This is a genomic window from Paenibacillus sp. EB106-06-01-XG199, assembly GCF_058791575.1.
Genome location: NZ_JBYTDQ010000010.1, coordinates 1 through 188,719, shown reverse-complemented (window position 1 = coordinate 188,719; position 188,719 = coordinate 1). Strand labels below are relative to the sequence as shown.

Sequence of the window (188,719 nt, the reverse complement as noted above, 5' to 3'; positions counted from 1 at the left end):
AGGATCAAACTCTCCAAATTGGTATTTAGAAAGAGCGATTGCTCAATTTGAAACATCTGACGAGAATTTACATTCTCACGATGAAATTTCTAAAGCGTATAAATACGCTGTGAAAACTCATCAGTTTTGGATCTCACTTGCGTGATTTCCATACTCACTCGTTGTTCAGTTTTCAAAGATCAAGCTCGTTGTCAGTGTCGATTATCTCGTCACCAGCAACTCTTATAATATATCACATCCAGCCGATCAATGCAAGCTCTTTTTTTAACTTCTTTTACGAGCCCGGCGTTGATGTTTCGCGGCCAGAAATAGAATATATCATGTATTTCAGAACATTGCAACACTTTATTTATATTCCCCCTTTTCAGCTTTATTATTCTGAAGACTCGCTGATTAGCAATTCGTGTACATCTCTTCTCAAGCTTAAAGGCGCTATTTTTACTGGAATACCGATACGCATGAGCATTTGAATAGTCTCTCCATCTGCTGCATAACTGCGGTGAATATCGCTATATAGCCTGCTCATTTCAGGATATTCCTCCAACACCTGGCTTAAAGGCTGTATGGCAAGCCCCAAACGGTGAGCGGACAGCACCAGCCTGCTGTATAACATTCCGCTGCGGACCTGGCTCAAGCGGCTGTTGTCGGCAGAACGAATCATGGCAAAGGCAGGCGTGTTGTTTACGGAAGTTTCAGTCGATGTGATGAATTGCTTGGAAGCAGCCTCTCCCTTGTTCAGCGAAGGAAACAGTGTAACCAGACCTTGCAGCATATGACGCATAAGTCCATCCGTTCCCTGCCCCTCTACGGAGAAGCCATAACGATATTTATTCTTCTCTTTTTCATTAGATCGGAATATCCTTGCTGACTCTTCCATTACCGTATCGACGCCCGCCTCAACAATAGACGCTTCTGTTATGTATGTTGCAAGCCGCTTCTTATTATCCGGATCTTGAACAATTTTTAAGGAAATATCCTTATTCTCTTGAAGACCCTGCAGCTCATCCACCTGCTCGGCACGCAGTGCATCCGATCGGTAAGCCCCTCTGTTGGTGTCCGAAAGGAATAAATACTTGTAGAGCGGATGGCTCACAGAGTTCATTCGGGTGAGAGTGATGACCGCTACAGGTTTGGTACGCATACTCTGCACAAGTCTCTTCTCATCATAGTCACCTTCCGGAAACAGCTCAATCGCTGTCTCATAACCCAGTTCTTTTCCAGCAACCCTGACATATTCTAAAAAAGTCCCCTGCGAAACCATGAACTGCCGCGCATATGGATCAACTGCAGGCGATAAACGTTCACTATCCGCATACAGAGCAAACTTCAGCGGATTGCTGCTGTCCAATTTGATCTTCCAAGGCTGCATGTTGTGGCTGCTGGCAGCCAAAAGCCCATGCGCAGCCAATTGCACCCTCGGGTCCGTGATTGCAGCAGAATAGCTCGGCTTCCAAGGCTGCAGATACTTCTGCTCCCGGAAGACTCCACTAATAAACATTAATGAAGCAAAAGTTATGACAAGCAAAACGCCAATCGCTGAAAGAATGAGAATCACCCGACTTCTCCACCTTATCCCTGTCATGTTCTCTCCCCCTTTAGTTACGGATAGACTCAAGCATGAGAGTAAATGCTGCCGTAACCAGTTCATCCGATGTTGTAGAATGCATGTGGCGGATGTATTTTTCCTTCTTATGCGCAGTATTCAGCACACCAATTACACAAGACCAAAGTACGAGAGCTGTTTTTACCACATCCAGGTCCTTGCGGATCTCCCCCTCATCCATCCCCTGACGCAAAAGTCCAACCAAATATTCCGTCATTTCTTCACCCAGGGCATAACATTCATCCCTTGCCTCGTCCGTCACCCCACTCTCAAAATCGAGCTCTGCGGTCTCATATTCAATAATGGCCTTGAAGTATTCCGGATGCTGCCTGCTGAAGCTGTAAAAAACATCTCCCATTTGCCTCAGACTCTCTATAGCTGTAACTGCGCCTGCATTCTGGATTTTCTGCTTCAGCAAACCGATCATCAGCCTATAGCCCCGAATCATAATTTCAAAATAGATTTGCTCCTTGCTGTTGAAATACACGTATACGGTTCTTTTACTGAACTCAGCCGCTTTAGCCACATCGTCCATAGTCGCCTGATTGTATCCTTTGGTAAAAAAGACATGCTCCGCCGCTTCCAGGATGTCATTTCGGCGGATCTGTTTTTCCTTCTCCCTGCGTTGATCGATTCCCAATGGTTTTGCCGCCCCCATATTACACTATAGTGTTTCAAAGTAAACTATTAGTTTACTTTGCTCCATTTTAAATGTTTTGTCAACCATTGGATTGCTCCAGAAAAGACCGGCAGCATGTTGAACAGTCACTTACCGCTCAATGTGAATGATTTGATGCCTATATGGTTACAGTAACAAACAGCAGTTTGGTTAAGGCCTATGCTTCCGAAGCGAGTTATGTACGAAGTGGACCCGAGAATCGGATGCTTACAATACTTTTAGGAGGTTCAGCATGAATACTCATGAATTTGTGGAGAAGTTTCAAGAAAATCAGCGGAAGGCGGAGAAGAACAAACGCCGGGGGAAGGGGTCACCAGAAGCAGCGCTGCCAACTAAACAACATGGTACAAATAAATAGACAAGGGGATGTCTGCAGAGCCGGTGGCTTTGCCAGGCATCCCCTCTTTTTTGCCGAAGGCCTTTATGGACCTTAGATCCGAAGGACTGGTTGCTTATTTGCTCAATTTCGCCACGCTTACGGCTACATTCTCCAACTGTGCTTTACTTAACGATTTATCCGGGGAGCTGATGGTGACATAGCGGTCAGCTACTTTGAAGGTCATCATTGCAAGATCACTAGGCGTGTACCATTTGCCTTCCGTTCCGTTCGACAGCTTCACTGTAGCTCCATCATACGAATCAGAGTAATCGCGGGGAGAAATAACCACTCTCATATGTTTGAACAGGAAGCTTACCCCATCCCCGCTGCCGTCAACTTTCTGGAAAGTATCTCCGCTGGTCATTTTGAATGGAGCATAAGCAGTCTCAAAGCCCTGGAAGTTTGCGAATGCCTTGTTGATCTCCTGTTTTTGCTCAGCGCTGTATGGAACGGCGGCTAACGTAACAGCTGAGCTGTTATTGGTACCCAGGATCACCTGGTTGGATGAGGCGTCGAAGGCCACCGGCACCTTCAGCACATCCGCCATCGCACGTACAGGCAAGTAAGTCGTATTATTATAAGTAATAGGAGCCAGTGTTTTGCCATTACCGTCTACCGGCGTATAATCCGCTCCGTTTACTTGGAAGCCAATGCTATGGTTCAGATAGGCACTAATCTTTTGCAGATTTGTTCCTGCGTACACACCTGCCGAGCCCGTAACCGCCATACCGAATACCATCGTTGCTATGATCATTTTTTTGCTTTTCATTGAATATCGTCTCCCTTGCGAGTTGGTTTGTTATGTCCTTTGCTATAGTTCAATTTAATCATGAACTTGTTTCTAACTTGTATCCGGATTGTAAAGAAGGATTTCCAAGCAGAACAGCCCGCCTATCTTTGCGATAGCGCGGGCTGTTTATGGAATGAATCAGTATGGACGATCTCCTGGTGCTGTAACTTTATACACCTCAGTGTACAGGATTTCCCTGTACTGATGGAATTCCTCCCGGTTTATCGGGCAGGGATACGTCATAATGCGCAGCGGCAGATCAGCCTGTCCTGTACGGAGCGGGGGCTGGTTATACTCATAGGCATTGAGGTGAAAGCCAAGCCGCTCATAAAACCCGATTCTCCGCTGCTCCAGTTCCCCGCTTGGCGGCTCTACCTCCAGCAGAATAGGAATGTCCGAACGGCCGATATAATTGAGCATCAGCTTTTTGCCGAGTCCTCCTCCCCTGATGCCGGGATCTACTGCTATATGCTCGACAAAACGCAGAGCCGGAAACTCCCACGCTGCCAAAAAGGCGAGCGTCCTCCCCTTAGCGTCCTGCTCAGTGAACAGGCGGTAGTTAGGGTTGTGCAGCAAAGATCGCTGCCCGCTGTAGGTTCTAATTTCACTCTCTGGAAAAGAAGATTTCATAATACCAAATATCTCATCAAAGGTTGTAGGGCCCATAATCAACTGCCTGCTTTCTGATAAAGTGTGTATCGTTTAGACTGCTGTTCAAAAGGTCTAGCCCTGCTGCAGCTTAACGGAATATGACCTTCCATTATATTGAAACTTAATCATATTGTTATCTAACATAAACTGTTTCATTTCCGTCTTCCGTTCCTGTTCAAGAGAATATACATATACTTCATATTCATAGCTGCCATCGCCATCAGGAAGCTGGCTCACCGATACATATAGCTTGTCCTGTTCCTCGATTCCCCAACTATAGAAGTAACCGCCTGCGGTACGAAAGGAGAGAATTTCAATATTGTCCGCCGGATCGCCGGTTTTCAGCGCCCAAGCCTGGTTCCTCAACGCCTGTGCGCCTCCCCGGAACATGGTGTACGTATGGTAGACTACATATTCACCTACACCCTGCAGACTATTGAGCTTTGTATATTCATCGGAAGCCTCCGGCAATGCCAGCGTCCAAAGCTTACGGGCCTTCGCAGCATTCAGCTCGATATCCGCCGGATCGCTAAGATAAATGGTGAAAGGCTCCAGCGGGATACCTGCCGGATCAGTACCTTCCCCCTCCATTGGGGGAGCAGGTGACCAGACGATCCCGGTTGAGGTTGCGGCTGCAAAATTATAACGCTTCGTCGCAACATTGTGGCCTGGGAAGAAATAAGTCATTCCTTTTAATTGAATAGAGAGTACATTTGGTTCCGCCGCTGAGTTAGACGGTCCGGGAACAGCCGGTATGACGGAAGCGCCAGGATTAGCTTGTGCCCCCTGTGAAACGAAAGGTGACGGAATGGACGAAGAATCCGCTGAAAGATTACCGGCAGCCACAGGCCGGCTACTGCAGGCTGACAATAAGCAGGACATTGTTAAGAATCCCGTTATAACAGGGATCGGTTTAAAAAGCATGCTGGAGTCTCCTTATCTTTCGTGAAGTTCTTTAATCTATATATTATAAGTCTTCCAAAGCTTGAATGGTCTAAATTTTGATAATTTTTCTCAAAATATGACTATAAATTACATTTTTCCCCTCTCAGATGTCCTTGTACTGCAACTGCGGATGGCGTTACACCTAAATCCAGGCTTCCGCTTCGCTCAGGAGGGGTAACCAGCGCACGGATCTGCGAATAACTCTCACGCCTTTATATAGGCATTATAACAAAATAGTCACAGAACCTTCTCTTACCCATCTTCACATCACCTCAAATTAGCATCTGGTACTAAGTAAAGTGCTATACTATAGAGTATGGATATACCATTACGTTTATATAGGAGAGGTTCATTTGGACAATCAGCATTGGATCGCACCGGAATTCTACAATCTGACTTCGGAAATGGAGCAGCATCCTTCCGATAAGATTGCGCTTAAATGGTTGCATGAGGATGGCGGGTACGAGGAAATTACCTACGGAAAGCTGCTAGGACAAGCTAACCGGCTTGCCGGCGGCCTTAAAGAACTCGGACTTCAACAAGGTGACCGTGTGCTGGTCATGGTTCCGCGCCGCATTATTGCCTACGCAATCTATCTCGCCTGCCTGAAGCTCGGGCTCGCCGTTATCCCTTCCTCCGAGATGCTCCGGGCGAAGGATTTATCCTACCGCCTGCGCCATTCGGAAGCGAGAGCTGTAATCGTCTGGTCTGAAGTTACCGCAGAAGTTAACAAAATCGCCGAAGATCTGCCGGCCTTAGATTACCGTCTCTCCGTATCCGGACATGAAGATGACCTTGGTGAAGGCTGGATCAGTTTGGAGAGCCTTATGGCGGACAAGCCGGATACTTTCCCGGCCGTAGCCAGCCGCCGCGACGATATTGCCATCCTTGCTTATACCTCCGGCACTACCGGCAACCCTAAAGCCGTAGTTCATACACATGGCTGGGGATATGCGCACCTGCGGATCACCTCATCCCTATGGCTGGACATCCGCGAATCAGATACCGTCTGGGCAACTGCAGCACCGGGCTGGCAAAAATGGATCTGGAGTCCGTTCTTAACTGTGCTCGGCAATGGAGCCACCGGCTTTGTCTACAATGGTCCATTCCATCCGGACCGGTATCTGCAGCTGCTTCAGGATCAAGCCATTCAGGTATTATGCTGCACTCCGACGGAATACCGCTTAATGGCCAAGGCTGAAGGACTGCCGCAATATGACCTGTCAAAACTGCGCTGTGCCGTATCCGCCGGCGAACCTCTGAACGAGGAGGTCATCCGGACCTTCCAACAGCATTTTGACATTACCATCCGCGACGGCTACGGCCAGACGGAAAGCACGCTGATCATTGCTGCGCTGAAAGATCAGCCTATCCGTGTCGGGTCTATGGGCCAATCCATCGCGCCGGGCATTGTCGAGGTGATTAATGAGGAAGGGCAGCCGGTTCCTGCGGGTGTTGTCGGCGATATCGCCGTGCATTTAAGCATGCCTGCCCTGTTCCAGAACTATTACAAAGACCCTGAACGCAAGGCGAATTGCTCCCACGGAGAATATTTTGTCACCGGAGACCGGGCGCGCAAAGATGAGGATGGCTATTTCTGGTTTGAAGGCCGGGGAGACGATATCATCATCAGCTCAGGCTACACCATCGGTCCTTTTGAAGTGGAAGAAGCCCTGATGAAGCATGCCATGGTTAAAGAATGCGCAGTTGTGGCCAGCCCTGACGAGATCCGCGGCTCGATCGTAAAAGCCTTTGTCGTGCTGAAGGACAACAGCGCAGGCACACCGGAGCTGATTAAGGAATTGCAGAGTCATGTCAAGGAAATGACAGCCCCTTATAAGTATCCGCGCAAAATTGAATTCATCACGGATCTTCCGAAGACTACCTCCGGCAAAATACGGAGAATTGAGCTGCGGGAGCAGGAGAAGCGGTCTGTGCAGGGGTAATAGATGACAGTAGCTAAGTATCGTATCAGTATACAATCCTAACAAAGAGCAGCCCGGATTCAGGCTGCTCTTTATTGCGGGTACAGTATCAATTTTATCATTCGGACTGCTTAAAGCAGCAGCGACATCAACGAGTAACTGAACCGAAGCCCCCGCCCATCGTATTCCTCATTCCCGCTACGCGTTTGACGGCCAATAGCATAAAAACAAAAACCAACCCAAGCACAAGCGTTGTTACAAGACTTCCCTCTACTCCAAACTCTCCTCCGGTCATCCAATCGGCACCCGTTAATTTCAGCGAATACAACCCATGTGGTATATTTCCGCTGACTGCGATGCCCAGTACATACCCTTGAAACAGATTCCACGAGATGTGCAGAGCTATCGCAAAATATAAGTTTCCTGTCCGGATGACCATCGTTGAGAAGATAAGGGCTATCAACACAATATTAAGAAAGCAGATCCCGTTGTAGCCCGGATTGGCCATATGCGCCAGTGAGAACAGTACAGAGGTGATGGCCACGGCCCAATAAAGGCCCACGCGACTAGCCAGCAGATGCTGAATAAATCCTCTGAACAGAATTTCTTCGCAGATTCCAGCTAGGATTGCGGTGATGACCAGATCAACGATATCTAGCCGCATAAATTGAGGATTGGCCCACTCCCCCTGAAAAGTTGCTGAGCCGAGGCCCCACAGCAGCAGAGCAATACATGTCAAGAGTAGCACACCGCTAATGAATCCTTGAATGAATCTGGCTCCGTCAGGCCGCGAAAATCCGATAGAGGTTAAGGGAAGTTTATGCAGGACACGCATCGTGAACCATACAGTGATAAACGTATAAAGACCATCTGATTTGAATATCCTCACCCAGCCGTCTTGGTCGAACCATTGCCGGGAATCCACCCGCAGCGAGACCCCAAACGAGACAATCATTGTAATAGCAAATATTGCCGCTGTCAGCAGCAGTATCTCCCATCCTGCTCTGATTTGGCGGTTTTTATTTCTGAATAGATTTTGCATCTGATCTGCACCTTCCCATTACCAGTCTGTCCATTAGACGGTAAAAAAAGGAATAAACCCTGCAACAGATTTGGTTTATTCCGCCCAATATTCCGCAGCCGGATTGAGGGCAGCACCTACCTCGCCTTCTTTGACCAAATCGCAGTCGAGATACCCCTCCTCATCCAAAAAATAAACTTCCTGCTCATAGAATTCACATAACGTCTCCAGAAATTTCTGTGGCGAATCATACATCACAACCAGATCGCCGTAGTCATGCAGCAGGTCGCAAATCCGCTCCGTTCCGTCAGTGGACCGGTAGTAGCAAATAAAGTCGCTGCCATAATTGGTCAGAACCGGAAGAATCACTCCGTCGGTCTGGTGGCCCTTCTCCTCCAGAATGCCTGCCAGCACCTGCATTTCCTGCTTATATTCCTTGATATGAATCAGTCTGTATCCCGGTATGAACTCAATCAGGCTCGGTTCTTCCTCATCGCTGCCGGTACCGGAAACCGTGCTGTAGATTACTTCTAGAAGCTCCGGCACTTCGGGCACTATGCTGCTGATTGAAGAGTTACTGTCTTCCGGACGGCTTCCCAGGCTGGCAATATAATTGGGGCGCAATTCCCCGGAGAGCTTAAGAAATTCCTGAAATTGCTCAGAGAGCATTTCGGTTGATGGGTTAGTGTTCATGTTGTCATCCTTTGTGTAATTGATATAGGAAAAGATTACTGCTGCAATGTTCCGTTCTCTTCCTCTTGCCACCTTACTATATATCCGCCGGGCTTAGCAATGGAGTGATCGGCTGGAACTAAAAACGAAGAGCCAAGGACTTGTCCAGTCCTTGGCCCCGCTATATCACTACTAACTATTTGGTCGCTGAAATCCACAACTTCTCCAGCCATTGATCGAAATCCTCGCCCTTCTCACCTTCGTAAGCATCGTAGACGTCGATTCTCATCTTCTTCAGCTTTTCCTTGAACTCTTCATACGAATGGTCTTTAGGGAGACTCTTCTTGATGCGCAGCGCAATCTTGGATACGCCTCTGAACAGCTCTGCCTTATTCTTCGACGGCACCTTCACATCTTCACCGAAGGCTTTCAGCTTCTCATATGCAGCTTCTTGAACGGTATATACAGGATCGCTAATCATCAGGCGATTCAGAATATCGATAATTTGTTTGTGCTTCGTCTGTCCCAGCTCTTCCACTGCAGCAAGACGCGCTCTCCAATCCGCCGAACGGCCGGCGGCTTTCTTCAGCTCCTCGTAATTCTCGGGCAGCTCTTGGTTCACTTCTTCATTATTCAAACGATACAATCCCCTTCTTGGTTAAATCTGCTGATAGTGCAATTCTACCGTACTGCACTCCTTGATTTCAATCTTTTGGCCAAACATTAATACGCCGTAAAAAAAATCCTACAGAATCACCCTCGTCTTCTATAGATTGCAGGCATCTTCGATGTGCCTTATGCCTGATACCAGCGCGGAATGACTCTACAGAAATAATCATAGTCCTCCAGCGCCATTCTGCCGCGTGTCATCATGCATTCAATGTCGGCTGCCCCAAAGGGGATCGACCACTTAATCGAAAAAAGTGAGCTGTAAGCCACGTACAGTGCCTGCCTGTTCCAAAATTCCTCTGGAGGCGTTCCTTCGAAATATCCTTCAAGCTTGCCTACGGCAAACGGAACGCTCCGGTCTCTGTCAAAAAACTGCAACTTATAGAACTCTTCAACATAATCTCCGTTGTCCCAGCGGTTGAAATCAATAACTCCAATCCCGCCTTCAGGAGTGTAGATGAGATTGCCCATGTGAAAGTCTCCGTGCTGGTAGACCTTTTTCACGTTATGGATCAGCCCGATATTCTTTTACATAAGCAATAGCTTGCTCATCACCCTCCAAATAATACGGGCAGTCTTCATATTCTTTGATGCGGGCCAGAATTTTGGCCTGCATCTGTTCTTCCCATTGAGGGAGGTCATTGCTATTCGGGATGGAGTGCATCAGCTTCAATATCTTTCCCGCCTCCACGCCAAGCTCATACTGTTCCTTAGCTGTTAGCATAAGCAGACACTCCTCCAGCGGACGCCCCTCTACCCACGTCAGCAGCATATAGGTATACCTGCCTTGGCCGCATGTTCCGAAATCAATCACCCGCGACATCGGAAAATCAAGCTCATTAAACAGTTTTAGAACCTGATGCTCTGCCTGCTTCCGCTGGAAGGCTTCAATGCCTGAGATCCTCAGCAGCAGCTTGCGCCCGGCCTCATCCTCAACATAATACTTTTTATCCTCCGACCAGCCCTTAAGTACCGGTTCAATGATTGTCCACGATTCTGCCCCGTGAATTCCGCTTAGCTCCTCATGCAATTTCCTCTCCCCCTTAAGATCTAGAAGACAGAGATTCCCCAAACAAGCTTCTGCTTATAATTATTTTTCCCGCCAGTTCAGGCAACAATATCTTAGCATAAATGGACGCTACTGGAAATCCAGTACGGACTGGCAGAAACCAGAATTATCCACCCGGAAAGTGGGGGCTCTCATTCCCCTGTAATGGATGAAAGTGGTAAAATCTTTGTACGGGACGGATTCACTTCAGCCCTAATCTGTTCGAAATAAGAAACAGGAGAAGGTGGTACTCATTCCAGCAGTTATTACAGCAGGCTGCATTGCAGTCCTTGCATTGGTCGGACTAGTCTTGAGATTCCTACAGGTACGGAAGCAGATGAGCGCCTGTGAGATCATATTTTCTGAGCGTTCGGCTAACTTCTATGGTCTTTCTTCACTGGGCCCAGGTCAATTCCGCGGAAACGGCTGGCTGGCCTTGACCAAAGATTCCCTGATGTTCAAGATGTATTTTCCGGCCAAAAGCTTAACCATTCCCCTTGAAACGATAAACAGGGTGGAGGCCGTGCGTACCCATCTGGGCAAAACCGGAAAAGCAGGTTCCTCCCTGCTCCGTATCAGCTATCTCTCGGGAGAGCACGAAGAAGCTGCCGCCTGGAACGTGGATCATACAGCACAATGGATCGAAGGGATTAGGGCAAACGGTAGAAACGGAGCAAATGGTACAACAGACCTCTTTTCCCGGGAAAGAAATCGGCAGTCATAAAGAGGCAACCGTGTGCTCTATAAAGAGATGGAGAATGGCAAAAACGCCGACAGACTGCTTCCAGTGTTTGAATTTTCATTGTGGATTTGGGCAATCATAGAGTTTCTTACATGCTTCTATTGCACATTGTGTGTTTAATTAAAGACATGCCCAATGCAAGGACAATACACATCTTCCACATAAAAATTGACAAATTTCGGATGACGGTGTTACGCTCACAATGCGTTCTTTAAATAGAACAAATCCGCCAACGGATCTGTTCACATTCCACTAAGGAGAGTCTCTATGACTGACCGGTATACCCTTGATAAAAGGAGCTTATCTAAGGAAGTATTACTTCTTCTTGCACTGCTTACAGCTGACAACATCGATGATATGGCGGAACAGAATCCGGAGCAGTTCGCGGATATCGACTGGGAGCTGATGATCCGGCTATCGCTGCATCACCGCGTTTATCCTTTTTTATATCCTAAGCTTAGCCGCATGCAAGGTGAAGCTGTACCGTCTTTGGTTACCCAGCGTTTGAAATGGGAGTACCGCAGAAATACCGTCCAGATGCTTCAGCTCAGCGGTGAAATGGGGAATATCGGCGAATCGCTGGCCCGGCTGAATATCCGTTCTCTGTTTCTGAAGGGTCCGGTGCTTGCACAGGATTTATACGGTGATATCTCGCTGCGAACCTCGCGTGACCTCGATTTTATTGTGCCGATGGAACAGCTGACCGAGACGGAAGCATTGCTGGTGTCTCTCGGTTACGTGAAAGAAGAGGAATTCGAGAGTATATTGGGAGACTGGAAGTGGCGCGAACATCACAACACCTTCAATCACCCCGCCAAATACATCAAGGTTGAGGTTCATTGGCGATTAAGTCCCGGGCCTTCTAAGGAGCCTGATTTTGATGAGCTTTGGAAACATGCACGGACAAGCAGCCAGCTCGGACAAAACGTCCATTACTTGGGCAGGGAGGATTTGTTCCTGTTTCTGGCTGCGCATGGCGCAAGGCATGGCTGGTCGAGGCTGCGATGGCTGCTGGATATCAAACAGCTGCTTCTGCAAGAGCCCGACGCCGGCGTGTTGACCGGGCTGCTCCGGCGTTATAATTACGACAGCGTTGGTGGGCAAGCCTTGATCCTCGCGGCGGATTTGCTGGAGGCGCCGATTGCTCCCGGTCTGTCCGGGTTGACGGACAAGCCGAAGCCCCGCCGGTTGGCACAGCTTGCACTTTTCTATGTGGCACGAATGGTTAATCTGCACAATCCGCCCCTGGAGCCCGAGGTGGAGCGGCATTACAAATATTATCAACCGGCGATTCTTACGCCGTGGCATCAGTTCCTGTATGCAGCGGGCTTCCTTTATCCTTACGCGGTGGATGAGAAAACGCTGCCCCTGCCGAAGCCACTGCATTTTCTTTATTTCCCCCTACGCCCCTTCTTATGGACTTGGCGAAAACTAACCGGCAAAGAGAATTAACATATTTACATAACCGTGATAAGGCAGCTGCTACAGGGCGGGCCAGAACCAATTGTACAACGTGGACTGAAGATACACGCCTGTGGTTTGGGTTTGGGTTTGGGTTTGGGTTTGGGTTTGGGTTTGGGTTTGGGTTTGGGTGCGAGTGCGAGTGCGAGTGCGGGTGCGGGTGCGAGTTCATAGTGCGGGTGCGGGTTCATAGTGCGGGTGCCGGTGCGAGTACTGGTGCGAGTTGGGGTTTCCCCTCTGTTTGGTTAGTTGTATTTCGTGCAGTTATACTCCAGCTTTTCGTGTTCGATATGGATATAATTGCACTCCTTACATCTATTTTAAGGAATTTGGCTAAAAGTGAGCAAATTCCTGTTTTTAGTTGCACAGACTACATCTAACTCTCAGAAACAGCCGCTGTCGCACCAAATAGCTGCAGTAACTACATCTAACTCGACAGACTTCGGCGCCGGGCTGATTCAGACCATCAAGTCGCACCAAATAGCTGCAGTAACTACATCTAACTCGGCTGCTGTCCAAATCAAACCTTCATCTATATAAGCTAACCTTGAGATTCCGGCGGAGTGATGATTTCGTGTGCTTAATGGAGGAAGACACAGGAGAAGGATGTGGGGGGCATTGGGTGAGCTGGGTATCGCGTGTGCAGGGTGGGTAAACTGAGTTTAGGATGTGCCGAGCGTTGCATGTGCGGGATGTTGGGTAAACTAATTTTAGGATAAGCCGAGCATTGCGTGTGCGGAACGTTGGGTAAACTAATTTTAGGATGAGCCGAGCGTTGCAAGTGCGGGGACGACTGGGATATCTTAGAGGGATTGATAGATGACGGGCGAATGGACGAATAGATGAGTAGACGAATGGACGAATGAATGAATGAATGAATGAATGAATAGACAAATAGACAAATAGCATGGCCTCTCGCTACCGAAAATCGGCAGCGAGGGGCTTTTGGTATCCTATCTATCAGCCAATTTGGTATGGTGTTTGAAGATGATTGCACTTTGTACAGCAGAATTCCACCGAAAGCAGGTATATTCGATTCTACTGTACTTTTTTGCAGTCAAATTTCGAAGAACCGCCGATATGCAGCTATATCTGTGAAATCTAGTGTAGGAATACAACAGACTGCTATCCGAGCACATGCCTCGCCAGCTTCAACCGAAACTGTGCGTCGCCTACATCGCCTCTTCCTGACTGCTGAGCAACCGGCTGAACATGCCGCCCTTTTCTGAGGCCAGACCGCCGAACACGCCCTGCTGGATGACCCGCCCCTGGTCGATGACCAGAATCTGATCGGCTCCCCGGATGGTGGACAACCGGTGGGCGATCACGATTACCGTAACGGAATGCTTTAGCCGTTCGAGCGCTTCCTGAATCCGCTTCTCGTTCTCAGTATCGAGCGCGCTTGTTGCCTCATCCAGGACCAGGATGGAAGGCTTGCGGATAATCGCGCGTGCCAGCACCAGACGCTGCCTTTCGCCGCCGGACAGGCGGATGCCCCGGTCACCGATCAGCGTATCCAGTCCTTCCGGCAGCTTGCGGACAAAATCGGCCGAAGAAGCAAACTCCAGCGCTTCCCACAGTTCTTCCTCGCTGGCATCCGGTTTGATCATCGTCAGATTATCGCGGATCGTCGCGTTGTAAAGAAAAGGATCCTGCGCTACATAACCGATGGAGCGCCGGTAAGACAGCAGGTTGTCTCCTGAAACAGACTGACCGTCGGCCAAGATCTCGCCCGCTTCCGGCTGCATCAGGCCCATGAGCAGATCGACTAGCGTGCTTTTCCCTGCGCCCGAACGTCCGACAATCGCCGTCATCTTATTAGCCGGAATCACCACATTCACCCCCTGGAGCGAATATTGCGGCTCCTGCGGATCATAACGGAAGTTCACGTTCCGGGCTTCCAGGCTTTGCTTCAAAGCCATAGGTGCAACTTGCTTCGCACTTTCCCCTTCCGCACCATGTTCAGCAGCCTGCAGGCATTCTTCCTGCAGCGCCTGAAGCTGCTTGAAGGAAGGCAGTACGGAGGCGAGCTGCTCCATCAGCGACTGAAGGGCAGCAAAGGTCGGCCACAGCCGGGCAAACACGAGGATAACCAACAGGAAAGCTGGGCCCTCTGCGTGCAGAAACCGGAAAGACACGAAGATAAACGCAGCGATCAGGAGCGTCGACGACATTTTGTACAGCAGCTGGGAATTCGAGCGCAGTCTTGTATAGTCCAGCTGCTCGTTTTTGACCTCAGCGGTAAACCCATGAAGCCATTCCAACCGGGAATGCTCCAGATTATTGCTTTTGATATCCTTAATTCCGTTCAGTTGGTCCGTGATTCCGGCTAGATACATCTGGCCGAGCTGAGAGCTGCGACTGCCCAGCCTCTTGGCTTTGCGGATGAATCTGCGGGAGAACAAGGACAGCAGGACCGCACATACCAGTACAGAGAGAGTCATCTTAGGGGACAGCCAGAAGGCGAAGCCGATCTGTACCAGTGTGAACAGGAGCGAGGTGAGAAACTGCAGAAAACAGCTGATTCCAGCGAGCACCCTCGCCATTTCCGTGGTCATTACGTTAATAAGGTCCGACGTGCGCTTTTTGAGGAAAAAGGCCCACTCCGACTGCAAAAGTGCGCTGTAAACATCATACCGCAGCTGCCGGCTGTAGCTCTGCTGAATCTCCACATTACGGACTGCGACGAAACGCGAAATCAAATTTTGACAAAGCACGATAAAGACATACCCGCCGAGCACAATCCCAAGCGCCGTCGTCTGCGGCAGCTCTGACAGGAAACCGAGCATAGGAATACTGTACCCCGCTCCTGTTCCGCCTAGTTGAATACCGGCCATTCCCAGCATCGGTACAAGCAGCAGAATGGCTGAGCTCTCCAGCAGTCCGCTGATGACCATGCCAAGCAGGTTAAGGTACAGTTTGACTCCGGACAAGCGCTGAAGCTGCCGGATGTAATAGATTATGGCTTGCATGGTCCCACCTCGATTACTCGGCTTGTAACACTTTGGCAAACTTCTCCACAACTACAAAACCCTGCATGGCATCATCGCCGGAGACATAATAAGCTCCGCTGCGCAGCCAGGCATGGGCGATCATTTGACCTTGCTTATCTCTGGCAACCCCCATATAGAGTGTGCTTTCAATCCCGCGTCTCTCTAACATCTGTAGTCCAGCCACTGCACGGACCATACAGGTGCTCTTCCAGGGCGTATAACGGCTGATGACACGAATCGCTTTCGTAATATGCTTAATCCGGGGAATATCGGCCGCATTGGACACCGCAGAGGTCTCCTGAGACTGTATCCCCAGCCGTGGAGCCGTTCTTGCAAACGGAAAAAGCAGCTGGATTCTCACCAGAAAAAGCCTCCATAATGCCTCTGGAATCAGCGCCACAGCAGCCTTGTCAACGGTCAGCAACAGGCGGATGCGACGGAGGGTTGTCATGATCCGCTGACAATTACGACGAGATCCTCATCCAGCAAACTTTGCACAAAAGCAACCACATCCTGCTCGGCAAGCTCCGCCGAAACTTCAAAAATCTCCTGAATGGTCTCCACAATCCGTGTTACGGTAACCGGTGATGCCAGCGCCGACCAAATCTCTCCGCCAACCTCACCCAGATTGTAGTACTTGCCATTCTTCACGTTCAGCATGACTTTCTCGCCGTCCATGTCACTGGCGATATTGCCCTCACGCTGCACAAGGACCGTTTCGAGGGACAAAATATTTGTAGTATTCATAGGTTCATCTCTCCTCCACTTGATGTTGGATCGTTTCATATATAAGCGAAGCTTGTGCCGGGGCACTGAAGCCTGCTTCAGGACGGGTAAGCCGGTACATCGGCAGCCGGTTAACGAAAGAGGCCAACATGCCAAAATGCCATTCGCGGATCCCAATCCGGTCAATCATTGCCTTTTGATAAGTGTGATTAAATAAAGTATGGAACCGTTCCAGGCCGCTGATGACCTGTAGAGCTACCGGGCTTTCTCCGGCCGCCGACAGTTCAAACACACCTGCGAGCGGCAGCGGTTCAGCCTGGAAGCGGTCATGCACGGGAACGGCAAATTTGGTTTCACGTTCGAATAACGGGCGGTAAGAGGACGAATTCATTCCCAAATAGTCCAAGCTCTGCTGCCATAGCTTTTGCTGCGGATAGCCTGGAACTGCTAATGGATGTCCATTTTGCACCATAACGGGAATAACGTCGTCGCTGATCAGCAGGTGGCCCTGATCCATCAAATAGGAGGCGAGTGTCGATTTACCTGCCCCTGAACGCCCAACCAGCGCGTAAGCCTTGTTGTCCAGTACAAGCGCACTGCCGTGAAGAGGGAGAATTTTTTTTTGCATCAGCAGAACGCCCATGCAGCTTCCCAGAATAAAGAGCCGTACACAGTCGCCGTCCGCACCTGGTGCAGGTGACACTGTAATCGTACTGCCGTCCCGAATGGAGAAAATAGCGGTGTCCTTGGCCTCAAACATAACTTCGTTCCCTGATACACCCAGGCTGGGTGTGACCTTCGGAATGGCCTGCCAACGCTCCGACAAGTCTTCTTGAATGACCGACACACTGCCGATCAACCCCGGCTGGTCCGAAAGTGGAAGCTCCGGCAAGGGAAATTCACTATGAATTTGCAGGCCAAATGCTTTATAAGCCAAGCCTTGAACGATACTCGCCATACGATTCACTCCATCCTGTAAATTCACATATTCTAAAAGGTGATGATGAAAAGATAGCCCTTCTCCCCCTTCAGCAAGCATAGGGGGATGAGGGCCGCACGACCAAAAGCAGTCTTAGGAGTAGTGCACGATCTCATCCGGATCATCTTGGAAGGAGTCGGCGAGTTTAAATCCTGGTCCAGCCATAGTCATTTTAACGTCGAGCACTTCCAAAGCAGGCTTGCTGTATTCCTTTTTCATATTCTTTCACCCCCTTTCAGGCGTCTTGCTATCAGGATAATGATTTCAGAAAGCGGTAAAATACAAGTCCCCGTGTAAGGAGGCGGAACTCTGAATTGTAAATCATCTCCGGTTTAGGCTCACTAATCCGGTCCAAACATCCCGCAAGCCCGTTGTTGTTCAAGTAGGCTGCAGTCAGGGGGTCCTTAATCATTTCCCGAAGCTCTCCGAGGAAGGTATCCCACTGCGGCAGCATCCGGAGAATCCCGTCTGCCCCCTGCACTCCGCGCTGCTTCCGGTTCATTCTGACCTCATCCGGCAGACGTCCCTCCATGGCCCTGCGAATCAGGGAACGGTCCACACCGTTCTGGACAAACTGTCCCTCCGGCACGGACAGGCAGAAGCGGATCACGCGCAGATCATTCGTGGGATCACGGTCCCATACCCGGTACTTCAGCGACATCTTGGTAGCCACTGTTCCGTTGACATTCCAGATATACGGCTGCTCAAAATGCTTCTGACGGATATCATAAACAGTCTGCGAAGAGGGTCTACGGTCCATATTGAATTCCCGAAGACGTTCATGGACCTCCGTTCGTTTGGCAAAATCGGGATGAATCAGCTCAAGCTGCATCTCCCGTTTGCGGGGCAGCAGCCGCTCAAGCGACGGAAAGGCCTTTTTGCCGACAATCTGCAGCACCTTTCTGCGGTTCGCTTCCATCGACTGATTGTATTGCTTATTCTCACGGTAAAAAGAGAGCCACCGGAATTCACGAATCAGCTTGGCCTGATAATCCAGTGCAGGTCCCCAGGAAACACTCCAATTGCCTCTTTGTCCACTCAGCAGAACACCAAGCCCCTGCTGTTGTGCCTGTTCAAATATGCCTTTAAGCCAGTAAGAATTTTCAATGAACTTGTAGGGCATCTCCAGAATATCCAGCCATTCGTCAATCTCGGTATAAGGACTCTGCTCGGGAAAGTTCAGAAAGCTCGGCTGAATATTCCCTACATGATCAATCGTCTCCTGAATAAAGGGACGCTCATCAGCTACCCTTTTGCCCAGATTAAAACCGGTAAAGCTGTCTACAGGATAATAACTGAAGGTATGCAATGGTTTCCCGCGGCGACGGAGCTCTTCAGCAGCGAAGCTGACTACCGAGCCGGAATCAAGCCCCCCGCTCAGGTTGGCACCGGCGGCAAGATGGGTCCGAAGCCTGTCTTTGACCGCTTGTCCGAATACTTCGCGGAAGGCTTCCTCGTATTCCCCGTTGGAGCCAAGACGCAGTTTAGGCGGTGCCTGCAATATAAAGTAACGGGAGAATGTAATTTTCTCCCCGGTTATGGTCATGGAATGCGAAGGCGGCAGCTGTTCAATAGCTTGATAAACCGTTGAAAAGCAGTCCGTAGCATCGACTCTATTCTGAATAGCCAGAAACTCTGAGACCCATTCTTCATTCAGCTTGTGGCTTACACCCGGCATAGACAGCAGCGGATGAATAACTGTGCAAAAAGCGAAACTTTCAGTGGATCTATGAAAATAGAGCGTCCGGTTGCCGGAGAAATCTCTGGCTCCGAAAAGAGATCGCTTGCGCTCGTCCCAAATCATGAAGGCAAAGTCTCCTATCAGGTGAACAGGTGTCTGATCTCCCCACTTCTCGTAGGCGAGCAGGATGAGCAAGCTGTCGGGTATGGTGTCCCGGTCTTCATAGGGCACCTGAAGCTGCCCAAACAGCTCGCTGCGGTTGTCGATAATGGCATCCGCTGTAATTGCCAGCCTCCGCTCGGGATCATAAAACGGCAGCTTTTCGTTCAAGGATTGTGGAGTAATCCACTGCGCACGGCAACCGAGGAAAATCCCCTGACCCTGCCAGCCCCTCGCATCATCCGCAGGATAACGGCTCAGCTGCTGCATAAGACCCGGTCCCTGATCAGGATTAAGATTATGGTGCTGCAATTGGCAGATACCGGCGATTGCGCTCATTTTGTGGCCTCCACCTGTATAAAAAATCTCCACTCGGCTCTTAAAACCCGGCAGGAGTTTTCCAGCGTTTATATTTTAATAGTTCTTAATAAAGAACACTTCTTAATATATAAGATAACGGTATTGCCATTCATTGTGAATAGCACCTGAGACTACTTTTAGGTATCCTTTAGCGTATTGACCTCAGTAGACTTTTGTGGTATGACAAAATAACTCTTTTGACCGTAACGGGTTCTAGATTGCATGTAAGAGGTACAACAGGATATTATTTCCACATAGAAAAAACCGTCCAGGAGAGATCCTGGGACGGTGAGAGTACATGTCTCCGTTGGTAGTAAGTTCGATATTACTGCTTCCGGGAATAGTTAGTGCCGTCGGTTGATTGTTGTTCGGCCATTGCTTACTATAATTAATAGTATCGGCAACCTGATCAGTCAGCCACCAGACAAGCAACATCCTAAATATAAGGATTAAGGAGTGGCTATTGTGTCAATTGAATCTCCACCATTTAGCTGACGCTTGAAGGGGTGGATTCTTGCGAACAGAGGAGCAACCTCCTCTTATGGGCAAGCGATCCCTGCGTTCCCGCAGTTCTACGTTTTATTTTTATAGGTAATTGCTATACCGCTACCTGTTTGATATTATGAGCCGCATTTTCATCCCGATCATGGTGTGTTCCACAAGCTACACATATCCATTCTCGAATCGAGAGGTTCTTCACTTCGGGATGGATCGTTCCGCATACGTGGCACTGCTGACTGGTCGGCTCAAAGGTGCCGGCAACCCGGAGGGTTCGTCCATACCAGGATGCTTTATACGTCAGTTGACGCACCCATTCGCCCCAGGACGCATCAGCGATGGACTTGGAGAGTTTGGGATTTTGAATCATATTCCCCACACGCAGATGTTCGATGCTGATCGTTTGGCACTCACGGATCAGCTTCGTTGTCAGCTTGTGGAGAAAATCGTTCCGGGAATTTGCAATGTGTTCGTGAATACGGGCAATGTGTTGCTTGGCTTTCTTCCAGTTGGAGCCCCCTGGTGTACGTCTTGCCAAACGCCGCTGCCACAGCGCAAGCTTTTTCTCGTATTGACGGTAAAACCTGGGGTTGGCAAAATGCTCGCCGCTTGAGCTCACAGCGTATTCCTTAAGCCCCAAGTCAATGCCGATATGTACATCTGCTTGTGGAAGCGGGGTCTTTTCGACCTCGCAAACCAGGGAGACAAAATACTTATCGCTGGCGTTTTGCCGTACCGTAGCGGACAGTATACGACCCTCCAGCTTCCGAGAGTTGGCGAAACGCATCCAGCCGAGCTTGGGAAGCTTCAATCGGTTGCCTTCAATGGCGATATTTCCGTTCGTGAATTTCGTGGTGTAGCTTTGTACTGGATGCTTCCGGCTTTTGAAGCGAGGCGCTTGATTTTGCTTTTTGAAAAAGCGGTCAAAGCTATCTGCCACATGCCGAACGGCGGACTGTAAAGCAATACTATCGACTTCTTTGAGCCAGTCATATTGGGTTTTTAGGACGGGAAGCTGTGTCGCACAGGTCTGATAGGACAAACCCTTTCCTGTCTCGGCATAAGTTTGGTTCCACTCTTCCAGGAAATGATTGAACACAAAGCGGCAGCAGCCAAACATTCGACGAATGAGTTGCTGTTGCTCGGTATTCGGGTAGATGCGGTATTTATAGGCTTGATGAACGATCATGTGCGACACCCCCTTTTGTAGTATTTTTTTACAGTATAGCACATATGTTCGCTGAATAGTTTAAAAACCGCTGATTCATCTCCGCCTATAGAGGTCAGAGTCTTTTCGGCTTTTGAAGATAAACTGATCGGCGCGGCAGCAGTCATCCTGAATCTGGAAAGGCATGTCCTTCTGGTTAAACACAGCTATGGTAAATACAATTGGGAACTGCCCGGAGGGTTGTCCGAGGCACAAGAGTCGGCAGAGGAAAGCGCGCGGCGCGAAGTGCTGGAGGAGACAGGTCTTACTATCACTCAAGAGTCTTTAACCGGGGTCTACTACGACCCGGGTAATGACATGCACCATTTTGTATTCACTTGCAAAGAAGACTCCGATCAAGCACCTAAGCCCTGCTCGCCGGAGATTGTGGAGTGCAAATATTGTGCTGTAGACGACCTGCCCCGGCCCATTAGCGATTTCACAGTGCAAAGAATCCTGCACGCGCTGAATCCCGCCAGCCAGCAACTTTTCCATGTGATCGGACCCAGACAATGGAACGAGTAAAGCCAAACAGGATTCATATCATTGGTCCCGTCGGCAGCGGCAAATCCACCTTAGCAAGAAATCTGTCCTCCTCATTAGATATTCCTTATTACGAGCTCGACAACATCGTATGGAGGCGGACAGAAGGCGGTGATGTCAGGAACAGCGTGGAAGACAGAGACCAGATACTGAATAATATCCTTGCCTCTGACAAGTGGATCATTGAAGGCGTGCATCATAAATGGGTAATGCAATCCTTCGAGCAGGCAGAGATGATTATGTATCTGGACACGCATATCTGGAAAAGGAATTACCGCATATTCAAACGATTCGCCATACAAAAACTGGGGTTTCAAAAAGGGAATTATAAACAATCCTTTGAAATGCTGAAAAAAATGTACACATGGAATTACGGACATCAACGGAAAGAGCGGCCTGAAATTTTCGCAACCTTGAAGCCGTATCAGGATAAACTGCTTGTGTTACGGGACAACAGCAATCTTCACAAGCACATTAAGCTTTAAATCCGCTGTATTATTGCTGGAATCGTCCCGTAACCCTATAGTTCGGTATATCAAGCGATACATTAATGTTGAACGCAAAGTCGATTTTGTTGTCATGGAAGGCTATTGTATAGGTGACCACGTATGGCGTTTCGATATAGAACAGGATGAGTTGAAGCTTTCTGGCATTTTCCCAGAGCGCATACGTGACCACCTCTTGCCGCTCTTGGGATAAGTCTTTAGGGAACACATCTGCCCCATGAAGCGGCTTGGAAAAATGAAACAGAATGACGTTATCCCGCTCATCCCCATAGAACATATGAAGCTCCAGTTGTTCGTCTTTCCACTCGAAAATGATTTTTTGGAGACCGTGGGGATTTTCATTGATTAAATAACATCTGTTAACCAGATTCGGTATATTTTCCGGTATAGGCTTGAAGGCAGGAACAGGATAAGCCATAGCAGCCAACCGGCGCTGCAGCATGAGCGTATCCTCAGAGTGAATAGAAATCCGTTTGACCCCACCTTGATCTAATCGATCGATAATGTAATCATAAATCAAGTCTAAAAGACGCTGCAGCTTCGTCATATTCTCAAAGGCCGAGGTGGCGGCAATGACTATTTGCTGTTCAGGAGCCACAAAACAGAGCTGGCCAAAAGAGCCGTCCCCCCGATACGCCCTACGCCGGCACAGATGAAATTGGTATCCGTAGCCTTGTGCCGAGTCGACCCGGTCTGCTCTGGCGAGGCGGCGGTTGTCACTTTGTTCCATAGTGGCTAATTCGATATAGCGCTGAGACACAATTCTTTTTCCCGCATACAGTCCTTTATTCAGGAGCAACTGACCAAATTTCGCGATACTTTCAATCGATAAGCTTAATCCCATCCCGCCTGCTGTAATGCCCAGCGGACAAGTCTCCCATGATGGGCGGGGTATACCCAAAGGCTCAAACAATCTTGGCATCAAAAAATCAACCATGCCCTGTCCAGCAACCTGCTCCATAATGGCAGACAACATATAGGTGGAATGCGTGCTGTACACATAATAACTTCCCGGCTCATGCGGAACGTCCTGGGCCAGAAATGCCCGCACAAAGTCCTGCTCCCTGGCCACAGCACCATAGATATTATCATGGTGGCCTGCGTTCATGGATAAAAGATGGTGCACCGTCATTTTCGCCAAGTTGGCAGAGATCCGCTGCGGCAGCTTGTCCGGAAAGAAGGAGATCACCGGGGCCTCCAGTTCCATGAGCCCCTCGTCACAGGCGATGCCTATAGCTGTGGAGGTGACGCTTTTGCTCAGCGAATACAGCAATTGCGGGCAATCCGGGCGATACGGTGTCCGTGAAAACTCAGCCGTTACTACACCGTTCCGCAGCAGCATAAACTGGTTCACCTCAAGCTCCCGTTGTTCGATCTCAGTGAAGAAATCTAAGAGGTTTCTGGAAGATATCCCGTGATGATCGGGGATACCTCTGGATAACTTCATGGTTTATACCTCCTAATCTAAAATTTTATATAGAATGAACTTAAAAACTTGAGATAAGGAAAAGGAGCAAGCAACGGAGGGGGATTTTGGAACTGGAGGAGCGGTAGTGTCCGCCTTTGTCTTCGGATTTCTACCGCTAATAGCGGTTAAAATCAAGAAATTCTTACGACAACAGCGGCCGGAAGTCCAAATATTCACCGTAGTTGCGACTGATCCTGTACTCTAAAACCTTAAGTTCAATCTATATAGTTATTTTATCGTTACTATTTGTTTTCCGAGTGCATTAATTCATAGTATAGAACAATTACGATAGAATATAGTCTAGTGAAATCTAATCAAGGAGTTGGACCTATGGGCACCGCAGATAGCAGCCTTATTATGTTATCCATACCTGAAGGCTTTGAAAGTGAACGCCTGCTGATCCGCGCCCCACATTGGGGAGATGGTCTTGCTGTAAACGAGGCCGTCAAAGAAAGCATTGAGGAATTGCGTCCGTGGATGCCTTGGGCAAACAAGGTGCCTACCGTTGAGGAATCGGAAGCAAGCATCCGCCGCTCGCGGCTGGAATTCCTGGAGCGTGCAGATCTGAGGCTGCTCTTATTTCTGAAGGAAACGGGGGAATTTATCGGCAGCAGCGGCCTGCACCGGATCGATTGGCAATCACGCAAGTTCGAGATTGGATACTGGGTTCATTCCGCTTTCGCTAGACAGGGGTACATCACAGAAGCCGTAGATGCCATTACGAAATACGCGATTCAGGAGCTGCAGGCGAACCGGATTGAAATCCGTTGTGATTCCCGCAATGTGCAGAGTGCAAGAATCGCTGAGCGCTCAGGCTTTACCTTGGAAGGAACGCTGCGCAACAACAAATGTGATGTAACGGGTACTTTAAGACATACTATGATATTTGCCAAGGTTCGGGGTGTAGAGTACGGAGGGGCGTGAATCCCCCATTATTCATAGCTATAATAACGAAAAAAGCAGACGCCGATTACATAACGGCGTCTGCTTTTTGGACTATCCTACTTACGGCGTCGGCATCCCGCCATTGGCATTCAGCGTTTCACCACTGATGTAGCTGGATTCCTGGCTGGCCAGGAAGACATAGGCCGGAGCCATTTCGGCGGGCTGGCCCGGACGGTTCAGCGGCGTCTTCGCCCCGAAGTCCTTCAGCACCTCTTCCGGCTGGCCGCCGCTGACCTGAAGCGGGGTCCACACCGGGCCGGGAGCCACAACGTTCACTCGGATGCCCTTGCCCGCCACCTGCTGGGCGAGCGATTTGCTGAATGTATTAATCGCAGCCTTGGTGGTTGCGTAGTCCAGCAGAATCGGCGCAGGCTGATACGCCTGAATCGAAGAAGTATTGATGATCGTGCTGCCCGGCTTCATGTGCTTGATCGCCGCCTTGCAGAGCCAGAACAGGGAATAAACATTCGTCTTAAAAGTCGCGTCGAACTGCTCCGTGGTGAGATCGGCGATATCGGTGACGAATTGCTGCTTGCCCGCAATATTGGCCAGAATATCGACTCCGCCCAGTTGTTCGACAGCGGCGGCAATGACCTGCTCGCAGTAGCCCTCATCCTTGAGATCGCCTGGCAGGGCGACTGCCTTGCGGCTGGCCTCCTCTACAAGCTTGACCACTTCCTTCGCATCAGCCTCCTCCTCCGGCATGTAGGACAAGACTATATCAGCACCTTCGCGGGCAAAAGCAATCGCTACCGCGCGGCCAATTCCGCTGTCCGCTCCGGTAACAATCGCCTTGCGGCCGGTAAGCCGTCCGGTGCCGCGGTAAGTTTCCGCACCGTCATCCGGCTTCGGATGCATCGCCTTCTCCAGTCCCGGAGCGGGCTGCTGCTGCTGGAACTCCGGCGTAGCTTTCTGATATTGTTTGACAGGGTCTTGAATCGTATATTGATCACTCATCGTAAATTCCTCCTCAGTCCAAAATGATTCGACTCTTTTCTCTTTATGTAACCAGAACTGGGCTCTCTAAACGGAAGATTATTTCCATTCCGCAGCAAAAGGCACAGCAAAAAGGCCGCCCTTACGAATAAGGAAGCGGCCTGATGCTGTTAGGGTCGGGAGACAGTCCCGCTATAATTTGCTGCCTAGTTCACCGGAATTGTATAGAACAGCCGAGAGCCGTTGCTGTTGGTGTACCAGACAATATTGCCCCCGCTGACGACCGGATTGCATTCGGATAATACAAAATGCTTAATCGTCTGGATCGCACCTGCGGCTTGCCCCGAACCATCGATGAATACATATTTCAAATCACCCGGATGATTGTCCTTATCAAATTCCTGCCACAGCACCATGAATTTGTCATCCGCTATCTTCACCAGTTTCGGTATGGAGGCAATACGATCGGTGCCTACATACTTAGCCAGGGTGATATGGTTAACGGAAGCACTGGCAAGGCTGTTCTTGGGCAATACATTCAGCATAATATCCCGCTGATCCTTCTCCAGCCCAACCATCTCATAAGAGGTGTAGTCTTTAACCAAGGAATGGTCGATGCTGTTCATAGCGACAATATAATTGCCTGCGGACATTTCGAATCCGCCAACCGAAACCCCGGTGGCATTCGCCCCGGTTCTCCCCGGAATCTGGAACAGGTCCACCTCGCTGTAACTCTTGCCGTCGCCTTTATTCAGGACAATTGAACGGGGATAGGCATCGCCATGATCCACAAGCACATGGCTGCTTCCATCGAACAGCACATATTGATCGAAGGAGTGGCTGACATGATTTTTCTGAAATCTTCCCATATCATTGGTCACGGTCATGGTGCCGGTGTTCACGATAATTGTGAGCTGGGACTGATGATTTAATCCGTCTTCTGTCGTGTATCTTTCACGGCTGGTGTGGAAGACAAGCGTATCTCCCTGCTCGGCCATCCTTCCGGAGGCTGCATCAAAAGGTACTACCGTGTAGCTCTCCCCGCCTTTAACGGATACACTGTCGATACGGTTGAAGCTTTTATCATAACGGACAATGCGAATGACCTCTTTGCTGTTATCCTCTTCACGGTTCTCTTGTCCGAACGCAATATAGTTGTACTTCACACCACTGTAGAAGCCGCCGAACAGCGGAAGCTCATATGCTACTTTTTGAGTTGCTGTCAATTCATATTTGGCATTGTACGTTTCAATTGCAACCTCCTTGTCCGCCTCAATAACGCTTACTGTCCCGTCGCTATTGTTGACAAGGTAGGACTCTACTGTACTTTTCCATCTGGGGAAATTAGACGATTCGGCATTGCTCTCCACCGCAGCCCCCGTCTTCACTCGGTACGCATGGTCCGGAACCTTAGAGAACATCGCCAGCTGGTTCAGCTTATTGTCGTATTCGAGCTCAAAGGGGATCTTGGCGGCCAAATCTCTCAACTGAAAATAATTCCTGCCGTCAATCGTGTAGGCCTTAATAGACTGCAACTGCCCGTCAAGCACCACCTTGGAATTGGACAGCGTAGCGCTATAGCTGCTGCTCTGGCTGTAATATTTACTGCCTCTGCTCTCCTCAGGCGTATAGGCCTGTCCGGTTATGATCTCAATCGCGTTGTTTTTCTTATTCCAGGTAATATCAAACTGGCTGGAGGTTCCCGAGAAATGTTCGGCGATATCCCTCAGGCTGTAATAATTATTGCCGAGTATCGCGAATCCGTTAGAATGCTTCTCTTCTCCATTAAAAAACGTGCTGCTCTCTGCAACCTTAGCCTTCACCGTATTGTCCGCAAAGGTTGTGCTGCCAAAGGCTGGTGTAACCAATAACAATATAAGCAGCAGACTAAATAACTTTTTCATTCGTTGTTTCCCCCATCGACTATAATTTTGCTAAGAATACTCCTGCCTGCTCCAACATTGAACCTTACCGAACGCCCCCGTTTCTGCTTGGTCTAAGAACCGCTATACTATGTATGTTTTTGTTGCTTTGGTGCCTTATGGAATAGAATATTCACTTACTTACACAGTTTCTTCCTTTTTTCTTGGCCCGGTATAAGGCGGTGTCCGCAGACTTCATGACCGCATCCGGCGATTTGTATTTTTCATTTTTTTGGGCGACGCCGATGCTTATCGTTATGTATATGGGCCTGGCTGATCTTGAGCTTGCTGATTTCGATTTGCGCTTTGTTTTGCCTTTTCCTCTGCTCTTCCCCCGCAGTGTAAAAGCACGCTTAGCCACTTTCTCGCGCAGCTCTTCCAGATGCGGCAAAGCATCCTGAATGCTTTTACCCGGGAACAGGATCGTAAATTCCTCACCGCCATAGCGGAAGGGCCTTCCGCCTCCGGCAACCTCTCTTAAGGTAGAAGCGACCAGCCTTAGCACTTCATCCCCCGTATCATGGCCATAAGTATCATTGAATTTCTTAAAGTGATCGATGTCCAGCATGGCAATCGCATAATTCATTCCCAGCTTCATCATATCCTGCTTCAAGGCCCGCCTGGAAGGAAGTCCGGTCAGCTCATCGGAGAACGCCATCGAATACGAATCCTGAATGATCGAGGTGATCAGAATGATCCCCGACACGCCCCATAATATGGCATACCAGATAGGATCATACTCGCTGTGCAGCACATATAACATTCCCGCCAGTACCGCAATGAAAGAAATATCCTGCGATGACTTCTGGGAAACTTGCCTGATGATAAGTCTTATCCCCGCCAAGACAAAAGCAATCAGCGAGGCTTGCGACAGCGGGGTGAAATCACGCAGCGTTAAAGGCAGCAGATCCTTGCCGATCCGGTGCAGAATGGCGCTTTGGTCCGGGTTCAACAACCACACAGCGGCGGCTGCCTGAGCCAATATAAATCCAATGCGCAGAAGCCCCCACACACTGAATATCCCGCGCTCCTTAAAGAAAGAGAAGATTAGGACATTGACAGGAATCACCAGGCAGAGAACGGAGTGCAGCTCGGACACCGATACCTTGCCACCCGAGCCGGGCAGCTCCCGCAAATATTGCAGTGAGGCCAGGCTGAGCGTAAAAATAAGGAGCAGGAAAAACTCCCGGCTGCGGTTGAACTTCCAGGAGAGGACGCCTCCGATCAGAAAGATGGGATAGGGGGCAAGCCTCACAAGCTCCAGCTGCGGCTGGGACAAGGTATGTGCGTTATTGGCAAAGAAGTATGCCAGCACAAGCAGTGCAAACGGCAGTATGATCGTGGATGCGACTTTGAGTATATTTTTCAACGTTCAATAAATCCTCCGTGTCCTTTCAACTATATTTATTTATCGGTTAAATGCCCGCGCCCGCTTAATTATGAATCGAACCCTTTTGCCCGCCTGCACATAAAAAAAACCTATCCATTACTGCGGATAGGGTTGTCCGATCTATAGCATTGTGAATGCACATGCGTTAAGTACGTTTAGAATTCCTCATAGGTCGCCGGATCTTGATCCGCGATACGCCCGGATGCTGAGCTTAGTCCCGAAACCGTCTCCATTTCCGCTTCAGTCAGAGCGAAATCAAACACGTTCAGGTTATCCCGCTGATGCTCTACAGATCCTGCTTTGGGAATCGGAACCGCTCCAAGCTGGACATGCCAGCGCAGGATGACCTGGGAGATTGACTTGTTATATCTTCCGGCAATTTCAGCAAGCTTGTCATTCTCCAGAATACTGCTGCCGCGTCCGAGCGGACTCCAAGATTCGGTCACGATTCCGTGCTCTTTATGCCATCGGCGCTGCTCTTCCTGGTTAAACAGGGGATGCAGCTCGATTTGGTTCATGCTTGGCGCTACTCCGGTTTCCTTGATCAAACGCTCTATATGCTCCGGCAAAAAGTTGCAGACCCCTATGGAACGGATCAGCCCTTGTTTCTTGGCCTCGATCATCGCCTGCCAGGCCTCAACGTATAAATTCACATTGGGGTTCGGCCAATGGATGAGATAGAAATCATAATAGTCCAACCCGGCCCGATATAAGGATTCCTGGATCGTTTCCACCGCTTTGTCATAAGCGTGATGGCGCCCCGGCAGCTTGGACGTAATGAACAGCTGATCCCTCGGCACAGAGCTTTGGCGAACCGCTTCGCCAATCGTTCCTTCATTCTCATAATTAAAGGCGCTATCCAGCAAGCGATAGCCGGCATCAATCGCTGTTGTAAGACTTTTCACACCAGCCTCACCCTTCAAGCGGTAAGTCCCAAATCCAATCGCAGGCACCTTTAGTCCATCGTTCAATTCAATTTCCGGGATTCTTTCAGTCATCGTTACTCTTCTCCTTTGTGTCGTGCAATCCCCAAGCGGGCTGCACTCTATTATGTTGAAGACGCAAACGCGCTTGCACCCAGTTCTATTTTACCTTATTTAGTCTGGAAGTGTCGCCTCTGTAACTCTCTGCGCTTTGAGCGGATCGGGATCTTTCAGCATTTAAATGGACACTCGATTCAGCCTGCTCATACATTCAGGTCTTCCTTAATTTTATAACGGACTGCAATGAACGTGAATACTGCAATAGCTGCAACCGCAACAAAAGTCGTATGCATAACTTCGCCGGTATTATTGAAGTCCTTTATGCGGACCAGCGTATTGATAAGCAGGTATTTCGACAGGTGAATTCCCTCAACAAGCGATTCCAGTGCAGCCAGCGACATTCCCACAACATTTAGGGCCAGGATAAATCCAGCGGTCAAACTTACCAGCAGGTTTTTGGCGATCATTGCAATACAGAGAATCAGGATCGAAAATGCCCAATGCAGCAAAAACTGGCCGACCAGCAGTTTAACGAAAAAACCAAGATCACCAAGGCTGGCATTACCAAAGAATAGGCTTCTTCCAATCCAGTCAGACATCAGCAGCGTGATGAACAGAAGGATTATAAACACGGCCAGGATCAACATTTTCGACAAGACAGAATAGATTCTTGCGTTTCTCATCGAGATATAATTTTTGTGGAATCCGGAGTTATATTCACTCATATAGAAATAAATACTGAAGACCGCAATGTAAATCAGCATCCAGGAGGAGGGCTGTGAAATATTATATTGGATAAACTCGCTCTCATTCATGCTGCTGACCACAACGCCTCCCTCTTCAATCGACTGTGAGTATTGCTGCATCATAAAGATGCCGAAGATTTGAAAAGCACAGAACAGCAGCAGCAGCAAATACATGATTTTATTATTTCTGAAGCGGTGAAAATCCATCTTAAGGATATTAATCATAGTGATCACCCGCACTTTCCGTCCGTTCCAGGAAGTATTGCTCCAGGCTCTGCTTATGCTTATAAATTGAATCTACCGCTACCCCATAATCCACCAGCACCTTCGTTATTTGCCGGATTTCAATGTTCCGGTCATAGACATACAGCGTTTGACCGTAGGCAACCTTGTACTTTGAGATTTGCAGTTCCCGCTCCAAAACCGGAATGGCCGTTTTGGCTTCATCCACCCCGATCTCAATCCGTTCCTCACATTTCTGCAGCAGTTCTTCTCTGGAGATCACCTCAACAATCTCACCCTGATGAATAATTGCATACTTAGTCGCGATTTTGGATAACTCCTCAAGAAAATGACTCGAAATGATAATGGTTAAGCCGGCTTTGTTCAGCTCCAGGATCAACTGTCTAATCTCAACAATACCTTCCGGGTCAAGCCCGTTGATCGGCTCATCGAGTATCAGGACATCCGGACTTCCGAGTAAAGCAATCGCTATGCCGAGCCGTTGTTTCATCCCCATGGAATAGCTTTTGACTTTAGCTGTATTCTTATGATCTAGTCCAACCAGCTGCAGCAATTTCTCTATCTGCTTGTTCCTATCCTTGAGGCCATAAGCCATGGCCAATAGATTCAAGTTCTCATAGGCCGAATAATGGGGATAGAGTCCGGCATTTTCAATCAGCACGCCCATCCGCTCGAAGAAAGACTGATTCTCACCCGAAGCCCGGTTAAAAAAATGAAGTTCTCCCGACGTCGGATAAATTAATCCGCCGATCATTTTCAGCAGCGTCGATTTCCCCGCCCCGTTTTTCCCGATTAATCCTACAATCTCACCTTTGAATATTTTGAGATCGGCATTCAGCACAGCGGTTTTTGATTTGTACCTTTTCGTAAGTCCGCTCATTTCAATAATACAATCTGACATGGTAGCACCCTCCTTCACCATAAGTTAACAGGATGAAGGCTAAGACATCGCCAATAAAAGGTTAAGAAATGTCAAAGCGTTTCACTTACTCAGCCTGAAGCCGATTCCCCAGATCGTATCAATATAAGGTTCACTATCATAGCGCTTAATTTTATTGCGGATATTGCTGATATGCACCGTTATCGTTTTGTCTTCTCCCATATAGATTTCATCCCATGCCAGCTCGTACAAATCCTGCTTCGTGAATACCCGCGTTGGGTTCCTCACCAGCAGTTCAACAATTTTATACTCCTGTCTCGTCAGACTAAGTGTCTTATCCTTTACTTTGACACTGTATGCCGTGCTGTCCAGCAGCAGGTTTTTATGCTTGTACTCCTTGGACGATTCATCTGCCGCGTTTCTTTTGATATGGACATGGATGCGGGCAATCAGCTCTTCTATTTCAAAAGGCTTGGTGACATAATCGTCTGCTCCCAAAGCGAACAGGTTCAACTTATGATCCAACTGGTCCTTAGCCGACAGAATGATCACCGGGACCCCAGACTTTAAATCCTTCCGCAAATAATGCATGAATTCTTCCCCCGATAAACCGGGCAGCATCAGATCCAGCACAATGAGTTGGTACTCGCGGTGAGCCAGATTCATCTTCCCTTCACTGCCGGAATATGCTTGTGTGCAATGAAACTTGTCTGCTGTAAGACCGTCATAAATAATCCCGTTAATATGTTCATCATCCTCAATAATCAGGACCCGCTGATTGTTCCCGTTCCCGCACATCTGCATTCTCCTTCGCTGTTTTCATAAATTCTGTTTTTAGGCAAAAGGTATCGCCGATGCATTCGGCCTCCGTATCTCCGTTCATCTTTTCCATAAGTGATTTCACAATTGATAGACCCAAACCGGAGGAATGAACGGTACGTGAAGGATCTTCTTTATAGAAACGGGTGAAAATCCGCTCCATATTGACCTGGGTCCCTGCCTTCAGCAGATTGGTGAAATGGATACACACGGTATCCTGCTTATCCTCATAACCAATAGATAACGAACCTCCCCCATGTATAAAATAGTTGCCGACGATATTCGCAAATACCCGCTCCACGGCATTTACATTCCCTACGATAGAAACGGGCAACTCCGGAAGATTGAGCATGGGTTCATCACCGGCCCGGGAAAAATCATCAATGAAATGAAATAAGTTCCGCTTCAGCACATCCATAACGTCAACGGATTCAAGTTCAAGGCTATATTCCGGATTCTGCAGCTTGGTGTATAAAAACAACTCGTCAACCAACTTGATGATCTGCTGAATTCTGGATTGGGCTAGTGTTACATATTGTGTCTTGTCTTGAAGTTGTTCTGAGCGCAGAGCTAATTGGAGATAACCATCTAATGAAGTAAGCGGGGTTCTGATATCATGCGACAGGCTGATGATCGTAGAATTCATCTCTTCATTTTTCCGGCTGAATTGCTGATCCAGGGCTCTTTGACGGCTTAACAAAGCATTGCAGCGGTGGATTAAGCTATCGATTTCCTTAGGCTTTAATTGTGTTCCTATAAACTTAAAAGAATTATGTTCCATAATAAAAGACAGCTGATTCCCGATATCCCTAATCTGGCTTTTATAATACAGCAGGTAAATAGTTTGGGCCATTAACAAAATAATAGCTATAACCAGGACAATAATCATGGTGTCACTTCCTTCCATATGAACTTCATTATATACGAATATAGATTTTGCTATGATCTTATTTTGGTTAAATATGACATACTGTCGTCACTGCTCTATGGTATAACTAGAATAAAAACGAGGTGCGCTGCTATGGCAAGCTATGAATATTCGTCCAAAGAGAAATTAATCGAGACCATTCATTCCAAATATGTGCTGCTGGATGCAGAATTTGACGGGATCGACGACAGCCAGAGGGATGCAAGAATACCTGAGGTGGATAAGACACCCGCCGAAATTATCGCCTACCAGCTTGGCTGGCTTCCGCTCATCATGGGCTGGGACAAGGATGAACGGGAAGGCCGTGAAGTCCATATGCCGTCACCCGGCTATAAATGGAACCAGCTTGGCGGACTTTACCAGTCCTTCTACGAGCAATATGCCGCATTATCCCTCGCCGAGCTGCGAGACCTATTCCGTCAGAGGGAGCAGGAGTGGCTGGAATGGATCGGTACTTTAACCGAAGAAGAGCTGTTCACCCAAGGCACTCGCAAATGGACCGGCAGCAAGGACAACTGGCCGATGGCCCGCTGGATTCACATCAATTCAGTCGCCCCGTTCACCAACTTCCGCGCCAAAATCAGAAAGTGGAAGAAATACAGACCATAGAGTCCCGTTTACTCCCCCCAATCGGGTAAGTGGCTAAATGGCATTTGCACCTGACAAGCCGCCCATTATTAGCGGACACTATCAAATAGCGGAGGATCGGATAACGGTGTGCAAATTTTTACAGTTGCACACAATCGACACTTTTCGTGATAAACTTACATACACTGCCGCGATAAAGCAGGATTCAGGGCTTAGTTATATTTCCATATTGAAACCGGGGGGAAGTAATGAAGACAGCATTGCTCAAGTGGAACCAAGTGAGCCTAGTACAACGAATACTTGTGGGGATTGTAATTGGTATAATTTTAGCTGTATTGATTCCTGATGCAACTGGAGTCAGCATTTTCGGCTCCTTGTTTGTACTGGCATTAAAGGCAGTCGCACCTGTATTGGTCTTGCTCTTAGTCATGTCGGCCATATCCAAACATAAAAAAGGCCAACAAACGAATATGAAAGCGATTCTTGTTCTGTATGGTTTAAGTACATTTTTGGCAGGACTGATTGCAGTTATCGTAAGTTTTATGTTTCCGGTACGCCTATCACTTGTAAAGGGTGTGAGCGACCTGACTCCACCTGATGGAATTGTAGAAGTACTCAAGGCTTTGCTGTTTAATGTGGTCGATAACCCGGTAAACGCCCTAATGAATGCCAACTATATCGGTATCCTAACATGGGCTATATTACTTGGCTTTGCTCTTAGAAATGCCAATGATAACACCAAAGACACGCTTACTAATTTTTCAGATGCTGTCTCGCAAATCGTCAAGTGGGTAATCAGCTTGGCACCATTAGGCATCATGGGTCTTGTCTTTGATTCTATTACAGCAAAGGGACTTTCATCCCTGCTTGATTATGGTAAACTCCTTCTTGTTCTCATTGGATGTATGTTATTCATGGCGCTTGTGATTAATCCGTTAATTGTATATCTGAATATTCGTAGAAATCCTTACCCTCTTGTGTTCCATTGCCTGAAGGAAAGCGGGATTACCGCATTCTTTACTCGCAGCTCAGCCGCAAACATTCCCATCAACATGAGATTATGTGAAAAGCTCGATCTGGATGCAGATACGTATTCTGTGTCCATTCCCTTAGGTGCTACGATTAATATGGCGGGTGCAGCTGTTACGATCTCTGTCTTGACCCTCGCTGCTGTTCACACGGTCGGCATTGAAGTGGATTTTGGTATGGCGCTTGTTCTTAGCGTGCTGTCTGCTATATCTGCTGCGGGTGCCTCAGGTGTTGCCGGAGGATCGCTCTTATTGATTCCTCTAGCATGCAGCGTCTTCGGCATTCCGAATGATATTGCGATTCAAGTCGTTGGTGTAGGTTTCATCATCGGTGTTCTGCAGGACTCTTTCGAGACTGCGCTTAACTCATCTTCCGACTTACTATTCACAGCAACCGCTGAATATGCAAAAAATCGCAAAGAAGGCGTGGAATTTGTGATTAATACCCAATAAATAGTGTCAAGTGGAAACGGATACCGTCCTCAAAAGGACGGTATCCGTTTCAGCGAGAAATAGAAGGATAATTTATAGCGTGAAACATATAAATTCTTATCTTTAGATAAAAACAAGCAGGAGACCTTGGGCTCCTGCTTGTTTATTGTTCCCGGTTGGATTGGGTTTCTGCTGCGCTTCGTCAACCCTGATGTCACTCTTTATAAAGTTATTTGCAGCAAGTGAAGGCTGCTATCTTGAGATGGCTATCGGGTGGTGAACAATTGGAGCCTTCCTATCTAATCTCCACTACAATTTGTTTGATTGCAGCTGCGCTTATAGTCAGGCTGGCAAGGGTGTCCAGCCAATGATCGCCTGCACTGACAAATTCAATTTCCAAATCCGCCGCTGGCTGGTTAAGCGCAAGAACAGCTCCGGCGCTGTTGCCACTGTCGAAAATGAGCATACTGCGCTGGATAGCGGATATGCTGTAATGATTTTGCCTCAGCATATAGATGATACGTAGCCTTGCAATTTCTTCATCTCCATAGACGCGGGATTGATCAGGCTGCCGCGGAACACAGATCAGCCCGTTGCGCTCCCAATTGCGCAGCACTTCCGGTGTGACTCCTAACAAAGAGGCGGCTTCCTTATGGCTATACACATTCCCTGTGCCGGGCAGCTGACCTTTCTCGGTCCAATTCTTAAGCAGCGACGCTGTTTCCAGTGCAGAGGCGTATTCCTTCTCCAATAGATGCTGATAGGCTTCAGCATTGGTTAACGCCAGCTCCACATCCCATGATTTAAGGGCAGCTGCAACCGAAAAGGCGGTGTTTCTTAGAGTGCGGTTGGTATAGGGGGTACCAAAGATCAAACGGCAAACCCGAAGCTGTGTAAGATGTCTGTATGTAAACTGCCGATAGCGGTTTTCCGTACGTTCTACCGGTGAGATCAGCCCTATTTTTTCATAAAACCTTATCGTATTGGGATGTACGCCCAGCTCCTGAGCGATTTGTCCTGTCCTATAAAATGCTTCACCGGATGTATTAAGAATCGGCTTGGGTTTCGCGGCTGATTCATCGGGGATAAACTTCATAATCTCTCCAATGTCACAAGCAAGCGCTGTGCAAATCCGGGCCAGAACGCCAAGATCGGGACGCTTGATTTCATTGGTGATATACAGATTCAGCTGGCTTCTCTGAACGTGCGCAAGCTGAGCCAGCTTCCCGCTGTCAATGCCTTTGCTGCTCATGACTGACCCAAGGATAATATCGAAGTGTCCCCACTGTTCCGGCATGCAACAACCCCCCTCTGGAAAAAAGATACATCTGTTATACCACAGAGAACAACAGCTATCAAATAGAACCCTCCAGCTTTGCACCACCCCTCCCCCGGCATGATAAACTCCTGTCATCAAAGGAGGATGAATCTATGGCGTATCATATCGAAGCAAACGGATTATCAAAAATATACCGCATTCCGGTTAGGGAGGCCGGCCTTCGTTCGGCGTTTGGCAGCTTGTTCCGTCCGCATTTTAATGAAGTTAAAGCTGTAGACGAGGTGAGCTTTGCCATAGAACGCGGTGAAATGGTCGGGTTCATCGGGCCGAATGGCGCAGGCAAGACCACGACACTCAAAATGCTCTCCGGGCTGCTCTACCCGACTTCAGGCAGTGCAACGGCTGCGGGGTTTACCCCGTGGCAGCGCAAACCCCAATATCTCAAGAAGATCAGCATGCTCATGGGCAATCGCAGCCAAATGCAGTGGAATAACACCGTGTATGATACGATGCACATTTTCAAAGAGATCTACGGAGTGCCCACAGCGGATTTCAAAAGACATCTTGTAGAGCTTGGGGACATGTTCGATGTAGGTAAGCTTATGCAGAAACGCGCCCGCAACCTCTCGCTCGGTGAACGGTCCAAATGCGAATTTATAGTCACCCTTCTGCATAAGCCGGAAATCCTGTATCTGGATGAGCCGACGCTTGGGATGGACGTGACAATGCAATTAAGGCTGCGGCAATATATGAAGGAATATAACCAGAAATTTGATACAACGGTTATGCTGACAAGCCATTATATGTCCGATATCACTTCGCTTTGCTCCAGGGTGATGCTGATCAACGGCGGACATTTGGTCTATGACGGTAAGCTGTCCAGCCTGACGGACAAGATCACACCGTACCGGATCATCAAGCTGACCCTTGAAGAAGAGAATCCTCCGCTGAGCCCGGAGAGCCTTCAAATAGATGGAATTCCGGCAGAATGGATTGAGAATAGCGGAAATGAGTACACCCTCCGGGTAAAGAAAGAGGATGTCGTGAGGGCCAGCGGAATGCTGATGAGCAGGTATATCCTCATTGATTTCGGAATCGCTGATCCCCCCATTGAATCAGTGATTGACACTATATACGCAGAGGGGATCACTGTATGAATATCCGCGGCGGAATAGCGATGATTCGGGGCCAGCTCTTCAATTTCATGTCGGAAAAAGGATTCTTCTGGACGCTTGCACTCGGCTGGATGATCGGACCTGTGATCTATATGATCGTCTGGTCGACGGCTGCGTCATCCGGCACGATCGGGGGATATGACAGGAATGCCTTTGTTCTATACTATCTGTCCCTCATTCTCATCAATCAAATGACGTATCCGACGACACACTGGTCAACGGCTCAAGCGATACATAATGGCTCGATATCCTCAGCGCTGCTGCGCCCGTTGCCGCTTATTTATGGAGCGGTCGGACAAGAAGCGGCTGTCAAAATGGTGTGCATCCCGTTTGTTGCGGTTGTAGTTATGCTACTCGGGTTATTGCTGGGCGTGCAGGCCAGTTTTACATTAGTGTCCGTAGCTGCCGGCCTTGCGGCCCTTATGCTCGCACTCATGATTCGCTTTCTGCTCGCCTACACTCTGTCCCTTCTCGCTTTTTGGACACAGCATTCCTCGGCACTGCTCAGTGTCAACGATACCTTCATCTTTCTGTTCGGCGGACAGGTGGCTCCGCTTGCCTTGTTCCCCGGCCAGCTTAACCAGCTTACGCATTTTCTGCCCTACCGGTACATGATCTCTTTCCCGGTGGAGGCGCTTATGGGCACATTACACCGTGAGAGCATGATCCGGGGCTTCACCATGCAGCTGCTTTGGACTGCTGTATTGATGCTTATGTGTTATGGTGTGAACCGGTACGGCCAGCGTAAATATTCGGCAGTGGGAGGATAATCATGAGATATTTCAGACTAATCTTTACCTTCATGAAGGCGGCGTTTCAGAATGAGTCAGCATATCGGCTGAACTTTGTTATGAATTTTTTAAGTGCAGTTTTAGGTCTGGCTGGCGGTATTGGGGGGATTTATATTCTGTACGTCAACAATGAGGTCCTTAACGGCTGGACGATGCCGGAGACTCTGGCTGTACTCGGCGTTTACATGCTGGTGCAAGCCGTGAAAAATGTTGTGATCGGCCCCAGCATGAATAAGCTTGGCGGCATGGACGGCGAGATTGAAAGCGGGACGTTTGATTATACCCTATTGAAACCCATATCGACTCAATATTATATCAGTGTGCGGGAATGGTCTCTCTGGTCGGTTTTGCATATCGCCGTTGCCGCAGGTGTAGTCCTTTTCGCGATAGACGGCATGAACAGCGAAATAACCCTCCTAGCTGCTGCTCAGTTTCTGCTTGCACTAGTTATTTCTCTCGGAATTCTGTATTCCGTGATGCTGATTCTGAGCTCTGTCGCTTTTTGGTATAGAGGGACATACATGTTGTGGATCATGGAAGATATCCTGCAAGCGGGGCGGTATCCGATCGGCATCTATCCGCGCCCGCTCCGGTTGGTCTTGACATGGGTGCTGCCTGTCGGGTTCATTGTATCGGTTCCGGCTGAAGCACTTGTCCAGAAAGCTGAGCCCCTTATGCTTGCGGCAGGAGCCGTGCTTATGGTCATCCTTTTTACAGTTGCGACACTCTTCTTCAACCGCAGCCTCCACAAGTATTCCAGCGCATCCAGCTGAACAACCAATTGTGATGATCCCGACGAAAAACTTGGCTCGAAGCACAACGCTGCCTGGTTAATTCCACTTTTACGATGGCAGCATCCTAGTTGTATAATTCGCTTTGAAGCGTATTTTAATCAATTGCATAGCCGATCGTCAGGATGAACCCGTACAGCTCATAGCCAATCTGAGTATATAGGCGAATGGCCTTCTGATTGTTTCCATGTGTGCCCAAGGTGGCGATTGATTTGCCCTGCTGCTTCAGATGCTCCAGAGCTGTGCATATCATGCTCCGGGCGACGCCTTGTTTCTGCCATTCCGGTATGACAAAAACACTTTCCGTTGCGCTCCGCTCATCCGTGATACGCCATGTGGACGTGTTGCCGATCAATTGATTGCCAGCAAACGCACAAAAATTGACCATTTCCGGCGATCCCTGCATCCAGCTTAAATGGTTCATACTCCAGGCGACACCGTCAAAGGAGGCAAGCTCAGCTTGATGATACTGTTCCAAAGCCTGAGTGTTATCTAGTGCAAATGGAAGCACCTGAACTCCCTCCGGTAAAGGATAGCGGGGAATATCCTGACTGAGGTCGAATTTAAATACAACAATCGTGTCCCGGATGGTAAATCCGCGGGCCAGGTAGTAGCTCAAATCCTTGAGATTATCCGCATCTAAATATTCAGCCAGTACAATGCGCTTGTCCGGATGCCCGGCTTTAATTTCTCTGGACCGTCTAATTAACGCATCCGTCAGGGCATCTTTGATCTGTTCATCCTCAACATCGTCCGCAAATAGGATTTGAAACTTTAGATATCGGATGAAATCCTTATCTTCATCATGTCCGGCCGCATGAAAGGTCTCATGCTCCATCAGGTGGGCAACCGCTATAATTTTATCTTCCCCATTCACTGCGCAGAACATATTTCTCTTATCCAGATCGCCATGATACAGATAGGTCATATTAAGAACAAAATCCAGGCTCCCGATCTGCTCTGCGTCTTCTTCTTTCGGATTTCGGATTACAAACTCCTTCATTACTGGCATCGCCCTCCAATTTTCTCGGGTACCGCTTACTTTACTAATTCAATATTGACGGAGTGCACTGCACCCTGCAAGGTAGACTTTAAATATAGTCATCTATAGCTTTTGTTTTTCTTCATTTTTGCATGGTATAGTAAAATATCTATTAGAGATAAAACACAGTTTAGTGAGAGGTGGTTGCTAATGAAGGAGCCGTATACAGCAAGGCTTGTGCTGTTCGCACAAAACGCACAGATAATCAAAAAGGAGTTCCCTTGGCAAAATGCGCTGGTCAGCCGGTTAGCGGCATTACTGTACACAACAGAGGATAAGGTTGCAGATGAAGGGGCGATCCGTGCCAGCTATGAGCTGATCAAGGAAAACACCGGCCTCTTCTCTTCATTCAGGGGGTCTTCTGCAATCAGCATTTCCGCCCTGCTCTCCCTTTCTGCCGACAGGGAAGGACAGCTTAGAAACACGCTGTCCGTATATGACATGTTGAAGGATATCAAATTCTATGGCTCCGATTATCTGGTCGTGGCGGCTTATCAAATCGCCGCACATCAAACGCCGGATCAATATCATCGCACAGTAGAGCGGGCAAAGCGGTTTTATGACAGCATGAAGGCGAAGCACCGTTTCCTTACGGGGCAGGATGATTACATCTTCGCCGCCATGCTCGGCCTGTCCGATATCGATATCGAAAGCGGCGTGGAACGGATGGAGCAGCTCTTTACCACGCTTAAGCCCGAATTCCGGTCCGGCAACAGCGTGCAAGGTTTGACACAAGTGCTGGTTCTTGGCGATCAAGCCAAGGAGGCGGCGGACCGTGTACTGGCCTTGCGCGATGCCTTCCTTGCACAGAATATCCACATGGACAAACAATTCACCCTATCTTCGCTTGGCGTGCTGTCCCTGCTTCCCCTAAGCAGGGAAGACATTGTGAACGATGTCTCCGGAACCTTCGAATTTCTCCGCACGCAAAAGGGGTTCGGCAAATGGTCGATTACCGAGCAGGAGCTGCTGCTGCTGTCTGCTGCGCTGGCAGCGCTCAAAGCGGTGGATGAAGTGCAAAACGGTATCCTGAACACGGTGCTCTCCACCAGCATTACCAACATTATCATTGCCCAGCAGACTGCAATCACCGTAGCTGCGGCTGCTTCGGCTGCCGCGGCCTCGTCAAGCTGATGACATGGGAAGACCGGGAACGCATACGCCGGATCACAACCAGAACGGAAGCTCTGCTATCCGGTCTATTGGGCATTTGGGAAGCATCGGTACGCCTTACCCATCTTTTTCTCTCCGAACAGGCTATCGCTGCTCTTCGGCCTGTGGTTCTTGAAGGACTCCGGGAAATCGGCCATTTGCTTGTGTTCACTGATGAACAGGAGCAGCTGCTGGGCTTCATAGGGGTGCAGGATCATAAGATTGAGATGCTGTTCGTAGCCCCAGAGGCGATAGGGCAAGGCATCGGCAGAAAGCTGGTTGCCCGGGTTATTGAAGCACTGGATGTACACGAGGTGGACGTGAATGAGCAGAATCCCCAAGCTGCAGGGTTCTACGAGCATATGGGATTTCAAGTGGTTGACCGGTCTGCATTGGATGAGCAGGGAAATCCTTTCCCTATCCTGCATATGAAATTATCGTCCCTTACTTGACAAAAAGCCAGCCGATATCGGCTGGCTTTGCTCATATTGTTATCAAGCGCTATTCCACTGACTTGAGCGCCTCAATCATATGAATCCGTTTGAGCTTGATATGCATGAAAACCATAACAATCCCCGAGAACAACAAGGTTAACAGCGCGGCATACACATAGCTGGGCCACTTGATGACTGGAGCGAACATCGTCGCATCCAGCTCAGCCGTCCTTAGAACGAAGCTATGCAGCAATATGCCGAGGCCGGAACCGGCCGCAATGCCGAGTACACTCAGCAGAATATTCTCGCGGTAAATATACAACGTTACTTCCTTATCATAAAAGCCCAGAACCTTGATCGTCGACAGCTCGCGGATCCGCTCGGACACATTGATATTGGTTAAGTTGTAAAGCACGACAAAAGCCAGTGCCGCCGCTGACACAATGAGCACCAAGGTCACAACGTCCATGCTCTTCATGGTATCGTCGAAGGCGGAGCCTACACTGCTGGAGAAGCTTACCGCAGCAACACGCTCACTAGCCGTCAGCTTTTCACTGAGTCCGTCTTCCCAGGCTGCATCCTGCACGCCATAGTTCAGCAGTTCTGTGTTGAATACCGGCTCTTTCCCGAATACAGAAGAATAATACGCCGGTGTCATGTACACATAGTGCATCACATAGTTCTCCGTAATCCCCGCGACCTGAATCTTGAAGGTTTCGTTCTTGTTGTCCACGACGGTCAACTTGCCGCCCGGCTCCAGCCCGTACAGCTTAGCCAGCTTCTCCGAGACAATAGCCCCCTCGTCCGTAAGCTTTCGCCCTTCTCCACTTATCCGGTCCCGCAGCTCTACATATTCGGATAAAGAATCAACAGCTGCTGGTATGAACAGATTCACATCCTGGTCATTTACACCGCTGGCGCGTGCGGTCATCGTTTCCTGCGCCACATTCAGCGTCCCGGTAATGGCGGACTCCCCAGTGATCAACTGCTCATAGGCATCCCGTGAACCGGCAGGCACATCATTATGCAGCGCTACAAGCGCATCATATTTCATAATCGTGCCGAATTGCTCTCCGGCGATGCTGCCGATCGAGTCCTTGAGGCCAAACCCGGTCAGGATCAGCGCCGTACAGCCGGCTACACCGAACACAGTCATGAACATCCGCTGCTTGTAGCGGAACAGATTCCGTGCGGTAACCTTCTGGACAAAATTCAGCCGTTTCCAGACAAAGGATATCCGCTCCAATATAATCCGCTGCCCGCTCTTCGGCGCCTTCGGACGCATCAATACGGAAGCGTTGCTGCGCAGCTCTACCCGGGAAGCGATCCAAGCCGTAAGCGTAGTGCAAATCAGCGCCACAATAACGGAGAGGATGGAATACGAAGGATAGAAGCTCTTGACGATATCCGGCAGGTTATAGAGTGAACTGTACGCATTATAGATAATGGTAGGCAACAGGGTGAAGCCCACGGCAAGCCCAACTACCGAAGCCGCCAGACTGGCAAGCGTGCCATAGACCATGAATTTGGCCATAATGTCACGGTTGCCATAACCAAGTGCTTTAAGTGTTCCGATCTGCAGGCGGTGCTCCTCAACCATCCGTGTCATGGTCGTCAAGCTGACCAGCGCAGCAATCAGGAAAAAGAACACCGGAAACACGCTCGCAATCGCCGACAACCGGTCAGCGTTGTCTTTATATTCGGTATACCCCGGACTTACATTCCGGTCTGTGACATAGATCTTGGGCAGCTCCAGCTCTGCGAGCTGCTGCTTGGCAGCAGCCACCTCCAGGGGGCCGCCGGATAACGCCTTCCCGCCTTCCGCCCGCAGCTCCGCAAGCCGCGCTTCCGGCACGCCGGATAACGCCTGCTCTACCGCTTGGGTATGCTGTTCGATCAGCGCCTCATACTTCGGCGAATAAGCCTTCAGCCCGGCAGTATCTGTAAAGGACAGATAGGCTTCCGTATAAACCGGCAGCTTAAAGTCTGCCTCCGGGATGGCGGCGAACGCATCCGCCGTGCCTTTGCCAATCGTACTGGTCCCCCGGTTGTTCTTCTCAATAAACTGGGGACTCCGCACAAAGCCCACTACGGTATAATCCAGTGTCCCGAAGTCGTCTGACAGCTCCGTATCCTTACCGTTTCCGCTAAACGTTACCTTGTCGCCCAGCGCATATTCTCCGGCCAGCACGTCATCCAGCACGATTTCTCCGGAATGCTCCGGTAGATGTCCTTCGATCATGCGGTATTGGTTAAGCGTTGTATCTGTATTGTAGGAAAAGACCTTAAGGATCAAAGCATTGTCGCCGGCGAACACATCTGCGCTGTACCCCGGCTGAATCTCACCGATCCCCGGCACATCCTTCAGCAGCTTAAGGTTGTCTTCGGTCAAACCGTAGGTGCTCTGCACTTTTAGATCCATCAGCCCCGTCTCCCGGTAAAAGGTTCCGGCGGTATCCAGCATATCCGGCCCGGCTGCCTTGATTCCGGAGAAAAAGCTGACGCCCAGCATAATAATTGCAAATATTGAAATAAAGCGGGCCTTGGTGTGCCCGATTTCACGAAAAATATCTTTCCATAGCGCTCGTTTTTTCATGGATGCCTTCTCCTTACCATTCGATATCATCAACGGATACCGGCGAAGGATTGGTTACCATCTTCCGTACCTTAGCGTTGTTGATCTCAATGACCCGGTCTGCCATCGGGGCAATCGCCAGATTATGCGTGATTACGATGACCGTAGTTCCGGTATTGCGGCAGGTATCCTGCAGCAGCTTCAGCACCTGCTTGCCGGTGTTGTAGTCAAGCGCGCCTGTCGGCTCGTCGCAGAGCAGCAGCTTCGGCTGCTTAGCCAGCGCTCTGGCAATCGCAACGCGTTGCTGCTCGCCGCCGGACAGCTGAGCCGGAAAATTATCCAGCCGAGCCCCCAGTCCTACATCCTCCAGCACCTTACGAGCATCCAAGGCACGCGGGGAAATCTGCGAAGCAAGCTCGACATTCTCCAGCGTTGTCAGATTGGGCACCAGGTTGTAGAACTGAAACACAAAACCCACGTCATTGCGGCGGTAGCCTGTTAACTCCCTGGCACTGAACTTGGCAATGTCCGTACCGTCCACAATGACCTGGCCTTCGTCAGCGGAATCCATTCCGCCAAGAATATTAAGCACGGTCGATTTACCCGCCCCGCTGGGACCGACAATAACGGCAAATTCACCTTTATTAATCTCAAAATCAATCCCGTCGTTGGCGACAATCACATTCTCGCCCATCTTATAACGCTTGTACTCACCCTTTACGGCAACAAAGCTCATGCCCATCCTCCTGTCTCTATCCGGACCAAGCCCAGTCTTCACTCTATGTACATTCCAATACACTGTCCGGTGCGGCTGTATATGGTTTCAGTTTATCACAAATACAAAGTCGAGGCCCGCCGGGGCTCGGCAGGTTCCCCGATCCGGCATCGTGTGATTTGTTATAGGAGAGACCGTATGCTAAGTTAGCAATATCTGTTTATATCATTTTATTTTGCTAGGAGGCCATGAAATGGATTACGCCAAGTCAAAAGCTGCCCTTGCGGACGAAGCAGCTTCATACGTCGAGAACTATAAAAAGTACGCATGGTTTCATCAGCCCCGTTCCATTTATGAGCTGGACACACTGAAACTTCTCCAGGTCAAACAGATCACAACCTACGAGCCTTTAAAAGAATTCGCAAATCTCAAGAAGCTTGAATTCGGCACCACAAATTCCAGGCTGACCCTGCCTGATCTTGCCGGCCTGGACTCCGCCACGAGTCTGGAACATCTAAGCTTCATAAGTAAAACAACGATTAAAAAGAATATAGAGACCCTTTCCCGGCTTGAACATCTGGAATCTCTGCAAATGTTCTATGTCCAGCACACGCTGCCCGATCAATTACTGTCCCCTCTTAAATCCTTAAAGTCGGTCAGTTTCTCCAAGCATAATTATGACAGTCAAACCGTTCTCCCGGACAGCCTGGAGACTATCAGTATGAGCTTTGATGAGATTGAGGCTGTGCCAGGCTTTGCACCCGCCGCGGGTGTGAAGAAGGTTTCTTTGGGAGGGCAAACCTGCCAGCTGGAAAGCCTAGATTCTTTCAGGGTTTTTCCAAATGTAGAGGAAATCAGATTGCTCGCACCTAAAAAGCTTGTGGATCTTTCATATGTTTCACAGCTAAGGAAACTGAAGATTCTGGACGCTAATTTTGCTGCTGCCAGTGATCTAAGTCCCTTCTACCAGCATGACAGCATTGAGGAAATACGGCTTAGAGGCTCATCTGTGGAGAGTCTTCAAGAAATGGGGATTTGTCCAAACCTAAAAACATTGTATCTGGAAAAAACAAAACTGAATTCCATCGAAGGCATAGGGGAGCAATTCCCCCATTTGGAGCTACTCTGGATATGGGAAACCAAAGTAAAGAATCTGGAAGCACTGACCGGGATGTCGTCGTTAATCAATCTGGATCTGACTATGCTTAAGCCAAAATCATGGGAATTCATCTCCACCCTGACCGGGCTTGAAACACTGGATTTATGCAAAACCTCATTTTCGGATCCCGGCCTACTCCTGAACCTCCCTCATTTGAAGAAGCTCAGACTGTCAGGAAGCAATGTGGACCCCCAGTCTAGTGAATATAAGGAATTAGAAGAGGCAATAACCGGGCGAAACGGTAAGTTGAGTTAGCATTGAACCTGACCGCCAGTAGACTATGAAGAGTGCTCCCCCGGCTATTCGTCGGGGCACTCTCCCGCTCTCGCCGCGATAATAACGGACAGATAATCTTCTATCATGCTTCGGCTAATATTCATTTCGTTAAGATATAAATCGGCCAGTGTTTTTTTGAACCGCAACAGCATCTCCCGGTCTTCAGCAGCTTCGGGGACCGGAGTATACTGTACCAAAAACACTGTTCTCGCCACATCATATAGTAAATCTCCATGACACACGTTCATGAAGTCAATAACAACGGGCTGCCCGCTTACGAGCAATATATTACCGGGATGAAGATCGCCATGGCAAAGGGTGTCTCCATCCTTAAGTTTATCCAGAATCCCGCATATTTGTCCGTGATCCATTCTTTTAGACAACGGAACATTTAATAGATGATATTTTAGAAATTCTTTGTAATTCAATACATCACTGACTTTGTTCTGAAGGATTGTCTTATGCAGTCTTGCCATATATTCAGCGCAGCTCTGAAGGTCGCCTGTCCTCAAAACCCAATCCAACAGGGATTCGCCATCCACCTTCTCATATATAATGCCCATGCGCTCTTCGCAGCTAATCATTTCATAGGCCTTTGCTTTGGCAAAGCCCATATCATTGATCATTCTGGTGTTTTGAAACTCTGTTTCCACATCACTTTGGGGGTAACCCGCAGCGAAAAGCTTAAGCACTTTCCCTTCTTCCCATTCATATACGGTCGCCGTATTCCCCTCACCAATGATCTTCCCATATGTCATTTAGACCACACCGCCTTTTCATATTAATTTTTGCGGGGAATGAGCCGGCTGTATTGTCTGGAGAGAAACTTCATATAGATCAGCAAGTATTTGCGGCTGATGAAGGCAATCCCACCAACAAACAGGCTGAACAGAAGGGCAACAGGGATGCTCCACGCGTAGGGAACATCGTATCCGTTGCCCAGGTTCATATTGATCCAGGAAACGCCAAAGCTGCGGATCACCCCTGCCAGTAAGATCAATACTGCGCTAAGGCCAAAGCCATAAGCGACAGTAGCCAGGATCGGAATAATCATGATACTCAGCAATCCGGTAGTGCAATAAAAAGTCACCATCTGCCACAGGGTTTTCAGCGACAGCCCCCCGCCCCGGCCCATCATATATTCACTTTGGTAAGCCTTGGCCAGCTTGCGCGGATTGCCGAGTCGAGCCAATATGACCGCCTCCGGCTGGCCGCTCGCCATGCCGTCGGCTATGCTGCTTTCAATTTCCCGGACAGCATCTACCCGTTCCTCCTCAGGCAAAAAATCCAATGCCTCATAAAACCTGCGAAGATAATCATTCGAGTTTGTCTCCATTTGTGTTTCCCTCCAACTGAACATGTATTTACCGAACCTGATTACCTAATTAATACCGCTGAATTTGCCCGATAGCACCTACAACCTTGCTCCATTCCTCTGTCATGGAAGCAAGCAGCTCTCGTCCAGGCGGGGTGAGCGAATAATATTTGCGGCGCGGACCGGTCTCCGACTCCTTCCAAAAGGCTTCTAAATAATTCTCCTTAAGCAGCCGCCGCAAAAGAGGATAAAGCGTCCCTTCATTAACGGCCAGCACCTCCCATTGACCCAGCGCCATTACCAGCTCATAACCGTAACGGGGCTGGCTGCTGATCAGCTGCAGGATGCAATATTCCAGCAGCCCCCGGCGCACCTGAGAAATCCATTCCGACATATCCAAAGCCATCCCCCCTTACACTACTATAATACCACACAGTACTGTGCGGCGTACACTAGTCAACAAACTTTATTTTCCTGTTTTTTCTATGACTGTCCAAAGAGTTCAATCGATTGTAACAAGAAAATATTCCAGTAGCCGATACTTGGCCGTTTGATAATGTTATAATCACCTTGATTTATTCATTCTTTTTCCAGCAAGAGTGAAAGAACATTCAGAAACAGGTGATTAGATGTTCGAACTAAAATGGCTGTGGCAGAACCTGGAGGGAAACCGTACGCGGTACATTCTGGCGCTCTGCCTCTCGGTGGTAGGCTCAAGTCTTACGATCGTGAATCCGTACATCAGTCAGCGCATTGTCGACACGTTCATAGCCGGCGACAATGCGCAGCAGAATCTCACACAAGAGCGGGGGCTCTTGATCGCGCTCTGCCTGGGCATGATCGGCTTTTCCCTGCTCCGCACCGGTCTTGCTTATTTGACAACCATGCAGTACGAAAAGTCCTCGCAGAACATGATGTACAACATCCGTATTTATTTGTACAACAAGATCCAGGGACAAGACAGGGAATATTACGACCATAACCGCACCGGCGACCTCATGACCAAGATGACCGGCGATCTGGACATGGTCCGGCACTCTATGGCATGGATTTTTAAGACGATCATTGAATCGTTAACGATTTTCCTTGCTGCCGTTATCTATTTTTTCACAATAGATGCGGAGTTAACGCTGTGGATGCTTATCCTGTCGCCACCGATTTTTATCGTGGCCTTCATTTTCGCCAAACGCGTCCGTCCGATGTATATTGACCTGCGCGAGCGGCTGTCCCAGCTTAACACCACTACACAGGAGAATATTTCAGGCAACCGTGTAGTCAAGGCTTTTGCCCGCGAGGAGTTCGAGATCGAAAAATTCACAGAGAAGAATGTCAACTATTCAACAGCTAACAAAAAGGCTGCCCTGGTATGGCTTGATTACTTTCCTTATCTGGAATCCTTCGCACAGGGCTTCAACGTCATCCTGATGCTGGCCGGCGGGCTGTTCCTTATGGAAGGCCGGATCACTTTTGGTGAATTCGCTGCCTTCTCTTCGCTCATCTGGGCCATATCCAACCCGATGCGCAACATTGGGATTATTATCAACGACATTCAGCGCTTTTTTGCCAGCTTGACTAAAATCATCGACATCTATTATGCCCGGCCTAATATTGTAAACGAACATAAGTCCATACAGAAACGCCGTTACGAAGGCCGCATTGAGTTCGATCAGGTGCGTTTCAAATATGATAGCGCTACCGTGCTGGACGATGTCAGCTTTACAGTTGAACCCGGTGAAACGATAGCGATCATGGGCTCGACGGGATCGGGAAAAACGACAATCATCAACCTGATCCCCCGCTTCTACGACGTATCCGCAGGACGTGTGCTGGTAGACGGCGTGGATGTCCGCCAGCTTGAGCTCGATGAGCTCCGCGACAATATCGGCATGGCAACCCAGGATGTACTCTTGTTCTCCGATACCATCGACGGGAACATCGCCTATGGCGACCCCGATCTTCCGGAGGAAGAGGCCATGTCCTATGCCGGGCTCGCAGCTGCCCACGATTTCATCTCCAAAATGCCCGAAGGGTATGACACCGTTGTCGGGGAACGTGGGGTTGGACTGTCCGGAGGGCAAAAGCAGCGTATTGCGCTGGCGCGGGCCTTGGCGGTCCACCGTCCTATTCTGATTCTGGACGATACGACTTCTGCCGTTGACCTTGAGACGGAGGAACACATTCAGAAAAGTCTGCGCGAGCTGGATTATCCCTGCACGAAGATCATTATCGCGCAGCGGGTGTCTACTACCTCGCAGGCTGACCGCATTCTCATTCTGGATGGCGGACGCCTGATTGAAGAGGGTACCCACGCCGAACTGCTGGCGAAACGGGGCTACTACTACGATGTGTTTATGCTGCAGAACGAGGGTATTGGAAGGCTGGTGACCGCTAATGGCAAGGAATAAATTCGACGTCGATGAGAATCTGGAATCGCCGTTTAATATCAAACACTTCCGTCGTGCAATGGTGTATATCAAACGGAAGAAAAAGCCCATGATCTTTGCGTTTGTGCTCAGCGCGATTTCAGCGGCCATTTCACTGTCCGCTCCACTGATCATGCAGCATGTCGTCGACGTGACCATTCCCGCCAAAGCCAAACTTCCGCTGCTGGGCTGGTCCGCGCTGATGCTTGTGACTATCGTGGTCAGTGTTATTCTGGCTACCTATCGCTCACGCATCATGACAAGCGTCGGACAGGACATTATTTTTGACATCCGCACGGATTTGTTTAAGCATCTGCAGGATTTGCCTTTCAAATATTATGATGACCGGCCGCAGGGCAAAATCCTGATCCGGGTCGTGAATTACGTCAATTCGGTTTCGGATGTGCTGTCCAACGGTATTATCAACTTTGTTCTGGAAATCGTGAATCTGGTCTTTATCGCCGCATTCATGTTCGCCGTCGATGTACGGCTCTCGTTCGTTATTCTGGCAGGACTGCCCGTATTCTTCGGCATCATGCTGCTGATCAAAACCCGGCAGCGCCGGGCATGGCAGGCGGTGTCCAACAAAAGCTCCAATCTGAACGCCTACCTGCAGGAAAGCATCAGCGGCATCGGCGTCACACAAATGTTCAACCGGGAACAGCGCAATGAGGGGATTTTTACGCGTCTGGCCGGCAATTTCCGCAAGGAATGGATAACAGCAGTGCGTTTCAACATGCTGATCCCGTTTAGCGTTGACAACCTGAGCACCATCGTTACAACGATGATCTTCCTGGTGGGTCTCCTGACACTGGACCCTGTAAATGTCACCTTTGGTGTGATTCTTGCCATGAGCAGCTATGCAGCCCGCTTCTGGCAGCCGATTCTGAATCTTTCGAACCTGTACAATAACTTTATCAATGCCGTCGCCTACCTGGAGCGTATCTTCGAAACGCTGGATGAGCCGGTTACCGTCAGCGATATTCCGGATGCGAAGGCACTGCCGCCTGTACAGGGCCATGTCACCTTCGACAACGTAACCTTCGCCTATGATCCGGGGCTTAACATTCTGGAGAATATCTCCTTCGATGTACTGGCAGGACAAAGCATCGCCCTGGTGGGACCGACAGGCGCAGGCAAAACAACGGTCGTCAATCTGATCTCCCGCTTCTACAATCTTACTGGCGGCAGGATTCTTATGGACGGACAGGATATCTCGCAGGTTACGCTGAAATCCCTTCGCGGCCAGATGGGGATCATGCTGCAGGACAGCTTCATTTTCTCCGGGACCATCCTGGATAATATCCGTTACGGCAAACTCGATGCTACCGAGGAAGAAGTGATCGCTGCGGCCAAGACCGTTTGTGCCGACGAATTCATCCGTGAGTTTGATCAGGGTTACCTGACAGAGGTTAATGAACGTGGCTCCAAGCTCTCGCAAGGACAGCGGCAGCTCATTTCGTTCGCCAGAACGCTGCTGGCTGATCCGCGCATTCTGATCCTGGATGAAGCGACTTCTTCCATCGACGCGAAAACTGAACGTCTGCTCCAGAAGGGCCTCAATGAGCTGCTCAAGGGACGCACCTCGTTCATTATCGCGCATCGCCTGTCCACCGTAAAAAACTGCGACCGCATTATGTATGTCGCAAACAAAGGTATCGCGGAAAGCGGGTCGCATGACGAGCTTATAGCACGCAAGGGCCACTATTACCGGCTTTATACGGCACAGAAGATGGAAGCATAGCCACTAAATCAAACTTAGACATTATTCTATAGCTGTCAAATCCCTTTCAGGAATCTGGAAGGGATTTTTTTATGGATATAGAATGTTCCTCTCACCTAAACGCGGAGTTTGACACAGCTGAATTCTAAAACTGATTTCGCATCTTAACACTGTAAAGATTATATGCTACAATCTTTACAGCGCTAAGATTAAGGGAAGGATGCATCCAGCACATGAAAGACAAACCCTATCACCACGGCAATCTGCGAAATCAGCTTATAGAAGCCGGCATCACACTTATTAATGAAGATGGTTTGAAGAGCTTTTCCTTGCGCAAGGTCGCAGCGAAATGCAGTGTCAGCCATACCGCACCGTACAGCCATTTTAAGAATATTGACGAATTGATCTACGCTATGGGCGAGCATGTCACTGCGCAATTCACGGACACACTGCGTACATCCATTCACGGAAAGGAGGGCACTCAGGAGGCGATTTCCTTGCTGGGGCAGGCCTACATTGACTTTTTCGTTGACCATCCGCAGTATTTTCAATTTCTTTTCTACCATTCGGACATCACCATTGACCTGGACCATTATAATTCGGATAATTATCCGCCGTTTGCTCTATTCCGCACAACAGCCTATCAGTTGTTTGAGAGCTTTGGCCTGCCGGAAGAAGAATATGCGAAGCAGCTGGTTGCCCTATGGTCAATGGTGCACGGAATGGCCTCACTGCTCACCAATAACGGGGTCCGGTATTCCGGAGATTGGCGGGATATCTTTACGCTCAAACCTGTATTTTAGGAGGATAACCCATGAAAATGATTATTCACGACTTGAATCCGCAACAATTTGCGGCATTGGTTGAAGACAACACCCCCGACGTAACTGTAATCTCCGACAATGGTACTATCCGTCATTGTATCGGCTGCTTCGGGTGCTGGGTCCGGACGCCTGGAGTCTGTGTTCTGAAGGACGGCTATAACAACATGGGGGAGCTTCTCTCGAAATGCGATGAACTGATGATTATCAGTAAATGTGAATATGGAAGCTACAGCCCTTTCATCCTCAATGTGTTGAACCGGAGCATTTCCTACGTGCTTCCTTATTTTGTAACCAAGAATGGTGAAACCCATCACCGCAACCGTTATGACCATGAATTTGCCCTGACCGTACATTTTTACGGTGAAGACATCACGGAAGCCGAGAAAGGAACAGCACAAAAGCTGGTCGCAGCAAATAGCTTAAATTTGTATTCCTCAGGGAATTTAGTCTATTTTCATAACGGCCTGCAAGCCGTCAAGGAGGTACTGGCATGAACATTGCAATGATCAACGGAAGCCCCAAGCTGCGAAAAAGCAATTCAGACCTCCTGCTGAAGACACTGGAACCGCTCATAAGCACCGGGCATGAAATCACCCATTATAACATTAACAAAAAACCGCTGACCCCCGGGCAATACAGCGAACTATGCGGCATGGATATATTGATTATTGCCTTCCCGCTTTATGTGGATGGAGTCCCGTCCCATCTATTCAGAATGCTTGTTACCCTTGAGGAATACATGAAAACGCGGCGTGAGAAGGATATTTACGTTTATACCCTGATGAACAATGGTTTTTTTGAAGGGAAGCAGAATCACATTGCCCTTGAGATCATTCAGAACTGGTGCATCCGTTCCGGTCTAATTTTCGGGCAGGGTCTCGGTCAAGGCGCCGGTGAAATGATGGACTTTATCGAGAAGGTTCCCCTTGGAACGGGCCCGCTTAAGAATCTGGGCAAAGCAATGGAAAGCCTGGCTCATAATGTACAATCGCAAAGTAAAGATGAATCTATGCTCTTCAGTCCAAATTTCCCGCGCTTCGCCTGGAAATTTGCCGCGACCCACTCTTTCTGGAACGCCACCGCCAAGAAGAACGGCCTGAAGAAGAAGGACATCCGAAGAACCCTATAGCTTGCCTTGGGATTACGCATGAGACTTCAGCGGCCTCCCGCAGCGGACAGTACAAGGCAGGGAGTGCTCACCGTCTCCCGCCTTGCCCGCCGTCCGTCCCTTGACTGCCGCTTCTTCCCGGACCCCCACCATTTATCCCCTGGCCGCCCCCACCCCGGTCCGTGCCGCCGTTCACTCCCGGGAACCCGTTCATTCTTGAGCCGGAGTCCGTTTTTGTGATTTTTTGAGCGGTTATGGCCTCGCATGAGGTGAGCACCAGTGAACAACCCAGCACTGCTGCAAGTAAGAAGATTGAGTATCTCTTGGTTCGCAACTTCAATCACCTCTTTCTGTTCAACATATAATCATATACGTCTTTGAATCCCATGTACGACAGCACGATCAATAGCGGATACACCGGATAGATATAACGGGACTTTATTTCCCACAGCAGATAGAATGCGATAAAACCCAGAACCACCAGAATTAAAGAGGTTTCCTCAAACCTTTTAGCCCTTATGCCGCCAAACAATCGAATGAGAATAAAGCCATACATCAGGAAATTCTGGACATACAGCACCCAGAGCAGACCGCTTCTATACTTCGAATCTCCTTTAAACAAATCCGTGGCAAAGGTAGTATAACTATAGCGGTCCATCACAAATCCGGCTCTCCCTCCGCTTCTGGACGATCCGTCATTTCCAATGCCGTATCTCTCCATCTGGTACGTCCCTTCTGTCCAGGTCCACACCAGCTTTCTATAATACATTTCGGCGAGTTCACCCAGACTGGCCTCAGAGAGCTTATCGCCGATGGATGCCTTGAACAGCTCTACGCTGTCAACTTTATTATAGTTTGCCTCTCTCTGGTATATATTGTAGCTCTGCTGATTGTCCCAGAACCCAAGGGTCTCCAGATTGATGCCCATATTCAGCCACATGTAGACGGGAGCGGAATTCTTGTTCACCGGCTCATCTACGACATGCGTTGCCTGCAGTACAGCATTCTGGGTCCAGCCGGGTACATTGAACAGCAATACTGTTATGCCTATAGAAGCTAAGGCCTTCTTAAGCCCAAGGGTCCGGATTCTGAAGAGCAGGCAGATCAGGACTGCAATCAGAAAGATCATCCCGGTGCTTCTGAAATAGTTGCCGATAGCCAGCAGAATGGCAGCCAGCAGGATATCCTTCATGGACATTCTTTGGAGGAACCTGACGGCAAAATATAAAGCGCTGGTCAGTAAAGCTGTAGCAATCACATCGTTATATATAAAATTGCTCATGAACAAGGAAGGAATATAGGTTGCAGCAATTATCAAAACCCCATAATCATTTTCTTTCGACCGGGCATTAAGCTCTTTATACAGCAAATAGACCATTAACGTTGTAACGAGCGAGAACAGGATGTTGAATATTTTGATCACCAGATAATTATCCGGAAATAAGAACAGTAATGTTTTCAGGTACAGGACCATGGAGAAATTAAACGGAAACATATACAGATATCCCCCCGTTTGAAAAGAGGAATAATCCTGCTCATACAGCATATCCATCGCCAGCGACAGCACCGTTTGCGAATCATCCGTCGGCATCCGGGGGAACAGGAAAATGATCACGAGCTGGATCGCAAACGAAAACAGCAGCACAGCCGGAATTACGATTTTCCTGCTGTACCGGTTAAGCTTTAAGCACATTCTGTACAGCACAAAGCTTACAGCCAGAACGGCCGCAGCCGCCAGGATAAACAGAACCCATTGTTGTTTCTCCAGAACCGTGGTATCACCGTACACAGAGTAGGTATACTTTGCCCGGATAAAAAAGGAGGATGCGATAAAAAGTCCTATACAGAAAGCAAGCAGGATATACAGTATTCTTTGAGTTCCCCTTACCATGGAAAACCTCCTATGCGTAATAGTTCAACGCTTTATATTCTCTTGCCCCGATTCATAGACGTATTATAAACACCCAACCTGAATATTCAATGAAAATCGGAAGGGTCGAAGTCCCCCGCCTAACAGAGCCCTATTGTGCCTTGTATCCAAAAAAAAGACGCTGCGGGGAGCAATTCCCCGAGCGCCTTCCAGCGTTCATGTAGTTCAGCTGTTGCACGGCGAACGCTCCAGTTCAATAATCATCCCTAGGCGTTCACCCTCGATCCGCGCGTCCAGCTTGCCCCCATGCAGCCTTATGATCTCGGCAGCAATGGACAGGCCCAACCCCGCACCTTCGCCGGCCCGCGACGAATCCCGCTTGTAGAATCGTTCAAACAACCGCTGCAGCTCCCCGCTGTCCATCGCTTGAGCCGGTGTGCTCCACAATTCCAGCCGTAACGGAATTGGACGGCGGCTCTCTGCCACCGGTTCCCGGAGGCGGATGACAAGCTCCGTATCTGCGCGGCTGTATTTGAAGGCGTTGGACAACAGATTTTCCAGCACCCGGACGAAAAGGTCAGCATCCACCTCCACATAAACCGACTGATCCGGCAGCAGCAGAACCGTCTCAATATGCGTGTCCCTGCTTTGGGGATGGTACCCCTCCACAACCTGGCGCAGCAGCTCCTGCATATTCACCCTGCTCTTATTTATTACCGGCAGTTTCCATTTCAGCTTCGAAATTTCAAAAAACTCATCAATCAGCTTCTTTAAGTACCCGGTCCGCTCCTCCAGAACCTCGACATACCGCTCCCTTTCCTGCTCACTGCCATACGATTTCTCTTTAAGCAAACTGAGAAACCCCATGATGGAAGTTAACGGCGTGCGCAGGTCATGGGAAATATTGAGCAAAAAATCCTTCTCCTTGCTCCGGCTTGCGACGATTTGCTCGGCCATATCATTCAGTGCTGCAGCCATCGTGGTAAGCTCATTGTTGTATTTTAACGGGATACGAGCCTGAAAATCAGTCGCATACAGCGTATGCGTGCCCCGTTCGAGAGTGCGCATATACCGGATTCTCCCCCGGACACCCAGATAAAAAAGCAGCAAAAACACAATAACACCCAGCAAAGATACAGGACTCTCGGTATAAGTAATCGTGCTTGCAGCCACCAGATAGAGCCCGTTTCCGAGCTTCCGCGTTTCCTGTAATTTCGTGCCGGAGCCGTTGTTATAGCTGATGCTGATGCCTTCCTTTGGTGAAAAGAAAACGATATTGTAGACCTGCTCCTCCTCGGGATTGCCGATCACGAAACCTCCAGCCTCCGGCGCAGGGGAATAATCTGCGGTAGACAGCAACGCCTTTCCCCCCGGCAATGTCTCCCCGGAGCGGACAATGACAACATGCGAATTGGCTTGAAGCAGCTCCCCCTGCCCGTTTACCACAGACACGACTACTTCCTCTGCAGCCCTAAAGCTTTTATTGTAGTCCAAGGGAAACTTGACCCGCAGCTCCTGCTCCAGCCGATGGGGAATAGCCGCCTCGCCTGCCCGGGCCTCCAGCCAAGCCGCCAGCGGATTGCCAACCTTCTCCCTGTAGCTCATCATCCGCTCCGCATCGGTCTGAGCCGGATAAAATAATGCCGAGCCTTTCAGAAAATGGGCTGTCAACGAAACTGCGACCAGCGTGGCTGCCAGTGACAGAATAAAAATCAGGACCAGTTCTCCGACTAGCCCTGTTTTAAGCTTCTTTGTCCACTTTATAACCAACACCCCAGACCGTTCTGATGTACTTGGAATTTTTGACGGTATCCCCCAGCTTGTCCCGCAGATTGCGGATATGGGTAAGCACGGTGTTGTCGCTCTCCAGATAGGTATCCTCCCAGACCAGCTCATAAATATCGCGTGAGGTAAACACCCGGCCCTTGTTCCTGGCCAGCAGCAGCAATATCCCATATTCTTTTGGCGTCATGTTGATTTCCACGCCATTTTTGGACACCGCATGCTCCTCCGGCAACAGAGTGAGATCCTTAATCTGCAGTTCCCCCGGGGCTACAGCCGTCTCTTCCGCAGCCGCCGGCCTGCGCTTTAAAATCGCCGAGATTCGCAAGGAAAGCTCCGTCAAATCAAAAGGTTTCGTCACATAATCATCGCAGCCGGCAATGAATCCCCTGATCTTATCCTCCTGCTGATCCTTGGCGGTCAGGAAAATTACCGGAACCTCCGAGATTTCCCTAATCCGGCCAATCAGGTCAAAACCATTCATGACCGGCATCATAATATCTAGTAAAATGAGCTGAAAGACCTCGTTCCGAATGTATTCCAGCGCCTTTTCCCCATCATAACAGGACAAAATGCAGTACCCTTCCCGTTCCAAAAATATTGATAAAAATTCCACAATCGTCCGGTCATCATCCACAATTAAAATCCGGGCGCCCATTTCGGCCAGCCGCCTTTCGTTCCCTGTCTCCTCTAAGCAATAAGCAGCAGCTTCATCAGATACATGTAAAAGATTCCGCTCGTTCCGGCCAGTCCCATTCCCAGTATGACCGTTGCGTCAAGGAGATGCAGTTTTTTGCTTCGCCCATATTTTACCGCAAATCCAGCCGAACACGCTATGCCTGCTGCGATCCCCGCTGCAAGGAGGTTGGCTGCCAGCAGCCAGTGGCCCTGTACCGCACGGCTTTCAGAGAAAACGCCCAGCATCGTAACTACCGCCGCACCAAGAATAAGCGGAGCTATAAGATAGGCAGGAAGCCTGTGCCGCAGGCACATCCGCTGGGGTCCCGATTTTTCGCGTCTGCAAATGGCAATCATTCCCGCTATAAGACCCAGCAATGCGCCAGCCAGCGCTACTTTCCAAGCCAATCCTCCCGCCCCTGCTTCCCAGGGATTCAGCTTAACAAACGCCTGGAAGGGCACTGTCGTATCCAGCACGACATATTTGCTCCCGCCTTCCCCTTCTTTAAGCACAAGATATTTATTGGCCTTTTTATTGTAAAAAATCTGCTTGCCAATCTGCGTGTATTGCCCGTTCAGCTCCTCACCCGCCGATTTCAGGGTAACCTCCCCTTGCTCACTGACGGCCACTTTTGGTGTAACCATCTGGTAACGCAGCTTGGAAACCCCCGGGCCCAGTCCCTCACTAATCACCATGGCGTATGTGCCCGCGTAGGCTTGAATACTTGCAGCGGGCTCTGTCGCCTCCCCGGTCGATTCGGCCAGCGGCTGATCCAGACTTACTCCGAAGAAGGAGTAGAACTGTTCCTCAAAGGCATCCCGGAAGGTCCCGTCGTCTCCTTCGTATTGGGAGTTACAGCCAATGAAAAACCCGAGTCCCTTGGACGGCATGATCGATATCAGACTGGAAAAAGCCTCAGTATCTCCGGGGTGAACCAGAATGGCAGGATTTTTGTAGTTTTGAAAAAAGCCATAGGCATAACCGGGCATTAGGGGATGCGTGGAATATTGCTGCGAGTGCATCTGCTTGGCGGTATCTTGTTGTAAAATCGAGCTTTCCCCTTGGCCCCGACCCTGCAGATGGGCCAATACAAACTTGCTCATGTCGTCAGCGGTTGACCAGATGGAGCCGGCGGGGTAGGTCAAAACCTCCCCCTGCTTCATTTTGACAAACCCCTTATCGTAAGAATATCCCTGGGCCAATTGCTGGTTCAAACGCTCCGGCGTAAGATAGGTCAAGCTGTTGTCCATATGCAGAGGAGCAAAAATATGCTGGCGGATATAATCATCGTAGGACAGGCCGCTTGCTCTTTCCACAATATATCCGGCGAGGGTGAAGCCTTCATTGCTATACTGCACCGCATCTCCCGGTGCCCTCACCAGCGGCGGCAGCAGCTTTTGCAGAGTCTGCTCCAGCGGAACCCGCTGCTCCGGCACCGTGTTCGACCAAGCCCCTTCGCGCTGTTCGGCATTGGCGAATCCCCCGGTATTGGTCAGCAAATGTTTCATGGTTAGCGGAGTTTTGTACGAGTTGGCCACTTGCAGGGAATCCGGCAAATACTGGTTCACATCCGCCGCCAAGTCCAGCTTCCCCTGCTCCGCCAGCTGCATGGCTGCTGTAGCCGTAAAAACCTTGGAGACCGAAGCGATACTGAAGCGGGTCTTGAGCGGATCTACCGGCACCTTGGCCTCCACATCCGCATAGCCGTAGCCCTTCTCCAGCCAGACAGCGCCATCCTTGACCACCACCAAAGTTACGCCCGGCACATGGTACTTGTCCATTGCTGTCTTCATAAATTCATCGGTCTGCTGTTCATACCGCTCCCGTTCTCCGGAAGCGGCTGCTTCCTCATGCTGCTCCGGCGCGGTGGCCGCTGCAGACGATAGCGACTGCGCCTCCTTCGGCTGCACCTTCACCGCTTGTGCCTGCGCAGACTCCGGCTGCATCGCCACTGGTTGCGCCAAAATCGCCGCCACCAGCCCTATTTTCATCCATAACCCTGTTCTCATACTCCCACTCCTGTCTCTATTAACACCCTATAGGACCATGATACAGCGGCAACATGGAGAAAAAAGCGGTATAAATCTAAAGAAAAAATAAAGCCGCGCACAATGCGCAATCCGGCGGATAACTACGATATCCAAATAGGCCATGAACTCTACTGACGTAGAAATTCATGGCCTTATCCGTTTACTATTATCAGAATTAATCAATTGCTGTCCAAATGTCTAACGCAAGGGAGCGAATCGCAAGGTTCGTGTGATTTCTATATAATCTTAAAAGCCGGGCACAGTCCGGACTCCATAATAAAACATTTCCTGCAACCTCAAGCAAAGAAAGTCCAATAAACTGAGATTCATAACTATCTTCCGACCCTATAACATCTACAATTTCTAATAGGGTTTCTGGATTCCAGTAGCCTTTGCTGTCTTTTAAATTTTGCGCAACCTGCTTATAGGCATCGCCTAAACGATGTGGCTGATTTGAAATGCAATGAACTATTTTAGTTAGGTAAGCAACGGATTCCTGAACATTATTCCAGTCTATTGAGGCTACATACAATTTCATTACAACCTGCTTTAAGGTCTCATCCGCTGCCAGACAGTCAATAATACCCATATACAGAGGCACAAGGTTTACGCGAGTGTTCTTTGGCAAAGAGGTCAGTTGGTCAGCAAATTTCAACAGACGTTGCCTGTGAGGCAAATCTCTTTTGGCATTAGCATTCCAATCATCTCTTATTTCTACACTGGCCAAATCCTTAAACACACCAATTACCCTCTCATTGACCTTGCCATCACGGCTTGTTTCTGTCAGCGTGTTCATTGCAATATTCCATCTGGCGTTATCTTCTAAATCCAGAATAACCTTTGCAGCGGCAGCCGCAATGATTTCTTCATGTCCATTTGTCCAACGGACCATACTATTCAAGGCATATCTTCCAACATCCGGATCTGCATGACCGGCTATTCTAATGATTAATTCTAAATACCGGGATCTATAATTTACCGGAAGTTCATTGGGCTGTTGCAATAGTACACTTTTCGCAATATCACTTTGTGATGAAATGGCCATTTTGCTTAAAATCTTCCATCCGCATTCATCATCTAAAAGCTGTCTCGCAGCATGCCCTATGGCAATGATTACGTCCTTATGCGCATTAGGCTTTTCAAACTCGTTCATCAATAGCGGAATGCTGTCACTGCTTCTATAAGCACCCAGTAACCGGATGGCCTCTTTTCTGACAGTGATTTTAAGCTTGTCCCGGTTTAACAGTTCTTTAAGTATTGAAGTCAATACAGCCGGATTCACTCTACGAATGCATCTGGGTATCGAGTACATGGCTACACGGGCTCTGTCTCCATCTAAATTCTCGAGCAGAACGGGAAGTGCCTTTTCAGGTTCTTCCAACAATGAAAGTGCATAAACTGCAGCTTCTACTACAGCTACTTCCTTATCTTTTAAATACCCTACCAGCTTATCCGGACTGACATCAGGCATTCTTGCCATTAGCTTTATAGCTGTTGAACGTTCATAAAAACTGCGTTTGGCATCTGACGCAATGCTTTCTATTGAGGTTCTAAAAGATTGTTGCTGACGCGGCAACCACCTATGGAACCCATCCGCAGCCGGCACAACATAAATGGTTTTCCCCGTTAAGAACCTGCCTTTAATAACCTCACCCGATATAAATGGATCCAGCCATTCTTGACGTTTCCGATGCAGATGCAGGAACACTTCGTTTACGGTAATAAACGATTTATCCAGGGTTAATAATTCTCTGACTCTCTCATCCCGTGTTTTAGGAGGGGCAAGCCAATGTCTTGCCGCCCGTACTGCGATAGAAGCTGTTTTCTCCTGTACCGCATCGCTTAGTAAATTTTGAAGCTTAGAGATACCAAAGCCTCTTTTGCCAAAGGAGTCCGCCAGGCTGATCACCAAATTGTAGTCTTCTCTTCGATTTGCCGCCACAGCTAACGGATAAACCACTTCAAATATTCGCTCTTCTATACCCCGGGGTATATTTTCCTGGAAGGATGGAAGTGTAAGCTGTCCGCTCTGCTTGGCTAACTTTACGATCGTGCTTAAAGCGAACTTAAAGATCTCACTTCCGGGATTTACTGCATTAAACCGCATAATCACAAATGCTAATTCCTGAGTGGCAAACCTTGTAGCATAGGAAGTATCTCTAGCCTCAATAACACTATCAACGAGTAAAGTAAGCTCCTTTACATTCTCATCCGTAAACATAGATGCAGGACTGTTTGCAAGCTCTCTAATCACTGCAGATCGTACAGGATCCTGATCATTTTTGATGCGGCCTAAATACACCAAAGTCTCATTCATACCTTGTCTTGATAGCGCAGTACTTTTAATCAGCTGCACAAGTGCCATTGCGCGTTCATCTGCATTAGAGGCATATGCCGCTTTTTCAAGCAGCTCTCTTGAATGATGAATAGAACGGCAAGCTGAAATCCTAATCGTTTTGTCCCGGCTATCATAGATTTCACGCAGACCAAGCATTCGGGTTGCTTCCTTGTCGCGTAATGTATGCGGTAACTGATACAGTAATGTCTCTGGAAAAATGCGCTCTTTACGTTTGTCCTCTTCATAGACCGACTCAAAAATCGCTTTACGCTTTGAAGGAGCCATACACTCAAGCAATTTCGCTATATGTATGGGGGTATCTGCAAGCAGCTTGGCTAATTCAATCCATTGATCTATGGAAAAATATTTCCCCCTTCTTAAAACGCCATCCGGCACACCATGAGAGAGCAGGTCACTTCGCGACTCCTTCCGGGTTAGCAGCTTATACACTGCTTCAGGATAGATTCGGACTAATGTACCCAGATGTTTTTTAAGTACAGGATGGATGATACCCAGGGGTCCATGATTCATGGCACATTCGAGAATGAAATCCGGCTTTACCTTGCATAAAGCTTCGATAGCTGATGAAAATCTCCACCACACATATCCCTTTTCCCTAAGGGGGGTGCCTTCTAACGTTGTTTTAAAATACTCCGCAACGGCATCAAGATGACGGCTAGAGAATTTCTTCCAGTTGATAATGATATATCCAAGCTCTTCAAGCCATTTACTGACCGTTTCCTTAGAACATGCTGGCAGCAGAATAGAGGCCTCCTCCGCCCCCCATCGGGCATACACAACAGGCAGTAACCTCTCCGCTAATTCTTGACGATGGATAAATGAAATACTGCGCAGTACTTTGCGGCGGCAATCATGGGACAGCTCCGGGAGTTCACGTTCAATATCAATATCTGAAGCCACTTTGGCCAAAAGACCGGCTGCCTGATTTCTAATAGTAGCCATAGGATGCTTTAACGCAGACACAATAATCTTTGCATCCTGTGTGGCAATAGCCCCCATTAAAGCTAGCTGTGTCTCATAGACACCGCCTTTCAGTAATGAAGCGAGCAATTTTGAATATTGGGTGGATCCATGATTTTCACGGCCTAGTGTGACAATTTTATGGATCCTGTCTGAATAACCTAGTGAGTCTAATTCTTTAAGCAAACCTTTTTTATCCATTGGATCTTTTCTGAAAATCATAAGTCCCCTCCTTCACCTGTTCTTGTTCCATCCAAACTTTATTCTATATATATCAATCCATACCCTTTAAAAAAATCTCATACCATGCTTTCTTTTACATCGGCAAAAATCCATTAGATTATTATCTATAACGTATCCTTTTATTGACAATATGTAACTAGGTGGTTACAATGACAATGTAACTGGTTGATTACATATAGGAAGGAGTCCATTACATTGGTTACTAATCGTATTAAAGTTTTGAGAGCTGAACGAGACTGGACACAGGCTGATTTGGCAGAACATGTCGGGATTTCACGACAAGCAGTTATATCCATTGAAAAATATAAATATACACCTTCGTTGGAGTTGGCTTTCAAAATTGCCAAAGCATTTAATGTATCTATCAATGAAGTATTTGTACTTGAGGAGGATGAAAAATTATGATTTATCAATTCGTAATGTTAGTGGTGTTGGTCGTATTAGGTATATGCACTATTGCCCTTCCATGCTTCCAAGCTGTAAAAATGAAAGAATATAGAAATGATGAACGTTGGCAATTGGTTCAGAATAAGGCGAACCACGTGGCAATGCACTACTATAGTGCACTTGGCTTTGCAATTTGCATTGGAGTTTTTATAACAACAATCTTCGATATTCAATTTAGTATTGGTCTTGATAGAGTGTTGCTATATTCGTTAATTGCAATTTTTATGCGAAATGCAATTGAATTATTTTCCTTACGCCACTTTGATAAAGTTTTATAAGCTTTACAAAGACAGTTAATACGAAACCTTATTCGCAGACAAACTCCTTTGTTCCTAATGGAACTCAGGAGTTTGTCTTGTTCAAAAAGCTAGGCCCTGCGCATAAGCGAACGGCGTCCCGCCCAGATGTAAACAGCAGAGGTTACAGCCACAATGAGAATGAAGGGGATCACATCCAGCCGGGGCGACAAAGCCGTCCCCCTTGGATACATCGCGTAGTAGGCCGTTGTAGAAGGAAACCAGGCACCGATCGAGGCATGAAGCCCGGTAAGCACAATGTTGGCTATCACGATCGAAGCGGATAAAATCAAAGAGGAAACAAACGACTTCAAGCGCATGGACACCCATAACTGCAGCGCCGCAAACGGCAGTATGGCCAGCCATCCCCCAACCGTACCGATGATCAATTCGGTAAAATCCAAATCGTCCCCCAATTGAAGCAGTACTCCCGCGAGCAGATATGATCCGGCAAAAAGCAGTTGAATCAACCCCATCAGCAGCATCAGCGTTCCCAATTTGGCATAATAGACACGGTAACGGGGAATGGGCAGACAAAACAGTTGTTTCCAGCCCCCGTTTGTATGCTCATAACGGCAGATAAAAGAAGCTAGTACCCCGGCATAAAGCGGATAAAAAAACAAACCGTGAAAGCTGGCCATATGCAGATAAAAGGTTTTCCATCCGCGCTCAAAAAAACCTACAAAATTCTCCGAATTTAAACTGTTCATTCCGAGCATCACAGTTCCCAGCGCACCGAGGAGGAACAGGATGAAGATGACGGAATACTGCAGCTTCATTCGTTCGGCTTTCATCAAATTTTCCATAATCACACCCCTGTTAATTAAAATTGTTTGTTTTTAAAATGCAAGGTCCCGGCGGCTAGCAGCACCGTTCCCAGGCCTGCACTGATGCCAATCCACCTCTCGGGATGTGCCATGAACGGACTGGACATCGTCGGATAGGCCCATGGCCACAGCCAGGTCCACAATGCTGCTCCGCTGTCCCGCGCTATGAATAGGCCAGAAACAGCGCCCAGGAAGCCGATGGACATCGGAATGGCCGGGTTCGAGAATTGGATAGACAGCCACATCTGCAGCCCCAGCACCGCAGTTGATGCGAGAAAGCTGTACATAATTTGCTTGATTAGAAGCTGGAACGGCAGCGGTTCGGAAGTGTAGCAAATCCAGAGCAGGATCAGGCCGGCAATAATCAGCAAGGCCGTACACAACAGCAGAAAAAGAACCCACAGCGCCTTGGCCCAATAAAGAACAGAGCGGGAAACGGGCAGGGTCAGCAGCTGCTTCCAGCTATTGGATTCGTGTTCCAAACCGGCAATCATACCCGTGAGTAACGCGGTGTTTAGCAGCAATACGAAACCTAGAAACAAATACATCACATTAAATACGCTGTATACCCCTGCCGGGCCTTTGAAATAGAGATACCATTCCAGCGAGATAAATGCGATGAACAGCCCGGCGCTGATAACCGGCAGCCAGCGGGCCGCAGGTTTGAGCCTCATGCCTTCGGCCCGCAGGGCTCGCCACATCATAAGCTTACTCCTTTTCCGGTCAACTCCATGAATAGCTCTTCCAGCGATTTGCTGCTTTCCCGTACATTCATAATCCCGTAAGGGCCCAGCAGTTTGAACAATTCTGCCTGCGACATACTGACATTCTCTGCCGAAACTGACAGCATATTGCCTTCCCGCTCCACGGCGAATCCTTGCAGCATTAGCGTGCGAAGCGCTTCCTCCGGCCGCTCCACTGCAAATCCCATGACTTTGCCCCTGCGCCGCTCCAGCATTTCTAGTGCTCCCTGATAGACGAGTTTGCCGCTGCTGATTATTCCGATCTCATCTGCAATCGTATCCACCTCGCTCAGCAGATGGCTGGACAGCATGATCGTCATTCCCTGATCATGGGCCAGTGACAGCATCAGATGCCGTATTTCTTGGATACCGGCCGGGTCCAGGCCGTTGGTCGGCTCATCCAGGATCAGCAGCTGCGGATCCCGCAGCAAGGCTGCTGCTATGCCGAGCCGCTGCTTCATACCAAGGGAATATCCGCTCACTTTACGGTTTGCACTGGACGTCAGCCGCACAATTTCCAGCACCTCACCGATGCGCCGGTCGGGCAGCTTCAGCAGTGTGCTTAGTATTTTCAAATTTTTGTACCCGGTCAAATGCCCGTAATAGGATGGGTTCTCTACTAATGAGCCTACCTTGCGCAAAATGTCCTGACTGTTGCCCGGCATCTCTTGTCCAAAAATACGGATCGTCCCGCTATCGGCCCAGAGCAAACCCAGCAGCATTTTGATCGTTGTAGTTTTCCCTGCACCGTTTGGCCCTAGAAAACCGTATATTTTCCCCTCGGGAACCTCCAGGTTTACCTCATTCACCGACACCTGCTCGCCGAAGCGGCGGGTCAGCCCTTTTGTCTCCACTATAAGTTGTGGCATCTCCTGTCACCTCATATCTTTGATATAGGGACAATAATAGGCGCTGGAAGTAGCAGCGGGGTAAAGAAAAGTAAAAATTAAGTAAAAAAACAGGCCAACACCACAAAAAGCGGATGTCCGGCCTGCATTCAATAAAGAAAAAAAAGTGTGATTTGCGTTCCTTGCTGCGGTTTGCTATGTACAGCCATTTTGCCGCCATGCCTTATTACAAAACCCTTTGCCAGCGCCATGCCCAGGCCGGAGCCCGCCAATCTGGCCCGCGCCGACAACATATTGTCCTCTGTTGCGTTCAGCCGCTCTAGCACCGCCGCATCGATTCCCGTCCCATTGTCGCGAATCTCAACCGTCAGTCCGTACTGATCCCAGCGTAGCCCGGTTTCAATATGGCACCCTGCGGGATTGTGAACCACGGCATTCCACAGCAAATTGTGCAGCGCCCGCCGAATCATGCGTTGATCGATATCAAGGTATTTCTCCCCGTCCGTATTGAAGGCAAAGGTATGCTGTGCAGCAAGCGGATGATCAGCAACATCGGTAACGATCTGCCTGATAAATTCTGCCATCTCCGTAGATTCCCGCGAGAGCGGAACCTCGCTGCCGTCCAGTTGATAGAAAGCATTCATATCTTCAATAAGCTGCTCTACCTGGATCGTCTTTTGTTCCATTAAGGAGCCGAACTGGATTATTTCCGCAGTAGACCACGCATATTGATCAGCGGCTGCAATCATGGAGCTGTAACCGCGAATATAGGCCAAAGGGGTTTTCAGATCATGCCGCACGCCCGCAATCCAGCTTTTTCGTTTCTCATCCAATTCGTGTCTTTCTTTCTCTGTTTGCTGCAGTGCAAGGGTCAACGTGGACAACTGCCCGATGATTTCTTTAAAGAGAGCATAAGGCAGCTTGAGCTGATTTCCGGGAATGGGGCGGCCGCGCCAATTACTCCGCGAAGGTTCGTCATATTGACCTTGTGCCAGCCGCTTCAGCCAGGTCAGCATATAAAAAATCGATTTCGTCAGGCTCCACAGATAGAAGACAAGCGCAGCCAGGCACACGATCAGGAAACTCCAGATTTGAAACTGTATGTACTCAAGGCCCTTCAGCCATGGAACCATTTGCCGCATAAAAATAAAAAGGATAAACAGAACAAGCCAGGCGGCGATAACACCTATAACCAGGGCAAGCAAAAAAAGCAGCAGCCGGAGGCCAACACGAACGACCCCTTTCATATTTGACCAGCCGGTACAGGGTTCGGTATAAATTTGTAGCCTAATCCACGGAAGTTGACAATGTAACGGGGCTGCTTCGGGTCCTGCTCTATTTTGTTTCTGATTTTGGAAATATAAATAACAACCGTTTTCTCATCGCCCAGCTGCATTTCACCCCAGACCTGTTCATAGAGCTGGGCCGTTGTAAACAGGCGGCTCGGATGCTCGGCAAAAAACAGCAGCAGCGCAAACTCCTTAGCCGTACAGTGAAGCTGCTGGCCGCGCACCGTCAACCCTCCGGTATCCTTGCTGATTTCAAAATCAGCAAAAGTATAACAGGCAGATGGAGCCTCCTGCTGATACAGTCGTCTTCTGGCAAGCTGGGCTTTGATCCGCGCCACCACCTCCAGGGAGTTGAACGGCTTTGTAATATAATCGTCCCCGCCCATCGCAAATCCGGTCAGCTTGTCATAATCGGCTGCCCGCGAAGTCAGGAATAAGATCGGGGCGTTTGTTTTTTTGCGCAGCTCCAGACACAGCTCGAAGCCGTTACAGTCCGGGAGCATCACATCCAGTAAAATTATATCCGGTTCCCGGCTGTCCATCAGGCTCATCGCCTCCGCCCCGGTAGAAGCGGTAAGGACGGAAGAATACCCTTCCCTGGATAGCAGCAGTTCCAGCATGCAGGCAATACCTGCTTCATCTTCTATAATCAATATCGCATCGTTCATCGCCATTCCCTCCATTTTCCATCCTATTATACTGCAAAATGGTAAGGGTATCTTCCGAGTGTGTCAAACCCGCCTGGGATTGGGCTCAGGCCTTCAGAGTGAAGCACCGGCCTTTCAGGCCGGTGCTTCCGGTTGTCTCCACTGGCATGGAACCCGAATGGAGAAGCTTTTTATCATTTTACATAGTCTTCTTTTAAAATACTGTATATCTCTAAATCGACGATTCCTTTACCTGCCCATAGTGTCGCTTGTCTTAATGTTCCTTCTTTGATGAAGCTATTCTTCAACAATACCTTTTTTGAAGTCTCATTTTGAGGCATCACTTCAGCCTGAATTCTGTTGACGTTGACATCCCTAAACAAAAAATCGATTAATATTTTTACCGCTTCGCTAGCAATACCTTTGCCCCAATGTGCTTCCGACAAAAAGTAGCCAATCGTCACAGCATTTACCTTTTGATTAAAGTCGACAGCTTCAATAATTCCAAGCAACCGGTCAGGGTCAGGGCTGGCAAATATCCCCCACTTAACCCTTGATCTTTTATTATAATCTCTCTCGAAATGCCCGATCATGCTTCTCACAGTATCTTTATTGTGTTTGGGTATTATGCCACAGTATTCAAATACTTTGTCATTGTTATAGATTTCAAAGACTTCGTTAAAATGATGATCTTCAATCTTCTTCAATACGAAATTATCTGACTTCAGGCTAGGAAACTGCTCATAAACTGCTTCAATGTTCATTCCATCACCGCTCCATATCTTCTTTATAATTGATAAATCTCTAAACTCCAGCTCTTTTAAGAATGAATTTTGGGCTATTAACCCTTTTACCCTCTCTATCGTATTAATCCCTTTGGGTACGCCACCATTTCTATGAAGTAATATCCACCTAAGACAAGCCAACGCCTCAAAAACTTCAAGCTCATTCTGCTGAATATCATTATCTAACAGATAAGCGGAACGAAACACATGTGCATATCGCTCTGAGATGTATATTTTTTGTAGAGTAAGTGACCACGCAAAATCATATCTGGAATCCCCTAATTGTCCGTTCGTCCAATCAATTACGGTGTATCGGTCATTTTCCTCTAGAATATTTCCTAAATGGAAATCACCATGAATGATCCGATCCAGCTTCATTTGACTAATATGCACAAGAGAAATTAATGCGCTATTCAAGTCATCATGTTCCCTTACTCCAGGAAAAAAATAATCAATGAAATCGTACTTAGGTAGATGTATATTTCCAATCTCTTCTACATGAATTTGATGTATCCTTGATAATATATTCGCAATCTCAATCATTTTCTTTTCATTCAGTTCGTTAACCGGCATCCCGTCAAAGGTAGTCAACAGCACCTTATCTGCATTTGGATTTACCCCCCAGCCCAATGGCTTAGAGACTGATAATCCTCTTTCAAAAAGGGCATTCAATAAATGAAATTGAAAACTAACATCAGGTCTTGAGCTCTTATTCCATACTTTCAATACAAAGCTCTCATGATCTGAACTTATCTTCATGACTTCAGCTTCAAATCCATGATCCATTGCATGTATGGTCAAGGTATTCTCTTGATTTAATAATTCCTCTATTTTTTCATTTTTTTCTACCCAATCCACGATCCCTATAGGAGATCCCAATCATCATCTTCCTTCCATACGGTTATTCATATTCTCTTCTTGACCGGTATATATAAATCAACTTTGCATTTCCCTTCCACATCTTTAGCAGGATCATTCATACAGAATTCTAGGCATGGCCTATCGTCGGCATCATACTCACTATCCGGTAACCATAGACTGAATACATTTTGATAGGCGAGAACAAATTTATCGATTGTGTCGTAGAATGGATATACAGCATACATTCCACCGGGTAATGTTTTGAATTCCACATGTTTTGTATGTCCGGATCTCTCGAATCCATTTGGCAATGTGACACAAGCATCGTAGCGGCAAGCAAATTCTTCTACGAGATTTCCATCATCCAACGATATGCCGATAAAATAATGATTGTTCGGAGTAAGTCCCTGCAAGCTTGCCCAACGTCCCAACTTGTCCCATGCAACATGAGTATCCATGTAACTCCCGACATGCCTAACATATGCCACTTCATATTCAGGAAGTTCTTTGATTGTGATCACGTTTTTCCACGCCCTCTTCAGAATGTGATTTCTCCCAATCCCATTGTAAGCCTCAAACTGGGAGAACTCTTCTTGCTTATTGCTGAAGTGTAATGAAATATTGCGATTCTTCTTTACGCTATTTCTAACGTCACTTGGGGTCTTGCTATAGTGCTTCTTAAAGAGAGCATTGAAGGTGGATACCGATTCGAAACCGCATTGATTCGATATTGCCAAAATAGTCTTGTTAGTTTCAGCTAAAAGAAAAACAGCCTTTTGTAGACGCTCTTGATTTACAAACGCAACTGGAGTCACACCGACTATGGATGTAAATATTCTTGCAAAATGATATTTCGAAAAATTTGAAACGCCGGCCAAGTTATCGAGAGTGAGTTTTTGATTGCTATTTTCCTTAATGTATTTAATTACGTTATCAATTCTATTAAAATAGTCATTATTCATCTATCAATTCCCCAATATCTAAGTATTTATCATTTACTAAAATCAGATTACCAAAATTATACACTATTTGCACCCATTATAAGTGGCTGATACATAAGTGAGAATGAACGGGGCTATTGCAGCAAAAAGCTCAAGCACCAGGCATATAGCCGCAGGCTTGAGCTTTTTAACTGTTTTAATTCCTTCAATCAATTTCCTGTTCCTGTGCGGACTTTATTACCACCAGTTTTCGTAGCTTTTTGTATAAACACATAGGTGCACTCATTTGACAACTCATCTACAAATTCGAAATCAAACCCGGTAAAACCTTTGATATCCTCCACGCACCTGATTTGCCGTTCAGCAATGAAGCGTACCATTTCACCCCGGGCCATCTTGACCAGGGTTGCTTTTTCGATCACCTTACCACCGATGTGCTGCCCGAATACACAAGTAACCATTCGAACATCTCTGCCCAGATAAGGGGAAATGCATTTGCTGTATTCCTTAGAGGCTAAATTCAGAATGCAGCCGCTCTCCGCAAGAAGCTGATCGGCCAGTTTTCTGCCCCAAAATCCATAAATCGAACTGAAGCCCGGTCCGGCCAGCTTGGCCTGCATTTCCAGTCTGTATGGAACAACCCCGTCAAACGGCCGGAGTATCCCGTAGAACCCCGACAAGATCCGTAATTGCTGCTGAAGATACTCCAGCTCTTCCGTTTGTAGCACCCCCGGTGCCATGTATTGGTACTGAATCCCTTCGTAGGCGAAGAGAGCAGGTACCAAATTGCGGGTTAAATCCATATTCTCAATCCGCTGGGCATTCAGCGTGGTGATAGCATCATTGCATTTCCATAGGGATTTTGCTTCTTCATAGTTCAGCTTTTTTAATGTGGCCAGCAGAATTTCCGACTCGTTTATAAACTGCGGCATCTGGCGGCTAGTAAAGACATCCGTGTCCGGCTTCATCTTTTTGGCAGGCGAAATAATAATTCTCATGTTGCTCCCTTTTCTTGCCCCGTGGGGAAAATAATGTACCCTTATCCTATCACAATTCACTCTCATAGGGCCTCCCTACTATTTATAAGCGCTGGTCAACCGCTGCATTGCAGCAAAAAGCTCAAGCATCGGCAGTATAGCCGCAGGCTTGAGCTTTTTGAATGTTAGTTATTCGCCAATAGTTGAGATAATTGTGTCATACGGAGCTAACTCCATCGTTTGTTGCCCATACTCCGTATCAATCGAAGTGCTTTGAAGTTGATCATTATTGTTAATCACAACAAGTATTTTACTTTCCGGATAATAGGCACACTCTGTAAATAAGTTATCCGTAATGTACTTCGTTTCATGCAGCTCATTGCCCGCAAAGCGGATTAGATTCAGCAGCAATCTTGTATTCGCAAAACTAAATTCAAACGAAGGAAGGTAGATCCCCTTGCCTTTACCAAAGGCATGAGTAGACAGTGTGATCTTGCCGCCCGTTTCATCCACTACCGCAGCTGACCCGTCGGTAAGATAAATGCTATTCTTAGGTGTTATGCTGGCCCCTTCAGGCACCAAGCTGTGCTCGTCCCGGGTCTCATAAGTCCATTTGCCATGAGCGACCCTGGAGCCGGTATCCTCATCCAGACCGAGAACATGTGCCATTCTGAAGTAGCTGTCATAGCCATCGACCGCCGAAGGCTGGTTAATCCCGATAAAGGTACCGCCCTCATACACCCATTGGGTCAATATATCCACACACTTGTTGTCTTTCCAGTAGTCCCCGCCGCTCCAGGCAGATCCGGCAGAGCCGGCATTGATCACTACATCACAATCCTGCAATACGCCCTGACGGATATCCTCAAAATCAATGAACTGCACGTCAACCGGCAATCCGGATAAAGCTTCATTAATATGAATCAAATCATGCATATACGTTTCATGGAAATGGCCGGACAATGTCCACGATCTTAATTTGCCCCAGCTGTGCAGAATGGCTACTCTCGTCTTTATTTGATAAGGCTTGCCTTGTTGATGCAGCTCTTTAATTTGTCTAAATTCACCCGCAATCTTTTCGATGTAATCGCAGAAATCCGGGTAAGGCTCTACCAGATGCAAATACCCGCCCAGTCCGATCCGGTCAATAGACTCCCGCAGGAGCGCGCGCCGGATGTTGATCCAGTACTTTTTGGCATCCAGCGTGGGGTCGCCGCCCTCCATAAAGGTAGGAAGTCCGCCTAGCCCGACCGGAAAAAGATACGGATGCAGCCGGATCTCATGTGTATCCACTTTTACACCTGAACACAGCCGTGCCTCATAACCCGAGAACACGCATTTAATCATCCCGTCAAAGCCAAACTCCTGAAAGCGGTCATTGTAAGGCTCTACGCCAACCCAGCTATCATCATAGAAGACATACGCCAGTTTGTCGTGCCGATGCACAATGTCAATCAATTGCTTGCCAAATCCGATTACAAAATCATTGATGAAGGCCATCCAGTCGAGCTTGCGCTGCTTAGCCGGGATGTGACTGACGCGATAGTTGCCGCCATTCACAAAATCCTCGGCCGTCAGCGAATAGCCATATCTCTTAGCGAACAGATCAAGCGCTCTTGAACTTACCGTGAAATCATATGAACCCCAGTCCGAGAACAAATGGCGGTTGCGCTCATTGCTGCCCCAGATCCAGGCGAAATTATAAAAAAGCGAAGTAAACCGGACAACCGTTGTTTCCTTATGCTGTACACACCAGTCTTCCATCCAGTCCAGCAGATATGCCTGCGTTTCCGGATAGATGGGATCAATCTGCATCAAATGCTCTTTATCCCAGTTGTTCGTCGTATGATTGTACATGGAGATCTCTTCCCAGATCCGGTAGGCCATGAAGCTGACCGTGTATTTATGCCAAGGTGCAATTCCGGTAAGGACTACATTTCCCGATTCCCGGTCATAATTCCACTGTTCTCTCGGAACTTCCTCCCCGGTCGTCCGGTCTACAACCTGCCAATACTTAAACGCCTCTTTGGAATCATTCACTCTGAATTGTTCAGCAAAAAAATCCTCCATCAGATAGATGGATACATAATCTAGTACAGCCACCTTTGGATTCGTAATTAAAAAACACTGCTGCAGCTTATCCGGATTTTGCGACGCCCACACATTATGTTCCCTAATGATACAGATTGTAGAGTAGATACCGTACCCTGCATTGATAATCTCATCGGACAATTGTGTGCCGTCACTGTCACGGATGACATCGGCTCCCCACCGTTCAGCGAGTTTCAGGGTCAGCGCCTCATAACCGGATTCTCCCGGCAGGGTAAAGGCCCCCTTAGTTAGATTGGACAACCTGGTTCCCTCCTATTTAAGCATATCTGATAGAAAAGCGAGTGCTAGACCTTGACCCCAGCCTTGAATCCATTCTTTGGGGATATTGCGATACCCTTCCCGGTCCTTCATCACCGCTGTTCCGCCCGATACACCCAGCACCCGTCCATCTTCGCTGATATTGTCCAATATGCCTTTCAGGGCCTTTTGCACATATTTGGTATGCAGCGGATTACCGTTATTGATCATAGCCGCCGCAATCCCGCAAGAGGCGGATACTTCTTCATAGGACTCTTCGTCATCCAGCACCGTCCGCCACAAACCGTTCTCCGTCTGAACAAGCTTGAGTGCCGCCAGCTGATCCCGGAGTGAACACTCCACGTCCATACACTGAGGGTACAAATACCAGTCCTTCAAAAGCGGTTTGACCTGCGACATGGTGTAGGCGCCCCAAGCATTCGCTCTACCCCAATATAATCCCGACATGTGATCCTGCTTGATGTTATTGTAGCCGTGGTACCAGAAACCGCTGCTAGGGTCCTGCAGGTATTTGATATGCCAGTAATATTGATTCAGGGCATCCTGGATCATTTCCTGATCATTTAGCTTGCTTCCTACACGGAGCAGAAAAAATGCCGCCATAAACAACGTATCCGCCCAGGCCTGTTCCGGAAAATCATTCGACACAGATACGGTATGCTGCAGCACATTGTCCCCAAACCTCAGCGCATTGCTGCGGAGATACTCCACCTTGCTCATCACAATATCCCAATATTTCTGGTTGCCAGTCTCTTCATACAAGGTGATCAGCATGTGGCCCATGGCACAGGTGTTCACTGTCCAGTCCGGCAGGCCCAGCTCGATATATTCATCTGCCCACTGGACAAGCATATCCAAATACTCTTTATTCCCTGTGGTCTGATAGGCTCTGGATACCCCATAATATGCCACCCCGCAAGGCCATTCCCACGTTAAATCCATCGCGAGTGTTTTTCTGGTGACTTTGTCGATAACGCTTAATATTTCTTCCCTGTCATAATTGATTTGAAGCATCTCTATTCCCCTCTCCTTCGCACACGCCCCCAAAGGCGCCTTTAGAGCCGTCCGTCTTATTGTAAACGCTTTATATATTCTATTGTAAGCAGTATAATGGTATACATCTAAGCACATTCGCAGCAAAACTGCGCAATTTCAACCATTTGTTGAAGAGAGCTATAAAGATTGAACTTGTGGTTTTTCTACTTTGGGGTTGGCAGTGACTCCAGAGAATGTTTGGACTTTCGGCCGCTGTTAGGTTTGGATTTCCTGAATTTAACCGCGATTCGCGGTAGAAATCCAAACCTAAAGGCGGACGCTATCGCTCCTACAGTTCCAAAATTCCCTTCCGCCACTTTTCCCTAAGTTTATATTCATAAATTCAATCTATATAGTTGAAGTTACCTACCTCCAACCCACACAAATTCACGTTATGGAATGGGAGCAGCGAATATGCCCAGAAAAAAGAAGCCTGTCATTGAGTACCGCCATTATAGCTTGCCTATCCATTTCCCTGTCCTGCTGTTAAGCGGGGACCGCTGGAGGATTTCCGATATCAAAAGCGAACATCTCCATTTCCATAACCATTTGGAGATTGGCATTTGCTATTCAGATAGCGGCATCATGGAGATCAAAGGAGAAGACGTCCCCTTTAAAGCCGGAGATGTGACCTTCCTCCCCAGATACCTCCCCCATACCACGTACAGTTCACCTGATACGGCAAGTCTGTGGTCCTATCTCTTTTTTTCACCGGAGGAGCTGTTTCAGCATTCCTTCAAAAGTGCCTACAACAGCTTCGAGCCGAACCTGTGGAGGGTGCTGGGAAAGAACTGTATTTTGAACAAGGAGCAATATCCCAAAGTCTATTCCCTTGCCACATCGGTCGTGGAGGAGCTCAAGGAGCAGAAGCCTTACTACCAGGAAAGCGCTTACGGATTATTGTTGTCTCTTTATATAGAATTGCTTAGAATTCATTCCACAAATGAAGCGCTGGCCGAACAAGAAACAGAGCATAGTATGAAGGGCTATTTCGCTATTTCTCCAGCTCTGGAGTATATCACGAAAAACTATATGACCCCCATCACCATTGATTTCCTGGCGGATTCATGCCACTTAAGCACAACGCATTTCCGCAGAAAATTCCACGAAATCATGGGAACGGCACCTCTCGATTTCCTGAGCAGCACCCGAATCGAAGAGGCCTGCAAGCAGCTAAAAAGCACGGATGATTCCATTCTTTCGATCTCTGAGCAGGTCGGATTTCGTTCTATTTCCAGCTTCAACCGCTGCTTCTCCAGGCTCATGGGAGAGTCGCCCAAACAATGGCGTAAAGGGGCACAGTCCGAAGCGCAGTCAGCGAAGGCGTCGATATTGGAGTTTACGGGGTGGGTCTGAGGTGGGTGTATATAGTTTTACTAAGGTATCATCGTGGACTTATCCTCCAGCAAGACGATATCTTCTCCTTGCCGTTGTCTCATTTTAATATTCTCTTTTCCCCAGGTACACATAACGTCAACGATCTTATTGGCTGTAACCCCATATTCCGTGAGGCTATATTCGACTTTTGGCGGCATCTGCGGGTATACATATCTTCTGACGAGTCCATCCTCCTCAAGCTCCCGAAGCTGCTGGATCAGAACCTTTTGTGAAATGCCTTGAATATTCCGCTGTAATTCGCTTGTTCTCTTCGCACCGGGCATCAGTAAGCAGATGATCAGAGATTTCCACTTTCCACCGAGGATTTCAAGTGTTGCCTCTATGCCCAAATGATATTGCTTCATTGAATAACACCTCGTTAATGACGATCTTATACCACCGGTCTAAAAACTCATTGTTGCATATCTTTTTTTCCGAGTCCAGTACGTACTTTGAAGTAACCATCTTACTTTATTGTGTGTATTTTCTTTTTTTGGGGCCTGCAAGATAATGATGATATTCAAAAAAATACAGGCCTGTGAAGGGAGATTCCCAATGAAAACACTGGTGATTCTGGCACACCCAAACCTTGAGGCTTCAAGGGTCAACCAGCGCTGGAAAGAAGAATTGCTGCAATATCCAACCGATATTACAGTTCATGAGATTTACAAAGAGTATCCTAACTGGAATATAGATGTTCCTAGAGAGCAAAATTTATTAGAAGCCTATAATCATATTATCTTTCAATTTCCATTGTATTGGTACAGCTATCCTCCACTATTTAAAAAATGGTTTGACGATGTTTTTGCTTACGGGTGGGCTTATGGTTCAAAAGGTGACAAGCTTAAAGGGAAGAGGTTAGGGCTTGCCCTGTCCATCGGTGATAAAAAAGAAAATTATTTGCCGGAGGGCTCTGTTTCTTTTACCGTGGATGAAATGATCGCGCCTTTCAAAGCCAGTATAAGACATGTAGGTGCAGTAGCACTCCCCTACTTTGCTGTCTTCGGAGCTTCATTTCAAGCCAGCGATGAAGAAATTAATAATAGTGCAAAAGAATATATCAACTATATCTTTAAGCACCAAAAGTAACGAAATACAAACACAACAGGGGCTATCCTAAGTCCTTATCTAAGACTTTATAGATAGCCCCTACTTCACAAAAGTGGACAACGCACAGTCAAATGAGTCTACAACGTTTCCGTACTGAGCGTAAATCCTTCGATCACGACATCCTCGTCAACCTCAATCATGATGCAGCGTTTTCCTTGATAGTTCACCTGCTTCACATACCTTAAATCCTGCGGGCTGACGGTAATGGTGGCTACCTTGGTCTCGATCTTAATCGATTTTGAAGTAAATTTCGGTATAACACTGCTTGCCTTCATTTCGTAGTACTTGTCATCGACGACCGTTTCGAACGCCCGCTCCACCTTTTCCGCCGTCACGTTCTCTACGCCGCTTGCCGCCAGAACACGTTCCACATCTTTGTAATCCAGCTTAGGAGGTTCTTCCTCCCCTTCGCCCCCTTCGATAACCAGCTGGATTTCCTCATACACCTGGGCAAGGGTGGTCGTATCAAGCTGTTCGCCTGCCAATTCCTTCACGATATCTTCGAAGAAGCTTCTCTCTTCCAAGGCTGTTACAGATCTCTCGGCATTCAGGACCTGCTCGATGAACTGCGGATCGGGATAATTCGATTTTCCCGTACAATACAGAATGCGGTTCACATCTGAATAGTTGTCCGTTACGCTGGGATAAAAGAATCCTTGCTCCGGCGAACTGAGCTTGATAATCGGATCGACAATGATATTGTACTTGAATTCCCGCTCCACATAATCGAACATGAGGTTTTTGCGCTGCTGTTCCGTGGAATTCACGCTGCACAGAATGAACGGATGCGCGAACATCTCGTCCTTCTCACTCTCTTCGGCTTCTTCATTTCTGGCCTTAGTCGGCCGGTAATATTGCCCGCGAACAAAAGTGATCACCATATCCTTCTCATACTTAACATCCACCAGCATCTTGTCAACAAGCAGCATCATCAGGTCCTGCCATTCTTCAGCATCACCTGTCACCAGGCCTTGGTGAAGCATTACCCGCGTCGGGTCCTCCGCTTCCTCCTGAAACTTCAACTCGAACAGCTTATGGTCCAGCTCACCAGTGAGCAGTTTTTTGAAATTACCCATATACAGCTCCTGCTTCTCTCTATCCACGAGGCCAAACGGCAGGCGCTCCCAATGATAGATCTCGTTGCTTTCCTTCATAATGTACACGTTAAGAATATCGTAGATGTTCATCAAATCATGATCCAGCTTAAACTGCTTGCGTATGTGTGCGACTTCTTTTTTATTCATAATGGGTTCGGCGGCTCCTTAGATGTGTAATAACTTTATTCAGTATAAATGATAAGGAATGAAAATGGTAAGGACGGATTATCATTATTAATTTTGATTTGGGAGGGATTGCTTTGCAAGAGTTATTTAAAGCAATCATCACGAAAGACGTCAAACCCTTTTTCTCCAAACATGATTATCTTAAAAAGGATCTGAATTTCTACAAACCGGATGAAACTCTCATCTATAAATTCAATATTCAAAAATCGAAGGCGAACACCTGGAACCACGTCCTGTTCTATATCAACTGCAGTATTCATTCCACCGAGTTAGCGCTATTGCAATCCACTCCGCCCTCGGCGTCTCCTCTAGAGGCCAAGTCTCACTTTACCGCCCGAATCAGAGAAATCTGTCCCTCCGCTCCGGACCATTATTCGTTAACGCCTGATATCGATCCGGACCAATTATCAGATGAGCTAATGCTGCAATTGGAAGAGGCCCTTACTTTTATGCATTCAATAACCAGCGCCAGAGCAATAGTCGATTATTACATGGCAAGGGTTGCGCTGCATTTAAGCGAAGAGACCTTCCGGTTTTTGCTGCAAGCAGGAGATACAGAAGCCGCCGGGCAATATCTGAAGCAGCTGCAATTGAAATACGGAGCCGAAAAGCGCTGGGCGATATTTGAAAAGAAGTATGCGGGTATTTTTGGTGTCCGCTAAAACCTCACTCCCGACTGCCCCAAACCGAATCAAGCAGCTCGTCTACTGCCTGAATTCTGGTCACCGATGGCGTCTCTATAAGATTTCCTTTGACCATAACCATAGCAACCTCCGACAAAGCTTTTATGTTGTCCAGCGGGTTCTGCTGCATCACGATTAAATCGGCCTGTTTGCCGATATCTATGCTCCCTGTCAGGTGATCAATTCCTAAGATTTCCGCATTAGATTTGGTTACCCGTTCAATGATCTGGCTCGAATTCAGCTTCGTTTGTCTCATGTAATGGTCCAGCTCCCGCCACAGATCATAGTGGGTGACATAGGACATCGCAGCATCCGTTCCAATACCAATTTTGATATCATGTTCTACAGCCTGCCGCACCCCCTTCAGCATGGAGTCATACACAAGCCGGGAATTTTCCTTAACGGTTTCATTCACCTTCGTCAGGCTCAGGTCCAATTTTGCGCTGGGATACGCCGCATGCAAAGTAGGGATCAATGCAGTGTAGCCCTTTAATGCTCTGGGATTATTCTGGTACAGGCTGATAATCTCCTCATCCATCTCCGCGCCGTGTTCAATAGTATCGACCCCGCCCTTTAGCGCGATTCTCACCCCTTCGGTACTTTCCACATGGGCCGCCACACGTATGCCGATTTTATGGGCTTCCTCGCAAATAGCGGCAACCTCTTCCTCCGTCATTTGCAAACGGCCTGCTTCCCCGACCACTTTGGCATCGGTAACCCCGCCGGTCACGCAGATTTTGATGAGGTCTACCCCGTTTTTTACGTTGATTCTTACATTCCTTCTCGCTTCCCAGGGTGAATCGCCAACCAAAGCCAAATAAGGTGCACCATGACCGCCCGTGACGCTCAGGAAATAACCGGACACCAGAAGATTGGGTCCCACAAACTGATTCGCCTTAATTTCATCCCTCAACTGTACATCGGTATAAAAGAATTCCCCTACACTGCGCATCGTTGTTACACCGGAATGCAGTGCGTTCAGGGCATTTCGCTTCATCCGTTTTTTCAGCACGCTTCTGCCTAGTCTCGTATCCAAAAGATGCTGAAACGCAAAATTCAGCAGCTCTTCGCTGGCAGACAGCGTAAACGGCTTACCGTCGGCAAAAAGATGGACGTGCGCATTGATCAGACCTGGCATCACATATTTCCCCGAACAGTCGATCGTCTGATAATGACTCGGGATAACCACATCGCTTGCCTTCCCGATCTCCTGAATCAGTCCGTTTTCATGGATTAGAATCGTCATATGGGTAGCTACGCCTCTTCCCGCGTCTCCATAAATCACATTGCAGTCCTTAAATGCATAACCTGTCTTCATCGTTTCTTCCCCCTTGTTGTGATTATACAATCGAATAGTGAATCAATAATTCATTATTCGATTAAAAAAATAGGAACTATTTTTTAGATGCAAAATGTCCCTATCGTGACCTGAATATTCCCGATTGCAGCGCTACGCCCCAGCTCCAGCTTTATTACGCCCATAGGCATTATTCATTTATGCCTTTTACTCCATGCAGCCAGTATAAGCTCAGCGCCTCAAAAATCCGCTTCCGGCTATCGGTGCTCATCTCCCGCTTCAATAAATCCAGAATCATATTAATGACATTGCTTGCGATGATGTTCAGCAGAATCATATTTTCTTCGGTTCCGATCTCATATCTTCTATAATGATCCTTCAAGTAGGGCTTCTTCGTCTCGATCATCAGATCGATCAGCTCGTTTTTGGCATTGCTATAGACGGTCCCTTTATTCTTTTCAAAAATAATGACGATCTGCATGCTATATTGCGTTAACAGGTTCATTTGTTCCTGTACGATGGCTGATTTCTTATCATTATTGGCTTCCTCAAAAAAAGTCTGGTTATCGATACGAATGCTCTCCACTAACACATTCTTCAAATAGTCTACTAAAGACGGCGGAACCACTGAATAAAACAGCTCTTTTTTATTTTTGAAGTACGTATAAATATTTCCGACGGAAATGTGGATCTCATCAGCTATATCGTTCATTTTGGCATCCGCAAAACCTTTTCGGAAAAACACCTTTAAAGCGGCGGATTCGATTTCCTTTTTCACTTCATCTTTTTTGGCCTGCATGAGGGATGCTCCTTAATAGTGAATATGTTATTCATTATTAGGGTAAACCTTTGCTGTAGGTTTGTCAAACCAAGCTTGGGTTTAATAGAAATTGATCTCCTTAGCAAGTAGCTGAACATATGGCAGGCTATTATAGAATTTCCCCGTTCGTCTATTCGCTAAAAAACAAGTATTTCGAAGAGTTAGTATCGGAACAAAAAGACCCTGCCTTTTCAGACAGAGCCATGTGGATTTTTGACGAAAATCCACCGTTAAACCACATTCATAATATTAGTGTCCTGCTCCATGATTGTTGAGAGATAAGCTGCTGATGGATACTGGCTTTGCTGAGAAATCCTTATCATCTGCGCTTGCGGAAGTCATGACTACGCTAGAACTAATTAACAATACGGCTGCCAATAACAAAAATGTTCTTTTCATCTTTCAAAAACTCCCTCTCTAAGATATTTTTCATTATATTTTGATGTATCTCTTGTTGCGAAACTGAAGCGTAACACCTGAGAAGTTCATAAAATGCAATAGCTTTTCTGAACCCTGCCCCATCATCAAATTTATCACAGAGTATTAGAATGTCTAGTGTCAGGTTTATTGTATCAAAAACCTTTCCTCTTTTATACAAATATATTGTATGGAGGTACATGTAATCTATGTAATACCTTACATCTTCTCTTCTTTCTTTACTGCTTAACTCTTTGACTTGTTCTTTGAATTCGTCAAGAACCCAATCTATAGAGTAATTATATTTAATTGATGATTCCAATACTGTAATCAGACCAGCAAGAAGTTCTTCCTTATCGTTCTTCCTAATGAATTCTATATAATCAGAAAGCACATCTACCTTGCCTTCGAGCAAATCAAGTACGTATGTGTTAGCTACAGCAATGTTCTTGTAATAACCCTCTTCAGTAAGACCTTCAGGAGTGGAATCCTTAATCCAACTCAAGTCTGAGTATTGGGCTATACACTCCCTTGCTTCAGGAAGTCTCCCCAACTTCTGAAGCGCAATCCCTTTCATACATGAACTGTATCCGAAATAATACACGATGCTTCTTTTAAAAGTAATCTTATTGAAACTATGCTTATTTGAATCGTATGCTATAGCTGCGACTTCGAGCAGTTTGTCTGAAATTTCGAGAATTGCTGACCAGTTCTCCCATGAAAAGGACATTTTAATCATGTCTATTAGTGAATCGGCATTTACACCATCTAGTTCTAGCAATTTCTATATCACTCCCTTGTATACCATTTTATGACAATTGTAGCCTTTAACTTTCCAACGGTCAATTACCTAATAAATTCACACACTTAATAATCCAGACAAATTAAACGAATTAACAAAAGCGAAAGCCAGCATTTCTGCTGGCATTATTTATTGAATATTATGTTTTTACTCAATACATTCCTTCATCTTCTTCGTGTACCGTTAAATATAAGTCAGGGTATTTTGCATATAAATATTCAGACCCGCCTTATCTTTGTAGACAACATAAGTTCCAGGGATAGCCTTTAATTTCAATTCAAGGACAGCCGATTGCAAAATAGGCTCAGCAATGCGGCAGCTTCCTGCCTTAATAGGGGGTCGTTTGACTGGTAGTCCAAGGTTCCGGCGGAATTCCGTGCAATTTCCGGCCCGTACATGCCATTATTCACAATATACTGCACGGCATCTACGGCCCAAGGCGCCGTGTCCCCCGCAAGCTTGAACCCGGAGGATTTGCTCATATTTACTCCGGCTATCATCGCCGCCCGCCACATCAAAACAGCAGCCTCCTGGCGCGTAATGGCCGCAGTGACAGCAAAGCTCTGTTCCGGGCCGCGCCCTTGCATAAGCCCCAGCTCAATGGCTTTCTGCACATAGCCCAAGTAGTCCTTCGCTTCCAGTTCGCTTGTTAACGACGTGTTTTTAGAAGGGGCCATCCCTGTCAAACGCATAAGCCCCGAAATAAACTCCGCCCGGGTCATTTCTTGCTGCGGATGAAAAACACTATCCCCTCCAGGAGTCAATACACCGAGCTGACCGGCTTCATGAATCCATGACGCATAAGGATGCTCATTCCCCACATCCGTATACACATTGGGTTCAGGAACTTTTTTCGCCCAGCTATCCATTTTATTGTAAAAGGCATATTGGGTACCATTGGAATTGACTTGAAAAGCCGCCTTACTCCCGAGCTCATCTTCAAACAACAAGGGAGCTATTTCCCGGAGTGTATGCGAGCCATAGGGGTCCTTGATTTTCAGCTTGCCATCGTCCGTAACGGAAACCTGAAGAATCCAAAATGGAAGGCGCAGATCCTGATAAATCCCTGTCAGCTTGCCCAGTTCCGCCTGGGATGCGACTGGAGTGGAAGTAGTTGTTGGTGTTCCGGGATAATAATGATTCATAAAGGCTTTGAAAAAAACCTCCCGCAAATCCGGGCCGTCACCATTAAAAATAACGAACCCGCCTACTTTCTGTTCCGGCATAAGCCACATCCAGGAATGATACCCTGGCAAATCCCCGCCCTTACCTATGACTCGCTGGCCATTGTAGCTATTTTGATAAAAGGATTCAAAGCCGTAGCCTGTGCCAGCAACCTGCGGATGAATTTGATGGTGGATTTGCTGCATATCCTTAACCGAATCCCGGCTCAAAATCCGAGCCTCTGCCAGCTGTCCGTCATTCAACTGCGTAATCATAAATTTGGCCATGTCCCTTCCGGTGGAGAACATGCCGCCATCCGGAGACTCAGCAGGCCTGGACGGATATTCGGGTATCGGATCTTTTTGGGCCGTATAGGGTACAGCTAGATACTTCCGCAGCTCGGGCGTCAGCTTAAAGCTGCTGTTCCCCATGCCAAGCGGCTTGAAAATATGCTCCTGAACATATTGGGTAAACGGAACACCGGACAACCGTTCCACGATATACCCCTGCAAATTAAAGGCATAATTATCGTACCGGTAAGCTTCACCGGGCTCCCGGACAATGGTAGGCACATTTTCCTTGATGAACTGACTATTGGGAACCTCTTTTGCTGAGCCGCCGGCGCTATCTGTATAATCGAATCCGGAGGTGTGGGTCAACAAATGCTCCATGGTGAGTGTTTTATTGGTTTTATTGACAATTTTCAAGTCTCCCAGATAAGTTTGGAGATCAGCCTGTAAATCAATGGCCCCCTGTTCGGCCAACTGCATGACAGCTGTTGCGGTGAACAATTTCGAAATGGAAGCAACACGGAAAACAGTCTTTTCCGGATCAATGGGCTTCTTGCTGCTGATATCGGCGTAGCCATAGCCTTTTTCAAGCAAAACCTGATCATTCTTGACTAAAACAACGGCAGCCCCTGTAAGCTGCTCCTTGATTTTTGGCTGATTGAAGAATTGGTCTGCAAAAGCTTCCACTTCCTTCGCTTCCGTTGCCCGGGTGGCTTGTTGTTTAAGGGCAGATGCAGATGCTGTCGGCTGCGGGACAAACGAAGATATCAGCAAACTGCTTAATACAAGCAAAAGAACTAAACGATGTACGAATGTACGAATATGCATTAGACTGCCTCCTGTTTTTGAATGTCTAGATGAATGTGTCGCATCAGCAGCAAGAGGTCCATTGATATTATAATCGCCTTGCTGCCTATTCCTTTGTGAGCTCGCCAAGCTGTAATAACGGCAATGACACCCCTCCTTTTCATATATTGCGGGTTAATCCGGGACCTCCCCAACCTAACAGAAGCATTGTCATAAAGCCGAGTGACAACTCGTCATAACTTTCATACGACAAGAAAAAGCCGGGAAAAACAGGAGTGAGTCCCTGAATTTCGCGCGGCTCTTAGCATGATTTTTTAGGCATTATTACGACTATTTAGGCTTTGTGTGAACTTTGATTGATTTAATGTTTAAAGTCATTAACTAACGCAACAACCTGATCCATGCAAACCGCGAACTCTCTGATTTTCGCCGCAATTGTTGTCCGCTTCTCCTTGTCCTGCAACGTGTTTAAATTCGCATTAAAACCGCCGCCCAGAGCCTCTAAATCCTCACCGTTCTGATCGTTCCAATATTGCCCCGTTTGACGGTACAGATCCATGATTTGTTCGATAAAAATCAAGTCAGGATTAAGCTTTTGCGCCGTTTCCAAAAAGCCTCTGCATCCGCCGCTATTGGTGGCCAGATTGCACACATACACCTTATGCATACCCCAGTCGTCGTATTCTTCCGGGTTCATTCGTTCAAAATAACCGTTTTCGATCGAATCCGCCCAGTCACGGAACGCCTTTGCTCCGAAGCAATAATGATTACTTTCAAATGTCAGCAAATCGGGCAGGCTTAAGATCCGGTTGCGATAAATGTCTGCAAGGGACATCTCTTTTTTCTTTTCGCCCAGGAAAATCCAGCCCTTGCAATGCCCGCCCTCCATTATATAATCCTCCGGCAAAAGGTCCTTAACCGGGATCCGGTCCGGTTCGGTAGCATCGCCGCCCATGTAAAGCAGGGTTTTGCCATAATCCTCGTACCCCACGAGCACGCCCCAGCCAGGGCGATTATGGGGGTTGTTACCATGATCGTTAAGAATGACAGGAATGCCCTTATCAATATAAGCCATCAGCGTTTGAACATACATTTCCCGATTGCTCAGAATCTGCTTAAGAGGCACAAAACTGCTGGCGTATCCGCATTTTCCAAAAACATCCTCGATAAAGCCGTGGTTCCCCTTTTCGCTCAAGCGGTAATCCGTTACCCCGTCGCCTCTGAAATGATTGTGTGAATAGACCTGTGTAAAATTCTCTCCCGTCAGCCCGGCGAAAAACCAATAATCGTAATCCGGTTCACCCAGGCATTCCATAACGAAGCCTGCGCAGCCGTTAAACCAGTAATTTTCTCCGTAATGCGGCGTTACCATTGGATGAATCTTAGGCAATCTGTTATTGCTTGCTTTGACTTCCATCACCAATGCTCCTTTTTTGACATTAATTTTCGGTGTGGATTTTAGCTGGGATATTGTAATGGAACGAAACAGCTTTTTACCCTGACCATTTGAGCCGATGAAGATTGGAGCGGGCTGCCCAAGGTGTAAATCCATGTTCATATAAGGAAAATTTACTCCGCAATACCGCACCTCGCCGTTGATCACAACCGAAAAATGCTTTTCGCCGATAATCCAGGAGAACGTATTGTATTCATCATATTTGATCATTCCGGTTTCAGGAAAAATAAAGCGGTTACCCATTATGGGCTGGTCAAACAAAATGGCGTGCTTGGATAGACTGCTTTCTGAGCTGTTCTCCGCATTGATGCAGAATGTGTGATTGTTATGGGAAAACCACAGACTCCCTTCGTCAGCGCCATAGCCGTAAGCTTCGCTTGCCGAATCTGCCATGAATACAATATCCACACGAAAAGGCAGTTTCACCGCAACATTAGTATTAAGCATGCGTGCGCTGATCCAGCAGATGAACTCCGCTTCTCCGTTATCGAGCACCTGATAGTGCGGGTTATAAATGGGGGTCATTTGGTGAAAGTCAACGGGGTATTCCTTCAAAACAGGGTTAGCTTGCTCGATTTCTGCAAAGGTAACGCTCTCTAATTGCTGATTTTGCTCGATATCACTGGTATCAGGCAAGCGTTTCTTTACTGGCAGGTAGAGATTGATTTTTTCCCTGCCGCTGTCAGGCGAAAGTACGGATTCCACAAGCGTGTCATGACGCAGCACTCCGCCATGTTGAAAATCCACCTCATAATAAGCGTTATCATCAAAGCTATGGATCATCTGATATTGAATTTCGCCAAGGCCGTTCTCGACAAAGACGCTACACATGGCAAACAAGCCGCCCTCAAATATATAATCCTCAAAAATGCTCGTATTTTGAAAATTGTCATCTATTTTCTGAATGATAATCGTTTCTGTATGCTGTTGATATTCAAAAAGATGATGGCTTCCGGGAGCTCCGAAGGGAATCTGGTTGCTGGACATATAATCCCAAAGTCCGCCTGAATCCGAGCTTTCGGTTCCCTTAAGTCTGGAGGATAACACACGCATTGGAGGCAAGGAAATAATGCTTAGCTCCGGCAATTTCACCAGTTTCTCCGATACTTTTGAGAGGCGTTCCAAGTCGGGGATTTCAGCCTTTTTGTTGCAGCCGAATTGATGTTCAACTTTCTCATAAATTAAAGGCAGCGCTGAAATATGAGAGATCCCGTTATCCAGCATAGCTTCAAGAAAGTCATTCACGATGGCTTTTAGTTCTGAAAGTGTAGCGATTTCATCATTAATCGTCTGAATACGGCTGACAAAGGTTTGCACGAGCACCTTCATGTCACGGCTTTCATAAATCCTGATGATTTCTTTAATCGGAATTTGCATTTTTCGAAGCACTAGAATCTGCTGCAGCCGGTTAATGTTCTCCTGATCGTAATAACGGTACTTCTCATGGGATTGCCTGGTGCTTTGCAGTATGCCCACCTGCTCATAATAGCGAAGGGTGCGTGATGTTACGCCAAACCTCTCCATGATACCGGTGATTTTTTCAAGTTTCATACTATGCTCCTGCCCCCTCTTTCATCATCTTTATTAGGATTATATCTCTTGACGTTACGTCAATGTAAAGGGGGGGGCTTGATCGCAATTAGAATTAACAAGAACATTCGTGTCAGATGAAATATTTAGAATGGCAAGCCGAACAAGCAGAACCGGATAAAATCAACCACGCCATGCCCAATCATCGCTGAAGTCACATCCCGCTTCCACTGCAAATAAGCAAAAGGCAGCCCGAAAATGACCGTATACAGTATGACAACAACAAGACCAGAAATCACGCCTTTGCTCATAAAGGCCTCTGGGGTATGAATCAGCACATGCGGAATGACCATCATAAACCAGCAGGTAAACCGCTGCCCCTTCGTAGCAATTCTCCCTTGCAGCAGGCTGTAGCAAAAGGCAAAAAACAAGGTTCGCATAGCGATCTCTTCAAGAACTGCCGGACTCAGCGATACGAGAAAGCGTGACAGCGAAAGCTGAAAATCGAGTTCATTATTGGAGAGCATCAGCCCTACATTTACAGCACCTAAAGCCAGCCCGAAGAGCAGCCCCCATACAAGACTACCCGTCACCCCGCCCTTTCCTTTCCGTCTCAAAAATTGAACCGGACTCTCCCGATAAACTGCAAATGTACTGAATACAGCAAGTGCAGCCATCACGGTAATCAGAAAGCTGCTGATTATGGAAAAGGCACTTCCTTGAAGATAGGACAAGGATACCAGCCCACCCAAAATCAACGAGATACAAATTTGCTTGGCCGACGGCAACCGATGCCGGAAAAGCAGAACAATCGAAAGGACCAGCGACCACACATCCATTACAAGCCACATCCGCTGTGTTGCAGTAATAACCGATACCATACCCATATTCAAAAAAAAGATAACGACAAATACGGCAAACATGATCCATATGCCTCGAAGCGATTTGCCCTTCATACTAGCCCTCCCGAACCCTATGTTGTTCCTCGGCCACCATCATATCGGAATAAGCCGCAGCTTGTCTGTGAGCTTTTTTCGAATGATTTAGCAGTTACTTTAGATGGTTTTATTGAAGGGACAAACGGGGAGCTTGATTGGTGCATTATGGATTCTGAGATGGAGTTTATTCATTTCTTAAATCAGATTGACACTATTTTGTATGGAAGAACAAGCTATGATTTATGGGGAAAATTTTGACAATGGTTAATACAAAAAAGTTCTCCTCTGGCGTTGTGCAACTAATCTATCATTTGAATGAGAATTAAACCAAAAAAATGAAGCGAGCATACGCCCGCTCCATTCCTTAAGCTTCAATTTTCCTTAAATTAACCTGCCATATACTGACTTTGGAAAAGCAAATCATAGGTTTCGTTTCTGTTATATAGGTTTTGATGGGTATCAAAGGCTACCACCCTGCCATCTTTTAGAACCATTACCTTGTCGCAGTCCAGAATAGTAGATAAACGATGAGCAATGGAAATCATGGTTTTTCCCGATGAAAGGCTCTTGAGTTCTGTAATGATGTCATTCTCATTTTCGTTGTCAAGCGCGCTGGTACTTTCGTCAAAAATGATGATGTCCCTGTCCTGTAAAAAAGCACGGGCAATCGATAAGCGCTGTCTCTGGCCTCCTGAAAGCTGTACACCTTTTTCTCCGATTATCGTATCCAATTGATTCTGCAAGGTTTCAATGAAGTCATAAATACTCGCTCTGCGGCAGCACTCTATCAATTCCGCATCGGTTGCATCGGCTTTTGCCAGCAATAAGTTTTCTCTGATCGTCATATTGAAAAGAACGGGTTCCTGCACAACTATACTAACTTTTTCTGACACACTCTCGCTGTTCACCGTATAGATATCAATGCCGCCAATCTGTACAGTCCCCCCTTGCGGGTTAATCTGCCCGGTCAACAGTTTAGCGATTGTAGATTTGCCGCTGCCGCTTTCTCCCACGATGGCCAGATGTTCGCCCTTACTCACGGAGAACGAAATACCGTCAAGAGCAAATGATTCGTTCCCCTCATAGGTAAATTTCAGATTTTCAACGTTTAGATCTGTCCCGTCAATTTTCTTATAGGGTCTCTTGCCTGCTTCTAAATTTAATATCTCGATCACTTTTCCGATATTCACCGAATCATTCTTATAATTCATCATGGAATTACTAATGCTCTCTATGTACCCGAAGAATTGCCCGTAAAAGCTGATAAAAACGAGCAGCACACCAACTTGCGAGTAGCCCTTAATTACAAATAATCCGCCAATAAAGTAGATAAACAGCTGGGTAATAAAGTTTTTCGTGAAGAACGAATAGGTAATCCCCAGATGCAAATAGAGCTGGTTGAGAAACCAAATATGCCTTATTTTCTTGTAGTGTCCGTTTAATTCATCCAATTGTGCGTCTTCAAGGTTGTTGGTCTTAACATCCTTCCAGTTCTGAAAATTCGAGTGTAGGAAGGATTCATATTTAATTTGCAGTTTCCATAGTTCCTCTCCGGTTGTCTTCGTTTTACCTCCCAAAAAATTAACCGTAAATAAAGAGACCGGAACAAAAACAAAACTGAGGAGCGCGATTCGCCAGTCGTAGCATAATAAAATAACTGCCAGCGCAACAGCGTAAACGACAGCGTAGATAAAATCTAATATATGGGTCGTAAAAAAGTTCCCGGCAGCAATAGAATCGTTCTCAATCCGGCTTCTAACGTCGCCAATGCTATATTTGCTATATACATCATTATCAAGGCTGATATACTTTTTCAGCAATTTATTCTTTATTCTCAGGTCATATTTAAGTATTAACCGGTTGGAAAACCGCTTACTGACCGCAATCCCGATTGTCGCGAACAGGAAAACAGCCAGATAACCGGTGATGACCGGCCACAGCTCGTTCATATTCTTATCTACTAAAACACGATTAACCAAAAACGAGTACAAGAACAGAGGGATAAGCCCGAAAATTAAGTTCCACAGCTTGAAAAATCCGAGCGCAATCAACGGCTTGTTAATACCGTCTATATCCCGGGTTAATGTCTTAAAGGTGTCCAAGCGTTTCATACAGCTTCACCTCCTAAACACTGTTCGCTGAATAAGTCTATATACGTTTTATTGTTTCTAATCAGTACGTCGTGAGTATCAAAGCCTTTGACAACGCCGTCTCCTAAAACCGCGATTTTATCACAGCTTTTAATGGTGGAAAAACGGTGGGCAATGATAATAAGCGTCCGGTCTTGTGACATCTCACTCATCACGTTCCGGATAAGCGCTTCGTTCCGGCTGTCGAGGAATGCTGTGGCTTCGTCGAAGACCAGAATCTTAGGATTCTTGACTAGTATCCTTGCGATAGCCAGACGCTGCTTCTGCCCGCCGGATAATTCTTGCCCTTCAGTCCCAAGCAGCGTGTCCAGTCCGTCAGGGAATGTCAGGACAACATCATAAAGGGCGGCTTTCTTAATAGCTTCCATTAATGCGTTATCATTATCCTTGTTGTTGGTAAATGAAAGATTGTAACGCAGGGTATTATCGTAAAGGATGGTCTCCTGATGGACAATCCCCACCTGGCTCCGCAAGCTATGCAGGTTATACTCATTGACATTCATCCCGTCGATCAGAAGCTCGCCGCTGTCAACGTTATATAAATTGTAGAGCAGGTTCCCCATCGTTGTTTTACCTGCGCCGCTCTTCCCGACAATGCCAATCGTACTTCCTGCATCCACGCGGAGATTGAATCCGTTCAGAATAGGTCTGTCTTCGGTGTATCCAAAGGTGACATTGTTAAATTCAATCTTGCCCTCCTTTATTTGTTTTGGAGGATGGTTTTCTTTATAATCTTCTTCCTCTTCATTCAATATATCCACGACACGTTGTAAGGAGACGTTCTGTCCCCAGACATCGACAATTTTGCTGTTAATGGAGCTGAAGTAGTTCACGGCTATATTGAAATAGCTTATGGCGGCTACAAAAACGCCGAGCTGCATTTGGCCTTTAACGATGAAATAGGCGCAGATCACAAATATCAGCAGCTGTGCGATAAGCGTGATGAACGAATTAAGCCTTTCTGTCGTCACTTCGATTCTTCCGTTTTCTACGTTCATTTTATTAATGGATGTCGTTTTTCTTAAATAAACGCTCCTTACTTTTTTACTTGCGTTAAGGATTTTTATCTCCCGCAAATTTTTCACAATCTCAAATAAGTAAGAGGATAGTTTACCCTGTTCCGCTGCAATATCTTTGTTGACCTTCTGCGCTCTTGCCTTGAAATATTTCGAGGTAAAAAATACGACGGGAACCAGCACGACCGTAAAAGCCCCCAGAAAGATATTGTAGTAAAACATAAAGCAGACAGCGAATAGGATATGCAGAAGGTTGGAATATCCCCAAAGTCCGCTCCAGAAAATGAGATTCATAATATCCGCGGCGTCGTGGTTCATCCGGCTGATCATATCTCCGCTGTACATCCCGGAAAGGTCCTTCCCTTTTTTATGTAATATCTTTTTGAAAAGCGCCCGCCGTATATCAAAGACAAAACCCGTCATCAATTGCGACGAAATGAGATTATTTAACGTCGCAACGACAAACTGATTGAAAATGAGTATGCCGGCATAGATTAAGCACAAATTCAAAAAGGCGCTCATGTCTTTATCATAAAATGCGATATTGATGATTTTCCCGCCCAGGAACGGATAAATCAGATTGATCATCGTCATTAATGTAGTGATTATGAACCCGCATACAAGTACCCATTTGTGCATCAGCATAAATTTAGTGACCCATTGCCTTTTTGTCATAAACTCACCGCTTTCCATATATTCACAAAGGATATTGTAGCACAAATGTTCGTATGTAAAAAGCTCAAAACACCTGCCAATGACAGGTGCTTGTGAATTAATAACAAATTTATTCAGTGGCTCCGCACTAAGCTGAGGTTCCTTGGCTTGCCGCTCAGGCCAGCAGGGCGCGGGCCACCTGATCCACAATGCAATTGATGCCTGTCGGTCCATAGCAGCCGATCCATGTAGCGGCATCCACCGGATATATATGCTGCCGCCTGTCTGCATCCAGCATGCCCCAGACGCTTTGCTCTGTCACAGATATTCCCTCCTGCATCATCTCGTTGCTAAGTAAAAAGTAGTGGTTAGCATGCACAGCCGGTAGTCTGTCGACTGAAATATGATAAGCCGTGTCGGAGGTGTCTGCGACAAATAGCGGAGCAGGCAGACCAAGGTCCCGGTACAGCACGGCGCCTGTGCGATGAGAGGCAGTATGTACCCGAACCACTGACTCACGCGGGCGGATCAGAGCCACGCTCTTCCCCGCCAGTACCGGGGCAAGTTCTTCTGACAGTAATGCCGTCCGGCGAATGTAATCCGTAATAATACGTTCCGCCTCCGCCCGCTTGCCCGTCAGTTCGCCGAACAGGCTCAGAATTCTCTGCCAGCTCTCATTACGCTTAAACATTATAGTTGGAGCAATCCGGCTTAAGCGTTCATAGTGCTGATCATGCACCTCGGTACAGATAATCAAATCCGGCTGCAGCCGTTCCACAGCCTGCAGGTCCGGGTACTCATAGGTTCCGAGCATTTCCGTTGCCTTAAGCCTGTCCCTGATATATGGGGGGAAATTTAACGCCGCACTGCCTAGTCCTACACTTCCTGCCGGTAGCATCTCAAGCGCAAGCAAATGGTCAGCATATTGAACGTCGAGTACGGCGATCCGCCGCGGAGAGGCTGTAACGCAATATTCGCCTCGCATATGGCATATCACCGGTCCCTGCAGCGACTCGTACGAGCAGGCCAAGCGGTCCGGCAGCCCGGAACAAGCGGAGAGCGCACCGGTCCCGGAAGCGGCAGTGCGCCTGTAGAGCTGTGGGGGAACTCCATAATATTTCTTGAACGCTCTGCTGAAGTAATACATGTCGTGGTAGCCTGTTCTTTCAGCGATTTCGCCGATGGGAGCGTCCGTATGACGCAGCATCCGCTCTGCATTCTCCATCCGCAGCTGGATCACATATTCCATCGGTCCGAGCAGCTTCTCCTGTTTGAACCGCCGCTGCAGCTGTCTCGCGCCGCAGCCGGCAAGCGCAGCCAGCTCTTTAAGCTTCAGCTCCTGACGATAATGCCCCGCTATATAGGCAGACACAACATCCACCATGTCCGGCGCTGCGCCGCCCCGGCCGCGTTCATGCTCCATAATAAGCTCATACAGCACTCCTTGCAGCAGCGCATTGGCATGGAAACGTTCCAGCCCCTCTCCCCGGCTCCATTTGGCTACGATCTTGTCCGCCGCCTGATGCAGCTCCGCCGGGAGCACAGGATAATGAACAAACGAAGTGCGCAGCGGGTGATTACGCTGCGGGAACAGAACATGGGCGGCTCCCGTCATAGGAATTGCCTTGTAGATAATAATGGTATAATGAATGTTTTCTGATCCGGCAGTCAAAGTAAAAGCTGATCCCTTGACAGCATGACAAGCAAAAGAGGCCCGGATATGGCAAACTTCACCATTCATCACAAGCCCCACTTCTCCGCCGCCTGCCAGCAGCAGCAGATTGGCTGTCAATCCCGTTTCGCTCATCACACCGCCAGGCGGCAAAGTACCGCTGCGCACGTCAAGCGTTTTGATTGTCGTATCACTCCATAAACTTGCCTGCTCTTGCAGCGGCATTCCTCTCATCTCCTGACAATGTTTCTATTGTCATTTTAATTGAGATTCATTCTCATTGTCAATTTTCGGACACTTTACGCAATATTCTCCTGACATCCGGTAATAAAAGCAGCAGGTGATGCGCTTGTTCTTCGCAACCTGTACCCGATCATTGTTCTCTGTAAAACGGGTAAACGGATTCCGCCTTTCGCCAAACAGTTGCCCGGGGGCCATCCGGGTCAGGAATGTAAAATCTGCATGCATCCGCTGCCTTTCTTGTCTGGATTCGTCTGCTCCAGGAGAATACAGCGGAGCAATACGCACCATAATATTCTCCCAAAGCACCGCTATAGAGACGGGGCCAATGGCGGCAAGCGTCTGCAGCAGCGGCGCAAGTCTTACCGCAAAAATCTCCTCTACGACCTCTTCCCGCCACGCTTCCCTGTCTTCCGGTGGCGATGCAGCCCGAAGTCCGTTCAGCGCCAGGAAAGGAAAAGGCGTATCCACTTTAAAAGCCGGGGAAGCCGGATGATAAAGGAAGCTGTTCTCCATCGGGAAGGAGACTTCCCGATTATGAAAGGTCATAGCTGTCAGAAGCGGCGCGATCCACAGATAGCCGATCCGCTTGGCCAGCATGGAAGCGGCAACCTGCATATCCGGCGCGCCGATATAATCCTTAAGCCAGCTTACATATTCACGGCATGCAGCTTCTTCATGCAACTGGCTCAGGGCAATAGTACGGACGCTGCCTTTAGGCGGCTCGCCTAGCCACAGCCGGTATTCTTCCGCTATTTGCTTCCAGGAGACAGACGACAGATAGTTGTCCATTTCAATGCGATCCCAGCAGCGCTTCCGAGGCCTGATCTACGATAATGTTAAGAGCAATGGGACCATAGTAAGCGATCCAGAGCGTTGAATTCACGTTATATGCACGGTTATTCTTGACTGCATCAAGGGATTTCCAGACCGGACTGCTTGCCAGAGCCTCTGCCTCTTTGGCAAACAATTCATCCGACAGCAGGAAATAGTGATCTGCTCCGATATCAGCGACTCTCTCCATCGAAATTTCAACGGAGGTGTCATCTTTAATCTCCTGAACGAATGCAGGAACATTTAACCCCAAATCCTCATAAAGAATGCTTCCGGTCCGATGCCCGGGACCATGTACACGAATACCTTCCGGTCTAGGGCGAATCAGCGCTACCGTTTCGTCGCCCAGCTTCGCCGACAGCTGCTCCCGCAGTCCGGTGATCTTGTCCTCGTAAGCCTGACGCACTACCTCCGCCTCCGCCTGCTTGCCTGTTATCGTACCGATGGTAGCCAACGTATCCCGCCAATCCTCGTAGAAGTCGAGTACTATGGTAGGCGCAATTTTACTGACGCTGTCATATACCTGCTCCTGAAAGTCGGTCATCAATATAAGATCCGGATTCAACGCCACAATAGCCTCAAGATTGGGTTCATCGCGTGTACCGAGGACCTTCACCTCACCCAGTTGGTTGCTTAAATATTCTGGAAACTTGGCGTCCTTCCCTCCAGCCACAACGCTGCCTGCCGGGTGCTCACCAATCGCTATCAATTGATCGACAAATTTCACATCAAGCGCAGCAATCACCTTCGGCTTCCCGGTCAGCGTATATTCGCCCTTCATGTGCTGGATGGTAACCGGGAAGGCTGCTGCAGCCTGCGCCTCCGGCGATGTCTGAGCCTGTGTTTCAGACGCTGAAGACGGCTCGGTTGAAGCTGCAGCAGACGACTGTGCGGCTGTGCCTGCATTGGTGCCCCCTCCATTGCCGCAAGCCGTCAGCACAAGTACCAGTGCCAGCATCCATACCATTAATGGTCCTGATTTTTGGGCGGCATTTATCCTGCTGCCGGTTGCCTGCCTCTTTGTTGCTCTGTTCATGCTGACTCCCCCTTTTGTATGATAATGATTTTCATTATCATATTATATAAAGCGAGTATAATCGATCCACACACTCCGTTTCCATGTACTTTTGCGACATTGCAGCCGGATTAATGCGACATTGTGCTCCATAGGAGCATGTTTCCTTTTACACAGTATCCCTTCGGGATTCCGATAATCCAATATAAAAAGACTGCCGACAATACCTTCGACAGTCTTAAGGAAGGGGACCTGCTCCCCTCTTTAACTAAGTTAAATATTAATTACCCCAATATTCCTGGGCAATCTGTTGTCCTTGTTTGATCTTCGCCCACTGTTCATCTTCCGTTAATTCATTGCCGCCATCACAGGACGCGAACCCGCATTGATGAGAAAGTAATAATCTATCCTTATCAATAATTTTAGAGGCTTCATCCAGCATTTGAACTACACGGGCCTCATCGTCAAGCGTATTGGTCTTAGAAGACAACAATCCAAGTACAATTTCTGTATTAGGCTTATCTTTAAACACCGCAAGCGCCTCAAGGGAGCCTGCACGGTCATCATCCCATTCCAGGAAAAAGCGGTCGTACTTAAGCTGCTTCAAGAACAGATTAGCAATTTTGGCATAGGAGCCACCACCCATATTACGGGAATCATAGTTACCACGGCAGTTATGAGTCCACATTTTGAGGCCTAAGCTATGACCATAATCAATGATTGTATTGTTAATGTCAATAAATTCTGTAGCTAGAGCCTGTACTTCCTCTTGATTGATATTCTCGCCGGTATATGGAGAGTTCGGGTTATCATCTGCAAATAGCTCCCATAAGCAATCGTCGAATTGCAGGATTTGTCCTCCGGCAGCAGCAAAATCCGCAACAAATTCCTTATAAGCCTTAACCAGACCGTCTTTAAGCTCATGTCTGTCCTTATAAACCGCTTCTGTGCCGCCAATGTTATCTGACCATGACAGCTCACCAAAAATATGGGATGGAGAAGGTACGCACAGCTTGGTTTCACGGTCGCCCGCAAGGGCTTGAAGTTTCTTAAATACATCAATAAAATGATGGTTCTTTCCACCTAATTCACCTGTGATGCGCAAACCAATATCTTTTCGAGTCTCATATTTTGAGGCCCCATCTGTATCTCTGAAAAAATATCCATGATCCGCTATATAGCGGCTAATTCCTTGGAAGCCCCAGACAAAGTCCAAATGCCACATAGATTTAGAATGTTCTCCATCCGTAAGAATGGACAAACCATTGTTAATTTCTTTATCAACTACAGCCTGAATCGCCTCAGCTTCACACTGCTCATACCCTTGGAAATCCTGGTAAAAAGGATAACTGATATCATCCCGATGCTCAATCTGATGTTTATATTCTAATAAATTCGACGGACGCAACAGGCTGCCTACGATTTGAAATCTATTGCACATGTAAAATCCTCCTCATATTAACCACATGTCTTTCTCTAATGGTTAGATTCTAGCATGGAGGATTATTATCTACATAACACTTAAAAGTAATATCTGGCTATAGTTAAAAGGTATAATGAGTATCTTAGCTTTCTAAGGTTATCAAATAAATAGCTATTATAGCCTTCTTAAAGGCGAACTATATAAACAACAACCCGAACTTAGAAAAGTTCGGGTATCATAACCAATACCGCAACGGATTCCACATGCCTTGAGCGGTTATCACGGAAGACGCTTCAATTCCGGAAAGAAATAAGCAACCTCCGCTTCATATCTGTCCTGTGCCGACAGGCAGGTGTCCAGCAAATATCCTTTTTCCGAAGAGTACTCCTTCAGGCCGCGGTAATAAAACAGCTTATACTCATGGTCGATGATAAAGGGGAGTATACCATTTTTCAAACATTCCTTGAACAGGATGATCCTGCAGACATGACCGTTTCCGTCCTGAAAAGGGTGGATGCTTTCAAATTCATGATGGAAGTCTACGATGTCCTCAAACGAAATTCCGGGTTTTTGGTGATACATGGTGAGCAGCTTCCCCATCGCGCTTGCCACTTTTCCCGGAGCAGTTGTTTTCATATCTCCTACCACATTGGGCCTGACTTTGTAATCCCCCACGCGGAACCAGTCTTTTCTTTCATCTGAAGTATTTCTTTTTAAGATTCTATGGAATTCCTTGATCATTTCTTCGGATAAGTCTTCATGTGCAAGGTTCAACATATAGTCAAAGCAGGCGAAGTGGTTTACCGTCTCAATAATATCGTCAACACTTGCTGTTTCTTCAGGTTCTACGTTTATTGTGTTGGTTTCAAAAATATATCGTGTCTGATCCTCAGATAACCGACTGCCTTCGATCCGGTTGGAGTTATAGGCAAGCTTAATTTGGGTCTGATGGTACAGCCCTCCTTTAAGCCCCATCTTCATTTCTTCCTGTAAGAGCTCTATTAATGTTTCATATTTCATCCACATTTCTCCCAGTAAATTCAGAATGATTCCATGTATCTTAATAGTCAAAATAGCCTTACCTATTGTTATCATTATAGCATTCTCTATTGTAAAATATGCAGTTGTGCAAGATTCTGTCTGAGCTTCTCCACATCCGCGAATTCCGCGAGCACGCCCGACGATGATGAGCACTACATCTATGCTAAAACGCTACGATCATAGACAGCCACGGTCGCGCGCAGCTGACCGAGCTGTTTGTCTCTGCCACGATGTCTCATGAAATTAGATCTATAGCGTAGAATAGTAGAGAAGATTGAGGCCGTTATACACGATATGCACCACGACCCCGGGCCAGATGGAACCCGTCTTACGGAACAGTATACCATTCAGGATGCCGACCATGAATGCGTCGAACAGGATGACGTTGAATCCATGAACGACGCCGAAGATCGCAGCGCTGCCAACCACGCCGGCCCATGCTCCGTAACGGTTCAGCGCATTGGCAATAACGCCACGGAATACAAACTCCTCGCCGAGCGGCGTGAGGATAGCGCCAGTGATAAGCAGAACGAAGAGTGAGAGCGCACCGCCTTGCGCCGCCGTCTGGAAGTCCGCTTGGTTGTTCAGCTCGGTGATGAAGTGAAAATACACCCCCTCTATAACGAAGCATCCGCCGAACGCGACAACACCGAGGCCGGCTCCCACAAGCAGCCATTTCCGTTCGACCGCCCGGAAACCGAAAGCGCGCAGATCGCGAACCCGCAGGGCGTAGGCTGCGAACAAGGCGGCGAGGCCAACGTGACCATTGCCTACACCCCCGATGTTAATTCGCAAGATGGCTTGCTCGTCAGGGATTTGCGCCATCCAAAGACCGAGCATAACAATGCCGATCAGATAGAGACCCAGTGCAGTTAGGGTCTCTGGCCAGCCAGGTCGGGCTTGGGGCATAGTGGACGTGGAAGAGCTAATTACCTCCATAAGTTCCTTTTCAGTTTCAGACAATTTTTGAACATTTTTCACGGGTGTACACCTCTTTGCATCGTTATGCGTAGATAACGACTTATTTAGTATATAAGTTGATGCGCTAGAGATTTCAGAGATTATCGGCAGAACGGAACGAACGGTCTATAAATATTTGCGGCTGACGAAGGAACAGCAAGAACAACTGAAGCAGACCATCGTATCACCTATACGCTAGCTGCGGTGGATGAAATCAAGCAACAAGCCTTCACAGAAGTAACTTTTCCTACTTTAAAAAAAGGTGAATGGACGAGAAAACCGCTCACTTGCTCTTCAAAGATGAGTCGATGATCCGCGATTACCAAGCGCTTCAGCATACGTGGTTTCTCAAAGGCAAGCAACGTGTCATCCAGACAACAGGCAAACATCGTGGTGTTAAACGATCACGGCCGTCCCGCTTACGGCAACCATCAGCATGCCATCGCGAATGACTTCGTAATCAATGTCGACTCCGACAATCGTATTAGCTCCCATCCCTGAAGCTTTCTGAGTCATCTTAGCAAATGCCGTATCTCTCGCTTCCTGAAGCTTGCCCTCGTAAGCGCCCGAACGCCCCCCTACGAGGTCGGTAATCGAAGCCTTAAAGTCTCTGAATACGTTGGCTCCTATAATGACTTCACCGGTGGCAATGCCCAGATACTGCCTTATCGGGGAACCTTCAATAGTTGATGTAGTGGTTATAATCATAATTTATCCTCCTCAATTGGCCTGGCTATAGGGTAATACTTTTGTTGCTGTTTTCCGCTTCAGGCCCCAACCGACCTTTTTCGGACGACATGAATACAACAAGAGCGGCGGTGACTTGGGACGATCTTCTCATAAACCAATCCTTTGTATGTTCGAATAGCTTTCTCACCCCTATCCTACCAGCCCCAATGAAACAGAACCTAAACGGATAGACAAACATCAGCTTAATTTCACTCCCGCCGTTTAGGTTCTGTTAAAGTGATTATGCTACTATGGAAATGGGTGAAAACAATGACAAATCTATCCGATTTTAAAATCGCAATCGTCGACGACGAGCCTTCGATTGTCACGATGCTGCAAATGGTGCTTCGCAGGGAAGGGTTTCATCAGCTGTACGCGGCTTCCACCTGTGCGGAAGCTCTCGATTTAGCGAAGCGTGAAGCCCCCGATATCCTCCTGCTCGACATCATGCTCCCCGACGGCAGCGGCCTGGAGCTCTGCTCCAAGCTCCGCAAATACGGGAATCCGTATATTTTGTTTCTGACGGCCAAGGCTTCCGATCTCGATGTCCTGCGAGGCTTCGCTATGGGCGGGGACGATTATATCACGAAGCCCTTCAATCCTCTGGAGGTGGCCGCAAGAATTCAGGCACGCATACGCCGACTGGAGCCAGAAACCTCGACGTCCAGTCCGGCGAAACGGCCCGATCCGGGGATTTACCGGTTTGGCCGCTTCACCGTCAACGAGGTGGAGGGCGAACTAATCGTGGAGGGACAGCCAGTTCCTTGCCCCGCGCAGGAGTTCCAGCTGCTGCTGCACTTCTGTAAGTTTCCCGGCATCGTATTTTCCAAAACACAGCTCTACGACAAGGTTTGGGGGATCAACGGACAGGGCGATGATTCGACGGTAATGGTGCATATCCGGCGCATCCGAGAGCGGATCGAGATCGACCCCGGTAATCCGAAGCTGCTGCTCACCGTACGCGGGCTTGGCTACAAGCTGGTGAAGGAGCCGCAGGAGCGATGAAGATCCAACAGCGCATGGCCTTCCACTTCACGTATCAATTGATTTTTTATGCCCTGCTTATGGTGGCTATTACTCTGGTTGCCTGCATCTTGTTTTTCCAGAACATGACGAGTAATGAGATACGCCGGAACTTTCCGGTTGGCGTCCTGCAACAGATCGCTCAAGAAGCTCATTACAAGGACGGGACGATTCAGATCTCCCCCGAGTGGGACAAGCTCATCGAGGAAAAAGGCATGTGGCTGCAGGTTGTCAGTGCCGAAGGAGAGGTGATCTACGCCGTCAATACAACTCCGTATCATTCGCTGCCGGCCTCCTACTCCATCGCTCAACTGCTCGATATCCAAGAGACACGGACGTTTGGGACGTATGCCGTACACACTCAGCTTAATTTTGCTTTCCAAGACCCGCTTCTGTATATGCTGGGCTATCCTAGTCCTGACCTTGACCAGCTCGTTGCCTGGTTTGATGCCTACGGGCAGCATGGAATCGTGCGTAGCGAAGCGGTTTCCCACTTGGACCAGCGGCTGCGCAAAACCGGCAGCTATCTGCAGGTGATCGACCCCGAGAGCCATATCGTACAAGGCATCGGCGATGGAGCATACGTGCAGAAGGCGTATCGACAGCTGGATATCCTGGCCATCCAGCAATCGCCCAGCAACTATGACACGAATATTGTCGCCCATCGGGACAAGCTGAGCGGAATGACGTGGATTCTCTATACACCCCATGCAGCGGGAGCCCCTCTGAAGCATCCTGTGATGGAAAAGGCAACGCGTGGACTCGTCCGGATTACAGTTCTGATCCTGCTCTTGGCGCTGCCGATCTCCATCTGGCATGGCTACCGCTACGGTCAGCCGCTGATTCTGTTCGCAGGCTGGTTCGAACGTATGGGCCGGGGACAGTACGACCAGGTACTGACCGCCAAGGACATGCGCAAGGTATTCCGCCGCAACGGCATGATGCGCATCCGCTACAGGCTCTATAAGGAAGTGATTGAATCCTTCTATCAGATGACTCATCAATTGGCTCAGATCGAGAAGGAACGCGAGAGGCTGGAAAAGGCGCAAGCGGAGTGGATGTCAGGGATTTCCCACGATCTGCGCACGCCACTGGCCACAATTCAAGGTTATGGGTATATGCTGGAGAGCTTGCCTGAGCAATGGAGCCAAGAGGAGATGCGCATCATGGGCTCGACGATCCGGGAAAAGGGGGATTATATGCTGGAGCTGATCTCCGACTTCTCATTGATTCATCAGCTCAAGCAGGGCGATTCGATCATGAAGTTTCGGGAGATCGACTTGGTTGAGCTGGTGCGCTGCTCCGTACTGAAGTACGTCAACGACGCCATGATGTCTGAGTATCAGTTTCACTATGTTGGGGAGGATTGTCCCTTGCTGATACAGGCCGATGAAACCTGGCTGATGCGGTTGATGGACAATTTGCTGTCCAACGCCGTGAAGCATAACCCGCCTGGCGTGATTGTCAACGTCTATGTCGGCAGGATGAACGACAAGGCATGCATAAGAGTAATCGATAATGGCAAAGGGATGGACGAGGAAACGCTGCATCATTTGTTCAATCGCTACTACCGGGGAACGAATTCCGATGAATCGACGGAAGGCTCCGGGCTCGGGATGAGCATCGCCAAAACCATCGTGGAAGCGCATAGCGGCGAAATCCAGGTAAAATCCAAAGTGTGGCAAGGCACGATAATTGAGATCTTATTGCCCAACTGAGCGTTTGGCTGGGAATGATTCTTCCCTGTGTAAACGCTCAGCTGAGCAAAATCAGGACACCGCTCTTTCTCATCTCTAGGGGGAGACTGATCTGTAAGCATAATTGTAAGCGGCCCCCCCGCCCATAAGCACGTATAATATCAAAAAAACTGCAGTCTCCAGTATGTACTCCCAACATTGAACACGATTCCACATGTGTGGAGTAAGCAGAGTCAACACATACAACAACAATTAATGGGAACGTGCAGCCATCACGGTAATCAGGAAGCTGCTGATTATCATGATGATTTGGCCTCCCGTTACTTCAAATATTCCGAACCTCCACAACCCTCCCTAAATCCACATACTGCTCATGATCCAGTTTCACCTTCACTTTACCCCTGCGGCGTTTCTCACGCCATTCGCGAATATCTTCCTCCGTTTCTAAACGGAGCTCTGCAAGCTCCAAGGCCCGGTCCAGGATATACTTACTGGTATAGAGCACCGTATAAATCCCTTGTCCTCCCAGCAAGACAGGCACCGCTAACCGCTGCCAGGCCTCAATCGTGAAGCGTATATACAGCTCTTCTTCTGTACCCGGGCGAGAAGGAACCTCCTTGATCTCCTTACGCCGCAGCACCTTCCAATCTGCCACTTTGCCTACCCAGTGAATGCCCGTTTTTGCAGGATCATAAAATTTCTTTCTGGATTGGCACATCGCCACATATTCGAGCTGGGTGAGTATCTTTACATCTGAAAGGTTTTTTAATGGCATATGATAAAAAGATTTCTGCAACGCCACCTCAACTTGCTCCGGTCCCCGCACAGAACCGACCAGCACATTTTTGCCAGCAAGCTGATTGGCATAGTATTCTCTCGTCCCCTGTGGACGGGTGGAGCGCTCAAAAGCTTTTTCCGGACTATCCTGAATAATCTCATCTAAGAATTGCTCCACCAAGCTTGTAGAATTCGGTAGGAACGGTAACGCGCCGATATTCAATAGCTCAATGCTTTTGTAAAAGTGGTGGGCTTTGTACCGCTCCTCATCCGGATACGGAAATAACACATACGCTCCAAACATGCTTCGCTCATATTCCCCTGTGCCTTTTTCCTGATACACAATCGCGTCCCGATAACGGTGCATCGTGTTGATGTCATCCTCTTCAGGCCCAGGCTGTCCATAAGTCCGATGATAGGAAGTCCCCTCGTAAGCAGGGTTTAAGCGATACTTGGCATCGAAGACATACTTGTACTCTTTGATTGTGCCCGCATCCTTCTTTTTCAGGGTTAGCACATTATCCGGGCGTTGACTCAGCGTCGGGGTCTTGTCCGTTCCAGGAATCGCATTATAATACAGGATGAACTGCTCGCCATTGATTGGATTCTCATAGACCATCTTGGCGCGCTGCGAGCGATCCAGCGTAACAAAAATACCGTTCCGATTCACCTTAATAATATCCTGCTTCACCAGCTTATACTTCTGCCCCAGGAGCTGATTCAGCTTCAAGAAGCACCAATACTCATAGAGCTGAGCAACATCCTTCATAGATAAGCGGAACAGGTCGCCTTGGATAGACAGGCCTTTAAGCAGCATCAGATAACAACGATAGACCTCGCGGTATCCAGGAGCCATCTGCAGCACAAGCGTAACGGACATCTGCTTCAGCACTCCAGCCTCACGCAAGAAATCCATCTTGAGCACCCGCTCTAGCTGAGTGAGCATGGCGTCTAACCTTTTGATAAGTAATGGATCTGGAGTTCGGCTGTTCATCTTCCAGCGAGCCTTGAGCTCCTTCAGCTTCCCATGAATACGTTCCAGCATCCACCGGATGAACCGATTCTCATTAGTATCATAGGCTAGGCGTTTACGTGTCTCTATTAAATGTGTAGCTGTATAATTCCGGCTGCCGATGGTCAAGAATCCATGGTTCGTATCTTCTCTCAATCGTTCGGGATGCTTCGTGAGCTCGCGGATATTCTCTCTTCCTGCCTTTTTGACCCGATTGGCATCCACTAGTCGGCGATCCTGGAGCAGCGCGTAATTAGGATTCTTGTTGATCCGCTCGACGGCATCCAGAAGCTGTCTAAATACATGCTGTAGGATGGTAAAAAACTCCGTCAGGCTCTGATGCTGCGTCTCCCGCAGGCCTGTTAGTTGGTAGGTTCGGCGCAAAAAATCAAAGGCCAAATTATAAATCTGTGCGTTTACTTCATTCAAAATATTCTGGTAATCCAGCTTGTAATCCATCTTGGAGGGGAAAATCTCCATTTCTACCCGCAGTAAAGTCTGTCCCGCGCTTCGTACCTCCCACTCCGTCAAACCAACCTCATTCCCAAAGTTCAGAACACCCGCAAGAATAGAGTCCCCTAGAGGCTTAACCGCCTGCCGCAGCAGCACATTCTCATGGTAAAAAGAAAGGCTATCCGCGCACTTGTTCTGGATAACCAGTTCATACGACTGTGTCTCATAAAAACATGGAAACACAGACTCCCCCGGCTGCCACTCCACCATCCCGCCCAGCTCAGGTGAGAAGACTTTGATCTGCACATTACCCAGCCGTTCGGAGCAATCTAGCCCAAGCTGTGCATTCACCCACTCCTGACTAGAAGAACGATGAAGCTGCAACGTCTCTACCGTAGGATGATAGGGCCGCCCCTGCACATAAAGCGTAAAAAGCTCCGTTTCGATACGGAGCAACTCGGCCGCCCCATTAAGAGAGCCAGAATGAGGTAAATCCATCTTCCTCCAGCCTCCTGAGCATAAAAGCCAATTTACGAGCAGTTTGCGGATGTTTGGCCGTAGGCGGAGTTTGGCCAGTAGCCCATTTCATATAGAGTGGAGTAGCATCCTCTTTGAGTTCTTCAATATTTACCGTCACGCCAGCACCACTACCAATAGCACCCTTAATCAAGCTCAACAGGACTCGTCGAACCGAGGAGTGGCTCCCTTGGATGCGAGGTAGTATCTTTTGCAGCAGCTGCCAGTCAAAGGCTTCTTCCTCACTCATCAGCTTGTACCGATCGTTATAAATCATATAGAAACAAATCGAATCCCGTACCCGAAAGCCCACATGAGCGTGAATATCCTCAAGCAAGGCATTGATTTTAACCAATCTTTCTGTCGTCCGGACAACGAGCTCTTTGTTGACATCATAAGCATCAACTAGCTGCAAATAATCGGAGCGCAGGAAAAGATGATTCAGTTCGGCAGCGTCAAAGCTATCACTAGCCTCTACCTGCTCACCCAAATCAGGATACTGCTCTAGATTGATGTAATTGAACTCTAGCGTGTTGGCACGGTCGAGTACTTTTTTGCTAAAAGGATGTGTGGTCTCGTCCATGTTCACCGTCCCGATCAAGAACACATTCTCCGGGATGCCAAGACTGCCATACTCCTCTTGATCCTCAAGCGTATCCAGCAAGGTAGGCGAGATAAGGTCCTGCGTCGTAATCCTTCCCTCCCGCCACTCCTGTGTTTCCAGCACACTTAACAGATCACTGAAATAATGCTCCACCCGTGCCAAATTCATCTCATCCAGGCAGATAAAATAAGGCTTATGCTGATTCTCCAGCTTCCGCGCCTCCACGAACACCTTCGTAATCGGACCCGGTTGGAACCTGCCCGAGAGGTCCTTGTATCCCAGCAGATCCGCAGGATCACTCCAATCCGGCCGGACTGGGATCAAGGTAAACTGACCATTATCCCTCGTTGCTCCAAGCGCCTCCGCAAAGAGCTTCACTAGCCGAGTCTTTCCTGTGCCCGATATACCTGCCAGGATGACAAAGGGCTTGGCCTTCAGTGAGAGGTAGAAGTTCTCGATCAGGTGCTCAGGGAAGAAGAAGCCTTGGCGGCGGATGTGGGATTGGATTTGGTGGAGTAATGTTGTAATACTAGAATCTGACGGCGGTAAAATAGGAATCCCCTCATGCGAGCTCTCCGTATTGGAGGCAGCCTCATCTTGATCTAGAATGATAAAATCAGGCCAATTCACTTCTGCCGTGAGTGACTGAAGTACTTGAAGCCCTTGTCTTGAAAAGCGGAACAAATATCCTTGATTCACACCGCCTCCAGAATGAAGCGGACCTTGGGTTAAGTTCAGTTGCATAATTTGTTGATTAAACTGTTGTAGCCTAATAGGCGGAATGAGTTCCGCATACTCCGAGCGAACCAATCGTCCTTCTTCTTGCCAACTCGTATTGGCCATGGAGCCTGGTTTAGGTGCTTCTACTGCCGCATTTGTTACTTGGCTAACATAACGAATAGCTTTATTTGAATAATGGAGGATGATATCTCCTTGTTTAACTTCATTCATCGTCTCCCAATGATACAGTTTCCGGCCTTGAGTATTCAGTAGGGGCGCCCACAGAATCTCCTCTTCCTTCTCTGCTTGAATGGTAGTTCCCTGGTTTACCCACCATACATTAGGCTTCGACTTATACGTTATAAACTCTAAACGGTATTCGAAAGGAACTCCTGTCGCGAAGAAACCTATGTATTCTGCTTGATCTTCAGGAACGACAACCTGGGGTTTCTTCGCATCATCTGCTAGTTGATTCGTTCTCTCTTGCATAATGTAGGAATATGAATGCTTGAAGGTTTCAATTAACAAATCCTTCAACGTTTGATTTCCGTTATAGCGGAGTTGAAGAGCCTCCCGGCTAGCAGAAACTTGATCGATTTTAAATAAAGTGGCTTCATAGTTTCGATCTTCATATATGAGCTTAACCTTTATTCCTTCACCTAAGTTAGGCTGTTGACCTTGATTTGCTTCTAAGAAATCCGGGTGAAACTCAACTGGAATATGAGTACCGTCACGAAAGATTGAAAAGTCTACTTTTTTGCGACCAATTAAGTTAGGAATGTCTGTGTCTTTCCACCAGCTTCGTAGTTGTTTGATCATTTATGTTAACTCCCTTAGTCCAATGATAGGTAACTTACAGATGCTGCTCGTTCTTCCCCTTTATTCTCTGTACATGAAGCTTGCGAATCTCGGCATCGGTGATATTAGCCTGAACCAAATGATCGTATATCGTTTGGGCCTGCTCCGCAGAAATAGGAGGTTCAGGAGTTCCCGTTTTCAAACTGATCAGCTTCCTAGAAATAAACTCACTTAGTTCCACATCATAGACAACCAGTTCGTCCGAGTGGATTTTCCGAAGCTCCGGGTCAATACTGAACCGACATCTCATCGTGAATGAAACCATAGAGATGAATTTCACTGCGGCTACACCTTTTATCAGACTCTCGATAGCCTTGATATGTCCATAGTTTTGCTTCAGCGGATTATACATCTTGTAACGGTTGCTCACTGACCATTGTTGATCCGTCCGCCCACCTTTAATTTCCCCATTGTAGTTTTTCGTCTCAATGACAAATAAGCAATACGGGGAGATAACGATGTGATCAATCTGAGTGTAAGCTGTTCTAGACTTTGGATTAGCGAGCAATAAATCACTTAACGATTTACACTCCTTAGGTAGCTGGTCAAGTTGGATATTGATTTTATGCTCGCCTAGCTCTCCAATTCGTGTGGCAGTAACCTTCGGTTTCGACTTAGGAGTTGGTGCCTTACGCACAGTCTGTGGCGGCTTAGTGTTGGATTTTTTGAAGAGAGATAATAGCTCTTTAAACATAGCAAAACCTCGATAACAACTAGATTTACAATATGTATGGTAATTCGACAATTTGGGAATGTATTCCTTCCAAACATGCACACAAGAAAAAAGGACTGTCGCATGGACAGCCCCAACATAAAGTTAACGCATACCTTGGATTCCCTCTTAATCCGAGAGAACAGAAGGAGCAGCAAATGCACTAGCAAGCTGCATTCCATCCTGTAGTCCTTGTAGATATAGACGTTCATAAAGAACGGAGTGCTTTATAGAAAGCTTATCCTCCCAATTTTCAAACTCTGGCTTACGTGCAATATCCATGGAGGCAAACAACACTTGAAAAGCTTTGCGCTCTTCTTCAAAAGCTTGTCTAGGCTCGGATTGATGTTCAATCAGTGCGCTTACCTCACCCAAACGACCTTGAATCGTTTCTATAAACCATACTGGAAAGCTCACCATATCTCCTCCAAGACAAAAGTTCATATAAAAATGACACTGCATGCCTACTTTTTTCTTGATACATCTGATTAATAAGTTCGTCTACTCTATGACTCTGAGCCTGAAGCGCCTTATTCGTACTTAACGGAATTCCCTGCTCCAGTGATTTCTGTCCAAGTTCATTCAGCTTTCGCTTTTCCCCCTCATATTTGTGTAACAGATTGTGCATTGCATCCTCACCTTTCTGGCAAAGTTATTTTCATTAGCTAAGCTTTTCTAATCGCTCCACCTCGCACTCCAATAAAATTTTGTCACCCAGAGAATCTTTTCGATGCTTCATTTCGGTATCACCTCACAATATAGCCAAATTGTATGCGAAGAAAATGTTATTTAAATGTGAATATCGAATTAAATTAAAATAAACTAATGGACGCATTAGAATTTCTATACCCATCTATAGAAAAGAGAATTCATTTCCAAGCTGCAAACTTTCGGCTTAGACATTAGCCCAACCAGTTTATCAAGATTGGAAGGTCAACATAGACTCGTGCAGGATTATGAGGTGGTTGCTGTTACGAAAGCATTGGATGCTTCTGTTGGGGAGTTGTTGGGAGAGAGGTTGAAGGGATGGTGGAGAATAACTCTGCTGCTGAAAGAGACTTGGCTCTCAAGCGTAAGTACGTAGCTGTATTTTTAATAGTCGTAATTTTTCTACATGAAGTTTGCAAAGCTCTGGTTGGACAACAATATATAATTATCTTTCCCTCGCTTACACAAACTACGTGAGAAATACTTATGCTATTATCCTACCTTCTTTGTAGTACTAAATTAAAGCTCGCAGAGGCCTCTTTACAATGTGTTCTCCATGAAGGATCTTGGCTCTCATCCTTGGCAGCACGTATAAACACAGATTTTCGCGAGCTTTTCTTTAAAATATTCCTACTATTTGAGGTATCATTCACTGGGTTTACATAGCCTTTGTTTTGCGACAGCTTGGATAATTACTACAGCCCCAGAAAGCCCTACCCTCCTTACTTTTACGCTGAACCATTGGTGCCCCGCATGCACAGGTTACGGCTTTGACTTGGGTGCTACTAGCTTTTTTAGACTTTACTTTGCCTTTTGCAGGCTGCCATTTCCCCCAAGCTCGGAGCTTGTTCTCGATTAGAGCCCCATGCCAGTAATCAACTTTGAATTGCTCCGCCTCTCGTTTTGCATCTGCTGTAAGATCGGAGGTGGTGATTAACAGAGACAAGATGCAGTCATGGTTTCTTTTAGCACCTACCAACTCGCGAACCGTCATAACCTGCACTTTATTGTGTTCAGCATAACACTTGGCTTGCACCGCAGTTTTCTCACCGCGCTTATCGATGATGACCAAGTCTACACCCCCATCCTTGCCTCCCACTCCTACTTCCTTGACGGTATAGCCTTGATCTCTGAAATACAGAGACAGCAATCTTTCAAACTCAGCGCCGTTAATTTGGTCTAAAGATGCTTTCAATAGCACTTCATCCGGTCTGCATGTTGTCGAGGAACGGTTAAAGGCAGTGGCCGTGCTTTTCTTAACGGGTGTTTTCCGCTTGGCTGAACTGCGTTTTTTCTTCTTATTTCCTTGCATCAGTCCGGACAAGATGGATAAAAGGATGATAACTGCTATAAATCCAATAATTGATGCCATAATTGCTCCTTAGATACATTAGTATAATTGAGGTGTTATGCCATTACTCGCTTGAGTTGACCTTCCAGGTACTCTCTTAGTTCTGGGGTTCTTCCTTTACCCTGTCTGGGCCGTATGCCCATCTTGCTGATAAAAGCATTCTCAATTTACACTGTTAACTGGTTACTATCGACTTTCTCTCGAAAAGCTACAGCACTGCTGTTGTAAACAATCATGGATGCTCTCCTATAGGTCAGTATATTTGTCTTTCTTCCCAAATGCCTTCTCAATTGGATATTTAGCTTCATTCTTTTTAAGCTTAGTAAAGATTATGTCCTCAAGGTCTAGATCTAATGACTGAGCTAAGTACACTGCGTAAACTAGCACATCCGCTAGTTCATCGGCGATCTGTTCTTTCTTAGACTCAACCGCTTCTTCTGAAGATTTCCACTGAAAATTCTCCAGCAGCTCTGAGGCCTCAATACTCAACGAGATAGCCAAATCCTTTGGATTATGGAATTGTTCCCAATTCCTATTCTCTCGAAAGGCTAAGATTAGTTTTATAAGCTCTTCTTTCATCCGTATGCTCCTGTCATGAAAAGTGAGTAAACAACCCAAAAAGAGGCAGTTCTCCCGTTACCTGGGATACGCCTCTGAATGGTCAATCACGGCCATGCTTTGGCCTTGTTATATGCTTCTTAATTAAGAATATTATGGAGAGCAGGAATAGTCAAACTAAATAAAACACACTACTCTATTAAGCCTTCCGCATTTTATATAAATCTACTAGATAACAAAACCTACTGTACTTAAAATGCGCAGTTTTTTCCTGTGCTAGCTTGATTTGACTTATATCATCATTTAAGTGACTCAACTGCTCGTCCACGTTCAGTCCATAACAAAGCGCAGTTTGCATAATAACAACTAGCCCATCAAGTAGTCCCTTTGGATAGGTCTGAAGAAAGTGAAAATAATCATCCAAGAGTTCTATTTTTCCAGATAAAATCTCTACAGCATATAAATTCACTTTTGCCAAATGTCGAAATTCACGTGCAATTTCTTGCCCATCCGCCCCTAAATCCTCCAACCACCCAAGTTCTACGTATCTGTAAATACTATCCCTGGCCTGCTCGTAATCCCCCAGATGCTGACATGCAACTCCACGCATCTGTTGACTGAACCCAAAATAATAAACAAGAGGGTGCTGCATCTTAACAAAGGGGATCGTCATCCCCATCGACTTGCAGTACAGCCGCTCTTCATAGATACGCTGGGCATAGCTATGCAAAATATCTGCAGTGTATAGCAGCTTGTCCCACTGTTCGAAGTAATGCGCAGTTTCCAGCATTTCGACAAGAACATCCGGGTTGAAGGACTTTAGAATTGAGAGGTGCATAGGTATAACCTCCTTATAGAGAGTAATTCCAGAAAAAGCTTCTTTCTCTATTTATGTGCTAGTAGTAGAATAATTAAAATATACTACTTATAAGGAGTTTTTTCAATAAATTTTACCGTCTATGAAACCCTGCTATTTATACCTGTACTCTCCTACCCTTTAGGAGAGGTGAATAATAATGACAAAGTTACGGAACTTGGTTGGGGATAGAGTAAGGGATATTCGGAAAGCAAAGGGCTTAACCCAACAAAAACTTGCGGAGTTATCCAATCTGGATGATGCCTATATAGGGTCAGTAGAACGAGGGGAACGAAATTTCTCTATAGATTCGCTTGAGAAAATTGTGGCAGCCTTAAAGGTTCAACCAAGTGAATTTTTTCAAAATTATGATAAACAAAATGAGATTGAAGCTGCACAAAGAGCGGCAGTTGATGAGTATATAATTGCTGTGAGCGGGTTAAGTATTAAGCAAATCGAGGCTATGATGAGGATTGTAAAAGAGGTTAGCGAGGCCTTAGAATAGTGCACTAAGCTTTTTAGGTTATCTTTTTTATTTTCCCTTCATACATAAATGTTCTTTTCTGTAATAGTGATTAATTTAAAAATAGCTTTGGTATTTTGGAGCTAATTGCAAATATAGGAACAGCGAAGTCCTGTATCCACTCTCTATGACAATCCAATTATGCAGGAGACTAAAATGACGAATGAACTTGCTTTTGAAAAAATAGGCTTTAATAAGTTGGATTCTGATCACATTCAAGCAGATTATTTAATCAACCATCCAGTCGTCTATATTCTTTATAATCAAAAGTTATCCCAAGCTTATATTGGGCAAACTGTTCACGTGAAGAGACGCCTAAATGAGCACCTAAAAAATCCACGACGTAAAATCCATAATCAAACAATCATTATTGGAGACGAGAGGTTTCATCAATCTGCCACTTACAACATCGAGACCAATCTAATTAATTATTTTATTGCCGAAAATCAATATAAACTCCAAAATGTCAGTCAAACAGTAAAAAACCAGATGCATAATTACTATCAAAAGGAATATTACAACCAAGAAGTTTTTATGCAAATATGGGAAAGGCTAAAGCAAGAACATATTGTAGAAGAAACGCTTGAGAACTTAAGAAATAAAGATACGTATAAGCTTTCTCCCTATAAAGAACTCTCGGAACAGCAACTAGAAGTAAAAAATTCTGTTATAGAGTTTTGTCAGAAGCACGCTAAAAAGACTACTCCTCACGTACTTGTAATTGAAGGTAATGCAGGCACAGGAAAAAGTGTATTATTAAGTTCAATATTTAATACTATTCAAGATTATGCTAATGATACTAGCTCCACTTTGAATGGTACAAATAATTACTTATTGGTTAACCATAGCGAAATGTTAAAAACTTATCAAAGTATAGCTAATAGTCTCCCTAATTTAAAAAAGAAAAACTTTTTGAAACCAACGTCCTTCATAAACAAAACAGTAGATCCAAATACTAAATTAGCTAATATTGTATTAGTAGATGAAGCACATTTACTCTTAACTAAAGAAGACAATTATAATAACTTCCGGTATGCGAATCAGCTAGAGGAGATCATTAAAAGAAGTGTTGTAACTATTGTAATCTTTGATCCGAGGCAGGTTCTCAAGATTAAAAGTTATTGGAATAGACAAATGCTGAATGAAGTAACAGAAAAATATCCTACCAAAAAGTTTCAATTAACTGATCAATTTCGAATGAATGCGGGTCCAGAAATCATAAATTGGATCGACTGCTTCCTTTCAAAGAAGCTTGTTAAGATTCCTACAGACAACAAAAATGCATATGATCTGCAAATCTTTAGTAATGTACATCAATTTAAGAAAGCGATTGAAGACAAGAATCAGGAATTTGGTCTGTCAAGATTGGTATCAACCTTTGATTATGAACATAAAAAGGATGGAGAGATATATTACATAGAGGCTGATGGGCTGAAAATGCCATGGAATATAACGAGTAACAGTACTACTTGGGCCGAAGAAACTCATACTATTCAAGAAGTAGGTTCTATTTATACCATCCAAGGTTTTGATTTGAATTATGTTGGTGTAATCCTCGGCCCATCCATTGGATACGATGAGAAAACAGATCAAATTCTAATCGACGTTACTAAATACAAGGACGTAGGTGCCTTTGCCTCACGAACTGATTTCTCCAATGAGAAAATAAAACAGATTAAAGAAGAGATCATATTAAATTCGATCAATGTTTTAATGAAACGTGGCATCCATGGACTCTATATTTATGCTACCGACTCAAAGCTAAGAGAGAGATTATTATTATGCCGTCCCTAAAATTGCTATTTTACATAGGCCTATAACCTCGAGATGAAAAAACAATACCCTCTCAATGAAGAGAGGGTATTCCTACTTTAACTTCTCATTCGTTAATTCCATTTCATACTAATATTAAATAGTTCACATGGAGCAAGTAATAATGACAACGAGTTAGATGTGGCAGTATTCGTATTTTTAGATTGTAAAAGCAACTCAAACCAAAACTGAGTCATTTAATGATAGACTTAAGAAGGACAATCACGCAGCAATATACTACCAATTCCCTCTAGTTAAATGCAATTTTGACACTCTGCCACTCGTAAAAGCTGCCTTCCTGCGGTTATTTAATATTAATTTCCATCTCGGTTTATTGATACATAGCAATAATCTCAATATTTTTATATTCTTCATCTACATAAAGTTGCTTGAGTCCATCGGGTCGATCTTCTTCCATCGATCTTCTCACAGATCTGTTTAAAGAAATAAAGTCTTTTAAAGGATCATAAAATGCCTTTTCTTTATTAACGTTGGTTGAAGATATTATTCTTGCAAGAATGGTTACTTCCAACAATTCATATTCTTCTAACTGACCATATAAGATTCTCAAAAATTTAGAATCAATTTTTGAACAAAGCAATCTAGTCCCACACTCAGTAATTATTGGTATTTTGGCATTTGATGTCTCGAAAAATATCTTGAATGCTTCTTGCTCATCTTTACTCATCTCTACAGAAATTGAATTCAATATCATAGGTTTAAACTCACCGATCATTTGAGTTAAATCAAAATTCTCTGGAATACTGAGATAACTATCAAATTTAATAATACTACCTCGCCTAATCATTTCTATTTCAGAATCATCAGATTCTGTGAAATCAAAATAGTCGTCCCTTCCATATAATAGTTTCTCAAACTCATCACAGTCATACAATAAGCTTTCTTCAATAACTGCTTCATATGTTTTTGATGCTTTCGCATCACCCATACTTATGCCTTTATCACTAGAGAAGTTCAACCTCTCTATTTTCAAGTTTTTTTCTCCTCTTAAAACGGTTTTATACTCGTTTATTTTAATATTATCGTAATACACCATATTCCCAAACAACTAAAAACCTCCTTAAGATTAGCAACACTACATGTCAATAATATTTAATTGCTCTTTAGAACAATAATGAAAAGTTTTTTAAACAAGATCATTCGGTGTGATATCGAAACTAATTTGACCGTGTAATATTCAGAAAATTCATTTTAAACAATTAATTATTAGTATCTATAGTAACGGGCTAATCGCTCCTTTAAATTGAACATAAAATGGAGTATTTTACCTAAAACCAGTAATTCTTAGCGCTTCTTCATATATAAAGTCGTATAATGGAATTTTTACCATTATCATAAAATAGGACTTTTTAAATTTCCAATATGATTCCAAAAGTCCTGAGAGGCGATTTAGACTTTGATTCAAGTATAATGTAACTACTGAAGTCCTTTACTTCAATTGGCTTACTTTAGTATAGATCTACTGAATCTTTTGCAACAAAAAATGGTCATCCAAAACGCCACTTTCTGATAGCTCGCAGGTCCTATGAATCGTCCTTCTTTGCCCTCAACTGATATTAAACCCAGTTTTAATTCGGAATATTTCATATTTTTTCTACTCTAGGCCTAATAAGCTGAAATGACAGATGTTGTTACATTCCAAGTTTTATTTCTTCGTGGATTGTAACCAGAGGAAATATCAAAATCGAAATTAATTACTTCACGTCTGTTCTCCTGGCCAAAAATAACATATCCATTTAATCTCTCGGGATTAACTTCAAGAGATAGCGTTTTTCCATTATCATCTACCAGTTCAATGATAACCTCTTGAAATTCAATAGGTAATTCTCCACCATTTATAAATCTAATAGCTATTTCGATTTTGTCTTTTCCTATTGCTTTTATCCTTTCTACATCGACTCTAGCGATCGAATTACTATAAATATCTCTTCTTTCTAATTTTTCAATTTGGTCGAGAAATTTTTTTCTATCCCTCTCCCAAATACTGTTATCGATTTGATTTAAATTAAAATTTGCAATAATCATATCTTTAAAACTATTTAGTTTTTCTGAATCGTTAACCCTAAAGCATATTTTTGTCGGATCTATTGCACCTACTATACTTTTAAAATCAAAATACGGTAGTAATATCGAATGATATGCTCTTGAAGTGATCCATGTTGCCCCCATTTCGTTGAGACATGGCACACTATTGTAATAATTTTTTGACAACATAAATATAACAAGTATGTTTTGGTTAAACTGCTCTTCCAGAAAATCATAGATTTTTTCACCTAATGGAATTCCATATCCTTCAAATGAACTGCAAAAGATTTTTTTTTTGTCTTTAGGTACTCCCATGTCATTTAATAGTTGAATAACTAATTCTACGTAATCCTTATCCATTGTAGCGTGACTGATAAAAATCTTTTCAAACGGTGTAGAATCATTATATGTTTTATTCTCTGTTCTCATATTAATTACATCTAAGCTACCATTCAATCCTTCTAGAACCCCGATCATTGTATCAAAATATTCCCTACCGTTCCCCACTGCGTTTTTACCGGCTTCATCAAATTTTATTGTTATTGGATTTCCTTCAAAATATTTATTTAAAAATAGGATACTTTTTGTAATCCATGTTTCGTATTCCTTACCATCAATATACGCACCCAATTGACTTCCTTTAAGATTCTGTTTAGCAACAATATTACCTTCTTCAACTAGCTCATTTATGTATTTTCTAATCATTTCTTTATTCATAGTATCTCCCTTTATAAGTGTAATTTCGATTTATCATCCGTTGCTATGCATGTATTACACTTCTAATAAGTTCAATTTAAAGTTATATCTTGCTTCTTAAAGTAAGATATAACTCTCTTGTTGTAATATTTTTAAAAATAATCATAATTTATACTTCCCTTCTATAGTCGTTATAGAACATTTCAATATTACAAATAGCGTAGCCATATTAATTTACAAATTCGATACCCTTTTTCACTGACACTAGCTTATCGCCTCCCAAACCAACTTTTAGTTACGGAAATCCCTAAATCACATCTTAGAAACACTATGGAACTTTCAGTTGATACAGAATTAATTGATAATATTCGACTTTTTCCTTCTTTTACCTCTTTATTTTAAATACTTTTAAGTATAGTCATTTGGTTTTCTAACCACATTTATTTCAAATTCACCAGTTCACCTCTATTTTTAGTTCATGCGGATAATAATTGTCCTTTTTCCCATGAAAAAGCACCCTTAGAATTCATCGGGTCAGGGGGTTATCCAATGTCCATTTTAAAGAGTTCACTTCAATTAAAAGAGCGCTATACACCGTTTACATCTCGTTATTCCCCGTTCCAAATTAACAGTAAACAACACTCCACATGTGTGGAGTAGACAGTATGAACAAACTTTATACGAAGTGCCTCCAACAAATGATTACAACCATTCTCCTTAATTATCACTACTCCATCCATTTGCCAGGTGATCCCTTGCCTATCTATGATCAATAGCGGGTATCATACTTCACAACGTACTACGCCGTAATTCATAAAAATACCGCACAAGCGGATGCTTCAACTCCATCTTCTCCGCCATGCTCAAGATCCGCTTCTTCCCAACCCTTCTATCGACCAAAGCCAGTATATTCAATACCATATCGCTGCTCTCCAAGCTCTCCTCTATAGAAGTAGTCAGAAACTTATTAGCGACAACGATAAAATTCGATTTACTTAATGCAGCCTGTGCTGACATTAGCTCTTTTGCATGTTCTGTACTTTTTCTGCTTCTGGCCATTACGATTAGACGATCCTCCGGCACTGGTCCCTTGGTAGCTTGTCTGACCGCTTCAATGTCGTCACTAGTGATAGGAATATGAATATCCGGATCATTCTTAATTTCCAGCTCTGTTTGATACCATCTGATGACGTTCGTTTTATCGCTCATATTGAGTACGTTCTTTTTATCTACCGAGATATAACAAATCCCTGATTTATCAGGCAGATAACGGTAACCTGGTGCGCGGTATTCTACCCTTCCATTTAACGCAGGACTGAGAAAGCCCTCCAGTTGCTGCTTCAATTTGCTCCAGAACATTTAATCCCTCCATAACAAAACAGAGGAAAGGCTGGTTGGCTCCGGGACCCCCGCTCCATTCAGCCGATCCTCAATCTTTTCACGTCTTTTTTCTATTTTAACTTGGTAGCTTAATCTCCACGTTCCTCCGCCCCATCAGGCTCCTTGCTTCCAAATTCATCGAGCAGCGCACGCACTTCATTTGTTGACTTTGAGTTCATCAAGCAATTCCTCACTACTGTGATCCTTCGGCTCCTGCTCAAAAGCAAAGCGATTATAAAAAATACTAGCCCAATCATAATACCATCTACTCCGTATTGCTCAGCGAGCTTGAGGGCGGTCGTGATTGTCAGGGATATCCCCGTTAATGGTCAGCAGTGTATCTGGTGCCACCTCATCACGAAGTTTCTTAATCTCCGGAATCAGTTCAAAGTGGGCATCTACTTTACTCATTTCCACTCGTGTGCGCAGATGATCTAAAACGGATTGTGAAGCTGATGTAAAGGCGGAACAGCTCTGGTAGGCGATAAACCCAAAAAGACGACATGTCATTCGAGAATCTTAGAATGAATGTCGTCTGTTGGGGTGTGTTCACTTCCAGCTATCTAGGAAAGCCATGTTTTTCAGTAGCCTCCGATAAAGAGAGGGCATTCCACATCACTTACTCTGTTGCTCCAACATTCTCAATAGGATTGTTACTGCTTCCGCTCTGGTCGCTTTTGCAGCGGAATTGAATTGGTTTGCACCTGTACCTTCCATAATGCCAATCTTCTTTAGTGCCGCTGCTACGCCTTTTGCCCATGACGGGATATTCTTATCGTCTGCGAAGCCAGTCGCAGTATTCCCTTCGATGGACAGCTTAAGCGATTTTGCGATCATTGTTGCCATCTCAGCACGTGTAATTGCAGCATTCGGACGAAAGGTGCCGTCCTCATAGCCTTTAATAATGTCTGCTTGTACCGCTTGTGCAATTGCCTTCCGTGCCCAATCTGGGCTCCCCGTTGTATCAGTGAATGTTAATGCCCCCCCTTCATCTTGCAGCTTCAGCGCCTTCACCAGCATGACCGCGAATTCGCCGCGAGTAACCGCAATGTTAGGCTTAAAAGTCTCATCCGGATAACCTTCGATGATTCCGTCTTTTATCGCTTGGGTAATGTCCGCCTCTGCCCAGTGTCCAGCGATATCGTTCAAGCTAACTTTCACTTCAGATGGCTGATCTACTGCAAGTACCGCATATTTTCCTAAATGATCAACCTCTACAATCATCTGATTGCCTTTTACGATTCCGCCGGCCCTTGCCCATTTCCTGGTCGCTTCATCAAAGTAGAAAATAGCTGGTGTTTGGCCTTCCTTCAAGCTTGCTGGCTCAAAAACAAGGGTCAGTGTTACTGGTTTTTTGAAATTCTCAGGGAAGTTTTTCAGAATTTCAAAGATCGGGCTGACGGGCACTTCATTATTTAATAGTAGACTTTGTGTTTCCAATACTTTTTTGATCGTTAGTATTAAATCTTTTTCTGTTGCATTGGCTGGAATTCCAATCGTAATCTCATCGCCCAAATGAACCTCGCCATGTTTGCCTGCCGGAAGCGATAGTACGCCATCCTTTGAGATCACTTTGCTGTCATTCGTTGGTATGGGGACACCCCCGCTGCCACCGCCAACACCCCCGCCAACACCACCATCGCCACCACTGCCAGGAACCGCCATCCATTTCGCGTACAACGTTGAGTCCGCAGTCACTGTATCCGTGCTGAAATTCCACGGGGTAACGTAGTTTGCTTCCTTATACCAGCCCGCAAAAGTGTAGCCGCTTCTCGTCGGCTCTGCTGGAGCAGTAATCGTAGCTCCCGAGCTTACGTAGGTGATGTCCGTGACCGTGCTGCCTCCCTGCGAGTCGAAGGTTACCGTGTACGTCGCTGGGGCCGGGATCGCTGTCCATTTCGCGTACAGGGTTATGTTCTCCGTCACCGTATCTGTGCCGAAATTCCACGAGGTAGCGTATGTTGCTTCCTTATACCAACCCGCAAAAGTGTAGCCGCTCTTCGTCGGAGCTGCCGGGGCCGATATCGTTGCTCCCGAGCTTACGTAGGTGATGTCCGTGACCGTGCTGCCTCCCTGCGAGTCGAAGGTTACCGTGTAAGTTGCTGGGGCCGGGATCGCTGTCCATTTCGCGTACAGGGTTGTGTTCTCCGTCACCGTATCTGTGCCGAAATTCCACGGGGTAACATAACTTGCTTCCCTATACCAGCCCGTAAAAGTGTAGCCGCTCTTCGTTGGAGCTGCCGGGGCCGATATCGTTGCTCCCGAGCTTACGTTGGTGATGTTTGTGACCGTGCTGCCTCCCTGTGAGTCGAACGTTACCGTGTACGTCGCTGGGGCCGGGATCGCTGTCCATTTCGCGTACAGGGTTGTGTTCTCCGTCACCGTATCTGTGCCGAAATTCCACGAGGTAGCGTATGTTGCTTCCTTATACCAACCCGCAAAAGTGTAGCCGCTCTTCGTCGGAGCTGCCGGGGCCGATATCGTTGCTCCCGAGCTTACGTAGGTGATGCTCGCGACCGCGCTGCCCCCCTTCGAGTCGAACGTTACGGTATACATGGGTGCCGGATCTGCCGTCCACTTCGCGTACAGGGTTGTGTTCTCCGTCACCGTATCTGTGCCGAAATTCCACGGGGTAACATAGCTTGCTTCCTTATACCAGCCCGTAAAAGTGTAGCCGCTTCTCGTCGGCTCTGCCGGCACGGAGACCGTCGTTCCCTCATTCACGCCAGTGATGCTCGCGACCGCGCTGCCCCCCTTCGAGTCGAAGGTTACGGTGTGTGTCGCCAGATCCGCTGACCACTGCGCATACAGCGTTACATTCGCCGCTTCCATGCTAAATGTATCGTTAGCTGTGTAGCTCGTTCCGCTTCCGTCGGCTGACGTGTTCCAGCCCACGAACGTGTTGCCTGTTTTCATTAGACTTCCCGTGTTTCCTTGTACTGTTACCGAGGCATTTTGCTCATACGCACCACTATCCGTCGGTACCGTCCCTTCCGTACTGCCGTTTCCGTTATACGTTAAGGTGTAGGTTGTCGGCACATAATTACCGGATTGCAGAATCGTTCCAGCGTCACCCACCGCCACATAAGAGCCTTCACCGTAGGTGATGCCGTAAAGAGAATTCACGATGTCAGTAATTCGGCTCGTCCAGTTCGCCCCATTACTGGAGGTGAAAATTGCTTTACTGCCCCCCACTGCCATATAAATGCCATTGCTGTAGCTGACATCCATTAATTGGTTTCCAGTGTCCAATGTGTGGCTCATCCAGTTCTCCCCATCGCTGGAGGTCACAATTATTCCACCTTCCCCTACCGCTACATACATTCCGTTGCCATAGGTTACGCCATGAAAATCATAAAAGGTGTCCGTTGTCCGGCTTGTCCAACTCGCTCCGTCACTTGAGGTCAATATCATGCCTTTGTACCCCACTGCTACATATGTGCCGTCACCATAGGTGACCCCGTAAAGAGGATATGCGGAGCCCGACAGGCGGTTCGTCCAGCTCGCCCCGTCACCCGAGGTTAATATCGTGCCATTGTCCCCCACTGCCACATAGGTGCCGTCGCCGTAGGTGACGCCATTAAGGATCTCCTTTATGCCGGACGTCCGGTTGGTCCAGCTCACCCCATCACTGGAGGTGACAATCGTTCCATCGCCCCACATTCCCCCTACCGCCACATACCTGCCGTTGCCATAGGTGACGCCAAATAGATTATTAAAGGTGCCCGCCGTACGGTTCGTCCAGCTCATCCCATCACTTGAGGTAACTATCGTCGCTCTTTGACCCACTGCCACATAGGTGCTGTTGCCGTAGGTAACATCTACCAGGATAGACGAGGTTCCTAACGTACGGTTCGTCCAGTTTGCCCCATCACTGGAGGTCATTATCGTCCCGCTGTCCCCCACTGCCACATACATGCCGTTACCGTAGATGACGTCACTAAGCATTCTCCAGGCGCCTGTCGTACTAATATCCCATTCATCACCATCAACAGAAACTTCAACCATCCCCGGGTATCCAAGCGCCACATACTTGCCGTTCCCGTAAACAACGGTTCCTAGATATTTAATAGAGGAGGAGTTTCCCGCTTTGGACGTCCAGCTCACTCCGTCGCTCGAGGACTTGATCGCTTCACGATTCCCCACCGCCACATACATGTTGTTGCCGTAGGCGATGCCATTCAAATTTTCCAAGTCATCTGTATAGTTTGTCGTCCAGCTCATCCCGTCACTGGAGGCCAATGTAATCCCTCTATCCCCCACTGCCAGATATTTACCGTTGCCGAAGGTGACGTCATTCAGATTATTCGCGGTGCCCGACGTGCGGCTCGTCCAGTTCATCCCGTCACTGGAGGTCATTGCCGTTCCACCTTCTCCCACTGCCACATACCCGCCACTGCCATAGGTAACGCCAAGAAGCTTCGCGGTACCCGACGTGTGGTACGTCCAGTTCACTCCGTCACTGGAGGTCAATATCGTCCCTTCGCTCCCCACCGCTACATACCTGCCGTTGCCAAAGGCAATGTCTAAAAGATGGTTCCCGGTGTCCGACGTGCGTTTCATCCAACTTAATCCGTCACCGGAAGACACTATTGTTCCATAGTCCCCCACTGCCACATACATGCCGTTCCCATAGATGACACCATTCATATTCTGATTCGTGGACAAAGGACTCCTGGCACTCCAATTGTCAAGAGGATCAGCAGAAGCAAAACTAGGGAACATGCCTGCTAAAATAAATAATGCCGTTAATAAAGAAATACAACGTCTGATCATCGATTCTTACACTCCCTTTTTATCGCTCGAATAGAATTAGTTCAAATTTCCCTTATCACTTAACTATAAGTCTATGCAATCCAAAAAAAACCTCCCCGAATGGGGAGGCAGACGATAAAAAAAAGGGGGGGGCATCACTCAACAAGTATTTGTAATTGTTTAGCGCGCTGCAACGCTTGAACGCGATTGTTTACCTCAAGCTTTCTGTACATATTCTTAATATGAAACTTTACGGTTTCAACCTTGATATTAAGGCGATGCGCGATTTCCTTGTTCAATAATCCGTCCGCTATCAGCAGTATGATTTTGGACTCCTGCTCCGTCAGAAGCTCTTTTGGCGACCGCTCTTTATCCATTGAAACATTCATCGCCTGTAACAGTTGTTTGACATAGACAATTGAAGGAGAAGTGCGGCTGTCCGGTCTTGCCTTCAAACAAGAAGAAAGCATCTCCGGCATCACAGGTCCTTCATCCATAAAGCTGCAGATATAACCTTCCGGCTCTGCCAGTTTCAGAGCGCTTTCCAATTGTTCGAGCGCTGCATCCGTTTGTCCGGAACGCCAACGGACTATGCTTTGCACAATCAACACCTTGATTTGTTCCCGAAGCCTGCCCGCCTCAGTTAACCGGCTATACATTCTATCCAAAAGATATAACGCTTCATCATAACGTTCGATTGCCGCAAGTATTCTCGCCGCAACCATATGCTCCGCCATCAACATCAAAGAAATCTCATCCGTGTGCGAATGACTATTCGTTTGCAGCCACTCCAGCCCGTATTGCAGCAAGCCTTGCCGCAAGTATAGATAGACGAGCTCCGCCTCGATTTTGGGCATAAAAACCTCATAATCCGTTTCATTCATGCCGGATTTCACGCGCATGAGAAGATCTGTTGCCGCATCGGAATCCCCTCGGGCTTGGTAGATACGCGAAGCCGTGACAGCAATATGAAAAACCAGCGCAAAAGGCTGATCTTGATTATTTTCCATCACTTGGCTAATGTAATACAATGCCTCGTCCAACTGATTCCACTCGTATAAAAATTCACTATAAATCACATATTTGAAAGCCACGAAAGAAAAATGCCTCTTACTCTTCAAGCTTTGAATCCACTTCAAAAAGAAAGGTGCTGCTGAACGCGGCTCGTAGTAAGATGTAATATCGTTAAACGTGCCATACCCTTGATATCGATTAACTAACATGGTCTTAAAGAAGCTTGTATCTGGAACATAATGCTCGGCAAGCTCCAAATATTCCGATGCGTGGGAATAGTCTTTTTGCAAAATGGCAGCAATCGCGCAGTAGAAATAGATGGGGCCGATCACCTTTTTCCAGGCTTCATCCGGTAATTCTGTCCGCTCTGCTTCAAAGCGGTCTTTAACCTGGTATACTCTTTGAAAAAAATCTTCCCCATTCCCGCTTATAGGCATGGAGGATATGTACAGCATTTCGATAAGAGGCTTATCCGCATAAGAACTGGGCGGCAAAGCCGTTACCCATCTCTTTAGAGCGCCTTCCTTGGATTTCATAAAAAAATGAAGATTCTTTTCAATCAGACGAATCGCATCCCGAGGCTGTCTCCCCTCTACAAAATGCTCCACCGCCATCTCATCCTCTCCTTGCTCCTCATACCAACCCGCCGCTCGTATATGCGCCTGCCTCCATTTATCCGGGTCGTTTCTGAATAACCGCTGCTGGAGAAAATCGGAAAGCAGATGATGATATCGATACCAGTTACGCCCGTCATCGAGCCGCATAATGAACAAATTCAGATGCTCCAGCCTCTCCAATTGTTCCTGGCTGTTCATTTGGCCCGTCACGGCTTGGCACAAAGAATAGTTCATTCGGCTTAACACAGACGTTTCCAGCAAAAAACGCTGTATCGGCTCCGATTGCTGATAGAACACTTCCTCCAGCAAATAACTCGAAATCTGATGATGATGACCTCTGAATTGATGGATGGACTCCACTATATCATTACTGTGCTGAAGAGAAATTGCGGCCAACTGCAGTGCGCCTATCCAACCTTCGGTCTGGTCATACAGCTCCGCCACTTGTTCGCTTATGAGCAATAAACCTATCGAATTCCGGAAAAAGTCTTGTACTTCGTCCCTTTCTATACGCAAATCTTGAATAAGGATATGTTGAATTTCACCCCTGACCATCAGCTTGGCCGTAGGGATATCGACATCAGTGCGGCTTGATATATAGAGATGAATATGACGGGGCAGATGCTCAAGAAGATAGGTTATGGAATGGTGAATTTCAGGTTGCTCAATGACATGGTAGTCGTCCAGTATAAGGGTAAGCTCGTCCGTTAATTGATTCAACTCGTTCAGCAGCACCTTCACGGCATGCTCCCCCTGCGAAGACCCTCCCTCAATGATGGACGGCAGAGCCGCTCCAAATCCGGAAATCTTCTCCTGTATGGAGGCAGCTACATATGTCCAGAATTGAATCCAGTCATTATCTAGCTTATCCAACGACAGCCACGCCACAAGTCCATCGCTTTGATGTGCCCATTCGCTTAGCGCCGTCGTTTTCCCGTAACCTGCCTGCGCGGAAACAAGCGTCAGCTTGTGCCTCATTCCTTCATTAAGCTTATGAGCCAGCTTGGGCCGGGATAACAGGCCACTTCGTAAATGAGGGATATAAAGTTTGGTCTTTACAAGCATCCGAATTCCCTCCGCATTAAACTCGTGGTTAATGATCAGTTAAATGAATGGTGCGATGAATACTTGCTTCATAGTATGTAGCATTACACAGGTCCCTTTATTTTTCAAGAGTACCTAGTTTTATTTCGGAGACATCGTTCTATAACTATCATTCGCGGGTAAAAATCATTCACTTCATAATGTACCACGCCGCAACTCATAAAAATACCGCACCACCGGATGCTTCAACTCCATCTTTTCAGCCATGCTCAAAATCCGCTTCTTCCCAACCCTCCTGTCCACCAAAGCCAGTATATTCAATACCATATCGCTGCTCTCCAAGCTCTCCTCTATAGGCGTCGTCAAGAACTTATTCGCCACCACAATAAAATTCGATTTACTTAATGCAGCCTGTGCTGACATTAGCTCTTTTGCATGTTCTGTACTTTTTCTGCTTCTGGCCATTACGATTAGACGATCCTCCGGCACTGGCCCCTTGGTAGCTTGTCTGACCGCTTCAATGTCGTCATTGCTAATAGGAATCTGGATATCCGGATCATTCTTAATTTCCAGCTCTGTTTGATACCATCTGATAGTGTTCGTTTTATCACTCATATTGAGTACGTTCTTTTTATCTACCGAGATATAACAAATCCCTGATTTATCAGGCAGATAACGGTAACCTGGTGCGCGGTATTCTACCCTTCCATTTAGCGCAGGACAGAGAAAGCCCTCCAGTTGTTGCTTCAATTTGCTCCAGGACATGTAATTCCCCTCCATATAAAAACAGAGGAAAGGCTTGTTGGCTCAGGGTTTGTCCCCCTCCCCATTCAGCCGATCCTCAATCATTTCGCTTCAATTTTCTATTTAAGCCAAACACCCGCGCACAGCTTCATTTCTCTCGGAATGGCAATTCCGAGCCTGAATAACATTCAAGCGTATACACTAATTTCATCACCCAACAAACGGACTCTCAGGCAACCCTAGCGCTATACGTAAAAGGTTCGCATCGTTTATTTGAAGTTACAATCCTTTCACATAAATCCATCTTCAGGTTCACCAACGTCAAAATCTAATACCTTTGTTGCTTCTGATTTAAACCTTGTTATCCAGGAATCCCAATCGCTCTGATTCATCTGGGCATAAAATGACAATCCGCCCGGCTCAACGGATGCTTCAATAAAAACATCATCATCTTCCTGCCCGAACCAATATGGAATCCCGTCTTTATACCCCATCCAACCGGGCATAGACTTATATATAGCAGCAACTTTACTCCATACTTCATCAGGTAGATGATACCATATATTGAGATTACAATGATGAGAGTTTATGTTATTCATTTACTGGGCACCACTTCTCTTATTGCTGCCTACAATTGTAGGTCAGCGAATCAGTAAGTCGAGTTTGGCAACGACATCTGACAGTATGATCTGTGGTACTTTACAGATGAACACTGCCTGTCGGGATTGCCAATCTAGACTCTTTACTTGATCGGCAAGGATAACCCCTTCGATGGGCAGATCCTGCGGAATGACTACTTCAAACGGGTAGCCCTTTGGTTTAGAAGTTACCGGACAGAGCAAGGAAAGTCCGACCTTACCATTATAGGAAGCAGGAGACACGACCAAGGCCGGACGTTTCCCTGCCTGTTCATGCCCCGCTTGCGGGTTGAACTGCAACCATACCAAGTCGCCTCGATCCGGCACATACCCGTCCGTTACCATACTTCCCGTCCTTGTTGTTCGCCTGTAGAGACCTCATTATGGAGATTTTCCGGGGTGACCTGGGAAAGGATTTCGTCCAGTGTAGCCGACTTCGGCTTGATGATAAGATGTCCATCTTCCACATCAAGATCGACTTCGGAGCCTTCCTCAATACCGACCTTTAGGGCAAGGGATTTCGGAATGCGAATGCCCAAGCTGTTACCCCATTTCCGAACCTGAAACATAGAACCGCCTCCCAGAATGCAATGTATAAACAAAGTGTAAACAAAGTGTTTTTAGAAGTCAAATCATTGTGGAGAATATATATAAAAAAACAGAGAAAAGGCTTGCTGGCTCAGGGTTTGTCCCCTCCCCATTCAGCCGATCCTCCATCTTTTCACGTCTTTTTTCTATTTTCCACACGAATTTCTACAAGCTTGGCAGCTTAATCCCCAAGTCCCTCCGCCCCGTCCTGCTCCCTACTCCCAAACTCATCCAGCAGCGCACGCACTTCACTTGTGGACTTAGTGTTCATTAAGTTATTTCTTAATTCACTTGCCCCGCGAAATCCGCGGACATATATTTTGAAGAATCGTTGAAGAGGGCTGAACTTACGTGGTTCCTGTACGGAGTATTTATCATAGAGATCCAGATGCAGCCGCAGCAGATCAAGCAATTCCTCACTACTGTGCTCCTTCGGCTCCTGCTCAAAAGCAAACGGATTCTGAAAAATACCGCGCCCAATCATAATACCATCCACACCGTACTCTTCAGCGAGCTTAAGGCCAGTCTGACGGTCAGGGATATCCCCGTTAATGGTCAGCAGTGTATGGGGTGCCACCTCATCACGAAGTTTCTTAATCTCCGGAATCAGCTCCCAGTGAGCATCTACTTTACTCATTTCCTCTCTTGTACGCAGATGAATGGACAGATTCACAATGTCTTGCTGCAAAATATGGGTCAACCAGCCGCGCCATTCGTCTAAGTCACTGAAACCGAGTCTAGTTTTCACACTGACAGGCAGTTCCCCGGCTTTTGCGGCTTGGATGATCTCCGCTGCGGTTTCCGGACGGCAGATCAGGCCGCTTCCCTTCCCATTCTCTGCTACATTTGATACAGGACAACCCATATTAATATCGATGCCTTTGAATCCTTCTTTCGCCATACCGATGCTCATTTGACGGAAGTATTCCGGCTTGTCTCCCCAGATATGAGCTACGATGGGCTGTTCATCCTCTGTAAAAGTCAAACGCCCGCGCACAGCATGCTTCCCCTCCGGGTGACAATAACTCTCTGTATTCGCAAACTCCGTAAAAAACACATCCGGTCTGGCAGCATTACTTACGACATGGCGAAACACAACATCCGTCACATCCTCCATGGGTGCCAGTATGAAAAAGGGGCGTGGTAAATCACGCCAGAAATTATTAGTCATCTCAAAAACCTCTCTATGAATACCAGGACAAATCCTTATCCCGAAGTGGTAAAACTAACCTGTATATGCCTTTACTTCTTCTTCACTTACAGTATGTTAAATCAAAGTATATCATAAAAGAAGGGGCGCCCCCACCTTACATCTTTAGCCTGTGCGGGAACGTGAACTCCTTTCCACGCTCCCGTATTTTTTTGTTTTATACCTCAGCCTATATATTTCCGTCCAAAGAAATATAATAAAGCTATGGAGGTGTTGTGCGTGGGAAATACATGGCTTGTTCCGGTTGACGCTGAAAAACCGGCTGACGGACGATATAGGAGCGCTAAAGTAAAGGATGGTGAACATAAATGAAACGGATATTTTTGGTTGAGGACGATAAGGCAATCGCCAGAAACCTTATACTTTTGCTCCACTCGGAGGGATTTACAGTCATCCACGCCCCTTCGCGGAGTGAAGCCCTTGCCGCACTTGCCGGGAATAAATTCGACTTGGCGTTGATTGATATTTCTTTGCCTGACGGAAATGGCTTCACGGTTTGCACGGAAATCAAAGAAACAGGGGATGTTCCCGTTATCTTTCTGACGGCTTCCGGCGATGAGGCGAGTGTTGTTACCGGGCTGAACATGGGCGCGGACGACTATATCACCAAGCCCTTTCGTCCGCGTGAATTGATTGCGCGAATTGGAACCGCCCTGCGAAAAAGCGGGCGTTCCGGGGCGGATTTTGAAATTTGCGGGCTTCATGTCGATACGGCAAGCGGCGTTGTGAAAAAAAACGGCAACGAGGTTTTTCTTTCAGCATTAGAATACCGCTTGTTGCTGGTGTTTATTAGCAACCCAAAAAGTATTATCACGAGGGGCAAGCTACTTGACGAATTGTGGGACGCGGCGGGCGAGTTTGTCAATGACAATACACTTACCGTGTACATCAAACGCTTGCGGGAGAAGATAGAGAACGACCCGGCCAGCCCGCAAATCATTCTGACCGTCCGCGGGACAGGATATAGATTGGGGGACGGGTATGCTTCGGAATAGAGAGTTTCGGCAGCTTGTCATTTGGTTCTCCTTAATAGCTGCCGCGACGGTGACGCTGGGATTTGCAATCAATAGAGCGGCTGGAATCCTTGCCATTGCTTCTGCCGCCGCCTTTGGCACAGCGTTTTTCGTGTTTACCAAAGCCCGATATACAAGCATTGCGCAGATTTCAGATCAAATCGATCTTGTGCTTCATAACGCTGACCATCTGTATATTGGTGAATCGGACGAGGGCGAACTTTCCATTCTGCACAGCGAGATAACAAAAATGACGCTGCGTATTCGGGAGCAAAACGACGCACTGAAAAAAGAAAAAGAACATCTTGCCGATTCGCTGGCCGACATAGCCCACCAACTCCGCACCCCTCTCACATCCGTGAACCTTATTCTGTCATTGTTAGAGAATAGCCCTGACGAAAATGACAGGAAAGCATTTGTGCGGGAAACAGAGAAATTGCTTGTACAGATGGATTGGCTGCTTACTTCCCTGTTGAAATTATCCCGCCTGGACGCGGGCATTGTGGTGTTTCAAAGCGGGCAGACCGATGTAAACGCTCTTGTATGTGCCGCGCTTCGCCCGTTCCTTATCCCAATGGAGCTGCACGATATTGATTTGCAAATAGATGTACCGAAAGGGATGATTATTCAGGGCGATTCAGGTTGGCTTTCGGAAGCCATTCAAAACATCCTCAAAAATTGCATAGAAAGCGCAGGCGAGAACGGGAAGATTGAGATTGTATGTAAGGACAACCCCTTGTTTACCGAGATTGCCATCCACGACAGCGGCCCGGGCTTTGACAAAGAAGATTTACCCTGCCTGTTTGACAGGTTCTATCGCGGGAAAAACCCAAACGCTACAGGCTACGGGATTGGACTTTCTCTCTGCAGGATGATTATAACCCGTCAAGGAGGGACGATTACCGCAAAAAACCACCCCCAGGGCGGCGCGAACTTTGCCATTCGTTTCCCAAAGTGACGAATCTCTCACCTGAAAGTCACAGTGATGTAAGTTGAAGCTGCTACTATATGGTTAAACCATGAGATAGGAGACTTACATAATGGAGTTTTTAAAAATCGAAAATTTATGCAAGGTCTACGGCAAGGGCGAAAACCAAGTTACTGCGCTTGACCATGTTTCACTTACCATCGAAAAGGGGGAGTTTACCGCAATTATCGGCTCCTCCGGCTCCGGCAAATCCACATTGCTTCACATCATCGGCGGCGTGGATGTGCCGACAGGCGGAAAGGTGTATTTGGACGGGCAGGATGTATATGCCAAAAACAATGAAAAACTCGCCATCTTCCGCAGGCGGCAGGTCGGACTGATTTACCAGTTTCACAACCTCATTCCCACCCTGAATGTGGTGGAGAACATCACCTTGCCTATCCTGATGGACAAGCGCAAGGTCAACGAGGAACGGCTGAATGACCTACTCGAAATGCTTGGGCTAAAAGACCGCAAAACGCATTTACCCAATCAGCTTTCGGGCGGTCAGCAACAGCGTGTTTCCATAGGACGCGCTTTGATGAACGCCCCGGCGGTCATGCTTGCTGACGAACCCACGGGCAGTCTGGACAGCCGAAATGGACATGAAATCATCAAACTGCTGAAAGAAAGCAATAAAAAATATGGGCAGACCCTGCTCCTCGTCACCCATGACGAAAATATCGCCCTGCAAGCAGACCGCATTATCGGCATATCAGACGGCAAAGTAACGCGGGATGAGAGAATGGTGCGGCCATGAATATTTTTAACAAAGTCACCCTGCAAAGCATGAAAAAAAGCCGGACCCGAACGATTGTCACGATTATCGGAGTTGTTCTGTCCGCTGCTATGATCACGGGCGTACTCACCTTTGGCATTTCCCTGCTGAACTATATGACAAACGGCGCGGCCCAGAAATACGGCGATTGGCACGTTGAGTTCTTGGACGTTGATTCTTCTTTCGTACAGGAACGAACCCACGACAAGGGGGTCGCTAACACCGCTGCATTTGAAAATATCGGCTACGCAGCACTTAAGGACGGGCAAAGCCCCAACAAGCCGTATCTTTTTATAGCCGGATTTAGCAAGAGAACCTTTGATACCTTGCCCATCAACCTGATGTCCGGCAGGCTGCCTGAAAACAGCGGAGAGATTCTTGTTCCGATGAGCGTCGAAGTAAAGGGCGGCGTTAAATTTGCGGTGGGTGACAAGCTTTCACTTGGTGTTGGAAGCCGCATGAATGGCGACAAGAAACTCGGTCAACACACCCCTTACCTTTCGGGGCAAGAAACTCTTGTGCCAAAAGCCAAGAGAACTTACACGGTTGTCGGTATCTACCAAAAAGCCTACTTTGAGGAATCTTCCGCGCCAGGCTATACCTTGATAACGAAAGCAGATGCTGGAGATAAAGCGGACAGTTTCAGCCTATTTGTCACGCTTAAAAACCCGCGTGGTGTTCACGCTTACTCAAGCAGCACAGCCGGAAGCCAAGCTTACGTCTTTAACGATAATGTGTTGCGCTTCATGGGTCTTTCAGACGATAATATTTTCAACACGCTTCTGTACGCGGTTGGCGGCATTGTGGTCGCCATCATCATGATCGGCTCGATTTTTCTGATTTATAACGCATTCACCATCTCGCTGAACGAACGCACACATCAATTCGGGATTCTCTCGTCGGTGGGAGCCACAGCAAAGCAGCTGCGAAATTCGGTGCTGTTTGAGGGGCTTTGTATCGGTGCGGCCGGTATACCCATTGGCGTTATCGTTGGCATAGGCAGCATCGGGCTTGTGATTTCCGTTGTAGCCAAGAATTTTGAAAGCATTATCTACAGCAACGTCCCTTTTACCTTAACGGTGTCCATCCCCGCCATTGTCGTTGCGGCGGCGGTCAGCATGGTTACGATTCTGATTTCGGCCTATATCCCGGCCAGGAAGGCCGCAAACACTCCCGTAATGGAGAGTATTCGCCAGTCAAACGAGGTCAAAGTTGAATCCAAAGCCGTGAAAACATCAAAACAGGCTCAGCGTATTTACGGTTTGGAGGGAACCCTTGCCCTAAAGAATTTTAAAAGAAACAAGAAACGCTATCGCAGCATTGTGCTATCACTTGTTCTAAGCGTAGTACTGTTTATATCGGCCAGTGCTTTTGTAACGGATCTGAAGCAGGCGTCAGAGCGGGCAGTAGTGGCTACTGACATTGACATCAGTTTGGCCACGCAGGACATGGACGATAGAGAAATCTTGTCGCTTTACGACAAACTAAAAACCGCCGACGGGGTTTACGAAAGCTCTTATCAAGCGCTCATGAAGTATTCAGGCGTTGCCAAAGCAAGCGATCTTTCAGACGCTTACTGGGAGGACGCGGGTTCACATTCGCCAGATGAAACGGTTAACCTGCCAATGGAAGTTCAGTTTCTTGATGACAGCGCCTATCTGAACATTATCAAAGGCTTGGGCTTGCCCGAAGAGGAATATACCGGGCAAAATGCGAAAATCATCGCCGTTGCCAAACTGACAAACCACATGAAAGCCAATCGGGAGCATGAGCTTGACGAGTTTATAGATATGTTCAAGAGTTCTTCCATGAATTTTACCATCGCTCCCGAAACCACTGGCAAGCCGAAGATGGAACAGGGGCGAAACGTAAGTATTAAGTTTGTCAATACCGTGCCGCCTGATGGCCCCCCGATCCCAGGAAACTCCGGGTCGAAGAATCCGTTCATTTTTAAGGTGATGGCCCCCTATTCGCTCAAAGAGAAGTTTGAAACCTCCGATACCCATCTGGCTATTAAGGGCTTGACCTTTCGGTCAAAGCATCCCACACAGTCGATGGCTGAAATGAAAACGATGATTCAGGATGTGGGGATTACATCCAGTTACACCCTGATCAATTTCTCTGAAATGCTTGATCAGAACCGCAATATGATATTCATTGCCAACGTGTTCGCTTATACTTTTATCATTATGATTTCGCTGATTGCGGTTGCCAATGTGTTCAACACGATTTCCACGAATATCAAGCTGCGCCGGCGGGAGCTTGCCATGCTCCGCTCTGTGGGGATGTCTGAACGCGGTTTCCAGAAGATGATGAATTTCGAGTGTGCCTTTTATGGCATGAGGGCGCTAATCTTCGGGCTTCCCATAGGCGCAATCTCTTCTTGGCTGATTTACAAAGGGATGGGCGGCGGGGCGGACAATATCGATTTTGTGTTCCCGTGGGGCAGTATCGGAATCAGCGTGTTCAGTGTGTTCTTTGTGGTGTTCATTACAATGCTGTATGCCATTAGCAAGATCAAAAAGGAAAATATTATTGATGCGCTTCGGGATGATATGACTTGATAGAAAACAGATGTTAAAGTAAAAAGGCTGTTCAAAAAGTAGTGCAAGCCTACTTTGAACTGCACCCCGTCAAATAGACAGCGTAAATAATAAAAGATCCTTAAGCGGCCTTAGTCCTGAATTCATTGGGACTGAGGCCGTTTAGTTTTGCCTGTAACCGTTCGTAATTGTAAAAATGTATGTAATTATCAATGTCTTTTTGGAGCTAGACGGGTATGACAAGCCTTAACATCGGCTCAGAAGCAATAATTTGTTCATCAGGCACTGGGTGGGGGATACTACAAAGGACGACTATCAATAGCCGCCCCAACTAAACTTATGGACAAAAAAAGAAGCGGGATTTCTCCCGCTGCGTTGCTGTATACGCCAATACATCTCAACTATTCGTCTTTCCTGACCAACAGTGAACAGCACTCCACATGTGACGAGTAGACAGGGAGTACAGGCTTTTAATACTAATGGAATGGCATTTACCCACAACTTCTAGGCGCCCTAATACGGCGTCTTTTCTTTTGCGCGGGAGAATACACGAAACGCTATACTGCCAAATTCGGCGTCTGACGGCATAAAATATATCACGTAATATCTCTATCTTGTTTTTGACGTCACTGTTGATATATTCTCTTGAGAAAATTCATACCACGTTACATCCCTTTTAGCTTCTTCTTCTTTAACAAAAGCATTATATGAATCTATAGTAACTAGTTTATTATTGATGTAGTATGCTATGGCGAATGTGGTGGATGATTCATCAGTAGCACTTGATTCATGATAAGCTAAATCGTCAATTTCACAGAAATTGGTTTGGAATCTTAATTTTCCATATCCGTTGTAAGTTAACCCGCCGCTTAACCATCTAAATGTCCCGTCAGTTTTAAGAAAACGTATCTGGTCGTTTCCAAAAAAGTAGCCATAGACTTCACCGTTCATATAATGCAGGACTTCAACAAAATTTGGATTCTCATCTACTGTTAATCCAAGAACAACTTCAGGTATTCTGTCACCATCCATATCAAGCACGGCAAAGTGATTTATTTTAATTTTAGATGTAGTTCCATAAATCTCGTTATTAGTTAAAAAATCATTCAAATATACCTTTTTCTTAGTTTCTGTGCTGTAAAATTCAATCTTATTTTGCAATACTATCTTATATGCTTCCATTGCTAAACTCTTATTGTTCTCAGGTTTACTTTCAGAAGGAGTAATATGGGCAGAAGAAGTAATTGTTGGAACACTGGTGTCAGAAATTTTATTACTACTTGAGCTACTGTCATTATTCAGGTTTGAGCTGCTTTTATTGGTGGAACACGCAGTTATTGAAATACTTAACAGAAACATAAGAAGCACACACTTAATTTGTGATTTCATTTAATCTCTCCTCAACTATTCGCTTCTAGAATGTTCAAGTCTTCTTTTCCGAAAGGTTATTTCAGTATAGCGGGAAATGGGCAATATTGGAACCTTATATTTCCAGGAAATTTGCGTAAATTATAGAGCCTTATTGACGGCAAATATCCCCCCATTCTCCCGTTGGGGAGCTTCGCTCGGTTTTGAATTATAAGTTACAAAACAATAGACAAAAGAAAAGACGCCGATCAATACCTTACGGTTATTTCGACGCCATCTATTGGAAGTTAGGAACAACGATGTGGGCGCCATTCCTTTATCTATAAGTCACTTAATCTGTCGTGCTTGTGACGTTTTTCCTTCTATTTATTTCACGGTATAATGAACATGCCGATCAACTGGAACGTATCCCGGACGCCATATCTTGCCCGAAGACAGTTAAGATACCCACACAAGCAAAAGTAGGTTAATGTTCAGCTTGAAAGCTATTCTTGCGGAAGACGAGAACGCCAAATTGTCGGAACGTATCAAGCTTGGTGCGGGGTGCACTTCAAACCCGACAGGCGTAATGGGGCGTATATTTGCGGCGGTTACGTTAAGCATACGTCCGCTTTCTGTTCGTCCCACATTATCGAACAGCAGAAGCTTGGTGAAAGGATTAAGATTCACTATAACCTTTCCAATCCTTACGCCACCAACTAAGGTACAGTCTATTCGGCTGTATCCTTTCTTTCAAGTCTTACTACAGCCTCCACATGGGATGAGTGCTGACGGTAGAATAAACTATGATGTGGCTGTTTTCACCTTTTTAACAAGAAGGAGGTAGTCAAAAACAAATATAATTAACCATTACATTTTTTCCAAAAAATAGATGTGCTATTGTAATTTTATACAATGATAACGAGGAGAGATCTGCGATTGGATAAAAACTTAAGTATAGCAAAGAAAGCATTAAGTAACTACTCCATAACATGTAAATCGATTGATTTCATTGCACAAAGCGGAAATACGATCTACAAAATCACTGACCTGGATAACAACAGTTATAGCCTCCGATTGCATATATCCAAAGGTGACGCTCTTGAAAGTTTTTGGAGTAAGCAGGAAGTGCTCCACTCCGAAATGGTCTGGCTTCACGCCTTAGCCTTAGATACAGATTTAACCCTGCCTTCACCTTACAAGAATACCCGCGGAGAATTCATTACGAACGTAAATAATACAAACTGCACTTTACTACAATGGGTGGAAGGTGAGCAGAAACCTTTTATCCTTACAATAGATGACGCTAAATATATAGGTGAAATGACCGGTAAATTACATAGGCAAGCCTCTAACTGGCAAATCCCAAGTTTATTTGAACGTCCTGCCTTTGATAGTTCCCGTATATTACAATCACTGGGCAAGCTTAAGGAGCGGGCTAATGCAGGTCTGCTTAATACAAGTGATACCGAACTTCTTCAGATTGCAGGTGGGCAGGTAATTACAATGATGAACTCTATTGAGAGAACGTCCGGTAATTGGGGAATGATTCATGCCGATTTGATTCCAAGTAATATTGTGTTTCATGAAAAAGAGGCGCGGCCCATCGATTTTGGCGCTTGCGGGTTTGGTTACTATTTGGTTGATCTGGGCTGGACGTTCTCATATATACATCCTTCATTCAGAGAACAGTTACTGAAATCATATTCTAAGTATCATTCATTACCGGATAACTATATTGAGCTATTGGAAGGTTTTTTCGTTGCAGCACAGCTTGAGACCATGAATTTCTGGCTGGGTCTGCCCGACTCGCAGGAGTGGTTACCAGACCATATCAGTAAATTAGCCAGTAGAGAAATTAATGCCTATGTAAACAATGAATCGTTTCTCTTCACAGGTGTTCCGTATTGGGAATAACAATTTATACCGTCATAAGCAAGAGAAGAAAGGTATATCCTTAAAGGCGTATCCTCGTATAACATTCTCTTTATCATTAGTAGGAGTTGTTGAGATGAACTACAGAATGGAGCATACACCGGATGAAACATTCGAGCAAATCGCCGATGGGCAATATTTGAAATACCCGGCCCCTCTGCCTGCAGCAATGGCAGAGATATGGAGACGGATTTTACCGATTGGTTTCCAGCATCCGGTAATAAACACGCAGAAGCACCAGAAGTGGAGTGGTACTCAAACGGTGACCAGAGCTCGTCTGACTATAAAAGCGAAATATGGATCCCCGTTATTAAGAAATAATGTTCTTTCTTGAATACCAAAGTTGAAATGTTCTCAAACGAAAGCATTAGCATACACAATATCTTTCAACCCTGATGTCAAAAAGGAGCCTAACCGGCTCCTTTTTGACATCAGTTTTTTTGAGTCATCCACGCTACCGACTCCACATGTGCGGGTTTCGTAATTTATTTATTTATTTATTTTGCCGTTTGATTGATAAAATCAACTTCTTACTGCCGCTCACCGTATTTTTTTCATTGTCAGTAATATAGGAGTGTTGTTCGATCATGTGTTCAGTTAAAATCAAGGCCGCATTGCCCTGTGTATCAAGAATGCGCCAATGATACCCGCCAAATGGTAAGATGAGCCGATATTAAAGTCCCTCATTCTCTTTCTCCTAGTCCCCTTACTTTTTATTCGAATCAGGGCGCCGCGGATTGACCGTGCCAAAGATATGATATGGTGTTATCCCATTTGCAAATAGGCTATCTACCAACTTGACCAATTCTTCCGACGATAGATCTTTGCCGTTGCGTATCCAAAGGCGAAACATAGATATTAATGTTGATATGTAAAACTCAATTATGTATGGTGCTAAAACATCATTTGTTGGAAAGTCCACAATCAATCTCTCAAAGGGAATTTCTCTTTTCAGGCGTTCAACAAAATGAACAGAACCATAGTCGCCCAAGAGGGCTTTAAGAACTGAAATTTCCTCTGCATTTTCCAAGCATTGAAGTGCATCTTGGAAAGTATGTGTAGAAAACTCTCTGCTTGCCATTTCCTCGTTAATGGATTTAAAGACACGCTCTTCAACGCAGTCCAACAACTCATAGATATCCGTAAAGTATTGATAAAATGTACTGCGATTATATCCTGATTGGTTAGCAATCTCTTGAATGGATATTTTTTCAATTGGTTTTTGGCTATATAAATCACAGAATACATTTATAAATGTTTGCCTAGTTTTGTCAGTAATTTCAGGTTGCTTATTCATTATTTGCCTCCATTTTCTGTTCAATCGATTATACAACAGATATTAAAAATCTGATGGTTGATGACCGTATAGTGAATCTATACAATAACATTATACAACACGTTGTTTGATCATCAACAAGGATTAATATATATTTTCAGGAGGCTAATATGAGAATTTTATTCTTCGGTAGAGGTGTAATATCGACCCAATATGCTTGGGCTTTTGAAAAGGCAGGGCATACAGTTGAGTTTTATGTTAGAAAAGGGAGAAAAGAAACCTTCGGAAGCAACATAGAGCTTGAAATGTGGGACGCACGAAGAGGGAAACAGTTAATAAAAGAAAGCTGGAACGTCAAACTGCATGAGGAGATGAGCCCAAATTATGATCTCATTATTGTGAGTGTCAACACGGAACAACTTCCAGAAGCAGCACAATTACTATCGACTGCTGCTGGAAACACCCCTGTCCTAATATTCAATAACGTTTGGCAAGATTTGAAATCATCGATCTCACCATTGTCTATGAACAATGTTGTCTTTGGGTTCCCAGGAGGAGGCGGCGGCATCGCGGACAATAGGCTTAGAGGTGGCTTTTTAAAAATGCTATTTCTGGAAAAACCACGGGTAGGCACTGAACATATTAACAACAAGGTCAAAGAACTATTTGAAAGTGCCCATTTTAAAATTAGTTGGATAAAGGATATGCAAAACTGGCTATGGAATCACTTTGCCATGAATGCGGCTATAGAGACCGAGGTGTTAAAACTGGGAAGTTTTCCAGCACTCATGAATCATAGTGACTCATTTGCAAATGTTGGTAAGAATATGAGGGGAATTATCCCTGTACTTAAAGCAAGAGGTGCAAAGATTGATACGATTTCTCTACTGTTAACTAAGATTCCACCGGCACTTCTCGGCACGCTTTTTAACAAGGTTATTTTTGCAAAGGGCAGCTTACCACGACTTTTCATCGAATACAACAATAGTAAAGCAGGTTTTGCGGTACTTGAAGTTGTGAGAGAAGCAAAAAAGTTAGGTATACCTTTACCACGTCTTACTTTGGCATTTGAAAACACTGAACAACACAAAGCTATTGAAAATTTCATATCATGAAAATTTCCAGGATTCTCTGTCATCATGCGGATAATTTTGGCCTTAGATTCTATTTTGTTCCAATCCTTTCCTTCATTGAGCTTAGCTTTTGATTATCGTGGTAAGCACCCGCCCGTATCACAGCGTTAATACCATAAAGATTTTATACTCTTTCTATGGGGTTGGTGCCAGAAGGACCAAATCGGCGTTTTTGCCGATATCCACGGTCCCCATATCATTCATCCGGTCCAGAAATCCAGCCCCGTTCAGGGTTTCATCTGAAGAACATGAAGCGGCGGGATACCGGCCTTCTCCAACTCGTCTTCGATATCTTAATTTATTTGTAGAATCCGATTGTTCTTCTAAAGCGTAAGCCAAAATTAGTGATACATTAGGACTCATTCAGGTAAATGTGGCTCCAAATCACTACTCCCTCACCAACAACACACAGCATTCCACATGCACCGTATGCGGGAACATATCCACCGGAGTTACCTCCACTGTTCTGTACCCGCCATCCTCCAGCACCCGCAAATCCCTCGCCAGTGTCGATGGATTACAAGACACATACACCACCCGCTCCGGCTTCATCGCCAGAATCGTATCCAACAGGCGCGGGTCGCAGCCCTTCCGCGGCGGATCAACGACGATGACGTCCGGCGTGACACCTTGCTCTTTCCAGTTCGGGATCACGTCCTCGGAGGCACCTACCTCGAACACTACGTTGTTCATATTGTTAAGCCGTGCGTTCGCACGCGCGTCCTCAATAGCTTCAGGCACAATCTCTACGCCGTACACCTTAGACGCGTGCTGCGCCAGAAACAACGAGATTGTCCCGATGCCGCAATAGGCATCAATTACAGTCTCCTTGCCTGTCAGACCGGCATATTCTACGGTTTTACTGTACAGCACCTCAGTCTGCGCCGGATTCACCTGATAGAACGAACGGGCGGAGATGGCGAACTGCACATCGCCGATGTAATCGTAGATGACGTCGGTGCCCCATAAGACACGGGTCTCATCTCCGAAAATGACATTTGTCTTCTGCGTATTGATGTTCTGGCAGATGCTTGCCACAGCCGGCAGCTGTTCGCGGATGCTGCCGAGCCAGGCGTCCAGATGCGGGATGTCACGGCCGTTCGTGACCAGTACCAGCATCATCTGCCCGGTGCGGAAGGCTTTCTTCACAACGACGTGGCGCAGCAGGCCGCGTCCGGTCTCTTCGTTGTAGGCGGAGATGCCCAGCTCTCTGCCTATGCGTTTCACTGCGGCAACGACGTCGTCGTTATGCTCATGCTGGATCAGACAGGTCTCCATGTCTACGATCCGGTGGCTGCCGCGGGCATAGAACCCGCCGACAAGGCCGCCTTCGGTGACGCCGATCGGCACCTGGGCCTTGTTGCGGTAACGCCAAGGCTCGTCCATGCCCAGGGTAGGCCGGACGATTATGCCGTCAGCTTGGGCCCCCACAGCACTTGCATTTGCATTTGCGTTTACACTTGCACTCGCAACGCCATCGCCCTGGCCCTCAGTCGCCCCGCTTTCTGCCCCGGCAGTCAGGTCCGCCGGTTCAACGGCTTCCTTTGCACCAGCGCTCCCAGCACCTGCGCCTCTGCCCTGCGCACCCGCCACCTGCAGCTTCCCGATCCGCTGCAGGTTGTCCACCACCAGCTGGCGTTTCCACGCCAGCTGTGCAGTATAGTCCATATGCTGCAGCTGACAGCCGCCGCATTGGTCATAAATGGCGCAGGGCGGCGCGATGCGGTCGCTGCTGGCCTGCACGAGCTCCAGAAGCTTGGCGTAGCCATACTGCTTCTTCGTCTTAAGCACCTTCGCCCGGACCTTCTCACCGGGAAGGGCGCCCTGCACAAATAGGGTAAAGCCTTCTACGCGGCCTACCCCTTCGCCTTCATGGGTCATGCCGATAATATCGAGCATAACCTCGTCATTCTTATTCACTGGCAGTCCGGCGACAGGCGCCGTGCCTTCCCGACGGCTTGCGCTGCGTCCACTGCGGTGTTTACTCATATCTATAGGTTCACTTCTTTCATTATCTTCGCTTTTGCAATAAAAGTGCAGGCTAGCCTTACAGCCACCTGCACTTCCTTTCATCTAACTGTCTCAAGGCTTCTGCGCAAAAATCCGCAAATGCTGCGGCAGGATCTGGAATTTACCTGGCAAAGTGCCGCCGAGTTCACCATCCAGATTGAGCTGGACATATCCCGGGGAAGTGACTTCCATGGCATCAGTACGGAAATAAACGACCTTCTTATCCTGCAAATGCTCGCCACGTATTGCCAAAGTCACGAGACGGATGAACTCTGCAAGGTTGCATTTCTTAACAGCAATGACGTCGAACAGTCCATCGTCAATGCTTGCATCCGGGGCAAGCTTCTCAAAGCCGCCTACCGAATTGGTGTTGGCGATCAGGAACAGCATGAATTCGTCATGAATCAGCTCCTGGCCATTGGCACGGATGTAAAGCTCCTGCGGAGAGAGACTGGCCATTTTCTCAATACCCTTCAGGTAATAAGCAAGCTGGCCCATCATCGTCTTAAGTCTGCTTGGAACCTCGTATGTCAGCTCGGTCAGGCTGCCGCCGCCGGCTATATTAATGAAGTATCGGTCATTGGCTTTGCCTAGGTCAATCAGGCGCGACTCCTGGCGAAGAATCAGATCACAGGAATCCTCCCAGTTCTTCGGAATACCCATAGCCCGGGCAAAATCATTGGTTGTACCCAGCGGCAGTACACCAAGCGGGGGAAGATTCGGTCTCTCCGCCATACCGTTGATTACCTCATTTAATGTGCCGTCACCGCCGGCCGCTATGATCAGATCATAAGTTCCGCGTTCGACCGCATCAATTGTGGCTGCCGTAGCATCGCCCTCACCGGTTGTTGCATGACATGAGGTTTCGATGCCGCCAATATCCAGCCGGTCCAAAATGTCGGCGAGCCGCTTTTTCATTTCTTCCCGTCCAGAAGTGGGATTATAAATCAGTCTCGCAGTTTTCATTACCGGAACGCCACCTGTTTTTATAATAGATAACCTTACTGATTATACCCAATTCTGCACCCCACAAGCAATGCCAGAGCCTAGTAATGTATATATTTTACTTATTGCGATGACATCAAATTAGCAGCAGCAGCAGAAAAGTATAAATATATGTATGCGGCAGCCACCGAAAAAAACACAATGGAAACGCGATCTTTTCAAAGTTGGGAGCTTCACCGGACCTTAGTCAGCTTGCGCCCGCAGCTTCACCAGCATCGTATTTACCTGCTCTTCAATCCAGTGCGGCAGCAGCGGATGAGGCAGCAGTGTCCGTCCCGAATAAGCATACTTTAATCCCTGAAGTCTCTCCGGAATGACTACCTTGGTGAAATAGCCTTCACTTAAAAAGAGCGGAGCCACCAGTACATCATAACCCTGCTCCTGCCAATATTCCGTCCGGCTTCTAACACTGTCCGGGTTCAGCAGGCCGTAATCGGCCGCCGCCACTCCGCTCACTGTGCGCACACGTTCCGCCAGGGAGGAAATGCCCTGCTCCCAGCGCTGGCGGAAGCCGTCATGTTTGCTGCCGTGTCCCACGAGCAGAATCGTCTCCCGCTGCGGATTAGCGGACAGCTCACGGACCTTGTCCCAGATCATGACCGCAATATCCGGATCATCATCGACGGGGTAGCCGAAATGGATACGCGCATTAACCGCAAAACGTTCAAGATCCGTTTCACGTTCAGGGGCAGCTTTGGCGCCGAGCGCATACTCTATTTCATCAATATGCGTACTTCCCGAAGACACAAACAAGGGGATCACAATAATATCTGTGACCCCTGCATGTTCCAATTCATTTATACCATCCTGTATCAGACAGCCCTCTACCAGCTCCAAAAAAGAAACCGCCACAGGCAGCTCCTTCTCCAGTGATAAATGGCCGACGGCTTCTTCAACAATAGAAACCCATGTCTTGTCCCGTGAGCCGTGACTAATAATGAGTACGCCCGGATTCATCAATTATCGTCCCAGACGTTCCAGTGTAAGCTTATACCCGTCATTGCCGTAATTCAGGCAGCGTTTCACACGTGAAATGGTCGCCGTACTTGCGCCAGTCTCTGCTTCAATCTGATTATAAGTAGAGCCTTTGCCCAGCATCCGCGCAACTTCCAGACGCTGTGAGAGCGATTGGATTTCGTTTACTGTGCAAAGATCATCAAAGAAAACATAACATTCTTCCATATTTTTCAATGTTAAAATAGCCTCAAATAATTGGTCAATACTTTTATCGTTTAGCTTCTTAAGCTGCATCGTAGATCATCCCCTAAAAGTTTGGTCAGCATTAGCATCATTGAATAAGCATCGTACAAAACTGACATTAAATACATAATTTAATATGACATCTTGCCTCTACTATATTGTACTGGAGCAGTTTTTTCAAGCATTAACGGTTTCACGCTGTAAAGAACGAAAATCATGGACAAACGTCCACCCCAGACGCACACAATTTATGTATTCGACAGTCTTCCTTCAAAATCCTTAGAGGATTACCGCCATAATTATAGTACTACATAAGCACCGAAAATCAAGCATAGACACGGTTTCTTCACTTCCCGTCCCTCCTTGTAGGCATTCGCCCTTTTCCGCTACTATCCCGGTAACCCGGGCATTCGTCTATACCTTATGTTCGCCCATGACATACAGTATAGCAAACCACTAACGAAGGAATGTGATGTTATGCCTCATCATTACTATAATCATTCCCGCCGGGATGGGCGTTCGCTGGCCGGGCCGTACACGTCTTCCCCCTATCCCGGTATCACTTCATATGCGCCGCCTGTTCCTGTGGAAACCGGATTGCTTCCTGCCCTTGGAGCGGAAGCTGCCGAAACAGCGCTTGCCCTGCCTGCCGCAGAAGCCGCCGCCCCCAAAGCAGGCGGATTGCTGGGCAATCTCGGCGGACTCGGCAATCTCGCGAATATGGAGCAGATCAAAGGTATCGTCGACCGGCTGGGCGGAATTGACGGCATCGTAAACTCCATGGGCAAGGTGCAGAAGGTGATGCAGGGTTTTCAGCAGATGGCCCCTATGGTTAAGCTCGTAATGGGAAGCTTCGGAAAAGGCAAAAAAAGCGGGGCAGGTGCGCTCGCAGCGGAAGAGGATGCCGCTCTGTATAGCCCCAAACGGCGTAAAAAAAGACGCCCCGTGACGCAGCGACGCCATTCCTCACCCAAGAAGAACCGTAAAAAAACGGCTCCCGCCTCCAGTAAACGCCGCCGCACTTAGGCGGTGGCGTTTACGCTTTCCTTTACTTAAACCAGCCGCTCCGCCGGAACCATCTGAACATCCCCACTCCGAGTACCAGCATGAGCAGCAGCACCAAGGGGTAACCGTAGGTCCAGTTGAGCTCCGGCATTACCTGGAAGTTCATCCCGTATATCCCGGCAATCAGGGTCAGCGGCATGAATACGGTAGTGATTACCGTGAGGGTCTTCATGATGGAATTCATCCGGTTGGAGTTAAGCGAAATATAGCTGTCGCGCAGATCAGCGGTCATTTCCCGGTCCACCTCGATCATATCGGTCAGCTTCAACAGATGATCATAGATATCGCCAAAATAAATCCGTTCCTCTCCATTGCTCTGCACATGCTGCGAATTGACGATCCGGTACATCAGGTCCCGCATCGGCACAATCGTCCGGCGCAGCTTAAGCAGCCGTCCGCGCACATTGAAGACCTGGCTCATAAGCTCTTCCACTGACTCGCTGCCGCCGCTGCTTTCCAGATCGGCCAGTTCATCTTCAAGGCTGTACAGGCTAGGAAAATACTTATCGACCAGCTTGTCCATTACGGTGTAAGCTGCCGCAATTGGACCGCCCGACCAACCCTTGCGGCTGTGAATCTCCGATTGCACCGAAGCCCAGGCCTCATCCATCTCCGACTTCTCCTGATGGTGATAGGATACGAGAAAGTTTTTGCTCAGAAACAGGTCGACCTCTTCCGCCGCCAGCGTGCGCTCATTGAGCGCATGCAGTACAAAAAACTGCACATCCTCGTAATAATCCAGCTTCGGCCGCTGCAAGATATGCATACAATCCTCAATGGCCAAGGGATGAAAATGAAAATAGGTGTCCAGCAGCAGGGACTCCGCCGCCGTAGGCATAGCAAAATCCGCCCAAATCCAGGCATAATCAGCGATCACTATATTTTGCAGTGCCAGCCCAGTCAGCACTTCACCCTGATGTGTTATTACTAATGTACGTATCATAATGAATCCTCCGTTTGTTCCTACTTACGCCTTGCAGCAACTTCATGTTACCATTGTACCGCATGAAGCATCTCCACCCCAAATATTGGTGTGAAGCCTACCTCACTTACATATCCGCGAAAAAAATAACCGCCAGCCTGCTGTACAGCAGTTCCGGAGGTCCTATTATCCCTACATCTATAGTTGCACCTTAGCGGCCCATGCCGTCCAGCAGTTCCAGATGCAGCACTTGCAGAAATTTCTTGATGTTCACCTTAACCTTGCCGGAATCCCGGCCCTGCTCGATCTCCCTCATCTTCAGCCGCACCTCCTCAAAATCAAAATAAAGCGGCGCGTAATATTCGAACTTGGGGTTCCCGTAATCCGTCAGTCCAATGGAGGCCAGATTCGTCAGTCCGGCAGACAACGCGCGGCGCAATCGCTGTTCAATTGCTTTAACCTCTTTCGCTGCTTCGGCGGGAACGGTTTTATAGCTGGCTGCAGCCATTTCGTAGAGTTCCTTAAGCGGTGGCAGGCTTCCGCGGTTACTGTGCGTTGCGGCCAGCTCCATCATCGTGATAATATCGCGGCTTCCGCTTTCCGACACCATGCCCATATTCATCAAAATCGGCTGAATGATCTCCCGTACGGAACGTTTGCTGACCTGCACCGGCGGCAGTCCGAGCTGCAGTCCCTCCAGCTTGCCAAGGCTAGATTTGATCTCATCCAGATAGCGGCTAATCGCATAACGCTCGTTCACCTTATACAGCACGGCCTCCACTTCGATCTTATTGATCGGTTTACGGATGAAGAACTCGATTCCGCTGCGGTAAGCGCGGCCTACCATGTCACTGTTTTCAATCTGCGAGATCATCACGAATTTGGAGCGGCAGCCTTGGGCTTGCAGCGAGATGATCGTCTCGATCCCATCCTGATCCGGCATGAGCAGATCCATGAGCACAATGTCCGGACATTCACTTAAGATCAGCCGCACCCCGTCCTGCCCGCATTCCGCCGTACCCGCCACTTCGCCAAGCCCGCTATCCTCAATGATATGCTGCAGCATTCTTCTGGCGGCCGCATCGTCATCCACTATACAGAAAGAAAGCGGCATCCTTTATTCCTCCTTCCGCAGCTTTGCCGTCGGCAAAATAATCTGAAACATCGCCCCTCCGGTATGGGAGGCCTTATGAACCGTAATCTCGCCCTCAAATGCATCAACAATATCCCGCACATGCGAAAGTCCGATTCCCGTAGCAGCAATGCCCTCTTCATCAAATTTCGTTGTGAACCCGGGCTCGAACAGCAGCTCACGATCACGTTCCATAATTCCGCCGCCGCTGTCAGTTACGGTGAGGATCGTAGACCCGGCTTTCTCATAGATATCTAGGGATACGCTACCTCTTCCTTTTATAACCTCAACCGCATTGGCGGTGAGATTGTTCAGCAGGGTAAGCAGTGGAATGTAGCTTGCGGTGGTATAATCGGAGTCCTGGGAAATATGGGTACTGAAACTGATACTCTTACCCAGCATTTCGGCGTATTTGGCATTGCTCTTCACGGTAAAACTCAGGATGCCGGATAGACGCATGTCCCCGGTAACCTCGCGCTCCACCAGCTTCACCAGACCGGCCAGAATCCGCTGGGTATCCTTCTTCACCTCATGAATCTGCTGGGTAATATCCAGCACCTGGCGGCTGTATAACTGATGCTCCTCACCGGCCTTAAGATTCCGATATAGGTCATAACTGCTCAAGGTAACACTCTCCAGTGTTCCGATCGACTTTTTCAGATAAAACACTTCACCGTAGAGGCCCGAACCGAATCCGAGCATTTGCTCAATCCTCTGCTTCTGTTCTCTTTGCGCGATTCGCAGCTGGCTGACGGAAATGCTGCTGTACACTCCGGTCGTAAAATACGTGCGAATGACAGCAATAACCATCAGATAAGTCCATTCATTCAGCCGGAAAGAGGACGAGTCCAGCACAAGCAGCCGGGTCAGCAGTTCCATTTCATTCGATACCAGATCAATAAGCGACGCAACACCGCCGAGCACAAGCGGATGGAAGGTATCCAGCCGGCTCTTAAGCAAATGCATCAATATTGCGAAGACGATATAATAGACCATTGCCGAGAAATGGCTGGTTACACTCTGCACAAAGCTCAGCTCAGCGCCTCCCGCAGCATCCAATCCGGTACGAAACAGCAGCACCACAATGCCTGTGGCAATACCTGTACTAATGTAAGGCAGCCGCCTCATTAAAAGCAAAAACAGCAGAAACGCACTGCTGCCCATTGCAATCCGGAAGATGTCGCCATCAAACGGATTTATTTTGAATTCACCGGCCAGTGCCGTCCCGGCGGCTACTATGATAATCTGCGCATATTTGGATTTCAGTATGAAATGTCCCATCGCCCACTGCTCCTGCCAAAGATGTTGACATTTATACTACCATAACCGCCCCTGCTTTCCTACGCTAAAGTACACGATTCCTGTCCGTCAGACCACTTTATTCTCCAATCTTCGCGAGAGGATCGACAGCAGGAAATTGACTACAAAATAAATCAGTGCTACGAGCAGCAACGTAGGAATTGCATAGCTGTAACCGTGCCCGATGACAATCCCGGCGTTATGCATCAGCTCCGGCAAAGAGATCACAACTGCGAGCGAGGTATCTTTTAGCAGTGAGATGAATTGGCTTACCAGAGGCGGAACCATGCGCCGCAATCCTTGAGGCAGCACTATATGCCACAAGGTCTGGAAGTTGCTGAGACCGGAGGAGCGCGCCGCTTCAATTTGCCCCTTGTCAATCGAGGTTAATCCGCCGCGCACAATTTCTGCAATCATTGCAGCTTCAAATATCGTTAATGCGGCAATAGCTGCCGTGATCAATCCCAGCTTAATCCCCACCTCCGGCAGCGCAAAGCGGATGAAGAAAATAATCAGCAGCAGCGGCAGATTACGGATCAGCTCCACCAGTATGAACATTACCGGCGACAATACCGGTATTTCCGAATAACGGATCACTCCCATAATACAGCCAATGACAAAGCTCAGGATGATCGATACAAAAGCTACGATGAGCGTAATATACAGCCCATCCAGCAGAAACTTTAAATTATCAATGGAGTATGCGCCGGTAAAATCCAAAATAGTAACCCTCCTTAGGTGCTTTGCATGGGAAGTGTTGAAATGTTGATATACGGACGGATGATTGTCCGTAGGGTTTGGAGCAGGGAACGTGATGCGGTAGCTGGCTGGAGGCTGGGGCTATGCTGGATACATGGATTCTAAAGATGCGGGCTTGGTTCGAGCCGGTGACGGGTAACTGCGGTGAATGTTTGGACCTCCGGCCGCTGTTATGTTTGGATTTCCTGATTTGAACCGCTGGCTGCGGTAGAAATCCAAACATAAAGGCGGACGCTAACGCTCCTCCAGTTCCAAAATTCCCCTCCGTTACTTTCACCTTCTCTATGGCCTGCTTATCTTCATCATTATTTATCCGGTATAGCAGCTTAGGCTTCCAGGCGGGCGCTATCGCTTCCGCCCCCTCAGCGCCAAACCCTCTCTCCATTCATTCCTGCTGATCAACTGGAATTCAAAGCTTCGCCAAGCAAAGCTAAGATCGCGAGCCATTGATCGAAGACCTGTTGTCCCGGCCTTCTCTCATCCTTACGAACCTTAAACTTTAAACCGCAAACCTTACAGCCGCTTCACGGACTGTAAAACCTTAACCCTAAACCGCAAACCTTACAGCCGCTTCGCGGACTGTTAATAACTAACATCCTATTCTAGTAATTGCGCTGCAGACGGCGCTCCCATACCCGCACGCCATAGCTGAGCGGAAGAGTCAATACGAGATAGAACAGCGCTACGAAGATGTAGGTATCGAATGTGCGGTATGTTTCAGTTGAGATGCTATCCGCAAAATACATCAAATCAAGACCGGCGACGATGGTCAGCACCGAGGAGTTCTTAATCAGGTTAATAAACTGGTTGCCAAGCGGCGGGATGACCAGCTTAATCGCCTGCGGGAGAATGACATGCAGCATAGTCTGTATGTAGCTGAGTCCGGACGAACGTGCGGCCTCCATTTGTCCTTTGGGAACAGCCATGATTCCGGCGCGGATCGCCTCGGCGATAAACGCTGAGGTATACACGGCCAGGCCGATGGTTCCTGCCTTGAAGCCATCAAGTGTGAATCCCAGTGCAGAAGGACCGTAATAGAAAATATACACCACGAGCAATAGCGGGATATTACGGATAAACTCGACGTAGCCCGTTCCGAACCAGCGCAGCCCCTTCACCGATGTAATGCGGAAGACGGCGATTACTGTCCCCACCAGAAAGCTGCCGAGGAGAGCGAGTACGCTGGAGAGTAAAGTGCCCTTGAAGCCCTCCATATACTGGCCGAAATAATCGGTTAATATCGTAAAATCCATGGATCTCACCTACCCTTGCCTAAAGATACCTGCTCACTTGCCCCGTTCGTCATCCATTTGATCTTACAAGCAGAAACGGCAGAGCCGCCCTTTAAAGGACGGCTACCGTTCATGCAAGGACCAAGGGTGAATGTAGAGCATGATGTTAATAATGCCCTGGCCAGTCTTATCTTGTCGGAGCTTTACCGATCCACTTCGTATAGATGGCAGCATAGTCACCGCTTGCTTTCAGTCCGTCCAAGGTATCATTAATGGCTTGAACTACATCGGTGTTGCCCTTCTGTACAGCAATGCCGTAAGGTTCGTCGGTGAACGGTTCGCCTACAACCTCGAAGCCCGGGTCCTGCGAAGCCATGCCATACAGGATAGCATCATCTGTTGTTAGCGCGTCCCCTTGACCGGCCTTTAGGGCACTGAACGCATCCTGGTAGTTATCAAATTCCAGTACAGTTACACCCGGAACCTTCTCTTTAATGTTTTTGATCGAGGTTGCACCCTTGGAGCCGAGTATCTTGGTATCCTTCGTTACATCCTCAAGACCAGTGATCGCACTGCCCTTCTTTACTAGCAGCGATTGTCCGGCTTGGAAATAAACGTCGGAGAAGTCAACCTCCTTCTTGCGCTCTTCGGTGATGGTCATGGTAGCGACAACCATATCGATCTCACCATTGTTCAGCATTGGAATCCGTGTCTTGGAGGTTACTTCCTTCAGTTCAATTGCGTTCTCGTCACCGAGGATATGCTTGGCTATGGCTTTGGAAATGTCGATGTCGAAGCCCTCCACGTTGCCCGATCCCGGATCTTTCAGTCCGAAGAGTCTCGTATCGTATTTCACACCTACCAGCAGCTTGCCGCGTTCCTTAATCTTGGCAATGGCTTTGGAATCCGTAGCTCCCCCTGCAGCATTGCTGCCGCCGGCCGCATTATTACTGCTCGCATTATTACTGCCCGCATTGTTGTTGCCACAGCCGGCAATTACGAATAAGGCAGCGATCATCAGCACACTTAACCGTTTGAAGCTTTTGGACATTTTCATTTCTCTTCCTCCCCTTATGGCTGTCTATTTGGTTAATGACTTAATACACGGCTGAGAAATGTGCGTGTCCGCTCTTCCTGCGGGCTGGCGAAGAACTGCTCCGGCTCCGCTTCCTCTACGATTTGTCCCTGATCCATGAAAATAACCCGGTCCGCAACCTCGCGGGCAAACCCCATCTCATGGGTGACCACAACCATCGTCATGCCTTCACGGGCCAGCGTCCGCATCACGTCCAGCACCTCACCAACCATTTCCGGATCCAGCGCGGATGTTGGTTCGTCAAAAAGCATTATTTTCGGCTTCATCGCCAGTCCCCGGGCAATCGCCACGCGTTGCTGCTGGCCGCCTGACAACTGGGACGGATAAGCCAGAGCTTTATCGGCAATCCCTACCTTTTCCAGGTAATACATCGCTGTCTTCTCCGCTTCCGCCTTGGAAAGCCCCAGCACCTTGATCGGTGCCAGTGTAATATTGTCGATCACCTTTTTATGCGGATACAGGTTGAAATGCTGAAACACCATTCCAATTTCTTTGCGCAGCTTATTGATATCCGTCTTGCGTTCATTTACAGTTATCCCGTCCACGGTCAATCCGCCGCTCGTAATCGTCTCCAGCCGGTTAATGCAGCGCAGCATTGTGCTTTTACCGGAGCCGGAAGGACCGACCACGACAACCACTTCCCCTTCCTGAACATGCAGGTCGATTGCTTTCAGTACATGAAAATGTCCGTAATGTTTGTCTACTTGATGAAAGTCGATCAACGACAGGCCTCCTTTGCCACGTTTTTTAAGTTCTTGAACAATCTTCGAACCGTTCTCTGTCAGCTATGGTAACACTTAAAACACACCTTACTTCAAAGACTACGAAATCCTACATAATACTACGCGAATCACAAATTTTTCATGTCATTTTCTTTTTTAAACGTGATATATTTCCTTTTCTTTTACCTCTGATTAATGTATTTTATCGGGATCGCGTTACTTTTTGTGACATTCCTCTCTTGAAATATAAAAAGACACCTTTCGGTGTCTCCGCTCTGATCCTATTCCATTCATCTAACAAGACAACAAAAAAAGATGTCCGCAGCCATCCGTGGCTTCCGTGACATCTTCATACCCGTGCTCTAGAAGAAAATTGTGAAGATCACTCCCGCCAGCACTGCACTGATCGGAATTGTAATAAACCAGGTGACGATAATCCGTCCGGCAACTCCCCACTTCACAGCGGAGAAGCGTTTGGCAGAGCCTACACCAAGAATAGAGGATGTAATGGCATGCGTTGAACTTACCGGCAAATGCATCAGCGTGGCCGAGAAAATAACAGAAGCTGCGGATATATCCGCTGCAAAGCCGTTAATCGGCTCGATTTTGAAAATTTTGGTTCCCATCGTTTTAATGATCTTCCAGCCGCCAATCGACGTTCCGAGTGCCATTGATGTGGCTGCAGCAATCTTAACCCACAGCGGAACTTCCATAGTCTCCAAACGTCCTGAGGTCACGAGCGCAAAGGTGATAATCCCCATCGCCTTCTGGGCATCATTCGTGCCGTGCGTGAAGGATTGCAGCGCCGCTGTAATGATCTGCATCGAGCGGAAGCCTTTATTCACCGTGTGCGGACTGCGTTTGGCGAAGATCCATTTCAGTATCGTCATAACAATATAACCAATGACAAAGGCAATGAGCGGGGAGAAAATCAAACCTTCCACAATCTCAACAAAACCGCTCCATTTGATGTGGTCCGTACCGGCCCCTACATATACAGCACCTGCCAATGCCCCGATAAGTGCATGTGAAGAAGAAGAAGGAATCCCCAGCCACCAGGTAACCAGATTCCAGATAATCGCGGCTATCAGGGTAGCTATAACAATATCAATCCCGTTATCTAGCAAGGTAGGGTCGGTAATGCTGCCGCCGATCTTCTTGGCTACTCCTGTAAACATCAGAGCCCCTACAAAGTTCATCGACGCCGCCATAATGATAGCGGTACGCGGCTTTAGCGCACGTGTGGAGACGGAGGTGGCGATTGCGTTGGCTGTATCATGGAAGCCATTGATGAAATCGAACGCAAGCGCGAGAAATATAACAAAACCTAGCATAAATAATGATGTTTCCATATTTCAGAGCCCCTTATGAGTTACGCATGATGATCGATTCCAGCATGTTGGCTACGTCTTCACATTTATCCGTGGTCGTCTCCAACCGCTCATACAGTTCTTTGCGCTTGATCAGCTCAATCGGGTCTTTTACGGTCTCGAATAAGGCTTTGGTGCAAATGCGAAGCACTTCATCCCCTTGATTCTCCAGATCATTCAGGCGAATGGTATACTCACGAATCGCCAGGAGTTTCTTCTGGGACAGCAAATGAACGGCTTTTTGGATTTCATAGGCAGATTGGCGCAGAATTTCCGCGAATTGAACGATATATTCATCAGGGTCCAGCAGGTTATACATATAGAAACGCGAGGCCGAAGCTTCCAGGCCGTCAATGACATCGTCCATACTGGTAATTAAGTCCATAATGTCGTCGCGTTCCAGCGGCGTGATGAACGTCTTGTTCAACTCTTTAATGACGGTGTGCGTGTAAGTATCGCATTGGGATTCGTACTTCTTCATCACCGCAGCGAAGTTTTCGACATTCTCCTGGAGAGTTGTAATATTCTGAGCGAAGTAGTCTGCAGCCTGGACAATGGTGTCAGCCATATTTTCCAGCGTCTCAAAGAAAATGTCCTTCTTTTTAAACTTCATTAGTTTAAACCCCTTTACATAAAATTGCCGTGAAAACTTGAAGCCACTCATATGTAAACAGCATGAAAATGAATGACAACCCTTGTTATCTTATCATATCAATAGAAGGGATAGAAGTAAAAAGAACGAACTTTTTTACACTATATTAACAATTCCCAGTAATAACAGAAATAATTCTCTGAACAGCCATTTTTCAGGTTTGGAATCACGTTGTACTTGGAACCGCTGTATAGTTCACATGGCTGCTGAAGGCTGGCGCATTAGGGACGATCAGAATATGTGTGACGCCTGGATACATCAGCGCTTCTGTCCCGTCACTCTTCACAAACCGGATCACATCGTCCGGCTTGCGTGACCATTTGCCTTTGATCACCTGCCCGCGCTGAAACAGCAGCGCTTCGCCGCCCAGCTCCACATCAATCTGCAGTCTGCCGACATCATCCAGCACCTTATGGTCCGATCCTATCACCATGACATTCGCCGCTTCCACAGGACTGGCATTATTCAGATCCAAATGCGGCTTCCCGTTCACCCAGCGCAGGTAGGTCCGCGTCTCGGGATTATATTTATAACCTACGTTATAACTCGTCAGCAGAAAGTTAACATTCAACTCCACAGCAGCCTCACCTTCAGTCGGCAAGAAATCCGGATCAGTGAAGGGATACCCGGGAACCTGCGCTTTCTCGGCATACCCCAGCTTTCCGGCACCCTCCCGCAGCTTGGCTGCATTGCTGTAGAGGTTATGCGGAGCTTTGCGCTCCTTGTCCCGCCAGAAATAGGCACCGGCCCGGCCGATCTCATCCATATCCTCCTTCTTCTGACCTTGAAGAATCGCATAAGCAGCAGGACTGCCGCCGGCATGTACCGTGACCGCCCCATAACTCTCACCGATATCGATCAGATAAGGGCGGATACTGCGGATAGGTCCGATTTTGACGACTCCGGTATGACTCTGGAAGATCCCGATCAGCCGGGTAATTCCGCCTTCGGCCAACACTTCGTACAGCATGTCCGCTTCGCTGATACCGGACTGCGGCCGGGCAGCGGGTGCATTATTGATCATTACAGCCAAGGGCCTCAGCAGCTCCCCTTGCACCGGAAGCCCGGTCAATCCGGACAACTGCCCGGTGTTAGCCGGGTCGGTTGTCGGCGACGGCTCTATGGAAGCTGTTGGCACCGGAGACAGTGTAGGCGACGGGGACGGGGCAGGCAGATTCTCCGCGCTTGGTGTTCCGCAGGCGGAGAGCAGTAGTGCAGTAAGCATAAGACCGGATATGAGACGGGAAGAATAGCGGTTCATGGTCATAAACTTGTTGTTCCTCCTAAAAGTTTTGTGAGCTTTACTTCTTTGAAATCACTTCGTACAAAACCCGCTTCGCGTTTCCTCCATTTAATCATAGGCTAGCAGATTTGTCTTGCACACTGCCTTCTTCACCTGCAAAATAAAAAGGATACAGCCCGTTACCAGCTGTATCCTATGTTTATTGTATGAATTTGCCCTAGTCTACCATCCAGCAGTTCAGACTGAGCGTTCCGTATTGATACGCCTGAATCATCAGTTGTGCCCGCTTGCCTTCATCTGCGGTGCCCATAATATAGAAGAGCGGAACAAAATGTTCCCTTCCATAAGACGGAACCGCTTCGCGCACATGCGGTGCCTGCTTCTCGTACGCGAACAAAGACGGCAGATCCCATGCCGCAAGTCCCTTGGCAACCCACTCATCGAAATCGAGCGCCCATTGCTCGGGTGTGTCATCCTGCTTGAGCAGCCGCAGATTGTGGACTAATCCTCCGCTTCCGATCAGCAGTATTCCCTCATCACGCAGCGGAGCCAGCATGCGCCCGATAGTATACTGCTCCTCGGGAGAGCGCAAAGAATCGACAGATAAAGCCACTACCGGAATATCGGCCTGCGGGAACATCTTCTTCAGGATCACCCATACGCCATGATCAAGGCCGCGCCCCAGAACAGGCTGATGGGCGAGATTATTCTCCTTGAAGAGCTCGGAAATACGGTTGCTGAGTACGGGATCACCCGGGGCAGGATAGGTCAGCGAATACATTTCTTCCGGAAATCCATAGAAATCGTGCTGCGTCTCATGCTGTGCGTCCACGGTAATTAGCTGCTCAGGGCTATCCCAATGCGCGGAGAAAACTACAATACCGCGGAGCTTCCCCAGATCCTGACCAAGCCGCTCCAGGAAACGGGTGTACTCATTATCCTCCAGAGCGAGGAGCGGAGAACCGTGCGCAATAAAAAATGCCGGTAATTTCATAGGGTGCCAACCTCCATAACCCAGTATATGGTGTGCCCCTTTATTTTACCGCTAAATCACAGTTATTGCTAATGCTACATATCACCTATATCATCCAGTTCTGCCATTCCTGCTGCAGATGCTCCTGCTGGTTCATCCACTCCCGGGTCCGTTTCAGCACCTGCTCCTGCGCCGGGCCTGAGGAAAAGGTATGGTCTCCCTGAAAAATGATCTCCTTGTCGCAGCGTCCCTCCGGCCGGGTCCAAAACAGCTTCTGATAAAGGAAGGCGTAATCAACCGGAATGACATCGTCGGAGGTTCCATGAATAACGAGCACATCTCCACTGAACTTGCCGGCCTCCTGAAAAGGCTGGAAAGCAGCCAGCGAGTTGAAATATACCGGAGTAAACGTATATCCGGCGTAATCGGACGACCCGCCCTTCACCGACCGGTCATAAGCTTCCCTTCCTACAATCTTTACGATATCATTGAACGGATAGCCGACGGCAGACCACAGGACCAGATTCTTCACCCTCCGGTCGCGGACTCCGGTCAAGAGAGCTACGGCACCGCCTAGACTGTGTCCGATAAGCGTAACGCGCTGCGGATCCACATCTGCAGAACCGATCCCGTAATCAAGCACAGCCCGGGTCTGGGCAATCATGGATTCCATATCCTCGCTGCCGTAATTCCCGGTGCTCTCTCCGCATCCCGCATAATCAAAGCGGATCACCATATATCCGTCCTGCGCCAATTCACGGGCAGCCTTGACAAAGATCCGGTCAACGCCGATCCGGCTGCCTACAAAACCATGGCAAATAACCGCCAGAGGCACACGGTCCTTGCAGCGGCCGCTGCTCCCCTTTTCACGCGATGGATAATGTATGCTTGCTGTGAGCTCCTCCTGGTTATGCCGGATAATAATGTTCCGTTCCATGGCCTTATCCTCCTCTAAAAGTAAAGCTATTCCAAAGTATAATAATTCCGATTAACTTAGTGTGATTTGTATCTTTATTATACGGTTTACGTTATTATTGTCAACAAGAAGCCAGCGGAAATCATTAATGATCGAAAAGGCCCCTTCCGCTCCCAAAGGAACAAAAGAGGCCCTGCCCGCAAAACTCACTCAATCGTAGCTGTCGTAAAACATATCATGGGTTTCCCTTCTGCCTTCCCAATCCTCCAGGCCGTTATCCTGGTCCTGCCCCGCTGCGTCCCACAGGCTGAAGCCGTCGGAATTGCCCCAATCGCCCACTTCATTAGCCTGCGCAGGCGCGAAGCCGTCACCCATGAATTTGCCTGATTCTTCTTTTTTCTCATGCGCCATAACGCTGCCCGCCTTCCTATAAGCTGTATTTGGTGAAGCAACTTCAAACTTCATTATCAGTGTTCACTCTTCCAAAAGGATTATTCACGGGACAGGCAAAATGGATGTCCTTGCACACAACAGCCGCCCAACCGTATACTCTAGGTTATAGGCGATCCCGATCAAGACTACTGGAGGTTTACATCCATACTATGAAAGTCAAAGCTATGATTAAACAAAATAACGTTCTGCGCGAGCAGATGACACCCTCTAACCGCTCTTATATGGAGGATATGATTCTGGAGCTGCGGAGCAGCCGGGTAGAAGCTGTCCGCGCGGAGGAACTGCTGCTGGAAGCAGCAAACCTTATGCTGCGGGAACAGAGTAAAGGCAAAGATGCCAAGCAAATATTCGGAGAGCATCCGGGAGATTATTTCCGGGAGATCATAGACAGCATTCCTGAACGCCCTGTGCGCAGCCAGTGGAACTATTATTTGATGATATCCTGGGCATCTCTGACGAGTCTGTTCGCTGTACTCGCGATTGCCGGGCTCATCCTGTTATGGATCACCGGGTCAGCAGGCATATTCAGCCAGATCAGCCTGTTTACGATTCTCCTCGTAGGCGCAGGGTCCGTGGTTATCATTGAACTGCTTATGAAATGGCTGTCTTCCCTGTCCGAAAGCGATGCACCCAAACCTAAACCCTTTGATCTTAAAGGGCTGGGCGTCTATGTCGTTATCGTCATCATCGCCGTATTTGCCGGGACATTCCTCGAAAAATTGTTTCCGGTCATCTCCATCTCCCCCTGGGTGAGCCTGATTCTGTGTATGGGCGGAGGGCTTGGACTAAAACTTATATTCTTCAGATCATAGATTTCTTATTCTACTTCCGACCAAACAGGAGGAACTTCCATGAAGAAGCACATCATACTAACCGCGGTTATTGCTGCAGCACTGGGAATCCAGCCGGGCTTCGCTGCACCCGTGCAGGCGGAAGGCTCTGCCGCCGCATCTGCCGGAGCCTCCAAATCGGTGGTAACTGAAGCCGCCAAGAAGCAACATGCCGAGGCGGTCTATAAAACGACCTTGTCGCTGCTGAAATCTTCCAGCACGCTTCATCAGGGGATAAGCTACCTGAACAGCAATATTTACTCGGTCACCCCCTACCAGGCGGCATTAATGACCCTGAGGCTGGAGAATCTGCAAAAATCGCTGCTGCAATCCTGGGAGAGCAAATTCAGCAGCAACGAAATCCAGCGTAAACTCGCCTCCATCTACAAAGAGGGCAGCAGCATGGCCAAGCTTGCCGAGAGTACGGAGGATGCTGCCTTGCGCAGCCTGCTGAAGAGCGCCGGAGAGAGCGGCTACAAGCTGGAGAATGCGGAAGGGACTTTTTTTCCAATCATCGATTATTCAACCTACCGCAGATATAAAATGTATGTTACGGATGACATCCGCGATTATATTACGATTATGGCCATCGAATCGGAGCTGCCTTCATCCAAGGACAACGGCCTTGTGATTTCCTGGACCGATGTTGTTGCCCGGGCGCTGTCCCAGGAAGAGTTCACCCTGTCCTACCCCAAATCGAACCGGATCGCGGCAGTTAAGACGCTGTATTCCATGTATGTTGGCGATACTTTCTATGGCCAGAACAATACGCCGCTCTTCCACTATGACAATCTGGAGATGGATCTGGAAGCCCAGAAAGCCTATAGCAGCATACTGGCCAAACACAACGGCAGCAGTCAATTTCTCCAGAAGCTGGATGGCCTTATGAAGCTGTTGAAGGAGAATGGCTATAAGCTTGATGAAGGTGTCCAGCAGTATCTGAAGACAGAAGTCCCCCTCTCCTGAGCTATGCAAAAATGCCCGCCCCCTGCTGTTTCGGGGGCGGGCATTTTCTATAGATAACCGGTATACCGTGTTTCCCTGCTTAAATCAGCATATTAAACAGATTGGGATCCTTGTTGATCTCGGTATAATCAAGACCCTTCTGCTGCATCCGTTCGATCAGCGGAGCGTAGTCATCTGTGTTCAGAAGCTCGATGCCGACCAGCGCCGGGCCGTTCTCTTTGTCATTCTTCTTCGTATACTCGAACCGTGTAATATCATCGTTAGGCCCAAGCACCTCGGCCAGGAACTCACGCAATGCACCGGCCCGCTGCGGAAAGTTGACCATAAAGTAATGCTTCAGACCTTCATAAATCAATGACCGTTCTTTAATTTCCTGCATCCGGTCAATGTCATTATTGCCGCCGCTCACGATGCAGACCACCGTCTTGCCGCGGATTTGATCACGGTACTGATCAAGTGCAGCCATGGGCAGTGAGCCTGCCGGTTCAACGACAATAGCATTTTCGTTGTACAGCTCCAGAATCGTCGTGCATGCCTTGCCCTCCGGCACCTTAATAACGTCATCCAGATGCCGGGAGCAGATATCATAGGTAAGTCCGCCGACACGCTTCACGGCTGCGCCGTCCACAAACTTATTGATTTCTTCAAGGGTCACTACAGCCCCGTTGTTCATGGCTTCACTCATGGAAGCCGCACCAGTCGGCTCTACACCAATCACCTTGGTATTCGGGCTTACAGTCTTCACGTAGGTGGCTACACCCGCAGCCAGACCGCCCCCGCCAATGGTAACGAACATGAAGTCCGCCGGCTTGTCCAGACTTTCCATAATCTCCATGGCAACCGTCCCGTTGCCGGCGATAATACGTGGTTCATCGAAGGGATGGATCAGTGTCATCCCGTGATCAATACAAGCCTGCAAGGCTTCGTCATACGCATCATCGAAGGTATCCCCCTTTAGGATAACCTCAACATATTCACCGCCGAACTTCCGGACCTGTTTGATCTTCTGGTTGGGGGTGGTGGTTGGCATATAGATCTTGCCCTTAATGCCTAGTGCTTTGCAGGAATACGCCACGCCCTGCGCATGGTTTCCCGCGCTGGCACAGACGATTCCCTTGCTTCTATCCTCCGCAGACAAGCTGCGAATCATATTGTACGCGCCGCGAATCTTGAAAGAACGGACAATCTGCAAGTCCTCACGTTTCAAATACACATTGCAGCCGTATTTGGCCGACAACACCGCATCCAACTGCAGCGGTGTACGGACGATAACCTCCCGCAGCACATGGTGTGCCCGCACAATATCTTCCATTCCTACGATCCGGTTTTCGCCTTCTCTCATCAATTCCTCGCCTCACTGTCTCTATCTAATCTATTTGCTTCTTGTAACATACTCTTCCAAGGACATTTTATCAAGCATTGTCCTCTGTGGGCAACACATGAATACCTAGGTTCTTGTTGTTGTCCTTAATCGGGTTAAGTGTACGGATTTCACTATAGCCGTTTGTCGTCTTAAGTGTAGAACCTTAAGCTCAGGCGGCTGCCCGTTCTTGATCTTCTCTTCCTTATTTTTTCTTAGTTCCACAGGACTCCCCGCCTTCCATAAAATAGGGCCGACAATACTCTCTCTATGAATGTTCCCTTGTTTTCGACCTATTTCTAAAAATCCCTTTGTCCCTTTAACGTTTTACTACAGTTGTGAAAAAACTGTGTACATGTCACCGTATTTTCACAAAACAGCATAATAAAAACCACATTTTTATGTAAAAATGCGTAATTCGACCCTATTTATGCTGATATCATGGATATAATTGGTTTTCATGTCAGGATTTATATCAGTAAGAGATTAAATAGTGAGTGAAAAGGGAGGTGATCCGATAATATTCTTAAAGCTTAGCGCTGGGAGAGGATTGCAGTTGCGGCACCAGATGATACTTCGAAGATTGTGCAAACGATTTGCCGCAACCACGCAAGTTTGTATAACTTTTAACTATCAATCCTTCTGTGTTCAGACAAACCGGAGACGCAGGGAGTGGGTAGGCCAAAGCTCCTCGTTTACAGGTTCATTGTTGCTATGGAACGATTTCATGGCTGAACGCGTGTCAGAACTCCTGTTGTATTCATTTATAAGTTCGTCGAGCACCATTGATTGATGGAGCACGGCGGGATGGCCCAGAGTATATTGATTTTCCAACTTATTCAGCTTATACCGGGCTTGTTCAATGCGTTGTTTCAAACATTCCGCTTCCTTCACTCTTATCCCTCCTCATTTAAGTATTTTAGAAGAGTATTTCTTTTTCCAGTGAAAATTTTTTTCAGAGAATTCCCATAGAAACTAAAAAAACACAGCCTGAGCGGCTGTGTCCGGTATACATCATATGATGAACTATTGTTTCAGCATCCACTTGAGCAGGTCCGGCATGCTGGCCCATAAACGGGAGTGCATGATGACATATTCAATCGCTTCATTAGAATCTCCCAAGCCTACAAAATCCGGCAGGTTATGCGGCAGCCGCTTCACGCCCAGTAAATAATCCGGAACATGCTTGTTCACGCCACGCGCCACACGGTACAGCATCTTGAGCTGGGAAGTAATTCCGTTCTTCTTGTATTCAAGGACAATCCGGTCATAAGCAAACGCGGCCGCTGCATCGTCCTTGCCATATTTCTTCAGCACACGTTCTGCATCATTCAACCGGTTGGTGTACAAGTACGCAGCGGCCAGCAAATACCGCGCACCGGTATTGTCTTCCGGATTAAGCTCCATGATGCGTTCCAGCATCTGCGCCGCTTCTTCCGCGTTGCCACTGAACCAGCAAGACTCGGCATAGCTCTTGCAGACGCGGATGTATGGACGGGTTTCATGCAGGCCCCAGAAGTATCCTTTATTTTGGCTAAAATACAGCTCACCCAGCTCACGCTCACCCGCAGCAATTCCTGCTTTGAGGTAGGCACGCGCCTCCTGCTCATTCTCCGATTCCTCAGCCAGAATAAGATAAGCGTCGGAATTGTCCGGATACAATTCAAGTGCAGCTTCAGCCAGTTGAATCCGCCGTTTAGTAGAAGTGGCTGAAGCTGCCTGATACAGAAGAGCCTGTGCTTTCTCCTTAGGAGTACCCGGACCGTTCAGTACTAGCAGCTCGTCAGACTCGCCGCCCATACCGTATTCCTCCACGTAGTTAAGCATTTCCTTAACCTTGCGGGAAATCGTAGCCGCAGTAACCTCATATTTGGTTGCAAGTTCCGCCTGCGAAATCATAAAGCCGTACTCCTCGGACAGCAAATACTCGATCGCGGCACAGAAGGAGCCCATTTTCTTCACAGCAGGTTTAGTCTGGCGGGAGAAGCCGTTCCAAAGCACTAATGCTTCAAAAATCAGCTCCCGCTCGTACTGGTTCCTCATGCTTTCGATAAGCTGCATCGCCAGCTGCTCGTGGGCCGGATGCTCCCATTTCAGCTCGCGTGTTACCATCTTTTTCAGCTTGGTCAGGGTTAGCTTGCTCTCTGGGCGAAGGACAGGCTCCAAAGCCTCAGGGCTGATGACAGATTCAGTTACTGCAGCCTCACGGGCTGCCGCCTCCTCCGTTGTTACGAGCCGAAGTATGGATTCAACCGCTGAGGTTTCTTTACCAAGGCAGCATCTTTTATATTTTTTCCCGCTTCCACATGGGCACAAGTCATTTCTTCCAACCTTACTCAAAAATAATTCCCCCTTAAATCTGTGACTAGCCATACACATAAGCGCATCGCTACTTTTGCACTATAAGTATCATTTCCCGGCAAGACGTATTCTATATTACGGGAACTTCACGGGCACTCCAAAAACCTAATTTAAAAAAGGCCTTTCCATGAAAGGAAAGACCCTTTATCTGTATATATCCGCACATTTTCCCCCGTACGAATTGTATTATAGCACTTCTTCTATAACTTGTCAGTCCTTTTTTGGGACTAATAGCGTAAAAATTTGCTAGGCTGCAGTCCTTTATCCTCAGATGAGCGCCTTCATGGCGATGTCACTGCGGCTCTGCTTTCCCTGGAAAGATATTGTTTCTGCACTGGCATATGCGGCCGCACGGGCATCCGCAATACTCGCGCCCCTGCCGACAACACCAAGCACCCGTCCGCCATTCGTAACCCAGCTTCCATCTTCACCGCGTGCCGTTCCGGCATGGAAGATCAGCGCGTCCTGGCTGCTCTCCAGACCGGAGATAGGCACATCTTTAGGATAAGGACCCGGATAACCCTCCGAAGCCAGCACTACGCATACAGCCGCTTCATCGCTCCACTGAATCTCAATATCCGCCAGCCTGCCCTCAGTGACAGCCAGAAAAATCTCCAGCAGATCACTCTTCAGCCTAGGCAGTACGACCTGCGTCTCGGGATCGCCGAAGCGGGCATTGAACTCAATCGTTTTCAGCTTGCCATCCGGTGAAATCATCAGCCCGGCAAACAGTACGCCGCTAAAAGGGCGGCCTTCGGCCACCATGGCTTTGGCTGTTGGCTCGATGATTGTCTCCACCGCCTCGCGGATAATATCCTCAGCGATGTGCGGCAGAGGTGAATACGTGCCCATTCCGCCGGTGTTCGGTCCTTTGTCGCCGTCGAATATCGGCTTGTGATCCTGCGCCGCCGCCATTGGCCGCACCGTTTCACCGTCAACAAACGCAAGAATCGACATTTCCTGCCCGGCGAGGAATTCTTCGATGACTACCTGCGCACCGGCTTCCCCAAATACCTTGTCCACCATAATATCACGCAGCGCCTGCTCGGCTTCTTCACGCGAATAAGCTACGGTAACGCCTTTGCCCGCAGCCAGGCCGTCGGCCTTGATGACGATCGGCAGCTCCTGTCCGTGCAAATAAGCAAGCGCCGCTTCATAACCGCTGAACTTCTCATAAGCTGCTGTCGGAATGCTGTATTTGTGCAGCAGGTCCTTCATGAACGTTTTGCTGCCTTCGATTTCAGCTGCATTCTTGCGCGGGCCGAACACAGGAATATTCTGCGCTTCAAAGACATCAACGATACCTGCCGCGAGCGGATCATCCGGTCCGATAACTACAAGACCAACCTCACGCTCTTTGGCAAAAGCAGTCAGCCTGTCGAATTCGAACACGCCGATCGGCACACATTCGGCAAGCTGCGCGATCCCGGCATTGCCGGGTGCACAGTAGATTTTACCGGCCTTGGGGCTTTGGGATAGACTCCAGATGATCGCATGCTCCCGGCCCCCGCCGCCAACCACTAAAATATCCATATATACGAAATCCTCCCCGGGCTTCTAGTGTTTGAAATGGCGGACGCCGGTGAAGACCATGGCAATTCCATATTCATTCGCAACCTTGATGGATTCCTCATCCTTGATCGAGCCGCCCGGTTGAATGACTGCGGTAATTCCAGCCTTCGCAGCCATTTCCAGCGTATCGCCCATCGGGAAAAAGGCATCCGAAGCCAGTACAGCGCCCTTGGACTTCTCTCCGGCCTGTTCAATGGCAATTTTGGCCGCTCCGACACGGTTCATTTGTCCGGCACCTACACCAACAGTCATATCATCGGCCGCCAGTACAATCGCATTGGACTTCACATGCTTAACCACTTTCCAGCCGAACAGCAGCTGCTTGAGCTCTTCTTCGGTTGGCTTGCGGGTAGTGACCACTTGAAGCTCTTCCGGATTCACGGAGTGCACATCGCTCTCCTGCACCACCATACCGCCTTCAATGGAGGTAACGACAAAGTTGCTCTTGCGTGCAGAGGCCGTGCTTAAGCTGCCGATTTTGAGCAGGCGGATGTTCTTCTTCTTCGTAAGGATCTCCAGCGCTTCTTCTGTGAAGCCCGGTGCCAGTACGATCTCCAGGAAAATATCCTTCAGCAGGTTAGCGGTATCCGCATCAATAATACGGTTCGCAGCCACAATCCCGCCGAAAATGGAGGTTGGATCAGCATTGTAGGCTTTTTGGTAAGCCTCGTATACACTTGCGCCTACGCCCACGCCGCATGGATTCATATGCTTAACGGCCACAACCGCCGGCTCTTCGAATTCTTTGACGATTTGCAGCGCCGCATTGGCATCGTTAATGTTGTTGTAGGACAGCTCTTTGCCGTGCAGCTGCTCAGCAGCCGTCAGCGTATCCTGCGCAGCGAGCGGCTTGCGGTAGAACGCCGCCTTCTGATGCGGGTTCTCCCCGTAACGCAGATCCTGAATCTTCTCGTAAGTCACCGTATAGCGCTCCGGCAGCGGTTCACCGGTCACATTAGCCAAATAATCGGCAATCAGGGCATCGTAAGCCGCCGTATGGCGGAACACTTTTGCCGCAAGACGTTTGCGGGTCTCAAGGGTCGTATCTCCGCCTGCGCGTACCTCATCAAGCACACCTGCATAATCGGCCGCGTCCACCACCACACTGACAAAAGCATGGTTCTTCGCCGCCGAACGCAGCATCGTCGGTCCGCCGATATCGATGTTCTCGATAGCTTCCTCGTACGATACATCCGGCTTGGCGATCGTCTCCGCGAACGGATACAGGTTCACCACGACCAGATCAATGTAGTCCAGCCCAAGCTCGGTCATCTGACGCGTATGCTCCTCGTTGTCACGAACAGCCAGCAGGCCGCTGTGTACGGCGGGATGCAGCGTTTTGACGCGTCCGTCCATAATTTCCGGGAACCCAGTGACATCGGAAATACCGATGACTGGTACACCTTCTTTAGCCAAAAGTGTGCTAGTGCCGCCTGTGGAGATGATTTCTACGCCCAATGCAGACAACTCGCGGCAAAAATCCACGATGCCCTGTTTATCCGATACGCTGACCAGCGCTCTTTTGATACTCACTTTGAATAGTCCTCCTCCGGATGATGCTCGATTAGTTGTGTTTGAATGGTTAACGAATAAACCAGCCTTGCCAAATCACTGAAATTTCAGCAGCTTACAGCATTCTTCCTAAGGTATAAATCAGGCATTCCATCACTCTCCGACACCCTTTGCCCGCTTGTGCAATATTTCCCGAGAAATATCGGAAGTGACCGCAGAGATTAACCTTTGTCGATAAAAAGCTCAGCGCACCGCGCAATCCGCCAGTATTTAACGCTATAGACGTGCTACACAATGCTGTTCTAAAAATTTCTGCGGAATCGCAGCTCATGTCCATAGTATGCGACACAGGATGACTTCATTTATGGCAAGCTCCCTGTCCTTAGCAGCAATCGTGCCTATACTTCTATTTGGAAATTGTAGCTTTTCTTCCGTCCAGTCCAATTTTCCCGGCGGCAAAAGCAGATACTACCTCAGGGTAAAGCTCATACTCTACCTGATGAATTCGTCCGGCAAGGGTTTCCACTGTATCTTCGGCCTCTACGGCAACGCCGCGCTGGGCAATAACCGGTCCGGTGTCCATGCCCCCATCGACAAAATGCACCGTAACCCCCGTCAGCTTCACACCGTAGTCCAATGCCTGGCCGATGGCATCCTTGCCGGCAAAGGCTGGCAGCAGTGAAGGATGAATGTTGATAATCCGCCCGGCGTAAGGTGTAAGCAACACCGGAGTAATCAGCCGCATATATCCCGCCAGTACGACAAGCCCGATATCCCGGCGCTGCAGCTCGGCAACAATCTCCGCTTCATACAGCTCCCGGCTTGCGAATTCCTTCGGCCGCAGCAGGAGGGCAGGAATCCCCGCTTCCTCCGCACGCTGTGCCACTAGCGCTTCCGGCCTGTCAGATACCAGCAGCTCAATGCGGCCTCCGCCAAGCTTCCCTGCGTTCTGAGCCTGAACCAGCGCGGCAAAATTGCTGCCCTGCCCGGAGGCAAACACAGCGATCCGGCTGTACTGCATCACACTTCAGCTCCCGTAAAGGTAACCTTGCGTTCCCCTTCCGTTACTGTGCCGATCAGATAAGCCTCTTCCCCGCCTGCTTTCAGCAGTTCCAGCGCTTTTTCTCCGTCTTCAGAAGACACTACCAGCACCAGGCCTACGCCCATGTTGAAGGTAGTGAACATATCGCGGTTACTTACATTGCCTTTGCTCTGCAGCAAGCCGAAAATCGGCAAAATCGGCCAGGAGCCATAATTAATCTCCACATTCACATGATCCGGCAGTACGCGTGGAATGTTCTCGATGAACCCGCCTCCGGTAATATGCGCCATGCCTTTGACCGGCAGCTGTTCCAGCAGCGCGAGCAGCGGCTTCACATAAATCTTCGTCGGAGCCAGCAGCACATCCACCAGCGGAGCTCCAAGCTCAGGGACCACATCGTTCAGCGCATAGCCGTCTTCCTCAAGCAGAAGCTTGCGTACCAGTGAGAAGCCGTTGCTGTGCACACCGCTGGACGCGAGACCGATCACCGTATCTCCCGGTGCGATGTTCGCGCCCGTAACCAGCTTCGCTTTGTCGGCTACGCCAACTGTAAAGCCGGCGATATCATATTCGCCCGCCGAATACATCCCCGGCATCTCAGCCGTTTCGCCGCCGATGAGCGCGCAGCCTGCCTGGTGGCAGCCTTCCGCGATGCCGGCAACAATAGCCTCGATCTTCTCCGGCACAACCTTGTCGCAGGCGAGATAATCGAGGAAGAACAGCGGCTCTGCGCCCTGCACTACAATATCATTCACACACATGGCTACGGCATCGATGCCAATCGTGTCGTGGCGGCCGGCCGCGAAAGCGATTTTGAGCTTTGTACCCACGCCGTCAGTTCCCGATACGAGCACCGGTTCTTCATACTTGTCCTTATTGAGACCAAACAGCGCGCCGAATCCGCCCAGCTCCGTCATAACCTCCGGACGGTACGTGCGCTTTACATGCTTCTTCATGCGTTCAACGGCTTCATTGCCAGCCGCAATATCCACTCCGGCGTTTTTATAAGCTTCCGACACTTTTGGACACCTCATTATTAGTTAGTTTAGAGCGCGTTTCGGGGCGGCAGGGATTGGGTGTGTGGTTCTTGGACGCCATTGCGATGAATGTTTGGACTTCCGGTCGCTGTTATATATGGATTTCCTGATTTAAACCGCTCTTCGCGGTAGAAACCCAAATATATAAGCATCTGCTTTCGACGCGAGCTTTCCTGCGGAAAGCTTTCAGGCGAACGCTAACGCTCCTACAGTTCCAAAATTCCTCTCCATGGCTTCCGAACCACTCCGGGGCAAACCCAGCCGCAAGCCGCTGTACGCGCCTTGCACAGCAGCAGCAAGACCTCGGCGCTTGGCAAAGACAAGCGCCTCCTCAGCGAGAGAACCACCGATTTTGCGCAGCAAACAGGATGGGTTCTTGAGTACTTGATCTTGGCGCGCGGGGCAAAGCCGGGCGCGCCTTGAGCGAGAGAACCCCCGATTTTGCGCAGCAAACAGGATGGGTTCTTGAGCACTTGATCTTGGCGCGCGGGGCAAAGCCGGGCGCACCTTGAGCTCAAGAACCCCCGATTTTGCGTAGCAAACAGGGCGGGTTCTTGAGCCTTTGATCTTGGCGCCCGGGACAAAGCCGGGCGCGCCTTGAGCGAGAGAACCACCGATTTTGCGCAGCAAACAGGATGGGTTCTTGAGCCTTTGATCTTGGCGCGCGGGACAAAGCCGGGCGCGCCTTGAGCGAGAGAACCCCCGATTTTGCGCAGCAAACAGGATGGGTTCTTGAGCCCTTGGCCCGGCGAGGCAGCATGCCGCCAGGACGCGGAGCGCCGTAGAGCGTGTCCCGGCCGTGCGAGCACACAGGGACAAAGCGGGCACCCGCACCCCAGCCTTCTTAGCAAGTTAAAAGCAAACTCCTACCGCCAAACTTTCGGGTGGCCGGAGGGCAGAGCCCTTCGGAATCCCCCTTCGCAAGGGGGACTTAGGGGGATGGGCGTCAGCAACTGCACCCGTCCTTCTCTTCCCCGCCGAAATCCACCTGCGTCGGGTAATCGTTATCGAAGCAGGACAGGCATAAACCGCCTTTGTAATCATCGCTATTATAGCCGCCGATGGATTGGATCAGCCCTTCCGGTGAAAGGAAGGCCAGGGAATCGGCGTTGATCTCCTCGCACATTTCCTGAATACTCTTATAGGAGGCGATGAGTTCACGCCGGTCAGGTGTATCAATGCCGTAGAAGCAAGGGTTCTTAAATGGCGGCGAGGTAATCCGCACATGCACTTCAAGCGCCCCGGCCTCGCGCAGCAGGTTCACGATCCGGCGCGAGGTGGTGCCGCGTACGATGGAATCGTCGATCATGACGACGCGCTGTCCTTCAACGACCCGGCGCACCGCGCTCAGCTTCATCTTCACGCCTTGCTCACGAAGCTCCTGGCTCGGCTGGATGAACGTCCGGCCTGTGTATTTGTTCTTGATCAGTCCCAGCTCATAAGGGATACCTGTTTGCTCGGCAAAGCCGATGGCTGCGGAGATACTGGAATCCGGTACGCCGGTTACAATGTCTGCATCCACAAAAGCTTCAAGCGCCATCCGGCTGCCCATCCGCTTGCGGGCGGAGTGCAGGTTCGATCCGTTCAGGTCGCTGTCCGGCCGGGCAAAATAGATATATTCCATGGCACAAAGCGCCTTGCGCTTCGGCTCAGCGAAGCGGTCTTCCCGTAAGCCGTCCTTATCAAGCACGAGCAATTCACCCGGCTCAATATCACGTACCAGCTTGGCACCGATAACTTCCAGCGCACAGGACTCTGAAGCGAAGACATAGGCTTCACCGAGCTGGCCCATGACGAGCGGACGAAGTCCGTGCGGATCAGAAGCAACGATCAGCTTGTCGTTGGTCATCAGCAGGAAGGCGAAACCGCCGACCAGCTGCTGCAGGGCATCTTTGGTGGCTTCGACAAAATCCTTCTGCGAACGTGCGATCAGATGCGCCAGTACCTCGGTATCGCTTGTAGTCTGGAAAATAGAGCCGCCTTGCTCCAGCTGCTTGCGGATCAGCGGTTCGTTGACAATATTGCCGTTGGTGGCAATGGCCAGATCGCCATCACGGTATTTGAAGACAAGCGGCTGCGCATTGGTCAGCCGGCTGTCGCCGCTGGTGGAATAACGCACATGGCCGATGGACATGTCACCAACCAGTGAAGCAATTTTATCTTTATCGAATACTTCCTTGACGAGGCCCATGCCGCGGTGATAGTTGAAGTCGCGTCCGTTTGCCACGCAGATGCCCGCGCTTTCCTCTCCCCGGTGCTGCAGCGCATGCAGTCCATAATAAGACATGGAGGCGGCTTCCGGGTGTCCGAAGACCCCGAATACGCCGCATTCTTCTTTTAAAGTGTCAAAAATATCTCCCGATCCCGATCCTTCGTTGTAAAAATCGCCGGTCCACAGGATAGGAGCCGCCTGCTCTTTCCCGGTCTTTATTTCATAAGACATGGAATAGCATCCTCCCAAATGGTTTTTAGTTCCGTTACAGCTTCATCCAATGCAGCCGTACCGTCTAGGGCCAGGCGCAGTCTGTCCCCGCCGACGGTTCCGATGATTTCCACCGGCACGCCGTAAGCGGCAACTGCTGCTTTCAGCTCTTCCGCACGATCAGGAGCAGCGGTCAGTACGATACGGGATTGGCTCTCGCTGAACAAGGCCACATCGGGCCGCAGCCCGTTCGCGGACAGCTCTACGTTAGCGCCAATACCGCCGCTGATGCAGCTCTCTGCCAGTGCAGCCGCAAGGCCGCCTTCGGAAAGGTCATGCGCCGAGCGGACCAGACCGCCGCGGATCGTGCCAAGCACAGCATCCAGCAACTTTTGTTCAGTAGCCAAATCCAGTGCCGGCGGACGGCCTTCCGTCAGGCCATGTACAGCATATTGGAACTCACTGCCGCCAAGCTCAGCCTTGGTCACCCCAAGCAGCAGAATGGCGTCACCCTCTTGCTTGAAGGCTTGAGTGGTAATGTGATCGGTATCTTCCACGAGACCCACCATGCCGACAACCGGTGTCGGATAGATCGCTCCGGAAGCATTTTCGTTGTACAGGCTGACATTTCCGCCGATAACCGGCGTATCCAGCACACGGCAGGCTTCCGCCATGCCGTCTACCGCACGTTCCATCTGCCAGAAAATCTCCGGCTTCTCGGGACTGCCAAAGTTCAGGTTATCTGTAATCGCCAGCGGTTTAGCCCCGGAGCAGACAATGTTGCGGGCCGCTTCGCTGACGGCAATCCGGCCACCGACTTCAGGGTCCAGATAGACATAACGGCCATTGCAGTCCGTAGTCATTGCCAGGCCTTTGCGTGTGCCGTGGATCGTAACCACTGCCGCATCGGAACCGGGACGAACCGCTGTGCTGGTGCGAACCATATAGTCATATTGGTTGTATACCCATGCTTTGCTTGCTACGGTAGGGGAAGCGAGTACCGTGCGCAGCGCGCCGCCCAGATCGGTAACCTCGGCATAACGCAGAGTATCGACCGATGCATTCTCTTCATAATAAGCAGGAACTGCTGACGGTTTGTTGTAGATTGGACACTCATCTACTAGAGCCGTTACCGGCATATCGCCGACAACCTCACCGTGATGGAACAGCTTCAGGCGGCCGTCATCGGTTACCTTGCCCACTTTGCGGCAAATGACGCCCCAGCGGTCAAAAATCTCCTGTGCCTGCGCCTCATCCTTAGGCTCCACCACAAACAGCATCCGTTCCTGTGATTCCGACAGCATCATCTCGTAAGGTGTCATGCCTTCTTCACGCTGCGGCACCTGATCCAGATACAGCTCCAGGCCATTGCCCGCTTTGCTGGCCATTTCTGCGCTGGAGCAGGTCAGGCCTGCCGCGCCCATATCCTGAATGCCAAGCACGATGCCGCTGTCGATCAGCTCCAGGCAGGATTCCATCACCAGCTTCTCCATAAACGGATCCCCAACCTGCACCGCTGTCTTCTTGGCTTCCGACTCCTCGCTCAGCTCCACGGAGGCAAACGTCGCCCCGTGAATACCATCACGCCCTGTAGGCGGACCTACGTAGAATACGGGGTTGCCTACACCTTTGGCGACACCGCGCTGGATTTTATCGTGGTCGATCAACCCGACACACATCGCATTGACCAGCGGATTGCCGTCATAGCTGTTGTCGAACATGATTTCGCCGCCCACAGTCGGAATACCAATACAATTGCCGTAACCTGCGATACCGGATACGACATGCTCGAACAAATATTTTACCCGGTCGCTCTCTAGCTTCCCGAAACGCAGGGAGTTGAGCAGTGCTACCGGTCTAGCACCCATGGAAAAAATATCGCGGATAATCCCGCCCACACCTGTAGCCGCACCTTGATAGGGCTCTACCGCCGACGGATGGTTGTGGCTTTCGATTTTGAATACAACCGCCTGGTTGTCACCGATATCGACAATGCCGGCGCCTTCGCCCGGTCCCATCAGGACACGCGGCCCGCTTGTCGGGAACCGGCTAAGCAGCGGCTTTGAATTTTTGTAGGCGCAGTGCTCGGACCACATCACGCTGAACACACCGATTTCCGTATAGTTAGGCTTGCGGCCCATGAAGGATGTGATCAGTTCATATTCGCTGTCCGACACGCCGAATTGACTGTAGATTTTCTGCTCCGCGATTTGCTCTGCGGTCGGCTCCTTAGCGGATACTTGCTGCTTCATAACGATCCCTCCAGCTTTTGAGTATAGATGTAAACATCCGTTTGCCGTCTTCCGAGCCCAGCAGACTGTTCGCTGCACGTTCCGGGTGAGGCATCATGCCCACCACATTGCCCGCTACGTTGCTGACGCCTGCAATATGGGATACCGAACCGTTCGGATTGTCGCTATATGTGAATACGATCTGATTGTTTGCTTTGAGCGACGCCAAAGTCTCTTCATCACAGTAATAATTGCCTTCGCCATGCGCGATCGGGATGACAATCTCTTCATCCTTCGCATAATCAACAGTAAACGGGGTTGTGTTATTAACGACCTTAAGCACGGTATCATGACAGCGGAATTTCATCGACATGTTGCGGCGCAGCGCACCCGGCAGAAGTCCAGCTTCGGTCAGAATCTGGAACCCGTTGCAGATGCCAAGCACGAATTTGCCCTGCTCCGCAGCTTTGGCCACTTCAGCCATCACCGGAGCAAACCGGGAAATCGCGCCGCAGCGCAGATAGTCACCATAAGAGAAGCCGCCTGGTACTAGAATGCAGTCATACGCCGACAGGTCTGTCGCAGTATGCCACACATAATCCACGGGTTCGCCAAGGCTGTCTTCTACCGCCTTATAGCAGTCAATGTCGCAATTCGAGCCTGGAAAGACGAGTACAGCAAATTTCATGACTTTTAGTCCTCCAATTCGTATCGGTAATCCTCGATCACCGTGTTGGCCAGCAGCTTTTCGCACATTTCCTTGAGGCGTCCTTCCGCTTCGGCGCGGTTATCTGTATCGAGAGTAAGCTCCATATATTTGCCGATACGCAGACTTTCAACTTCCTGGAACCCTACCGAATGCAATGCTCCTTGCACGGCTACACCTTGGGGGTCGAGCACGCTTTTCTTGATGGTGACATAGACTGTCGCTTTTAACATACGCTTGTAGTTCCTCCTAAAATTTTATGGGCCTCAATGGGCAATCAACAAGAATTAACAAGAACTCGGTTGTACCTGTGCTCACTATTGAGATAACTGCATTCTGTACAGCTAAATTCCTTTTATTTCGGTCAAAATCCACTTTAGTTGCATTCCATACAGCTATATTTTGAAATAACCGCCGTTCCAGGCTTGTTCGCCTGATTTAGTTGTACCGGATACATTTAAAAGGCAGCCCGCGGCGATTTTGCTCAAAATAACTGCAGAGAATGCAACTAGCGGATACACTACAGCTGGCCAAGTTAATAAACTATAAAGACTTGCCGGTAAGGCGATGATAGATGTCCAGATAACGGCGGCTCGTTTCTTCCACGACTTCAAGCGGCAGCGGGTCCGGCGTGCTGTTCTTGTCCCAGGAGGATGCGGCAAGATATGTCCGGACAGGCTCTTTGTCCATGCTGTCAATCTCAATATCCAGACTGTATTTATCTTTGGCCCAGAAGCGGGATGCATCAGGGGTGAAAATCTCGTCGATCAGAATCACTTTGCCGTCCAGCAGACCGAACTCAAACTTGCAGTCCGCAAGGATGATACCGTGCTCTTCACAGTACTCTTTGGCAAAAGCGAACAGCTTCAGGCTTTTCTCCTTCAGCTCAAGCGCCAGGTCGGCACCGATCAGCTCCTGCATCTGCTCAAAAGAGATATCCTCATCATGGCCTACATCATTTTTGGCCGCAGGGGTGAAGATCGGCTGGGCCAGTACAGCGTTTTTGCGCAGGCCTTTGGGCAGTTCGATTCCGTTAACTTTGCCGGTCTCCTGGTACTGCCGCCAGCCCCCCCCGGTGATGCAACCGCGCACGACACATTCAATATCAATGCGCTCTGCTTTGCGGACAACCATGATCCGGTTCTTGAGCGCCTCTCTGTCGCGTGCGATATCTCCTAGCTGGTCCACATCAATATGCACGACATGGTTCTCCATCAGGTCCTTCGTCAAGCCAAACCAGAAAGCGCTGAGCCGGTTCAGCACATTGCCCTTCTCCGGCACCGCCGGATCAAGCACATAATCGAATGCAGAGATCCGGTCCGTAACAACAATCAGGGTCTGTTCACCCAAGTCATACAATTCGCGAACCTTTCCTTTATAGAGCAGCGGTGCATTTACGAGATCCACAGCCGTGGATACGGCAGGGTGTGTCATGACCTTTCCTCCCTTGAACAAATGATCTTGCATATATTAGATAAGCTCCAGCTTACGGAAGATAGTGTCGACATGCTTAAGGTGCCATGTAGGGTTGAACGCATCTTCAATCTCTTCCGGGCTAAGTACAGCGGTGATTTCAGGTGTGGCTTCGACGATGTCGCGGAACTGGGTTTGCTCTTCCCAAGCCTGCATCGCACGAGGCTGAACGGTATCGTAAGCCTGCTCGCGGCTGAAGCCCTTGTCGATCAGCTTGGTCAGGATACGGCCGGAGAACGGCACGCCGAAGGTCCGGTTCATATTGCGCTTCATATTTTCCGGGAACACGGTCAGGTTCTTCACGATGTTGCCGAAACGGTTCAGCATATAGTTGAGCAGCATGGTCGCATCCGGCAGGATAATCCGTTCCACCGAAGAGTGCGAGATGTCGCGTTCATGCCACAGCGGTACATTCTCATAAGCAGTAACCATATGACCGCGAATGACACGCGACAGGCCGGAAATATTCTCGCAGCCGATCGGATTGCGTTTATGCGGCATGGCGGAGGAGCCTTTTTGACCTTTGGCAAAAGCCTCTTCCACCTCGCGGATTTCACTCTTTTGCAGCGCGCGGATCTCGGTGGCGAACTTGTCCAGTGAAGTGGCGACCAGCGCCAGCGCAGCCATATATTCGGCATGGCGGTCACGCTGCAGGGTCTGCGTGGAGATCGGTGCCGGGCTGGTGCCCAGCTTGCGGCAGACGAACTCTTCCACGAACGGGTCGATGTTGGCATAAGTGCCGACCGCGCCGGAGATTTTACCGAACTGCACGCCGTTCGCGGCATGGCGGAAGCGCTCCAGGTTGCGTTTCATTTCCTCGTACCACAGCGCCATCTTGAGTCCAAAGGTCGTCGGCTCGGCGTGAACGCCATGTGTGCGTCCCATCATCGGCGTATCCTTGTAAGCTACCGCTTTATCCTTAAGAATTTCAATGAAGTTAATGATGTCCTGCTCCAGAATTTCGTTCGCCTGGCGCAGCAGGTAACCCAGCGCCGTATCGACAACATCCGTGGAGGTTAATCCGTAATGCACCCATTTGCGCTCCGCGCCAAGGCTTTCGGATACCGCACGGGTAAAGGCGATCACGTCATGGCGGGTTTCAAGCTCAATCTCGTTGATGCGTTCAATATCAAACTTGGCGTCCTTGCGCAGCTTAGCGGCGTCTTCCTGCGGAATAACTCCCAGCTCCGCCCAGGCTTCACACGCACATATTTCCACTTCGAGCCATGCATTGAATTTATTTTCTTCGGTCCAAATGGCCCGCATCTCAGGTCTGCTGTATCGTTCGATCATATCTTGTCAGTTCCTCCAAAGGTTAGTTTGCTCCACCCAGGACAGACCGTCTCCGGTGTCCTTGCAGAGCAGGTTGATATGGCCCATCTTGCGGCCGGTCTTGCTCTCAGTCTTGCCATATATATGAAGCTTGGGTGAAATCCCCAGCCGGTTTGCTGCTTCGTCCATCCCACTAATCCGCTCTATTGCCCCGTCCTGATGCTGCCCAAGCACATTCACCATGACTACAGGAGTCAAAAGCGAGGTATCTCCAAGCGGCAAGTTGCAGATCGCCCGGACATGCTGCTCGAACTGCGAGGTGACGCAGGCGTCCATCGTGTAATGCCCTGAATTATGCGGGCGCGGAGCCAGTTCATTGACGAACAATTCTCCGTCGTCTGTAACAAACATCTCTACCGCCAGCAGTCCGACGGCATTCAGTCCGGACACCAGCTGCTCGGCAAGCTCGCAGGCTCTCCGCTGAATCTCTTCCGGCACACGGGCAGGCACAATCGACAGATGCAGGATGTTGTTCACATGAATATTCTCGGCAGGCGGAAAGCTCTTGACCTCACCGGATGCGCTGCGGGCAGCAATGACAGAGATTTCGCAGCTAAAAGCAACGAATTTCTCCAGCACCAGCTCCGGCATAACGTTTCCGGCTGAGGCTGCGGAATGGGTGGAGCTGTCTGTTCCGCCAGCTTGGGGCGCCTCCTGCGCTCCGCCAGCTTCCGGCGCGACCTGCCGGAAGGCTGCTTCCAGCTCTTCCGGCCGGCGGATGACGGCTTGTCCCTTGCCGTCATACCCCCCTGTGGCTGTCTTCAGCACACAGGGCAGGCCCAGGTCGGCGGCTGCGGCGTTCAGCTCCTCCAGGCTGCCGACCTTGCGGTACGGGGCAACGGGCACGCCTGCCGCCTCGATGGCCGCTTTCTCGCGCAGCCGGTGCTGCGTGGTGTACAGCAGCGCGCTGCCCTGGGGCACGTACGACTCTGCCGTCAGCAGCGCGGCCACGCCCGCATCGACGTTCTCGAACTCGTACGTGATCACGTCCGAGCGGTGCGCCAGCTCCCGCGCCGCTTCACGGTCGTTGTACGCCGCGTGTATCTGCGGCGTCACCTGCCCGCAGGGCGCATCCGGCGCCGGGTCCAGCGCCACGAAGCGGTAGCCCATGGCGCTGCCGGCCAGCGCCATCATCCGCCCGAGCTGGCCGCCGCCCAGCACGCCGATGGTTGCACCGGGGCGCAGCGTCCGGGGCCTGTCTCCACCCGGTGCGGCGAGTCCGTAGGACACCGCTGCCTCCTGGCCTTGAGCTTTCAGGTCATTCTCTTCGCCCCGCTGTCCAGCCTGTCCCTGCTGTGCCAGGACTTCCAGGCCATTCTCTTTGCCCCGCTGTCCAGCCTGTCCCTGCTGTGCCAGGACTTCCAGCCCATTCTCTCCGCCCCGCTGTCCAGCCTGTCCCTGCTGTGCCAGGACTTCCAGGCCATCCGCTGCTTCGCCCCGCGATTGTCTCCCATCCCGCATCGTGCTCACTTCCAAACCGTCCGGCTTCAGTTCTTCCGGTTTCATAAGGTGTCGCTGCTTTCCAGCACTTCGCGCTCTGTAGCTTCGCGCCGCTGCTGCACCCGGCTCTGTACCTCTGGCTCGAAAGCGCCGATGATCTGCGCCGCGAGCAGCCCTGCATTGACGGCCCCGGCCCGGCCAATGGCTACTGTCGCCACCGGAATGCCGCCCGGCATCTGCACAATGGAGAGCAGCGAGTCCAGGCCGTTAAGCGCCTTGGACTGCACCGGAACACCGATAACGGGCAATACCGTCTTCGCTGCCACCATTCCCGGCAGATGCGCCGCGCCGCCTGCTCCGGCGATAATAACGCGAAGTCCGCGGCCCGCCGCTTCCTCCGCATAACGGAACATCAGATCCGGTGTGCGGTGTGCGGAAATCACTTTTTTCTCATAAGGCACACTCAGCTCTTCCAGCACCGCACAGGTATGCTCCATCGTTTCCCAGTCGGATTTGCTGCCCATAATAACCCCAACTTGCACAGACATGACTCAACCTACCTTCCGTTCCCGATATAGATACTCTTATCTGCTTTAAGTTTGTCCCATTTCCCGCAAGTTTCCCATAATTCCGAAAAAAAAAGCCCGGATTCCAAACGCATTCTGCTGCGGGTGGACCCAGACTACTGCAGGAATCAGGAGGGACTACCCCATCTGTCTCCGCCTCGGCAGAGCATACAGGGACAAGCACATAGTGCACTGCCCAAATACCCCGGGGCGCTCTGATGGCCATTCTAGTCATCCTATTTCCTCGTAGTCCGGGAATTTACGGTTGCCGGGTAGAAACTTCCGGGCCTTATCCCCGGTTTTATACGAGCTCTTCATAGGTTCAGTTTAACAATGGCCTACACTTCATGTCAACTTAAACACGAACATTGTAAAATTTACACGTTAAATCGTTCGCTTTTTGCCAATTTCTAATTCCTGTTCTTGGCTAATTGGGCAGGGAAACTAAAGAAAAAGGGGGGAACACCTTTGTGCTCCTCCCAGAATAAAATCTATTATTTTACGACCAGTACCGGAATACGGGCGCTCTGCACCACATTATGGCTTACGCTGCCCAGAACAAATTCACGTATTCCGCCAAGACCGCGGCTGCCGATTACAATAACATCCACATCATGCTCCTTGGAATAATTCAAGATCACTTCTGCAGGAGATCCTTGCAGCAGCTCCACCGTAGCATTCAGTCCTTCCGCTTCAAGCCGGCTCTTCACTTCTTCTGTGGTCTGCACCGCCAGATCATAGTAATCTTTGTTTACAGAAGCTGGTAGAGGTGCAAGAGCTTCCCCAATAAAAAAGCGCGGGAATTCAAATGCGTGTACAACGTAAAGAGATGAACCCGGAGTTACCTTAGCCAGCTCGATCGCACGCTCCAATGCCTGATTGGATGCCTTGGAACCGTCATAGGCGAGCAAAATTTTTGAGAATAACATGTACGCCACCTCTTTTTCTGTTTTGTGTAGCCATAACGTAATTCAAAAAAGCTTACCTTAAAAAGTACCCATACAGCAGGATATTAAGCAGCAACAGCAGCGGAATTCCGATCCTGAAAGAAGTATGCCGCGTCTTGTGGCGCTTGCGGTACATGGCAGTCAGCACACCCAGCGCACCGCCCATAAATGCCAGCAGAAAAAGCGTCTTCTCAGGTACGCGTTCCCGCCTTGTTCGGGCCTTGTTCTTGTCCTCGGACATTACCACATACCCGATAATATTAATTAGTGCAAACCACAGCAACACACCCTTGACCATTCCTTCCGGCTCTCCTCCCTCTTATCCTATCTACTTCATATTATAGTACCCTTTCCGGCAAAAAACCAATAATCCTCACATTACCTGCCACGCATGCGCCCTTGTTTTCCTGTTATTTCGCGGGACCCGCCAGCATCCGTAATCCATACCCAGGATAATACGGCAGCAAGGGCTGCCGCGATCCCTCCCAGCCAGAATCCGCCGCTTAAGCCATAAGCAGAGCTCATCCACCCCGCCACAAATGGCCCTCCTGACATGCCAATCGCATACACCGCCTGATAGAAGCCCATCGCAGTTGCCCGTTTAAAGGGCGCCACTCCCGATACCGATTTGCCAAGCAGCAGCGGAAAAATAAGTCCCTGCATAAAGCCGTTCCCGATTTGTGTCGCACACAAGGCGGCAAGCGTCGGCATTGAAGGAATCAGCAGCGTGAACAGCGCGCTTCCGGCAAAACCCAGCAGCAGAGTCCCCCGGTCGCCAAGCAGCCTGCCAAATAGACGGGAACCATAGAGTGTCGCAATGGCATGGGGCAGCATAAATGCCAAAGTCAGCCAGCCTAAGCTCTCCTTGCTTGCACCGATGTCCAGCGCCTGGTTCGGAGTATAGCCGAACATTGTAATAAAGAGCACACAGTGCGCCAGCACGGATAACAGCGAGACTTTGACCAGCAGCGGCTCTTTAATTACCGCAGCAAGGTCTTTAAGCTGGATCGCATTCTCCCGCTTCTCCTGCTGCTGTTCCGGCAGACGCAGGGCGAGTACCAGAGCCGCTATCGCCACAAGCCCCCCGATAACAAACGGGGCATTCCAGCCCCAGTGCTCCACCATGTAGCCGCTGATCATCATGCTCATCAACTGGGCGATGACCGTAGTGAACTGCAGCATACCCATCGCTTTTCCCGCTTCCTCTTTCGGAAAATAGCCGGCAAACATCACCGAGTACACTACCCAGGCGGAGGCTGCTATTCCGGATACGGCACGAGCCGCCAGTGCCCAGCCCGGATGCGCTCCCGCCATAAACAGCAGGCAGCTTGCGCCGCTGGCGATCAGCCCCAGATAAATGAACGGCCGCCGCCGGTTCAAATAATCCGAGCCGATTCCGATCGGCAGCCGGAACAGAATCTGCATCAGACCGTATATCCCCAGCACTGAGCCGACCATAACATACGAAGCTCCGAGATGCTCCACATAGGGAGAGAGCACCGGAACATAAATATATGAAGAGAACCAGAACATAAAGACGATGACCAGGAAGAAGAAACGGCTGCATTCCTTAGTCTTTGAACCTTCTACCGCCTGGGCCCCGTTTTCTTTTGGCTTAGGCACTGTCACTTTACCACCCGCTTATTCATTTTTTAGAGTTGCTCCTGCTCTTTTGCCGATCTTCTTAGTAAAACATATCTGTCTTTTGTTTGACAGCCCTAAAACGGAAAGTGATTTGGAACCTGTATCTCTCCAAGACTTCGGTGCATGCAGCACCCAAGTCGCCCTTCTTAACCTAAATAAGCCTGCCGGGGATTCCGGCAGACTTATTTAGGTTTCTTAATCTATAGTTTAAAAGTCCGCTCCACAGAGGTTATTACGGTTAATCCCCCTTCTGCTTGGCCTCCATTGCCGCTTTGAGCAGCTCACCCAGATTCGAGCCTACGCTTTCAGGTTTGCTGTACTGCTGCACCAGCTTCTGCTGCTCACGTTTATTGATATGCTTGTGGTCCTTGTCCATCGTCTCTGTTATTCCGCAGCCCAGACACTGCACATAGAGACCCGCCTTGCCTTCCTTAAGCTCCATTTTCTTATGGCACTGCGGACACCGGCGGTTCGAAAGCCGTTTCTCTCCGGCACGGGTATAGCCGCAGTCATCAGCAGGGCAGACCAGCAGCTTGCCCTTTTTGGTCTTCTTCTCCAGCATTCTTGTCCCGCATTCAGGACAATGGCTGCTGGAGACATTATGCGGCTTGTATTCTGCGCCGCTGCTCTTGACGCCGGATACGAGCTCCTGCGCCATACTGCGGATGCCTTGCAGAAAAGGCTCGGGCCGCCCTTGTCCGCGGGCAATCTTCTCCAGCTCGGCCTCCCAGCGCGCCGTCAGCTCCGGCGTGCGCAGCTGCGCCGATACTAGTTCAATTAACTGCTTCCCTTTGCCTGTCGGGTGAAGAGAATTGCCTTGCCGCTCGATAGTATCCGAGCTGACCAGCTTCTCAATGATATCGGCCCGGGTTGCGGGTGTTCCGAGGCCATGCTTCTCCATCTGAGTCAGCAGCGAAGCCTCGTTATACCGTTTGGGCGGCTGTGTCCGCCCTGGACGGATCACACAGCGCAGTACCTTAACGGCCTCACCTTCACGCAGCTCTGGCAGCTTCACACTGCTTGCCGCAGGCTCATCGGCTGTATTGTCTTCTTCGTCGTCATTGCTCATATCACCGCCGTATACCTCACGCCAGCCTGCGTCCTTTACCGTGGTGCCTTTCACATGAAAGCTCTCGCCTTCCACGCTTACCGTGACGGCCACCGCGTCATAACGGGCCGGCGGATAGAACAGGCTGATAAAACGCCGCACGATCAGATCATAGAGCTTACGTTCTTCCGCACTAAGCAGATTTAAGAGCACTGTCTGCTCCGTAGGAATAATGGCATGGTGATCGCTCACCTTGCTGTCATCTACTATCCGCTTTGTAATGGGCAGCGGTTTACGCAGCAGCGGCCGTGCCAATGCCGCATAGGGTCCGACAGCGATGCTGTCCAGCCGCTCCTTTAACGTTCCCGTCATATCCGAGGTTAGATAACGGCTGTCCGTACGCGGATAAGTGACCAGCTTATGCTGCTCGTACAGACGCTGCAGCACACTGGATGTTTGTTTTGCCGAGAAGCCGAACTTGCGGTTGGCATCCCTCTGCAGCTCGGTGAGATCATACGCCAGTGGATGCGGCTCGCTTTTCTCGCTTTTTTGCACCTTGGCGATACGCCCGCTGCGGCCGGTAAGCTTGTCATTGAGCTTCGCTGTCTTCTCCTTGTCAAAAATCCGGCCATCCCCGCCCGGAGCACGCCAACCCGCCTGGAAATTCCCGAAATCTGCGGTCAACATCTCATACTCCTGGGAACGGAAGCCTGTAATTTCGTTCTCCCGGTCCATGATCATGCCGAGCGTGGGTGTCTGCACACGGCCTGCCGACAGCGGAGCACCGAACTTGCAGGTTAAAGCACGCGTAACGTTAAGACCAATCATCCAATCCGCCTCTGCGCGGCAGCGCGCCGATTCATACAGACGGTCAAAATCCCGGCCCGGACGCAGTGACGCAAATCCCTCTTTGATCGCCTTATCCGTCTGCGAAGAAATCCATAGACGCCGGAACGGCTTTTTCCAGCCGGCCATATTCATAATCCAGCGGGCCAAAAGCTCCCCTTCCCGCGCTGCATCCGTTGCAACGATCAGTTCGTCGATATCCTGGCGTTTCATCAGCTGCTGCACAGCCTTATACTGCTGGCTTGTCTCACGCAGCACCTTCAGTTTGGCCTTCTCCGGCAGAATCGGCAAATCCTCCAATGCCCAAGAAGCAAATTTATTGTTATAGTCTTCAGGCTCTGCCAGACCAACCAAATGCCCTAAAGCCCAGGTAACTACATATTTCGGACCTTCAATATAGCTCTTCTGTTTATTCCCGCAACCCAGCACCCGTGCAATCTCACGCGCAACCGACGGCTTTTCCGCCAATACCAATACCTTCATAATTCTCTCCCTCCCTTGCCAACAACCTATTATACCATGATCTAAAAGACCGCAAATATCGTCAGGCTGAATTCTGCCTCCACATTATACAATAGGCTGTATCCGTTATACGAAAGGAGTCACAGCAAATGTCCAAGCAAGAAGTGTATAATGTCATACCAGTAGGTGTGGTTGCCGGGCAGCCTGACAATCTGCGTCTTGAGCTTAAACCTGAATTTCGCCCTGCCTTGAAAGGCCTGCAAAATTTCAGCCACTGCCAAATCCTTTGGTGGATTCATGAGTTTGCAGATGACCACTTCCGGCAAACCACACAGGTTCAGCCTCCATATGAGGCACCTGTAAGTGGAGTTTTTGCTTCCCGCTCTCCTGTCCGCCCCAATCCTTTAGGCCTTAGTGTAGCTGCCATAGTGTCTGTCGATATGGGATCGGGCATTGTGGAGGTTGCCGGACTGGATGCTTACCCTGGTACGCCAATTCTCGATATCAAGGCTTACTTTCCCAGTACGGACCGCGTCAAAGATGTCTCTGTCCCTGAATGGGCCGCCGGCTGGGGAGACTGGGTAGCTGATTAATTATTGTGATAGCTGCTCAGCTGCAGCAAATCACATTTTATTCCATTAATTCTTGAGGGGGTAGACATGAACAATTCCCAGCTCATCGTCCAGGCTTTGGACCATATTGAAGCTGAACTGAAATCTCCATTGTCTGTCACTGCCCTCTCCAGGAGAACCGGCTATTCTCTGTATCATTTCATTCGTTTATTCCAGGCCATTACGGGGATAACACCGGGGGATTATATAGCCAGACGCAAAATTACCGAGGCTGCCAAGGATCTTAAACGATGGCCGGAGCGTTCTTTCCAGGACATTGCACTGGATTATCATTTTAACGACTACGAGACCTTCACCAGGGCCTTTAAAAGGTTGCTGCATACCACACCGACGCAGGTCCGCAATAAACGAAATAATCCTCTGCTTCCACTGCTGCACCGGCTTCACGAACAGGATCTGCTTCATTTGCCTGTAGTTCAAGGAACGCCTCCGCAGATCGTAAAGCTAGATGAAATTACTCTCAAGGGACCTATTGTGAACGTTATCGCTGACTATTCTGTAATCTCCGAAGCCTGGTCCCAGCTGTTCACCAGAGTGCCCAGCCTGCACGGCCGCAGGCTTCCCGAACGGTATTATCAAGTGGGCTACTGGGCTGACGATTTTGAAAACAGCGGGGCTTCCTTTATATGTGCTTGCGAGCTTTACCCTCAGCCAGAGATATCGGGCCGTCATCAATATGCCGTAACTCAAACCGCTTATCGCCATTCCGCCTCTGAACAAGCGCAACTATCGGCAGATTTTCCTGTTTATACCTTGCCTGCAGCCACCTATTTAAAGTTCATACATAAAGGGTTGTCGAAGGATGTCTCTTATACCTACAAATATATTTATGAGACTTGGCTTCCAAAAAGTGAATACCGGCTTTCCCTGCCTTACGAATTCGAATATTATGGCGAGCAATATCTGGGCCCGGATGACAAAGATTCAATAAGCGAGATTTATGTTCCCTTGGAACTGCTATAACACAAATGTCCGTATCTGCTAAGCAGACACGGACATTTGTATAGGGGGGTCTAAGTATCGGATAGTTCCCCCTCATGTATAATTCCTATATGTATTTCCGTTAATGTACTTCTTCACCAAGTTCCAGACAAGCTGCAAATGATATGACCTGCTCCAGCTTTCCCTGAACAAATGCACCTTCACTTGTTAGCAGTGACCGCACAATCATCAGTTCATCCCCATACTTTGCCTCCTGTACATAAGTAATCCGGAACCGCTTCAGTTCCTTCAAACCCCATTCTTCCAGAGACAAAACATCGCAGCATAAATCACCATAACGTGCATTGTTCAAATGATTATTGCTGTCCAGACCACTATATCTGACCTGATACCGGTAAGCTTGTTCCATGGAGATGTCCTGAGGAATGGTTACCTTATCTGGAATACTGCCGACCGAATCACCTTCATAATGCAGTACTGATATGGGAAGAGCAGATGGCCGCAGCAGCTTACGCTTCTCCGTATCCACAAGCGCCCAGATTGAACGCGCCACAGCTACCTCTGTATGATCCTTATCATAAATACGGTAGTCACGCTGCCACATGGCTCCCTTGGTCCCTTTACTCCATGTGTGCACTGTCAACTCATCATTCAGCCGGGGGATGCGTTGAAACTCCAGATCAAGAGTGATCATCATCCAGCCCATCCCTGCCTCCAGCATCTGTTCAAGACTGAGGCCAAGTGCACTTACCGCTGAGTCAGCCGTACGCTGCATCATTTCCAGAATAAAAGACAGCTTAGCCTGGGAACGGTAATCCGTATCGCTGGCTTGAACTACAAATCGTTCTATCCACACAAGATTGTCTGTATTATCCACTGAAATATCCCCTTTACTTGCCAAGCTCCTTATTATCAACATTAAAATTCACATATATCCACAAATACTCAATACTATCCACATTAATTGGGGAGTACTTTTGATTCGCTGTATGTTTCATGATTCTTATCCACATGTGGACAAGTTTTTCTTCTGTTCACTTTATCCCCTATCCTATCCACATTCAATAGCCAGCAGTTAAATCTTAACGCAAAAGGCAACAAAAAAGCCACTGTTGAGAAACTCAACAATGGCTTTGTGTGCTTGGCGGCGTCCTACTCTCCCAGGACCCTTCGGTCCAAGTACCATCGGCGCTGGAGGGCTTAACGGTCGTGTTCGGGATGGGTACGCGTGGAACCCCTCCGCTATCGCCACCAAACGGGCATTTACAGCGTAAATGCTTCAGGAACCTTAATTCCTGAAAACTGAATCCGAAACGAATCTGCGTCTTAATTTGTTGGATAAGCCCTCGACCGATTAGTATTGGTCAGCTC

164 protein-coding genes, 1 rRNA gene, 5 pseudogenes and 1 riboswitch are annotated in these 188,719 nt (G+C 48.1%); of the genes and pseudogenes, 43 read left to right on the top strand and 127 right to left on the bottom strand.

Annotation, left to right across the window (positions count from 1 at the left end; genetic code table 11):
- Positions 1–373: 373 nt before the first annotated feature.
- Both AC3WT9_RS28730 and AC3WT9_RS28725 read right to left on the bottom strand, forming a co-directional pair.
- Positions 374–1,582: an Acg family FMN-binding oxidoreductase gene (locus AC3WT9_RS28730; RefSeq protein WP_341377333.1), complete on the bottom strand. Its 1,209-nt coding sequence runs from the start codon at positions 1,580–1,582 to the stop codon at positions 374–376.
- A 13-nt stretch (positions 1,583–1,595) separates the two neighbouring features.
- Entirely contained in the window at positions 1,596–2,243 is a 648-nt protein-coding gene (locus tag AC3WT9_RS28725; RefSeq protein WP_341089867.1) for a TetR/AcrR family transcriptional regulator, read from the bottom strand.
- Between the two features lie 271 nt (positions 2,244–2,514).
- Between AC3WT9_RS28725 and AC3WT9_RS28720 the strand changes: the two genes are divergently transcribed.
- Entirely contained in the window at positions 2,515–2,640 is a 126-nt protein-coding gene (locus tag AC3WT9_RS28720) for a DUF4023 family protein (protein ID WP_341089863.1), read from the top strand.
- A 94-nt stretch (positions 2,641–2,734) separates the two neighbouring features.
- Here the strand turns inward: AC3WT9_RS28720 and AC3WT9_RS28715 are convergent, their stop codons facing one another.
- From AC3WT9_RS28715 to AC3WT9_RS28705, 3 genes are all read right to left on the bottom strand, one after another.
- Entirely contained in the window at positions 2,735–3,430 is a 696-nt protein-coding gene (locus AC3WT9_RS28715; RefSeq protein ID WP_342481117.1) for a stalk domain-containing protein, read from the bottom strand.
- Between the two features lie 159 nt (positions 3,431–3,589).
- Positions 3,590–4,117, bottom strand: a complete 528-nt coding sequence (locus AC3WT9_RS28710) for a GNAT family N-acetyltransferase (RefSeq protein ID WP_342481116.1) — start codon at positions 4,115–4,117, stop codon at positions 3,590–3,592.
- A 57-nt stretch (positions 4,118–4,174) separates the two neighbouring features.
- Positions 4,175–5,026: a hypothetical protein gene (locus tag AC3WT9_RS28705; RefSeq protein ID WP_342481115.1), complete on the bottom strand. Its 852-nt coding sequence runs from the start codon at positions 5,024–5,026 to the stop codon at positions 4,175–4,177.
- A gap of 425 nt (positions 5,027–5,451) precedes the next feature.
- On the opposite strand from AC3WT9_RS28705, the gene AC3WT9_RS28700 reads away from it, so the two are divergent.
- Complete coding sequence (locus AC3WT9_RS28700; RefSeq protein ID WP_341380317.1) at positions 5,452–6,993, top strand: acetate--CoA ligase; 1,542 nt, start codon at positions 5,452–5,454, stop codon at positions 6,991–6,993.
- Positions 6,994–7,120: 127 nt separating this feature from the next.
- Here AC3WT9_RS28700 and AC3WT9_RS28695 read toward each other — a convergent pair whose 3' ends face one another.
- The 5 genes from AC3WT9_RS28695 to AC3WT9_RS28675 form a co-directional block, all read right to left on the bottom strand.
- Positions 7,121–8,014, bottom strand: a complete 894-nt coding sequence (locus tag AC3WT9_RS28695; protein ID WP_341089858.1) for a CPBP family intramembrane glutamic endopeptidase — start codon at positions 8,012–8,014, stop codon at positions 7,121–7,123.
- A gap of 75 nt (positions 8,015–8,089) precedes the next feature.
- Positions 8,090–8,686: a hypothetical protein gene (locus AC3WT9_RS28690; RefSeq protein WP_341089857.1), complete on the bottom strand. Its 597-nt coding sequence runs from the start codon at positions 8,684–8,686 to the stop codon at positions 8,090–8,092.
- 175 nt (positions 8,687–8,861) lie between these two features.
- Complete coding sequence (locus AC3WT9_RS28685) at positions 8,862–9,302, bottom strand: HEAT repeat domain-containing protein (protein WP_038586039.1); 441 nt, start codon at positions 9,300–9,302, stop codon at positions 8,862–8,864.
- Positions 9,303–9,460: 158 nt separating this feature from the next.
- Positions 9,461–9,838, bottom strand: coding sequence for an aminoglycoside phosphotransferase family protein (locus AC3WT9_RS28680; protein WP_341377328.1), 378 nt, complete (start codon positions 9,836–9,838; stop codon positions 9,461–9,463).
- Position 9,839: 1 nt separating this feature from the next.
- Positions 9,840–10,364: an aminoglycoside phosphotransferase family protein gene (locus tag AC3WT9_RS28675; RefSeq protein ID WP_341377327.1), complete on the bottom strand. Its 525-nt coding sequence runs from the start codon at positions 10,362–10,364 to the stop codon at positions 9,840–9,842.
- Positions 10,365–10,626: 262 nt separating this feature from the next.
- Between AC3WT9_RS28675 and AC3WT9_RS28670 the strand changes: the two genes are divergently transcribed.
- Positions 10,627–11,106 carry a hypothetical protein gene (locus AC3WT9_RS28670; protein ID WP_341377326.1) on the top strand — a complete coding sequence of 160 codons (480 nt, stop codon included), beginning with the start codon at positions 10,627–10,629 and terminating at the stop codon, positions 11,104–11,106.
- A gap of 285 nt (positions 11,107–11,391) precedes the next feature.
- Complete coding sequence (locus AC3WT9_RS28665) at positions 11,392–12,576, top strand: nucleotidyltransferase domain-containing protein (RefSeq protein ID WP_341089854.1); 1,185 nt, start codon at positions 11,392–11,394, stop codon at positions 12,574–12,576.
- A gap of 1,181 nt (positions 12,577–13,757) precedes the next feature.
- Here AC3WT9_RS28665 and AC3WT9_RS28660 read toward each other — a convergent pair.
- The 7 genes from AC3WT9_RS28660 to tnpB form a co-directional block, all read right to left on the bottom strand.
- Complete coding sequence (locus AC3WT9_RS28660; RefSeq protein WP_341377325.1) at positions 13,758–15,557, bottom strand: ABC transporter ATP-binding protein; 1,800 nt, start codon at positions 15,555–15,557, stop codon at positions 13,758–13,760.
- Positions 15,558–15,570: 13 nt separating this feature from the next.
- Entirely contained in the window at positions 15,571–16,029 is a 459-nt protein-coding gene (locus AC3WT9_RS28655; RefSeq protein ID WP_340894779.1) for a lasso peptide biosynthesis B2 protein, read from the bottom strand.
- On the bottom strand, positions 16,026–16,325 hold the full coding sequence (locus tag AC3WT9_RS28650; protein ID WP_341377324.1) for a lasso peptide biosynthesis PqqD family chaperone: 300 nt from the start codon (positions 16,323–16,325) through the stop codon (positions 16,026–16,028). Before AC3WT9_RS28650 ends, AC3WT9_RS28655 begins: the two co-directional genes overlap by 4 nt.
- A 4-nt stretch (positions 16,326–16,329) precedes the next feature.
- Positions 16,330–17,262: an aldolase gene (locus AC3WT9_RS28645; protein ID WP_341377323.1), complete on the bottom strand. Its 933-nt coding sequence runs from the start codon at positions 17,260–17,262 to the stop codon at positions 16,330–16,332.
- A 114-nt stretch (positions 17,263–17,376) separates the two neighbouring features.
- The gene (locus AC3WT9_RS28640; protein WP_038586022.1) at positions 17,377–17,502 is read right to left on the bottom strand and encodes a paeninodin family lasso peptide; all 126 of its coding nucleotides are present in this window, start codon (positions 17,500–17,502) and stop codon (positions 17,377–17,379) included.
- A gap of 31 nt (positions 17,503–17,533) precedes the next feature.
- Entirely contained in the window at positions 17,534–19,462 is a 1,929-nt protein-coding gene (locus AC3WT9_RS28635) for an asparagine synthase-related protein (RefSeq protein WP_341377322.1), read from the bottom strand.
- 619 nt (positions 19,463–20,081) lie between these two features.
- Positions 20,082–21,170 carry an IS200/IS605 family element RNA-guided endonuclease TnpB gene (gene tnpB / locus AC3WT9_RS28630; protein WP_341377321.1) on the bottom strand — a complete coding sequence of 363 codons (1,089 nt, stop codon included), beginning with the start codon at positions 21,168–21,170 and terminating at the stop codon, positions 20,082–20,084.
- 42 nt (positions 21,171–21,212) lie between these two features.
- Between tnpB and AC3WT9_RS28625 the strand changes: the two genes are divergently transcribed.
- Together AC3WT9_RS28625 and AC3WT9_RS28620 are read left to right on the top strand one after the other, a co-directional pair.
- A complete protein-coding gene (locus tag AC3WT9_RS28625) occupies positions 21,213–21,713 on the top strand; it encodes an NUDIX domain-containing protein (RefSeq protein ID WP_341380316.1) in 501 nt (166 codons plus the stop codon).
- Complete coding sequence (locus AC3WT9_RS28620; protein WP_341377320.1) at positions 21,701–22,216, top strand: AAA family ATPase; 516 nt, start codon at positions 21,701–21,703, stop codon at positions 22,214–22,216. Before AC3WT9_RS28625 ends, AC3WT9_RS28620 begins: the two co-directional genes overlap by 13 nt.
- A gap of 10 nt (positions 22,217–22,226) precedes the next feature.
- Here the strand turns inward: AC3WT9_RS28620 and AC3WT9_RS28615 are convergent, their stop codons facing one another.
- Positions 22,227–23,684 carry a serine hydrolase domain-containing protein gene (locus AC3WT9_RS28615; protein WP_341377319.1) on the bottom strand — a complete coding sequence of 486 codons (1,458 nt, stop codon included), beginning with the start codon at positions 23,682–23,684 and terminating at the stop codon, positions 22,227–22,229.
- Positions 23,685–24,035: 351 nt separating this feature from the next.
- On the opposite strand from AC3WT9_RS28615, the gene AC3WT9_RS28610 reads away from it, so the two are divergent.
- Complete coding sequence (locus AC3WT9_RS28610) at positions 24,036–24,629, top strand: GNAT family N-acetyltransferase (protein ID WP_341089840.1); 594 nt, start codon at positions 24,036–24,038, stop codon at positions 24,627–24,629.
- Between the two features lie 81 nt (positions 24,630–24,710).
- Here AC3WT9_RS28610 and AC3WT9_RS28605 read toward each other — a convergent pair whose 3' ends face one another.
- The 8 genes from AC3WT9_RS28605 to AC3WT9_RS28570 all read right to left on the bottom strand — a co-directional run bounded on the left by AC3WT9_RS28605 (position 24,711) and on the right by AC3WT9_RS28570 (position 33,458).
- Positions 24,711–25,607, bottom strand: a complete 897-nt coding sequence (locus AC3WT9_RS28605; protein ID WP_341377318.1) for an SDR family oxidoreductase — start codon at positions 25,605–25,607, stop codon at positions 24,711–24,713.
- 185 nt (positions 25,608–25,792) lie between these two features.
- Positions 25,793–27,490, bottom strand: coding sequence for a hypothetical protein (locus AC3WT9_RS28600; protein ID WP_341089838.1), 1,698 nt, complete (start codon positions 27,488–27,490; stop codon positions 25,793–25,795).
- 151 nt (positions 27,491–27,641) lie between these two features.
- Positions 27,642–28,877 (bottom strand): GGDEF domain-containing protein, encoded by a 1,236-nt coding sequence (locus tag AC3WT9_RS28595; protein ID WP_341089836.1) that lies wholly within the window; start codon positions 28,875–28,877, stop codon positions 27,642–27,644.
- A 176-nt stretch (positions 28,878–29,053) separates the two neighbouring features.
- Entirely contained in the window at positions 29,054–29,896 is an 843-nt protein-coding gene (locus AC3WT9_RS28590) for an aldo/keto reductase (protein ID WP_341377317.1), read from the bottom strand.
- A gap of 188 nt (positions 29,897–30,084) precedes the next feature.
- A complete protein-coding gene (locus AC3WT9_RS28585) occupies positions 30,085–30,852 on the bottom strand; it encodes an ABC transporter permease (protein WP_341377316.1) in 768 nt (255 codons plus the stop codon).
- Entirely contained in the window at positions 30,845–31,771 is a 927-nt protein-coding gene (locus AC3WT9_RS28580) for an ABC transporter ATP-binding protein (RefSeq protein ID WP_341377314.1), read from the bottom strand. The genes AC3WT9_RS28585 and AC3WT9_RS28580 overlap by 8 nt, the downstream gene beginning before the upstream one ends.
- Before the next feature lie 81 nt (positions 31,772–31,852).
- On the bottom strand, positions 31,853–32,548 hold the full coding sequence (locus tag AC3WT9_RS28575) for a response regulator transcription factor (protein WP_341377312.1): 696 nt from the start codon (positions 32,546–32,548) through the stop codon (positions 31,853–31,855).
- Complete coding sequence (locus AC3WT9_RS28570) at positions 32,508–33,458, bottom strand: sensor histidine kinase (protein ID WP_341089830.1); 951 nt, start codon at positions 33,456–33,458, stop codon at positions 32,508–32,510. The genes AC3WT9_RS28575 and AC3WT9_RS28570 overlap by 41 nt, the downstream gene beginning before the upstream one ends.
- A gap of 132 nt (positions 33,459–33,590) precedes the next feature.
- On the opposite strand from AC3WT9_RS28570, the gene AC3WT9_RS28565 reads away from it, so the two are divergent.
- The gene (locus AC3WT9_RS28565) at positions 33,591–34,106 is read left to right on the top strand and encodes a ClbS/DfsB family four-helix bundle protein (RefSeq protein ID WP_341089829.1); all 516 of its coding nucleotides are present in this window, start codon (positions 33,591–33,593) and stop codon (positions 34,104–34,106) included.
- Between the two features lie 227 nt (positions 34,107–34,333).
- Entirely contained in the window at positions 34,334–35,566 is a 1,233-nt protein-coding gene (sstT, locus tag AC3WT9_RS28560; protein ID WP_341089828.1) for a serine/threonine transporter SstT, read from the top strand.
- A 274-nt stretch (positions 35,567–35,840) separates the two neighbouring features.
- On the opposite strand, the gene AC3WT9_RS28555 is transcribed toward sstT, so the two are convergent.
- Complete coding sequence (locus AC3WT9_RS28555) at positions 35,841–36,842, bottom strand: MerR family transcriptional regulator (protein ID WP_341089826.1); 1,002 nt, start codon at positions 36,840–36,842, stop codon at positions 35,841–35,843.
- A 134-nt stretch (positions 36,843–36,976) separates the two neighbouring features.
- Between AC3WT9_RS28555 and AC3WT9_RS28550 the strand changes: the two genes are divergently transcribed.
- The 3 genes from AC3WT9_RS28550 to AC3WT9_RS28540 are packed head-to-tail and all read left to right on the top strand — an operon-like array spanning position 36,977 to position 39,563.
- The gene (locus AC3WT9_RS28550) at positions 36,977–37,981 is read left to right on the top strand and encodes an ABC transporter ATP-binding protein (protein ID WP_341377311.1); all 1,005 of its coding nucleotides are present in this window, start codon (positions 36,977–36,979) and stop codon (positions 37,979–37,981) included.
- Complete coding sequence (locus AC3WT9_RS28545) at positions 37,978–38,769, top strand: ABC transporter permease (RefSeq protein WP_341377310.1); 792 nt, start codon at positions 37,978–37,980, stop codon at positions 38,767–38,769. The genes AC3WT9_RS28550 and AC3WT9_RS28545 overlap by 4 nt, the downstream gene beginning before the upstream one ends.
- 2 nt (positions 38,770–38,771) lie before the next feature.
- Positions 38,772–39,563: an ABC transporter permease gene (locus AC3WT9_RS28540; protein WP_341377309.1), complete on the top strand. Its 792-nt coding sequence runs from the start codon at positions 38,772–38,774 to the stop codon at positions 39,561–39,563.
- 115 nt (positions 39,564–39,678) lie between these two features.
- On the opposite strand, the gene AC3WT9_RS28535 is transcribed toward AC3WT9_RS28540, so the two are convergent.
- On the bottom strand, positions 39,679–40,584 hold the full coding sequence (locus AC3WT9_RS28535) for a GNAT family N-acetyltransferase (RefSeq protein WP_341089819.1): 906 nt from the start codon (positions 40,582–40,584) through the stop codon (positions 39,679–39,681).
- Between the two features lie 189 nt (positions 40,585–40,773).
- On the opposite strand from AC3WT9_RS28535, the gene AC3WT9_RS28530 reads away from it, so the two are divergent.
- A complete protein-coding gene (locus AC3WT9_RS28530) occupies positions 40,774–41,757 on the top strand; it encodes a DUF4003 family protein (RefSeq protein ID WP_341377308.1) in 984 nt (327 codons plus the stop codon).
- Positions 41,757–42,227, top strand: coding sequence for a GNAT family N-acetyltransferase (locus AC3WT9_RS28525; protein WP_341089816.1), 471 nt, complete (start codon positions 41,757–41,759; stop codon positions 42,225–42,227). Before AC3WT9_RS28530 ends, AC3WT9_RS28525 begins: the two co-directional genes overlap by 1 nt.
- Positions 42,228–42,276: 49 nt before the next feature.
- On the opposite strand, the gene AC3WT9_RS28520 is transcribed toward AC3WT9_RS28525, so the two are convergent.
- Together AC3WT9_RS28520 and AC3WT9_RS28515 are read right to left on the bottom strand one after the other, a co-directional pair.
- Positions 42,277–44,805, bottom strand: coding sequence for an FtsX-like permease family protein (locus AC3WT9_RS28520; protein WP_341089814.1), 2,529 nt, complete (start codon positions 44,803–44,805; stop codon positions 42,277–42,279).
- A 13-nt stretch (positions 44,806–44,818) separates the two neighbouring features.
- Complete coding sequence (locus AC3WT9_RS28515) at positions 44,819–45,520, bottom strand: ABC transporter ATP-binding protein (RefSeq protein WP_341089812.1); 702 nt, start codon at positions 45,518–45,520, stop codon at positions 44,819–44,821.
- A 232-nt stretch (positions 45,521–45,752) separates the two neighbouring features.
- Between AC3WT9_RS28515 and AC3WT9_RS28510 the strand changes: the two genes are divergently transcribed.
- Positions 45,753–46,913: a leucine-rich repeat domain-containing protein gene (locus AC3WT9_RS28510; RefSeq protein ID WP_341089810.1), complete on the top strand. Its 1,161-nt coding sequence runs from the start codon at positions 45,753–45,755 to the stop codon at positions 46,911–46,913.
- Between the two features lie 44 nt (positions 46,914–46,957).
- On the opposite strand, the gene AC3WT9_RS28505 is transcribed toward AC3WT9_RS28510, so the two are convergent.
- The 3 genes from AC3WT9_RS28505 to AC3WT9_RS28495 are packed head-to-tail and all read right to left on the bottom strand — an operon-like array spanning position 46,958 to position 48,643.
- The gene (locus tag AC3WT9_RS28505) at positions 46,958–47,692 is read right to left on the bottom strand and encodes an aminoglycoside phosphotransferase family protein (RefSeq protein WP_341089808.1); all 735 of its coding nucleotides are present in this window, start codon (positions 47,690–47,692) and stop codon (positions 46,958–46,960) included.
- Positions 47,693–47,715: 23 nt separating this feature from the next.
- Positions 47,716–48,270, bottom strand: coding sequence for a DUF1700 domain-containing protein (locus AC3WT9_RS28500; protein ID WP_341089807.1), 555 nt, complete (start codon positions 48,268–48,270; stop codon positions 47,716–47,718).
- Positions 48,271–48,319: 49 nt separating this feature from the next.
- Positions 48,320–48,643, bottom strand: a complete 324-nt coding sequence (locus AC3WT9_RS28495) for a PadR family transcriptional regulator (RefSeq protein ID WP_341097542.1) — start codon at positions 48,641–48,643, stop codon at positions 48,320–48,322.
- A 235-nt stretch (positions 48,644–48,878) separates the two neighbouring features.
- Here AC3WT9_RS28495 and AC3WT9_RS28490 point away from each other — a divergent pair, with 235 nt between their 5' ends.
- The 5 genes from AC3WT9_RS28490 (at position 48,879) to AC3WT9_RS28470 (ending at position 54,348) form a co-directional block, all read left to right on the top strand.
- Positions 48,879–50,654, top strand: coding sequence for an ABC transporter ATP-binding protein (locus tag AC3WT9_RS28490; RefSeq protein ID WP_341089806.1), 1,776 nt, complete (start codon positions 48,879–48,881; stop codon positions 50,652–50,654).
- A complete protein-coding gene (locus tag AC3WT9_RS28485) occupies positions 50,641–52,416 on the top strand; it encodes an ABC transporter ATP-binding protein (protein ID WP_341377307.1) in 1,776 nt (591 codons plus the stop codon). Before AC3WT9_RS28490 ends, AC3WT9_RS28485 begins: the two co-directional genes overlap by 14 nt.
- Before the next feature lie 212 nt (positions 52,417–52,628).
- Positions 52,629–53,198 carry a TetR/AcrR family transcriptional regulator gene (locus AC3WT9_RS28480; protein ID WP_038585932.1) on the top strand — a complete coding sequence of 190 codons (570 nt, stop codon included), beginning with the start codon at positions 52,629–52,631 and terminating at the stop codon, positions 53,196–53,198.
- An 11-nt stretch (positions 53,199–53,209) separates the two neighbouring features.
- Positions 53,210–53,713, top strand: a complete 504-nt coding sequence (locus tag AC3WT9_RS28475; protein WP_341089804.1) for a flavodoxin family protein — start codon at positions 53,210–53,212, stop codon at positions 53,711–53,713.
- Positions 53,710–54,348, top strand: a complete 639-nt coding sequence (locus AC3WT9_RS28470; protein ID WP_341377306.1) for a flavodoxin family protein — start codon at positions 53,710–53,712, stop codon at positions 54,346–54,348. The genes AC3WT9_RS28475 and AC3WT9_RS28470 overlap by 4 nt, the downstream gene beginning before the upstream one ends.
- 67 nt (positions 54,349–54,415) lie before the next feature.
- Here AC3WT9_RS28470 and AC3WT9_RS28465 read toward each other — a convergent pair whose 3' ends face one another.
- From AC3WT9_RS28465 to AC3WT9_RS28440, 6 genes are all read right to left on the bottom strand, one after another.
- Positions 54,416–54,661 (bottom strand): hypothetical protein, encoded by a 246-nt coding sequence (locus AC3WT9_RS28465; protein ID WP_341377305.1) that lies wholly within the window; start codon positions 54,659–54,661, stop codon positions 54,416–54,418.
- 6 nt (positions 54,662–54,667) lie between these two features.
- Complete coding sequence (locus AC3WT9_RS28460) at positions 54,668–56,218, bottom strand: glycosyltransferase family 39 protein (RefSeq protein ID WP_341377303.1); 1,551 nt, start codon at positions 56,216–56,218, stop codon at positions 54,668–54,670.
- A gap of 204 nt (positions 56,219–56,422) precedes the next feature.
- Entirely contained in the window at positions 56,423–57,970 is a 1,548-nt protein-coding gene (locus tag AC3WT9_RS28455) for a HAMP domain-containing sensor histidine kinase (protein WP_341089799.1), read from the bottom strand.
- Positions 57,939–58,637, bottom strand: a complete 699-nt coding sequence (locus AC3WT9_RS28450; RefSeq protein WP_341089798.1) for a response regulator transcription factor — start codon at positions 58,635–58,637, stop codon at positions 57,939–57,941. The genes AC3WT9_RS28455 and AC3WT9_RS28450 overlap by 32 nt, the downstream gene beginning before the upstream one ends.
- 32 nt (positions 58,638–58,669) lie before the next feature.
- On the bottom strand, positions 58,670–60,667 hold the full coding sequence (locus AC3WT9_RS28445; RefSeq protein WP_341377301.1) for a serine hydrolase domain-containing protein: 1,998 nt from the start codon (positions 60,665–60,667) through the stop codon (positions 58,670–58,672).
- A 196-nt stretch (positions 60,668–60,863) separates the two neighbouring features.
- The gene (locus AC3WT9_RS28440; RefSeq protein WP_341377300.1) at positions 60,864–64,229 is read right to left on the bottom strand and encodes a HEAT repeat domain-containing protein; all 3,366 of its coding nucleotides are present in this window, start codon (positions 64,227–64,229) and stop codon (positions 60,864–60,866) included.
- 216 nt (positions 64,230–64,445) lie between these two features.
- On the opposite strand from AC3WT9_RS28440, the gene AC3WT9_RS28435 reads away from it, so the two are divergent.
- Both AC3WT9_RS28435 and AC3WT9_RS28430 read left to right on the top strand, forming a co-directional pair.
- Positions 64,446–64,655: a helix-turn-helix transcriptional regulator gene (locus tag AC3WT9_RS28435; protein WP_341089795.1), complete on the top strand. Its 210-nt coding sequence runs from the start codon at positions 64,446–64,448 to the stop codon at positions 64,653–64,655.
- Positions 64,652–64,975: a DUF2178 domain-containing protein gene (locus AC3WT9_RS28430; protein ID WP_341089793.1), complete on the top strand. Its 324-nt coding sequence runs from the start codon at positions 64,652–64,654 to the stop codon at positions 64,973–64,975. The genes AC3WT9_RS28435 and AC3WT9_RS28430 overlap by 4 nt, the downstream gene beginning before the upstream one ends.
- An 89-nt stretch (positions 64,976–65,064) precedes the next feature.
- On the opposite strand, the gene AC3WT9_RS28425 is transcribed toward AC3WT9_RS28430, so the two are convergent.
- From AC3WT9_RS28425 to AC3WT9_RS28375, 11 genes and pseudogenes are all read right to left on the bottom strand, one after another.
- The gene (locus AC3WT9_RS28425; RefSeq protein WP_341377299.1) at positions 65,065–65,799 is read right to left on the bottom strand and encodes an ABC transporter permease; all 735 of its coding nucleotides are present in this window, start codon (positions 65,797–65,799) and stop codon (positions 65,065–65,067) included.
- 17 nt (positions 65,800–65,816) lie between these two features.
- Positions 65,817–66,524 carry an ABC transporter permease gene (locus AC3WT9_RS28420; RefSeq protein WP_341377298.1) on the bottom strand — a complete coding sequence of 236 codons (708 nt, stop codon included), beginning with the start codon at positions 66,522–66,524 and terminating at the stop codon, positions 65,817–65,819.
- The gene (locus tag AC3WT9_RS28415; RefSeq protein WP_341377296.1) at positions 66,521–67,432 is read right to left on the bottom strand and encodes an ABC transporter ATP-binding protein; all 912 of its coding nucleotides are present in this window, start codon (positions 67,430–67,432) and stop codon (positions 66,521–66,523) included. Before AC3WT9_RS28415 ends, AC3WT9_RS28420 begins: the two co-directional genes overlap by 4 nt.
- 128 nt (positions 67,433–67,560) lie before the next feature.
- On the bottom strand, positions 67,561–68,658 hold the full coding sequence (locus AC3WT9_RS28410) for a sensor histidine kinase (RefSeq protein WP_341377295.1): 1,098 nt from the start codon (positions 68,656–68,658) through the stop codon (positions 67,561–67,563).
- Positions 68,655–69,368 (bottom strand): response regulator transcription factor, encoded by a 714-nt coding sequence (locus AC3WT9_RS28405; protein WP_076110252.1) that lies wholly within the window; start codon positions 69,366–69,368, stop codon positions 68,655–68,657. The genes AC3WT9_RS28410 and AC3WT9_RS28405 overlap by 4 nt, the downstream gene beginning before the upstream one ends.
- 173 nt (positions 69,369–69,541) lie before the next feature.
- Positions 69,542–70,111: a GNAT family N-acetyltransferase gene (locus AC3WT9_RS28400; protein WP_341380315.1), complete on the bottom strand. Its 570-nt coding sequence runs from the start codon at positions 70,109–70,111 to the stop codon at positions 69,542–69,544.
- Between the two features lie 222 nt (positions 70,112–70,333).
- A pseudogene (locus AC3WT9_RS28395) lies at positions 70,334–70,918 on the bottom strand (aminoglycoside phosphotransferase family protein); the annotation flags it as partial.
- Between the two features lie 119 nt (positions 70,919–71,037).
- Positions 71,038–71,955 (bottom strand): AraC family transcriptional regulator, encoded by a 918-nt coding sequence (locus tag AC3WT9_RS28390; protein WP_341377293.1) that lies wholly within the window; start codon positions 71,953–71,955, stop codon positions 71,038–71,040.
- Positions 71,956–72,143: 188 nt separating this feature from the next.
- On the bottom strand, positions 72,144–72,932 hold the full coding sequence (gene yaaA, locus AC3WT9_RS28385; protein ID WP_341377292.1) for a peroxide stress protein YaaA: 789 nt from the start codon (positions 72,930–72,932) through the stop codon (positions 72,144–72,146).
- Between the two features lie 168 nt (positions 72,933–73,100).
- Positions 73,101–75,263 (bottom strand): 1,3-beta-galactosyl-N-acetylhexosamine phosphorylase, encoded by a 2,163-nt coding sequence (gene gnpA / locus AC3WT9_RS28380; RefSeq protein ID WP_341377291.1) that lies wholly within the window; start codon positions 75,261–75,263, stop codon positions 73,101–73,103.
- A 12-nt stretch (positions 75,264–75,275) separates the two neighbouring features.
- Positions 75,276–76,295, bottom strand: a complete 1,020-nt coding sequence (locus AC3WT9_RS28375) for a glycoside hydrolase family 88/105 protein (RefSeq protein ID WP_341377290.1) — start codon at positions 76,293–76,295, stop codon at positions 75,276–75,278.
- A gap of 435 nt (positions 76,296–76,730) precedes the next feature.
- Here AC3WT9_RS28375 and AC3WT9_RS28370 point away from each other — a divergent pair, with 435 nt between their 5' ends.
- Positions 76,731–77,672 (top strand): helix-turn-helix domain-containing protein, encoded by a 942-nt coding sequence (locus tag AC3WT9_RS28370; protein ID WP_341377289.1) that lies wholly within the window; start codon positions 76,731–76,733, stop codon positions 77,670–77,672.
- Between the two features lie 20 nt (positions 77,673–77,692).
- On the opposite strand, the gene AC3WT9_RS28365 is transcribed toward AC3WT9_RS28370, so the two are convergent.
- Entirely contained in the window at positions 77,693–78,058 is a 366-nt protein-coding gene (locus AC3WT9_RS28365; RefSeq protein ID WP_341089768.1) for a winged helix-turn-helix transcriptional regulator, read from the bottom strand.
- 190 nt (positions 78,059–78,248) lie between these two features.
- Here AC3WT9_RS28365 and AC3WT9_RS28360 point away from each other — a divergent pair, with 190 nt between their 5' ends.
- Positions 78,249–78,782: an NAD(P)H-dependent oxidoreductase gene (locus AC3WT9_RS28360; RefSeq protein WP_341377287.1), complete on the top strand. Its 534-nt coding sequence runs from the start codon at positions 78,249–78,251 to the stop codon at positions 78,780–78,782.
- A gap of 98 nt (positions 78,783–78,880) precedes the next feature.
- Here the strand turns inward: AC3WT9_RS28360 and AC3WT9_RS28355 are convergent, their stop codons facing one another.
- Positions 78,881–80,047 carry a DUF4317 domain-containing protein gene (locus AC3WT9_RS28355; RefSeq protein ID WP_341089766.1) on the bottom strand — a complete coding sequence of 389 codons (1,167 nt, stop codon included), beginning with the start codon at positions 80,045–80,047 and terminating at the stop codon, positions 78,881–78,883.
- A gap of 113 nt (positions 80,048–80,160) precedes the next feature.
- On the opposite strand from AC3WT9_RS28355, the gene AC3WT9_RS28350 reads away from it, so the two are divergent.
- Complete coding sequence (locus AC3WT9_RS28350) at positions 80,161–80,748, top strand: DUF4304 domain-containing protein (protein ID WP_492408394.1); 588 nt, start codon at positions 80,161–80,163, stop codon at positions 80,746–80,748.
- Between the two features lie 4 nt (positions 80,749–80,752).
- On the opposite strand, the gene AC3WT9_RS28345 is transcribed toward AC3WT9_RS28350, so the two are convergent.
- From AC3WT9_RS28345 to AC3WT9_RS28320, 6 genes are all read right to left on the bottom strand, one after another.
- The gene (locus AC3WT9_RS28345; protein ID WP_341377285.1) at positions 80,753–82,087 is read right to left on the bottom strand and encodes a metal-dependent hydrolase family protein; all 1,335 of its coding nucleotides are present in this window, start codon (positions 82,085–82,087) and stop codon (positions 80,753–80,755) included.
- A gap of 169 nt (positions 82,088–82,256) precedes the next feature.
- Positions 82,257–82,865 (bottom strand): TetR/AcrR family transcriptional regulator, encoded by a 609-nt coding sequence (locus AC3WT9_RS28340; RefSeq protein WP_341377284.1) that lies wholly within the window; start codon positions 82,863–82,865, stop codon positions 82,257–82,259.
- A 376-nt stretch (positions 82,866–83,241) separates the two neighbouring features.
- Complete coding sequence (locus AC3WT9_RS28335) at positions 83,242–84,084, bottom strand: hypothetical protein (RefSeq protein WP_341089762.1); 843 nt, start codon at positions 84,082–84,084, stop codon at positions 83,242–83,244.
- Between the two features lie 293 nt (positions 84,085–84,377).
- Positions 84,378–86,387 (bottom strand): serine hydrolase domain-containing protein, encoded by a 2,010-nt coding sequence (locus tag AC3WT9_RS28330; protein ID WP_341377283.1) that lies wholly within the window; start codon positions 86,385–86,387, stop codon positions 84,378–84,380.
- 340 nt (positions 86,388–86,727) lie between these two features.
- Positions 86,728–89,373: a MerR family transcriptional regulator gene (locus tag AC3WT9_RS28325; RefSeq protein WP_341377282.1), complete on the bottom strand. Its 2,646-nt coding sequence runs from the start codon at positions 89,371–89,373 to the stop codon at positions 86,728–86,730.
- 125 nt (positions 89,374–89,498) lie between these two features.
- Positions 89,499–90,308, bottom strand: a complete 810-nt coding sequence (locus AC3WT9_RS28320) for a hypothetical protein (protein WP_341089759.1) — start codon at positions 90,306–90,308, stop codon at positions 89,499–89,501.
- A gap of 111 nt (positions 90,309–90,419) precedes the next feature.
- On the opposite strand from AC3WT9_RS28320, the pseudogene AC3WT9_RS28315 reads away from it, so the two are divergent.
- Positions 90,420–90,545: pseudogene (locus AC3WT9_RS28315) on the top strand (dihydrofolate reductase family protein); the annotation flags it as partial.
- 131 nt (positions 90,546–90,676) lie between these two features.
- On the opposite strand, the gene AC3WT9_RS28310 reads toward AC3WT9_RS28315, so the two are convergent.
- The 8 genes from AC3WT9_RS28310 to AC3WT9_RS28275 form a co-directional block, all read right to left on the bottom strand.
- Positions 90,677–92,401: an ABC transporter ATP-binding protein gene (locus tag AC3WT9_RS28310; protein WP_341377281.1), complete on the bottom strand. Its 1,725-nt coding sequence runs from the start codon at positions 92,399–92,401 to the stop codon at positions 90,677–90,679.
- Positions 92,398–94,131, bottom strand: coding sequence for an ABC transporter ATP-binding protein (locus AC3WT9_RS28305; RefSeq protein ID WP_341377280.1), 1,734 nt, complete (start codon positions 94,129–94,131; stop codon positions 92,398–92,400). The genes AC3WT9_RS28310 and AC3WT9_RS28305 overlap by 4 nt, the downstream gene beginning before the upstream one ends.
- A gap of 154 nt (positions 94,132–94,285) precedes the next feature.
- Complete coding sequence (locus AC3WT9_RS28300; protein ID WP_341089751.1) at positions 94,286–96,007, bottom strand: helix-turn-helix domain-containing protein; 1,722 nt, start codon at positions 96,005–96,007, stop codon at positions 94,286–94,288.
- Between the two features lie 30 nt (positions 96,008–96,037).
- Positions 96,038–96,814 carry an IucA/IucC family C-terminal-domain containing protein gene (locus AC3WT9_RS28295; protein WP_341089750.1) on the bottom strand — a complete coding sequence of 259 codons (777 nt, stop codon included), beginning with the start codon at positions 96,812–96,814 and terminating at the stop codon, positions 96,038–96,040.
- Between the two features lies 1 nt (position 96,815).
- Positions 96,816–97,892, bottom strand: coding sequence for an ABC transporter substrate-binding protein (locus AC3WT9_RS28290; RefSeq protein WP_341089749.1), 1,077 nt, complete (start codon positions 97,890–97,892; stop codon positions 96,816–96,818).
- A 259-nt stretch (positions 97,893–98,151) separates the two neighbouring features.
- A complete protein-coding gene (locus tag AC3WT9_RS28285; protein ID WP_341089748.1) occupies positions 98,152–99,312 on the bottom strand; it encodes a cobalamin-independent methionine synthase II family protein in 1,161 nt (386 codons plus the stop codon).
- A 261-nt stretch (positions 99,313–99,573) separates the two neighbouring features.
- Positions 99,574–100,314 carry a Fic family protein gene (locus tag AC3WT9_RS28280; RefSeq protein WP_492408389.1) on the bottom strand — a complete coding sequence of 247 codons (741 nt, stop codon included), beginning with the start codon at positions 100,312–100,314 and terminating at the stop codon, positions 99,574–99,576.
- Between the two features lie 270 nt (positions 100,315–100,584).
- Positions 100,585–101,316, bottom strand: coding sequence for a CPBP family intramembrane glutamic endopeptidase (locus tag AC3WT9_RS28275; RefSeq protein WP_492408387.1), 732 nt, complete (start codon positions 101,314–101,316; stop codon positions 100,585–100,587).
- Between the two features lie 165 nt (positions 101,317–101,481).
- On the opposite strand from AC3WT9_RS28275, the pseudogene AC3WT9_RS28270 reads away from it, so the two are divergent.
- Positions 101,482–101,696 (top strand): annotated as a pseudogene (locus AC3WT9_RS28270) (hypothetical protein); the annotation flags it as partial.
- Here the strand turns inward: AC3WT9_RS28270 and AC3WT9_RS28265 are convergent.
- Positions 101,692–102,003, bottom strand: coding sequence for a YbjQ family protein (locus tag AC3WT9_RS28265; protein ID WP_492408385.1), 312 nt, complete (start codon positions 102,001–102,003; stop codon positions 101,692–101,694). The pseudogene AC3WT9_RS28270 and the gene AC3WT9_RS28265 sit on opposite strands and share 5 nt — an antisense overlap.
- Positions 102,004–102,294: 291 nt before the next feature.
- Between AC3WT9_RS28265 and AC3WT9_RS28260 the strand changes: the two genes are divergently transcribed.
- Together AC3WT9_RS28260 and AC3WT9_RS28255 are read left to right on the top strand one after the other, a co-directional pair.
- Positions 102,295–103,029, top strand: a complete 735-nt coding sequence (locus AC3WT9_RS28260; protein WP_492408383.1) for a response regulator transcription factor — start codon at positions 102,295–102,297, stop codon at positions 103,027–103,029.
- On the top strand, positions 103,026–104,765 hold the full coding sequence (locus AC3WT9_RS28255; protein WP_492408381.1) for a sensor histidine kinase: 1,740 nt from the start codon (positions 103,026–103,028) through the stop codon (positions 104,763–104,765). Before AC3WT9_RS28260 ends, AC3WT9_RS28255 begins: the two co-directional genes overlap by 4 nt.
- 304 nt (positions 104,766–105,069) lie before the next feature.
- Here the strand turns inward: AC3WT9_RS28255 and AC3WT9_RS28250 are convergent, their stop codons facing one another.
- The 7 genes from AC3WT9_RS28250 to AC3WT9_RS28220 form a co-directional block, all read right to left on the bottom strand.
- Positions 105,070–107,484, bottom strand: a complete 2,415-nt coding sequence (locus AC3WT9_RS28250) for a DUF2357 domain-containing protein (protein ID WP_492408379.1) — start codon at positions 107,482–107,484, stop codon at positions 105,070–105,072.
- On the bottom strand, positions 107,456–109,645 hold the full coding sequence (locus AC3WT9_RS28245) for an McrB family protein (RefSeq protein ID WP_492408377.1): 2,190 nt from the start codon (positions 109,643–109,645) through the stop codon (positions 107,456–107,458). Before AC3WT9_RS28245 ends, AC3WT9_RS28250 begins: the two co-directional genes overlap by 29 nt.
- A gap of 34 nt (positions 109,646–109,679) precedes the next feature.
- Positions 109,680–110,378: a nuclease-related domain-containing protein gene (locus tag AC3WT9_RS28240; RefSeq protein WP_492408375.1), complete on the bottom strand. Its 699-nt coding sequence runs from the start codon at positions 110,376–110,378 to the stop codon at positions 109,680–109,682.
- 147 nt (positions 110,379–110,525) lie between these two features.
- Positions 110,526–110,813: a hypothetical protein gene (locus tag AC3WT9_RS28235; protein WP_492408373.1), complete on the bottom strand. Its 288-nt coding sequence runs from the start codon at positions 110,811–110,813 to the stop codon at positions 110,526–110,528.
- Between the two features lie 949 nt (positions 110,814–111,762).
- On the bottom strand, positions 111,763–112,476 hold the full coding sequence (locus AC3WT9_RS28230; RefSeq protein ID WP_492408371.1) for a restriction endonuclease: 714 nt from the start codon (positions 112,474–112,476) through the stop codon (positions 111,763–111,765).
- A gap of 225 nt (positions 112,477–112,701) precedes the next feature.
- Positions 112,702–113,034, bottom strand: a complete 333-nt coding sequence (locus AC3WT9_RS28225) for a nucleotide pyrophosphohydrolase (RefSeq protein WP_492408369.1) — start codon at positions 113,032–113,034, stop codon at positions 112,702–112,704.
- A gap of 178 nt (positions 113,035–113,212) precedes the next feature.
- A complete protein-coding gene (locus AC3WT9_RS28220) occupies positions 113,213–113,851 on the bottom strand; it encodes a DNA-binding protein (protein WP_492408367.1) in 639 nt (212 codons plus the stop codon).
- 178 nt (positions 113,852–114,029) lie between these two features.
- Between AC3WT9_RS28220 and AC3WT9_RS28215 the strand changes: the two genes are divergently transcribed.
- Together AC3WT9_RS28215 and AC3WT9_RS28210 are read left to right on the top strand one after the other, a co-directional pair.
- Positions 114,030–114,374: a helix-turn-helix domain-containing protein gene (locus AC3WT9_RS28215; RefSeq protein WP_492408365.1), complete on the top strand. Its 345-nt coding sequence runs from the start codon at positions 114,030–114,032 to the stop codon at positions 114,372–114,374.
- A 174-nt stretch (positions 114,375–114,548) separates the two neighbouring features.
- A complete protein-coding gene (locus AC3WT9_RS28210; protein WP_492408363.1) occupies positions 114,549–116,186 on the top strand; it encodes a DUF2075 domain-containing protein in 1,638 nt (545 codons plus the stop codon).
- Positions 116,187–116,535: 349 nt separating this feature from the next.
- Here AC3WT9_RS28210 and AC3WT9_RS28205 read toward each other — a convergent pair whose 3' ends face one another.
- From AC3WT9_RS28205 to AC3WT9_RS28155, 11 genes and pseudogenes are all read right to left on the bottom strand, one after another.
- Positions 116,536–117,273: a hypothetical protein gene (locus AC3WT9_RS28205; protein ID WP_492408361.1), complete on the bottom strand. Its 738-nt coding sequence runs from the start codon at positions 117,271–117,273 to the stop codon at positions 116,536–116,538.
- Between the two features lie 557 nt (positions 117,274–117,830).
- Positions 117,831–118,967 carry a toll/interleukin-1 receptor domain-containing protein gene (locus tag AC3WT9_RS28200; protein ID WP_492408359.1) on the bottom strand — a complete coding sequence of 379 codons (1,137 nt, stop codon included), beginning with the start codon at positions 118,965–118,967 and terminating at the stop codon, positions 117,831–117,833.
- A 768-nt stretch (positions 118,968–119,735) separates the two neighbouring features.
- The gene (locus tag AC3WT9_RS28195) at positions 119,736–120,305 is read right to left on the bottom strand and encodes an SF0329 family protein (protein ID WP_492408357.1); all 570 of its coding nucleotides are present in this window, start codon (positions 120,303–120,305) and stop codon (positions 119,736–119,738) included.
- Between the two features lie 183 nt (positions 120,306–120,488).
- Positions 120,489–120,758 (bottom strand): annotated as a pseudogene (locus AC3WT9_RS28190) (tRNA-dihydrouridine synthase); the annotation flags it as partial.
- Positions 120,759–120,941: 183 nt separating this feature from the next.
- Positions 120,942–124,994 (bottom strand): InlB B-repeat-containing protein, encoded by a 4,053-nt coding sequence (locus tag AC3WT9_RS28185; protein WP_492408355.1) that lies wholly within the window; start codon positions 124,992–124,994, stop codon positions 120,942–120,944.
- A gap of 242 nt (positions 124,995–125,236) precedes the next feature.
- Positions 125,237–127,777, bottom strand: a complete 2,541-nt coding sequence (locus AC3WT9_RS28180) for a winged helix-turn-helix domain-containing protein (RefSeq protein ID WP_492408353.1) — start codon at positions 127,775–127,777, stop codon at positions 125,237–125,239.
- A gap of 174 nt (positions 127,778–127,951) precedes the next feature.
- Positions 127,952–128,521, bottom strand: a complete 570-nt coding sequence (locus AC3WT9_RS28175; RefSeq protein WP_492408351.1) for an SF0329 family protein — start codon at positions 128,519–128,521, stop codon at positions 127,952–127,954.
- Between the two features lie 269 nt (positions 128,522–128,790).
- Entirely contained in the window at positions 128,791–129,099 is a 309-nt protein-coding gene (locus AC3WT9_RS28170) for a hypothetical protein (RefSeq protein ID WP_341377258.1), read from the bottom strand.
- A gap of 42 nt (positions 129,100–129,141) precedes the next feature.
- On the bottom strand, positions 129,142–129,483 hold the full coding sequence (gene mazF, locus AC3WT9_RS28165; RefSeq protein ID WP_492408349.1) for an endoribonuclease MazF: 342 nt from the start codon (positions 129,481–129,483) through the stop codon (positions 129,142–129,144).
- Positions 129,477–129,707, bottom strand: coding sequence for an AbrB/MazE/SpoVT family DNA-binding domain-containing protein (locus AC3WT9_RS28160; RefSeq protein WP_038585771.1), 231 nt, complete (start codon positions 129,705–129,707; stop codon positions 129,477–129,479). The genes mazF and AC3WT9_RS28160 overlap by 7 nt, the downstream gene beginning before the upstream one ends.
- Positions 129,708–129,907: 200 nt before the next feature.
- Positions 129,908–130,897, bottom strand: coding sequence for a tRNA dihydrouridine synthase (locus tag AC3WT9_RS28155; protein WP_492408346.1), 990 nt, complete (start codon positions 130,895–130,897; stop codon positions 129,908–129,910).
- Between the two features lie 347 nt (positions 130,898–131,244).
- On the opposite strand from AC3WT9_RS28155, the gene AC3WT9_RS28150 reads away from it, so the two are divergent.
- The 4 genes from AC3WT9_RS28150 to AC3WT9_RS28135 all read left to right on the top strand — a co-directional run bounded on the left by AC3WT9_RS28150 (position 131,245) and on the right by AC3WT9_RS28135 (position 136,258).
- The gene (locus AC3WT9_RS28150) at positions 131,245–131,931 is read left to right on the top strand and encodes a response regulator transcription factor (protein WP_492408344.1); all 687 of its coding nucleotides are present in this window, start codon (positions 131,245–131,247) and stop codon (positions 131,929–131,931) included.
- Complete coding sequence (locus AC3WT9_RS28145; protein WP_492408342.1) at positions 131,918–132,907, top strand: sensor histidine kinase; 990 nt, start codon at positions 131,918–131,920, stop codon at positions 132,905–132,907. Before AC3WT9_RS28150 ends, AC3WT9_RS28145 begins: the two co-directional genes overlap by 14 nt.
- An 82-nt stretch (positions 132,908–132,989) precedes the next feature.
- Positions 132,990–133,676, top strand: coding sequence for an ABC transporter ATP-binding protein (locus AC3WT9_RS28140; RefSeq protein ID WP_492408340.1), 687 nt, complete (start codon positions 132,990–132,992; stop codon positions 133,674–133,676).
- Complete coding sequence (locus AC3WT9_RS28135; protein WP_492408338.1) at positions 133,673–136,258, top strand: ABC transporter permease; 2,586 nt, start codon at positions 133,673–133,675, stop codon at positions 136,256–136,258. The genes AC3WT9_RS28140 and AC3WT9_RS28135 overlap by 4 nt, the downstream gene beginning before the upstream one ends.
- Positions 136,259–136,358: 100 nt before the next feature.
- Here the strand turns inward: AC3WT9_RS28135 and AC3WT9_RS28130 are convergent.
- Positions 136,359–136,463 (bottom strand): annotated as a pseudogene (locus AC3WT9_RS28130) (IS3 family transposase); the annotation flags it as partial.
- A 383-nt stretch (positions 136,464–136,846) separates the two neighbouring features.
- Positions 136,847–137,626: a hypothetical protein gene (locus AC3WT9_RS28125; RefSeq protein WP_341089716.1), complete on the bottom strand. Its 780-nt coding sequence runs from the start codon at positions 137,624–137,626 to the stop codon at positions 136,847–136,849.
- Between the two features lie 897 nt (positions 137,627–138,523).
- Here AC3WT9_RS28125 and AC3WT9_RS28120 point away from each other — a divergent pair.
- Positions 138,524–139,501 carry a phosphotransferase enzyme family protein gene (locus tag AC3WT9_RS28120; protein ID WP_492408336.1) on the top strand — a complete coding sequence of 326 codons (978 nt, stop codon included), beginning with the start codon at positions 138,524–138,526 and terminating at the stop codon, positions 139,499–139,501.
- 94 nt (positions 139,502–139,595) lie between these two features.
- Complete coding sequence (locus AC3WT9_RS28115; RefSeq protein ID WP_492408334.1) at positions 139,596–139,853, top strand: hypothetical protein; 258 nt, start codon at positions 139,596–139,598, stop codon at positions 139,851–139,853.
- A gap of 372 nt (positions 139,854–140,225) precedes the next feature.
- Here AC3WT9_RS28115 and AC3WT9_RS28110 read toward each other — a convergent pair whose 3' ends face one another.
- Entirely contained in the window at positions 140,226–140,816 is a 591-nt protein-coding gene (locus tag AC3WT9_RS28110; protein ID WP_038585744.1) for a TetR/AcrR family transcriptional regulator, read from the bottom strand.
- A 149-nt stretch (positions 140,817–140,965) separates the two neighbouring features.
- Here AC3WT9_RS28110 and AC3WT9_RS28105 point away from each other — a divergent pair, with 149 nt between their 5' ends.
- The gene (locus AC3WT9_RS28105; RefSeq protein WP_341377244.1) at positions 140,966–141,910 is read left to right on the top strand and encodes a ketopantoate reductase family protein; all 945 of its coding nucleotides are present in this window, start codon (positions 140,966–140,968) and stop codon (positions 141,908–141,910) included.
- A 153-nt stretch (positions 141,911–142,063) separates the two neighbouring features.
- On the opposite strand, the gene AC3WT9_RS28100 is transcribed toward AC3WT9_RS28105, so the two are convergent.
- From AC3WT9_RS28100 to AC3WT9_RS28080, 5 genes are all read right to left on the bottom strand, one after another.
- A complete protein-coding gene (locus AC3WT9_RS28100; protein WP_492408332.1) occupies positions 142,064–142,291 on the bottom strand; it encodes a hypothetical protein in 228 nt (75 codons plus the stop codon).
- Positions 142,292–142,315: 24 nt separating this feature from the next.
- The gene (rlmD, locus tag AC3WT9_RS28095) at positions 142,316–143,917 is read right to left on the bottom strand and encodes a 23S rRNA (uracil(1939)-C(5))-methyltransferase RlmD (RefSeq protein WP_341089708.1); all 1,602 of its coding nucleotides are present in this window, start codon (positions 143,915–143,917) and stop codon (positions 142,316–142,318) included.
- A gap of 93 nt (positions 143,918–144,010) precedes the next feature.
- Positions 144,011–144,904 carry a diacylglycerol kinase gene (locus AC3WT9_RS28090; protein ID WP_038585736.1) on the bottom strand — a complete coding sequence of 298 codons (894 nt, stop codon included), beginning with the start codon at positions 144,902–144,904 and terminating at the stop codon, positions 144,011–144,013.
- A 222-nt stretch (positions 144,905–145,126) separates the two neighbouring features.
- Entirely contained in the window at positions 145,127–145,903 is a 777-nt protein-coding gene (locus AC3WT9_RS28085; protein ID WP_341377243.1) for a sirohydrochlorin chelatase, read from the bottom strand.
- A complete protein-coding gene (locus AC3WT9_RS28080) occupies positions 145,904–146,194 on the bottom strand; it encodes a YerC/YecD family TrpR-related protein (protein WP_019913624.1) in 291 nt (96 codons plus the stop codon).
- Positions 146,195–146,620: 426 nt separating this feature from the next.
- Here AC3WT9_RS28080 and AC3WT9_RS28075 point away from each other — a divergent pair, with 426 nt between their 5' ends.
- Positions 146,621–147,169, top strand: coding sequence for a tyrosine protein kinase (locus tag AC3WT9_RS28075; protein ID WP_341377242.1), 549 nt, complete (start codon positions 146,621–146,623; stop codon positions 147,167–147,169).
- 22 nt (positions 147,170–147,191) lie between these two features.
- Here the strand turns inward: AC3WT9_RS28075 and corA are convergent, their stop codons facing one another.
- The 13 genes from corA to AC3WT9_RS28010 all read right to left on the bottom strand — a co-directional run bounded on the left by corA (position 147,192) and on the right by AC3WT9_RS28010 (position 159,935).
- Positions 147,192–148,151, bottom strand: coding sequence for a magnesium/cobalt transporter CorA (corA, locus tag AC3WT9_RS28070; protein WP_341089705.1), 960 nt, complete (start codon positions 148,149–148,151; stop codon positions 147,192–147,194).
- Positions 148,152–148,341: 190 nt separating this feature from the next.
- The gene (locus tag AC3WT9_RS28065) at positions 148,342–149,244 is read right to left on the bottom strand and encodes a response regulator (RefSeq protein ID WP_341089704.1); all 903 of its coding nucleotides are present in this window, start codon (positions 149,242–149,244) and stop codon (positions 148,342–148,344) included.
- 3 nt (positions 149,245–149,247) lie between these two features.
- Positions 149,248–150,543, bottom strand: a complete 1,296-nt coding sequence (locus tag AC3WT9_RS28060) for an ATP-binding protein (RefSeq protein WP_341377241.1) — start codon at positions 150,541–150,543, stop codon at positions 149,248–149,250.
- Between the two features lie 87 nt (positions 150,544–150,630).
- A complete protein-coding gene (locus AC3WT9_RS28055; RefSeq protein ID WP_341089702.1) occupies positions 150,631–151,281 on the bottom strand; it encodes an amino acid ABC transporter permease in 651 nt (216 codons plus the stop codon).
- A gap of 641 nt (positions 151,282–151,922) precedes the next feature.
- Complete coding sequence (locus tag AC3WT9_RS28050) at positions 151,923–152,573, bottom strand: amino acid ABC transporter permease (protein ID WP_038585717.1); 651 nt, start codon at positions 152,571–152,573, stop codon at positions 151,923–151,925.
- Between the two features lie 166 nt (positions 152,574–152,739).
- Positions 152,740–153,609: a glutamate ABC transporter substrate-binding protein gene (locus AC3WT9_RS28045; protein ID WP_341089699.1), complete on the bottom strand. Its 870-nt coding sequence runs from the start codon at positions 153,607–153,609 to the stop codon at positions 152,740–152,742.
- Between the two features lie 32 nt (positions 153,610–153,641).
- Positions 153,642–154,370 carry an amino acid ABC transporter ATP-binding protein gene (locus tag AC3WT9_RS28040; protein ID WP_038585714.1) on the bottom strand — a complete coding sequence of 243 codons (729 nt, stop codon included), beginning with the start codon at positions 154,368–154,370 and terminating at the stop codon, positions 153,642–153,644.
- Positions 154,371–154,732: 362 nt separating this feature from the next.
- A complete protein-coding gene (locus AC3WT9_RS28035) occupies positions 154,733–155,722 on the bottom strand; it encodes an inorganic phosphate transporter (protein WP_038585711.1) in 990 nt (329 codons plus the stop codon).
- Between the two features lie 13 nt (positions 155,723–155,735).
- Positions 155,736–156,353 (bottom strand): DUF47 domain-containing protein, encoded by a 618-nt coding sequence (locus AC3WT9_RS28030; RefSeq protein WP_038585709.1) that lies wholly within the window; start codon positions 156,351–156,353, stop codon positions 155,736–155,738.
- Positions 156,354–156,558: 205 nt separating this feature from the next.
- Positions 156,559–157,659 carry a DUF3048 domain-containing protein gene (locus AC3WT9_RS28025; protein WP_341089698.1) on the bottom strand — a complete coding sequence of 367 codons (1,101 nt, stop codon included), beginning with the start codon at positions 157,657–157,659 and terminating at the stop codon, positions 156,559–156,561.
- Positions 157,660–157,852: 193 nt separating this feature from the next.
- A complete protein-coding gene (locus AC3WT9_RS28020; protein WP_341377239.1) occupies positions 157,853–158,629 on the bottom strand; it encodes a DODA-type extradiol aromatic ring-opening family dioxygenase in 777 nt (258 codons plus the stop codon).
- Between the two features lie 85 nt (positions 158,630–158,714).
- The gene (locus AC3WT9_RS28015; protein ID WP_341089696.1) at positions 158,715–159,545 is read right to left on the bottom strand and encodes an alpha/beta hydrolase family protein; all 831 of its coding nucleotides are present in this window, start codon (positions 159,543–159,545) and stop codon (positions 158,715–158,717) included.
- 189 nt (positions 159,546–159,734) lie between these two features.
- Positions 159,735–159,935: a hypothetical protein gene (locus AC3WT9_RS28010; protein ID WP_341089694.1), complete on the bottom strand. Its 201-nt coding sequence runs from the start codon at positions 159,933–159,935 to the stop codon at positions 159,735–159,737.
- A gap of 191 nt (positions 159,936–160,126) precedes the next feature.
- Here AC3WT9_RS28010 and AC3WT9_RS28005 point away from each other — a divergent pair, with 191 nt between their 5' ends.
- Both AC3WT9_RS28005 and AC3WT9_RS28000 read left to right on the top strand, forming a co-directional pair.
- The gene (locus tag AC3WT9_RS28005; RefSeq protein WP_341089692.1) at positions 160,127–160,789 is read left to right on the top strand and encodes a DUF1129 family protein; all 663 of its coding nucleotides are present in this window, start codon (positions 160,127–160,129) and stop codon (positions 160,787–160,789) included.
- A 39-nt stretch (positions 160,790–160,828) separates the two neighbouring features.
- Positions 160,829–161,773 carry a hypothetical protein gene (locus tag AC3WT9_RS28000; protein ID WP_341089691.1) on the top strand — a complete coding sequence of 315 codons (945 nt, stop codon included), beginning with the start codon at positions 160,829–160,831 and terminating at the stop codon, positions 161,771–161,773.
- A gap of 79 nt (positions 161,774–161,852) precedes the next feature.
- Here the strand turns inward: AC3WT9_RS28000 and ilvA are convergent, their stop codons facing one another.
- From ilvA to AC3WT9_RS27905, 19 genes are all read right to left on the bottom strand, one after another.
- Positions 161,853–163,115, bottom strand: a complete 1,263-nt coding sequence (gene ilvA / locus AC3WT9_RS27995; RefSeq protein WP_341089689.1) for a threonine ammonia-lyase IlvA — start codon at positions 163,113–163,115, stop codon at positions 161,853–161,855.
- A 666-nt stretch (positions 163,116–163,781) separates the two neighbouring features.
- Positions 163,782–164,027: an aspartyl-phosphate phosphatase Spo0E family protein gene (locus AC3WT9_RS27990; protein WP_341089688.1), complete on the bottom strand. Its 246-nt coding sequence runs from the start codon at positions 164,025–164,027 to the stop codon at positions 163,782–163,784.
- A gap of 132 nt (positions 164,028–164,159) precedes the next feature.
- Positions 164,160–165,473 carry an SEC-C metal-binding domain-containing protein gene (locus tag AC3WT9_RS27985; protein ID WP_341089686.1) on the bottom strand — a complete coding sequence of 438 codons (1,314 nt, stop codon included), beginning with the start codon at positions 165,471–165,473 and terminating at the stop codon, positions 164,160–164,162.
- A gap of 288 nt (positions 165,474–165,761) precedes the next feature.
- On the bottom strand, positions 165,762–167,027 hold the full coding sequence (purD, locus tag AC3WT9_RS27980) for a phosphoribosylamine--glycine ligase (RefSeq protein ID WP_341377236.1): 1,266 nt from the start codon (positions 167,025–167,027) through the stop codon (positions 165,762–165,764).
- A 24-nt stretch (positions 167,028–167,051) separates the two neighbouring features.
- Positions 167,052–168,599 carry a bifunctional phosphoribosylaminoimidazolecarboxamide formyltransferase/IMP cyclohydrolase gene (gene purH / locus AC3WT9_RS27975; RefSeq protein WP_341089681.1) on the bottom strand — a complete coding sequence of 516 codons (1,548 nt, stop codon included), beginning with the start codon at positions 168,597–168,599 and terminating at the stop codon, positions 167,052–167,054.
- Positions 168,600–168,984: 385 nt separating this feature from the next.
- Positions 168,985–169,599, bottom strand: a complete 615-nt coding sequence (purN, locus tag AC3WT9_RS27970; protein WP_341097537.1) for a phosphoribosylglycinamide formyltransferase — start codon at positions 169,597–169,599, stop codon at positions 168,985–168,987.
- Positions 169,599–170,639, bottom strand: coding sequence for a phosphoribosylformylglycinamidine cyclo-ligase (gene purM / locus AC3WT9_RS27965; protein ID WP_341377235.1), 1,041 nt, complete (start codon positions 170,637–170,639; stop codon positions 169,599–169,601). The genes purN and purM overlap by 1 nt, the downstream gene beginning before the upstream one ends.
- A gap of 964 nt (positions 170,640–171,603) precedes the next feature.
- Complete coding sequence (gene purF / locus AC3WT9_RS27960) at positions 171,604–173,100, bottom strand: amidophosphoribosyltransferase (RefSeq protein WP_341377233.1); 1,497 nt, start codon at positions 173,098–173,100, stop codon at positions 171,604–171,606.
- Positions 173,085–175,331 (bottom strand): phosphoribosylformylglycinamidine synthase subunit PurL, encoded by a 2,247-nt coding sequence (purL, locus tag AC3WT9_RS27955; protein ID WP_341377232.1) that lies wholly within the window; start codon positions 175,329–175,331, stop codon positions 173,085–173,087. The genes purF and purL overlap by 16 nt, the downstream gene beginning before the upstream one ends.
- On the bottom strand, positions 175,309–175,998 hold the full coding sequence (gene purQ, locus AC3WT9_RS27950) for a phosphoribosylformylglycinamidine synthase subunit PurQ (protein WP_341089673.1): 690 nt from the start codon (positions 175,996–175,998) through the stop codon (positions 175,309–175,311). The genes purL and purQ overlap by 23 nt, the downstream gene beginning before the upstream one ends.
- Positions 175,999–176,003: 5 nt before the next feature.
- The gene (purS, locus tag AC3WT9_RS27945; RefSeq protein WP_019913657.1) at positions 176,004–176,249 is read right to left on the bottom strand and encodes a phosphoribosylformylglycinamidine synthase subunit PurS; all 246 of its coding nucleotides are present in this window, start codon (positions 176,247–176,249) and stop codon (positions 176,004–176,006) included.
- A gap of 310 nt (positions 176,250–176,559) precedes the next feature.
- Entirely contained in the window at positions 176,560–177,450 is an 891-nt protein-coding gene (locus AC3WT9_RS27940) for a phosphoribosylaminoimidazolesuccinocarboxamide synthase (protein ID WP_341377231.1), read from the bottom strand.
- 36 nt (positions 177,451–177,486) lie between these two features.
- Complete coding sequence (gene purB / locus AC3WT9_RS27935; RefSeq protein WP_038585664.1) at positions 177,487–178,782, bottom strand: adenylosuccinate lyase; 1,296 nt, start codon at positions 178,780–178,782, stop codon at positions 177,487–177,489.
- Positions 178,783–178,788: 6 nt separating this feature from the next.
- A complete protein-coding gene (purK, locus tag AC3WT9_RS27930) occupies positions 178,789–179,955 on the bottom strand; it encodes a 5-(carboxyamino)imidazole ribonucleotide synthase (protein WP_445935378.1) in 1,167 nt (388 codons plus the stop codon).
- Between the two features lie 368 nt (positions 179,956–180,323).
- Positions 180,324–180,809 (bottom strand): 5-(carboxyamino)imidazole ribonucleotide mutase, encoded by a 486-nt coding sequence (gene purE / locus AC3WT9_RS27925; RefSeq protein WP_341089667.1) that lies wholly within the window; start codon positions 180,807–180,809, stop codon positions 180,324–180,326.
- Between the two features lie 245 nt (positions 180,810–181,054).
- A riboswitch (purine riboswitch) is annotated at positions 181,055–181,156 on the bottom strand.
- 165 nt (positions 181,157–181,321) lie between these two features.
- Entirely contained in the window at positions 181,322–181,756 is a 435-nt protein-coding gene (locus tag AC3WT9_RS27920; protein ID WP_038585655.1) for a universal stress protein, read from the bottom strand.
- A 52-nt stretch (positions 181,757–181,808) separates the two neighbouring features.
- Positions 181,809–182,072 carry a DUF1294 domain-containing protein gene (locus AC3WT9_RS27915; protein WP_038585652.1) on the bottom strand — a complete coding sequence of 88 codons (264 nt, stop codon included), beginning with the start codon at positions 182,070–182,072 and terminating at the stop codon, positions 181,809–181,811.
- Positions 182,073–182,152: 80 nt separating this feature from the next.
- Entirely contained in the window at positions 182,153–183,397 is a 1,245-nt protein-coding gene (locus AC3WT9_RS27910; RefSeq protein WP_341377228.1) for an MFS transporter, read from the bottom strand.
- 259 nt (positions 183,398–183,656) lie between these two features.
- On the bottom strand, positions 183,657–185,795 hold the full coding sequence (locus tag AC3WT9_RS27905; protein ID WP_340894976.1) for a DNA topoisomerase III: 2,139 nt from the start codon (positions 185,793–185,795) through the stop codon (positions 183,657–183,659).
- 128 nt (positions 185,796–185,923) lie between these two features.
- Here AC3WT9_RS27905 and tsaA point away from each other — a divergent pair, with 128 nt between their 5' ends.
- The gene (gene tsaA, locus AC3WT9_RS27900; RefSeq protein WP_341377227.1) at positions 185,924–186,367 is read left to right on the top strand and encodes a tRNA (N6-threonylcarbamoyladenosine(37)-N6)-methyltransferase TrmO; all 444 of its coding nucleotides are present in this window, start codon (positions 185,924–185,926) and stop codon (positions 186,365–186,367) included.
- Positions 186,368–186,433: 66 nt separating this feature from the next.
- Complete coding sequence (locus tag AC3WT9_RS27895; protein WP_341377226.1) at positions 186,434–187,369, top strand: AraC family transcriptional regulator; 936 nt, start codon at positions 186,434–186,436, stop codon at positions 187,367–187,369.
- Positions 187,370–187,469: 100 nt separating this feature from the next.
- Here the strand turns inward: AC3WT9_RS27895 and AC3WT9_RS27890 are convergent, their stop codons facing one another.
- Complete coding sequence (locus tag AC3WT9_RS27890; protein WP_341089663.1) at positions 187,470–188,225, bottom strand: acyl-[acyl-carrier-protein] thioesterase; 756 nt, start codon at positions 188,223–188,225, stop codon at positions 187,470–187,472.
- A 262-nt stretch (positions 188,226–188,487) separates the two neighbouring features.
- Positions 188,488–188,604 (bottom strand): 5S ribosomal RNA (gene rrf, locus AC3WT9_RS27885).
- Between the last annotated feature and the right edge of the window lie 115 nt (positions 188,605–188,719).

Bases quoted from the DNA above. Each gene is read 5' to 3' on its own strand.
- AC3WT9_RS28730 (WP_341377333.1), bottom strand. From the start codon at position 1,582: ATGACAGGGATAAGGTGGAGAAGTCGGGTGATTCTCATTCTTTCAGCG.
- AC3WT9_RS28720 (WP_341089863.1), top strand. From the start codon at position 2,515: ATGAATACTCATGAATTTGTGGAGAAGTTTCAAGAAAATCAGCGGAAG.
- AC3WT9_RS28715 (WP_342481117.1), bottom strand. From the start codon at position 3,430: ATGAAAAGCAAAAAAATGATCATAGCAACGATGGTATTCGGTATGGCG.
- AC3WT9_RS28710 (WP_342481116.1), bottom strand. From the start codon at position 4,117: ATGGGCCCTACAACCTTTGATGAGATATTTGGTATTATGAAATCTTCT.
- AC3WT9_RS28705 (WP_342481115.1), bottom strand. From the start codon at position 5,026: ATGCTTTTTAAACCGATCCCTGTTATAACGGGATTCTTAACAATGTCC.
- AC3WT9_RS28700 (WP_341380317.1), top strand. From the start codon at position 5,452: ATGGAGCAGCATCCTTCCGATAAGATTGCGCTTAAATGGTTGCATGAG.
- AC3WT9_RS28695 (WP_341089858.1), bottom strand. From the start codon at position 8,014: ATGCAAAATCTATTCAGAAATAAAAACCGCCAAATCAGAGCAGGATGG.
- AC3WT9_RS28690 (WP_341089857.1), bottom strand. From the start codon at position 8,686: ATGAACACTAACCCATCAACCGAAATGCTCTCTGAGCAATTTCAGGAA.
- AC3WT9_RS28665 (WP_341089854.1), top strand. From the start codon at position 11,392: ATGACTGACCGGTATACCCTTGATAAAAGGAGCTTATCTAAGGAAGTA.
- AC3WT9_RS28660 (WP_341377325.1), bottom strand. From the start codon at position 15,557: ATGCAAGCCATAATCTATTACATCCGGCAGCTTCAGCGCTTGTCCGGA.
- AC3WT9_RS28655 (WP_340894779.1), bottom strand. From the start codon at position 16,029: ATGACAACCCTCCGTCGCATCCGCCTGTTGCTGACCGTTGACAAGGCT.
- AC3WT9_RS28650 (WP_341377324.1), bottom strand. From the start codon at position 16,325: ATGAATACTACAAATATTTTGTCCCTCGAAACGGTCCTTGTGCAGCGT.
- AC3WT9_RS28645 (WP_341377323.1), bottom strand. From the start codon at position 17,262: ATGGCGAGTATCGTTCAAGGCTTGGCTTATAAAGCATTTGGCCTGCAA.
- AC3WT9_RS28640 (WP_038586022.1), bottom strand. From the start codon at position 17,502: ATGAAAAAGGAATACAGCAAGCCTGCTTTGGAAGTGCTCGACGTTAAA.
- AC3WT9_RS28635 (WP_341377322.1), bottom strand. From the start codon at position 19,462: ATGAGCGCAATCGCCGGTATCTGCCAATTGCAGCACCATAATCTTAAT.
- tnpB (WP_341377321.1), bottom strand. From the start codon at position 21,170: ATGATCGTTCATCAAGCCTATAAATACCGCATCTACCCGAATACCGAG.
- AC3WT9_RS28620 (WP_341377320.1), top strand. From the start codon at position 21,701: ATGGAACGAGTAAAGCCAAACAGGATTCATATCATTGGTCCCGTCGGC.
- AC3WT9_RS28615 (WP_341377319.1), bottom strand. From the start codon at position 23,684: ATGAAGTTATCCAGAGGTATCCCCGATCATCACGGGATATCTTCCAGA.
- AC3WT9_RS28610 (WP_341089840.1), top strand. From the start codon at position 24,036: ATGGGCACCGCAGATAGCAGCCTTATTATGTTATCCATACCTGAAGGC.
- AC3WT9_RS28605 (WP_341377318.1), bottom strand. From the start codon at position 25,607: ATGAGTGATCAATATACGATTCAAGACCCTGTCAAACAATATCAGAAA.
- AC3WT9_RS28600 (WP_341089838.1), bottom strand. From the start codon at position 27,490: ATGAAAAAGTTATTTAGTCTGCTGCTTATATTGTTATTGGTTACACCA.
- AC3WT9_RS28590 (WP_341377317.1), bottom strand. From the start codon at position 29,896: ATGACTGAAAGAATCCCGGAAATTGAATTGAACGATGGACTAAAGGTG.
- AC3WT9_RS28585 (WP_341377316.1), bottom strand. From the start codon at position 30,852: ATGATTAATATCCTTAAGATGGATTTTCACCGCTTCAGAAATAATAAA.
- AC3WT9_RS28580 (WP_341377314.1), bottom strand. From the start codon at position 31,771: ATGTCAGATTGTATTATTGAAATGAGCGGACTTACGAAAAGGTACAAA.
- AC3WT9_RS28575 (WP_341377312.1), bottom strand. From the start codon at position 32,548: ATGTGCGGGAACGGGAACAATCAGCGGGTCCTGATTATTGAGGATGAT.
- AC3WT9_RS28570 (WP_341089830.1), bottom strand. From the start codon at position 33,458: ATGATTATTGTCCTGGTTATAGCTATTATTTTGTTAATGGCCCAAACT.
- AC3WT9_RS28565 (WP_341089829.1), top strand. From the start codon at position 33,591: ATGGCAAGCTATGAATATTCGTCCAAAGAGAAATTAATCGAGACCATT.
- sstT (WP_341089828.1), top strand. From the start codon at position 34,334: ATGAAGACAGCATTGCTCAAGTGGAACCAAGTGAGCCTAGTACAACGA.
- AC3WT9_RS28555 (WP_341089826.1), bottom strand. From the start codon at position 36,842: ATGCCGGAACAGTGGGGACACTTCGATATTATCCTTGGGTCAGTCATG.
- AC3WT9_RS28550 (WP_341377311.1), top strand. From the start codon at position 36,977: ATGGCGTATCATATCGAAGCAAACGGATTATCAAAAATATACCGCATT.
- AC3WT9_RS28545 (WP_341377310.1), top strand. From the start codon at position 37,978: ATGAATATCCGCGGCGGAATAGCGATGATTCGGGGCCAGCTCTTCAAT.
- AC3WT9_RS28540 (WP_341377309.1), top strand. From the start codon at position 38,772: ATGAGATATTTCAGACTAATCTTTACCTTCATGAAGGCGGCGTTTCAG.
- AC3WT9_RS28535 (WP_341089819.1), bottom strand. From the start codon at position 40,584: ATGAAGGAGTTTGTAATCCGAAATCCGAAAGAAGAAGACGCAGAGCAG.
- AC3WT9_RS28530 (WP_341377308.1), top strand. From the start codon at position 40,774: ATGAAGGAGCCGTATACAGCAAGGCTTGTGCTGTTCGCACAAAACGCA.
- AC3WT9_RS28525 (WP_341089816.1), top strand. From the start codon at position 41,757: ATGACATGGGAAGACCGGGAACGCATACGCCGGATCACAACCAGAACG.
- AC3WT9_RS28520 (WP_341089814.1), bottom strand. From the start codon at position 44,805: ATGAAAAAACGAGCGCTATGGAAAGATATTTTTCGTGAAATCGGGCAC.
- AC3WT9_RS28515 (WP_341089812.1), bottom strand. From the start codon at position 45,520: ATGAGCTTTGTTGCCGTAAAGGGTGAGTACAAGCGTTATAAGATGGGC.
- AC3WT9_RS28510 (WP_341089810.1), top strand. From the start codon at position 45,753: ATGGATTACGCCAAGTCAAAAGCTGCCCTTGCGGACGAAGCAGCTTCA.
- AC3WT9_RS28505 (WP_341089808.1), bottom strand. From the start codon at position 47,692: ATGACATATGGGAAGATCATTGGTGAGGGGAATACGGCGACCGTATAT.
- AC3WT9_RS28500 (WP_341089807.1), bottom strand. From the start codon at position 48,270: ATGGAGACAAACTCGAATGATTATCTTCGCAGGTTTTATGAGGCATTG.
- AC3WT9_RS28495 (WP_341097542.1), bottom strand. From the start codon at position 48,643: ATGTCGGAATGGATTTCTCAGGTGCGCCGGGGGCTGCTGGAATATTGC.
- AC3WT9_RS28490 (WP_341089806.1), top strand. From the start codon at position 48,879: ATGTTCGAACTAAAATGGCTGTGGCAGAACCTGGAGGGAAACCGTACG.
- AC3WT9_RS28485 (WP_341377307.1), top strand. From the start codon at position 50,641: ATGGCAAGGAATAAATTCGACGTCGATGAGAATCTGGAATCGCCGTTT.
- AC3WT9_RS28480 (WP_038585932.1), top strand. From the start codon at position 52,629: ATGAAAGACAAACCCTATCACCACGGCAATCTGCGAAATCAGCTTATA.
- AC3WT9_RS28475 (WP_341089804.1), top strand. From the start codon at position 53,210: ATGAAAATGATTATTCACGACTTGAATCCGCAACAATTTGCGGCATTG.
- AC3WT9_RS28470 (WP_341377306.1), top strand. From the start codon at position 53,710: ATGAACATTGCAATGATCAACGGAAGCCCCAAGCTGCGAAAAAGCAAT.
- AC3WT9_RS28460 (WP_341377303.1), bottom strand. From the start codon at position 56,218: ATGGTAAGGGGAACTCAAAGAATACTGTATATCCTGCTTGCTTTCTGT.
- AC3WT9_RS28450 (WP_341089798.1), bottom strand. From the start codon at position 58,637: ATGGGCGCCCGGATTTTAATTGTGGATGATGACCGGACGATTGTGGAA.
- AC3WT9_RS28445 (WP_341377301.1), bottom strand. From the start codon at position 60,667: ATGAGAACAGGGTTATGGATGAAAATAGGGCTGGTGGCGGCGATTTTG.
- AC3WT9_RS28440 (WP_341377300.1), bottom strand. From the start codon at position 64,229: ATGATTTTCAGAAAAGATCCAATGGATAAAAAAGGTTTGCTTAAAGAA.
- AC3WT9_RS28430 (WP_341089793.1), top strand. From the start codon at position 64,652: ATGATTTATCAATTCGTAATGTTAGTGGTGTTGGTCGTATTAGGTATA.
- AC3WT9_RS28425 (WP_341377299.1), bottom strand. From the start codon at position 65,799: ATGGAAAATTTGATGAAAGCCGAACGAATGAAGCTGCAGTATTCCGTC.
- AC3WT9_RS28420 (WP_341377298.1), bottom strand. From the start codon at position 66,524: ATGATGTGGCGAGCCCTGCGGGCCGAAGGCATGAGGCTCAAACCTGCG.
- AC3WT9_RS28415 (WP_341377296.1), bottom strand. From the start codon at position 67,432: ATGCCACAACTTATAGTGGAGACAAAAGGGCTGACCCGCCGCTTCGGC.
- AC3WT9_RS28410 (WP_341377295.1), bottom strand. From the start codon at position 68,658: ATGAAAGGGGTCGTTCGTGTTGGCCTCCGGCTGCTGCTTTTTTTGCTT.
- AC3WT9_RS28405 (WP_076110252.1), bottom strand. From the start codon at position 69,368: ATGAACGATGCGATATTGATTATAGAAGATGAAGCAGGTATTGCCTGC.
- AC3WT9_RS28400 (WP_341380315.1), bottom strand. From the start codon at position 70,111: ATGAACATTGAAGCAGTTTATGAGCAGTTTCCTAGCCTGAAGTCAGAT.
- AC3WT9_RS28390 (WP_341377293.1), bottom strand. From the start codon at position 71,955: ATGAATAATGACTATTTTAATAGAATTGATAACGTAATTAAATACATT.
- yaaA (WP_341377292.1), bottom strand. From the start codon at position 72,932: ATGAGAATTATTATTTCGCCTGCCAAAAAGATGAAGCCGGACACGGAT.
- AC3WT9_RS28375 (WP_341377290.1), bottom strand. From the start codon at position 76,295: ATGCTTCAAATCAATTATGACAGGGAAGAAATATTAAGCGTTATCGAC.
- AC3WT9_RS28370 (WP_341377289.1), top strand. From the start codon at position 76,731: ATGCCCAGAAAAAAGAAGCCTGTCATTGAGTACCGCCATTATAGCTTG.
- AC3WT9_RS28365 (WP_341089768.1), bottom strand. From the start codon at position 78,058: ATGAAGCAATATCATTTGGGCATAGAGGCAACACTTGAAATCCTCGGT.
- AC3WT9_RS28360 (WP_341377287.1), top strand. From the start codon at position 78,249: ATGAAAACACTGGTGATTCTGGCACACCCAAACCTTGAGGCTTCAAGG.
- AC3WT9_RS28355 (WP_341089766.1), bottom strand. From the start codon at position 80,047: ATGAATAAAAAAGAAGTCGCACACATACGCAAGCAGTTTAAGCTGGAT.
- AC3WT9_RS28345 (WP_341377285.1), bottom strand. From the start codon at position 82,087: ATGAAGACAGGTTATGCATTTAAGGACTGCAATGTGATTTATGGAGAC.
- AC3WT9_RS28340 (WP_341377284.1), bottom strand. From the start codon at position 82,865: ATGCAGGCCAAAAAAGATGAAGTGAAAAAGGAAATCGAATCCGCCGCT.
- AC3WT9_RS28330 (WP_341377283.1), bottom strand. From the start codon at position 86,387: ATGCATATTCGTACATTCGTACATCGTTTAGTTCTTTTGCTTGTATTA.
- AC3WT9_RS28325 (WP_341377282.1), bottom strand. From the start codon at position 89,373: ATGAAACTTGAAAAAATCACCGGTATCATGGAGAGGTTTGGCGTAACA.
- AC3WT9_RS28320 (WP_341089759.1), bottom strand. From the start codon at position 90,308: ATGAAGGGCAAATCGCTTCGAGGCATATGGATCATGTTTGCCGTATTT.
- AC3WT9_RS28310 (WP_341377281.1), bottom strand. From the start codon at position 92,401: ATGAAACGCTTGGACACCTTTAAGACATTAACCCGGGATATAGACGGT.
- AC3WT9_RS28305 (WP_341377280.1), bottom strand. From the start codon at position 94,131: ATGACAAAAAGGCAATGGGTCACTAAATTTATGCTGATGCACAAATGG.
- AC3WT9_RS28300 (WP_341089751.1), bottom strand. From the start codon at position 96,007: ATGCCGCTGCAAGAGCAGGCAAGTTTATGGAGTGATACGACAATCAAA.
- AC3WT9_RS28295 (WP_341089750.1), bottom strand. From the start codon at position 96,814: ATGGACAACTATCTGTCGTCTGTCTCCTGGAAGCAAATAGCGGAAGAA.
- AC3WT9_RS28290 (WP_341089749.1), bottom strand. From the start codon at position 97,892: ATGAACAGAGCAACAAAGAGGCAGGCAACCGGCAGCAGGATAAATGCC.
- AC3WT9_RS28285 (WP_341089748.1), bottom strand. From the start codon at position 99,312: ATGTGCAATAGATTTCAAATCGTAGGCAGCCTGTTGCGTCCGTCGAAT.
- AC3WT9_RS28280 (WP_492408389.1), bottom strand. From the start codon at position 100,314: ATGAAATATGAAACATTAATAGAGCTCTTACAGGAAGAAATGAAGATG.
- AC3WT9_RS28265 (WP_492408385.1), bottom strand. From the start codon at position 102,003: ATGATTATAACCACTACATCAACTATTGAAGGTTCCCCGATAAGGCAG.
- AC3WT9_RS28260 (WP_492408383.1), top strand. From the start codon at position 102,295: ATGACAAATCTATCCGATTTTAAAATCGCAATCGTCGACGACGAGCCT.
- AC3WT9_RS28255 (WP_492408381.1), top strand. From the start codon at position 103,026: ATGAAGATCCAACAGCGCATGGCCTTCCACTTCACGTATCAATTGATT.
- AC3WT9_RS28250 (WP_492408379.1), bottom strand. From the start codon at position 107,484: ATGGATTTACCTCATTCTGGCTCTCTTAATGGGGCGGCCGAGTTGCTC.
- AC3WT9_RS28245 (WP_492408377.1), bottom strand. From the start codon at position 109,645: ATGATCAAACAACTACGAAGCTGGTGGAAAGACACAGACATTCCTAAC.
- AC3WT9_RS28240 (WP_492408375.1), bottom strand. From the start codon at position 110,378: ATGTTTAAAGAGCTATTATCTCTCTTCAAAAAATCCAACACTAAGCCG.
- AC3WT9_RS28230 (WP_492408371.1), bottom strand. From the start codon at position 112,476: ATGGCATCAATTATTGGATTTATAGCAGTTATCATCCTTTTATCCATC.
- AC3WT9_RS28225 (WP_492408369.1), bottom strand. From the start codon at position 113,034: ATGAAAGAAGAGCTTATAAAACTAATCTTAGCCTTTCGAGAGAATAGG.
- AC3WT9_RS28220 (WP_492408367.1), bottom strand. From the start codon at position 113,851: ATGCACCTCTCAATTCTAAAGTCCTTCAACCCGGATGTTCTTGTCGAA.
- AC3WT9_RS28215 (WP_492408365.1), top strand. From the start codon at position 114,030: ATGACAAAGTTACGGAACTTGGTTGGGGATAGAGTAAGGGATATTCGG.
- AC3WT9_RS28210 (WP_492408363.1), top strand. From the start codon at position 114,549: ATGACGAATGAACTTGCTTTTGAAAAAATAGGCTTTAATAAGTTGGAT.
- AC3WT9_RS28200 (WP_492408359.1), bottom strand. From the start codon at position 118,967: ATGAATAAAGAAATGATTAGAAAATACATAAATGAGCTAGTTGAAGAA.
- AC3WT9_RS28195 (WP_492408357.1), bottom strand. From the start codon at position 120,305: ATGTTCTGGAGCAAATTGAAGCAGCAACTGGAGGGCTTTCTCAGTCCT.
- AC3WT9_RS28180 (WP_492408353.1), bottom strand. From the start codon at position 127,777: ATGCTTGTAAAGACCAAACTTTATATCCCTCATTTACGAAGTGGCCTG.
- AC3WT9_RS28175 (WP_492408351.1), bottom strand. From the start codon at position 128,521: ATGTCCTGGAGCAAATTGAAGCAACAACTGGAGGGCTTTCTCTGTCCT.
- AC3WT9_RS28170 (WP_341377258.1), bottom strand. From the start codon at position 129,099: ATGAATAACATAAACTCTCATCATTGTAATCTCAATATATGGTATCAT.
- mazF (WP_492408349.1), bottom strand. From the start codon at position 129,483: ATGGTAACGGACGGGTATGTGCCGGATCGAGGCGACTTGGTATGGTTG.
- AC3WT9_RS28160 (WP_038585771.1), bottom strand. From the start codon at position 129,707: ATGTTTCAGGTTCGGAAATGGGGTAACAGCTTGGGCATTCGCATTCCG.
- AC3WT9_RS28155 (WP_492408346.1), bottom strand. From the start codon at position 130,897: ATGACTAATAATTTCTGGCGTGATTTACCACGCCCCTTTTTCATACTG.
- AC3WT9_RS28150 (WP_492408344.1), top strand. From the start codon at position 131,245: ATGAAACGGATATTTTTGGTTGAGGACGATAAGGCAATCGCCAGAAAC.
- AC3WT9_RS28145 (WP_492408342.1), top strand. From the start codon at position 131,918: ATGCTTCGGAATAGAGAGTTTCGGCAGCTTGTCATTTGGTTCTCCTTA.
- AC3WT9_RS28140 (WP_492408340.1), top strand. From the start codon at position 132,990: ATGGAGTTTTTAAAAATCGAAAATTTATGCAAGGTCTACGGCAAGGGC.
- AC3WT9_RS28135 (WP_492408338.1), top strand. From the start codon at position 133,673: ATGAATATTTTTAACAAAGTCACCCTGCAAAGCATGAAAAAAAGCCGG.
- AC3WT9_RS28125 (WP_341089716.1), bottom strand. From the start codon at position 137,626: ATGAAATCACAAATTAAGTGTGTGCTTCTTATGTTTCTGTTAAGTATT.
- AC3WT9_RS28115 (WP_492408334.1), top strand. From the start codon at position 139,596: ATGAACTACAGAATGGAGCATACACCGGATGAAACATTCGAGCAAATC.
- AC3WT9_RS28110 (WP_038585744.1), bottom strand. From the start codon at position 140,816: ATGAATAAGCAACCTGAAATTACTGACAAAACTAGGCAAACATTTATA.
- AC3WT9_RS28105 (WP_341377244.1), top strand. From the start codon at position 140,966: ATGAGAATTTTATTCTTCGGTAGAGGTGTAATATCGACCCAATATGCT.
- AC3WT9_RS28100 (WP_492408332.1), bottom strand. From the start codon at position 142,291: ATGAGTCCTAATGTATCACTAATTTTGGCTTACGCTTTAGAAGAACAA.
- rlmD (WP_341089708.1), bottom strand. From the start codon at position 143,917: ATGAGTAAACACCGCAGTGGACGCAGCGCAAGCCGTCGGGAAGGCACG.
- AC3WT9_RS28090 (WP_038585736.1), bottom strand. From the start codon at position 144,904: ATGAAAACTGCGAGACTGATTTATAATCCCACTTCTGGACGGGAAGAA.
- AC3WT9_RS28080 (WP_019913624.1), bottom strand. From the start codon at position 146,194: ATGCAGCTTAAGAAGCTAAACGATAAAAGTATTGACCAATTATTTGAG.
- AC3WT9_RS28075 (WP_341377242.1), top strand. From the start codon at position 146,621: ATGCCTCATCATTACTATAATCATTCCCGCCGGGATGGGCGTTCGCTG.
- corA (WP_341089705.1), bottom strand. From the start codon at position 148,151: ATGATACGTACATTAGTAATAACACATCAGGGTGAAGTGCTGACTGGG.
- AC3WT9_RS28065 (WP_341089704.1), bottom strand. From the start codon at position 149,244: ATGCCGCTTTCTTTCTGTATAGTGGATGACGATGCGGCCGCCAGAAGA.
- AC3WT9_RS28060 (WP_341377241.1), bottom strand. From the start codon at position 150,543: ATGGGACATTTCATACTGAAATCCAAATATGCGCAGATTATCATAGTA.
- AC3WT9_RS28050 (WP_038585717.1), bottom strand. From the start codon at position 152,573: ATGGATTTTACGATATTAACCGATTATTTCGGCCAGTATATGGAGGGC.
- AC3WT9_RS28045 (WP_341089699.1), bottom strand. From the start codon at position 153,609: ATGAAAATGTCCAAAAGCTTCAAACGGTTAAGTGTGCTGATGATCGCT.
- AC3WT9_RS28035 (WP_038585711.1), bottom strand. From the start codon at position 155,722: ATGGAAACATCATTATTTATGCTAGGTTTTGTTATATTTCTCGCGCTT.
- AC3WT9_RS28030 (WP_038585709.1), bottom strand. From the start codon at position 156,353: ATGAAGTTTAAAAAGAAGGACATTTTCTTTGAGACGCTGGAAAATATG.
- AC3WT9_RS28025 (WP_341089698.1), bottom strand. From the start codon at position 157,659: ATGACCATGAACCGCTATTCTTCCCGTCTCATATCCGGTCTTATGCTT.
- AC3WT9_RS28020 (WP_341377239.1), bottom strand. From the start codon at position 158,629: ATGAAATTACCGGCATTTTTTATTGCGCACGGTTCTCCGCTCCTCGCT.
- AC3WT9_RS28015 (WP_341089696.1), bottom strand. From the start codon at position 159,545: ATGGAACGGAACATTATTATCCGGCATAACCAGGAGGAGCTCACAGCA.
- AC3WT9_RS28010 (WP_341089694.1), bottom strand. From the start codon at position 159,935: ATGGCGCATGAGAAAAAAGAAGAATCAGGCAAATTCATGGGTGACGGC.
- AC3WT9_RS28005 (WP_341089692.1), top strand. From the start codon at position 160,127: ATGAAAGTCAAAGCTATGATTAAACAAAATAACGTTCTGCGCGAGCAG.
- AC3WT9_RS28000 (WP_341089691.1), top strand. From the start codon at position 160,829: ATGAAGAAGCACATCATACTAACCGCGGTTATTGCTGCAGCACTGGGA.
- ilvA (WP_341089689.1), bottom strand. From the start codon at position 163,115: ATGAGAGAAGGCGAAAACCGGATCGTAGGAATGGAAGATATTGTGCGG.
- purD (WP_341377236.1), bottom strand. From the start codon at position 167,027: ATGGATATTTTAGTGGTTGGCGGCGGGGGCCGGGAGCATGCGATCATC.
- purN (WP_341097537.1), bottom strand. From the start codon at position 169,599: ATGCAGTACAGCCGGATCGCTGTGTTTGCCTCCGGGCAGGGCAGCAAT.
- purF (WP_341377233.1), bottom strand. From the start codon at position 173,100: ATGTCTTATGAAATAAAGACCGGGAAAGAGCAGGCGGCTCCTATCCTG.
- purL (WP_341377232.1), bottom strand. From the start codon at position 175,331: ATGAAGCAGCAAGTATCCGCTAAGGAGCCGACCGCAGAGCAAATCGCG.
- purQ (WP_341089673.1), bottom strand. From the start codon at position 175,998: ATGAAATTTGCTGTACTCGTCTTTCCAGGCTCGAATTGCGACATTGAC.
- purS (WP_019913657.1), bottom strand. From the start codon at position 176,249: ATGTTAAAAGCGACAGTCTATGTCACCATCAAGAAAAGCGTGCTCGAC.
- AC3WT9_RS27940 (WP_341377231.1), bottom strand. From the start codon at position 177,450: ATGACACACCCTGCCGTATCCACGGCTGTGGATCTCGTAAATGCACCG.
- purB (WP_038585664.1), bottom strand. From the start codon at position 178,782: ATGATCGAACGATACAGCAGACCTGAGATGCGGGCCATTTGGACCGAA.
- purK (WP_445935378.1), bottom strand. From the start codon at position 179,955: ATGATGGCGCTGGCCGGCAGCGCCATGGGCTACCGCTTCGTGGCGCTG.
- purE (WP_341089667.1), bottom strand. From the start codon at position 180,809: ATGTCTGTGCAAGTTGGGGTTATTATGGGCAGCAAATCCGACTGGGAA.
- AC3WT9_RS27920 (WP_038585655.1), bottom strand. From the start codon at position 181,756: ATGTTATTCTCAAAAATTTTGCTCGCCTATGACGGTTCCAAGGCATCC.
- AC3WT9_RS27915 (WP_038585652.1), bottom strand. From the start codon at position 182,072: ATGGTCAAGGGTGTGTTGCTGTGGTTTGCACTAATTAATATTATCGGG.
- AC3WT9_RS27905 (WP_340894976.1), bottom strand. From the start codon at position 185,795: ATGAAGGTATTGGTATTGGCGGAAAAGCCGTCGGTTGCGCGTGAGATT.
- tsaA (WP_341377227.1), top strand. From the start codon at position 185,924: ATGTCCAAGCAAGAAGTGTATAATGTCATACCAGTAGGTGTGGTTGCC.
- AC3WT9_RS27895 (WP_341377226.1), top strand. From the start codon at position 186,434: ATGAACAATTCCCAGCTCATCGTCCAGGCTTTGGACCATATTGAAGCT.